The sequence below is a fragment of the Lewinella sp. IMCC34191 genome (assembly GCF_003390935.1).
Taxonomy (GTDB): Bacteria; Bacteroidota; Bacteroidia; order Chitinophagales; family Saprospiraceae; genus Neolewinella.
Window position 1 is genome coordinate 1 of sequence record NZ_QNQZ01000011.1, and the last position, 198,802, is coordinate 198,802.

A 198,802-nucleotide genomic window follows, 5' to 3' on the forward strand; every position below is an offset into this window, starting at 1 on the left:
AGGGCCATAGTCACAAATCCAGTGTCGCAAACCTTCCTCGAAAAGAAGATCCGGTCGCATTCGTTAATTCTACGGCGTTGAACCTCGCCTGCCATTGATGTCAAAGATCGTGGCGCCGGCAGGTCACCTAAGACCCTCGTTTCAGTCGCATCAGCCCCCTATGGGCCCACGCTGAAACACCAGCTTTTTTCTTCATTTGTTCGCCTTGCTTCCAAAGCGGCTGCAAAAGTACAGCAAGTTTTTTAACTGTGCAAGTGATGTAGAAAATTTCTTTTCAAATCATCCGCCCGCCTAGTCCATCTCCCACCGCTCGTTCGCGGGGGCCGCAAAGGTACGATCAATGATCGCGCCCCTGCAAGTCTTTTGAAAGATTTTTTTCAATTCCTTTTGAGGCGAAGCTTCCGTCGCGCTGAGGCCGTTGCCGCATGCGCCTAGAGACGAAAAAGAAACCAAAAAAGGGGAGCACGCCAATTCGACAAGGACTTGCCAGTGTTGGGGCGCAGGATTGTAAACGCCCCACCCTAGTGATGGTTTAACGCTCTCTCATTTTTTTTGAAATTCTACTTCTAGCCTGGAAAACAGTGCGCCCATAAGCCCTTTAGCATCCTAGGGTAATTGTGTGAAATAGGAATTTACCCCCCTTTACTGCATAGGGCTTTTATCCTGCGCTCCGCCGCAAAAATTGTTTAGGGCTATCAGCGAATTAGCTCCCGGGCGAAGGTGGAAGCAAAGGGTGCGATGGGAACCGTAGACATGAGCCGTAGCTCCTGTATCAAGTTGGTCTCCCCATTAAGGAAAGCCAGTACGCGATCTGCGGGATTGTCCCGGAACAAGTTGACGAACACCCGATCTCCGGGAAGCACCTCATTCTGCAGGAGCCGCAGCAAGGTCGCATCATATAGTATGTGGCGCTCCGGCCAGGGGGAGAGATCGGGCAGGCGGGGATAGGCCTCCGCGATCTGCATCATCTTCCGCTGTACATTATAGAAGGTATAGCCGGTGGAGGGACGGGCGTCTCCCCCGCCCAGACCGATATGAATGAGCTTCCCTTCCCGCCTGGGAAAAGAATAGGTGGTCATCGGGATGTTCCCCGCTTCCGTATGCTCGATGCGGTACCGGCCTTCGGTCCAATGGCGAGCGATGTATTCTTTGAGTAGGCGGTCGTACGTTTCCGTCTGTAGATGCTGGTTGCTGAAAATAGCAATCTCTACCACCGCCCGGCGCCTGGAAAAGGGAAGGACATAGAAGAAGCGAGTTTCCCCGTGCTGCGGCGTACGGAAGTCCATCAGGCTGGCCACGACCGGATCGAAGGTGTCCTCCTCGGTTTCCACGTACCAGCCGCGGAAGTGCTGATCTAGGTAGGGCGCTTTCACCTCCCGGTGATCGAGCGGGTGCGGCAGACTGCTGAAGGCCTGCCTGGCGTATACCGTTTCGCCTTCTACGGTAAGCTGCACACCCTCGCTTGTATTTCGAATGTCGGTGGCGCGGGCGTAGCGCCGATCAAGGCCGGGAACTTTCGAAAGTGCCGCCTGGGTCTTAGCATAGAAATCCGCGCTACGGATCAGCTTATAGGTGTAGGCACCCAGGTCGCACGATAAGTCGGTATCCGTATTGTGAAGGGTCACGCGGTTCCACCGCTGGCGTACGATGTCGTCGAAAGGCCCCTGGCCCATTTCCCAGAACGACCAGGTCCGGTCATTGCCTCCCTTGCGCTCCGGATCTACCAGCAATACGCGTTGGTTGGTAAGCTTGCCGGCTTCATGCAGATGATAGAGCAAGCTGAGTCCGGCCAGCCCCCCGCCGATGATGGCCAGGTCGTACTGTTTCATAGGGCCAGGTTAAGGACGATGAAGAAGAATAGCTGAGCGAAGAGGTATACCGGCAGGAGCGGGCTCCGGTACCGTATCCGCAGCCACTGCAGGGGAAGGGAGATGATAAAGGCCACCACGGCCCACATGAGGTAATTCTGTAGCGGAATGATGTTATCCGCCCACTGCCAATAGTCCAGGCTGATGGCGACCGGTTCGATGGCTACGTCGTACAGGGCGATGATGACGCTCGCCAACAGGGCGGTGCGTAGCGGTCCGTCGACTATTCTCGCCGCCAGGTCATTCGTGGCCAGCGTTAGCGCGCACCAGTTGAGCGCGATAACGAAGGGGACACCCAGCCACTGCCACCACATCGTAGCCCCGTAAACGTACTCTCCGAATATGGCGCCCGTGGCGACTCCGATGGCTTCGGTCGCGAAGGTGAATAGGTAGGCCAGTAATAGCCAGATCCATAATCGGCTATCCCGATTGCGCTGGTAAAGGCTGAAGATCAACAAGCCGTTTAGGACGAGCAGCAAGCCGTCCGTCGTATACCGGGTGACGGGCAAGACGGCCGGCAGGGTGTGCGCCAGTGCGCCGGAAGCGAAAGCGAATACGAGGAAGTAGGCCAGGTAACGCTCGGAAGGCGTTAAGCCTCGACGGGCGGGAGTGGCGGTGGAAGATGCTGTTTGCGGCAAGTCGTCCTGTTTTAAGGATACGGTATAGACGTTGTAGTCTATAAATGGTTGGGTAGGCATCAGCCCTGCATGAATATGGAACGAATTACCTTTTTGCCGAATACAGCAATCCATACCTATTATGCAGTTCAACCGCTTTTTATTCACTCTGGCTTTTGGCTGGCTGGCTATTGCCCTCCCCGGGCAAGATAATTCAGTGACGCGTCCGCCGATTATCGACATCCATGTACACGCCCTGCCGGTTAGCCCTGCTTTTACCAGTGCGCTATGTCCCTGGTTCCTGACGGACATGCCCGGCGGCGACCCCAACGATCCGGCGCCGGCCTTCTTTACCGACGACTGTGATGATCCCCTGCCAGCTGCCGCCAATGACGAAGTGATGCAGGAGGAAGTCCTGCGGCGCATCCGGGAAATGAATATGACGATGGTCGCCTTCGGGGCACCGACCATCCTGCATAAGTGGTATGATGACGCTCCGGCGGGGCGCATTATTCCGGGGATCGGCATCGACCCGAATATGCCGGTCGACAATTTTAGGGATTCGCTAAGCAGTGGCTTTTATAAGGTTGTCGCCGAGGTGGCGCCTCAGTACCAGGGTTTGTCTCCGAGCGACTCCATCTTTACCCCCTACTTCGCCGTAGCGGAAGAACTCAACATCCCGGTAGGGATACACATGGGAACGGGCGGTAACGGCGTGGCTAATTTGACTAGTCCTAATTACCGTGCTTCGCTGGGTAATCCGCTCCTGCTCGAGGAGATGCTGGCCCGGCACCCGAAGCTCAAAATATGGGTCATGCACGCCGGCTACCCACTGGTAGACGAACTGATCGCCCTGATGGGGGCACACGCCTACGTCTATCTGGATATTTCCGGCTTTATCTGGAGCTATCCGCTGGCGGAAGTCAATTACGTGATTGAAAAACTGGTGCGTGCCGGATTCGGGAAGCGCATCATGTATGGTACCGATTTTCTGTTCTGGCCCCGCATGTTTGAGACTTCCATCGGGGTGATCGAAGATGCGGACTATCTCTCCGAAGAGCGGAAGCGGGATATTCTCTTTCATAATGCCGCTCGCTTCTTCCGGATGGAGGGCGGGGATTTTGACTGGCCGGAGGAGTAGGAGTGGTTTGGGTGGCGGGGTGCGGGGCTTCGCCGGATGGTCGTGTGGGATATGGCTTTGGAAAGGAAGGGTGCCTGGAGCTGGAGCTACAGGACCCTGTGCGGGGTGGAGGAGCTCCAGATCCGCTGAAAAATATGATGGGACCTAGCCTTGGAAAGGAATACTGCCTGGAGCTGGAGCTCCAGGACCCCGTGTGGGGTGGAGGAGCTCCAGCTCCGCCGAAAAGTATGACGGGACTTGGCCGTGGGAAGGAAATGTGCCTGGAGCTGGAGCTCCAGGACCCTGTGCGGGGTGGAGGAGCTCCAGCTCCGCCGAAAAGTATGACGGGATCTGGCCGTGGAAAGGAATGCTGCCTGGAGCTGGAGCTCCAGGATCCTGTGTGGGGTGGAGGAGCTCCAGCTCCGCCGAAATGCACGACGGGACTTGCCATTGGAAAGGAAATGTGCCTGGAGCTGGAGCTCCAGGACCCTGTGCGGGGTGGAGGAGCTCCAGCTCCGACGAAATGCACGACGGGACTTGGCCGGGGAAAGAAATGCTGCCTGGAGCTGGAGCTCCAGGACCCTGTGCGGGGTGGAGAAGCTCCAGCTCCGCCGAAATGCACGACGGGACTTGCCATTGGAAAGGAAATGTGCCTGGAGCTGGAGCTCCAGGACCCTGTGCGGGGTGGAGGAGCTCCAGCTCTGCCGAAATGCACGACGGGGCTTGGCCGTGGGAAGGAAATGTGCCTGGAGCTAGAGTTCCAAGACCCTGATCGGGGTAGACAAACTCCTGTAGATCCAGCCAGCCCCCCTCAATCTACCCTACCCGTAAACATCGGCAGGTATTCAGGATGGATATATGTGTGTGGCCACTCTTCCCAGTCCTTTACGAGCCCAGCCTTCACGGGGTTGTTAACGACGTACCACATGACCCGCATAAACTTCCCCTGCCTGATGCGACGGTCGAAATAATCCTTTTCCCAGAAAGGCTTTCCGGTAGTACTTAAAATTCGATTGGCCAACCTGGCAGTAAAGCTTTTGTGCGATTGCAGCAGCTTGGAAGACTTGAGCACATCTACGTGTGGCGGTGCCTCGATCACTGCGTGTACATGGTTGCCCATAACGCAGACGCCGTAGACCACGACTTTTCGTTGCTGTGCCAATTCCAGCCAGGACTGCATAACAAGATCCGCGATATCTTCCTTCTGCAAATAAAGTGGACCGCTAACGGCCCCGTCCAGGAGATCGTCCACAGCTAATTCGTAGCGAGCATTTATTTGGCCGGCGTATCTATTAAACTCTCGATTATATACCTCGGGTGGTAAACCGATGAGTTTGGCTCGAATAGTGTCCAAGTTGCGTTGGCGTTGCTTTTGCAGCCTCTCCAATTCGCAAGAGGGTACGCTGCCGTGTAAGCGGTAGTTGATGTGTACCGGACAATGGCGAATATCGTCGTGGGGAATTTTGCCGTTTGCTACGTCAGTTGCCATGGGTTGCATGGCATTAAATTACACTATTTGTTTCTTATTCAAAAATATTAAACAGTTTTTACAATGGTTTCTTCCCCTCCTACTCGTATATACTTTACTTGTGATAGGTGACCTCCACCAGCGTAGACATTGATTTAGTCTGACTGAACAGTCGGTCACTTATTTAACGAACCGGCGGAAGCGTGGAGTTGTGGAACTTAGTCATGGAAGGCCAATACGCCTGGAGCTGGAGCTCCAAGGACCCTGTGCGGGGTGGAGGAGCTCCAGCTCCGCCGAAATGCACGACGGGACTTGCCATTGGAAAGGAAATGTGCCTGGAGCTGGAGCTCCAGGACCCTGATTGGGGTGGATAAGTTCCAGCTCCGCCGAAATGCACGACGGGGCTTGGCCGTGGGAAAGGAATGCTGCCTGGAACTGGAGCTCCAGGACCCTGATCGGGGTGGAAGAATTCCACAACCCCGGAGACTACAGCAGATTAAACCGGTGCTTAACCGCTGAGCTGGCCAGTAAATATACCTTGCGCGTATCCGCTACCCGGATGCGGCGCTCGGTGACGTGGCGAGCGGGGGAGCTGCGGATCTTTTGGAAAAGCTTGGTGTAATAGACGTAAGCCAGATAGACACCAAGGCGGGCACTGGCCGGCAATTGTTTGATGCCGATGTAGGCGTGGTCGAAGTCGGCTTTAATGTCCGCTTCGATGGAGGCTTTGATGTCGTTGTCGAATTTATTGTAGTCGACGCCGGGGAAGTAGACCCGGCCGCGATCGTGGTAATCCGAACGAATGTCGCGTAGGAAGTTGATCTTTTGGAAGGCGGCACCAAGCGAGCAGGCGGAGGCTTTGAGCCGTTCGTACTCTTCCGTGTCCCCATCTACGAAAACTTTGAGGCACATCAGCCCGACGACCTCGGCTGAGCCGTAGATGTACTCCTTGTATAAGGAGGGGTCGTACCGCGTATTATCGAGGTCCATTTCCATGCTATCCAGAAAGGGATCGATCAGGTCACGGCCAATATCGTAGCGGTGGGCTACTTCCTGAAAAGCCTGCAGGATAGGATTGAGGCTAATACCCGCCTCCAACGCGTGATAGGTATCATCCCGAAAGCGCTGAAATAGGGCCTGTTTATCCTTATGGTGAAAGGTATCCACGATCTCATCGGCAAAACGGACGAATCCGTATATACCATAGATCGGCGCACGCAGCGGCTTATCGAAAACCCGGATCCCCATGCTGAAGCTGGTGCTGTAGCGGCGGGTAACGAGGGAAGCACATTCCCGACAAACTTGGTGGTACAGGTTAAGCATGGGCGGGCTGGGCTCTGAGGATATCCCGGGCGGCAACCTGACCGGAGATGATGCTGGGTGGCATGCCGGGACCCGGGGTGGTCAATTGACCGGCATACCAAAGGTTTTTGAGTTTTTTGCTGCGCAGCTTTGGCTTTAGGAAGGCAGTCTGCGTGAGGGTGTTGGCCAGACCGTAGGCATTGCCACGGAAGGCATTGTAGTCTTCTCGGAACTCCCGGTGGGCATAGCCCCGGCGATACACGACGTGCGGGCGGATGTCGAAACCGATACGTTGCTGCAGGCGATCGCACATGAGGTTCCAGTAATGTTCCCGGCGTTGGGGATTATCGCCGAGGTCGGGCGCCAGGGGAAGGAGAAAGAACATATTTTCGAAACCCTCCGGAGCAACCGTAGGATCGGTGACCGAGGGAGAACAGACGTAAAATAGGGGATCTTCCGGCCACGTAGGTTCCTCGTAGATCTCGTGGGCATGCCGGTTGAAGTCGGCATCGAAGAAGAGCGTATGGTGATGCAGCCCCGGCACCTTGCGGTTCAGCCCGACATAGAAGAGTAAGCTGGAAGGGGCCATAGTACGTTTGGACCAGTAGTCTTCTGTGTAGACGCGGTCAGCAGGTTCCAGGATCTGCTGCTCAAAGTGATGGTAATCGGCAGCGCAAACGAGCACGTCGGTAGGATAACGGTTGCCATCCTCCGTAATGACTTCGGTGACTTCACCACCGGTGGTGATGACCTGCGTTACCGCAGCGCCCGATACGATCTCCACGCCCTGCTCCCGCGCCACGGCCGCCATCCCCTCGATGATTTTGTGCATGCCGCCCAGCGGATACCAGGTACCCAACTCCAGATCGGCGTAATTCATCAGGCTATACAGGGCGGGGGTGTTGGCCGGGGTGGCCCCCAGAAACAAAACCGGAAACTCCAGCAACTGAATCAGCTGCGGATGTTTGAACAGCTTCCGGACGTAGGATGCCATGTCGGTCAGCATCTGCAAGCGGAAGGCGGATTTAAGTACACGCAGGTCCGCAAAATCGAGAATGCTGTGACCGGGCTTATGGACGAATTCGCTAATCCCGACCCGGTATTTATATTCCGCTTCCTCCAGAAATTTCCGCAGGTTGGCGGAGCTGCCTGGCTCGAGCCGCTCGAAAAGTTCAAAGAGCTCTGCCGTTGAAGCGGGCACTTCCACCCGATCCTCTACTCCAAATACTACTTCATAGCTCGGATCGAGGCGGACCAGTTCGTAATAGTCGCTGGCCTTGCGCCCGAAGGCATTGAAGAACTGCTCGAAAATTTCCGGCATCCAGTACCAGCTCGGACCCATATCGAAGGTGAAGCCTTCCGCCTCAAACTGGCGGGCCCGGCCGCCAAGGCCGGGATTCTTCTCCAGCAACCGCACCCGGTAGCCCGCCTTAGCCAGATAGGCGGCAGCGGAAAGGCCGGCAAAACCGGCCCCAATAATGGTGGCAGTAGACTTCAAGCAGTGTTGTGGTTAGTGTCCTGTATGGGCGTAACACCGGATTACCGGAACGGTTTATCGGTTGTAAGCGCTCATCGTATTTGCCAAGCCATGGGCGCAAAAGCTCAGACAGGCAGCCGCTGCGTCTTCCACCAGCTTTGGAAGGGCATCGAGCTCTTCCGGCTTCCATTCGCTGAGAACGTAGTCGGCCTGCTGGCCCGGGTGAAAATCCTTGCCGATCCCGACACGGAGACGGGCATAATTATTCCCCCCAGTCATCTGATCGATGTCCTTCAGACCATTGTGACCGGCATCGCTGCCCTTGCCGCGCAGGCGCAGGCGTCCGAAGTCGAGGTGGAGGTCGTCCATGACCACCAGCAGCCTTTCCTTAGGGATCTTTTCGGCCTGCAGCCAGTAGCGGACCGCTTTCCCACTCAGATTCATGAAGGTATTCGGCTTGAGCAGGATCAGTTGCTTGCCACGGTGGCGAATGCGCGCCACGTCACCGAGATTTTCAGTTTTCCAGTCATCCGTCAGGTCTTCCAGCACCCGGAAGCCGACGTTGTGGCGGGTATCTTCGTATTTGGGGCCGGGGTTGCCGAGGCCAGCGATGAGGAACTTCATGGGGGCAAAGGTAAGCGGACATCGTCGGTGCGGCCGTTGCCTTTTCAGTTCAAGATTGGGTGGCTTAGGTTGTTTTTGACTCTCTCACCTAAAAAACCCCACCGTGAAAACTATCCGATACGGCTCGACCGCCCTCTTTCTACTGGCTTGCCTCCCACTGTTCGGTCAGTGGTTGCCGACAAATTTTCCGTCCGAATATCGTGTGACCGAGCTGAACGTATCCGGCCGCCGGATTATAGCCAACCTTGGTGGCGCGGTCTTCGTATCAACGGACGGCGGGCAGACCACCGAATGGATCACGGAGGGTGACGGCCTTCCTTTCGCTCCTTACGCTTTGGTTACGGATTCTGCTCTGTTTGTGACCGCCAGCGATTACAACATCTACCGTACGACCGACTGGGGAGAAAACTGGCAAGCCGCAACCTTTGATCCCGCGCCCGCTTCCCTTACTCACTTCAGTGATTTATTTACCAATCGCGCCGGGGATAAGTTCGCCGTCAATGACCGGGGGCAGCTTTACCGCTCCGCGGATGGCCTCCACTGGAAGGAAGTCATCATCGAAGGTCCGGACCTCAATACCGACCAGTTTTTGCTTTCCGGAATTGCCCTAGGGAATGATACGCTACTGCTCGGCCTGGCGGGAGGGGTCTTTCGCTCCGGCGACGATGGCTTGACCTGGACCTACCGGGAATTTTCCGAACGTGGATTACAGGTTCATCGCCTGGATACCACCCTACAGGGGGCTCTGTACGCCGCTACCACCGGATCCGGAGTGTACCGGTCGCTGGATGGCGGTGTGGACTGGGAGCCGCTAAACAACGGTTTGCCCGACCAGCGAAGAAACATCTTGGACATGGAGATCGTCGACGGTAACGATGTATACATCACCAACAATATTGACAGGGATGACCCTGGAAACCTGTACCGGTACAATACGACAGAAGAACGGTGGGAGAAGCTGTGCGCTAACGAAGAGGCGGAATTTGTCTTCGATCAGTTGGTTAGCGACGAAACACATCTGTACGCTAGCATCTCGGACAATAAGGGTATTTGGAAGCGCCCCCTGGTTGAGCTCACGGGGTCCGAATGCTCTATTACCTCCACTACGTCGATAGCTTCGGTACAGGCCTTACGATTTTATCCTAATCCGGTCCGTGAGCAAGTTATCATCGACCGTGATTTTTCCGGCATGAAAATAGCTTACTCGATCCTCAATGCCTTCGGAAGGGAAGTAAAAAACGGCCACCGGCAGCCCACCGACGAACGGATGCAAATCGATCTGCGGCAACTCCCTGCCGGGCCCTACTTCCTTTCCTTGCTCACGGGAGAGGGTGATCGTTACACTGCTCGACTCCTGAAACAGTAGTGATCGGGGCGAAGCTTCCTACCTTCGCGCCCCATGCAGTTTTCGCTCCTCCATACCGATCAGCCGTCAGCCGCCCGCGCCGGCGAGCTCATCACCGACCACGGTACCATCCAGACCCCAATATTCATGCCGGTGGGCACCTTAGGGACCGTAAAGGGCGTCCACCAAAGCGAGCTGAAGGAACAGGTCAAGGCCCAGATCATCCTCGGCAACACCTACCACCTGTACCTGCGCCCCGGCACCGAGATCCTCGAAGCCGCCGGTGGCCTGCACCGCTTCATGCAGTGGGAGGGACCCATCCTTACCGATAGCGGCGGCTACCAGGTGTTCAGCCTGGCCCATCGCCGCAAGATCACCGAGGAGGGCGCCACCTTCGCCAGCCACATCGACGGGAGCAAGCACCTCTTCAGCCCCGAGAGCAGCCTCGCCATCCAACGCAGCATCGGGGCGGATATCGTCATGGCTTTCGACGAGTGCCCCCCCTACCCTTCTACCCGCCGGTACACCGAGGACAGTATGCACCTCACCCACCGCTGGCTCGAGCGTTGCGTGACCTTCATGCGGGAAAGCCAGCCGAAGTACGGCCATTCCCAGGCCCTCTTCCCCATTGTTCAGGGCGGCAGCTTCGACGATCTGCGCAAACAGTCCTGTGAGTTCATCGCCTCCCAGGACCAGCCCGGCAATGCCATCGGCGGCCTCTCCGTTGGAGAGCCTATTCCGGATATGTACCGCATCACCCAACTGTGCTGCGATATCCTACCCAAAGACAAGCCCCGCTACCTCATGGGCGTCGGAACCCCCGCTAACATCCTGGAGTGCATCGCCCGCGGTGTTGACATGTTCGACTGCGTCCTTCCCAGCCGCAACGCCCGCCACGGCATGCTCTACACCCGCGACGGCATCATCAACATCAAGAACGCGAAGTGGAAGAACGACCACTCCCCCATCGATGCCCGCCCCGACGCCGCCCCGACCTCCCAGGTACACAGCAAGGCCTACCTCTGCCACCTCATCCGCTGTGGCGAATTACTGGCCGGCCAGATCGCCACCCTGCACAACTTGGCCTTTTACCTTTCCCTGGTCCGCGAGGCCCGCGAGCGCATTATCGATGGCAGCTTCCTCGGCTGGAAAGACGAGTTGGTACCCCAGCTCGAGCGGCGTCTCTAGAAGAGCCGTAGGCTCGTCTATTAGCCAGGAGCGCAGCGATCTGTCGTCTACCAGGGCTGAAAGCCCGTCTACCAGCGGGAAGCGTTAGCGACCCCGCGTCTACCAGGGCCAGAGGCCCGTCTACTAGTCAGGAGCGCAGCGATCTGGCGTCTACCAGGGCTGAAAGCCCGTCTACCAGCGGGAAGCGTCAGCAACCCCGCGTCTACCAGGGCCAGAGGCCCGTCTACTAGTCAGGAGCGCAGCGATCTGGCGTCTACTAACAACCGAAGGCCCGTCTACCAGCAAGAAGCGAAGCGACCTTGCGTCTATTACCTACCTTTGCCAAAATCCCGAACCATCATGGCCCTAAAATACCGTCGCATCATGCTCAAACTGTCCGGTGAGACCCTGATGGGCGACCAGCAGTACGGCATCGATCCGAAAATGCTCACCTACTACACCAAGCAGATCAAGGAACTGATCGACATCGGCGTAGAAGTGGCGGTAGTCATCGGTGGCGGCAATATTTTCCGGGGGCTATCCGCCGCGGAATCCGGGGTAGAGCGCACGCAGGGCGACTATATGGGCATGCTCGCCACGGTCATCAACGGCATGGCGCTCCAGAGCATGATGGAAACCCACGGGGTCTTCACCCGCCTGGTTTCCGCCATCGAAATGCAGCAGATCGCCGAGCCGTACATCCGCCGGCGCGCCATTCGCCACCTGGAGAAAGGACGGGTCGTCATCTTTAGTGCCGGTACCGGCAACCCTTACTTCACCACGGACAGCGCCGCCGCCCTACGCGCCAATGAGATCGGTGCCGACGTGATCCTGAAGGGAACCCGGGTAGACGGCATCTATACCGCCGATCCCGAAAAAGACCCCAGCGCCACGCGCTACGACAAGATCTCCTTCCGGGACGTGATGAATAAAAACCTGCGGGTCATGGACCAGGCCGCCTTCGCCCTCTGCGCGGAGAACGATCTGCCCATCATCGTTTTCGACATCAACGAACCCAGCAACCTGCGCAAGATCATGTTCGGCGAGAAGGTGGGCACGCTCGTGACCAATGTCTAGGTAAAAAGAGCGTCCGCTGATATCCCAGGATACCAGCGGACGCTCCTCAAACAACAGGCTTCCCTTACCGGTCTACCCGCAATTTAGCGGTACCGATTCCGGCCGTTCCGCGGGTCAGGACGATGTACGTACCCACCCGCAGATCGGGGGTTACCGTCGTGCGGTAAGTCGGTTCACTGTAGCGCTCCCGCCAGACTTCGCGGCCGTCGATCGACATGATCCGGAGATCGGTAAAGGACCGGGGACTCTCCACCGTGAAAGCGGCACTTGTCGGATTGGGGAACAGCCCGATCGTTTCTGCCCGTGGTTCGCGGGCCAGGCCGGTGGATTCGCACAATGCGGAAGGCTCTCCCATATCCGTCGGTGGCGTTGTGCCGGGGCTCAGATAAAACTTATCCAGCAGGGCGCCATCTTCGCGGAAGACTACGGAAAGGGTGTGCATACCGCTGTCCAGGTAAAAGGTGACCGGGTTAGCCGGATCCCCGTCGTGGACGTCGTCCCAGGCCCAGTCGGGGCCACCGGTGATGCTGTTCCACAAGATCCAGTCGCCGTCATCCATCCGGATCCAGAAGGAATCGTCGTTCGCGGAGGGTGCGGTCACCCGTCCAAACAGGGTATAGCTGGTGGAATCCATTACGCTAAAGGACATGACGATCTGATCGTCCGCCTCCTCGGACGCCGCTTCCAGAATTTCCACGCCCGTTGCCGTAGCCGCGTACTTGCCATTGGAGGCCGTTTCATCTTCCGTGATCACCCAGTTCGCGCCCACCGTACCGCACTCGACGTCCAGCCAGACGCCCGGGTCTACGTAGTCCGCGCTCCGCTGGATCGTCACGGCCAGGGTATCCGTGGTCCGGGCACCGTCATTATCCGTTACCGCCAGTACGAATTCGTACGTCCCCGGTGCCAGTGCGACGGAGTCCATAGCCTCCGCGGAGACCTGCTCGCCGGCGAGCGACCAGTTGTAACCTGCGATCGTTCCGTCACCATCCGTACTGCCATTCGCGTCGAGGTGTACCATGACGGCCAGGGTGTTCAGACTGTCGGTCAACGTCTGGTCGCTACCGGCCTCCGCGACCGGTGGCACGTTATCGACGGCTCCGGAGTTGCCCGTGTAGGTAGTGAATGTCATGATGCTGGCGGCCGGCAGGCTCACGGCGAGGGCGCCGTCCGTCGTCGGATAAGTACCCAGCGGCTCCAGATTGCGGGTAGTGTCCGTAACGTAGCCGGTCAGCTCGCTGTAGGCGGACGTACCCAGATTCAGATCCAGGCTCAAGGCATTCCCGCTGGGATTTACGGCCACGATCACCATGGTCGTATCGGTTTTGTAGGCGGTAATATCCGCTCCGGTGGAGTGGGCAACGTCAACCCGCACGGCACCCGGCCGGATGAATTTGGAGAAGTGGCTCATGACGTAGCCGCGCTTGGAGATATTTCCGTCGTCCTGGATCAGGCCGTAGAAGCGACGTATGTACCACCAGATGTAGGCGTTGAAGTTTGCCTGCATCGTTCCCGATATTTCGGTACCCACGCCCAGCGCATTGGGCCAGGCGTTGGCGTCGGTGTTGCTGTCCGTGTAATGCTCGGTCATCCATACCTCCTTCCCCTTTTCCCGGGCCAGGGGGTAATCCCGGATCGTAGCGCCGTAGAGGTGACCGCCCACGATGTCCAGGTTTTGTTCCGCTACCGGATCGTTGAGGATCGGATCGGTATAGGCGTGATTAAAGCCCAGGGCTTCGGAAGCTACTAGGTTGATTCCCTCAAATTTGTCGCCCTGCTCCTTAACGAAGGTAAGCAACTGTTCGGGCGACCAGTCGCAGGATTCGTAGGTGGCCCCGGACCAGTCCGGTTCGTTCTGCACCGAGATGGCATGCAGGGGAGCTCCGTTCATCTCCATGAAGTCGGCGAAGCCCATCAGGTGTTCGGCGTAATCGTCGTAGTACTCCGGCAGGAGTTCGCCACGGACGATATCGTTGTTGGTCTTCATATTGACCGGTGGAGACCAGGGGCTGGCCAGAATGATCGCTCCGAGATTGTGGGCCTGTCGAGCAACCGGTACCTGTAACTCGTAGATGCCGGAATCCGATGGGGCCTTGATCCGGAGGATAGTCAGCCCCATCTGCCCGGGTTCGTTACCGAAGGCCTTGTCGACCAAGGAAGAGTCGAGGTTGGCGATCCAGTCGGGCATATTGACGCCCCCGAAGCCGGTGATGGTTTGGTGTTCCGTAGTGGGGTCTACAATCACTTGCTGGGCGGAGACCACACTCGGCAGTAGGAGGCACCAGCAGATGGCCCCCAGAAACTGGCGGGAAAAAATAAAAGTCATTTTCACAATTAATCGACTTAAGTAGGTAACGCCGGAACCGCAGCACCAGGAAGCTGTGGCCCGACAAATGGGTAAAAGGCAAATCAGATTAGGGAACCTGGCGGACGCCGTCGATCATTCGGTGGATGGACAGCGGGTTCTTTTCCCGCAGCGCGGGCGGCAATAATTGGTCGGGAAAATTCTGAAAACAAACCGGGCGGGCAAAGCGCAGGATGGCCCGGGTACCCACCGAAGTGGTCCGGCTATCCGTTGTAGCGGGAAACGGCCCGCCGTGTACCATCGAGTGACATACTTCGACGCCCGTAGGGAAATTGTTGATGATCAGGCGGCCGGCTTTCTGCTCCAGGATCGTGATGAGATCACGGTGTTGCTCCAGGTCTTCCGGAGTACCGAAGAGCGTAACGGTGAGGTGGCCACCCAGGCGACGGGCACTTTCCAGCAGTTGCTCCCGCGATCCGCCGCTAAGCAGCACGCTGGAGGGACCGAAAACCTCTTCCTCCAGGTCCGTATCCGCCAGGTAGCGATCGATCGAGGCAGCAAATAAACGGGCCTGTCCGGTATATCCGCCGTTGCCGGTCGCGCCCTCGCCGACCAACTCGACCCGGTCGGCCCCGCGCAGGCGATCGACGCCGCTTTCATAGGCATCGCGGATGCGTTCGTTGAGCATGACGGCTGCATCCACGCCCCTGAACTCCGTGGCAACGGCCTGGGTAAAGGCGTCCGTGTCTCCGTTAGGCGGCAGGAATACCAGCCCGGGGTTCGTGCAGAACTGCCCTACGCCGAGGGTGACGGACTGGGTCAGCCCCTTGGCGATTTCCTGCCCGCGCTCCCGCAGGGCATTCGGCAGAATGAATACCGGATTGGAACTTCCCATTTCGGCGTATACCGGGATAGGTTGCTTCCGTTCGTTGGCCGCCCGGAACAGCGCGGTCCCTCCGCCATAGGAGCCCGTAAAGCCGACCGCCTGAATGGCCGGGTGCTTAACCAGCCACATCCCGCTATCGTGGTCGTCTCCCTGAATCAGGGAGAACACACCGGCGGGTAACTCGGCTTTCTGAACAGCGCTGTTAATGGCCGTAGCGATCAGCTCGCAGGTACCGGGGTGACTGGGATGCCCCTTCGCCACCACCGGGCAGCCGGCGGCCAGGGCGGAGGCGGTATCCCCGCCGGCAACCGAGAAGGCCAGGGGAAAGTTACTGGCGCCGAATACCGCCACCGGTCCTAATGGTCGCAACATCGACCGGACGTCCGGTTTCGGGAGGGGTTCCCGGTCGGGGTTCGCGCGGTCGATGCGGGCGTCCACCCAGGAACCCTCCTCCACCACGTCGGCGAAGAGGCGCAACTGGTTGACGGTCCGCCCCCGCTCGCCCTGGATGCGACCGGCCGGAAGACCCGACTCCGCGCAGCAGCGCTCAACTAGGGTATCGCCCAGCGCCATAATTTCTTCGGCGACGGAGCGCAGGAAATTAGCTCGTTGCGCAGGGGTCGTGTCGCGGAACGCTCCGAAGGCATTGCCAGCGGCACGGGCGGCACAGTCTACCTCGCTTTCCGTAGCGGCGTAAAAGTCGGTAGCCAATTTTTCTCCGTTAGCGGGGTTGATGCCGCGGAAGGTGCGGGATCCGGCGGCAGTGGCTTCGCCGGCGATGTATTGTTTTCCTGTCAGGGTCATTGTACGATATTTATCAGGGTTCCGATGGGTTCGATGGTGATGCGGATCTCGTCTTCGCTCTGGAGCGTGAAATCCGGACCGGGCACGATACCCGTCCCCGTCATCAGCAAGCAGCCGGCGGGGAAAGTGCACTCGCGGAAGAGGTATTCGACCAGTTCCGGCGGCTTACGCTTCATCTGGCCGAGGGTAGTTTCCCCGGAGAAGGCGGCTTGCCCGCCCCGCAGCACCTGCATGGAGATCCTGGTATCGGGCGGCAAGGGGTCTTCCGTTACAAGCACACACGGACCCAAGCCCGCACAGGCGTCATATGTTTTCGCCTGCGGCAGGTAAAGTGGGTTTTCCCCCTCTATACTTCGCGAACTCATGTCGTTGCCGATGGTGTAACCGACGATCTTGCCCGAGGCGGTAATGACCAGCGTGAGTTCGGGTTCGGGCACGTCCCAGGTGCTGTCCCGGCGGATACGCACCTTCCCCCCGCTTCCCACGGTGCGGGCCGACGTCGCCTTGAAAAAGAGTTCCGGCCGGTCAGCCGCGTACACCCGCTCGTAAAAGGTGCCGCCCCCGGCCTTTTCCGATTCCTCCTGGCGGGCGAGCTTGCTGTTGAAGTAGGTTACGCCGCTGGCCCAGACTTCCTGCGCGCCATAGGCTACGCTCAGCGGATCGCTGTTCTTTACCTGCGCTCCGCCGCCCTCTTCACCGTCCGCTATGGCGGTCAACTTGTCGAATAGGTCGTCATCGTTCAAAAAGGTGTCCCACTGGGCATCGATGGGGTAAAATTTTCCCTCCCGTTCCAGGATGATGCCGTCCGCCGTGCGATAGAGTTTCATAGCTTGCATTGTTTAAACCGCAATTAGGTAGACCAGGAATAAGGTGACCGCCGCGGTCAGGCCGAGCACCAGCGACGAAAGTGTCATAAAGCGATAGCCCATCTTCACGTCCATGCCCGACAGTCGGGTGACCACCCAGAAGAAGCTATCGTTTGCGTGAGAGACCACCGCCGAACCCGCGCCGATCGCTACGACCACCAGGGCCCGGCTGAGCCCCTCGGTGAAGCCCAGATCGGGCAGCATGGGAGCCATGATCGAGGCGGTCGTGATGAGCGCTACGGTAGAGGAGCCCTGCGCCGATTTGATCGCCGCGGCCAGGATGAAGGGGAGCCAGATATTCAGCCGCAGGCCCGCCAGGGCGTCGCCCAAAACAACGGCAATGCCCGAATCCCGCAGAATTTGTCCGAAGACCCCGCCCGCCCCCGTGATGAGCAAAATGGAAGCGGCACCGGTCAGGGCCTTTCCGATCCAGCCGTCGGTGGAGAACATCTCCTTGCCCAGCCGGCGGGGCAGCAGCAGGCACAATAGGCAGCCGATCGTCAGCGCGATAAAGGGTTCACCGAGGAAGAAAACGATGCGGGGGGCCAGCGGCAGTGCCCCGTACCCATCCACTTCGTAGCCACCGAAGGCCGCCAGCATGGAGCGGGTCACGATCAGTATGATGGGTACGAAAATGGGGACCGAAGAAAGCAAGGCGCCCGGCGCGTCCTTCAGCCGGTCGTCGATGTCGGCCCGCGAAAGGTCCGGGTCCGGGTCGATGTAGGTCGTCGCCACGAAGCGGTGGATGAACAGTAAGCACACCCCGAGTGAAATCAGGCTAACCGGAATGCCCAGGAGTAGCACCATGCCCAGGTCCGCTTCCAGGTAGTAAGCGGCCGCGATCGGTCCCGGCGTTGGTGGCACCATGGTATGGGCGGCCATCAGGCCCATAGCCAGGGCGATGGCGGTACCGGCCAGCGAGAGCCCCGCCTTCTTGGACAGGCTCCGGTTCAGCGGTGCCAGCAGCATGAATCCGCTATCGGCGAAAACCGGGATCGACACCACCCAGCCGATGAGGCCCATCGAGAGGGTGATGCGCTTCTTACCGGCAAGCCGCAATACGCGATCCGCCAGCGCGTAGGCCGCGCCGGTATTTTCCAGGAATATTCCGATGATGACGCCCAGAATGATGATCAGCCCGATACCGCCCAGCGTATTACCGAAACCCGCGTTCACCGAGGCCACCACCGCGTCGAGGGGCATTCCCGCCAGTATCCCGTAGCCGATCGCCACCAGCATGAGGGCAACGAAGGGATGCACGTCCAGGCGCGCGGTCAGTAAAATGATCGCGGCAACGCTGAGCAGCAGGAGCAGGACGGTCAGCATAGCGGATTAGTGTAAGTCGCGGTCGACGGTGGACCCGGACTTTCCGGTCAGGATGTCCAGGTCGGCCCCCAGTTCCGCCTGCTCGACGTGATCGAGGTAGATGCGGACGTAGCCGCGGGTGGCGCGGAGTTCCGGCGGCGTCCACTCGGCCTTTCTACGGGCCAGTTCCTCGTCGCTAATCTCCAACTGGAGCAGGCGCTTTTCCACGTCCAGCGTGATCAGGTCGCCGTTCTCCACGATTGCCAGCGTACCGCCGACGGAAGACTCCGGAGAGACGTGCAGCACTACCGTACCGTAGGCCGTGCCGCTCATGCGCCCGTCGGAGATGCGGACCATATCCTTGACGCCCTGCTTGAGGATTTTCTCCGGCAGGTCGACGTTGCCCACCTCGGGCATGCCGGGATAGCCTTTGGGGCCGACGCCCTTCAGGACGATGACGCAGTCGGGGTCGATGTCCAGGTCGGGGTCGTCGATGCGGGCGTGGTAGTCTTCCATGCTCTCGAAGACCACCGCCCGCCCCGTGTGCTTCATCAGGTGAGGGGTGGCGGCGCTCGGCTTGATGACGGCCCCGTTCTCGCAGAGGTTCCCCTTCAGCACGGCGATGCCGGCGTTCGTTTGCAGCGGCGCGTCGCGGCCTACGATCACGCCTTCGTTGTAGCACTTCGCGTCCTGGTAATTGGCATCCAGCGATTGGCCGCTGGCCGTGATGACGTCGCGGTGCAGCAGATCGCCCAGCTCCTTCATGACGACGCCGAGGCCGCCAGCGTAATAGAAATCTTCCATCAGGAACTTCCCGGAAGGCATCAGGTTAACCAGCAGCGGGACCCCGCTTCCGAGGTGATCGAAATCGTCGAGCGTGAGTTCCACCCCTATCCGGCGGGCGATCGCGGTGAGGTGGATGATCAGGTTGGTACTGCCCCCCACGGCCGCGTTGGTCACGATGGCGTTCTCGAAGGCCTTGCGGGTGAGGATCTTCGACATGGTCAGGTCTTCCTTCACCATGTCGACGATGCGGCGGCCCGAGAGCTGCTGCATGACCCGTTTGCGCGAGTCGGCGGCGGGGATGGAGGCGATGCCGGGCAGGGTCAGGCCCAGCGCCTCGCTCATGACGGCCATGGTGGAAGCGGTGCCCATCGTGTTACAGTGCCCGATACTGCGGGCGGCGCAGATCTCGGCTTCGCGCATGTCGTCGGCGCCGAAGTTCTCGTTGGTCTGCTTTTCCTTGATCATCCAGTTGAAGGAACCGGAACCGATCGTCTCGCCGCGGAAACGCCCGTTGAGCATGGGGCCGCCGGGCACCACGATGGTGGGTAGGTCCACGCTACACGCGCCCATAATGGTCGAGGGGGTGGTCTTATCGCAGCCGGTCAGGAGCACCACCCCGTCCAGGGGGTTGGCCCGGATGGACTCTTCGGTGTCCATGCTCGCCAGGTTGCGGAAGAGCATGGTCGTGGGGCGCATGATGGTTTCCCCCAGCGACATGACCGGAAACTCCAACGGGAAGCCGCCGGCCTCGATGACGCCGCGTTTCACGCGCTCGGCCACTTCGCGGAGATGGCCGTTGCAGGGGGTCAGGTCCGACCAGGTATTACAGATCCCGATGACCGGCCGGCCACGGAAGTAATCGTCCGGGTAGCCCTGGTTGCGCATCCAGGAGCGGTGGACGAAGCCCATTTTGTCGTTTCCTCCGAACCATTCCTGGCTGCGGAGCCCTTTCTTGTCTTCTTGCATAATCGATTTCAATATAGCTAAGTGGCCGCGGGGCCGAACAGGAAATAAATCAGTCCTCCTCCGTCGGGATGGCCAACAGGGTCTCGACGAGCGGCTTTGGCGTCAGATCGCGGTTGTAGGGCAGCACGTAGTTCGTCCGGTTCGGAATGGGGTAATCGTTCTTCCAGGACATATCGTCGTGTACCCCCCAGAAAGTGACGCGGTCGATCTTGTCCCGCTTGCGGTAGAAGATCTCGAAGAGCTCCCGGTAGCGGTCGGTGAGCTGTTGTTGTACCTCGTCGGGCAGGCCGTCCGCGTAGGGGTCGAGGTATTCCTTGAATTCCTCCAGCTGGAACTGGGGGTGCATCATGCCGGTGCCGATAATTTGTCCCTCGCGGGTCAGCGGCAGCACGTCCACGTCCAGCTCGGTGATCATCACCTTTACCCCCAGGGAGGCAAAGGAGTCAATGGCCGCCTCGATGTATTCGTTCTTCGGGAAGTTCAGCCCCCAGTGTCCCTGGATGCCGATGCCGTCGACACGGATGCCGGCTTCCTGTAGCATCCGGACCATCCGGACGATGCCGTCGCGCTTGGTTGGTCGCCAGGCGTTGAAGTCGTTGTAGTATAGTTCGGTACCCGGGGCGTACTGCTCGGCGTAGCGGAAAGCCAGTTTAACCAGGGTATCGCCGTTGCCGATCCCCTCTACCCAGGTGGTGGGGCGGTAGGAGCCGTCGTTATCGACCACTTCGTTGACCACGTCCCAGGCATCGACCTTTCCGGCGTAGCGTCCGGCGACCGCCTCGATGTGAGAGCGGAGCCGTTCGGCCTGCTCCCCGGGGCTGTTGGGCTCGCCGGCTTCGTTGGTGAAGAACCACTCCGGCGTCTGGTTGTGCCAGATCAGGGTGTGCCCTACGAGGAACATATCGTTCGCCTTCCCGAATTCGATGAACTCGTCGGCCGGGGCCCAGTTGTACTCGCCCGGCTCGGGGTTGATCAGCGCGGCCTTCATGACGTTCTCCACCGTGACGGCGTTGAATTGCTCGCGGATGATGCGCGCCACCGCCGAGTCCCGGCCGGAGGTAATGCCGGGGTTGACGGCCGTCCCCACCTGGAACGCGCCCTCGTAGGCGGAACGCAAACTCGACTTCGGGGATGAGGTCTCTACCTGCGCTCCGGCGCAAAAAGAGAAAAGAATCAGTAGGGGTGTGAGAAAACGCATGTCGACCATACCGCCAAAATAGGAAAAAAGCCGCCCCAGACAATCGAATGCGTAAAAAGTCTACTTCCGCCCCCGTTCGTACGCCCAAACCGCCCGCCCCAGCCGCCCGAAGAAGGGCAGGCCGTCCCGTTCGTATTCGTAAGCGCCGTCGTTGTATATGCGGTTGGCGTTAGTATGAATGGTCCCGGCCAGGATGAATTCCACGTCGCCGTCGGTGATGTAGGCCACGTCGGTTAGATAGCCGTAGGCCCAGCCGACCTTGTTCAGGATACGGACATTGTCGGGGATGCGGACGTCCTCCTGCCGGTCGCCGTAGATCCAGAATTTGACGTAGTTATCGGGCTCGGCGTAGCGCGGCGACGAACTTTCCCGCGGACGTTGGCCCATCGCTTCCCGGAGCAGCGCGTAATCGCTCGAATCCAGCCGGAAGGGGTCGTTCGCAGCCTCGGGCACGACGATGCGCAGCAGGATATCGTGCAGGTTGCGTAGCGACAGGTAGTTTTTGTGCGTAAAGTCGAAGGCTCCGTCGATCAGCGTATCGTTGCGCGTGTAGCCTACGCCTCGCTGCTGGTCTTGCACCCGGGGGAGCGGGTCGTAGTACGGATCGTAGCGTTCACCGGTTTGGTACAGGGTCTCGTAGCCGTCGGCGAAGCGTACCGGATTAAGGCAGGCGTGGCCCTCCGTATCGAAGCCCCCCACCCCGACCCGGTGGAGGATGCGCCCGCCATCGATGCCGGCACGGTGCAGCGCATCGTTGACGTAGGTCGGGCCGAGCCACTCGAAGAGGCGGTTGTAGGCATCGTTGTCGCTCACCAAAAAGATCTTGCGGACGTACTGCTCCACGCTGGGCAGGCCGGTAATACTGCTCGTATCGGCGGAGACGGATGTTTGCGGCGCAGCGCAGGTAGAAACCCCTTTCCCGTGAAACATGGGCGTTCCTTCGTCCAGACCTCTCACCCCCAGTTCGTGGAGCCGTTGGAGGGCCAGGGCGGCTACCGGCATCTTGACGGTGCTGGCGGGGTAGAAATACTGGGAGGAATCCGCGCCCCAGCGGTGGGTAGACAATTCAATGCGACCGTCGTCCTTTCGGTCGATGCGGGTGTAGAGCACCTGGATCTCGAAGCTGTCTACCCCGTCGATCCACCGGCTCAGGCTATCGCGGTTCTCTTCGATGATGCTTTCCAGTACGTTGGCCTGCGCCGTAAGCCGGCTTCCCGGGCGGGCAACCAATGAAAGCAGTAGCAGTAAAGTGGAAAGACAGCAGGCTTGTCGCATCGGGTGAAGCAATTGCAGGTTGATCGCCGAATGGTTATCCGACCGTCCCCAAGCTAGACTGTAATATTAGCTTTTCCAATTCAGGTATTACGGGTGATTTATTCTTCGCCCTTCGGCCGTAGGAAAGGTCCCGTTCTAAAAGAAGCATAACATAAAAAGGGTCACCGCCCCGAAATCCGGAACGGTGACCCTTCGGATGTATCCCATCCGGAAGGATGGGAGAAGCGCACTATTCGTTTACGATCTCCACGTAGTCGAATACGGCACTGTTGGAGGAGCTTTCTCCGCCCGCGGTAGCGTACAGTCCGTACATACAGCCGGTAAAGCCACCGGCGGTTTCGGTACTGAGGTACTTGGCGTCAACGCCATCCGCAAGGGACGCATAGGTTTCGCCGTCCTCGCTGTAGAGGAAGTTGTATACGTCTTCGCGTGCTTCAACCTTCAGGTGGACCCCTTCGGCGGTGTAGGGTACCTCGGCGAGTGTCTCCTGGCCGTCGCGGGTCTGCTTGATCAGTTGTAGCTGATCGGCAGTTTTATTGACGAAGTAGTAGTGGGTTTCGCTCTGCAGGATGACGACCCCGGCCTGCTCGTTGGCTGACTCCGGCTCGAAATCCAGATAGGTAGCGAAAGATCCGGTAAGGTGGGTCTGCCGCCGCAGCATCAGGGATGGGTTGTCCCGGATATCGATGGTTTCGGGGCGCAATTCCATGCTCAGGGTTCCCTCGTCCGTGTCGAGGTCGTACCATTGCTCCCGGACGTTGCGCAGGAACATCCAGCGGGCGTCCAGTGGCGCATCAAAGTCGATGCGGTAGGTGAATTCGCCGTTGAGCGGAACGGGTGACGGGCTGGTGGCACCGGTATTCGGCAGGGGGTACTCGTACTGGACGGCTTCGAAGTCGGGGTTGATGATGGGCCAGCCATCTTCGGTCCACTCCACGGGGGCCAGGAAGGTTTCCCGCCCGGTATTGAAGTAGTTTCCTTCGTACGGACGGCAGGCCAGGAAGACCGCCCACCACTCCCCGGAGGGTAGCTCCACCATATCGGCGTGGCCGACGGTGGTGATCGGGTTGGGGCGTTCCGGGTCCAGCGTACGGGCCGTGATGATCGGGTTGTTTTCGTAGGGGACGAAGTCGTCCGTCAGGTTCTTTGCCCGGAAGACCACCTCGGAGTGGTTGTAGGCGGTGCCACCTTCAGCGCACATCAGGTAGTAGTAGCCTTTGGTCTTATAGATGTGGGGGGCTTCGATCCACACCGGCTCCTGGCTGATGTCCGATCCTCCGTTTACCAGCAAGCGTTCCTCGCCGATCGGCTTAAAGGTGTCGGGGTCCAACTCGCGCATGCGGATCGTGCGGTGGCCATCGTAAAGTGGCTCGTTGTTCGGCGCGCCCAGGTTATAGACGACGTACACTTTACCGTCGTCGTCAAAGAAGAGGCTGGGATCGATGCCCCCGTTCAGCTCCGGTAACCAGATCGGTTCGGACCAGGGGCCGGCGGGGTCCTGGGTGCGGGAAACGAAATTACCGTACCCATCGATCAGGGTGCAGATAACGTAGAACCAACCGTCGTGGTGGGTGATGGCCGGCGCGAAGAAGCCGCGGGTAATGCGCTGCTCGTCGAGGTTCATCTGCTGGTTGGTGTCCAGGACGGCTCCGATCTGTTCCCAGTTGACCAAATCCTTGCTGTGCATGATGGGCAGCCCCGGAAAGTAGCCGAAGGTGGAGGTAGTCAGGTAATAATCATCCCCTACCCTACAGATGCTGGGATCAGGGTTAAATCCGGCGAGTATTGGATTCTGAAAGGTAGCGGCGGCAGGGGTCGTTCCTTCCACCTCCGCATCACCGGTCCGCTGGCAGGAAACCAGGATGGAAGCGAGGAGGCCGATTACGAATAAATAGCGGAGCATCATAGATAGAAGTTAAGGAGTGCGGCGAAGTACCGGCTGAAAAGTAGAATTGGCCTTCGTCAAAATATTGAATCAGCCCTGTCTGACGACAGAGCTGATTCAGAGGTAAGAAGTATGGGGTTACGGCAAGATTAGTCGTATCCCGGGTTCTGGTAAGCATCCTTCATGCCCTCATCGAACTCCATACCGTCGAGCTGTCCCTGCGGAATGGGACGGAGGTACAGGTAGGGTTCGATGTCGCGCTCGAAGGTCTCGGCGGTGTGGTCGCCATAATTACGTCCGGCGATCGAGTACTCTCCGGCCAGTTCTTCCCAGGTCTGGGTCCGTACCAGGTCGTACCAGCGAATGCCTTCGGCGTAGTACTCGCGCGAGCGTTCCATCAGCAGGAATTCAATATCGGGATCCTCGGGGGTAGCCTCGGTGAGCTGCTCGCTGAAGTCGGCAACGTAGACCGAATCCGCGCCGTTGTCGTAGCGCCACATGCCCGCGCGAGCGCGGATGACGTTCAGCAGCTCGCGAGCGCTGTAGCCGGACTGCGTCGTAGCACCCTTGATGGCTGCTTCCGCAGCGACGAAGTATAGCTCCGAGAACTTGGCGATATTGAACGGACGGGTGCTGCCGGCGTTGGGCTGGCCGAGTCCGTCACCGTTGTCGGTGCGGTAGGTACCTAACTTCCAGAGTCCGGGGTAGACTACCCGACTGATGCCGAGGGGGTCGATGACGAAGTCCGAGCGGCCGGGCAGCGTACCGGCACCGATACCGTTGAGGCCCGCGCCTTCGGGGTAGTCGATGTCGGCGTTCGGCTCATCCAAAAAGGTGAGGATGGCGTCACCGGGGCTTACGGGCAGCCCGTTGGCATTGTAAAGTACGTCCTCGGGTACGCCGCCCTTCGGCCAGTTACCGCGGTAGACCGTGGTAAAGGTTCCGTCGTAGCGGCTGTCCTGATCCTTATTTTCGAAGGTCTCGGTCACTACGTCGACGGTGGGTGCCATACGCGTCCAGGGGCGGCCCAGGGGCTGCGCGGCTTCGCGTTGTACGGAAGAAACGGTATTGGTAAAGTCGGGATCCAGTCCGCTACGAATAACCGTGTAGTTCCAGGTCAGCATCCAGACGGCAAAGTTGTCCGGCGCGCCGCCGCTGCCGTAGGTGAGACTGCCGCCGTTGTAGAATTCGCTTTCCTCGGTGTGGTCGGCATACAGCATGATTTCACTATTGCGGTCGTTGGGCGCGTAGTGAACGTCGTAGAAGGTCGGCTGCAGCGAGAAAATCCCGGGGTTCTCGATACCCGAGATGGCCATATTGTAGGCCTCCTGGAAGTACCATTCGGCGTCGTGACCGTCGGGGTCGGTACGGCTGGTTTCGGGGTAGGTCGGGATATTGTTCGGGTTCTGCAGCCACCATCCGTAGGTCAGGTAGGCCTTGGCCAGCATCAGACGAGCGAGGGGTTTAGTGACCGCGCCGGTTACGCGGGGTGCGTCCGGCAGGTCCTCTACCGCCCGTAGCAGGTCGGGGAAAACAGCTAGCGTGTACACTTCGGGCACGGTATTCCGGGTGGAGACGCGCACGGGGTTCGTGTTGAAGGTCAGGGGACCGGAACCCAGGTCGAGCGGAACGCCGCCGTAGGTTTGCACCAGGTTGAAGTAATCGAAGGCGCGGAAAAAGCGTGCTTCCGCGATCAGCGCGTCCGAGATACCCACTTCCTGGGCATTCTCGATGATGCCGCTGGCGGTGTTGATGTTGCCGAAGGCCGTTCCCCACAGAATAGCCGCGGGGTACCAGGTGGAGTTCAGCTCCCCCTGTCCGGTCAGGTCGGCGACCAGGAAGTTCCCGTCCGCGCTCTGCGCGTAGGTGGCTTCGTCGGTACCCGTGATCAGGCCGTTATAGTAATAAGCCTGACCGTACAGGCTACGCAGGTTAGCGTAAAGGGCGGTAAGGCCACCCTGTACGCCCCTTTCGGTCTGGAAAAATCCGGGTTCGTAGAAGTCCCGTGGTTGTTCCTCCAGCACGTCCTGACAGCCGGCCGCGAAGACGACCACCGCCAGGGAGGCGAGGATGTTTTTTAGTGATTGGCGTTTCATGATTCGACAGTTTAGAAAGTTACGTTAAGGCCCAGGAGGAAGACGCGGGTGGCGGGGTTGTTCGCACCGATCGTCAGCAGGCGGCGATTGTAGCTCGCTACCGCCTGGAATTCGTCGCCCCGCGCGTTGGTTTCAGGGTCCATCCCCGTCATATCGTTGTAGGGCGAAAACAGTACGAAGGGATTCTGTACGGAGGTGTAAATGCGGAACTGGCTGAAGGCATCGGAAGTAAAGACACTTCGCTTCAGGTCGTATCCGAGCGTGATGGTCCGGAACTTAAGGTAGCCGCCGTCGAAGTAGCTGAGGGTCGATCCGTACTCGGGATTGTCGCCGCTGCGGACACCATTCGGTGCCGGATAGCGGGCACCCGTGTTCTCCGGGGTGTAGTAATCTACGTCAACGTTCGTTTGCCGTCCGGAGAGCAGGTTGAGGTATCCACCCGAACCGTAGAGCGTGCTGATCACCGTACCACCGCTCGTGAATACCCCTACGGCGGTGAGATCGATACCGCGGAATGTGAAGCGGGTGTTGAAACCGCCCTGAAAATCAGGACTTATGTCCAGGATTTGCCGATCATCGGGTCCGATGGCGCGGACGGGCTCGCCGTTCTCACCGTACTCACCGGTGTACTCCACCTTGATCTGACCGACGTTGCCACCCGGCTCGAGGATGTCCAGGTAGGGGTCACCTTCCTGCCAGAGGCCGATGCGCTTGTAGTCGTAAATCACGTTGATCGGGTAGCCAACGAACCAGGAATTGCCTTCATCCCGCTCCTGGCCGGAGGCCAGTGAGGTCAGCGTATTGACGTTCCGGTAGACGTTGAAGCCGGCTTCCCAGCTCAGTCCCTCCGGATTGTCGATGATCAGGCCGTTCAGGCTGAATTCAAAGCCCTCGTTCTTCGTGGTACCAATGTTAGCGGTATAGCTACCTACCCCGGCGGTGCTGGGCAGGTTGATTCCCAGCAGGATGTCTTCCGTATTCGTGACATAGTATTCCAAGGTACCGGAGAGGCGGTTACTCAACACGCTGAAGTCGGCACCCACGTTCGTGGTCACGGAGTATTCCCAGCCCAGGTCGGCGTTGGGTAGCGTATTGACGTAGTAGCCGGTCGAGAACTCCGATCCGAAGTTATAGGGGCGGGTGTCCAGGCTACCCAGCGTAGAGTACGGGCTGATGGCCTGGTTGGAGGTTTGTCCCCAGCCGACGCGCAGCTTCAGGCGGTTCAGCCAGCCGAGCTCCTGCATGAAGGCTTCCTGCCCGATGTTCCAGCCCGCGGAAAGAGCGGGGTAAGTGTGCCATTTATTTCCTTCGGCGAGGCGACTGGAACCGTCGGTCCGCAGGGTAGCGGAGAAGAGGTAGCGGTTATTGTAGTCGTACATGATACGTCCCATGTAGGAGACCAAGCCGGTAACGTAGTAGTCCTGGTTGTTGGGGTTCACGGTGATCTCACCGGCCGCCTGGCCCAGGTTGAAGTACTGGAAGGCTTCGTTGGGAATGTCGCGGGCACCGAGAGAGGAACTATTGAAGCGGTCCTCCTGAACGGAGAAGAGACCGAGAACGCTCACGTTGTGCACCTCACCGAAGGTCCGGTTGTAGTTCAGCAGGTTTTCCAGCACGTAGCTGGTCAGTAGGGAGTTTCCGATGCCGGCGCCGGAGGGCGTGGTCGGGTTGGTGGCGAATACCCCTTCACCGGTAAAGTTACCGTTGGTGTTATTGCGGACGTTAAGGCCCAGGTTCAGGCGGTAGCTCAGTCCGTCGATACCGGGAATGGTCAGCTCTCCGAACAGCGTGTTGTAGGAACCGATACCCTTGTTTTCGTTGATACGACGCTCACCGAGCCGGTCGATTACGTCGCGCGTGACCACGAAGGGCTCGTCGAGGGCGGTCCGGATGGTGCGGCGCGGGGCGCCGGTGGAATCGTAGGGGCTGGCGAGGGGAGACAGGAACAGGACGTTACCCGGGCTCAGGTCGTTGCCGTAGGAGTGGGTGTAGGTATTGTTGGTCGTGAAACCCACGCGCAGGACCGAACCGATCCGTTGGTCCAGCGAGCCGCGGAGGGAGTACCGGCGGAAGCCCTGTTCGGGAATGATCGCCTGGTCGGTGTTGTAGCCGGCGCTAAAGCTGTAGGAACCGTTTTCGGTACCGCCGGCCAGTCCGAGGCTGTGGTTCATGAACAGACCGTCCCGGTAGAAGAGATCTTGCCAGTCGGTATTGGTGCCGCGGACCTCGTCCTGGCCATCCGCCTGGTAGATACCGGCGTCATCCCGCAGTTGGGCGAAGTCATCGCCGTTCATCAGCGGGATTTTGGAGAAGAGGGTGTTCACCCCGGCAAAGGCGTTGTAGCTCAGGCGGGGACGCTGGCCCTCGAAGCCCGTGCGAGTGGTGATGAGCACCACCCCGTTAGCACCCCGCGAACCGTAGATGGCGGTAGCGGAGGCATCCTTCAGTACGTCGACGCTCTTGATGTCGTTCGGGTTGATGTCCGTCAGCGAGCCGGCAAAGGGGATACCGTCGAGTACGATAAGCGGATCGTTACTCGCCGTAAGCGAACGGGTACCGCGAATGCGGATCTGCGCGGAGGCTCCCGGACGCGAAGAAGTGGAAGAGATATCCACACCGGGCAGGCGACCCTGGAGGGATTGGGTGACGTTAGTGGCCGATACGTTGGTGAGTTCCTCGCCCTGGATGGAGGCAACCGAACCGGTGACCGCCTCCCGGCGCTGCGTACCGTAGCCGACTACGACGACCTCGGAGAGAAGCTCGCCGTCGCTGCCGAGCTCGACGTCAATAACGGAGCGCGTACCTACCGTTTCCGACATGGTGCCGAAGCCCACGTAGGAAAAGAGGAGAACGGCATCGTCGCCGGGGACCTCGATGGAGTAGCTGCCATCAATGTCGGTGGCCGTACCGATGTCGGTACCCTCTACCAGTACGGTTGCTCCGATCAGTTCCATACCACTTTCGTCGGTGACCTGTCCGGTGACGGTTCGCTGAGCCGATAACGTTAGGGAAAACAGAAATAGCGAGGCGGCCACCAACAACCGTTGGTAACCGTGTAAACACCACGTCGCGTGGTTAACTGCTGTATTTTTTCGTTTCATGTTTTTTGCAAAATTGACTTGTTGATTAATAGGTCCTCCGGCTGGTAGGCAGGGGAGATTCTCGGAGATCGCTTTTCTCCAGCAGGGAATGAGTTTAGATGACGAATTGCATCATTCAGAAAATGGTATTGGATCGCTACCGACGGTACCGACTTGGAAGAATCGCTCCGAACAATCGAAGCCCCGTCCGCCGAATGACAGAATACAGAATCGGGAAAATCCAGCGGGAATAAAACTCCCAGGTATTTACCCCCTAAACCGTAGGGCAGATGTGTTTGCAAGGATATCGACTTAAGCTTAATACAGTATCGACCCACATTCGCCGCGAAATGGTCGTAACCAATCGCAATCGATTGTGTCAGGGATCATAGTTACGAACTATTCTGTAAAGTTTGCACAAAAACCGCAATAATTGTCAATATGACTACTATTACGTTCTTATACCGGCCTTTCGTCGAGCTGGTCCGGACTTTTCCAATCGTGAAGGTGGACAACTGACGTTTTGGCCGTCTTCGGAATTTTCCTATTCCCGACTTCCTCGGTTTATTCCTTCCCCTGCATTCTAACCCAAAGATCCTCCAGGGCGGTGGACATATCCGGTCGAGCCGTAGGCTCGTCCATCACCTGTACCGGCCGTCGTGTCGTATCAATGGTCCAGTGAAAGGTGTATGAATCAGGATCGTTTGGATCGCGCCCGAGTAGCCCGTAGCGCAGGTCGCACAGCACGACCCGGCCTTCCCCGCCCGGCAATATGGTGTAGTATCCGTCCGTAAACCAGGTCAGAATTCCGAGTTCCCGGTCTTGGGTATAAGGCAACACCTTCTCCTGATTACCGGCAACGGCCAGTAGTGGGTCGAGCCTCCGTTGCCGGTCCAGCAGGCTGTACTGCCCCAGGTAGAAAGTATCCGCCGCCTGAATGGTCGCCGACCAGAGCAAGTTGTTACCTAACGTAGGGCTATGCACGCTCCGTTGCGGGCGAATACCACGCTGGAGAAGCGAATCATCCACTACCCTACCGACATTGACGGCATTGGCCACGGTCAGTAGTAAATAGATGGTTGAAACTATGAGGCCCGCCCGGTTCAATCGCTTTCTCCCTTGCCCGCCTCGCCCCTTTCTCGTGGCCAAAACAAGTAGCAACAGAAAGGGAAGCGTGTAAAATGGGTCGACCACGGAGATTGTATTCCAGGCGATGCGTACCCGGCTCAAAGGCTCTAGAAATTGTGTTCCGTAAGCGGTGAAGCAATCCAGCAGCGGGTGGGTGACGATGCAGAGAAAGAACAGCATCGTCCAACCGCTATATGCCGCATTCGGACCGGAGGAAAGCGTACCCCGCCACTTATGCAGGCCTGCTACGAGAGCGGTAAGCAGAGCGAACACACCGGTGATTACCGCAGCGATTGTCGGTACGTTGAAAACGGCTACGGGCATCAGGTAACTGCCACCAAGCAGAAGCAGCCATAGCAACACCGCAGCCAGTAGGAAGAATACGGGCCCCGGCAATTTAGGCCCGAAGCGCCCTCCGTAGATCCGATGTACGACCAATCCCAGGATCGGAGCGGCCAGCAGGGCGAAGGGCAGACTGTGCGTGAATGCCCGGTGGTACGCCAGCGCACTCATCGGATCGGTGACCAAGCCGGAGAGCACGTCCAGATCGGGCAGCGTGCCGGCCAGTCCGCCCCAGACCATGGCGCGGTTACCGACCTTGCGTCCGAGCACGGCTTCGCCCACGGCGGAACCGAGGACGACCTGGGTGAGTGAATCCATGAGTAGTTTAGAAACCGGAAGAGAAGCCGCGGAAACCGACGGTCAGTAAGACGCTTACCCGGCTACGGTCGTACTCTACCGTCTGCCCGGGCACCGTGAAGGTCTGGTACGGAAATTCGACCCCGGAATACTGCTCGACCTGAGCGGCCATATCGGCAAAGAATTTACCCCGGCTGTATCCAAGGCCCGCACTATAGCTAAAGATCCCGGAATCCTCGCCATCGATATAATCGGCGTAAGGAACCTGCCGGTAACCGATACCCGCCCGCACCTGAAAGGGTTTGAGGTTCAACTCGCCACCGCCCCGCAGACCAAAGCTACTGCCTAATAGGGCGTCAATGTCCTCGTTGGTAGCTTCGGTGACGGGGTCGCTGCCCGCAAAATCATCGAAGCTGACGGTATTGCCGGCGTAGTCGGAGTAGTCGGCATCCAGGCTGATGAACCCCCGCTCTCCGATCAACGCACCGACGCCGGCCATAAATCGCCAGGGGGTGCGCAGGTTGTAGGTATAGGTCGCCAGGTCACTGGTAGCGGATCCACCGGAAGCCGTGTTCCCCTCTATGAAATTATACGTAAGGCGGGTAGAGAAGGTCTCCTCCACCGTCCAGAAGGTTGGAGTATGAATGGCGAGGGAAACGCGCGTTTTTTCCGTGGGTAGCACGATGACACCGGCTTTCAGGTTGAAGCCGGTTCCCCGGTTACCGAGGTTTCGGTCGAAGGAGAGGTCTTCAAACCGAGTGACCTGATCTTCGTCGTCTATCTCGTCGTAATCAAAGACTTCGTCGTAGGAGAGGAAAGGGATTCCGATCGACAGCCCCCACAATACCTTCTCCTTAAAATTACCACCGAATCCGAGTCCTACCTCGTACATACTGCCCCGCCGGTCGTATAGCCCTTGGCGGCGGATGGTCTTTCCGATGTTCTCGTCAAAATCAAACTCCGAGAATATGCCCTTGTCGTCCTCGAATAGGGGATCGATTTGAAACAAGAGGTCAGACCCAAAGGGGTCACTTATCCGGTCGTTAGCATCCTCCACGTACCGGTCGATAAGGCTTCCCGTGGTGCGTCCGTCGAAAGGGAGCTGCTGATTGAAGTCGGCTATCCTCGTGAGGCTGATACCGAAGTTCAGGGTCGACATATTGACGGATCGCGTATTGCCCGCCAGCAACAGGCCAACGCTAGGCAGGGTAAAGGTGGCGGCGGCATCGTTCACCCGGCCGCCCTCGGTATCGTCGACCAGCAGCGCGTCCGACCCCGTAAAATTGAAGCCGGGGGTGATTTCCGCCAGGTTGTAGCGGTTCCAGCCGATACCGGCCGGGTTGGTATGCAGCGTGGTTATATCCACCCCCATCGGGGTGAGGCTCCCCCCCGTACCGGCGAAGCGAGCGGTACCCTGCGGACTGATGAAGGAATAGCGGAGCGCGTCCTGATAGCCCTGCCCATAAGACAGGTTTGCTGTGAGGAGGAAGAAGAGGACGCCGAGAGGGAATTTCATGTCGGGATGCTTGGGCATACAGATAATTCGGGCGGGCCGCTAAGGTTTGACCGGTACGCCTTAATTAATGGTTCCTTAAGGGCAAACACGAAAAAAGGGATGAGAACATCGGTTCTCATCCCTTTTCGCATTTTGAGTTGACAATTCTTATTTGCCACCTCGCCCGCCACGACTACCGCTGCTGCGGCTGGGACTGGCGGACCGGGAGCTACCGCTACTGCGGCTGGGCGAAGCGCTACGCGAAGACCCGGAACTACGGGAAGGCATGGCACTACGCGTTGGCGTACGGCTGGGCGTATAGCTACGGTTAGGTGCGGTGCTGCGGCTCGGCGTGTAGGTACGGGTGCTGTTGCTGCGGCTAGGCGTGGCACGCTGTGGCGTGGTCGAACGGCTCGGCGTGTAGGTACGACGCTGCGGTACGTTCGAACGGGTAGGAGCGGCACCACGGGTAGTGGTCGTGCTACGGGGCTGGACGGTGGTCCGGCGACGATCGATCGTACGGGCATCGGGAGTGGAGCGGGGCGTCCGGCTAACGGCACGGCTGTCGCGAACGGTGCGCGTCGTAGCAGCACGCTCGGAAGATCCGGCGGAGCGCGACGTGACGTTGCGAGTCTGGCGAGCGCGTTCTACACGGTCGGCGATGGACGTGGTGCTGGCACGCGGCACATTCGATACCGGGCGGCTGTTTACGCTGTTCGGTACGGCGTAGGTGTTTCCACCACCCCATGCGGGAGGACAGTAGTAACCTGCACCACCTGCTCCGAATCCACCGTATCCACCTCCCCAGGCATTGGCGCCGTAGAATCCACGGTTGAAGCCGCGATTAAATCCACCGGCGTAAGCACTACCGTAGTAGGGGTCGTTCCAGCTGCTATAGAAGGGGCTACCGAATCCGCGATTGAATCCGCCGAAGCGGGTATCAACGTAACGCAGACCGTAAGGGGTCGCTACCGGCTGTACCCAGGGGTTACCGAAGCGGTTGAAATCGTTATAGATCAGGACCGTACTCGCACCGGGACGGTAGAAGGGGTCGTAGTACGCCATATCGACGTAGACCGGGTCAAAGTACCCGAAACCACGGTAAGGCCGGTTAAAGCGGCGAATACGGCTGCTGTAATAGTAATCATAGGTATCATTGTCATAATTATTGGATACGCGGCGGCGCTCTGGCTGACCGGTGATGCGGTCACCCTCTACCGGCTGGTCGTAATAACCGCCCGTAGTCTCGGCGCTGCGAAACTCATCCGGATCGTAGTACATGTCGTCATACTGAGCGCTCATGCTAGTGGAAGCTAGCATCATCGCGCAAAGCGAGCCGACAGCGAAGAGTAATTTTTGCTTAAGCATGATGTTGGTGTTTATGTAATCCGTGAGTCTGCCACTTATCACAAGGTCGAAAGTAGTAAGTTTGTGCCCCTCATTTGGTTAAGGTAGGCTTAAACCCGGTTCTTAAACCGTTAAAAGGCGTCCTTTTGACCAAATTACCTAAGAATATAACACATTACCCCCCCTCATAGTTGACTGATGGCCAAAGCAATAACCCCACGCGAAGAGAACTATTCAGAATGGTACCTCGACATCGTAAAGAAGGCTAATCTGGCCTCCAACAGCGCCGTCCGGGGGTGCATGGTCATCAAGCCCTACGGCTTCGGAATATGGGAACGGATGCAGCGGCAGCTCGACGACATGTTCAAGGAAACGGGGCACGTCAACGCCTATTTCCCCCTCTTTATCCCCAAATCCTTCCTCAGCAAGGAGGCCGACCACGTGGAGGGTTTTGCCAAGGAATGCGCCGTCGTGACGCACTACCGACTCAAAAACGCGGAAGACGGAAGCGGGGTGATCGTCGACCCGGAAGCGAAGCTGGAAGAAGAACTGATCGTTCGCCCGACCTCGGAAACCATTATCTGGAGTACCTACCGCGACTGGATCACCAGCTACCGCGATCTGCCGCTGCTCATCAACCAGTGGGCCAACGTCGTACGCTGGGAACTGCGCACACGCCTCTTCCTGCGCACCGCCGAATTCCTGTGGCAGGAAGGCCACACCGCCCACGCCACCGCCGAGGAGGCGCTGGAAGAAGCCATCAAGATGCAGGGGGTCTACGCCGACTTTGCCGAACAGTACATGGCCATGCCGGTACTGCGGGGCGTGAAGACCGCCAACGAACGCTTCGCCGGAGCATTGGACACCTATACCATCGAGGCACTAATGCAGGACGGAAAAGCCCTGCAGGCGGGCACCAGTCACAACCTCGGCCAGAATTTCGCGAAGGCCTTCGACGTGAAGTTCAGCAACGCCGACAACCAGGAAGAGTACGTCTGGGCCAGCAGCTGGGGCGTCTCCACCCGTCTGGTGGGCGGCCTCATCATGACCCACAGCGATGACGAGGGTCTGGTGCTCCCCCCCAAACTCGCCCCCATCCAGGTGGTCATAGTCCCCATCCCGAAGCCCAACGACGAACTGAACGCCAAGGCAAAGGAACTGATGGAAGAATTCAAAGCCCGCGGCATCCGCGTGAGCTACGACGACGATGAAAAGCAGCGCCCCGGCTTCAAATTCGCGGAAAACGAACTGAAGGGCATCCCCGTCCGCCTCGGCCTCGGAAAGCGCGACCTCGACAAGGGGACCATCGAGGTGGCCCGCCGCGACGAGAAAAGCAAGGAAAGCAAGCCGCTAGAGGGCATCGTGGACTACGTAGCCAACCTGCTCGACGAGATCCAGCAAAACCTCTTCGACCGCGCCGTGAAGTTCCGGGAAGCGCATTCGACCCACGTCGACACCTTCGAGGAATTCCAGGAAGTGATCGACCGCGACATCCCCGGCTTCATCTACGCCCACTGGGACGGTACCACCGAGACCGAACTGAAGATCAAGGAACTTACCAAAGCCACCATCCGCTGCATCCCCCAGGACCAGCCGGAAGAGGCCGGCAAATGCGTGCTCACCGGCAAGCCGAGTAAGGGGCGAGTAGTCTTCGCGAAGGCCTACTAAATCAAACCACCAAGACAGGTTCGCAGGGCGACGGAGCGCAGGTAGAAAGCTTTCAGCGCGGAGGCGGACATCTATCTTCATCCCATGCAAAAGCACCTGGTAGAACTCAAGGCCCGAACCGGGGACCACGACCGCATTCGCGCCCTTCTCACCGATGCCGGGGCCGACTTTCGTGGTACCGATCACCAGATCGATCGCTACTTCCGGGTGCCAGACGGGCGCCTAAAGCTGCGCATCGGTAACATCGAACGCAGCCTGATCTTCTATCGGCGGCCTGATCAGGCCGGGCCGAAAGACAGCGCGGTATCCCTCACGAAACTGGAAACGGAGAAAGCAGCCATCAGCCTGGCCACCACGCTGGAACAAGCCCTCGGTGTCTGGGTGACCGTCGACAAGCAGCGGGAAATCTACTTCGTCGACAATGTCAAATTCCACCTGGACACGGTGGCCGGACTGGGAACCTTCGTTGAAATTGAAGCCATAGGGGAATCTAAAGCGGACCGGGAAAGGCTGCTCCGTCAGGTAGATCATTTCCGCACCCTCTTTCGGATCGAGGATAATGATATGGTCTCCGTGAGTTACAGCGACTTGCTAAATGAGCCATCCTGAGCTGACCGGCCTACTACCTGCGCTCCGCCGCACAAAACGGCTAACGCTCGGTAAGGAAGAAGGGAGCCCAGTACACGGGGGATGAACGCTCGGGTGGCGCGGTATCGAGATACTGCCGCATGCTATGGGCCAGAGCGGTGGCCGGGTCCCGCCCCGCAAGCAACTCCGCGTGGAAGGCCAGCATCATTTCCATCCCCGAACGGTCTTCCACCTCCCACAGGGAACCCAGTATCCGGCGGGCACCGGCCGCGAATAGCGAGGCCTGAAAGCCGTACAACTCATCGCCGGGAGCGTAATCCAGCTCGCGCCCACCGGCAGCCCGATCTCCGGCGAAGCAACAGCTCAGCACGACCAGCCCGAACGGCAACTCCCGCACCATCAGGTCGAATCCGTCGATGCTCCCGTCGTGCAAGAACAGCCGCGCATCCAGGGGGGCATCCCGCGGAAGGGCCTCTCCGTGAACGGCCAGGTGCAGGACGGAGGGCGTAGCGTTATTAGCCCATTGGTCAAGACGGGCAAGCATAGTTTCCCGGGTACAGGTCGCTCCCGCATTATAATCTACCCGCTGGTCCGCGGAGATATATGCCGCCTGAATACCCTCGGCTTCCGCCAGGGCTCCGGGCAGGGACGGAAGGGGAACCGAAGCGTAGGGCTGATAGTCGCGGCAGGCGAAGATCGCTATGTCGTTCAGCTGCCAGGGGGAAGCGGACCGGGTAAGGGCAAGCAGATTGTTCACGTAGCGGACCGTGTGCGACTGCACCAGGTACCTCCCCTGCTTCATCAGCGCGTGAAAGGGAAGGCGGTGCAACTGGCGGTGGGGACAAAAGATGAGATGGGTAACCCCTTCGATATAGCGCCACACCGCATCGGGAAGCAGCCAGTCCGATAACTCCTGCCAGTCCGGAACGTCCTCGGTGGGCGAGACGTCGACGCCGGGAATAGCGCGGGGACTACGCCCGCGGGTGCCGGTATAAGCTTGGGGAAATAGCGCGCCCTCCTTGAGTAAGGAGAGAAAGTGTGGCGATCGCTCCTTCTGGAGGTGGACGAACACTTCCTCCGCGGAAAGCACGGTGATTACCAGGTGCTGATGGTCTACGTTCAGGTAGTCGATGGCTACGGTATTCGTAGGCAGTCCCCGCCGGATGTCCTGCGCGAGGCGGTGGGCATCTTCCCGGAAACGAGACTCAGCGGAGGATCGCCCGAGCATGTAGCTGTCGTACAGGCGCTGCCGCCCTTCGAGTTGTTCCTTGCGTGCGGTCGGATCCAACTCGTCCATATTTGTCCGCATCTCCAGGAGAGATTCGGCGAACTCGTTATTCCCGTCCGCGAATTTCACTGTTTGAGGGTCCTCCGCTTTGAGCAGGGTACCGATTTGGAGGACTGTTTCGGGTCGACCCAGTCGGCCCGCCGCCAGGAGGCCCAGGGAATAAAAGTTTTGCCGTGCTACGCTGCGGCCATTCGTCAGGAAGGCCGCCCGTTGGTAGGGCATGGGTAGACGGGCGCGTTGCTCTTCCACGTATTCGATGCCTCGCAGGGCTCCGGACAGAAAGCCGGCGATGTCATCCATGGCCCGGGCGATCATCAGATTCCAAAGTGACCAGAGGGCGGTTTCCCCGTAGTCCATATTCTCGGCCAGGCGGAAGGCCCGCTCGAATTGCTGCTGCGCGGCCGGCCACTCTCCCTGCTCCACCATTTTCTCTCCTTTCTCCGCTATTTCGTCCACCAGCGGTAAGAGTCGGGAGAAGTCCAGTATCGGGGGTGGCGAGGTAGCATAAAGCCCGGCCTCCGCAAAGGGTGCCAGCAACGCGTTATCCGCGCGGACCCGACCGGCATGCACCGCATCCAGGCGCCGTAAAAGTTCATAGTGCGGCTCGAGAGCTTCCGTGCTATCCTCGCCCGCCAGGTTAGCCGCCAGCCATGCGCATTCCAGCCGGAGCATGGCCCGCTCGTAGAGATAACGGAGAAGTTGGGTGGAATTGCCACCGGGACCGGGAAAGGCGGATAGCCACCGCATCACCTGTTCACCCGAAGCGGGCTCCTCGCCTTCCTGGCCCTCCGCTGCGCGCTGCAGGTACTTTTTCGCCTCGAAGTGATCGCCGATCGTCCAGTAGCAGCGGGCCAGCAGGATAGTTAGCTGCAGGAAGGGAACGGACGGCGGTTCGCTCCGGGCGGCCTGCCAGAGCGGAAGGGTCTTCCGGACTACATCATCCATACTGACGCCGGCCGCCAGATAGGCTTCACTGCGTTGCAACTGCACCAGCGCCAATTCACTACTGAAATTATTTTCCAGGCAACACTCGGCGGCCAGCCGGTACCACTCTTCCGCGGCCGCGTAGTCCCCCGAGCGCCGGGACACGCTGGCTTGATGACAGCGTACTTTATAGCGCAGATCAGCCAGTTCCCCCCGTTGATCGATATCCCCGTAGGAGGCAATCGCCTGCGTGATTCGGGTAAGCAGTGTCTCCCCGGCGGCTAGGGGATCTTCCTTGTCGGCCAGCTGGGTGTAGTGAGTGGTTATTTCGTCCAGTACGGGCGTCAGGGCTTCCCGCTCCCGGTAATAGGAGTCGACTTCCAGGGGTAAGTCCGCCACCGCCCGGGACAGCGCTTTTGCGTTCGCCTTATCGTAGACCTGGCGGCCCGCGACCATGCGGCCGATTTCGTTGCCCGCCTCCAGGTGGTGTACACACCAATAGAGTGCTCGTATTTCGGACGGAGCGAGGTCTTCCGCGGCTAATAAAGCGTCGGGCGCAGCACCCCCCTGGATATCCTCAAAAAGCCGGCGGACCAGCCGTACCGCCCGTGCCAGCGGTTCTTGTAGCAGTAGGTCTAGCCGCTTTTCCCAGTCGGCGGTGTAATCATTCATCCCGCTTATCATTCGTGAGGTAGGTGCGGAGCAGGCCGACGCTGCCCGGTTCGACGAAGTAATTCATATGGTGGCAGGCGATCTCGGCGGTCGCCACGGTCGGTGACCGCTTACCCGCAACCGTGTGGATACTTTCCACCGTGACGGCGAGATCATTAGCCACTTCGCCGTATAGTAAGCGGCCGCCGAGTTTAAAGAGCTTCTCCTGCAGGCTGCGGTCGTATTCGGACCGGTCCAGAAAGTCATTCAGGTCACCGGCGAGCACGTGGTAGGGGATCATTGGGTCGGAAGATTCCTGCAGCGAGTCCAGGAAGAGGCTGTCGGGGTCCATCTGCTCCAGGGTGAGGGTGATAAATTTGCTCCGCTCTAGTCCAGCCAGCAGGATTCCCAGCGCTTCGGTGGCCCAGCCGTAGTTCATCGCGAAACCCAGCAGCGCGATCGCGTACTTTCGGTAGCGGATTATTTTGGCGATATCCGAACCGGCATTGGGCGTCCCCGCCATCACCAAGCGGTCTACGTAGAGATTGCCGCTGCGATGCTCGATGTAGTGCCGCGCGACCAGGCCGCCCATGGAGTGGGCCAGGATGACCAGGTACTGATCTTCCCGGATACCGGCGGTCTTCTGTAGGGCCTTCTTCAGGGCCTTGGACGTATCCTCCAGCCGCGTCGCCAGGTTTTCGTAGTCGAAGGTGAGAACGAGGTCGAAGTCGCCCCGCTCTACGGATTCCCGACAGAAGGCCGCCATCCCCCGCGTATCGCCGATGATCCCGTGGACAACCAGCAAGATCCGGTTGGCCGAGGCTACCTTTTCGCGGAGTCCATCTTTTCGCCGCCGTGGCAACAAAGCGGAATAATCTACCCACCGAAGCGAATAGCCGTCCCCCCGCAGAACGAACTTCTGGATAACCATGCGTACCGCTCCGAAGGCGCTGCGCTTGCCACGTCCGGCCGTTTCGGGCAGGCTGGAAATACGCAAGACACTCATACCCTCCTCCCCATCGAAATCAATCTCTCCTACGGGAAGCAGGTGCTCCCCGTCGTGGACGAAAGCCTGCAGGTATGCTTCCTCCGCCCGCTGCGTCGCAAAACGAAGCTCCAGGGGGTGTTGCTCCAACAGTTCGCGACCCTTGATTTCCGACAGTTCGATCACGGTTCCTCCGCTACTCCCCCGCCCCGCCGGCCGGAAGGACAGCAGCTCCGGTTGCGCCGTAGCTAACCACTCCGCCAGCGGATCGGCCGAGGCCGCCCGTAGCGTGGATGGCTCCGGAGTAGTAATGACGATCGCGGCCGAAAAGCTATCCTGACGGGGAGCAACCGTCAATTGACCGCCGAGTAGCGATACGGACGATGGGCCGATTTTTTCACTGGTTTCCAGCACCCGCAAGACGGTGAGCTCCCCCCACCACTCCGGGGCCGGCGCCCGGTACTGCAGTCCGTCCAAACCGGGTATACCGCCACGGGTAGCCGGACGATTCTCCGCGGAGAGGTCCACTACCGCCCCGAACGGATGGCCGTCCCGTTGCAGCCCCACCGCGTCGATCGCCTTCTCGCTCACGAAGCACTTTACCTGATAGTGGGTACAGGCTTGACCCGATGGTACGAAGCGAGTCGGGCTGCGATCGGGCAGGGTATCCCAGGCGATGGCTGTTTCGCCGGGGTCCAGTGCCTCGTGGTAGCCCGGATCGAAAAACCCGTAGCCTTCCGTACCGATGAAGAGCGAGACGTAGAGTCGTCGCCGCGGATCGGAATTCCGCACCCGGATCCGGAAGGGCAGTGGCCGGCTTTGTCCGTCCGCGGAAGGCAAAATGGCGCTCAGGTGACGATCCCGCGGTTGGACGACCTGCCAGCCGTCGTCCGTCTGCAATTCAAGCGTGACGGCTATCCGTGGCGTAGCGTCATCCCTTCGGTCATTTCCCAGGGCCACCAGATATTCCCATTCCATGATCGCGTGCAGCCGCCGTATCGTGGCCCTGGCGATCTCCCGGGGCGGTCCGTTGTGCACCGCGTACGCACGCGCTCCGTCCACTTGGCGGACGATGGCTATTCCGTCGGCGTAGGCCTCCAGGCGGTAAGCAGCCTTACGGGCTTCGGTGGAGAGTGTGTAGAAGGCAGAAGGGGTTTCGGCGGCAAGTTCCGCCACCCGCTGCCATTCCGCATCGAGGGAGCAATAGACAAAGGCGGGCGGGGGCGGAGCACTGATTAGCGTAGCGGTCAAGTCGTCGGTTACCGCCGCCGATAGGCTGGCCGGCAGTTCCGTCCGCTCGAAATCTACGCGGTAGGCGCTAACGGTTTGCCAAGGTTCACCGTCGCGAAAAAGATGGAAACGCACGTCGTGGGGAGCCATGCCGGCCAGCCCGTGTACCGCACCCAGTGGCACCGACACTTCGCCGGAGGGCCGCCGCGTGACCGGCATCCTCGATCTTTCCCCTGAAACCGCGGTACCGAGAAAGCCCCGGTAGGGATCCGCGCCGCCGACCGCTTCCAGCGTAGGGTGTTGCCGGTCGGTCACCCCCAGTACCCGGGCCAGTGCCCGGCGATGGAGGTCGAGGTAGCTCATGCGGTGTCCGCCGGCCTCGAGGACTATCTCTACGGCGCTGGACAGCAGACCGCGGCCGCCGGGCAGTTCGGTAGCCTCCTCGCGCCGGTCACAGGCCGACAGCAGTACATGTGCGGGGTTTGGCGAGCGGTATTCCGTACCGGCAGCTGCCAGTTGTCGCGCGATCCGACCCCCGAGGTAGCTTTCCAGCGGCCGGGGAGTTGAGGCATCCGGGGCACGGCGGATGCGGGTGCCGTCGGCCCGGGCGGCATTGCGGGTACCGGAGCCGGAGTGGCAACAGTCGAGGACGACCGTAATGTCCGCACCGCGGTCGGCAATATCCTGCAGTAACCAGGCTAGTTCCTTGTCCGCCAGCGCCAGTCCGCCCGGCAATCGACTGTCGAAACAAACCAGCGTTTCTTGCAGGGATTCCGGGAAGTAAGTACGAAAGGCCTGCGCCGCCGGCTCGCGGGAGCCGTGACCGCAAAAGACGAAGCAGAGGTGGTCACCGGCGGTAATTAACCGAGTCACGTCGGCGAAGGCATTGACCAGCGCAGCGTAGGTCGCCTCCTCGTCGGTGAATGTGTACAAATTCAGCGTGCGCCCTTCGGCGGAACGTTGCAAAATCTGCTGCCAGTGCCGGATGTCGTTGCGACAACCGCTGAGAGACGCAAGGCCCGCGGCGGGGGGATAGCGGTCAATACCGACCAGGATACCGTAGAGTACTGCCATAAACGAAAGATAGCGTGTGCCGCCGTTTTATGCGGAACCCGCCATACTCGCGATGAAGCACCGATTATGTTAACGGCCTGGACGAGGGTAGCCAGCAGCTTGCGGTTGGAAATTGGCGTTCTACCTGCGCTCCGTCGCCCAAATTGCTTAACCTTGTGACATGATGGTCAATCGGTTATTTGCCTACCCCCTCTTTGGTATAATTTTGATCCTGATGTCCTGCGGGAGCCGGCAGCCGGCAGCGGAAGGGCAGACGGGGGCTCCGACAAAGTCGACTGAATGGGAGCAAGTCAGCACAACCACCCAGCCCACGGCCCGCCACGAGGCCGCCTTCACGCGCGTCGGTGATAGAGCCTACCTGCTCGGCGGGCGGGGCGTCAAACCGGTGGATATTTTGGATCCGGAGGGCACAAACTGGAGCCAGGGCCCCGAGAGCCCGGTCGAGATCCATCACTTCCAGCCGGTGACCGTAGGCGAGGAAGTCTACCTGATGGGAGCCATGACCGGGGGGTGGCCCGGCGAAGACCCGCTGCCCAACATTTACATCTACGATACGCGCACCGATACCTGGCGCACCGGACCGGAGATCCCCGCCGGCCGCCGCCGGGGAGGAGCCGGTGCCGTACTCCACGACGGCAGCATCTACCTCGTCTGCGGCATCCAGGACGGCCACCGCAGCGGTCACGTCGCCTGGCTGGACCGCTACGACCTGGAAACCGGCGAATGGACCCAGCTGAGCGATGCCCCCCGCGCCCGTGACCACTTCCAGGCCGCAGTCCACGACGGTAAGATTTACGCCGCCGCCGGTCGGCGTTCCCAGGTGGAAAACGGCTTTTCGACGACCCTCGGGGAGGTGGACGTCTACGACATCGCTACCGATACCTGGACGACGCTGTCCGACACGATACCCACGCCGCGTGCCGGGAATGCCGCCGCGGTGGTGAACGGAAAGATTCTCATCCTCGGCGGAGAAAGCGGCGCCCAGGAATTGGCCCACAGCGACGTGGAAGCCCTGGACCCGGCTACCGGAAGCTGGACCGCGCTGCCGCCGCTGAGCCGCGGACGGCACGGAACGGGCATGGTGCAGTTCGGCGACCGGCTCTACATGGCCGCCGGCTGTGGCCAGCGCGGCGGGGAGCCGGAGCTGGATGACCTGATCGGCGCCACCGTCGACTGATGCGGGAAGCGTATCCGGCCAAGGTTTTGCTACTGGGGGAGCATACCGTGTTGCGGGGCGGACAGGCACTGGCCGTCCCCTACGATCGCTTACGGCTGCGCTGGGCGGAGGGTACGCCGGATCCCCGCCTGCTGAAGTTCGCGACCTATCTCGACGGTCAAGACGTACCGATAGATACGGACTCCCTCGGGCGCGATCTTCGGGCGGGCCGCACCCTGGCCGGCAACATTCCCGTTGGCTATGGCCTCGGCAGTAGCGGAGCGGTGTGCGCGGCAGTCCTCGATGCTTACGGATCACCGGCGGTTACGGCATACTCCACGGCAGATTTGCGCCAGCTGCTGGCCCGCATGGAGGGCCACTTTCACGGTAGCAGCTCGGGTACCGACCCCCTGCTGGCCTACCTGCAAAGTCCCATTCTTCTAGGAGGTGCCGGAAGCGCGGAGGAACAACCCCTGCCGGAAGGCTGGGCTGAGGGGTGGTTCCTGATCGACACCGGGATCACCCGCGATGCCTCCCCGCTCATCCGAGAATTTTTAGCCGCTTACGACCGCGACCCCTTGTCCATCGACCGGGGTTGGCGCGAACCCGCTGACGCCGCGATCCAAGCACTGATTGCTAACGACCGGGAGGCGCTTTACCGCCACTTCGCGTCTGTTTCCGACTTTCAACTGGCCCGGTTTCCAGACTTCATCCCACCAGCCTACCACGACAGCTGGAACGGTGGAGACCGGTATCGCCTCAAAATTTGCGGTGCGGGCGGCGGCGGCATGCTGCTGGGTATGGCGCGTGATGCGGTAAGGGCGGAAGAAGTGTTTGGTGAAGAACTGCTTTGGCTAACGAGTGGCGGATAATGGCCGAACACTCGCCGGACGCCTACTGCGTACGGCGACACGCCGAGGTTCTGTGCACCTTACGAACGGAGGAGACAGCAGGACCTACCTCCTGCAAGTTTCAAACAGCGTACTTCCTACAGCCCGCTGGTCATCAGCAGATCGATATCCGTATGCCGCATTTCGAAGCGTTGGCCCAGGTACCGATTGGTGAGGCAACCGCGGAAGGTATAGATACCGTGGCGCAGGCCGGCGTGGTGGCAGAGGAAGTGCTCGAAATTCCGGGCCCCCTCGGTGCGCAAAAGAATGGGGGTCAGGATATTGCTCACCGCGATCGACGCCGTACGCCCTACCCGACTGGCGATGTTGGGGACGCAGAAATGAACGACATCGTGCTTGTGAAAAATGGGCTGGTCCAGGCTGGTCAGCTCACTGGTGGCGAAGCAGCCGCCCTGGTCGATGCTGATATCGATGATCACCGAATGCGGCTTCATAGCCCGCACCATTTCTTCGCTGACGACGACCGGCGTGCGGCCGGTTTCGGAATGGATGGCGCCGATGGCCACGTCGGCATCGAGCAGTTCCCGGCGCAAATAGACCGGGTTCATGGCCGAGGTGTAGAGCTGACGACCAACGGACGTCTGTAGCCGCATCAGCTTGTGGATGTTGTCGTCGAAGACCCGCACCTCCGCGCCCATACCGAGTGCGGCCCGGGTGGCATATTCGGCCACTACCCCACCCCCCAGGATGACGACCTTCGCGCTGGGCACGCCCGAGATGCCCCCGAGCAGCGTACCCGGCCCACCGTGGCTGGTACTCAGTAATTCCGCGGCGGTCTGAATGGCGCAGACGCCGGCCATTTCGCTCATGATGCGCACGATGGGGAAGCTTCCCTCGTCGTCCTGCATGTACTCCATGGCCAGGGCGATGATCCGCTTGTGCTTGAGGCGGTAGAGGTATTCCGCGTTGATGATGGGCAGTTGCAGCGGGCTGATCAGTACGCTGCCCTCCTGCATCATGTCGATCTCCTCCAGCGTAGGCGGTGCGACCTTGACGATCACTCGGGCGCGGCGGTAGACCTCCTGGGCGGAGTAGGCAATTTCGGCGCCGCATTCGCTGAAGTCGTGGTCGGAAAAGCTGCTGGGCACGCCCGCCTGCGTTTCCACGAGGACCCGGTGGCCGCGGCTCGTCAGGGTATGCACCCCGCTGGGAACTATAGCGACACGTTTTTCTTGTAAGGTGATCTCCTTCGGTATCCCGATGAAGAGCTCCTCCGATTTGGATTCCACCGCAAGCGTCTCCGTCTGGGTCTGCCCGTAGCTGGACGTCAGCTCCTTGGGCAGATCGATTCTTTCCTTTTCCTTTTCCTTGCTGCTCATATTGAAGCTTACGGCTAACCGGTGGTAATTTCTAGGTGGCGCCGGCCCCCGTCGGTGGAATCGTGGCGTAAGCGCAGAAAAACAACGCCGTCCGGCAACAAGGGTTCTATTACGGCCGGCCATTCTATAAAGACGGCCGCTTCGGCGGTCTCTAACAGCTCCTCCAGCCCCGCATCGATGGCTTCCTCTACGCTATTCAGCCGGTAGCAGTCGAGATGGTGAATGATCCCCGTTCGCCCATCGTACTGATTGACAATGCTGAAGGTAGGGCTCGAGATGGGTTCCGTTACGCCCAGTTGACGGCAGATCTCCGCTACGAGCGTGGTCTTGCCGGCTCCTAATTCTCCTTCCAGGGCGAAGACCCGGTCGCTACCCACCTCATTCAGCAGTCGACTGGCGACTTGGTGTACCTCCGGCAGGGTGTAGGTCATTTCCATGGCCCGAAAATAAAAAGAGGTTGCCCACCTGCGTGGACAACCTCCGAGGGTTTTGATAATGTATCGTTACTTCTTAGCGATCAGGCTGAGGTTCAGGCCTACTTCATCGTTGATGATGTTGTCCTGGGCGATACCGGCAATCGAACCGCTACCGTACTCCATACCCCACTCGGTCCGGTCGATCACAAAGTCGGGCGTGGTAGCCGTGATGCGATCGCCTTCCATACTAATCTTGGCGGGAATGGTGATGCTGCGGGAGGTGCCCTTCAGGGTCAGGTTACCGGTGATCTCATGGTTGTACTCGTCCATATCGTCCACGGGGCTGACGCCGGTGATCTCGAACATGGCGGTCGGGTGGTTTTCCACGTCGAAGAAGTCACCGCTCTTCAGGTGGCCTTCCAGTTTACCCTTGCCTTCACCGTCCAGGTCACGGTTTTCAAGACGGGTGATGTCCAGCGTAAATTGGCCACCGACCAGCTCGTCGCCGTTCGTCTTCAGGGTTCCGCTTTGGATGGGGATCGCGCCTTCGTGACCGCCGCCGATCTTCTTCGTGCCTTCCCACATCACTTCACTGGCGGAAGTATCTACGGTGAAGGTGGCCGTTACGGGAGCGCTTTCGTCAGCTGCTACGGCGTCCGAAGACTCGACCTCCGTACCGGATGGTCCACACGCAACAAGGAAAAGAGCTAGAAAGAATAGGGAGAATGTAGTTTTCATAGAATAGGAGGTTGGTAGACACCCGATGAGTTAGGTGACGTGAAAAGTAACCCGTGTAGCTACACAGAGTTTAATCGAAATACAAATTTAATGTACCTACACGAATAATCCGAATTTATTTTCTAGCCCTCGGCCCCGCTGGGCGGATCCATCACTTTGGGTTCGTTCGGATCGGTGGGTATACCGCTGTCGGTTGTATCCCCCGCTTTATGGATCTTCTTAGCGTCCCAGGTAGTGTGGAAGGTTCCTTTTTCATCCAGTCGCTCATAGGTGTGCGACCCGAAGTAGTCGCGCTGTGCCTGCACCAGGTTCAGGGGCAAGCGCTCCGAACGGAAGGCTTCGAAGTACTGCAGGGCGGACGACAGGCACATGGAGGGGACACCCCGCTCATTGGCCTGGTGCACGACTTCGGCCACGGCCTCGCGGCAGTCGTGTAGGTCCTCCCGGAATTCGATGGTGGCCATCATATTTTTCAGTCCGTCGCGCTTGCCGTAGGCGGACCGGATGGTTTCCAGCAGCTCGGCGCGGATGATGCAGCCGCCCCGCCAAATGCGAGCGATGCCTTCCAGGTCGAGGTTGTAGTCCATTTCCTCACTCGCTTCGGCCAGCAGGTGCATGCCCTGGGCGTAGCAGCAGACGAAGCCGAAGTAGAGTGACTTCTCGACGGACTCCGCCAGCCCTTGGCCCTTCAGCAGGGGCTCGTCGGGGTGGATCGTGGTGTACAGTTTGGAGTTGTCCTGCCGGTACTCCTTGAAGGCCGAAATGGCCCGCATGGTCACGGCGCTATCAATGGTCGGGATGGGCACCCCGATGTCCATGGCCGACTGACTGGTCCACTTGCCCGTTCCCTTTTGTTTGGCCTTGTCGAGGATGACGTCGAGCAGGTGCGTCTCGCTTCCTTCTTCCCGGTACTTCAGAATGTTGGCCGTGATCTCCACCAAGTAGCTGTTGAGCCGGCCATCGTTCCATTTGCTGAAGAGCGCCGACATCTCGTCGTTCCCCATACCGCCCACGCGCTTCAGGATGTCGTAGGCTTCGGCCAGGAGCTGCATAAGGCCGTACTCGATGCCGTTGTGGACCATCTTGACGTAGTGGCCGCTGCTTTTTTCGCCGATGTAGGTGACGCAGGGTTCGCCGTTTACCTTGGCGGCCACGGTTTCCAGTACCTGCTTCACGTCTTCCCAGGCGCTGCGATCGCCGCCGGGCATGATACTGGGGCCGAGGCGGGCGCCCTTAGCTCCCCCAGAAACGCCCGTCCCCAGGAAACGGATGCCTTTCTCTTTGAGGTATACGTAGCGGCGGTCGGTATCGTTGTAGTGGCTATTGCCGCCGTCGATCAGGATATCGCCCTCGTCCAGCAGGGGCAGCAGACCTTCAATGACGCTGTCGACGATCTTTCCGGCCGGCACCAGCATCATGATCTTACGCGGTTTGCTCAGCAGGCTGACGAACTCCTTTTGGGTACTGACGCCCTTTACCCGCATGTCTTTTCCTTCTTCGTTCAGTGCGTCGACGGATTCCTGGTTGATGTCCGTACCCAGGGCGCCGAAGCCATCGTCGGCGACGTTGAGGAGAAAGTTGCGGCCCATGACGCCGAGGCCGATCATGCCGAAATCATACAGTTGCTGGTCCATTGGAGAATATCTTTTGCTTACAGAAGGCGTAAGGTAATAAGCGGCCGGGTGTTCATGGCGGCGGGGCGCAGGTATTGTCATTAGTGGTCCGCCGAACGCAGCGTTAGTGGCGTTCACCCCCTGGGCAGACCAGCTCACGCTGGGCGGACCAGGGGCAACCCTATTTATAAAAGTAGATCCGATAGCCCTCGTTCCACTCCAGGTTTCCATTGTCCAGGTAGCGGTTCTGTACCCGTACGGCGTGCTCGCCGGGGGGAAGATCGTGGGTAGGTACCATATAGAGCAGGCCGGGCTGTTCGCGCACCGAATGGGTATGAAAGCGAGGTTTCACGCCGGCGGCGCTTCCGTTAAGGGATACTTTATGCAGGGCATCGAAGGCCAGCAATAGGGAATCGTTGCTGGCCTTCGCATTGCTTTGAGTCCCAACCGTAAAGGCCCCCTCCAACTTCATGCCGGTATAGCGGGATACCGCCAAACCCGGATCGATCGCCCGCAGGACGTCGTTATCGGTGGTGGGCAAGTATGGTACGAATACCTCGACGTAATCGTGGTCCGGGAACCTGGACTCCAGGGTGGCCTGGTGAAGCCGGATGCTGTTCCATTCCCCTTCGTCCATGTAGCTGCCCGAGTCGATGAAGGCCGATCCGTCCTGTATGAAGGCCGGATAGTAGGCGTACTTGACCATCTTTACGGAGACGATACACAGGATCAGAAAGATAAAAACCGGCAACAGCCGTGCCAGCCGCCGTCCGAAGCGTTGGTCGATCAGGTTGTAGTAGAGCGGTCGGTACAGCCGGGCCAGGGTGATCCAACCCATGAAGCGGTAGAGGTAGTAGTAGGGCCGGGCCGTATACCGGTTTCGCTTAAAGAAACCGAGCGTGGCAAAGTCGATGAAGTACAGCACGCTAAGCAGAAACAGCACGCCGGTCAGCCACCCGCCGCCGCGGAACACACCCGTATTGTTGGACAGCTCGGTGCCGGTGACCCAGCTGATTCCTTCCTGTACCGCGATCATGAATAGCGCCCAGGACCCGAGACTGAGAAAGCAAAAGAGGATCAGGAAAGCGATCGAAAATAATACGCTGCAGTACTGTTCCAGGCGCAGCAGGTAGTCGTCGAAGCTACCGATGCGCCGCTGCAGCCAGTCCTCGTAGCGGTCCCGAAACTGCAGGGCACGGTAGTCGATCTCCCCCGAGACGGACCGCAGGCCGACGGCCGCAATCCATAAGCCGCGCATAACCACGTGCACGATCAGGCAGATAAGCAGGGATAAGTAGGCCGTCCGCCCCGTCATGTACAGGAAGAAGACGGGCATATAGCCCCGGTCGTCGGTGAGCAACAGGCGCAGGTCGGACTCTAAACCGGTCACCACCGGCCACCCACCGATCAGCAGGAAGATGACGAAGCCGCTGATGATGAGCTCGAGTTGCCAGCTTTCCTGTTGGAGATTGTCCAACCAGGATGCGAGTTTGTTTTCCGTATTGCTCCGCGGTGGATTCATTTTTCCTGCGCTCCGGCGCCATACTTCTATTGTTCCAGGTCCGCCACCTTACCCATGCGGCGCTGCTGGCGGGGAAGGTTCTGGTACTCCGCGCCGAGGAAGGCGTCGAGTAATTCCTGGGCCAGGGCGATGCCGATGACGCGGCCGCCCACGCACATCATATTCATATCGTCGTGCTCCACCCCTTGCCGGGCGCTGTAGGTCTCCGTGATGAGGCAGGCGCGCACGTTCTTGATCTTGTTGGCGGCGATGCTGGCTCCTACCCCGCTGCCGCAGACGGCCACGCCGCGATCCACCTCACCGGAGCCGACCGCGCGGGCCAGGGGGACTACGTAGTCGGGAAAGTCGTCGGCCGCGTCGTATTCGAAGGCCCCGAAGTCCTTTACGCTGAAGCCTTTTTCTTCCAGGTATTCCTGGAGTTGCCGTTTGAGTTCGATGCCGCCGTGGTCGGTCGCAATGCCAATGGTCATAAGGGGGAAGATTGTAGAATGGGCCTAAAATTACCTTAGACGGGGCGTAAACCTTATAAAAAGTGGGACCTTTGATAGGGAAACCATTTAAGAAGCTTTCCACACCCACACATGGCCAACCAACTCGACCCCCACATTCTGATCATCTACGGAGCTTCGGGAGACCTCGCCCAGCGCAAACTCATCCCCGCCGTCTTCGATCTCTACCGGGGCGGGTACCTGCCGGAAAAATTCGCGCTCCTGGGCGCCAGCCGCACCGATTATACGGACGAAGCCTTCCGCGAGAAGGTCCTGTTCGAGAATGAATTCATGCAGGACAAAGGTTACGACGAAGAGCAGCTCAAGGCCTTTTCCAAGCTACTCTTCTACCAGGACCTGAAAGCGTACGACGGCCCGGAAGACGCTAAAAAGCTCAAAGCCAAGCTCGAGAAACTTGGTAAGAGGTTCGGAACGGGCTCCAACTACATCTTTTACCTGTCCACCCCGCCCAAACTGTACAGTTCCATCCCCAAGGCCCTGGCGGAAGTCGGCCTGAACAAGCCCGAGAACGGGTGGTCGCGCCTGGTAGTGGAAAAGCCCTTCGGCTACAATGAGGAATCCGCCAAGCAACTCAACGAGGAGCTGCAATCGGTCTTCCGCGAGAATGACATCTACCGGATCGATCACTACCTGGGCAAGGAGACCGTCCAGAACCTGCTGGTGACCCGCTTCGCCAACGGCTTCTTCGAACCGCTGTGGAACCGGAACTACATCCAGTCCGTGCAGATCACCGCCGCCGAAACGGTAGGCGTCGGTAGTCGGGGCGGCTACTACGACGAGAGCGGCGCCCTGCGGGACATGATCCAGAATCACCTCCTGCAGGTGCTGGCGCACGTGGCCATGGAGCCGCCCATCCGCGCGGATGCCTACTCCATCCGGGGCGAGAAGATGAAGCTGTTTCAATCCTTACGGGAGATAAAGGGTGACGAGGTCGCGAATTACGTGGTCCGCGGACAGTACGACGCCGGCACCACCAAGGAAGGCGACGTCGAGGCCTACCGCGACGCGGAGGGTGTACCCGACGACAGCATGACCGAGACCTACGTGGCCATGAAGTTCTTCATCGACAACTGGCGCTGGGCGGGGGTCCCCTTCTTCATCCGCACCGGTAAGTGTCTGCCCCTGAAGGTCACCGAGGTGGTCATCACCTTCAAAAACCCGCCCCAGGCCATATTCGCCGGCTACGACGACTACGCCATGAAGTGCGACAATCAGCTCATCATGCGCATCCAGCCCGACGAGGGCATGGCCATGGAGTTCGGCATGAAGGTCCCCGGCGAAGGCTTCCGCGTCAAGAACGTCGACATGGACTTCTTCTACCGCGACCTCACCACGAAGGACGTTCCCGAATCCTACAGCCGCCTCCTCCTCGACTGCATGAAGGGCGACCCCACCCTCTACGCCCGCGGCGACAGTGTCGAACAGGCCTGGGCCTTCGTCGACCCCATCCTCAAGGCTTGGGAGAACAACGAAGCCCCCCTGGCCCGCTACACCGCCGGCACCTGGGGCCCCGAGGAAGCCGACCGCCTCTGGGACGGCATCACCGGCGCGAGCTGGCGGAATCCGGCGGAGTCGCTTACGGAGGATAAGCATTACACGAAGTTGTAAGGGGATAGGGGGTAAAGGGGATAAGGGGTAAAGACGGCGGCAATGTGTTACATCGGAAGGCCCTTCCTTTACCCTATTACCCCTTAGCCCCTTTACCCCTTCCATACCCTTTCAACCTTAACCCCTTTACCCCTTGCTCAAAACAGACGTACTAATCATAGGCTCCGGCATCGCCGGCCTCAGCACCGGGATCAAACTGGCCATGCTGCGCCCCGACCTGAAGATCGACGTGCTGACCAAGGTCAATGAGCACGAGAGCAATACGAGCTACGCCCAGGGCGGCGTCGCGGCGGTGTGGGACCACGGGACGGACACCTACGAGAAGCACATCGCCGATACGCTGGACGCGGGGGCCGGCCTGTGCGACGAGCACATCGTGCGCATCGTGGTGGAGGAAGGCCCCGAGCGGGTGGAGGAGATTATCGATTGGGGTACGCGCTTCGACCTGGACCAGTTTCAGAAGTACGACCTGGGGCGCGAAGGCGGGCACTCCGAAAACCGGATCCTGCACTATAAAGATCTGACGGGCTGGGAGATCCAGCGGGCGCTGAGCGCGAAGGCGGCCACGCTCGACAACCTGATCGTCCACGAACACTACTTCGCGCTCGACCTGCTGACGCAGCACCACCTCGGGCACATCGTGACCCGGCTGACGGAGAACATCGAATGCTACGGGGCCTACGTCCTCAATAAGGAGAACTGGGAGATCAGTACCATCGTGGCCCGGAACACCGTACTCGCCGCCGGCGGCAACGGACAGATCTACCGCAGTACCACCAATCCCGTGATCGCTACGGGCGACGGCATCGCCATGGCCTACCGCGCCAAAGTGCACCTGGAGAATATGGAGTTCGTGCAGTTTCACCCCACGGCCCTGTATAATCCGGGATTGGAGAAGCAGGCCTTCCTGGTCAGTGAGGCGGTGCGCGGTTTCGGGGCCATCCTGAAGCGGCCGGACGGTACGGAATTCATGCAGGAGTACGACGAGCGCGGCAGTCTGGCCCCCCGCGATATCGTGGCCCGGGCCATCGACAACGAGATGAAGCTGACCGGTGCGGAGTTCATGTGCCTGGACTGCACCCACCTGGACAAGGAAAAATTCATCGCCCACTTCCCCACCATCTACGAGAAGTGCAAGGAGAAGGGCATTGACCCGATGAAGGACCTGATTCCGGTCACCCCGGCCTGCCACTATATGTGCGGCGGGGTGCAGGTGGACGAGTTCGGGCGCAGCTCCGTCAACCAACTCTATGCCTGCGGGGAGTGCACGAGCACCGGTCTGCACGGCGCCAATCGCCTGGCGAGTAACAGCCTGCTGGAAGCACTCGTTTTCGGGCACCGCATCGCCCACTCCATCGCCTCCAACATCGACAATAGCGACCTGGAGAATCAAATCCCCCAATGGGAGCGCACCGGCACCACCGAGCCGAAGGAGCAGGTCCTCATCACCCAGAGCATTAAGGAACTCAAGGAGGTCATGTCTAGCTACGTCGGCATCGTGCGCAGCGACAAACGTCTGAAGCGCGCCAAGGACCGCCTGGCCCTCCTCCACGACGAAACCGAGGAGCTCTACCGGAACAGCCTGGTGAGCCCGCAGCTCTGTGAATTGCGGAACCTGATCACCGTCGGCTACTTGGTATCTAAGGCCGCTTCGCTGCGGAAGGAAAGCCGCGGCCTGCACTTTACGACCGACTACCCGGAGCGGGCGGATTTCGTGCAGTATTCGGTGCTGTAGGGCCTACCCGCCGTACTGCTCCAGCAGCGCCTCCAGGTCATCCTTTGTATTCGCCTCCTCCACCGGCTTATCGTGCCGCCAACGCAGCATGCGCGGAAAGCGTAGCGCAACCCCTGATTTATGCCGGGTTGACTTCCGGATGCCCTCGAAGCCGATCTCAAAGACCTGTTTCGGCTTTACGCTGCGCACCGGTCCAAAGCGCTCCACCGTATTGCGGCGCACCCAGGCGGTGATCTTGTTGAACTCCTGGTCGGTGAGCCCGGAGTAGGCCTTCGTGAAGGGTACAAGGTCTTCTCCGTCCCAAACCCCGAAGGTGAAGTCGGTGTAGAGGTTAGCGCGCCGACCGTGTCCGCGCTGGGCGTACATCATGACCGCGTCGATGGTGAGGGGATCGACCTTCCATTTCCACCAGTCGCCCTTCTTACGCCCCTGTTTGTAGGCGCTGTCGCGACGCTTGAGCATGATGCCCTCGCTGAATTTTTCCCGCGCCGTTTCGCGTTCGGCGGCGAGGTCGTTCCAGTCGTCAAACTCGAAAACGGGGGAAAGTTGCAACACCCCCTCGGTCGGGTTTTCCTCCACCACCCGCTCGAGTAATTTCCGGCGGTCGCTCATGGGCAGCTTGCGGATGTCGCGGCCCTCGTACTCTAGCAGGTCATAGCACATTAGTACCACGGGTGCATCTTTAAGTAGTTTTTTGCTTACCGTCTTGCGGCCGATCCGCGTCTGCAGCACGTTGAAGCCCAGCGGCTGCCCGTCCCGATAGGGCAGGATTTCGCCGTCAATGACCGTACCGTTCGGGATAGCGGAAGCTAGTAGGTGGTACTCCGGGTATTTATCGGTCACGAGCTCCTCCCCCCGCGACCAGACGAATACCTCATCGTCGCGCACGATCACCTGCCCGCGGATGCCGTCCCATTTATGTTCGGCCTGCCACTCGGCGGGGCTGCCCAATTCCTCCGCCGCCTGCTCCAGTTGGTAGGCCAGGTAAAAGGGATAGGGCCGGGAAATATCGTCGGTGGCCGATTCGCTGTGGATCAGGTCCTCGAAGGTCGTATCGTTCGGGGTCCAGTTGCCCATCAGGCGGTGGGCCAGGTTGGTCTCCTCAATACCGGTGGCCCGGGAGAGGGCGCGCGTCATGAGCTTTTGACTTACCCCCACGCGAAAGTTGCCGGTAATCAGCTTGTTGAAGAGATAGCGTTCGGTCGTGTTGAGTCCGCGCCAGGCTTCCTGCACCGCTTCCTTCTTGCCCTCCTCGTCGTAGCCGGCGAAGTCCTGGATGTACTCGATCCAGTGGGTCAGGGTATGATCGTAATCCTGCTCCGGCGGCGGCAGGATGAGGGCGATCGTCTCTGCCAGGTCACCCACCACGTGGTAGCTCTCCTCCAGGATCCAGGTATCGATGCCGCTTAGTTCCGACGCCCAGGCCCGCAGCAGTTTGGAATTGACGGTGCGTCGCGGTCGGCGGTGGCTGAGCAGGGCTACCGTCCAAAGCTTGTCCTCGTCGTCCACCTGCAGGAAGTAATCGGCCAGCGCGTCCACCTTGGCGTTGGTTTTGGTGGTGCGGTCTAGGCGGCGGAACATTTCGGCGAAGTTCTTCATGGCCTTATAAATTGGAAACACAGATTGAATCGGATTAAGGCACGGATTCTCACAGATTGCTTTGCAAAAAAATCCGTGGCAATCCGTGCCCTAATCTGTACCAATCCGTGTTGAACTTCACTCCGCATCAGCCGCCAGATTTTCCTTCTCCGTCTCCGAGTTCCCCTTAGTCTCGATTTCCGCCAGCTCCCCCTCGTATTCGGTGTGCAGCTCCACGGCGTTGAGGCCCTGCTCGCGGAGGTATTTGCTGAAGATGGCCGTGTAGCCGTGGGTGACGTAGACGTTGTCGGCTCCGGTGAGGTCGATGGCTTCGAGCAGACTGGGCCAGTCGCAGTGATCGCTAAGGACGAAGCCGCGATCGGCACCCCGGCGACGGCGGGCACCGCGGAGGGTCATCCAGCCGGAAGCCGCCCCGATGGAGGCGTTGCCGAACTTCTTCACCCAGGGCTGGCCGATGGCACCGGGGGTGGCCACGACGATGTTGCCGGGGTAGTCTTTCTTGTTGATCTCCCGGGTGACGCGGGTGGTTTCGGGCAGTTTCACCCCTTGCTTGCGGAGGACTTCATTTGTGTTTTCGATGGCGCCGTGGGTGTAGATCCTGCCGATCGAGGTATCGAGCCCGTCGAGGAGCCGCTGGGCCTTGCCGAGGGCGTAGCCGGTCAGGATAGCGGTGCGGCCTTCGCTGGCGGTCTGTCGCCACCAGTCGTTGATGTCGGCCATGACTTCTTCCTGGGGCGTCCAGCGGTAAACGGGCAGCCCGAAGGTGGATTCGGTGATGAAGTGCTGGCATTTTACCGGCTCGTAGGCTTCGGAAAGGCCGTCGTCTTCCAGTTTGTAATCGCCGCTGGCTACCCAGATTTCGCCCTTGTACTCCACCCTTATCTGCGCCGAGCCGATAATGTGCCCCGCCGGGTGGAAGCTGAATTTCACCCCGTTGATGGTCTTTACCTCGCCGAATTCGACGGTTTCCAGCTTAATGTCACCCAGTCGGTAGCGGATGACGGGCGCCGCGGCACGGGTGCAGAGGTAGTACTTGTTTCCCCAGCGGGAGTGGTCGGCGTGGCCGTGGGTGATGAGGGCGCGGTCGACCGGTTTCCACGGGTCGATGTAGACGTCGGCGCGCTCGCAAAAGATCCCGCAGTCGTTGAAGGTGAGGAGGGGCATGGAATGGTGCAACGGAGGCCGGGGGTAGGAGGTTTAAGTTGAGGTGCTGTCACCAACCGATCATCTCGCCCTACAACGGCTCGACTTCAAGACCCTACCATTCCCCCATCCAATCCCCCAGTCCCCGCTGAAAGATCACGTCCTCCGTACCGCAGGTGATCAGGTCGAAGCCACGCCCGATAAGGCCCGGCATGTCCGACGGCCGAATGGTAAAGACACCGGTGAATAAGCCATGTTGCTTTCCCACGGCCACGACGCGGTCCAGCACCGCGGATAAATTGGGATCGGCAAAATTCGCGCGTTCCTTTAGCCCCAGGCTCACGCTCAGGTCCCAGGGGCCGATAAAGAGCCCGTCCAGTCCCGGCGTGGCGGCGATAGCCTCTAATTCCTCGACCGCACCGGCGGTTTCGATCATGACGAAGCACAGCGTGCCGTCATTGGCATCGGCAAAGTAGTCTCCCTTATGGTGGAGATCCGCCCGGAAGGGACCGAAGGAACGATTTCCCAGCGGCGGATACTTGGCGGCCCGAACGAAGGCGGCGGCTTCCTCGGCGGAGTCGACCATCGGACAGATGATTCCTTCCACGCCGTAGTCCAGCGCCTTCATGATCAGCTCCGGGCGATTCCAGGCCAGGCGGGCCAGCGGTATGGCCCCACCCGACCGGATGGCCTGTAGCATGCCGAGCAGATGGGCGTCCTCGACGGAGCCGTGCTGCATATCCAGGGTAATGCTCTCCACCCCCATCACCCCTATGCGCTCGGCCAGGGCGGGGACCGGCAAAGTCATGAATACGTTGCGGAGGGGTTCGGCTTGCTGAAGACGTGCTCTAAGCTGCATGGGATAAAATTACCGACTGGCCGTCTTCTTCACCACCGGGATATGCACCACGCTGGGGTATTCCGCCGAATGGTGAATGACGTTGTGCGCCACTACGCTCTCCGTCTCGTCGTAGTTATTGCCACCGGTATTCAGGTTGCGGTCGAAACGGGGGAAATTGGAGCTACTGACCTCGATGCGGAGGCGCTGGCCGGCCTTGAAGAGGTTGCTGGTGCTGAGGGGTGTCAGGTCTACTTTATACACTTCACCTTCTTCCATAAACACCTCGTTGTCGTAGCCTTCCCGGTAGCGGACGCGCTGGATGGTTTCGTCGAGGTTATAGGCCGCGCCGTCCTCCTCGACCACGATCAGCTTGAGGGTCAGGTCGGTGTCCTTCACGTCGCTGCTGAGGTAGAGGGTGGATTCCACGGAGCCGGTCACTTCGGTATCCTCGGTGAAGGGTTCGGAGGTGTACACCAGGATGTCGTTGCGGGCCTCCATGCGGCGCTGGTCCATGGCACCTCCCTCGATGGCGTCGCCCGTACAGCAGACGTTGCCGCCGTAGCTATACACCGGGTTCATGGGGTCGTAAATGATGGTGTCCGGCTGGCTGCCGGTTGTGGGTTGGCTTTCTACCAGCGCTCCGCCGCCATACATCGTATTGGCATCGCCCTGGCTGGTCAGGTAGTGGGGGACCATTTCGACGCTGGGCGGAGGCCAGGCGGAGGTGGTCTGCCACTCGTTGCTGCCCATGGTGTAGTAGGTCACGCGGGCGAGGGTATCGATTATATCCGAGGGGTCCTCCTCCTTCAGCCATTTGTCGAAGAAGCCGTAAATCAGGCCGTCGTAGTCGTACCGGGCATCACCTACGCTGCGTTCACCGACGATGGTATTCTCCTCGGCGCGGGTATAGGCACAGTGCAGCGTGGGGGCGATCCAGAGGAACTGGTTGTCGCGGGCTTCTTCCGACTCGGCGTTCTCGCGGACGTGGTTGAAGAGCGCAAGGTTCGGGCTGATGGAGACGTCGTACCAGCTGGTGAACCAGAAGGTGGGGACGTCGAAGGGCATATCGTCGTGGTACAGCCCGCCCTCGTACCAGGCCGGGTCGTTGGGCGTACGGGTGATCATTTCCTCGTAGATGCCTTCGGGGCCGTTGTTGGCCGAGATGATCTCGCTGACCGGCAGGGTGGAGAGCATTTCGGTGGATGAAATATCCGGGTACTCGGGTGCCATATCGTAAAAGCGCTGGATGCGCAGGAGATCCTGCTGTTCAAGCCCCTCGGGGATGCGCGGTGCGGCGGGGTCGTGCTGCACGTGGTAGAGCCAGCTGGTGAAGAGCATCTGACCGGCGCCGCCGCGGTACCAGTTGCCCTGCTCGTAGAAATCGCCGATGCGTCCTACCCCGGCGCCGTAGCCCATGGGTACCATCGCCTTCAATGCCGGGTGACCCAAACTGGCGACGGCCATCTGCCACTCGGCGGTGGAGCTGCAGCCGTACAGCCCGACGTTCCCGTTGCTCCAAGCTTGGGTGCTCATCCATTCGATGGCGTCGTAGCCGTCGGTAGTGGGTACGCCCAGAATGTCCCACTCGCCCTCGCTGTAGTAGCGGCCGCGCTCGTTCTGCACCACGTAGGCGTAGCCGCGGCTGACGGCCTCGTAGGCATTCTGGTACAGGCGCTCCTGTTCCTCGCCGTCGACCCAGCCGTTGAACTGGTAGGGGGTGCGAACGAAGATGATGGGTGCCTTAGCTACGTCCTTTGGCCGGTAGACGTCGGTGGCGAGGCGCTTACCGTCGCGCATGGGAACCATGATCTTTTGCTCGACTTCCGCTATGGCGGCCAGGCGCTGGTAGGCCTCGGATTTTTGCGCCGCAGCGCAGGAGGAAAGCAGGATGACGAGGAGGAAGGTCAGCTGGTGTCGCATGCTTGTGTTGTTCGGTTCGGGGCGGGGAAGATACGGTTGGTTGTTGGTCTTCCAATTCGCGGGTTATGCCCTTGGTGCAGTTTACGGCTCAGCTCGCCTACGGCTCGTTATCGGAAACACGGATTTCACAGAGTTGGGGCACGGATTGGCTTCGCCGCCACTTCGTGGGTTTCCGCCCAACCAACTATTGGGTAGACTCAGGAATGCCTTGTGGGCTTTCGAATCGGCGGATTGTTATCGGGTTCGCGGTACTCGGTTCGTGGGCGGTGCACGCTAGGGGGGAGCTTTACGGCTCAGCTCGCCTACGGCTCGTTATCGGAAACACAGATTTCACAGATTTGGGGCACGGATTGAGCACCGATTGGCTTTGCCGCCATTTCGTAGTTTTCCGAACGGTCAACTATTGCGAAGATTCAAGAATGCCCTGTGGGCATTCGATTCGGCGGTAACCGGGTCGTGGGCTGTGCCTGCGGCTCCTTTCTTCACGGGCCATTATCCCGAGGCGGACCAAGGGACAGCCTGGGAACCAACCGGGCCCGCGGCACTTCCCCTCGTCCGCCCACCCCCATATTTTCACTACCTTTCACAGGCACGCAGCTCACCGATGCATGGAACACCCCCAGGACGAACTCCCGGAACCGGAAAAAGCGCCCCCCGCCTCACCCACCGGCCAGCGGCAATTCGACACCTCCCTCGTCGTCGCGCTCGTAGCTGTAGTGATCAGCCTGGTCGGTACCGTGACCTCCATTTACGAGGCCCGCATCCTGCGCAACCAGCAGCAGACGTACCAGGAAGAAAAAGCGGCGTCCGTCTGGCCCTACATTAAGACGGAGATGTACACCAACTATAATAACTCCGACAGCTCCATTACCCTGGAGTATTCGATCACGAACAAAGGTATCGGCCCGGCTATCCTCGGCGACGTGCGTTACGTCTACCGCGGGGCGGACGTAGAGACCTATTCCATCGACGAAGCCATCCAAAAACAATACCCCGACATACCGGCCTGGAATTCCCGGAACCGACAGATCGACCGTACCGTGGTCTCCCCCGGCGAAAAAATTACACTCTTCGTGGTTCGCCTGCAGGTGAGTAGGCCGGTACGGGATTTTAGCTCCGTATCCAATGCCATCGAAGCCGATTTCTATACGGAGTTTTGCTACTGCTCCGTATACGGCGCGTGTTGGCGCGTCACGCAGTCGGATGTACCGGAGGAAGGGGACGATTGTGAGGTAGAGCTCTAGCCCACCCATGCCCCGCACCCTTTGGTCGGTATATTATACATCACGCTGTCCATCATGTAAGACTTCGGGTAATTGCCCAGGCATAGCCCGGTCGATTACGACGTGACGGCCGAACTGACGGCCACCCATCGGGTAGGCTTTCTCCGGTACACCTTCCCGGCCAGCGACCGCGCCCATATCCTGCTCGACGCCGGCAACGTACAGGGCGAAAGCGGCGCCGTGACCGACGTCGGCGTACGCATGATGGACGCCATCCACGTGGAAGGCTTCGTGAGCACCTATCCCAAGTACGTGCAGACCTACGACCCCGGCGGCGCGGTTAATATGTACTTCTTCGCGGAGCTGAGTAAAGCACCGGCCAGCGTGGACGCCTTCACCGCCACGGGCATACAGGCCAAAATAGACTCCGCAACCGGTAAGGGCGTGGGCCTGGCCGACGCCGACTCGCTCTCCTTCGACGGGGCGCGCGGCCGCGCAGGCTAACTGGGAGCGCGAGTTGGGCAGTCCGCTGTTCCGCAAAGCCACCATCCAATTAGGCAGCGGGAAAACCCTGGTGATCGAGGCCGAAGGCACCCCATAGGTCTTTGGAAGGCATGCTGCGACGCGTCGTCGTTGGATTCCAGGGTAGATTTTTATTCCTGGTACAGGTAGGCAATTCGCATAGATGTATGCTGTATCAATCCGCGAGCGGATCGTTTGTACTGGCTATTCAGTCGGATGTTTGGTGTAAATAAAATCCGTTCATTCTTCTTTATGAGTAAAAAACGATATCTTTAAATTGATTTTACACCTAAAACAAACACTATGCATCATAACCAGCCATCCGATCCACCATCAACAGCCCAGCATGTACTGCGCTGCACCTTTTTCAGGATCCTACATTTTTGATCAGCGTGCATTTACCGAGCTTATACCTAACGTCAACCAAAGCTGATTAGGGGATTCAATAGAAGTATCGGCTACAATAAGTTGATTTGTCCTTACAATAATTCACGGCAGCAAAAGCCCTGAGAACTGCAAAGCTTTGCGTGGATTCAAGTAATTGACTAACAATTGACTCTTTTCTTTACTCTAGGGTAATGAATGCAGTTTTGGCTCCTCCGCCCCCATAGGCATCGCGTTACTGCAATTCGCTTTCGCTGCTGTATACGAGTGGGGAATACCGCATTTTAGCTCCTTTACGGCTTCGTGGTCCGCTCAGGAGGCCAAAAGCCGAACAAGCTATAATTTATAGCAAATTAATAACAACTATATGGCACCATACCGTCAACGTCTTTATGTGTATTCAACCATACACACATAAGTACGAATGGTCATTCTGCTACCGGAGGTCGTCGAAAATCGGAATCTTAATAGAGTTGACAGGAGGATACTTCCTCTACGATTTTCAGCTATGAGTATGATTTTGTTTATTTTTTCGCTTTGGGCACCGGTCAATACAGACCTGCCCACCAACCCAAATACCCTTACCGATGATAAGGTGCAGACCACAACTTGCACCAATGATGGTACGGGTAAGAAAATTATCGACGGTAGCGATTGCGAAATGACGCAGGATGCCGACGGAACCTGGGAGGATAGAGGTTGTTAACAGACTTAGGCCTCGCTCTTGAGCGAGGCCTATTTATTTATAATTCTTAGCCTTTACCTATGAGATTATACATATTGATTTTGGTTTTTCTGACAACGAATATCCTTGCGGCTCAGACGGCATACAGGATCACCTACGAATTAAGGAGTGTAAACAATACCTATACGAAACTCTCCGAACAGTTTACAGGTGAGGATCGCTCACGGATGGCTTCCGGTGACCACGAAACCAGAACCTTTGAATTATTACACGTAAACGGTATTTCGTTGTATAGTTACGTCTCTTCTCGATATGACGATACGTATACCGGCCAGCAATACTATTCCGGCACCAGTACAGTACATTATAAAGATATGCGGTCACCGGACGATGTGGAAATGTTGGAAGTAAGCAACACGAGAGGGTGCGCACGAAAAACGACCTATAGATCAGAGCTATATGACCTAACCGATTCTACAAAATTGATCGGCAACCTATTGGTACAAAAAGCGGTCAATCGGGAATTTCCGGACAGCTATGTATGGTTTGCCCCACGTATACCCATATCCGACGGTCCCGGGCAGGAGGCTGGATTCCCGGGTTTAGTCGTCCAAAGAACCAATAGCTCCCACAACATAGTGATGGTTGCCATTGAGGAGATCGATAGCGATTCCGTACCTGATATCGCAAGACCCGACTGTGCCCTGGGGCGGGACAACAAGTAATCAGAAGTAGCGATTGCGGAACGGCTCACGATACAGTATACGCAGGTCGGCAATATCCGTCTGCTGCCAGCAATATGCTTTGCGAAAGCTCAAATAATGAATATGAGTTTGAAGCATTCGTAGTTAGTAGCGGGAGAGGACGTGAGCGGTCACCCAAATTGCGGTCGAACGCTGCATTATGATCAATGACGCGGCAGACATGAAAAAAACGAATACTGATCCGTTACCGGCAATCACCAGACCTGAACGCCCCGGGCAGACGGCGCAACGGAAAAAAACAACTGGAACAAGATCACCTGCCTTCCTGAACCCGCAGATCAGCCTTTTGCTCCACGTGCCAAACCATTGATCTTGCCTTATCACCAAATACGCTTTCGGCTGGGCATTGTGCTACTGCTTTTTCTACTTGGTAAATCCATATCTGCACAGCGCAACTTGCGTGTTTTGCTAACGGACCAGTTTGACGAACCAGCCGCAGCCGTCCAGGTCAATTTATTGGTCGCCAAACAGAAGTTACTGTACGCGGAAGCCCAAAGCGATCCCGCGGGAGTCGTTCGTTTTCCTGCCCTATACTACGGTGATACGGTCTTTCTACAAGTTGACGACTATCGCTTCGTACCGGCTGTAATCACGATTACCCCGGACGTAGATTCCACCACCTACGTGCTTGACCGGATAGCCTTAGAGCTGACACAAATCACCGTAAATGCCGAAAAGAGTCCCGTGGAAATTCACGGAGACACGATGTTTTTCGACGTGGAAGCGTACCGACTGGGCAACGAGACGACGCTCGGCGACCTGATTAACCGCATCCCCGATTTGTCCCTGAACGCCAACGGCGACATCGAATTTCAGGGGAAGACAATCGATCATTTATTCGTAGAGGGGAGAGATATTTTCGGCGGCCTTCAGCGGAGTGCGACCAAAGGAATATCCGCCGAGGACGTAGCTGGCATTCGGCTATTCAAATACTACCAGGGATTCGGGGATGTGATCGGCGGATTTTCCAAAGAAGTCGCGGTCGACGTACAACTGAAGGGGTCTGCGAAGGCACGGTGGCTCGGCACCGCTGAGGCACTGGCCGGAACGCGCAACGCCCATGACCTGGCAGTCAACGTCAGCCGCCTCAGCGAAGGAAATGGATTCAACGGCATCGCCAGGGCGAGTACCGCGCCTGGCTCCCAGCTATCGACCCGTGATTTTCTGAACGCGAAGTCAAACAGCGGCGGCAGCAAGATATTCGGACAGCAGGAACAAACCAGCTTCACACTTGACGATCTTGTCCCCCCTCCCCTTCGGTTAGCGCAGGGGCTACAACAGTCACGCGCGCTCTTCGGCAGGGTGGGTTACGACCGCCGCATCGACGCGCGAAGAGCCCTCCGGATCAGCGGACTGGTCAACGAAGAAAAACACGATTTCGCTCGCTTTCAAACACTAAGTTCCCTCAATGCGGCCGGCACGGACAGGAAAATATCCCGGGTGTCGGACGAAGAGGAATTTCGCCGGCGCGTCGCAATTGGCAGTGTCGAGCTAAATGTTGGAAACCTTGCGGATACGACCCGGGGCCGGGGCGGACTGAACGTCGACTTCAGCTACGTGCGCGGTAAATCCGGGGTAAGAAGAACGGTCATCGGACAAGAGACCGACGCTCCGTTGCATCACCGTAGCAGCAATGGATCGGGCAGTTTGCACGCTTTTCGGATATATCCCACGCCCGGCAATTTTAGTCACAAATCGGAGATTAGCTGGCGCTACGACTTGGACGTCAGTAGCCTGGAAGCGGCCGGCGCAGATTTGTTGCCCGAATTTCTCCGCGCCACCGACAAGGTCGAATATACCGCCCGGCAAAACAGGGTCGGGTTTCTACACACCATCACGTACGACCGCGACCGCGTTGCGGGTCACTTGAAAGTGGCCGGCAATGTCCACCATCTCACCACCCGTATTCAGCAAGACTCCCTAGCGAGGCTCGAGGGAGAATACGGACCGCTGTGGGACGCCATAGTGCCGATTACCGTAGCAAATGATTATCGTTTGGGTCAGTACCTAATAAGGGCGGTCCTTACCGCGAAAGCCCTACGCCGATCGGCGAGCGATCGAACGAATTTCCGATTTCCGTATCAGACGCTCTTTGTATTCAAACGGGGCGCCAATCCCGCGCGGTTCGCGCAGGTACGCGCACTAGCCGCTACAAGGATGTCAGCCAGTCTGGAGCAGTCCAGTGGTCTCCCGTCCAGCCCCCGCCCCTTCGTGATCAACAGCAATAACGCGGATCCATTTTTACAGTCACGCGTCTATACCATCGGGGCCGATTATTTTAACCGCGACATCCGTGGGACCAAAGCGCTGATTCTATTTACCGCGAACCGCAGTTGGGTAAGCAATGGACAACAGCAAGTGTTGATGACCCGCGAACGGGGTTGGATAGAAACCTCTTTTTTGCCCTTACGTCATTCCATTAATACTTCAGTTGTATTGCGAGGGCAGATTCCCATCTCGAAGCGACTATCTGTTTCCGCGGGGACTTCCCTAACGCACACACGCCAGCCGGAGAGTCCGGTTACCCAGGAATTTTATCGGTTGAGCCGCCAAAGTTTCAGTGCCTCCGCCCGAATGAAGCGCCTGGGTAATTTCGAGCTCTCGCTTTCGTACGCAGCAGATCGGCTTCAGCAAACAATAGATCTCGCACCCGGATCCAGCACCGATATTCGTTTTAATACGGATGAGTGGAAGGCCACCGTGAGGTATAAATTGGAGAACCGCCTAGAGCTTACCACGGAGGTTGGCTACCGTCGTTCCGGTACTAGGGGTCTCAACGGCGGAACCACTTTAAGCAACTATCCCGCTTCGATGGAACTGATCTACGAATTGAAAAAGGCTAATCTTCCTAATCTGATTTTTCGGGGAAACAACCTCATAAACTATGACCCCCGGCGGCGTCAGGAGGCGGACCTGGATAACCTCGGTGTCACCAACACAAGTTTTACCGACATACCGGGATACCTTCAGATTGGACTGCAGCAGCGGTGGTAATGACATCTACATCAACGAGATCCTCCCAACTGAGATGGGCTACCGGTTCACCCGGCTGAGGTCGAAATACTGCTCGCCACCGTTGTGACGAACAGGCTTTCGGAAACGTAAGTGGAATGGATATCCCGCCGGTTCGGCTGCAGCCAATTCAAACTGGGCTAACGCCGACGTACACCGGAGATAAGTTTTAAGTAACCGTCAGTCAGCATGTCCGCCAAAGCTCCGATGCGTGCGACCGATCTGTTTTAGCGGAGGAAACCGAAGCTCAAAATGCCGAGACCGGATTCTCCGACTCGCTCAAAAACTTCTCCGTCTTCGCCCGCTCGACCTTATTGTACAAGCGGTCGGACTCGTGGCGGTCCCGCACCACCTTCGCCAGGGTGAAGCAGGCACTGACCGTAAAGACGAATCCCATGGCCAGAAAACCTTTGGTCGCCGGCGCGGCCGAGAGCAGCACGATACCCGCCAGGGTACCGCCGCAGGCCAGGACGAAAGCGATCCAGGCCATGGTAAAGAAAGATTTGCTGTTCGAATGGTCGATGATGGAATGCGACATGGTCGATTTCGTTTAGTTGCCATGTTAGGTACATGGTGACGGGGAAATTGCGGTCATCCCGACCCGTGGTTTGGCTTTAATCGATAGACGGCCGCCAATTCCGGACGAATAGTCAGGAGATCCGCTTCGGCAGACGAACTCCGCTAAGCTGCGTTCGGCGGACGAAGCGGAGTGACCCCGCCAAAAACCTCCCGCCCGCCCGTACCGTTTCCAAGTATCTTCGCCCTAATCAACCGAAACATATGCGCCTGCTTCTGCCCCTCCTGTTTTTATTTGCGGCCTCCCTGCCCGCCCAGCAAGCCCGCCCCATCACCCTGGAAGATATCTGGGCTTCCTACACCTTCAGCCCCAACGGCGTCAGCGGCTTCAACTTCCGGCAGGATGGAACCTCGTACACCGAGCGCACCGACAATGCCGTGGTCACCTACGACATTACCACGGGGGAAGCAACCGACACGCTCGTCAACGGCGGGGCCCTGCCCACCGACTCCGGTTTCAGCGGACGCATCGACAGCTACACCTTCAGCGATGACGAGCGTAAGTTGCTGATCAGCAGCGAGACCGAGCAACTCTTCCGCCGCAGCTCGCAATCCTATTTCTTCGTGTACGATACGGAGGACGACTCCTTTACGGCGGTCTACCCCGAAGGAAAGATCCGACTGGCCACCCTGGACCCGACCGGCGAGAACGTGGCTTTCGTCGTCGACAATAACCTCTTCATTCGCCACCTCGCAGACGGCGAACTCACCCAGGTCACCAAAGACGGCGAAGTAAACGCCATCATTAACGGAGCCACCGACTGGGTCTACGAAGAGGAATTCGGATTCAGTAAGGCGCTCTACTGGAGCCCCGACGGCGAGCGACTGGCCTTCCTTAAATTCGACGAGAGCGCCGTGCCGGAATTTACCTACACCGACTTTCACAACGGCATGTACCCCGAGTACAACACCTTCAAATATCCTAAAGTCGGCGAGGAGAACAGCACCGTTAGCCTGCACGTCTACGAGCTGGACGGCGAAGAGACTACTGACCTGCTCACGGTCAATAGTGACGACAGCGGCGAGTGGCACTACATCCCCCGCGTGCAGTGGACGCTGGACGACGAGGAACTCACGGCCCAGCGCATGAACCGCCACCAGAATAAACTGGAACTACTCCTCTTCGACGTTGACGACAACGAGCAACGCACCCTGCTGACCGAGGAGAATAAGTATTACGTGGACGTCACCGACAATCTTACTTTCCTCGAAGATGGCTTCATCTGGACCAGCGAAGAGAGCGGCTTCAACCAGCTATATCACTACGATATGGATGGCGGCAAGCCCGTCCCCCTCACCTCCGCCGCGTACGACGTGACCGAGTTCTACGGCGTACACGACGGCCGGATCTACTTCCAGGCCGCCGGCCGCGACCCCATGCAACGCGAGGTGTACACCAAAAGCCTGCGGGGCAGGGACTTGCCATCGCCTATTGCGGCGGAGCGCGGGTATAATGACGCCCAATTCAGCGGGAATTACGGTTACTTCGTCCTGACCAATTCCAACATCAACCGGCCCGCCCGGGTAACCGTCATGGACGACACCGGCACGGAAATCCGTACCATCGTCACCAACGACGCCCTCACGGAGCGCATCGGGGACTACGGTTTCCAGCCCGTCGAATTCTTCTCCTTCACTACGGAAGAAGGTACCGAACTGAATGGCTACCTGATCAAGCCGGCTGGCATGGATTCCACGAAGGCCCACCCGCTGCTCATGCACGTTTACGGCGGCCCCGGCAGCCAGCAGGTGCTGGACAACTGGCGCGGATCGAATATGGTCTGGTTCCAGATGCTCGTACAGAAAGGCTTCGTGGTGGCCGTGGTTGACAACCGCGGCACCGGCGCCCGGGGCGAAGAGATGAAAAAGCAGACCTACCTCACCCTGGGCAAGCAGGAGACGGAAGACCAGATCAGCGCGGCTAAGTACCTCGGCAGCCTGGACTACGTCGATGCCGACCGCATCGGCATTTTCGGTTGGAGCTACGGCGGATTCATGGCGCTACACGCGATTCTGCAGGGGAACGAAACTTTTGCCGCCGCCATCGCGGTTGCCCCGGTGACGAACTGGAAATGGTACGACAGTATTTACACCGAACGCTACATGCGCACCTACGCGGAAAATCAGGCCGGCTACGACGAGAACAGCCCCATAAACTACGCCGACCGGCTGAAGGGTGACCTGCTACTGGTACACGGTATGGGAGACGACAACGTACACTTCCAGCATACGGCCGAAATGGCGAACGCGCTGATCATGAATAATAAGCAGTTCGAGACGTACTTTTACCCCAACCGGAACCACGGCATCTACGGAGGCCCGACCCGGCTGCATCTCTATACGAAGATGACCAACTTTCTCATGAATAGCCTGATGCCGGAAGGCACCAGTAAATGAAACCCAGCGAACTCCGAAGCTAGAACGGCCGTTTGGTCAGAACAGTAAAAGTTTAAACCTATAATGAAAGGCCAACGTCATGACCCGGCGTGGCCTTTCCTTTTTTATATTACCCGGTGATGGCCAAAAAGAATAAGAATAATTCCTTCGTTAACCGCAAAGCGAAATTCGAATACGAGTTCCTCGAGTCCGTAGAAGCCGGCATCAAATTGCAGGGCACCGAGATCAAGGCGATCCGGGAAGGGCACGTCAACCTCCGCGATGGATACTGCGCCATTGAAAGGGGGGAGATGTTCATACGCTCCCTCTACATCGGAGAATACAAGCAGGGGAACCAATTCAACCACGAGGAACGGCGTACCCGCAAACTGCTGATGAAGCGGCAGGAGATTCGCAAGTGGGAGAAGAAAGTCAAGGAAAAAGGCCTGACCATCATCCCATACCGCCTCTACCTCAACGAGCGGGGGCTCGCCAAGGTAGAGGTTGTCTTGGTTCAGGGTAAGAAGGTCTATGACAAGCGTGATACCATTCGCCAACGCGAATCGAAGCGCGCCATGGACCGGATCAAGAAGCAGTATCTATAACTGCCGCTTACGAGATCATTATGCCAGCGCGAGCGCTTGGTAGCTGTCGTAGAAATTCATGAGCAGGCCGTCGCGTAGCGACTGGAATGCCCAGCTCGGACGCTTAAAGAGGAGCCGTTCGGCGGAAACACCCAACAGGATCATCTGTGGATCGTAGCCCATCATAGCGGCGGTAGCGTGGGCGGCGGGTAGATCTTCGGTCCGCGGCAGCTCTACGAGATTAGGCCGGCCCCAAAGGAAGTGTTGAACTTCCTGCTTCTTCTGGCTGGGAATGCGCAGGCGGTAACCGGATACGTTGCTTGGAACGTACCCCCGTACGAAGTTGGGGTTAAGGCGGCGCAGCGTAGCAATGCGCACGTCACACTCCCGGGCAACCTTCGCGAGGTTCATGTACCGGTGGACCATCACATAGTCCGTGCCTTCCAGTTCGTAAGGAATGAGCCCATGGTCGCCATAGTAATTGACGGCGTAGGCGGCGGCCACGTAGGAGGCGACGTACCGCTGGGTCTCCCCGGGCAAAAAGGCCTGTACTTTGCTGTACTGCTTGGTGCCGGCGAGACGAATAGCCTTGCGGACGCGGCCGTTGCCGCAGTTGTAAGCGGCCAGGGCGAGGTGCCAGTCGCCGAATTCGCCGTGGAGGCGCTTAAGCATGAGCACGGCTGCCTCGGTACTGCGGTAGAGATCCAGGCGTTCGTCGACGATGCTGTCCACGCGTAGTCCCATCTCGCGGGCCGTTTCGGGCATCAACTGCCAGAGACCGGCAGCAGAAACCGGGGATACGGCACCGGGAACGAGCATCGACTCGGCCACCGCGAGGTACTTCAGCGAAGCTGGCATATGGTGCTTGCGCAGGTAGTACTCGAATACGGGGAAGTATTGGTTGGCGCGACCCAGCATGCGCTCGGTACTGCGGTGACCCAATTCCAGATATTCGTTGATTTTACGGTCGGTAAAATCGTCGGTCGTAGCGACCTTCAGCGGTAGATCGAGTTGCTGAACGCGGTTGACGATCTTGGCGCGGGAGCGCTCTACTTGTGAATTTGATGGTGAGTTAGGAGAAGCTTGGAGTGTGTAGGTGACCGTTACCAGCAGCAAGATTAACAACTGGCGAAGCACCGGACGGAGCTTACTCATAGTGTCTATTTCGTGAAAAAATCGCGCCGCCAAAAAACCAGGGACGACGCATGTACGGGACCAATTCTGCCCTTTTAAAACAGGCAAGGTGAGCCAATACTCATTCCCTTGCGAATACAAAGCTAGGTGGGTTTACCCTTGCCAATCAAGGGCTAAAGCCCGAAGCTTTCTCTTTTAACGTACGGTTAAGAGTTCATGTTCGGATTGGGATTTGGCCCCGACGGATCGCTTCCGACACATCGTCGGCCCGCATGTACGCTCACCTTACATATGCCGACGTCGATGGGAAAGACCGAATTTTATTGCCCTCCCGGAAAAGGTTAAAAGGGGCGCATTTTTTCTCATTTTAAAGTGTTAAAATTTACTTAAGCACACGATTTTAACGTTTGCCGGCCCCGAATCGGGCTTTGTGGCGGGTAGCGTAGCTTTGCAAACCAATATCGTATTATGCTATCCATCGGTCTTATTGGCGTCGGCCACCTGGGCAAGATCCACCTAAAGTGTATTCAGCTCGCCCAGGCGCACTACCGGCTGGCCGGCATTTTTGATACGGACCGCGAACTGGCCGAGCAAATCGCCGCCGAACACGGTACCAAAGCTTACCCCACGGTCGAGGCGCTGATTGAGGCCGTAGAGGTGGTTGATGTGGTCACCCCCACTTCCACCCACTTTCCCGTGGTGAAAAAGGCCTTGCTGGCCGGCTGCCACGTCTTCGTGGAAAAACCCCTGACGGAAACCCTGGAGGAAGCCAGGGAGCTCATTGCCCTGAGTCAATCCACCGGTAAGCTCGTGCAGGTAGGGCACGTCGAGCGCTTCAACCCGGCCCTGCTGGCGCTCGGTGACGTCACCATTAAACCCTACTTCATCGAGGCACACCGCCTGGCGATGTTTAATCCGCGGGGTACGGACGTCAGCGTGGTGCTGGATCTCATGATCCACGATCTCGACATCGTTCTCAAATTGGCCGGCGAAGAAGTAGCCGACGTCCGGGCCAGTGGCGTAGCGGTTCTGAGCACTACCCCGGACATCGTGAATGCCCGCATCGAATTTCGCAACGGTGCGGTGGCAAACCTCACCGCCTCCCGGGTCAGCCTGAAGAATATGCGCAAGGTGAGGCTCTTCCAGCGGGATGCTTACCTGAGCCTGGACCTGCTCGAGAAGGAGAGCCAGGTCGTTCGGCTCTACGATACGGATGCGACCACCATTCCCACCGACGGACAGCAGTTTCCGCTCGACACTCCCCGCGGGAAGCGGATCATCCACGTCGACCATCCGAAGAGCGGCCCGGTGAACGCCATTCAGATGGAACTGGAAAGCCTGGCCGACAGCATCGAGCAAGGAATTCCGGTAGCGGTCAGTATTGGAGACGGCTACCGCGCCCTCGAACTCGCCCAACGTATATCCGATGCCGTGGCCGAGACCCAGGCCCGCATGCCCGATACCTTCTGATGATGCGCCGCCCGCTCCTAACTCTGCTGCTTCCGCTATTGCTGATGGCCTGTCCGGAAGACCTGGAAAACGAACCCGCCTACCTCCTGGTCGACGGTTTTGAACTCGTCACTGCCGGCGGCGAGGGAGCCGGTACGGAGGACATCCGGGAAGTATGGGCCTTCGCCGACGGTGAGTTCATGGGGGTGTTTCCCCTGCCGGGTCGGATCCCCATCTTTCAGTTGGGTGAGGTAACCATCCGTTTGGAAGCCGGCGTCCACCAGGATGGCCGGAGCGTAACGCCCGAAATCTACCCGTTTTATACCGCCGTAGAGCGTACGGTGACCCTGATGGGTGGTGAGCAGATTGAGATCGGCCGCCCCCAGATCCGCTACCGTGACCGTACGGTCTTTGGCTTTGTGGAGGACTTCGAATCCGGCGAACCCCAAATATTTACCGACGTAGCCGGAGGCCGTGGCAACTGGCGGGTCCAGTCGGATGTCGTCCGGAGCGGGAATGCCGCCGGAGCAATTATGCTTACGGATAGCAACCGGTTGTTCGAAGCCGCTACGAATACAACCTTCCGCGACCTCAATGCGCCCCCCATCAACGTATGGCTGGAAGTCGACTTCCTCTCCGAGGCCCCTACCCTGTTCGGGGTACTCGGCACGGGTGGGAATGCCGGGGTTCGCGTCTTTGACCCCGGCTTCGTTCCCCGGACGAGCTGGACCAAGATTTACTTCAACCTCGGCCCGGTCATTGGATCGGCCGGTCTCGGGGAGTTGCGCATAGCCCTGTCTAGTCTGTTACCGGACGATCTTGCCGGCGGAACCGTATACCTTGACAACCTAAAGCTTCTTTACTTCACGCCGTGACCACGCCCCCCATCGTGCCCGCACAAATCCTCCAACCCGACACCGCCGCCCGGCGTCGGCGGGATCGGTACGTGTACATCGCGGCCGACGGCCTCACCGCCTGGCTGGCCTGGCTGGTTTTTCGGGGCCTGACGGATACCCCCGGCCCGCTACCCTTTACGCAGGGCTTACTCGTGGCCATCGGCTGGCTGGGCATATACCTACTCTTCGATCAGTACCGGGATATCTACCGCCTGAGCCGGCTGACCACCCTCGCGCAAACCTTCGGACTAAGCATTGCCGGCACGCTGGTGTTGATCGTCTCCGGCCAGATTGGAACGAACGCAGGCCTTTCCGGAGCCGGTTATTCCGATCCCCTGTTCTACTTCACTGCTCACTTTATGCTCACGGCCTTCAGCAGAATGTTCCTGCTCACCGGAGCGAGCCGCCGGCTTAAGGCGGGGGCCGTTGCCTTCAATACCCTGATCGTCGGAGGGGGTGAACAGGCGGTCAGCTTGTATGAGGACATCACCTCGCGGCCGAAGGGGCTCGGATACCGCTTCATCGGCTTCGTCGACGGGCAGCACAAACAAGCTCCCCCGCTGGAACGCCGGATCCCTCGCCTGGGCAGTCTGGGCGATTTGGATGGCCTGATCCAGGAGCAAAACATCGAGGAGGTCATCATTGCCATCGATACGAGTCAGCATAGTCGACTGCGGGAATTGCTGAATGTCCTGAGCACTTACGAGCGGAACGTACTGGTAAAGATCATCCCGGACATGTACGACATCATGCTGGGCACGGTAAAGATGAATCACGTCTTCGGCGCCGTTCTGATCGAGATCCGGCAGAACCTGATGCCGCGGTGGCAGCGCATCACGAAGCGCATATTGGATATTTTCTGGTCGCTCACGATGCTGATCCTGCTGTCCCCCCTGTATGCCTACGTTGCCTTGCGGGTCCGGCTCTCTTCTCCCGGGCCGATCTTTTATACCCAGGAACGCATCGGCCTGAACGGTCAGCCCTTCCGGATCATCAAGTTTCGGTCGATGTATACGGATGCGGAGCACCAAGGGCCTCAATTAAGCCGCGATCAGGACGAGCGCTGCACACCCTGGGGATCCACGATGCGGAAGTGGCGACTGGACGAGCTTCCGCAGTTCTGGAACGTGCTGGTAGGGGATATGTCCCTGGTCGGCCCCCGCCCCGAGCGGCAGTTTTATATCAACCTCATCCGGGAGCGTGCCCCGCACTATCGTCACCTGCTGCGCGTCCGGCCGGGCATCACCAGCTGGGGGCAGGTAAAGTACGGCTACGCGAGCACGGTGGACGAGATGATCCAGCGACTAAAGTTCGATATTCTGTACATCGAGAACCGGTCCCTGGCCCTGGATTTCAAGATCCTTTTCTATACCCTGCTGGTCCTCATCCAGGGAAAGGGGAAGTAGGGAACAGTATACTGCGCGACAATATGGATGGGGCGACCAAACATGTACGGACGCAGCCCACATTGAAGGACTAAATCCGCTAAACCAACTAATTATGCATTTTCTTTACTCCTCCGGGAGGGCGCTATCCCTATACCTGTTAGCTTGCTTCCTTCTGCTGGTTATACCCGCCACGGGGCAGCAGAACGGCAAGAAAGCGCTCTTGCAAGCCGGCCCCCGCGTTGCAGCCGGCAATCCGATGCAGATCAAGCCATCGGGCGAAGCGCCCGATTGGGCCCCCGATATAGACCCGCAGATGCTGGCCGTAATCGAGCAGTTGAAGTCGTACGAAGCTCCTCCCTTCACCGACTTGTCCGCCTTTCAGGTTCGCAATGCCAAGCTTCCCGCGGAGGCTGTCGCCGATCTGCTGAAGAAGGCCGGTATGCCGGCCACGGAACCTAAAGTCGACATTTCTCATCGCCTGCTGCCCGTCGGCTCCGATCAGGGAACCCTCGTACGAATCTACACACCCCTGGATGCAGGGTCGGCGCCGCTTCCAGTCATCGTCTACTACCACGGAGGTGGATGGGTCATTGCTGATCTGGAAACCTACGAGGCCGGGGCGGCAGCCCTCGCCGAGCAGGTTGGTGCGGTAGTCGTATCGGTCGCCTACCGGCAGGCTCCGGAAGAGGTCTTCCCCACCGCGCACGAAGACGCCTTTGCGGCGTACCAATGGGTAGTGGAAAATACCGACAGCATCGGCGGCGACCCCGAGCGTATCGCCACGGCTGGCGAAAGCGCGGGCGGCAACCTGGCGGTCGCCGTTGCCTTGATGGCGAAGGAGCGCGACGTACCGCTTCCCGTCCATATTCTAAGCGTTTACCCTATCGCGGACGGTGATGTGGAATCGCCCAGCTACGAGAAATACGCCAACGCACTTCCCCTCAGCAAGGGCTTCATGGCCTGGTTCTTCGACTATTACTACCCCGACTGGCAGGATAGCGACAATCCCTGGATCAACCTCACCTCCGCTGATCTCAGTGGGCTCCCGGGTACCACCATCATCAATGCGCAGATCGATCCGCTGGAAGCGGAAGGTGGTGAACTGGAACAGCAACTTAAGAAAGCGGGTATCGACGTAGAACGCAGGCTGTACGAAGGCGTCACCCACGAATTCTTCGGAATGGCCGCGATTCTTGAGCAGGCAAAGGACGCACAGGCCTTTGCTGCAGAACGCCTGAAGGCGGCGCTGATCTCGAAGTAAATCAATCTCTCCTTCCCGACACCCGTAGAAAGCCCGCAGCAATTTGCTGCGGGCTTTCTTTTTTTTGCCGGTCATGGGGCAGTGTAAAGAACCGAAGTAAGGAGTTCGTCTCGCAAAACCGCAAGTAGATCGATGGAATTTGCCGCCGCCGGGAATGGGCCATAACTATATAGCCATAGCAGCTTAGTAAGACATGGCCCTATTCAATTCCACCATCGGACTCATTCACCTTATCGCCGCCCTGGTAGCGCTTGCCGCGGGTACCGTGGTGATGTATCTGCCCAAAGGTGAAACGACGCACCGCCGATTGGGCTACGTCTACGTGGTAGCGATGACGGTCATGCTCCTCACCGCTTTCCAGATTTACGCGCTCTTCGGTGTGTTTGGTGTCTTTCACTGGTTGGCGGTGGTCAGCAGCCTTACGCTTGCCGGGGGAATGTTGTCCTTACTTTTCCGGCTACCGAAGAGAAGCTACCTGCTGTATCACCTGAGCTTCATGTTCTGGTCGGTAGTCGGATTATACATGGCCTTCTTCGGGGAAATGATTGCTCACCTTCCCGCGCTCCTTGACGCCGGCGATGACCGCATCGCTACGGTGCGGGTCGTCATCGGTATCCTTGGCCTGGTATTCGTGATTGGCGTACAAATCTTCTGGCGCAGCAAAAAGAAGGAATGGACGGGTCGCTACGGTACCGCCGTAGCGGATTAGACATGGGCGCCGGCACCCAGCCAGCTCATCAGGATGCCGGCGGCCACGGCTGCGTTGAGGCTTTCGGTGGCCCGCCCCGGTGCCCGGGGAATAGTGAGCCGTCGATCGATGAGCGCAGCCGTCTCCGGGCTAATGCCCGGGCCTTCCGCCCCGATAACCAGGATCCCGCCGGGGGGTGGGCTTACCGCGTAGATATTTTCGCCGATCAGATCGGCACCGAATACAGGGGCGTCGGGGCGCAGGTATACAAGCTCTTGCAGGGTGGCGGGCGCGTACTGTATCCGAAGAAACGACCCCATACTGGCCTGGATGCTCTTTGAATTGTACAAATCCGCCGTGCCGGGACCTCCGTACACTTCCGAGAAGCCGCACCAGTCGGCGATGCGCAGCAAGGCCCCCAGATTGCTGGGTGACTGTATCCCGTCCAGGTAAAGCGCCCAGCCCGGCTTAGGGGAAGGGGAAACGGGATCGGGCATATCGACGACGGCCAAAACCTGGTTTGGGGTGGTTAGCTGACTTATTCGACCCAACTCCTTCGGCGTCACCGTCGTTATGGGCATATCGCTTTTCGGCGCGACCCAGCTTTCCAGGGCGTAGAGCTGATCGACCCGGTAGCGGTCTTGCTGCAAGAGTTCCTCAACGGCACGGACTCCCTCCACCGTGAATTTGTGGTAGTTTTGCCTGACCTTTTTCTGACGTAGGCTGCTTATGAACTTTATCGTACCGGAGCTTAGGGGCATACTGGCGGGGGGTCTGCGCTACGTCGGTCCGATCCTGTTGGCTGCGGTGTTTCTGACGTCGTGCAATGTTACGAAATACCTGTCGGAGGACCAGGAACTGCTGGCCGATCAGCGCGTAGAGCTGCGCAAGGGCGTGAAGGTGGCCAAGCGCAGCGAAGTGGTCTACGAACTCGGCGTACTGGCCAAGCAGGAGCCGAACGGAAATTTCCTCTTCCTTTTTCCGCGGGAGTTCTTTTACCTCGCCAACAACCGGCCGCAGGATACATCCCGGATCGACCGCTTCCTGCGGCAGCGCATCGGGCAACAGCCCGTGTACTACAGCGACAGCCTGAGCCGGCGCTCCGCCGCGTCGATGGAAGACTTCCTTCGCTACCGGGGCTACTTCGACGCCACGGCTTACCACGAAGCCGACCGGCGTAAGCGGAAGAAGGTGAACCTGATCTATCACGTCGACCCCGGGATGCGCTACTCCATCGACTCGGTCGTATACAGCAGCCCGGAACCGGAGATCGACAGCATTCTGCAGATTCTAAAATCAGAAAGCGCGCTCCAGGCCGGCCAACCCCTTGACCTCAATGCATTCGACCGGGAGAAAGCCCGCATCGGTCAGTACCTCCGCGACCAGGGCTACGCCTACTTCTCCGACAATTACTTCGACAAACTGGAGATTGATACCACCGGGGGTGACGGTCAGGCCGACATCTACCTCACCATCCTGCCCCCCGACCAGGACAACAGCTACCAGAAGTACCGGATCGGGCAGATCACCGTTCTGACGGATTACAATCCCGCCCGGGAAGCCAGCGGCGAGGCCTACCCGGGCGATACGATCGTGAACGGCATCCGCTTCCTGTCGCCGACGGCAACTTTCCGCATGCGACCGGATATTCTGGCGCAGAATATTTTCCTGCAAACGGACAGCCTCTATAGCCGGGAAGCCTTCGAAAAGACGAACCTTTCTCTCGGCGGTCTCGGCATTTACCGCTTCGTCCGCATCAACCAAATCGCCAACCCGACCGATCCGAACGTGCTGGACTACCGCATTCAGCTGAGCCCAGACAAGCGGATGTCGTTCGGAGTGGATTTCGACATCAACTACACCAACCGGAGCCAACTGTTGGCGAATTCCGCACTGAGTAACAACCTGATCGGAGTAAGCGTAAGCCCCACCTTCCGCAACAAGAACGTATTCGGAGGAGCCGAACTCTTGACCCTCGGATTCCGCACCGGCGTGGAGGTTAATCCGGTCCCGGACAGCGCGGCCCAGTTTTTCAACACCATCGACCTGGCCGCCGAAGCCAGCCTGAACCTCCCCCGCTTCAAGGATTTCGGCTTCTATCGGGTCAGCAGAGGCCTCGGTCTCATTTCCGACGAATTTTACGAGAGCCTGCAGGAACGCGCCAACACCCGCTACAGCATCGCCTACGAGTATCTGTTGCTGCGTACCTTCTATACGTACACGATCGCAAATGCCCGGCTGGGCTATGATTTCCGGCTGTCGCCGACGACCTCCTTCCGCATCAATCACGCTGCGCTGGACATCCTGAACTTTACGATCGAGCCGCAGTTCGATTCCATTCTGGTCAATAACCAGGCCCTGCGGCGCAGCATCAGCGATCAGTATTTTCTGAGCGTCCTGTTCCGTAGCCTGGAGTATACCCGCATCGGCCGTCCGGATCGGCAGGGTCGGTCCATTACCCTCAACGGGCAGTTCGAACTCACGGGGGGCGAGGTGTGGCTGGCCCGGCAGTTTGCCTCGGAACTAGATCCCAACAACCGATTCGCCCAGTATGCCCTTGGGGTGGCCGATTTCCGTTACTACAAACAGTTCAGCCCGCTGCGAAGCTTTGCCACGCGGCTGCTGGTGGGCGTAGCCCGCCCGATCGTGGGCAGCCAGGAGGTCCCCTACGTCAAGCAGTTCTATTCCGGCGGCCCGAACTCCATGCGGGCCTGGCTCCCCCGGGGACTCGGCCCCGGCTCCTACGTCGATCCGCTGAGTATTGCCGCCGACGGCCTACTGAGCAATAACCTGCTGTACCAGACCGGCGACCTGCAGCTGGAACTCAACTTCGAGTACCGATTCAACCTGTTCTCCTTCTTCCGGGGGGCCGTATTTACCGACATCGGCAACGTCTGGACCTTTAATCGCGATCCCGACCGCCCCGGCTCCCAGTTCCTGCTGACCGGACGCCAGGTCCAGGAGGAAGGCGCGCGGCCCTTCTACCACGAACCCTTCTACCGACAGCTGGCGGTGGCCGGCGGACTGGGCCTGCGCATCGACCTGAGTTACTTCGTTTTCCGGCTTGACCTGGCCATCCCACTACGCTATAACTATCCTCAGACCGGGCAGGGCGATCCGGTGCTAGAATTACAGCCCGACCCCTACCCCGAAAGTGCTTACTGGCGCGACTTCGGACGCTTCAATTTTGGCGACATCCGTCCGCAAATCGGCTTGGGCTATCCTTTTTAAAGTGGTCCTTCTATGGTGATCAGCGGATCACCGAAAGCCTAAGGGCGGTACGCGACTGCGCCTCCGTGAGCAGCAGGGTGTACGTCCCGGTGGGAAGGTGGGACACGTCAAGCGGAATCTCCTGCAACCGCCCGGTCAGGGCAGCGGGCTTAGCCAGCACCATTTTACCCGTAGCCGTGGCAATTTCAATCCGCCCCGGTCCGACCGTACCAGCGACAAACCGAAGGGTTACCTGACCGGTAGCCGGATTGGGGAGGAGCATGACCGTCGGATTGACCGTCGGTTGCGGAAATACACCGACCAATTTGTCGTCCAGGAAGTTGACCACGACTCCGGGAGCCGTTACCCGGCTGCTGTCGCGATCGCCTCTGGAGGTCGTTAGGCGGGCCATCCCGTCGTAGGTGATCAACTCCGGTACCACTTCCACGTGATCGAGCCACCACCCGGCAGCCCCCACCGCCGCGTCGGATGCGAACCGCCAGCGAAAATGGACCGACCGGCCGCGGTAGGCACTGAGGTCGACAATCACTTCCCGATAGCCTTCGCTATCCCCCCAGAAGCTTTGCTGGCCCCGAAGGGGCGTCGCGCCCCGGGCGGAGAGTCGTCCGCGGTAAGCATGGCGAATAAATTTGTCCGCCAGACCTTGCCAGCTCACGCCTCCGTCCGTAGAGATTTCCACTACGCCCCCGTCGTAGGCGGGTTCCGTTTCGTAGCGGGTGAAGAAGCGCAGGGCGGGAGCGGCGCCGGCCACCACAACAGCTTGGGCGGTCTGCAGGCTGTGTTCCTGCTCAACGTCCGTATTGCGGACGTACCAGGCCGTGTCGCCGGAAAATGCGGCCGTAGCGGTGCGTGTCCAGCCGTTGCTGCCGGACCGAGAGACGGTCGTCCATTGCTCGTCACCATCTTCGGCACCGTCGCCGAATAGCTGGGTGGGTGCTAGATGCGGATCCGTAAGGACTCTATAGCTCAGCGTGTACCGTTCCCCGGCGGCTAGGTCGGGAAGTTCGAGAACAAGGCCGTTCCCATCGAGCGTGAAGTCCGTGGCCCCGCTAATGCTACTTTGGTCGACGGTCATCCCCCGCGGTACTTCGTCCGTAAGGGTCAGGCCGGTAACCGCTTCGGGTTTGTCATTGCGTACGGTGAGGGTGTAGGTTACCGAGTCGCCGGCTTTTATGTATTCCCGGCTGGCCGCTTTGTACAGTTTGACGGTGGGTACACAGGCGGGATTGCCGTCGAAGGCTTCCCGGTTGTCATTGTGGAGCGAACTCTCTCCCTGCCGGGCCGAGAAGCCGAGACCGCGACGACTAAAGATGTCCCAGAGCAAACAGGCATCTTCGCCCCCGTGCTGGAACGTATCGGCCATAAGCAGCGCGTCGCGGCCATCAATGAGGCCGGGACTGCAGGGGGTATACTTCATGGCCTCGATGACCAGTCGGACCGCCCGGTTATTGCCGCCCGTCCCCCGTACGAGATCCTCATCGAAGCCGTAGCGATCCACTAATGCCCAGTAGATATCCCACAGGGTAGCGGCCCAGACTTCCCCTACTCCGTGCGGTACGGCGGCGGTGATGACGTCGTCGTAGGTGAGGGTGTTCACCTTCGGGTCGGTGGAATAGAACTGACTGCGGAAGCCGAGCGATCCGATCGGAGCTGCCGTGGAATACACACCGATAGAGCGCCGCTCGCTGCCGGAAGGGGTTGGAGTCGCCGATCGCGGGGTGGAGGCAAGCAGGAAGAAGTCGGACCACCCCTCCCCCATTTGCTCGTTGTTGAGCAGGCAGGTATTACGAGCGGGCCCGCCCACCAGTCGGTTGCTGATACCGTGCCCGTACTCATGGGCGACTACCCCGTTGTCGAAACTCCCGTCGATGGGTGCCCGGCTATAGTCGGCCAGCCCGATCCGTACGGTTTCGGCACGCAGCAGGGCCTCACGCAGGGGTTCGGCGTCCACCTGCCGGAGCATAACGACGGGGATCGTGACCGGGTAATCCTCCCCGGCTTCCATCGCACCCATCGGGAAAAGATCGTTCTCCGGGTTGCTGATGATCACCGCCCGCGCACCGGCCTGTTCCGCGCGGTAGGCTTTTAGTTGGAAGGCGCATTCGCCGCGCTGAAGTAAGACTACCTTGCCCTTCAGGTGATTCCCATTGACGAGAGGCCCACAGCCAAGGGTGGGTTGATCGCTCCCGTCCAGTCCGATGGCGAGTTCGCCGGCAACCGGATCGTCGCCCAGTTGGGGTCCGAAGTCGGCGTTGGCACTTGGGTAGCGGCCGGCCAGCGCGGCCGGATACCGTACTTCGAACAGTTCGGTCCGCCCCCGCCAGAGGAACATCTGCATGCGGCCGGGTTTTCCGTCGCGGGGGGTGTAGAAGGTGGCGTTGTTGTTACCCGATGCGTCCTGTGCCTCCGCAAGCACGGGGTCACCGGCCCGGCCGCCACCGCCGTAGTTGAACTGCTGAAAGTTGCCGGCACGCTCATCGAAGCCGTGGGCGAAGGCCCAGTCGTGCAGCGCGTTGGCGTTGTAGAAGAGTTGCGTCAGGGAGGCCTGCACCATGGCTTCCGGCCGGCGGTGGGGATCGAGGGGAAAGTCAAAATCAAGCGCCGCTTCTCCATTGGCGACGTAGCCCGTATCCGGCTCGTTGCGTTGGCCGTCGGCGTCACGGTAGGCATAGGCGTTGTTGCCCCGGGTGATGGTGTATTCCGGGCCGGCGATTCCATCGGTATCGTGCCAGCCGAAGGGGGAAGCTTGGCGGTCGGCCGGCTCGAACATCAGTTGGCGGTCTCCGTCGAGCGGGGACTCCAGGCCAAAGGGGTAGACGTAGTACATGGCCCCGTCCTGGAGCGGGAGTAAGGGAGTCCCTTCCGGTTGAACGACGGCTTTTTTACCTGCGCTCCGCCGCCCTACTTCCGGAAAGGAGCAGCTGACCGACAGGTCCGCGCGGTAGTGTTCCAGTGCCGTTACCGCGTCGACCATGCTCAAAGAGTGGATGCCCGCCGCCCGGTCGTCGATCGTTAGCTGCCAGCAGAGGCGAAGGGTACCCGTTTCGGGCAGGGGGTAGTACACGAGTTCGCCCTCCTCCAGGATAGCGCCCGGCGGCGGGGATGCGGATATAAAAGCCTGCTGAAGCGTCAGGGCGGGAACGGTGTTTTCGATCCGACCGGCGATCCCGGCGGCCAAACGGGAAGTGTGGTGGAGAACCTCCGTGCCCCGGAAGTGGACCGTGGCCCCGGCGTTATAAATAGGCGTGCCGTTGTACGATTGCCCCAGGTAAACGTGCTCGATGCCGCCGGGCGAAGGGTAGCGATCCAGCACCGGCAGCTCGGCCAGATCGGAGGCCGCTACCCCTAGATCGTTGGCGTGGGCGCGCAAAAAATCCTGAGCGGGCAGTTGCCCTTCCTGGGCGGAAGCCGCGAACGAGAACAGCAAAGACGCGAAAACCGCGGGCCAAAACCTCATGCCACCAAATTTACCTCGCCGGGCGCAGTAAACCAGCCGCCGGGCTTATAGGCTAACGGCTACGGGGGCACCCGTCGTTTGCCGGACGAATGTGGCTCCGAATTTAACGTTCCACGAAGGAAACCTGCTCCTCCTCGAATAAGGGCTTGCGGGCATACCGCATGAACAGCTGGGCGGTCGCCAGGACGTCCTTTTCGCAGTACACGGCGATGCGCTCCAGGTCATCCTCCTCCCAAAAGACGCGGCCTACCTCGCTCCCGTCGATGTCATCCTTCGGACTGGGGAAGCCGAGAATCCCGGCGAGCAACTTGAGGGAAACGTACGATTTACGGTCGCCGAACTTCCAGAGCTCCATCGTATCGAGCAGGTGCTTCGTTTCCCAGGGTTTCTTGCCGGAAATATCGAGCAGCTTCGGCATGGGCTGCTGGTTGATGACGATGCGGCGGCACATGTAGGGCACGTCGAATTCCTTGATGTTGTGCCCGCAGATGTAGAACTTGTTGGGATCTCCGTAGTACTGGTCGATCATCTCGCTGAAGGCCGTCAGCAGCTTGGCTTCGTCGCGATCGGCGAAGGACTTCAGCCGGATCTTCAGCTTGCGGTCGGAGTCGCGGTAGACCGCCCCGACGCTGATGCAGACGATTTTGCCGAATTCGGCGAAGATGCCTGCCTTATCGTTGTAGGATTCGGCCAGTTCTTCCCCCTCCACGGTTTCGCCGTAGCGGCGCAGCGCCCCGGGTGCCTTGAGCGACCACAGGTACTGCATATTGTCGTCCAGATCGTCGTAGGCGGGCGATCCGCTTACGGTTTCGATGTCGAGGAAGAGGACTTTGGTGATGTCGATCTGGTCAACCATGGTGATTAGCGTTTTAAGCCCGCGGCCTGGACGGTAAGCCGGTCGAGCGCCCGCAGCAAATTAGCAACGTTGCTGGTGAATACGAATTCCATCCGGCGGTTTTGGTAGCGGCCCTCTTCGGAGGCGTTACTCTGCACGGGCCCGTATTCGCCCTGGGAGGCGCCGGTTAAGCGATTGGGGCTGACGTAATGTTCGCTGGCGAGCTTATCGGCCAGGGTAGCGGCACGCAAGGCGGCGTACTCCCAGTTGTCGGTATTCTTGAGCGGGTTGGCCTGGTTGTCGGTGTGCCCTACGATGCGCAGCTTCAGTAGGGGGTTGTTCTGAAGGGTGCCGGCCAGTACCCGCAGCACGGGCCCCGCCCCCTCCACCAGGTATCCTACCGAGCGGGGACGGAAAAGCGAGCTTTCCTGAACGCTCAGGATAACCTCCCCGGGGCGGGCGGTGATGAGGTACTGTCCGCTATCCAGTTTCGTTTCGAGGGAATCGCTCAGGCGATTGGCGACCGAGGTGAGGCTGTTGGAATATTCTCGGATGATGCGCCCCTGCAGGGCGAGTACCGAATCCAGGTTCGCCTCCCGCCCTTCGAGGGTTTCGCGTAGGTTTTCCAGTTGCTCGTTGAGATCGGTATTGGTACTGGACAGGTTGCTCTGCAGGGCTTCGATGCGGTCGTCCTGCTCGATGAGGCGGTCCTGCAGGCGGCTCTGCGTTTCGAGTAGCATATCGTTGCCGCCCCGGCTGCGCTCCAGGGCCAGGGTCAGGCGGTAAATGGAATCGGCCTGCACGGCGGCGAGGCTATCGAGGCTGTCGATCCGCGGCTGGTAGCGTTCGGCTGCCTTCTTCGGAGAGATACAACTGGCCAGGACCACGGCGAGCAGACCGGTAATAAATAAGCGCATGGGGCTAAATTAGTCTATGGGTACCGGATCGAAACGCAGCCCGGCGCCGTTTTCGCGTAGCCACTTGTCATACACTTTGTATTCCGGCAGCGCGCGGGCGACGTGCGCCCAAAACTTCGGGCCGTGATTGGCCTCCAGCAGGTGGGCCAGTTCGTGAATGATGACGGCATCCAGCACGGCGGGCGGGGCCAGTAGCAAGCGGGTGGCGAGATTAATATTACCACGGTGGGAGCACGAGCCCCAGCGGGTGTAGGTGTCGCTCAGTTTGACTTCGTGGATCCTGCGCTGAAAGTGCCGGTCGTTGAGCTCGTGGACGCGGCGCGTGATTTCCGGCAGACAGCCCCCGGCGAAATATTTCGCCAGTAGCTTAGGAATGGCTTTCGTCTGTTGTTGCGGCGGAGCGCAGGTACTGAGCTTCACGGTAACCGCATGTCCTCTACCCGGGACGATCCGGTGCGTCTTGCCCGGGTGTGTCCGTACCGCGATCCGGTACTCCTCCCCCCGAAAGTCGAAGGTGTAGGCCGCAGCTACGGGCGGAGCTACCAGATGCGCGAAGGCCTCGGGCCGGTCGGCGGCGGTCTTCCGGGCCCAGTCGATCATCTCCTCAATGCGTCGCTGCCGTTCCTTCTCCCCCAGCGCGTGGGGCAGTCGGATGTAGAGCGCCCGCTGCCGCACCGAAGCGATGGTAGACCGCCGCCCCCGCTCGGTAATGATGCGCACGGGCACCCGCATCCCGTGTAGGTCGAGGGTGGTGCGCTGCTCGGCGGTCTTGCGGGGCATGGGGAAGGACGATGTGTGAAGTACGAAGGACAAAGTAAGAAGGTTCCGGGAGCTGCCCCCTCCACCCCGCCCCCCCAGCGGCCCTGGCAGGGACGCCGCTGACCAGCGAGGTCTGCCGCAAGCGCCAGCGAGCAGAGGGCCTCGCGCCTCCCAACCAGCGAGCGGAGGGCCTCGCGAAAATGCCCCCCAATCGCCTACCCCATTAAACCGCCGCGATCCCCAGGGCAGCCAAGTCCTTCCAAAAATCCGGATAGCTCTTCTCCACCACCTCGGGATCTTCGAATCGCACCGAATGCAGCAACGCCAGCGGGGCCAGCGCCATCGCCATCCGGTGATCGTGGTAGGTGGAAAAGGTGGGCGTGCCGGCGGCAAAGTCCGCTTTTCCTTCCTGGGCGAAGTACTGAATACCGGTTTTACCCGCCATACGGGGTGGAATTTTATAGAGCGACACCCCGACTTTCCCAAGCTCGGCCTTCATGGCCTTTACCCGATCGGTTTCCTTGATAAAGAGCGTTTGCAATCCGGAGTAGAGCCCCTGCACCCCCAGGCCGGCACAGGTGGCCATAACGGTTTGGGCAATGTCCGGGCACTCCACGAAATCGTGCTCGAAGAGGGGCGGTGGCGGGGTACCGGCCGGCTTGGTAAGGTGGATGCCCTCCCGGGTAAAGGTTGTCGTCACCCCAAATTCTTCGTAGAGCTTGTTAACGACGGCGTCGCCCTGCAGGCTATTCTCGAAAAGCCCGTCGACGCGGAGGTCGGCCTCTTCGGCCAGCGCGGCCAGGCTGTAGTAGTAGCTGGCCGCCGACCAGTCCGCCTCCACCGTGAAGGCTTTGGCCTGGTAAACCTGGGGGTTTACGACGATGGTCTGCCCCTCCCAGTGGTGACGCACGCCGAAGTGTTCCATCAGCGCCAGGGTCATACGGATGTACGGCATACTGACGATCTCCCCCTCGAGGGTAAGTTTCAGGCCCGTGGGCAGCGTAGGGGCCAGCATCAGCAGGCTGGAGATGTACTGGCTGCTGGTATCGGCGGCGATGCTGACGCGGTCGCTTTTATCCAGGGCGCTGTAGCCGATGCGGAGGGGCGGATAGCCGTCCTTTTCCGCGTATTCGATGTCGGCGCCGAGGGTCCGCAGCGCGTCCACGAGAATGCCGATCGGGCGCTCCTTCATGCGCTGACTGCCGGTCAGCAACTGACTACCCTGTCGGCGGCAGAGATAGCCCGTGAGGAAGCGGTAGGTGGTGCCGGCGGGTCCGCAGTCCAGTACCTCTTCGTCTGATTCCAGGAGCTGCTGCATCCGGACGGTATCGTCGGCGGCGGCCAGCCGGTCGATCTCAAAACCGCCGGGTGTAAGGGCGCGGATAAGGAGGGCGCGGTTGGCGATGGATTTGGAACCGGTGAGGCGGAGGTGGCCGCGGAGGGGTCCGCCGGGGTAAGCGATTTCTAGGGAATTCATGTGGGCCAAAGGTAAGTAGAGGACTCGCTAACCTAGCTTGCATACGCGATACGGCCGGCCGCCTACGACCACCACGTAGCAACCGGTGGGCAAGCTTCGGAAATCCAACCGAAAGCGCGTCGGTGTCTCCCTTCGTACCGTCAGTCTGTCACCGACGCGCTGACCGCCGTCGCTCCGAACGACTATCTCCGCAGCTACGTAGGGGAAAGCCGTCGTGACGGTTACGAAGTCGGTCGTTGGATTCGGGTATATGGCCACCCCATCGGGGTGCGGCATCATCACCGAACGTACCGGGGAGTAGGAAGAAGTCCCATCGTAATCGAATTGCTCCAGTCGGTAGTAATTGATTCCCGGCCGGGGGGCATCGTCCTGGCTTCGGTACTCCTGCCGCTCCGGGGTTGACCCGCTCCCCGCCATACTGTCGATTGCACGCCAGCTCGACCCGTCGGTACTTCTTTGCACCAGAAAGTAATCATTATTGACCTCGGCACCCGTAGTCCACGCCAGGGCAACGGCGGTCTCCCCCCGGGGTTGGGCGGTGAAGGTTTCCCAAAGCACCGGCAGCGCCGACGCTAGCTCCACGATCGTGAAGTTATCCAGCACGGCATTTTGAGTTCCACTCCCGTCCATGTCGACCCCGATGGTCAGGTCACCGTCTCCGACCCAGTACAGGTTCCGGCCGGGCGTGGCCGCGGACGTCCACACGGTGACACCGTCTTTATAAAGCGTACCGATCCCCGATACGGGTTCGTACCGGAAGCGGTACGTACGGTATACGTCATCGTTTTCAATCTCGAAGGTCGGCGACGTTATCGTTTGGCTTCCGCCGGCTCCGTCGCTGACTCGGTACTGGACGTTCAGACCGCCGTTCCCTAAATAGAAATTGTTCCGGCGCAACACGGTGTACACCGTTTCGTCCCGTTGGTAGTCGAAGGAAATGTCTATGCCACCTACGTTATACAGGGGGGCGTCCGCGAGGACCAGGTCAAGATTCTGCTTCGTGGACGTCTGACTCACGGCCAGTCCCCGGGTATTGCCGTCCAGCCGGAGCTTTGTCGCCGCCAGGTTCCCGATGGAGGCGGCGTCCGGTCCGATTTCGGAAATCTTGGGATCGGTAGCCTCCCAGTTGAAGTACAGAATCGTGTTTTGTCCGATCAGGGGGCAAAGAGGCAGGAAAAGCGGGATCAAAAGCAGCAGTAAGCGCACGAATTTTAGCAGTTGCACCCGGCGGAGTCCAAATATATAGTCGGGCAGTGTCTCAGGTTTTTGGGTCTAGCCTACCGGTCGCGATAGCTTGTCCACCAACGGATCGGGGTCGGTAGGTTCAGGTTTCGGATCACAAATATAAGATCATATTAATATCTCCTGAATAAGACCCAAGACTGCCACGAACGGCAAAGGGCCTTGATTCGGGTATGCGGAATACCCTGATCGCAATCATCGCCTGCGGTGATGTACGTCAGGGAATAGGGTTCGCGCGCCCTGGATATTTGTACCATCACCAATCGAAAACAGCCATGCGCTTCTACGCCATCACCTTCGACAAAGTCGTCATCCGTTTTTACCTCATGATGGGGGTCGTCCTGCTGGGCATGTTCAGCGGCTACTACGCGATCGCCCTGCTGGCGCTGCCCATCTTTCTCAGCGCTATTCTGGGCGTTAGCTTCCGGGCAGAAACAACCGCAGCCACTGAATCCAAGGTATTGCCGATGGCTGCCGCCAGGGAAAGCAGCCTGGAAAAAGCCGCGTAAACTTTTCAGTAGCCTCACTTGACACGGGGCGGCTACCTGGCGGAGACGCCACCTACGCCGCCCCGCTTTCTTACCTTCACCCACGGTCAACATCGGAAATGACACCGCCCATGGATCAGGAAGACGGACGCAGGCTACGAGCTCTATTCGAGATGGCTACCGACGGCATCATCACGATGAACGGTCGTGGCATCATCGAAAACGCCAACCCCGCCGCGGCCGAGCTCTTCGGCTACGCCGTCACCGAGATGCTGGGGCAGAAGGTCAATACGCTCATGGGCGACCACGACCGCCAGCACCACGACGGCTACCTGCAGCGCTACCAGCGCACCCGCGATCCCCACATCATCGGTATCGGACGGGAAGTTATCGGGCGCCGGAAAAACGGCGAACACTTCCCCCTGCGGCTGGCGGTGAGTGAAATAAAGCTCGATAATGGCGTGCTCTATACCGGTATCCTGCACGACCTCACCGATTTTCGGCGGGCGCAGGAAGAAGTGATCGAACTGAACCGCGAGCTGGAAAACAAGGTGAGCGAACGTACCGCCACCCTGCGCGCCCGCGAAAAGGAACTGAAGCGGGCCCTGGGGCGGGAGCGGGAGCTCAATGAATTAAAGAGCCGCTTTCTCAGCATGGCCAGTCACGAGTTCAAGACCCCCCTGAGCACCGTGCTCAGCTCGGCGGAAATCATCGAACTGTACCAGAGTGCCGACCAGCAGCCCAAGCGACTGCGCCACCTCGACCGCATAAAAGCGGCCGTCAGCCAGCTCACCGAAGTGCTGGACGACTTCCTTTCCCTCTCCCAGCTGGAGCAGGGAAAAGTAGCCGTCATTATGCAACCCGTTGACGTCCGTGCCCTACTGGCCACCAGCATCGAGAGCAGCGAGGGCCAACTGCAGGCCGGCCAGCGGATCCTTATGGAAGTGGACGAATCCGTCACTTCCCTGCACAGCGATCCCAAACTCCTGCGCCACGTACTGATGAATCTCATCTCCAATGCCGGGAAGTATTCCCCCGAGAATGCGTCCATCACCGTCCGGGCGCAAAATAAGGGGGCGCGGATCCTGCTATCTGTGGAAGACCACGGTATCGGTATCCCCGAGGCGGACCGGGAACACCTATTCGATCGCTTCTTCCGCGCGGGTAACGTCGAAAATATAAAGGGTACCGGTCTCGGCCTCAACATCGTGCACCACTACGTGGACCTCCTCGCAGGCAACGTCGCGTTCAGTAGCGACCTCGGCCGGGGAACCACCTTCACGGTCTCGCTCCCCAATCCACCCGCCCATGAATAAAGCCTCCATCCTGATCATCGAAGACAACGGGGAAGTACGCGAAAATCTCGCCGAGATCTTGGAACTTTACGGCTACGAGGTGGCCACCGCCAACCACGGACTGGAGGGGGTAAAGGCGGCCCTGAATCAGCCACCCGACCTCATCCTCTGTGACGTCATGATGCCCGAACTCGATGGCTACGGCGTGCTCAATTTACTCTCCGAGAACCCGCTGACCGCCGCCATCCCCTTCGTCTTCATCACCGCGCGCACGGAAAAGGAAGACATTCGGCGCGGGATGAACCTCGGCGCCGATGACTATATCACCAAACCCTTCTACAAGGACGAATTACTCCAGGTGATCCGTACGCGACTCAAGAAGGCCGCGAACAGCGCGAAAGGTTCCCCCGAAGTGGCTACCCCCCACCTCCGCGATGCCGGCAGGGGCCGGGAACGCCTCCTGGAGGCCTTCGCCGCCGCGGGTAACTCCGCTACCTACGAAGCGGGGGAAACGATCGCGCGGGACGGTGACCGTGTCCACTTCCTCTACCTGATCGAAGAAGGCCGCGTCCACCTCTCCCGCACCCATGAATACGGTCGGGATTACATCATCGCCGATCGTGGACCCGGCGACATCTTCGGCACCGCCTCCCTCCTCGAACGTATCCCGCTGTACTATACCGCCCGCGCCGCCAGCCACTCGGTACGCTGTGCCCGGCTACCGGCCACCCAGCTCCTCGACCTGGTCAACCGCGACCGGAACGTAGCGGAAGCCCTCATGCACGTACTGGCCGGTGAGGCGGTGGAACGCTCCGACCGATTGGTACAGCAAGCTTACGACAGCGTCCGGCGGCGCACCGCCCTGATTCTGTGCGACCTCCACGAGCGGTACCGGGAAGCCCCGATCGAATTGTCCCGCGACGAGCTGGCCCAGATGGTCGGCACCACCAAGGAGAGCGTGATCCGGGCGCTATCCGATTTTCGCCGCGACGACCTGATCGAAACGGACGGCAAGGAGATCCGGCTGCTGCATCCGGAGAAGCTCAAAGGCTTATCGGTGTAGAAAGAGCTTTATCCTCTTCGGGTGGAAGCTCGTCTTTCCCCGCCCCTTCCGTCCCGAAGTGGCCAATCACCCCCCACACCGCTTCGGTCGTACGCTCCATCAACTGCCGATCGGGCATCTCGCCGCGGTCAAGGTGGTCGGACAGTTCGCCCAGGTGCCCGTCCAGGACGGCGTGCGAGGCGAGAAAAGCCTGGGGGTGACGGGATAATTCGGGATAGAGAAAGGCATCGGGGCGCAGGTGGCTCACCTGTTTCCATTCCCTCAGTGCCCCTATGAGCAAGGCGACCCGCTCCGTTTCCAGGGCATCCGGTTGGTGGACCAACTCCAGCCACGCCATCAGGAAGTCGTAGACCTGAATTACGTACAGCTCGTCGGTGACGGGAGGGTCGGCCGCCCGGAGCTCGTAGACCGCCCGGTCCAGTTGCACGGATGCCTGGTCCAGATCACCGGCGCCAACGAAGGCGAAGGCTTCCAGAAAGGTGCATTCGGCCCGATTAAGGCGGAACGAGCGTTCCTCGGCGGCCACGTCACCCAGGGGCCGGTAGGCCAGAGCGCGGAGATTTCGTAGGCGCTCGTTCAGTCGCGCAGCGGCCGACCTCGCGGCTACCGTATCCGACCGTTCGAGATTGGAAAGCAGGTCGACGTAGGCCGCTTCGGCTTCCACGCCCGTTAGGAGCTGGTCTTCGGTGCAGGCCGTGCACAACAGGGCGGCCGCCAGCAGCGGAAGGAGTAGGTTACGCAACATGCTTAGGGGTGGTGTTTTGGTTTTTTCTTTCGCCGGTTGCCGGCACTTCGAATGTTTCGTGCAGTACCAGCACGGGGCGGGTGGACCGTTGGGCGAGATCCTGGGTGAGCGTGGCCCGTAGGAGGGCTTGCCAGTGGCGGCGGGTCCGGTTGAAGATCACGATCAGGTCCGCGTCTATCCGATCGGCGTAGGTCAGCAGCCCCTGGCTGATATCGTCCTGGTTCACGATCGCTACCCGGTAGGTGATTGCCGGATCGTCGGGATGGGCCGCCGCCCGATCCCCGAAGAAGGGCGATAAGGTCAGGATTTCCGCATCCGTCCGATGCACGTGTACCATGTGTAACCGGCTGCCGGACACCTCCGCTACCCGCGATAGTTCCGCGAACGGAAAGCTACCGGCGGTGCCCCGGTTATCCGCTACCACGATCTCCCCTACCGGACGGTAGGAATAGCCCGGAGGCACAATGAGAACGGGGCGGTTGCAGGTTTCGGATACCGTACTCGTCGTACTGCCGAGCCATTTACCAAGGAGGGAGGCGGAGCTACGCGCGGGCATCACGACGAGGTCGACGTCCGCTTCCCCGGCTCGTTTGCTTATGGCAACGGCCGGGCGGAGACTTACCCCGGTTTCGTAGGTGACCTCCACCCCCGTCGGTGGCTCTACGGCGGGCAGATCGCCACACCCCCGGTAGGCGAATTCCCGCAGCCGGGCCTCGAAGCTGCCCTGGATGCTACCGTCGCCACCGATGTAGAGATTGGCGCGGGGGTCGATCGATCCGCTGTAATAGTGTACCAGGATGACGTCCAGGCCCCGCGCCTTAGCGACGTGGAGGCCGTAGCGATAGGCATCGTGGGATGCCTGACTGAAATCGACGGGGATGAGAAGGTGCGACATGAGCCTGCGGTTTGATTTACCTAAAGTTCGGTCGCCGTTGGGGTCGCGCTACTGTTCGTCGTCACCGCTCCGAATGATCCGTATCATCGGCCTCATCGGTGGTGAAGGGAATGACCAGCAGGGGTAGCGTGCTTTTCCGTACTACCGGTGAGAGGTGATCGGTGTGGAAGAGGCGATTGAAAAAGGGCCGCCGTTTGCGCCCCACGACCAGGAGGTCGATTTGCCGTTCCCCTGTGTAGGACACCAGGCTGTCCACCACGTTCCCGGGGGGCAGCTCGTCGAACGCGTAGGTATAACTGGGAAAGTCCGGCCCGAAAGAGACCAGTACGAAATCCTCCGCTCGCTTTCGTTCGAGCGCCGCATCCCGGTCCCGGACGTGCACGTAGCGTACCGATGGATGGAGGCCCCGAATGAGGCGACGGAGAAGGGGCTTGAAAGTCCGCAGGTCCGCCGGCTCCTCGAAGGCAACCGCCAGCCGGTCCACCACGGGGTCGCCGTAGCCGCTGGGTATGAGGATCACCGGACAACCGCCGCGGGTGGCCAGGTTCCGGGCGACGCTACCAAAGATGCCCGGTGGTCGCAAGCCCTGCCCCGACCCTACCCCACCCATGACCACCAGGGCCGTATCGCTCCGTTCACTCAGCCCGAGTAAGGTAGCGGCCGGCACCCCCTCTACCGCACGGCAGCGTACCTCCGGCAGGGTTTCCAACCGGCCCTGGTACACCGCCATCACCGGGTCCGTATGCTTGTGGGCAAACGAACGAAGCTCGGCTTCCAGGCGGTGCTGCTCCCGTTCCCTGACGGGAACGCTCAGGGTCTGGGTGGCACTGACCAGGGCGTCGAAGACGTGAATCACCTCCAGGTCGAAATCCATTCCCTCCGCCAGGTAGGCGGCGAAACGCAGCGCGGCGGCGCTGGTAGCGGAAAAATCAACGGGGACTAGAATATGGGTCATGCTATGCTGTTTTACAGGTTTATGTCAGGCTTCGGGTAGTCGATCAATACGGCGACGTACTCCAGGAAGCGTAGCCGAACGGCCTCCGAGCTGGCGGTTGTCAGGGTGTGGTCTCCACGGGTGAGCAGCTCCCGGAAATGCTCCAGCTCCTCGTCTACCGCAAGAGCGGTACGTTCCGCGGCGGGGGCGGCCCGTCCGATACCGGGAAAAAGCACACCGCCCCGCCGCGAGGCCTGAGACCGGAATCCCTCCCAGGAGGTAAGCGCGAAGCGGAACGCATCTTCAAACTCCGACCATTCCACCAGGCACATCATCTGGTCGTGGCTGATCTCCTCCACCCAGTTCCACCTGTCGTCAAACTCGTACAGTAAGTCGGCCGGGTGGCGGTCGGCGTAGGGTTCCCGCAACTCGCGCAGCGTGGTGTGCAACTGGGCCAGTTGGAGATCGATCTGGCGGAAATTGCCCTGTCGTACGGCGGCATCCAGGCCATTCATCCATACTTCCGTTAGGCGCAGCGCCACTTTTTCCTCCTGGCTCAGCGTCATGCCGGCGTACTTGCGGTAGTTGCGCTGCCAGATCAACTGAGCCCCCCCGTTGAAAGCCGCCAGCGAGGAGGAATCCTGGCGTTCCGTGGCCACCCACACACCGATCAGCTCCCGTTCGAGGGGTTCCAGATCGACGAAAAAATCTTCCGTGCAGCGGAGGCATAATCCACCGAAGAGCAGGCTGAATAGTATAGTGGTAAAGGTGGTGCGAAGCATGCTATCGGGGCTTTTTCTCCTGCAGGATGAGGATGGGGACGGGGGAGGTGAAGACCGCCTTCCGGGTGGAGGAGGCGACTACCAGGCGGTTGAGCCAGCCCGAGCGCCGGTGGATCAGGGTGACCAGGTCGGCCCCCGTCTTGGCTACGAAGTCGCGAATGGCGCGGTCGGCGGTCGCTCCGTCGTCGAGCTGCACGTAGAAGTCGGTCGGGATGTCGGCCAGCAATTCCTTGAATTTCGGGTCGGGGAGTTCCCGCTCATCGTACTCCTGGTAGTGAAAGACCTGGAGCTCGTGCCCGCTGCGTTCGGCCAGGTGCAGCATGGGTTCCAGCACGTCGGTCCCGGAGGGCACCGTACTATCGGTCGCCCACACGATTTTTTCGGGTTTCCGGGGCTCGTATTCGAGGGGGACGGCCAGTATCGGCACGCTTACTTCCTCCATCAGCGAGGTGGTGGTGCTTCCGAAGAGGTTGACGGGCACGTAATGACGCCCCTGGCAGCCCATCACGATAAAGTCGATGCCCCGCTTCAGTACGATGCTCTTCAGTCGCGATACGGCATCCCCCAGCTGAACCTCGGTGTCGACCGTGAGGCCCTCGGCCCGCAGTTGGTCGGCCTGCTTTTCCAGCATTGCTTCCCCGTCCTCGTAGAGCTCGGCGCTGACCTCGCCCATCCGCATCGGGTCCATCGGCATAGAGTGTATATAGGCCAGGGTAACGGTTGCCCCGAACTCGCGGGCCAGCAGACGGCCGTAGGCAAGGGCGCGGTCGGCGGCGGCGCTGAAATCGGTAGGGATGAGGATATGTCGCATGATTAGTAGCGTTTTACCGGCGGCGGACGCCCGCTGCCTGCTTACGGTAAATATCACGGCGTGGACCGGTGCTCTCGCTGACCTGGATCATGGGTGGCGATGATCTTTACCGGTTAGTGAAAGGCATCTTACCTGCGCACCGCCGCCCCTTTGCCTTGTCCCGTTCGATTGTAGGGGCAGACTTCGCGCCTTCAGATTTTTGCGGCGGAGCGCAGGAATAAAGCTTATATCCAGGACCAGTCAGCCACCTCCGGCATGTCGACCCCGTGGCGGCGGATGTAAGCTTGGTGCGCCTGCAGCCTGGCCTCCATCTTCTCTTGCAACCTTAGCTCGGACGTACGCGGATCGGGAAGCCGCCGCAGTACGGCCAGCACCAGGTGGAAGCGATCCAGCTCGTTCACCACGGTCATATCGAAGGTCGTGGTGATGGTACCCTCCTCCCGGTAGCCGTGCACGTGCAGGTTGTTGTGATTGTACCGGCGGTAAACGAGGCGGTGAATGAGGAAGGGATAGCCATGGAAAGCGAAAACGATCGGCCGGTCACGGGTGAAAAGCGCATCGAAGTCCGCCTCCTCGAGCCCATGGGGGTGCAGGGTCGGTGACTGCAGCTTCATCAGATCGACGACGTTGACCACCCGCACTTTCAGTTCCGGAAGCTCCTCCCGGAGGATGCGGACGGCCGCCAGCGTCTCCAGGGTGGGCACGTCGCCACAGCACGCCATCACCACGTCGGGCTCGGTATCCAGATCGCAGCCGGCCCATTCCCAGCAGCCGATGCCGGTGGCGCAGTGGGCGCGGGCCGCCTCGATATCGAGCCACTGGTGGGAAGCGTACTTGCCGGCAATGACGACGTTGATGTAGTGGCGGCTGCGCTGGCAGTGGTCCCAGACCGACAGCAGGCAGTTGGCGTCGGGGGGTAAGTACACCCGCACAACCTCCGCCTTTTTATTGACCAGGTGATCGATAAAACCGGGATCCTGGTGGGTGAAGCCGTTGTGGGCCTGCTGCCAGACGTGGGAGGCCAGCAGGTAGTTGAGCGAAGCGATGGGCTTGCGCCAGGGGATATCATTGGTCAGCTTCAGCCACTTGGCGTGCTGGTTGACCATGGAATCCACGATGTGGATGAAGGCTTCGTAGCTGTTGAACAGGCCGTGGCGGCCCGTGAGCAGGTACCCTTCCAGCCAGCCCTGACACTGGTGCTCGCTGAGTACTTCCATCACGCGACCGTCGGCGGCCAGGAACTCATCGTTGGGGGTTACGGGCAACGCCCATTGCCGCTGCGTCACCTCGAAAACGGGCGCGAGGCGGTTGGAGAGCGTTTCGTCGGGACCGAAGATCCGGAAGTTGCGGCTACCGGCGTTGCGGCGGATGACTTCCCGCAGATAACCGGCCAGTACCTCGGTGTCGGCGGCCCGGACGCTTCCCGGGCGGGGGACGTCGACGGCCAGATCGGCGTAATCGGGCAGATCCAGTTCTTGGAGAAGGGCACCACCGTTCGTGTGGGGGTTGGACCCCATGCGGCGTTCGCCTTCGGGGGCGAGTGCCGCTAATTCGGGACGCAACGCCCCGCGGTCGTCGAAGAGTTCTTCCGGGCGGTAGGACTTCATCCACCGCTCCAGCTGGCGCAGGGCCTGGTCGTCACCGGTCTTCACGGTGATGGGCACCTGGTGGGCGCGAAAGCTCCCCTCGACCGGGTGGCCGTCCACTTCCTTGGGCCCGGTCCACCCCTTTGGGGTGCGCAGTACGATCATCGGCCAGCGGGGGCGGGCGGTGGCTCCCTCGTTACGGGCGCAGCGGCGGATGGTGAGGATCTCCGTGACGATGTCTTCAAGCACGTCGGCCAGGACCCGATGGACCGTCATGGGGTCGTCTCCTTCCACGTAGTAGGGCGTCCAGCCGTAACCCCGCAGCAGGTCGTCGAGCTCTTCGGTACTGATCCGGGCCAGGATGGTGGGGTTCGCGATCTTGTAACCGTTGAGGTGGAGGATCGGCAGCACGGTACCGTCGGTGGCCGGGTTCAGGAACTTATTGCCGTGCCAGGCCGTGGCTAGGGGGCCGGTTTCGGCTTCCCCGTCGCCGATCACGCAGGCGGCGATCAGGTCGGGGTTATCGAAGACCGCCCCGAAGGCATGGCTCAGCGAGTACCCCAGCTCCCCGCCCTCGTGAATGCTGCCCGGGCATTCCGGAGAGACGTGGCTGCCGATGCCGCCCGGGAAGGAAAACTGCCGGAAAAGCTTCCGCAGTCCGGCTTCATCCGGACTGATGTCCGGATATACTTCCGAATACGTACCCTCCAGGTAGGTACAGCCGACCATGGCCTGACCGGCGTGGCCGGGGCCGGAGATATAGAACATACTGAGGTCGTGCTCCCGGATGATGCGGTTGAGGTGCACGTACACCAGGTTTTGCCCCGGCGCGGACCCCCAGTGGCCCAGGACGGTAGGTTTCAGGTCCTCGTGGCGCAGCGGCCGGCGGAGCAAGGGGTTATCCCACAGATACATCTGCCCGACGGACAGGTAATTCGCCGCACGCCAGCAGGCATCCAGTAATTGCAGGTCTTCCCTGGAAATCTTCATAAGCGTGCTTTATTCGTGAAACTGAACGTCGGGCTGTCGGTTACGGGCCGTCGTGGTGCCGTGGCGGAGGTTCGTTACGGTGATGCGGAGCCAGGTCCACTTTTCTCCGTCGAGCATCCAGCTGGCCCGCAGTCGCGAAGGCACCCGTACGCCTTCGAAGGTTGTCCACCGATCAGCTTCGGCTATCCAGGGTTCCCGCTTTGCTTCCGGCCCGTGTTCCCGGTAGCGTTGCGCCTCGAAGCGGAGAAAATCTCCCTGCGGGGTAAAGGTGAATATGCCCGATGCCGATTGCTCTCCGCCGTAGACGGTAGCGCGTGCCCGTTCACTGTCCATTTCTTCCCATTCGATCCGGGAACTACGGGCGGCCGCCGGGAACCAGGCCAGTTCCGCAAGATAGCGTTGCAGGGCCGCCTCGTTTGCTTTTTCGTTCTGGCTGACCGCACTTACGGTCAGCAGACCGAAGAGGGACATGCGCAGGCTTGCTCCACCGGAATCAAGGGTATCGGTACCGAAAACCTCAACCAGCGGATTCAGCCGTACCCGCACCGACCAGTGAAAAGCGGGGCGGGAGGAGAGTATGAGTTGATCGGCCTCGGCGGCGTACCACTCGGTCTGTTCCGGTTTGAGTTTTATGGCCAGCTGCTGTTCGAGGCAGAGGTAAGCCGCCCGGTGGTGCTCCGCCCCACTGCGGCTTAACCAGCGATTGACCAGGGGCGGAAGATCGCGCTCGGCTTCGAGGTCGGAGGCATCGTCGACGAGCAACATCCTATTTCGCGCCCGCCGCGCTTGTCGGTCGAAGGTCCACGCCGCCTGACTGAGCAGGAGGCCCACCGCGAGTATCAGGTTGGCGATCGCACCGAAGGCCGCGTCCGTCCAGAAGCGGAAGATGAGGACCTGCGAGAGCACAATCCCCACGGTGGCTACCGTACGCCAGTGGCGGCGGCGCAGAACCAGCAGGAGGGCGGCGAGCAGAAGAATAGCCGCGACCGCGAGCCACCCCAGTCCCCAGGATCGGGGAATAAAGGTGGTGAAATCACCGGGGGAATAGCCGACAGCTGCCCCGAACCCCAATAAGTGGAGCAAGCCGTGACCGGTCAGGAAGAGGAGTAGCAGGGTTCGCATAGGCGTGAATTCTGCTACGAAGGTCGACCGCAATGGCCTCCCCCGGAGTGACATAAATCATCCCAGCGGCCAAAATGCATCACCGAAGCGGCGGCAGTCAGGGGCCCACCTTTGGAAAAAATTCGGCCCTCCGTGAGTCTTATCGAAAAGTACGACCGTCCGGTCCCCCGCTATACGAGCTATCCTACCGTGCCCTACTGGCAACCCACGGCGCCCGGAGCGGGAGCCTGGCTGGAGTCCATAAACCGTCGCCTTTCCGAAACGCGCGACATCAGCCTCTACCTGCACTTGCCCTTCTGCGAGCAGTTGTGTACCTACTGCGGCTGTCACAAACGGATCACGAAAAACCACGCCGTCGAGGAACCCTACGTCGATGCTTTACTTGCGGAGCTAAACCTCTACCTCCAGGAGCTTACGGAGTTGCCGCGGCTTCGGGAACTGCACCTGGGGGGCGGTACGCCTACCTTCTTTGGTCCGGACGCCCTGGCACGCCTGGTCGACGGCATCCTGGAACGGCTCCCGGTGGCCGACGATCACAGCTTCGGCTTCGAAGCCCACCCGTCGACCACTACGGCGGACCACCTCACCACCCTGGCCGCCCGGGGCTTCCGCCGTGTCAGCCTGGGCGTCCAGGACTTCAACCCCGAGATCCTACGGCTCATTAACCGGCGACAAACCGAGGAGGGTATTGCCCGCACCGTGTGCAATGCGCAGCTGGCCGGCTACGATTCCATCAACTTCGACCTGATCTACGGCCTGCCGCGGCAGCAAGTCCATGACATTCGCTATTCGGTGGAAAAAGTCCGCGAATTCCAACCGGACCGGATCGCCTTCTACGGTTACGCGCACGTACCCTGGCACAGTCCCGGACAGCGGGCCTACTCCGAGGCCGATCTGCCCCGGGGTACGCAGCGTTGGCAGCTCTGCCAGACGGGGCGGCGGCTCCTGCAGGAGTCCGGGTACACGGACATCGGCCTGGATCATTTCTCCCTCCCCGACGACGACCTGGCTATAGCCCACCGAGACGGTCGGCTCCACCGGAATTTCATGGGCTACACCACGGCCAATACGCCGGTTACCCTGGCCCTCGGTTGCTCGGCCATCGGCGACAGCTGGGATATGTACGTACAGAATGAAAAGAAAGTGGAAGCCTACCAGAAGGCGGTCTTGCTCGAACGGCGCCTGCCCATTATCAAGGGTCACGCCCTGGCCGCCGCGGATACGGTGGTTCGCCGCCACATTCTCAACCTCATGTGCCAGGGCTTCACGGACTGGAACGAGGAAAGCCTCCGCTGCCCGGCCATCGACCGCGCGGTGCTGCACTGGAACGACATGGCCCTGGACGGGCTGGTCCGCCGGTCGCCCTACCGCGTGGAGGTTACCAAAACGGGTATGGGCTACCTGCGCAATATTTGCCTGCCCCTCGACGACTACTACTGGGCGCGGAACCCGACCACCGCCACCTTCAGCCGGGCCATATGAGTTTATCTATCCTTTAGTCGCCGGTCCGGGCCAGCTATACCTCCCGCGCAGAGGAGAGCGTACGGCCGCCGTGCTCCGGCGTTACCGGGGAATCACTACCGCCCTTCCCGGCCGGTCGGTCCAGTTGAGGAACCAGCGTTTCCGGCCGTGCGTCATTGGGTACCGCTTAGAACACCCGACGCACCAGCGTCACCACCTGTGCAATGATGGCCCCGATCACCACCCCGCCCAGCGCGCTGATGGTCACCTTGACCAGCCAGCCGAGTACGGGTATGTGCGACAGCGACTCCACCAGATCGTCGAGCGCGTGGCCGACCGGGGGAATGCCGTGGGCGATGATCTCCGCCCCGACCCACAACATGGCCGCCGTACCGACGTAGCCGAGGATCTTCAGAAAGAGCGGCATGAACTTCACTATACCCTGCCCGAACGACCGAAAGCTGGCGTTTTTGCTGGTTTTGGCTATGTGTACGCCGATGTCGTCGGCCTTCACGATCAGGCCCACGAAACCGTAGACGGCCACCGTGATGAATACCGCGACGGCGAGCATGATGATGATCTGGTTGAGCAGGTCCTGCTCGGCCACCGTGGAATAAGTGATGGCCACGATCTCGGAGGAGAGGATCATATCCGTGCGCACCGCCCCCTTCACGCGTGCCGCTTCCAACTCCTCGGCGGTGACCACCCGCTCGGCCGCCGCCGCCTCCGCGCCCTCCGGTCCGTGGTGGGGAAAGAACAGGGAGTGCACCTTCTCGTAGCCCTCGAAGCACAGGTACGCCCCGCCGAGCATCAGGATCGGCGTGATCGCCCAGGGGGCAAAGAACCCCAGCAGGAGAGCCGCCGGGCTCAGGATAAAGACCTTGTTGATCAGTGACTTCTTCGCGATCTGGTAAATGATCGATAGTTCCCGCGACGGATCCAGCCCGACCACGTATTTGGGGGTCACCGCCGTATCGTCAATGACTATGCCGGACACCTTACCCGTGGTCTTCGCTACCTGGGCGGGCACGTCGTCCAGGCTCGCCGCGCTGGCCTTAACCAATGCGGAAACGTCGTCCAGTAATGCGAGAAGTCCGGTCGCCATATGCGTGCAAGATTAAAAGGTGGGTAGCTCACAGCGGAATATGCCGCCGACGCGACCCGGCGGTAAAGGTAGCCGGGCCCTGCAAATAATGGCAACCGGCTACGCCCCGGGAGGTTCTTAGCCACCCGAATATTCCGGTAGTCCCGGCACGGCGATGATCATTCCACCGTCAGTTGGGCGGCGGAGCGCAGGAAAATAGCCTTTATGAAATCGTCGGGCGAATTACTCCCCACATCCCTAATACGCCGACAGCGCCTCCAGCGGAATACGCCCCTCATAAATCGCTTTGCCCACGATCACCCCGTAGCAGTCGATCGCGGACAGCGCATCGAGGTCCTCGGTGGTGGTCACGCCGCCACTGGCGATGAGGTGTACTTCGGGCTGCTCGCGCCGGATGCGGGCGTAGAGTTCCCGGGCGGTCCCCTGTAGCAGGCCGTCCTTACTTACGTCCGTGCAGATAGTGTAGCGCACACCTTTCTCTACGTAGTCAGCTAGGAATTCGAAGAGCTCCCGGTCGCTGGCCTCCTCCCAGCCGCTAACGGCGATCTTGTCGCCCCGTACGTCGGTCCCGAGGATGATGCGTTCCGGTCCGTAGCGCTCCAGCCACCCCAGGAACACCTCCGGTTTCTTGACGGCAATGGTCCCACCAGTCACTTGGTGGGCACCGGCTTCGAAGGCGATGCGCAGGTCTTCATCGCTCTTCATACCGCCGCCCCAGTCGATCTTCAGCTTGGTTCCCCCCGCGATCCGCTCCAGTACCTTATGATTGACGATGCCGCCGCCCCGGGCGCCGTCCAGGTCAACCACGTGCAGGCGTTCCAGGCCGGCCGCTTCGAATTCCTTGGCAACGGCCAGGGGATCTTCGTTGTAGACGGTTTTTTGCGCGTAGTCGCCCTGCGTTAGGCGGACGCACTTTCCGTCGATGAGGTCTATGGCGGGTATGATGTGCATGGGGGGTACTGGTTGGCTGGGTGCTGGGTGCTGGGTGCTGGGTGCTGGGTGCTCGACGCCGGCAAACTTAGGACGAATTTTGGGTAATCGGTTTATGAGTCGTTACCCGGGCGGCCGGTCATCGGCCGACTCCTATACCCATCAACCGGAAGCAAACACCAACGGTTAGGAATGTACACCCGCACGCCATGCCCGACCGCCAGCCCACTACCCTTGACGACTTCTACCGGGAGATCGCTACCAACCTAGGACAAAGGTCGCCTTCGTCCCCAACCGAATCCCCCGGCGACATCGGCCATTTCGGAGTGTTTGACCTTGGGGCGCTTCACCGTGACGGTCCGCCGAAGCAGATGCCCTATAACCGACGCACCTACTACAAGGTCAGCCTGATCGGCGGCCGTAACCGGGCGGAGTACGCCGACAGGGTAATCGAGGTCGGGAGGAACGCCCTACTGTTCGCGACGCCGAATATTCCTTACCATTGGCTTCCCCTGGATTCCCAACCGCGTGGGTATTTCTGCGTCTTTACCCGCGACTTCCTGGCCGCCAACGCCCTCGGCACCCGTCTGGACGCGCTGCCTATCTTTCGCCCCGGCCAGACCCCGCTCTTTGAAGTAGCCGAACGGGAAGCCGAGGTAGCGCGCGCCATCTTCCGGAAGATGATCGCGGAGGCCGGTTCCGATTATGCCTATCGCTCGGACCTGTTGCGGACCTACCTCCTGGAGCTGATCCATCTCGGTCAGAAACTGCAGCCGGCCCCCACGGTCGCCGATCTGCCAACCGCCGCGACGCGGATCACCGCCCTGTTCCGCGAATTGCTCGAACGGGAATTCACCCCTCTCTCCCCGACTAACCCGCTGCGCCTGCGTACTCCCGGCGAGGTCGCCGAGCGCCTCTCGCTGCACGTCAACTACCTGAACCAAACGCTCAAAGCCGAAACCGGGAAGACCACCTCCCAGCTGATCGGCGAACGCATCGTACAGGAGGCGAAGGTGCTGTTGCGCCATAGCCGGTGGTCCATTTCGGAGATCGCCTATGCGCTGGGCTTCGAGGAGCCGGCCCACTTCTCGAATTACTTCAAGCGCTACACGGATCACTCGCCGGGATCCTTCCGGAGCTAAGTCCTTTGATCGCTGCAAGCATGCCTTTGATTTCCGCAAGCCTGCTCCACCCCGCGGGACTGACCTTTGTGGTCATTATTTACTTCTAAACTGAACTACTATGTCTGCGCAAAACAAAACCGCCCTCGTCACCGGTGGCAGTCGCGGCCTCGGTCGCGATATGGCCCTTCGCCTCGCCGATAAGGGGCTCGACGTCCTCCTGACCTACCACAGCAACGCCGAGCAAGCGGCGGAGGTCGTGGGGCTGATCGAAGGGAAGGGACGCAAGGCCGCCGCCCTGCAGCTCAATACCTCACGGGTCGAAACCTTCGATGCCTTCTTTTCCGAATTTTCGCGTCAGCTGCAGGAAACCACGGGAAGCGACAAATTCGATTTCCTGGTCAACAACGCCGGTACCGGTCTGTACGCCCCCGTGCAACAAACCACCGAGGAAGACTTTGACCGCATCGTCAATATCCACTTTAAGGGAGTCTACTTTCTCACCCAGAAAGCCCTGCCGCTCCTCAACGACGGCGGCGGCATCGTGAACGTTTCCTCCGGATTGGCCCGCTTTTCCTATCCCGGATCGTCGGCCTATGCGGCGGCGAAGGGAGCCACCGAAGTCTTCACCCGCTATCTGGCCCGGGAACTGGGCGAACGCAAGATCCGGGCCAACATCGTAGCGCCGGGCGCCATCGCCACCGATTTTGGCGGCGGCCGGGTTCGGGACGACGAACAGCTCAATCAGACGATCAGCCAGCAAACCGCCCTCGGCCGCGTCGGGGAAGCCGAAGACATCGGCGGCGTCGTGGCCTTCCTCTGTACCGACGACGCCCGCTGGGTCAACGGCCAGCGCATCGAAGTTTCGGGCGGAATCCACCTATAGCCTGTTTTTGAAAGCTATTGTATAGGCCGCGCTTCCCCGGAAGCGTGGCCTATGTCGTTTTATCCCCCGGGAGCGGACCGGCCATCCATTCAGCAACTGTACTTTGCACCGTATGGCCACCTACCTCACCGACGAACGCTTCCGCAACCAGGACTTTACCCCGACGGCCACCGAGTACGACGGCTGCTCCTTCGTCACCTGCCGCCTGGCCGGGGCGGACCTCACCGGTATCCGCTTCCTCGACTGCACCTTCCAGGACTGCGACCTGAGCAACGCCACCCTCACCGGAGCTTCCTTCCAGAACGTACACTTCGCAAGCTGCAAACTACTGGGTCTGAGCTTCGATGCGGGCGACCCGCTGGCCTTCGCCGTCACTTTCGCCGACTGCCGCCTGCAACATGCCTCCTTCCACAAGATGAAGCTGACCCGCTGCGCCTTCACCGGCTGTGACCTCACCGAAGCCGACTTCACCGCTGCCGACCTGACGGGCAGCACCCTCGTCGACTGCGACCTGGCCCGGGCCACCTTCGAGAACACCGATCTCCGTAAAGCCGATCTCCGCGAGGCCCGCCACTACCGCATCGATCCTACGCGAAACCGCGTCCGTGGCACCCGCTTCTCCCTGCCCGCGGCGGTGGGCCTGCTGGAAACCTTCGGCGTCAGGATCGACTAACGCACTAACAGCTGACGAAGTCAGCTACTAACCGGAGGCAAAGCCGACGACTAACCGATGGCGAAGCCAGCGACTAAACCACCACCACGCTCCATTTCCGCACCCACCACTTCGTCACCAGCCCCTTCATCACGTAGGGATCTTTCCGCGCGAAGTTCTCCGCCACGTCTTCGGAATTCCCCTTGAATACCAGCGCCGCACCATCGGCGGGATCGTAGGCACCGGCCATCACCAACTCGCCTCGTTCGCGGAACTCGTTCGCCAGCCGCAAGTGCTGATCGCGGTAGGGTTGACGCTTTTCGACGTAGTTGTCGACGGTGTCGTAGAAGAGTAGGTAGTAGTTCATGGGGGATGGAGTGGAGGGGTTATGGGGTGAAGGGGCGCCACCATAAATCGCGCCGAAAAGCCGAAAGTTCAGCCGCCAAACAGCCGTGCTTTGACCAGCTCGCGGTAGCTGCCGCCGATGGGGATCAGGGCTTTGCCGATACGCAGTTGGTTCCCCTCCAGGGATTCCACCCGGTCGGTAGCGACGATGAAGGATTTGTGTACCCGGAGAAAGCGGTCAGGTAGTTCGTCTTCGAGTTGTTTGAGGGATCCGAGGCTTAGCGTACGGCCCTTATCCGTGTGGTAGGCGACGTACTCGCGCATGCTCTCGATGTAGTGGATCTCGCTGTGGGGGATGCGGTAGGTCTTCCGGTCGGCCCTTACCAACTGGTAGGCCGTTTCTTTTGGCGCCGGAGCGCGGGAATCGGGCGAATCCGGGAACCGATATTCCCGCGCCTTATTCACCGCCACTACGAAACGCGGTGCTGCCGTACCGCTATGGGATGACCCACTCGCTTTCTTAGGTCGCCTGCCCGGAGTAGTCCACCAACAGGAAGTGGTGGGTGAAATCGCTCAACTGGGGGGGGGGGAGAAATTCAGAAGGGGGCGGGGACGCAGGTGAAGACCAGGCTGGCAAAGGGCAGGAGGCCGTCACCTTCCGTAACGACAGGATTCGGCTTTGCTTAGCGCCCGGGACCGTATATGACCGCTTAACCCTACCTTTAGTGGTACGTAATAGTGCGAATGCGAATTCGCGTATGGCGAGTATCTTCCGATTTCTTATAATAAGAATTTCCGGATGGTAGTTTGTCCATCACGTTGTCATCCGAAGCTCACCCCGCAATGATTATCAGCTATAGCACCATCCGGGTCACATTATCTATCGTATTGCTCATCCATCTTCCGACTTTTTTGCAAGCGCAAAGCTTTAGTGAGTTTAGGACAATAGAATTTCCGAACAGCGACGAGCCGGCATACAGTACCTTCTACCTGCAAGATATTAACGGAGATGGAAAGGAGGACTTAATTACGGATGGCATCGCCGTACGCCTGCAGCAGGATGAGTACTTTGGCCGCGCAACTTATTTTGGGAAGGCACCACACGCTACTTTTCTGGGAGAGTTAATGGAAGGGACGGCTCCGGGGATGGTCTTTGTTACCTCCGACCGGTGGGCGCAACCGGGCCCCGCCGATTCCGTCTTTTACCTTCCCAATCACATCCTGACGGAGGCGGGGACCCCTACGTTGATCGAGGCCCTACCAACTGATCTGAGTACGAAAGTGAGTGTTAAGGATATCGACCGAGATGGCGTACAGGAATTGGTTTATCTGCAAAACCCCCTGGACGACAGACTCGCTACACCGGTGGTACGCATACTGCGGGTCGACTGGAGTACCGGGGAGGTACTCGACAGCAGCCAAACCGCCCTGTCGGCAATACGGGAAGGGATGACTAGTATGCATGCGCTACAGGACTACGATGGGGACGGAGATCTCGACTACCTGATTCAGTCCAATCGCAGCGTGTACCTGGCGGAATACGACCGGGAGGCCGCAAGCTTTCTACCGGCACGCAAAATCCTACAGTCGGATACCGGGTATGGCAATATGAAACCCTTGAGGCTTAAGGACGGAACGTTTGAGTTCTGGGTGATGCAAGATTACGGCCAATACAATATACTACGCCTAGGTACGCATCCTACCGATACGGCCAGCTACCAAATCAATGGCAAATTTAAAAGTTCGTATCTACCCTATAAGCCGGATGCTCTACAGCGAGCCTATACGTTCGAGGATCTCGACGCTGATGGAGACCTTGATATCCTTACGGCTGCTTACCAAGGGTACAATACAGATGTAGTATCCGTAAGACTACAGCACGAATCGGGTCAATTTATCCCGGCTGAAAGGTTTGAACTGCCGGACCAGAGTGGGATTTCCAAATTAGTCCGCTACAGTGGTAGCTATTACATCGCTCACTTAGGGGAAGAAAAACTAACGCTATGCACCAGCGAGAGCACGCAATCTGCTGATGAGAGAAAAGCGAAAGTTCCCGTCTACGGTGACGACACTGGTTTTAGCTATGCTATTGCCAACCTGGATAATCAGGGAACGGACGAACTGTTGATGTACCGGGATCGAATGCTGTCCGTGTGGCGGCGCGACGCTCAATCCAAACTTTGGCGTACGGAGCCCATTCTGCTGGATTCTATCGGGGGGCAGGCGCCAAGTATCGCCTTCTACCAGCTGATCGATTATGATCGGGATGGGTACCAGGACCTGCTCTTGCAGGATCGGGTGCCTCCCTCTACCTTCGAAGGTGGAGTAGCCCGATTCTACTATTTGAAAAATGAGGGAGGTCGATTTAGCACCACCCTCCGGAACCTCGAAATACCGGCTCATCTTATCGGGGCTCGCATCGTGGAGGTTGCGGATTTTGATGGAAACGGGAAATGGGATTATCGAACCGAGGGCCGGAATTCCTCCGGTACGATTTCGCAGATACATTACCAGTTGAGCGACGGAACCTTTGCAACCATCGCGGAGAATGATATTGGCGCAGACATTGAAAACAGGCGGTTTGTAGACGTCACGGGGGACGGAATGGTCGATCTGATTGCCCATCCGAAGGTCAACAACTCGACGCTGAGGCGGGTGTACGTCTACGTTGCGACGGCCCCGGGGACCTTCCGGGAAGAGCCGGTTATCCTGGGTAGCGACAGCGAATACTTCCTGGGGGACCAGGATGCCAACGGAATAATGGAAATATACTACTGGCAGCGGCCGGAGATATATACCAAGAAATTTTATCACCGGGCTGAATTCGATCCATCCACCGAAGAGTTCTCCATTACTGCCAATGTATTCGAATGGTCGGGTTCCGTTATAGCGGTCAGAGACTACGATGGCGACGGAGTGCGGGACTACATTAGTACCAACGGTCGCTACTATCTACAGTACCTTCCGGGAGATACACGGGATGAATGGAAGAAGATTGACATTTCTTCGGGTGGGACCTCACTGACCGCATCCACCCGTGTTGGCAACTTTAATGACGACGATCAACTCGATTTCGTTGTCCGCCACGGTGCCGCCCGGTTTGGCTATGACTACCTCGGGTACCACGACCTATTCTACCTTAGTAAACCGGCTAATGGTTACGAAGCCGGCTTAAATATCTATAGCGGAGATAATACGTTTGCATACGCCTTCGCCGACTTCAACGGAGACGGTATCGCAGATTGCCTGATGTACACCCCCTTCGGTCTGGATGTGCAGATAAACGAAGGGCGGTTTGATCCCGGAGCACCTGCCTACCGATTACTCGCTAATTTTACTGGCAAAACGTACAACAGTGAGTTGTCCGTAGATATTCGGGACTTAAACAACAACGGCAGGCCCGATGTATTGGCCCATTTTGGGGATGGCGAAATAGGAACAATAGCCGAGTTCAGACCGGATGGGCAGTCCATCCATTCCACCTTCTACCATACTTCAAATCTGCCGAGAGATTACGTGGATTACAATGGGGATCACAAGCCAGACATTGTAGGAGGATTTAGAAACGCCATAGCATCAAAGAGAAATATATCTACCGTAGATTCATTTGGATTTGAGTCGGACGGTCACGTGCTATACGAACTACCCGATGACCTATATGGCCGCGTGACGGATATAGCAGCCGACTTCCGAAAACAGGACGAAGTGTGGAATATCGTTCTCGTCGCAAGTCAAAAACTCTATCTCCTGAGTAAACTCGGAAGCGGACCCGTGCAAGTCACTCCAATGTTCTCAACGGAAACGATCAACAAGAATGGATTGCGCAAGGCGGACTTCGACGGTGACGGGCGGATGGAGTTCTTGGTAGAAGTACAGAGGGGATACGATTACTGGTCCTATATATTCGAACCAAATAACCAAGCTCCCGAAGCGTTGCGCCTGCTGTCAGCCGGTACGGTCCGCGACTACACCTTTAAAGATGCAGATGCAGACGGGGACCTGGACGCGATCCAGCACGATGGAGTGTTGCTTAATAACAACGATGGCGCCACCTTTAAAGTCCAGAAATTGCCTACTGTATTCAACCGTAGTTACTACAACCTGGACGGAAATGAAGTGATCGATGCCGTAGGACCGGATTACGTCCATTTCGACTTACCACCGGGCAGTGAAGAGTACATAGGAAAGGAATTACCGTATCGAAATGAACTATCGTCACATAGCTACAACGTCCGAACGGCGGATATGGACGCGGATGGAGTCCGGGATCTAATCTTCTATCCCCCCGGGGACGGAACTAAAATGCCGGTATGGACCCTAAAGGGTGGACTAAAGGGAGAATTCGGAGTATCATACGATGAGGCGATTCAGCTGCCCCACCTTCCCGCCGGGAGCACGATCAATGCGGTGGCTGATTTCGACGGAGACGGGTTTTCTGACCTGCATGCGGTGCTGGGCGACCAGGAATACGCCAATGCTCTATCCCGTTCAGACGCGCTGATTCTCGGTAACCCCAATCTGGAATTGCCGGATCGGTTCCACGCTTTGAAGCTGTCGGGCAGCAGGACGATCGATTGGGAGGGGGACGGAGACCCCGATCTGGTGTGGCAAGGGGGGGCCATGATCAATGAATTCAATTCAGAAAAAACCTTTAGCTACCGACCGATCGAAGGTCTCGAGATTGAGGATAGATACGAATATGGGGATGTAAACCAGGATGGGCGGCCGGATGTCGTTCGTATTAGTGAAAAGGACGGGGCGGGCAATACCCATCCGGACTCATTATACGTCTGGTGGCAACAACAATCCACTACGGGACATCTATTGCCGGCCAGAATACTGTTTTCCACGGATCAGTGCATTTCGTGTAGCCGTTTGGTCATTAAGGACTTCGATGGAGACGACGATAACGACATCGTACTGATCTCGACGGTTAGCGGACCAGTAAATACTATGTATTACGTCGAAGCCCTGGCGAATCAGCGGTGGGGAGCACCCAGAAAGTTCCTGAGCGAGCAGCACGGTAGATACGCCTTCGGTAATTTGGATCAGAATGAGTTTACCGACCTGGCAATCCTAGACGTGTTGTCTTCCGGATGGGACAATCCGGATACACTGCATAGTTATTTAGACATTGCGAGACCCCATAGTAACCGTATTTCAAGGGTTACCGGGCCGTCAACTACGCAGGAAATCAGACTGGTGGATCTGAACGCGGACGGTGCGGACGATATACTGGCTATAGAATTCGGTGCAAATGGTGTTCGGTATGCGCTAAATCAAATCAATGCCCCGACCCTAAAGGCCCGCGTTTACATCGCCACGGAATATGACCAACCATTCACCGAGGCATCCATTCCGCTTCGGAATATCCCCATTCGGATTAAAGAGAGCGGGAACCTCTACCTAACCCAAGCCGACGGAACCGTGGCGATTCCGGCCCGACAGGGGAATTACACCGTTGAGTGGGTTGACCACCCTCTCTGGGAGCTACACCAAAGTGTGTCGGAATACGATATAGCGGCTGAGTCCTCTTCAGCCGGTGAAGCTACGTTCGCAGCGCGCGCTATAAAAGAAATAGTGGATTACCAACCCAGCATCACGAGTGATCCTACCCGGTGCGGTTTTTCCCCCAATATCTACTACACGTTCACGAATACGGGGACGGTGCCGGGAGAGAAAGTAAACTATTCGATCCAGATTCCCGAGGCGGTTCAGAAGGTAGTGGAAATGACGCCGCTGCCCGCAACGGTCGACGGAAACACGTATACATTCAGCGCCGACAGCTGGCAACCGACGGAGAGCAAGCAAGTTGTAGCTCGCCTTCAGATGCCGGGTGTATCCTATATAGGAAGAAGAATACCATTTGCCGCATCGGTCACACCGCAAGAGGGTCAAACATTTGCCGACACCATGTGGTCCAAAATTAGCTGTGCCTACGATCCCAACGACAAGTTAGCGCACCCCGATCGGGGAGGAGAGCATAGCTATATCCTCTTTGAAGAATGGATCAATTATACTATCCGATTCCAGAATACGGGTAACGATACCGCATTTACCGTCAGAATAACGGATCAAATAGATACCTCCGTGCTTGACTTATCGACGTTTGAATTTCTTCAGAGTTCTCACGACTGTAAAGTTACCGTAGACGCTGAGGGTATGCTATCCTTCCAATTTGACGATATACTATTGCCGGACAGCACGACGAACGAACCCCTTAGCCACGGACTTGTCCAGTTTCGGATTCGAACCCACCAGAACCTGGCGGAGAATACAAAGCTGGAAAACAAAGCAAATATATATTTCGACTTCAACCCACCGATCATCACGGATGCGGTGGTGAATACGCTGGTCACCGAATTGCCTAAAACCACGTCCATATTCCACGATACCGAAGATCATCCGGTAAAGGTTTACCCTAATCCGGCGTACAGCGCATTCACGATCGAAGTTCCGGCCGATAACGCCAGCGGCACAGCACCGCTTTCCTTCGTGCTTTATAATGGACTTGGACAACAGGTGATTCCGGCGCAACCTATCCGTAATCCGATCCGTACCGATCACCTGCCGGCGGGCCCGTACTTACTGCAATTACGCTACGCCTCGGGGCAAACCAAAACGGCTAAGCTAACCATCGTACGCTAGCAGTGACCCGCCTTACCGGCAATTGCCGTTGACTTGCCGGCCGACGGGGCAGTAAGGTGAGAAGGCACCGTATCGGAGGACGGGCGCGTACGGAAGTGCCACATTCTGGACTGGGGCATCGCCATCAGTATGGAGGGCAAGGGCAGAGCGCTGGCAAGCATCTACGTCGAGCGCTTCTGTCGTAGGGTAAAGTATCAACACATCTTCCTACGGCCGTCTTCTCACTTCGCAAGGCGGACCTGCGCAACTCCCGTAGCTACCGCATCGACTCTAATGAAAACGGGGTAACGGGCACCCGCTTTTTACTACCGGAGGTCGTGGGCTTGCTAGCGGAGTGGGGGCAAGAAAGTTCAGCCGCCAAACAGCCGGGCTTTGACCAGCTCGCGGTAGCTGCCGCCGATCGGGATCAGGGCCTCCCCGATGCGAAGCTGGTTGCCCTCCAATGCCTCCACCCGGTCGGTAGCGACGATGAAGGATTTGTGTACCCGGAGAAAGCGGTCAGGTAGTTCGTCTTCGAGTTGTTTGAGGGATCCGAGGCTTAGCGTACGGCCCTTATCCGTGTGGTAGGCGACGTACTCGCGCATGCTCTCGATGTAGTGGATCTCGCTGTGGGGGATGCGGTAGGTCTTCCGGTCGGCTCGCACTAGCTGGTATGTCGCTTCTTTTTGCGGCGGGGCGCTGGTAAGGTGCTTTTCCGGAAACCGGTAGTCCCTGGCTTTATTGACGCCCATGACAAAACGTTCGAAGGCAAACGGTTTAACGAGGTAATCCACCACGTCCAGCTCGAACCCTTCCAGGGCGTATTCGGAGTAGGCTGTTGTCAGGATCACGGCCGGCGGTTGACGCAGCGTGCGCAGGAAATCCAGGCCCGTCATGTTGGGCATCTGAATATCGAGGAACAACAAGTCGACGGAAACCTTCCGCAAGCGCTCCATGGCTGCCAGCGGGTGGGCCGCCTCCCCCACGACCCGCAGGTCGGGTAAACGATCGCAGTAGCTGCACACGAGCCGGCGGGCCAGCTCCTCGTCGTCGACGATGAGGCAGTTCAGCTCGCTCATCCGACCCGCAGTTGGAGGTGAACGGAAAAGCGTTCCGGACCGGCGTCAACCTGTAGCTCGTGCCGGTTCGGGTACAGCAGCACCAATCGCTTGCGGACGTTTTCCAGTCCGATACCCCCTACCCCGTCCACCGGCGAGGGGATCGGCGGGACGCTGTTGTTGACCATCAGGTCGATCGTCTCGTCGCCAGTAGTCAGCGTGATGTCGATGTAGCCGCCCTCCCGGTCCTCCACGCGGCTGTGTTTGTAGGCATTCTCCACGAAGGGGATCAGCAGGAGGGGGGCGATGGGTAAGCGGGGGCGGCTGTCGTCCAGGCTGACCCGCACGTTCAGGCCCCGGCTATCCTTCAGCGCCCGCAGTGCCACGTAATTCCGGATGTAATCGATCTCCCGCTGCAACGGCACGGCCTCGATCTCCGAGTCGTACAGCATGTAGCGCAGCATGGCCGATAGCTTCAGGAGGCTCTCCGGGGCCTTTTCGTCCTTTAGCAGCGTAAGGGTATAAATGTTATTCAGGCTGTTGAAAAGAAAGTGGGGGTTGACCTGCGACTTCAGGAATTTCAGCTCCGTAACTACCTGCTCCCGCTGCGCCTGGATCACCTGCTTCTCCTGAAAGCCGGCGTACCGCATCACGTCGATGAGCGTGGCCCCGATGACGGAGGTAGCCAGGGGCAGCAGATAGCGAAGGGTGCCCGACCCCAAATTACGCGTGCGGGAAAGCCGCTCGTACAGCACGGGAAACCGCCGCCCGGAAAACTCGATGTTCTGCAGCACCAGCGTGACGATCACCAGAAGTAAGATGGCCGCCAGGGCAAACATCCCGCGGCGGCCCCGGAAGTACAGCCCCGGCAGCAGCACGGTCCCGTTGACGAAGACCACCACCCCGATCGCCACCAGCAGGGGAAACAGCCGCCGGAAATAGCGGAAGGGCGCGTCAAAGCCGCCGCCGACGATCAGGAAGACCACCGCCCACAGCCCTACCCAGGCAAGGGCCTGCAGGGTAATTCGGGATAGGTCCGGTCGTTGCATCGCGACAAAGGTCGGCTACCGATGGGAAGGATAAAAGCGCGCGGCAGCCCGTTCATTGATGAAAGCGGACCGTTCGTTGATTAAAGTTGAGTAGTGGCCACCGAGGGCCCACATTTGTAGCACGGTCATGAAAAGAGACTGTGTTATTCATCATCCAAAACCAAATCCTTATGAAAACCATTAAAGCAATCTTCCTCGCTCTGCTGTTCGTCGTCGCCACCGGTGCCGTCAGCGCCCAGCGCGGCGAAAACCGCGACCCCGCCGAACGCGTGGAAAAGCAAACCGAGCGCCTGGCCACCGTGCTAGAACTTACCCCCGAGCAAACCGAGCGGGTCAAGGCCATCAACGAATCCTTCGCCAAAGAGGTGAAGTCCGCCCGCGAGGAAATGCAAAAAGAGCGGGAAGCCATGCGGGAAACCCTCCAGGCCGCGAACGATAAGCGCCAGTCCGAAATGGAGGCCGTGCTTACCGAAGAGCAGCTGACCAAACTCGAAGCCCTCCAGGCCAAGCGCAAGGAGCGTATGGACGAGCGCCGCGGCGAGCGCGGACCCCGTGGCGAAGGTCGTCGGGGACGCGGCCGCAACTGATCGGGCATCCATAGAGGTCCGTAGATAACGGCCCGGAGGTAGCACTCCGGGCCGTATTGCGTTATGTTACTGGGTAATGGCAAACGATCCGCTTTGACATTTTCATAACTCCTGCGCTCCGTCGCCATAAAAACTTTTACGCGCCTTCCTTGTCCTAATTGGCTAAATCTAGCCGTTGATGCAAAATTTGAGTTTGACCGGTCTGTTGGCCGCCCTGTTGCTCGTCCTGAGCTGTAATACCCCCCGCCAGACCACGACCAGTACCACCCCGCCCGCGCCTACCACGGACAACCCCGCCGTGGCAGAGGACACCGCCATCGTGGAAACGGAGATGCGGAATCTGGACACCATGACCGTCCGCCCCTCCACCAACGGTGTAATCAGCGACGAGGAGATCGACGGTACGGCACAGGAGGAAATCCCCAATACCCTGCCCCCCCGGGCGATCGCCTACCAGCGGGTCCACGACCTGCTACACACCAAACTGGAAGTCAGCTTCGACTGGGACCAGGAAATGGTGATCGGCAAGGCGACCCTGCGCCTGAAGCCCATCTTCCGGCCGAGCGACGAACTCACCCTGGACGCCAAAAACCTCAATTTCAACTCCATTAGCCTGGAGGATGGCACCGAGCTGGACTATGCATACGACGACGACCGCCAGCGCGTCACCATTATGCTGGATAAAGCCTACACCCGCGGTGAGGAATACACCATCGTCCTCGATTATACCGCCATTCCGGCCGCGAGCGGTACCGCCGGCGGAGCGATCACCTCCGACAAAGGGCTTTTCTTCATCAACCCCCGTGGCGAGGACGGCGATAAGCCCCGGCAGATCTGGACCCAGGGCGAGACCGAAAACAACAGCCGCTGGTTCCCCACCATCGACAAACCCAACGAGCGCACCACCCAGGAACTGTACGTGACCGTCGACGACGAGTACGAAACGCTGTCCAACGGCGTCCTGGTCAGTTCGGAGCCCGCCGGCGACGGCCAGCGCACCGACTACTGGAAGATGGACCTGCCCCACGCCCCCTACCTCTTCGCCCTCGTGGTGGGCGACTTCGAGATCGTGGAGGACGAGGAGTGGAACGGCATCCCCGTGAACTACTACATGGAAGAAGAATACGCCGACTACGCCAAGGCCATTTTCCCCTATACGCCGGAGATGCTGAGCTTCTTCAGCGAAATCACCGGAACGGAATACCCCTGGCCGAAGTACAGCCAGGTAGCCGTGCGCGACTACGTCAGCGGAGCGATGGAAAATACCACCGCCGTGATCTTCGGCGAGTTCATGAACGGTACGGACCGCGACCTGATCGACGTCGACATGAATGAGAAGATCGTCGCCCACGAGATGTTCCACCACTGGTTCGGCGACCTAGTAACCTGTGAAAGCTGGTCGAACCTGACCCTCAACGAGGGATTCGCCAACTATAGTGAGTACCTGTGGATGGAAAGAAAGCACGGGAAGGACGCCGCCGACTATCACCTTCTCGAAGAGTGGCAGGGCTACTTCGGCTCCGTGCAGAACAGTGCCCCCCACGAACTGATCTGGTACGACTACGACGACAAGGAGCAGATGTTTGACGCCCACAGCTACAACAAAGGTGGAGCGGTGCTGCACATGCTGCGCAACTACGTGGGCGATGAGGCTTTCTTCGCCAGCCTGGAGCACTACCTCAGCCGCAACGAATTCACCGCCGTTGAGGTGGACGAGCTCCGGATCGCCTTCGAAGACACGACCGGCGAGGACCTGAGCTGGTTCTTCGAGCAGTGGTTCCTGAAGGCGGGCCACCCCCGTATGCGGATTACCACCGATTACGCCGACGGCAGCCTCTCCCTGCACGTGGAGCAGGTGCAGGACATCGACAACAACGTGCCCGCCGTATTCCGCATTCCCGTTGACGTGGACGTCTATACCAATGGTACCGCCGAGCGCCACCGCATCCTGATCGACATGCGCGACCAGACCTTCGAATTGCCCACGCCCACCGAACCGGATGTCGTGGTCTTCGACCCGCAGCACCAGTTGCTGGCGGAGATGGACTTCCAGAAAACCCCCGAAGAACTCGCCGCCCAGTACCGTAGCGCGCCCGCCTTTCTGGATCGCTACGTTGCCGTAGGACAGCTTGCCGGCATGAACGGCCAGGACGAATTGCGGGAAGAAGTGCTTACCGCCGCCCTGCAGGACTCCTTCTACGCCATCCGCGGCGTGGCGTTGCAGAGCCTGGAAGAGCCTACCGAAGAACAGTTGACCGTCATTCGCGAGATTGCCCGCGGTGACGACCGCAGCCAGGTACGGGCCGTAGCCCTAAGCTTGCTTACCCAGCTGGATGATGCCGAACTGGCTCCGATCGCCCGGGAGGCTTTGGACGCAGACGCTTACTCGGTGGTTGCCGCCGGTCTGCAAGCCCTCGTAACCGCCGACCCCGAAGGCGTAGCGGAGACGGCCGCCAGCCTGGAAGAGATTGACAATCTGGACATCAGCGCGGCCCTTGCCGGGCTATACAGTGAGTCGGGAGACCTGAGCAAGCTGCCCTACATCGAGGGTCGCCTGGAAAGCGCCGACAATTACCAGGCCATCGATCTCTACACCGCTTACCAGACCCTGTTGGCGAAGGGACAGGACGCCGAGCAGATCGCCGGCGTAGCCCGCCTGAAGGATATCGCGATGGATCAGTCGCAGAGCCCCTGGCGCCGCCTGGCCGCTACCAAAGCCATCAGCGACCTGCGCAACTCCCTTTCCGAGCGCATCGAGGAAGCCGAGAGAGCGGAACAATTAAATAAGCTGATCATGGAGATGGGCACCAGCCTGGAGTCCATCAAAGCCGCCGAGACGAACGCCGATCTCAAGAACATCTATCAGCAGTTCTGAGCAAGCCGGCCGCTTGGTCTATCTTAGCGGCTTCGTATGCTCACGCCGGCCGTAGTCACATTGTTAGTAGCCCTCGGGGCGATCATCCTGTTCGTTACCGAGTGGCTAACCGTTGACCTCATTGCCATGCTCATCGTGGTGGCCCTCGTAATGGGTGGGGTGATCACGCCACAGGAAGGGCTGGCGGGCTTCAGCAACGATGCCACCCTGACGGTAGCCTTCATGTTCGTGCTCTCCGCCGCGCTGCTGAAGACCGGGGCGCTGCAGCAGGTGGCCGGCGCCATGTCGGCCCGCTTTCGCAGCCGCCCCAAGAAGGCGATGTTCATGATGATCATGACGGTGGCTTTCAGTTCCGCCTTCATCAATAACACGCCGGTGGTGGCGGTCTTCATCCCCGTGGTGACGCGCATCGCTTCCACCGCCAAGATCAAGGCCTCCAAGCTGCTGATCCCCCTCTCCTTCGCCAGTATCTTCGGGGGCATCTGTACCCTGATCGGTACGTCCACCAATATTCTGGTGAGTGGGGTCGCCATCACGCACGGCCTGGAAGGCTTCAGCATGTTCACCATCACGCCGATCGGGCTGGTGCTGCTGGGTATCGGCGCGATCTACCTGACCTACCTCGGTCCGCGGCTGCTGCCCAACCGCACGGGCGACGATAGCCTGGAGGAAAAATTCGCCCTCCACGAATACCTGGCCGAGATCGTCATCCTCGACCACCCCGATCTGGCCGGCAAGCGGATCATGGATTCCCCGCTCGTCCGGGAACTGGAGATGGACATCATGGAAGTGCGCCGCGACGAGCAGAGCTTCCTCCTCCCCCCCGGCGATTTCCAGCTGGTGAAGGGAGACACCCTCAAGGTGCGCTGCGACCGGAAGAAGATCCTGAATCTGAAAGACTGGGTTCGGCTGGTCGATAATACCGGCAGCGTCCAGGTGATGGGCACGGGCCTGGAACGGGACAATAGTAGCCTGGTCGAGATGGTCGTTACGCCCAACTCCGAGTTCGTAGGTAAGAACCTCCGGGAAGTCGACTTCCGGCGCAGTTTCCGGGCCGTCCCCCTGGCCATCCGCCAGCGGGAAGAAACCCTGCACGAACATCTGTACCGCTTGCCCCTTACGCCGGGCGACGTCATTCTCGCCGAAGTGAAGAGCCACTACCTGAGCGAGCTGCAGCACATCGAGCAGCAACAGGACAGCCCCTTCATCCTGCTGTCGAGCGACGCCATCACCGATTTTAACCGCGGGCGCTTCTACTTTGTCTCCGCCCTCATCCTGGCCGTAATCGCCCTGGCCACCACCGGCCTGTTGCCCATCAGCATCGCGGCCCTTCTCGGGGTTTGCGTGCTCGTCCTGGGCGGCGCGGTCAATATGAACGAGGCCTACGAATCCATCGACTGGAAGATCGTCTTCCTCCTCGCCGGTGCCCTGAGCCTGGGTCGGGCCATGAGCAATAGCGGGCTGGACGACACCATCGCTTCCCTGCTTACGGGGCAGATATATCAGTGGGGGCCGTTCGCGCTGGTCGCGGCCCTCTACCTGGCCACCAACGTACTCACCGAAGTGATGAGCAACAACGCCACGGCCGCCCTGCTGGCCCCGGTAGCCATCGCCGCCGCCGAGCAGGTGGGCATCGATCCCCTTCCCCTTTTGGTGACGGTGGCCGTCGGTGCTTCCGCCAGCTTCATGACGCCCGTCGGCTACCAGACTAACGCCATGGTGTACAGTGCCGGTCGCTATCGATTCATTGATTTTACCAAGATCGGGGCGCCGCTTAGTCTGATCTTTTGGTTGGTCACTACGCTTTCGGTGCCCTTCCTTTTTGGTTTGGTTTAGGGCGGCGGGGCGCAGGTAGACAGCTTATAATGAAGGGGGGGGAATTCCCGAGCTTTGCACCGGGTAACTCGGGCTGGACCGCGCTGCGGTCCATACGACAAGAGCCGGAACGCTACGCGTTCCGGCTCTGTAGTCTTTGGTCGGGATGACTGGATTCGAACCAGCGGCCTCGTCGTCCCGAACGACGCGCGCTACCGGGCTGCGCTACATCCCGCGCTCCTGTGAGGGGCGCAAAGATAGGGAATGAGCGATTAATTTGCCGGAGAAGATGTGGTCATTTCCCAGCGCCGTATGTCGGTTTTCAGGTCGGCTACGAGGTTTTGGAGGTAGTCGTACTCGAGGAGGAAGGTGGCGCTCGATTCGTTGCTGCCCCCTTGCCGGAAGTAGGCTTGCGCGGCGGCGGTATCGGGGGGCGACTCGGCGTGGTTTTGCTGGTCACCGGCTGCTTGCGGGTTGCAGCCGGCTATGTTGTCGGCCAGCTCGTGGGTCAGGGCGTCGACGTGGGTGGGGTCGAGTTTGCCGGCGGAGTACCGAAGGAGCGTACCAATGTGGGCTACTACGGAGAGAATACGGTGGGCGTCCGTGACCACGGCGGAGAGTCGATCCGTCTGGGCCGCCGCGCCGCCGGGTTCCCGGAGTACGCGGGAGTAGGTGGCTTCCAGCTCGCCCAGGCCGACAAAGGCCTGGCGGCGGGCCAGGCGGTACTCCAGTCCGTCCGTCTGGCCGCTGCGGAAGAGCGCCGCTTCTTCCACGAGATATGCACGCATACCTTCCAGGGCGGTGGTGAGCAATTTCTTAATGCCCTTCCGCTCCCAGGACGGCCAGAGTAAGCGGCTCGCCAGCCAGGCCAGGGCGGCTCCGATGACGGTATCGATCACCCGGTACGCAATGACGGTATAGGCATTCGGATGCAGCATGGCGTATACAAAGACCAGGTTCAGGGTAACGAAGAGCGCCGCGATCCGGTAGTCCTTGTTCAGGTAGACGAACATGAACGGGAGGGATAGAGCGGCGACCGCACCGTACACCAGGTAACTGTCCGTCAGAAAGACGACCGATGCGGCCACCACCGCTCCGATCAGCGTGCCCACCGTACGTTCCAGGGACCGGTCCTTGCTCTGTACGTAGCTCGGTCGCAGGATCACGACGACGGTCAGCATGATCCAGTAGGCATTTTGTACGCCTAGCGCTTGTCCGATGAGGTAGCCTAGCGTAACCACGGCGGCGAGGCGCAGGGAGTGCCGGAAGACGGCATCTTCGGTGGTGAAACTCTCGCGTAGTCCTTCCCAGTTGATGCGCGGACGGAGGCGGCGGTAGGCTTCTTCTTCGTAGGGCACGCCTTCGTAAGCGGGCTCGCGTTCGCCGAGGCTTTCGATGTGCTGAAGCTTTTCCAGTTGCCGCTCGACGTTGTTGACCAAGATCGTCAGGTAGTGTTGGAGCGTATTGCGGTTGCCGCCTTCCGTGTCCTCCGGCGGGGCGAGGGCGTGGACGCGTTTCCGGAGCTCCTCCGGCTGGGTGGTCCGGAAGCCGTGGGATTTATCGGCCACGCCGGTGAGGGCCGTGGCTATCTGGGTTACGACATCCGCTACGGACTTGACGGCCTCCGAGCGGCGACCAACTTCGCCGCGGAGTGGCAGGGCCGCCGCCAACTCGATCAATTCGACGAGTTCCAGGAATAGGGCGGCTTCGTGGTTTTGTCCGCTCCGGGTTACGGTTTCCGGATCGGTCGCGAAGAAGTACTCGGTGAGTTCCTTCCGGTTTTCACTGATGCTGTTGTGCAGGCTGATCAGCGGCTGCCAGTGAGCGTCCGGGTCGTCGGAACGGAGTTGCTCCGCCTTCAGTGCCAGGTACTTCGCGGTGAGCCGGAGTAGATCGTTGAGCAGGCCGATGCGGTACTGCCGGTAGCGTACCGGGTGCACCAGTAAGTTGAGCAGAATGAACCACAATCCACCGCAGGTGATGGCCAGGGCCGACTCCAGTACCTGCCAGCCAGTCTGGGGGAAGGCGTAGGCCAGCACCAGCGCCAGCAGTCCACTAAAGCTGACCAGGCTGGCCCGCTTGCCAAGCACCGATATGTAGGCGGAAACGAAGACCAGGCAGGGCAGTACCACCAGACTCAGGTAGGTACTGGAAAGCGCGTACTGGATGAGCACGATGTTAGTCACAGCCAGCAGGAGGCCAATGAGCTGATTCGCGACGTGGGCCACCTTATTTCCCGGCAGGTCACAGATGGAAACCAGGAAGATACCCAGGGCCGTACTCACCGCGGTGGGTAAATCGAAAAGCGCCGAAACCACCGCTATCGCTACCACGATGGCCACCACGATCAGGATACCCCGACCGAAGCCGTGGTCCTTCAGGGTGGACACCACCCGCCGTCGAATGGAATCGGGGAACCGGGATTTCGCTTGCATCGTCTACTTCTTTACCCCGATGAAAGCGAATTAGCACGCTTTACCACCAAGGGGTACTGGGTAGAACAAAGGTAAGCGGGTAGGTATCGCCGAAGCCGGTTATTAAAAGGGGATTAGTGGGGCCACCTCCCCCGTACATCCTTCACCGCCGGCTGGAAACGGCATCAGGATATTCCTCTTTCCGTATTTCGTACCAGCAACACCGCGCTATGTCGGGGTAATCTTCGAGGCGGGGATGATCGAATTCCCCACGCTTCTCCCTGCCTATCTTTTGCATCACCCTTTCCGATCCGGCATTTCGCAAGACGCAGACCGCGACAACCCGCTCGAGTTGCCATTGGGAGAAGGCCAGCGCCAGGCACTTTTGTGCTCCCTCCGAGCCCAGCCCCTTTCCCCAGACGCTCTTCTTCACTCGCCAGCCGATGTCGGTCGACGGATTGAAGACGGCGGGGTAATCCTGCCTGGCCATTCCGATGAAACCGATGAACTCCCCCGGTTCGATCAATTCCACGGCGAAGTAGGTGTAGCCGTACAAATCGTAGTGCTGCCGGAGCCGGTGGAGTAAGCCGGCCGATTCCTGGTCGGATAAGGGTTTCGGAAAATACTCCATCACTTCGGGGTCCAGATTCATTTGCTTGAGTGCCGGTAAATCCGAGCCGCCATGCTTTTTACCTGCGCTCCGTCGCCCAAATGGATCTTTGCGGTGTGGTCGATTCTGTGGAGGGGTGTAACTTTTCCGGAGCCAGCGTTACTACGGTATAAACCCGCTCCAATGCAAGCTCAAGATAACGCGACCGCCTTTTTGCTCTGGTACGAGCCGCTTCACGAACGCTTCGCCCGCTACTGCGCCAGCCGCGCGACCGGACTGGATAGTGCCGAGGACATCGCCCAGGACGCCATCCTGAGCGCGCTGGAGCAGTGGGATAGGTTGGAAGATAAGAGTCGCCTGCTGCCCTATATGATCGGCATTGTCAACAACCGGGTGCGGAACGCGCTGCGCTCGGCGCGGGTACACCGTTGCTTTCTGGAGGAACGAGGCCGCATACTGAGCGAGCGCCTGCCCGCCCGACAGGAACTGGCGCTGGACCTCCAGTATCTGCTGCGCGCCATCGACCGGCTACCGGAAGCGAGCCGGGAAGCGCTCCTGCTGAGCACCGTGAGCGGATTCAGCCTCCGGGAAGTCGCGGAGATTCAGAACGCTACGGAGGGGGCGGTGAAAGTCCGCATCAGCCGTGCCCGGAAGCAGCTACGCGAAACCTTCAACGAGGACGGCAAACCGCTCAGCATCGGTGAGCGCCTGCAGATCTACGCATCCATCCTGCTATGAAAGATACCGATCGACTGCTAAGCGAACTGCCGCCGGTGCTGCCCCCGACGATCCCGCTAGTCCGGGTTTCGGCGTGGGTGAAGCAGGGACGGGCGCGGAAGCGCTTCTATCCCGTGGTTTGGCTAAGCCGCGTCTGGCGCTGGCATAGCAACTGACCTACCCCTGAATAAGTAACAGTTTTTCACCTGCCTCTGGGCGGCCTACCACCCCCATGCCCCAAACCAATGTTTTATGCAAGAATTCCTTCGCTACGCCGCACTAGACCACGGTCTGGACCCCCAATCCACGGCCGGTATCCTGCGGGCGTCTATCAACCCCACCATCATCGAGGAGCGACAACTGAACGTGGCCCAGCTGGATGTCTTCAGCCGCCTGATGATGGACCGGATCATCTTTCTCGGGACGGAGGTCAACGACTACGTGGCCAACGTCATTCAGGCACAGCTGCTCTTCCTCTCCAGCGCGGATCCGCGCCGCGACATTACGCTCTACATCAATTCGCCCGGCGGCTCGGTGACGGCCGGTCTGGGGATTTACGATACCATGCAGCACGTGTCCTGCGCGGTGAACACCACCTGCACGAGCATGGCGGCGAGCATGGCGGCGGTGCTGCTCAGCGCCGGTGAAGCCGGAAAGCGGACGGCCCTCCCCCACTCCCGCGTCATGATCCACCAGCCCAGTGGGGGGATGCAGGGCAAGGTATCGGATATGGAGATCAACTACCGGCTGGTGCTGGAACTCCAGCAGGAACTCTACGCCATCATGGCCCAACATACCCGTCGCAGCGAGGAAGAAATTCGCCGGGATGCCGACCGCGACTACTGGATGACGGCCGAGGTGGCGCTGGAATATGGGTTTATTGATGAGGTTATGGTGGGGTCGAAAGCCGCCGCTTAGTGGCCTTATCAGATTTCTAAGAGGCCGGTAGCTGGAGGAGGGAGCTGCCGGTCTCATTGCTTTATTTGGATTAGAATGTACAGTATGTGTAAGTTTCCGCAGGCATCATTTTTTAATGACGACCACGAAACAAAGAATAGCTTGACACAAATACGGGGTGTAGGCTTCCCCAAAAACCGGACAATTCATAAATCACTAAATTCGAGTTGTCATGAAGAAATCAGCCTATCCGTCCGCAACAAAACAATGGAATGCCTCAGTCCCAAAACCTACGAACTTGAAACCCGAATCCTCTACTCCTTCCCAATCGCGGATTTAGGGAAGCCTACAGGAAATGAAGCATTTTATTAGGTTCGTAGACAAGACTAAGCTTCATGGCCGTGAACACGGCGATCACCGCCGTGCGCCAATGCACGCGTGTTCCTTACAGGCACCTACAAAATTACGCGGTAATGACTATTGTCACTCTTTGTAATCAATCACTAAACACCTTGCCGCTTCGAGCATAAACCCCGTTCAAATGTATAAGTATATACTAGTTTTATTGATCTTATCATACAAGATATCTGCTCAATCCACCATTGACCGGGTGACGATAAACGGACGTGACGCATGGAGTTCGCTAAGGTCCGTTGAGAAAGTAGGGGAGCATTTTTATGTGGGGGGATACTCAGGAGATCAATCCGTGGAGGACAATGTAATTGTCAGCAAGCTCAACGCTTCCGGGCAAATCCTGTGGATGTACGAAGAACAGACCCAGGGTCAAGTGGCGACCTACGACGTCACATCTTTTCCCAATAACAAAATCGTTGTTGCTTCAACCAGAGTTCCTGATTACCGGAACCTTGAGCTAACGTTTGACCAACTGGATGAGAACGGAAATTTAATGAACTCTACATCCATTTTTACGAATGATAGCACCGACTACGAAGGACTACGGGCTGAGTACTCGGCCGATTTTGGCTACGTTGCTACCGCAAGGACGGTAAGAAATATTTCGCTGAACGATTGCACGGTACCCATGATCGTAAAATTCGCGGATAATTTTACCAGCAGCAGTTTTGTGGAACTGAATACCTTATTGGATTATGGCTGTTTCGAAATTTACGACGTCAGGTATTTTTCGGACGAAGAAATCCTGGTCACGGCTTCCGTACACCAGGACAGTACTGATTTGAAATTGTTCTCGTTTACCTTGGATCAGGAGCTGAACTGGGAAACCACCATAAATTATGGAGCGTTCAGTCGGATCAGATTTATAGAAAAAGACGCATCCGGAGATCTTATACTGGCGGGCTTTTCCGAGAATGAGCGTGAGGAGTATTTAACGTTCTTCGAGAAGCGTAATGGCGATGGCACGCTGATTACTAATTCGCTCATTCAACACGGCGATACCTTGAGCATACTCAGCGATGGGTACCTGAGGGAGGATGGCAAAGTAGCCCTACTGTACAATGTCTACAATGACAACCTCGACTTCAGGATGCGGTACAGTATTTTCAATGAAAATATGGAGCTGTTTAAAACGGAGAACTTACCCTTGACAGCGCCAGGAGTTTACGAAGAGGGGAACGACATACTATACACGATGGATAATCAGGTCGCCATAGTTGGCCAGTACAGTATGGAGCCGGACTACAATCCGAACGGATTGTTCCTATTGGCTAAAGCTGATGTTGTAAGCAGCCTGATAGACGGTCATGATTCCGGCTCACCGAAAATCACGATATACCCCAACCCCTTACGGGATAAGGTATCTATCGATTGCAAGTGTGCAGGTACATACTCCGTTGAAGTGTTCAACAGTATTGGCAGTAAGCTATATACCAGTGCATCCAACTTTGGGCTGGCAACCATTGAGGACTGGAACTTTACCGCCGGAACCTATTACATCCGAATTTCGAATGACGACTTTACTTACACCAAGAAGGTCGTTGCTCAATAAAATAGGTCATACACTACCGCCGCTTTGCCGCCTTCGCTGAGAGTTTTTATTAAGTGTGTTACGACCTTTTCCAGCGGAAATAGTTTTTCGCTAAATCCCCGTAGAAGACCACCCCTCGGCTAAGTATCCATTGCGCTCCGCCTGCCATTAGCTGTGCGGGAATCTCTACTCGCCCGCGCTTGGTCCCGATAGATATTGCCGGCTATGGGTCTTGAATGGAAGCGAGACGTTTACAGCACTGACCCCAGCGGTAAGGCAAGACATCCTGGGCGTTTAAGGCAGCTTCAACAAGCCGCACTACACCTACAGGAGCGGAACCGAACAACCATTCTTGCTTAAGCTAGGAAACATCCGATCGTGTCGCTCCTCCGTTTACTCCCCCTGCTGCTCTACCTGGCTGTTTTCAATAGCTGCTCCGCCCAACCGGATGAAGCGCCGACCGAGGATAACTCCCTCTACACCTTTGAAACACCCTCCCGAGACGGGACCGGCAAGTACTACCTGGGCCGGGAGATCAGCCACGTGATGGGGCACCTCGCCGCCGATTGGTTGGAACGGCCTGAGCGGGAACTAGAAGAAAACGTCAGTCAGGCCATTGAGAATATGGATATCCAACCCGACGAGCACATTGCGGACATCGGGGCCGGCTCTGGCTACTATACCTTTAGAATGGCCCAAAAAGCTCCCCGGGGGAAGGTCTTCGCCGTCGACATCCAGCCGGAAATGCTCGACATCATGCGGGAAAAGATCGAGCGGGAAAACATCGATAACGTCGAGCTGGTAAGGGGCAGTGAAACCAGCCCGAATCTGGAAGCCAACACCCTCGACCTGGTCACGATGGTCGATGTCTACCACGAGATTTCCTATCCCCGGGAGATGATGCAGGACATTGTCACCGCCCTAAAGCCGGGTGGGCGCTTTGTCCTGCTGGAATACCGGATGGAAGATTCCTCGGTCCCCATCAAACGCCTGCATAAGATGTCGGAGGGACAAGCCGTACGGGAGATGGAATCCGTCGGCTTACGGCTGCGGGAGAATATGGACAACCTGCCATGGCAGCACTTTATGGTTTTTGTAAAGGAGTAGGTAGCTGACTCAGGTACTTTGCTCCGTCACTGATCTTAGGCTTGATCACCTAAGACCTGACCCTTACTCATACCCATACAACACCCCCACCGGCAGCACTTTTGAAGGAGAAGAGCTTCCCACGAAGAAAATCAGGTCGTATGCCTCGGTCAGGTTCTCGTCGCGAAATTCCGACCAGGGCTTAAGGGTACCCACCTTGCGAAACTGCAGTTCGTGCCGGAACCATTCGGCGTAGGGCGTAGTATCATGCGTCATCTCCCGTAGATCCAGGTAGAACATGGGCTCATCGAGGCGATCGAACCAGTATGCATACGTAGCCGGATACGGAACTTCCGCTTCCACCGTCTCCTTCATGCCGGCGCGGGAGTGGGTATACTGCCCGTCGGAGAAGGAGAAGCCGACCGCGACGTAGTCGGAACCAAGCGACTCGGACAGGTAACGGCCCAGCCGGTCACTCCCTTTGGTGACGTGCTCGTTATGGGCCCAGATTACCGCCTTGCGATAATGTTCCGCAGTCAGAATCCACCGGACGTTCTCCGCCATGTAATAATCACGAAATTTCTGGTCTTCGTCTACGAACTGCTCGATCAGGCGGACCATTTGGCGCAGCCACTCCGTATCCCGCTGTGAAAGCTTTGCTTCCGCGATGGAAGAGTAAAGCCGGGGAATTACCCGGTCGATCACCGCCAGGTACCGATCCGGAATGACGTACGCGGAGGCCTCGCGCCGATTGAAGCGGATCAGGTCCAGTTTGCTCCGAAGCTCCACCATGTCTGCCAGCAAATGCGGATCATCGCCAAACCTGCCTTCCAGGATCCGGAAGGCCTGTGTATAATTTTGCATGTCCATCCCCGTAAAGCGGGGGCGCCGGTCACCTGGTATCTGGCGCATTCCCTCGATCAGCTCGACTACCTCTTCGGTTTGCCAGGGCCAGAAGCCGATCTCCCGTAGCAACTCCGGCACCGAACCATCTCCGCTCTCCAGGTAATCGTTTACGGCAAATGATGGAACCAGGGGTCCTTCCAGGACAAAGGTTCCGAAGTCGTGATTTTGGTGGAGGTAGCGAAACAGCCGGTCCTTTAGCGTGAAAATCTCGTGCGAGCCGTGGGTAGACTCCCCCAGCCCAACCACGGCGCCGTCACCCACCCCCGCCCCGAAGGCCGCGAGATCCTCCGTGGAGGGGAAGGTTGCTTCCGTCGACCGTAATGGATGCACGTACTGTCGTAGCCACTCCAGACGCGGATCGTCGGGCAGCGTCGGTGACCGGACGAGCTCCTTATCGATCTCGTGGTGATCCCGGTAAGGCTCACCGTTGATGAAGAGTTGAAGTGCATCAAAGCTCAGTTCGCCCCGCCCGTTGAATACGCCGCCCAGCATAACGGATTTCGCCTCCTCATGTACGCTAAGCTCTAGTGACACACTAGCCCATTTACCGGCTTCGCCTGGTAACTGTTCGTAGGTATGGACAAAGGTGATGGGCTCTCCGCTTTCGTTGCCCACCCGCACGAAGTATCCGGCGGTCTCGTATTCGGAGTCCGGTGCCAACCGGAGCATCCCCTCCAATCGGATATTGTTGCCCGCAACTAAAGCCGTAGGTAGCTGGGTCGAAATAACGGCGAAGGAGGAATCTGTCTCACCGATTGACTTGAGGGTAAGATGCCGTTCACCCGAAGCCGGATCCCGGGTGGAGAGTTCGGCGGTGTAGTTCGAGCCGACGAAGTACCATCCCCCGGGGAGCTTACCGTCGAGGCCTGGCCGTTCGAAGTCCAGGTTGAGGTCACGCTGAGTCCAGCCCGTTTGTACCGTCACCAGCGTAAGAAATAGCAGTAGGAGGCACATGAGTAGGTGTTTTTCGGTGCGGCGCGTTCGCATTAAGTCGTGGGTGTCTTGGACTAAAGACAGCGTTAGCACGGGAGTGCCTTTCAAGATGGGGAGGATTACAAATGCCATCTCATGGATGCAGATCGATTGTGGTCAGGTGTATGTCAGAGCCCGCGCCCGACAATTTCCCTCGCGGTCCCGATTCGCGGTCTAAACCACTCAAATGAAATAGCTGAAGGATTGGCTATTCCGCTCGGGTCACGCTACTACCGGATGAGTCATCCCCAATAGAAAAGCCCGGTTGCTCTTTCGGAGCAACCGGGCTTTTTCATATTCGGTGGAAGTAACTAAGCTTACTCGAGCTGGAACTTAACCGGCAGGTTAAACTGTACGCGAACGGCACGTCCACCCTGCTGACCGGGCACCCACTTGATGCCTTTCTCGTTCATCAGGTTGACCACGCGGAGGGCTTCTTCTCCGGTTTTGGCACCGGGGTTACGCACAACCGTAGCGTCGGTTACCGTTCCGTCCTGCTCGACTACGAAGGAGACGACGGCCATACCTTCCACACCGTTCTCCCGCGCGATGGCGGGGTACTTGATGTTTCCGTAGATGAACTCGAGCATCTTCTTGTCGGCACAGGCCTTCTGTTCGGCGTAGCTACCCAGGTCTTCACAACCGGGGAACATGGGCATGTTCTCAACCACCTTAAAGATCTCCTCGACCTTGGGCTTCGGGGGTGGTGGTGGCGGCGGTGGCGGTGGTGGCGGAGCCTTATCCTCCTTCACTTCGGGCGGTGGCTCGTTCATCACGGTTTCTTCGTCGATGGAAGTATCCTCAAATTCGGGTGGATCCTCCTCGATCAGTTCCTCTTCGGGAACCTCCTCGATGACGGGGGGTGGCGGTGGTGGTGGCGGAGGAGGGGGTTCGGCCGTCCGGGGTGGTTCCATCTCGATCTCTTCCTCGAGCTCAAGGGCTCCTTCGGGAATGATGATCTCGGCTTCGTACTGCGTCCAGGCGAAGGCCAGGAGCGACATACCGACGGCGAGCGCCAAACCGAAGTTAAAGAAAGTGGAACTCAGCCCGAAGACATCTACCCGCTCGTACTTCGCCCGGTTCTCGATGTAAGAACCGTCGTTGGCGGCGTCTTCGGTATACTCTCCGGCAATCCCCTTCTCCGTCCGTGACTTGTAGACGTTCCGCATCAGATAGATCAGACCGACCATCAACAGCAGAATGACTCCGAAGGTAATCGCCAGGGTAGCACCCGAAATAGATAAATCTCCCATGGCTATTGTTTAAAAAAGTTATGGCTATGACCCCACCGGAGTGAGGTACTTATATACAATTTGGCGGTAAAGCAGGTAAAACGCTCCACCCAGTATCGCACCGATCAGGTTGGCTACCATATCTACGAGATCGAATTCTCGACCGAGCCCGGAGACACCCTGAAGCACCTCCATAAGGGCTCCGAAGAGGGCGGCAGCAAGAACGGCCGTTGCCGTTCGCTTCCCGGGGGAAGCTTTGCCGATTGCGAAGGACAATAATACTGCAAAAAAGGCGTAAGCACCAAAATGTGCAATCTTATCCGGGGAAAATAGCTCCGACCAGTCAAAAATTCCCGGAATTTGCTGCCCCGGGGCTAAACTGACGTAGGTCAGTACCAGGGCATAAACCAGGGTGATCAGTCGGATTACCTTCCGCGTTCGTAGACCAGATGCGGATGATGCAAATCGTGGTGGGTGCTCCGCCAATTTTTTAGGAAATTAATTCGCCGTAGGCCGCGGCATCCAGCAGACCTTCCCGATCGTCGGGGTCGGTAAGTTCGATTTTCACGATCCATCCCTTGCCGTAGGGGTCTTCGTTGACCAGCGTGGGGTTGTCCCCGTCGCTTTCGTCCAGGGCACTGTTGAATTCGGTCACCTTACCGGCAACCGGCATGAAGAGGTCACTGGTCGTCTTGACGGCCTCTACGGTGCCGAAGACTTCGTTGCGCTCCAGGGTCTCCCCCACCGTATCTACTTCCACGTATACCAACTCGTCGAGCTGGTCCTGGGCAAAATCGGTAATCCCCACCGTGGCCGTGTTGCCTTCTATGAGCACCCATTCGTGCTCCTCGGTATAGAATAGGTTATCGGGTACGTTCATCGGGCTAATGTTGCGGTTGCGCTTATTTGGTAGTTTGCAGGACTTGTTTTCTGACCCATTCGCTGGTCACCGATTTCGGGCGTTCCAGCGGCATGCCGAGTGCCCGGCTCCAGATACCGGCGGCCAGTACGCCAAGGGCGCGGCTGACGCCGAAAAGTACGGTGTAGTAGCTAAATTCGCTGAAACCATAGTGTACCAGCAGCGCACCCGAGTGGGCGTCGACGTTGGGCCAGGGATTCTTGACTTTGCCGAGGGACTGCAGGATCGGCGGCACCACGTCAAAGATCTTCCATACGGTAGATATAAGGTCGCTGTCCTGGATGTACTGTTCGGCGAAGCGGCGCTGTGCCACGAAGCGGGGGTCGGGCTCGCGGAGCACCGCGTGGCCATAGCCGGGGATCACCTTGCCCTCGTCCAGCGTCTGCTGCACGTACTGCTTGATCTGCTCCTCGCTCGGGGTCTTGGTACCGAGATTATCGATCATCTCGAAGATCCACTTGATGACCTCCTGATTGGCCAACCCGTGCAGGGGTCCGGCCAGTGCGTTCATACCGGCGGAGAAAGCCAGATAGGGATCACTGAGCGTGGAACCGACGAGATTAACGGTATGTGCCGAAGCGTTCCCGCCCTCGTGGTCGGCGTGGATGGTCAGGTAAAGCCGCATGAGGCTGCGGAAGTCCTCGTCGTCGCTGCCCAGCATGTGCGCGAAATTGGCGCTGTAATCCAGGCTGGTGTCGGGCTCGATGTGCTGGGCATCCTTGAAGGTGCGCCGGTAGATGTAGGCTGCTACCCGGGGTAGCCGGGCGATGAGGTTCATGCTGTCTTCGTAGACGGCATCCCAGTATTCGTTCTTTGGAAGGCCCTCCGCGTAGCGCCGGGAGAAGATGCTGTCGGACTGCATGGCCATGACCCCGATGGTCAGCTGGGTCATCGGGTGGGTATCGGCGGGAAGGCTGTCGAGGGTGGTATACACCTGAGCGGGCAGATCGGCCCGTTTGTGCCACTCCTTGGTTAACCCGTCAACCTCCTCCTCGGTGGGGATTTCCCCGGTTAGCATCAGCCAGAACAGTCCCTCCGGCTTGGGTTCGCCCTGTGGTCCGCTGGGTAGGGATTCTTTGATCTCCGGAATGGAAAAGCCCCTGAACCGAATTCCCTTTTGGGGATCAAGCTGGCTGGTTTCCCAGAGCATCATCTTGATTCCCCGCGCTCCGCCCAGTACCTGACTGAGTTTGACCTCGTCGGCCTTTAGATCGCCGTTGGTTTTCGCAATGCTACGGAGTTCCTGGTAGAGCGGGAGGGCTTTATCGGCAAATTTCTTTTTAAGGGCTTCCATTGAACGGGTGGGGAATTAAAGTTTAGTGGTCTGTTCCGGTTGCATTGCTAACGTAACGGCGGGGCGAGGGTTTCATGCTCCTCCCCGCTCCGATCGGCAAATAACGAAAATTCGCGACAATGCACCCCGCTTACGACTCGCCTTTCGGTTCCTCCATTCGCTCCCGGTCGCGTTTCGTCATTTCCTCGGGTTCGTCGCCGTCGGGATTGGCGTACAAGCTGCTGACCATCTTGCCGGGGTGGGCGATCAGGATGATGTCCCGCGCGGCCTGGTACAACAGCAAAATAATCGTGATCAGCATACCGCCTATGACGGCCGTGTATACCAGGAGCACGTAATAAACCACGTTGTAAAATCCCCCGAGCGACTCCTCCGCGTTGTTGATCGGCACGTTGAGGGTCATCAGGAGGATCAGCGCGGCTATGAAAACGATCGCCGCGAAGCGGGCAATCCACCAGATTCGATTGTAGTGGTAGGCCTTCAGCTTGCGTTCCGCCTGCTGACTAAAGGATAGCAAGGTCAGCATCAGCGCCAGTATGGTGGAAGTGGCGGTTATAGACCCGCTGGCCGTGAACCGAAGCGTCGGTCGGATCTCCTGCAGGTTGTCGATCGCTTCGGCGTCGGAGATTCCGCCCAGCATGTAGGTACCCAAAAAGATGATTACCGCAGACAACGCTCCACCCACCGAAGCGGACTTGATGAGGGGTAAGGTGGAGGTAGACATACGGATTTTCTGCATAGTGAGCATTATAGTCTCCCTATGCTAACCCGTATCCCCGCGGATGTTCGAGGTTAGAAATTGAAATCGTGCGGATCGCTACCGAAGCGCTTGCCGCGTTCCAGTTGATCGATGGCCTGGATATCCTCTTCCGACAGCTCAAAGTCGAACAGCTCGCCATTCTCCCGGATCCGCCCCCGGTTCGTGCTCTTCGGAATCACGATCACGTCGTTCTGCAAGCACCAGCGCAGCACCGTTTGGGCGGCCGTCTTGCCGTAGCGCTCGCCAATCTCTCCGAACAGCGGCTCCTTCAGGAAATTACCCTGCATCAGGGGGCTCCAGGCCGTAATGGCAATATCGTTCGCATCGCTCGCCGTGATCGCGTCCTCCTGGGCGAGATACGGATGATATTCGATCTGATTGACGACGGGAACCACGCTACCGCCCTCCAGAATCAGATGGATGTCCTTCTCCATGAAGTTGCTTAGTCCGATACTGCGCGCCTTGCCGGATTCCAGCGCCCGCTCCAGTTCGTTATAAGCCTTCACGCTTCCCTCCACCGGCCAGTGTAACAGCACCAAGTCGACGTAATCGACCTGTAGGCGCTTCAGGCTTTCGTCCAGGGCGTCGGCCGTCCGGGCCTGGCGGATGTCGTCGTTCCAGATCTTGGTGGTCAGCCAGACCTTATCGCGGTCGGTACCCGCCGTTTTCAGGGCCTTACCTACGGCCTCTTCGTTGTTGTAAATGCGGGCGGTATCGACGTGGCGGTATCCGGCCTCCAGGGCCCAGTGGATCGCGTCGATGGTTTCCTTCCCGTTCTCGCTTTGCCACACGCCCAATCCCAGGCTGGGCATTTCTAATCCGTTGTTCAGTTTGGTAGTCGTCATGGTGGTTCTAACGCGTTCGCCACCGTCCGGTGTTTACCGCTTCAGGAATCCATACGCGAAAGATAGCGACCGAATCGCTTCATCACCCAGCTGTGGGCGGGTGCCTGGGTAAAGATGTACATGTACCAGGGCAGCGCCGGCACGAACTCGTGAATGGCCGAGATGATGTAGCGGCCGTTGAGCACGCTTCGGAACTCGAGCCACCCCTTGTTAACCCGCTTGGCTAGTAAGCCCCCCACGATGTAGAACAACTGGCGGTGATCGTCACTGCGGCTGGGAATGAACCGAAGTTTGAGCAGCGGGATCCCGACCACCTGAAAGGTCGAGTCGTCTCCCTGACTTCGCACCCCGATCAGGGCCCGGAAGAAGATCGGTAACCACCGTTGGTAGAGCCGGGCCACGTAGGTGGCCGTGTGGTGGTGGGGGTTGGGTAAACGCTGTACGCTGCGCACCGTATTCTTCTCTTCGTCGGGCGGGGGAAGGCGATTGGGAAGCGATGGCAGACGCCCCTCTTCTAATATGGCCAGCTCGGCGGCCTCGCGAAAGTTCATCCGCTCCGGGAAGGCTCGCAATACCTCGTTATCGGTGGCGACCATCCGGTGCTGCAGACTTTCAACGAGCGGTTCGACCAGGTCACGGGGCGATTCCGTAAACACGCTGACCCAGTAAATCGAAAGGCCCGGACTGAAGAAGCGCACCGGGCGGATGATCTTACGCATGCCCCGCAAATCGGCTACGGTGGCCAGCATGTCCATATAGGTGGTCTTTTCGGAACCCCCGATATCGATCGTCCGGTCGTACAGCTCCGCCCTGCCAAGAACGTGGTCGATGATCCGGAGGGTATCGGCCAGGGCGATGGGATGGGTAGCGGACTGGCACCAGGCCGGGCAAATCAGCACGGGCAAGCGGGAAACCAACCTATCGATCATCCGGAAGGAAGAGCCCCCCGCCCCCACGATGATGCCCGCCCGCAAGCTGGTCACGGGCACGCCGGTGGACGCCAGGGTAAGTTCGACCTCCCGGCGGCTGGCCAGGTGCCGGCTGTAATTTTCTGGGGGTTCGTCATCGGGAAGGAGTCCGCCCACAAAAACGATCTGCTGTAGCCCCTGATTTCTGGCGGCTATGGCGAAATTATCCGCCAGCAGGAGGTCGGTGTCCTCGAAACTGCCCTGGGAAAGGCGGGCGGACGGGGCCATGGAATGGACTAGGTAAAGGGCGTAGTCCGCCCCGCGAAGCCCACTCTCGGTGGAGGTGATGGAATAGAGCTCTACCTGTCGCCACTCGGCTTTACCATACGACGGATCGAATTGCATGGCGCTGCGGCTGAGCGCGATGATGTGATAGTCGTGATGATACCGCTCGATAAACCAACGGCCCAAGAAACCGGTGGCACCGGCAATGACCAAAGTAGGCTTTTCCATGACCTACCAACGGCACAGCGGCATTCTTGTTAGCTTTCTACCTGCGCTCCGCCGCAATAAATCAAAGGGGCTCCCTAGAACCGCAGATCCTCCACGTGGTAACCGGGGAATTCCGCCCGGTTGAAGGTGAAGTTGTTCTCGGCCAGCTGCGCGTTGCCGCGGGTACCGTCGAGCAGGAAGGTGTAGCTGCTGCCGTCGCGGCTGAAGGCCTTGACCGAAACGATCTCCTTGCGCTGCGTGTCCACCAGCAGACGGAGCTTGGTGAATTCGCTTTCGTCACGATCGACAGGCTTCATCTCGATGACGTCAAGCGAACGTCCATTGTAAGTCTCTTCGCCCTGCATGGCCAGTACGTAGTCATCGCCCTCGTAGAAGTTGAATAAATTCTGTGGGGTGAGCACGCCGGTGGTTTCGCCGGGCTCGGGCAGGTCGTTGATCTGCACTTCCTTGCTGCCGTGCAGGATGATGTAGGCGGCATCGTTATTGATGATGCCCTCCTGACTGCCCAGGCGGAAACGGACCAGGTCTCCCTTCCGGGTGATGCTTCCCTTCTGCACCTCTACGGGTTGGCCGGGAAAGTCAAGCTCCAATCGAAAATCCGCGGCCATCGTACTGTAGCCATCGTATTTCTGCCGAATGGTCTCGAGAATTTGTTTTGCCTCCGGGTCACTCTCCGCAGCTTTGGTGTACTGCTTATTAGTCTGCCCGAGAAGCATACCCGTGAGGATCAATAGGAAGGAAAGAAAAGAGAACCGCTTCATAAAGGATGATTAACTACCTCCCTTAACGCAGTAAATCGGCTTTCGGACGTTGGGCAACTATTAATATGCCGTTAAAGGGCGGCGGGGCGCAGGTATAAAGCTTTTCTCAGGAGCTGACCGCATGTTCAGACATGTATCAACTATTCCCGCTCGATTTGCTGAAATATGAGAATCACTGTATGTTTGCTTACCTTGCGCGCATTGTTGCACCGCCGGACTGACTTAGCCACCCTAACCTAAGACCCGGCTAGTAAGCTTTTAGTAAAACCAATCAGATGCTTGTGTCGGACGACCAGTTCAGAGAACTACGTTTTAATTTGTTGCACACCTGTAGTTGGATCAATGATAGCCTGCGGAAATTCCTACAGCCGCACAACATAACACCTAAACAGTACAACATCCTTCGTATTCTGAACGAGCGCCACCCGGAGTCGCTCTCCATACAGGAGGTACGGGAGATGCTGGCCGACAAGATGTCCGACGCCAGTCGGCTCATTGACCGCCTGGAAAAGAAAAAGCTCATCGACAAGTTTCCCTCCGACCAGGACCGACGGAGTAACCGGGCGCGCATTGCCGATGACGGCCGCAAGCTACTGGCGGTTATCAGTCGCGATCGTCAGCAGCTGGACGCTATGATCAGTGATCGCCTTTCGGAGTCGGACGTGGAAAATCTAAACGATCTACTCGAGCGCTTGAAGCAGGCATAACTTCCTCTTCCAGCGCCTAACTTTGCGGAATGAACCTATCCGCACGGATGGCCTGGCGTTATCTTTTTGCGCCCAAGTCGACCAATGCTATCAACATCATCACCTTCGTGGCTGCCTTCGGCGTGGCCATCGGGGCTGCATCGTTGATCATCGCGTTGAGTGTATTCAACGGCTTCGAAGACATCTTCGTGGGGATGTTCAACAACCTCAACCCCGATGTACGGATTACCGCCGCCCGCGGTAAGACCTTTGACGCTACCGACGAGTTTTTGGCGGATGTGCGGTCGGTCGAGGGCGTGGCGGTTATTTCGCACACCCTGGAAGGGACCGCCCGCTTTCAGTACCTGGGTCACCAGGCTTTCGGTCCGCTAAAGGGCGTGGATAGTGACTATGCCCGGATCAATGGCATCGATACCATGATCAAGGATGGCGAGTACGACTTGTTGGTCCCCCAGGTGGAACCCCTGGGATCCATTGTCGGCCAAAACCTGGCCCGGGAGCTTCTGATCGATCCCGAAAACAGGATCAACCCCCTCTCGATCTATGTCCTCCGGCCCCGGACCCGCGGCGGAAGCTCGATTCTTTCCAGTGGCCGCTTGCCCTACCGCGTGCGGGAGGTGATTCCCACGGGGATCGTCCGCAGTCAGGAGGCGTTCGAAAATCAGGCCGTACTGGTCGACCTCTCGCTCGCCCGGGAAATGCTGGGGGTCGAGGAGCCGACGGTGTCCGCACTGGAGATCAAATTGGCGCCGGGCTTCGACACCCCGCGGACTTTCCGGGCCATTCAGAAGAAGCTCGGGGATGATTACGTGGTTCGTAACCGTTTCGAGCAGGAAAACAGCATCCTCAAACTGATGCGGGTGGAGAAGTATGTTGCCTACGCCATCGTGACCCTGATGGTGATCCTGATCAGCTTCAACCTCGTCGGAGCGCTATGGATGATCGTGCTGGAGAAGCGGCAGGACATCGTGATCCTCCAGAGTCTCGGTATGGTGGGCGCGGACATCCGCAACGTTTTCCTCCGGGTAGGGCTGCTCATCAGCACGATCGGGTTGGGGACGGGATTTGCCCTGGCCACCCTGATTTACCTCATACAAACGCATTACGGCGTGGTCGGCCTGCCAGGCACGCTGGCGGAGGCTTATCCGATGTCCTTACGTGCGGTGGATTTTCTCGTCGTCACGCTAACGGTATTGGTCATCGGCCTGCTGGCCTCGCTTCTGCCGGCACGTCGCGCGGAGCGGGTTTCCACCCAATCCGCTACGGCCGAGTAATTCCGCTTTCCCCTCAAATGCGAAGCGGGGGATAGCCATGCTATCCCCCGCTTCGTGCGCGTACAAAAGACGGCTACCCTTTCAGGACGTAGCCGAGTGAAACCTGGCCGGAAATTAAGCGGCCATTTTACCCTGCTCGCCCCGGTGAAACTCCCGGAAGGAGATCATCCGCTGCTTTTCCTCATCCCACAGCTTATTGAACATAAGGGGCAGGCTCTGTAGGAAAGTAATTTTGGTTACGTGGCGCTGGAGAACGGGGTTTTCCTTGGCGCAGCGACGCAGGTTGTAGTTCGGAATCCGGCTACTCAGGTGGTGGATGTGGTGGTAGCCGATGTTACCGGTCAGGAAGTGCATGATGCGGGGCAGCTTGTAGAAAGTCGCGCCCTTGATAGCGGCGGTCAGGTAATCCCAGTTCTTGGACCACTGCATGTAGGTCTGGTCGTGCTGGTGCTGGACGTAGAAGAACCAGAAAGCAATGATGCCGAAGAAGAAGATGATGCTGCCCTGCACGATCAGGAATGCTTTCCAACCCACCAGGAAGCCGAGACCGATGTAAGCGGCCAGGATGAGCACGTTATTGATGTGCTGCTTGCGGTGGATGGGAGACCAGCCCGGGAACTTGACCCGGGGGATACGAAGTACGACACCCAGGTAGATCATCGGAAGCAGGATGAAAAGAACGATCGGGTTGCGGAAAAGACGGTACTTGAATCGTCCCCAGCCGTTCAGTTCCCGGTACTCGCCGACGGTAAGAAAATCGATGTCACCGATGTCCCGGTGTTCCAGCTGGCCGGTGTGGCCATGGTGGAAACTGTGTACCCGGGCCCAGTAGGTGTAAGGGATCGAGCTAAAGAAAGAGCAGACGAAGCCGATGACGTCATTGACCTTTCGCTTGCGAAAAAAGGAGTAGTGCCCGCAGTCGTGCTGGATGATGAAAATACGGACGAGGAAAAAGGCATTGACCATACCCAGCAACAGGGTCAACCAGATGGAATAGCTGACGCTGAAGTACATCGCGACCCAGAGCGCGAGAAACGGGCCAAAACTGCTGAAGAGCTGACCGATCGCGCGCCAGGTGTTAGCCTTCTGATACTGAGAAATGATAGTCTTCCAGTTCTTGAGCGATGCGTGGATATCCTCTACGGTGTTCTGAAATTGTACTTGCACTTGGTAAATTTTGTTGAAGTGCCCGTGAGCACTTATAAATATTAATCTTGGATGAGCTACACGAATGGCATCCGGCGACACAGAAACCAGAGTATGGCTTCAAAAAACGCCGAAATATACACCTTTGACCCTACTTATTATTAGGACTTTACAAGTATAACCGGGCAGAGGTGGTAAGAGTTACGGTCCGGTCGTTATAGTTTAGTGAAAACTACCCTGATTTTACAATCCGTGAAGCGGCTACCGTTTGCCGGCCGCTTTGAGGCCATACAGTTGGACCATCTTGTCAAAAATCGCGGTGTTCTCGTAAATGCCGGAAAAACGCTCGGCTCCAGGGCCGTAGGCGAAGACGGGAATGAGGTCGGCGGTATGGTAATCGGAGGTAAAAGCCCCCTCGATGTTACCTAAAGAGGATCCATTCTGGATGGCGTAGCCACCGGTCTCGTGGTCGGCCGTTACGATGACCAACGTCTCCCCATCCCGCTGGGCGAAGTTGAGAACGGCGCCTATAGCTTCATCGAATTCGATCATTTCCGAAATGATGTAATCGCTGTCGTTCGAATGGCCACCCCAGTCGATCTGCGACCCCTCGATCATTAGGAAAAAGCCCTTGTCTTCGGTATCCCGATCGTTGAGGTACTCCACGGCCAACTCACTGGCATTCACGAGGTAGTTGCGGCCCTGGCTGCGCGGCAGCGGCTCTCCGTCCGCGGTATAGTAGGCCAGCGTTTTTGAGCGATCGACGTTCAGATCCTTAATATCGGTATCGACGAAGGACTGAACATCACGGCCAAGCTCGCGGAGCTCATCACTCAGGTTCCGGCTATCCATTTCCCGCCGTTCGAAAAATTTGACGCCCCCCCCGATGAATAGGTCGATATCGGTGTTGAGCAGGTCGGCGGCAATCTCCTCGTAATTCTTACGGTAGCGGGCGTGGGCGTAGAAAGACGCTGGTGTAGCGTGTACGATGGAGGAAGTGGCAACCAGGCCGGTGGGCATCCCGGCCGCTTCGGCCATCTCGAGAATGGTGGGTACCGGCAGCGTATCGATATCGACACCGATGGCGCCATTGTATGTTTTTACCCCGGAAGCAAATGCCGTGGCGCCCGCGGCGGAGTCGGTGATCAGGTTATCGCCGCTGTAACTTTTGTGTAAGCCGACAACGCCGAATCGCTCCAGATTCAGGCGGTTGTTATTGCTGTAGAGCCCGGCGCTGATCTGGGTGACCCCCATACCATCACCGATCATCAAAACAATGTTCTTGGGGCCCTGGTCCGATCGGATATAATCGGACAGCGCGTCCATCTCGATGAGCCGGGGGGCCGGTGCCGGGCTGGGCGCAGGCGTGGCGGTAGGTGGTGGGGAGGTCGGTGCGGTAGTAACCGTAGCCTGTGGCGCGGGGCCGCAGGCGGCCAGCAGGGCAACGACACAGAAGAGAGATAAAATACGACGATCTATCATGCCACAAATATATATCTACCTAACGATCGAAGGCTTGGTTAGGGTTGTGCGGGCGGAGATGGAACAGTAGCACTCAAACGATAGCGCTGTCCGGGAAGCGCGGAAATATGCCCCTGCATTTCTAATCCAAGCAAGCAGCCGGCCAGTTTAGCGGGAGGCCAATTCAGCCGGGCGTTGATCAGGTCGACTTTTACCCCTTCGCCCCGGCCCTGAAGCAAATCGACTACTTGACGCTCCTCGGGTGGTAGGGAATGGAAAAGCTGCAGTTGCTGTTGGCGCCGTGCCGCCGGCTCCCAGTCGAGCAGTCGGATGACATCTTCCGGGCTATCGATCAGAAAAGCCTTGCCCTCTTTGATCAGGGCGTTGCATCCGGCGGTATGGCGATCGCCGCCCCGCCCCGGGCAGGCACCTACTTTTCGTTGGTAGCCGTGCGCCATATTTGCCGTGATCATGGAACCGCCGGTGAGGTCGGATTCAACGACCAGTGTCATCCTGCCCAGCATCGCAACTATTCGGTTTCGGGCGGGAAAGTGTTCCCTCTCGGGTTTAATCCAGGGCGGGTATTCGGTGAGTAGTCCCCCACCCTGCCGGCACATGTCGTTGGCCAGTTTTCGATTGGCGTAGGGGTAAACGTGGCGGAATCCACTACCCAGAACGGCGAGGGTGGGCAGTCCCAAAGTAAGGGCGCGGCGATGGGCGGCCGTGTCTATGCCGTAGGCCAGTCCACTTACAATCAGCGGCTCGTAAGCGACCAACGGATCGAGCAGTCGTTCGATCTGCAACATAGCCTCCCGGCTGATTTTGCGGGTGCCAACCACGGCCAGCGTGCGCCGGCATCCGAGGTCCGTGTTTCCCCGGTGGTAAAGCACGGCTGGTGCCCGCTCGAACCCCGCTAATTCGGTCGGATAACCGGCGTGGCCGACTCGCAGTATGTCGATGTCGTTCCTTTCCGCGTATTCGATGATGGCTTCCGCTTCCTTCTGAACGGACGCCGCTTTCAGCCGGCCGGCCAGTTCCGTGGTGACACCGGACAGGCGGGCCAGATCACGGGGAGCCGCCCTTAGGGTCGCGGCCGCCGAGCCAAAGTGGTTAATCAATTGCCGGTACAGCACCGGCCCGATACCGGATGCACGGCTGAGTGCAACGGCGGCATAATCCTCGGTATCCATGAGGAAGTCTACTGAAACGATTGACGGAATGCCACGAAGGGTAAAAAAAGAGGGGAAACTGAGTAAGGGTCGAAAAGCGTGGCCAATCAAAGATAATAAATTAAACAAATTGTTAGCTAAAATGACCTAGCTATTTCTCTCATTATTACTATTTTTGTGCCCCCTCCGGAGGATTGGCGGAGTGGTTGAACGTGCCTGATTCGAAATCAGGTGTACCTTCACGGGTACCGGGGGTTCGAATCCCTCATCCTCCGCAAAAGCCTGTGGCCCGATCACCGCAGGTGATCGCAAAGAAAAAGCCCCACACCCGTCCAAAGCCTTGATTTGGTAAGGGTGTGGGGCTTTTTCTTTGCTGCCCGAAGGGCGGGCCACAGGCTTTTGCAGCCCCCCCTAAAAGGGATCACGCAGTAATCCCCCTTCCCTGTTTCTGGTAGCATCCGTCCAAAACAAGGGCTACGGCAAGCTTGCTGGGCTTTCACTTTGCTGCCCGAAGGGCGGGCCACAGGCTTTTGCAGCCCCCCCTAAAAGGGATCACGCAGTATTCCCCCTTTCCTGTTTCTGGTAGCATCCGTCCAAAACAAGGGCTACGGCAAGCTTGCTGGGCTTTCACTTTGCTGCCCGAAGGGCGGGCAACAGGGTTTTGCAGCACCCTCAAAAAAAGGGCCGGCACCCGAAAGTGCCGACCCTGCTTTATCAAGTATCTATACCGCTATAGCTTCAGGAAGCGCTCTACCGTCTGGCACTTACCCCGCAGCTGCAGGTAGTAGATACCGGGCGACAGGTCACCCACGGAAAGTTCGCCACGCATGTGTTGGTCTACCTTAGTGTAGCGACTACTGCGAATGCGGCGACCCAGTCCGTCTAACAAGGTCATACTGACTTCACCCGTGTACCCGTCATTCATTTCCACGGTGAGGAGGTCGGTTACGGGATTCGGGAAAACCGAGAGACTAGCCTCGGTGAAAAGCGCCTCATCGTAGGGCAGCACGGCTTGTTTGGCAAAGTCCTCCAGCGGTTGCTTCACTGATGGATTACAATTGTCGGCGGGAGCGCCGCCACCCACCGGCGTTTCTTCCATCGGAGACAGGATCAGCTTGTCCAGCTTCGTACCGGGTTCGCGTGCGGCCACCGTGATGGTATGCGCTCCCGAGGATAGGTCAAAGGCTACCGGTCGGGAATCAACATTGACTTGCCGCCACTCGAAGCCATTCGTCAGTAGGGCACCACCCTTGACTTCGCGCCACATCTTGATCCACTCTCCGTCGTCTATCCGAATCCAGAAGGAATTACGGGCCACATCGGGGGCATCCAGCAGTAAGTACAGGTAAAAAGTTTCCGCTTCGGAAGTGACAAATTCGTAGTTGAGGTACCGATCCGGGGTCTGTTCGGAAGGGTGTCCATCACAGCGGCAGCCGGTGTAACTGACAAATCGGTTACCGCTTGCCTCAGCATCCTCGCTGAGTCGCCAGTCGGCGTGGCGGATCGTGCATTCCGCTTCGAAGGAGAACGGACTAGCGCTCGGTGGATTATCGGGCGCCGCGACGCGTACGGTAACGCTTGTGGTGCTGCTTGCACCTGCATCATCGGTTACCGTCAATTCTATGTCGTAAGTACCGGCATCGAGTACAACGGTGGGCCTTGCTCCGCTGGCGCTGCCACCAGGCCAGGCCCAGTCGAAGGCGATAATTTCTCCATCGGCGTCGTAGCTAACGCTCCCGTCTAGTTGCACCGTCAGTGGGGCGACTCCCTGGGTGACCGAGGCAGAGGCAAGGGCGGTAGGCGGCTGATTATCGAGTTTCGAACAGTTGGTTGCCGGCTCACCGAAGGCGGAGGGTGGCGTGGCTTCGGGGGAGACGTAAATCTTGTCTAAAATGGTGCTGCCTTCACGGAAGGCTACGTCGATCGTGTTCTTACCGGCGGCTAATTCGAATGTCCCGGGAAAAACATCCCAGGTGAATTTTTGGCTGCAGTCGATATTATTCCACCGAATCCAGCTTCCGTCGTTGGCCCGCACCCAGAAGGAATCCGATCCGCGGTCGGGCGTATAGGCACGGACCTGCAGGAAGAAAGTGCCCGCGACCGCCCGTTCAAGGGTAAAACGGATGCGATTCTCGGGTACGTCGGCGGGTGGATTCTTAGTGGAATTTTTGCCCGGAGCGGAGACGTAGGACTGATTGGAGGCATTGCCGTCGGGCACGATTTCCCAACTACTACCGACCGTTGCACACTCCGCTTCAAGCCAGAATTCGCTTACCGAATCATCGGTCGGCGTTTCGCAGGCATCCCCCACTCCGTTACCGTCGTTGTCCGCCTGATCCGGGTTGAATACACTCGGGCAGTTGTCCTCGTCGTCGTTGATGCCGTCGTTGTCCATATCGCCAACGATGCGGAATTCATCCGCTCCGATGCTGGGGGGATCGCTCCTTTCTTCTCCGTCGATATCCGTGGTGACATCCGCTACCGCTACGCCCGCCTGTGCTAGCGCCGGATTCGTAGCGTGTAGATCTGTGCGGGAGACGAACTCCGGATCCACCGTAATGGAATAGAGGCCTTGCTTGACCGCGCTGTACCACGTTTCCAGGTCAGGTACGTCCACACCCTCCCAGTTTACCAGATAGGTACCGGTGGTGAACAGATCATTGTACTGCATGTCTACGGCAAAAGCGTTGCTCACGCTTACCGCGGCACCCGCACCTCCCCGGAAGATGTTGTTGCGGGCCGTTACATTTTCCATACTCACTAGCGCAAAGGGGCTCTCGGAGTTGGTCTGCAACAAACTGTTGTAGTAGAAATTCAGGTTTTCGCTGTTGACCATATACACCGCGTGCATACCGTCGTCGGGTAGGGAAACGAAGTTGTTGGCAACGAGGATTGGGTCAGACGGCGTACCGTCCCAATTATTGGCGTACAATCCGTACCGGCTTTCCCCCACCTGTTTTCCGAATATCCGGTTGCCGGTCACTTCACCGCCGGTTTGGTACTGTAGCCGTACTCCGAAATTGGAGAAATCCTGGATGATATTATTGGTGACCTCCGTTCCCGTGGCCCTGGCCGTCAGCTTTCCCACGAAATAGATCCCGCTGCTACCGCCGACGATCGTATTATTCCGAATGCGGATATCACTGGCCGCATCCGGATCCAGGTATAGGGCCACCTGATCGGTAGTCAGTAGGTTCGTAACGGGGGCCTCTATCCGGGTACCGTTTATCGCAAGATCGCTCACCTCGCCCACTACGGCCAGGGCCCTGGCGTAAGTGGCACCGGTTGCCAGCACGGTCAGCGACTCTATTCGAATGTGTTTTGCCCCGTTGAACTGAAGGACATAATTATTCAGAATACTGCGGCCCGTGTATCGGATGGTGACGTCTTCGGCCTTACCGCTTTCGGACCGGAAGGTGACTGTATTGGTCGCCGAAGCCCCCCTGACCGCGGTGAGTCGCACCCGTTCGAAATAGTTGCCGTCGCGGATCTGAAAGGTCACCGGTCCGGATACGCCCTGGGCGTTAAGATCGGCGACCGCGGCATTGATGGATGTGTAGTCGGGAGAGTTCCCACCGATGGTGTAAGATCCCTGCAGCTGCGCGTGCAGTGCACTGAATCCCATTATAGCAAGGAAAGTTAAGCAGCATTTTAAGGTGAGGAAAGTGTTTTGTTCTGGGTATAGGTTAGCCATAAGCTATAAGGGTGTAGGTAGTTAGGTAATTAGGTGTCAAGGTCAATACGTACGGCTTCGATACCAGCCATAAGGTCTTCCGAAGAAAGGCTGGGCGATTGCCGGACACTATCTGAATATGAGTTACAACGTCGCTACCATGACCAACTAATGCGTGACGGTACCAAAATCGAACCCCGAAATAGGAAATCAACCTGCGGCGGTGCGAAGGGCCTGCAAAACCTCTGCCGGGATTTATTCATCCCCGGCCAACAATCTTGGCTTCACCGATGAGAGCATGATCAATCGTTTACGGGTGGTCTATCGTTATACCTGGCCTGTTCTACCCTCACTTTTTACCGCAGGTCGCCCACTTTGTCGCCGGGTACATATGACATAATTAAAAAGGGCCGGCATCGATTGATGCCGGCCCTCGCCTTTCAAACTATGGTATCACCTACCGCTTCACGAAGCGCTCCACCGTTTGGCATTTACCCTGCAGTTGCAGGTAATAAATACCCGGGGGCAAATCAGCTACGGAGAGTTCGGTGCGTAAGCTTTGACCCTCCTTATCGTACTGCAGGTGGCGGACCCGGCGGCCTAAACCATCCACTACGGTCATGTCTACTCTTCCGGTATAACCATCGTTTAGCTCGACTATAAGATGGTCGGCAACCGGATTGGGAAACACGGACAGGTCAGCCTCCGCGAACAGTTCTTCTTCGTAGGGTAACACCAGCTCCTTCATCAAGCCTTTTACTATGGCACGCTGATAGAGTGAACAGTTCTGTGCATCCGGACCAGTGCCCAGCGGCAGTTCCGGTTCCGCTGACAAGACCAGTTTGTCAAGCTTCGTGCCCGGCTCTCGCGCCGCTACCGTGATGGTGTGCTCGCCAGGGGCAAGGTCGAAGGATACCGGAACTGCATCGTCGTTCACGCGCCGCCATTCGAAACCGTTGGTCAACAACACACTACCGTCCGCTTCGCGCCACATCTTAATCCAATCACCGTCATCCATACGGATCCAGAAAGAGTTGCGGCCCACGTCGGGCGCATCCAGGCGAAGGAACAAATAGAAGGTCTCCGCTTTGGAGGTGACGAAGTCGTAGTTCAGGTACTGTCCGGCCATCTGCATCGACGGCGTGCCCTCACAACGGCAGCCCGTGAAGCTGACGAAGCGGTTGCCGCTTGCTTCAACGTCTTCGCTCAGTCGCCAGTCGCGGTCACGGATCGTACACTCCGCCTCGAAGGAGAAGGGGGTGGTGCTTGGTACACCGCCCGGTGTAGCTACCCGTACGGTTACGGTTGCCGAGTTGGAGTCACCGGCATCATCGGTCACCGTTAACTTTATGTCGTAGGTGCCGGCGACCAATGTAACAGAAGGCGTGGCACCGGTGGCACTGCCGCCCGTCCAACTCCAATCGTAGTCGACGATTGTGCCATCGTAATCGTAGCTCGCGCTGCCGTCCAGTTGCACCGTTAGCGGCGCTACACCCTGCGTGACGGAGGCGGTGGCCATAGCCGTCGGCGGCTGGTTCGCTAACTCCGAACAGTTGGTGGCCGGTTCGCCAAAGCCGGCGGGGAGGGTATCATCCAGGGATATGTATACTTTATCCAACATGGTACCACGCTCCCGGTAAGCAATGTCAATGGTATTCGTACCGGCCGTGAGGACCAGCATATCGGGAAGGGTGGCCCAGGTGAATCGGCGGTTGCAGTCGATATTATTCCATTCCATCCAACTACCGTCGTTAAGGCGCACCCAGAAGGAATCCGATCCCCGGTCGGGCGTAAACGCCCGTACGTGTAGGTAGAAGCTGCCGGCAGCGGCCCGCTCCAGGGTAAAACGGAGACGATTTTCGGCAACATCCGCCGGGGGGCTTGCCAAAGAATTTAGCCCACGAATGGTAACGTATTTCTGATTAGAGGCTTCGCGATCGGTAGCAACTGTCCATTTGGTACCCACCATGGCGCATTCCCCTTCGAGCCAGAATTCGGTTTCCGTATTCTCTCCCGCCGAATCGCAGGCATCACCTGTACCGTTGCCGTCGCTATCCGTCTGCTCCGGATTGTAGGTAGCCGGGCAGTTGTCAATTTCCACAGACGTCAATTCGGAAGCGGCGAATCCGTCCGTGGGACGCTCGCATCCGGTGAGAGAGGACTCCGGATAACCATCACCGTCCGCATCGATGTACCAGGTCTGCCCTGGGTAGGCCAGCGGATCGCTGTCGTCGCAGTCATCGGCCTGGCTTACGTATCCGTCCGGCGCAGTGCAGGCGGTAATCATGGTGGATGCATCACCGTACCCATCCCTGTCGGCATCAGCGTAGTACGGTATCGCTTCACCGATACTCGCGTCCGTATCGTCGCAGTCTAGCGCATTCACGACGTATCCGGCTGGTGAGGAACAGTCTTCGGTAGAGACGTTTGGATCTCCTAAGCCATCACCATCCGCGTCCGCGTAGAATGTAGTGTTCGTGACGTCTTCGTCGGTCATTCCATCGCAATCGTTGTCAAGACCATCGCATAGTTCGGGTGCTCCCGGGTAAACGCTGGCATCCGAATCGTCGCAGTCTCCGGATTGGGGAACGTAACCGGCCGGAGGGGTGCAGGCGGTGATGGTAGTGGATACATCGCCGTAACCATCGCCGTCGGTATCGGCGTAGAAAGTAGTACCGGTGGCACCTTCGTCAATGCTGCCGTTGCAATCATTGTCGACTCCGTCACAGAGCTCGGGGGCACCGGGATAGACGGTTGCATCCGAGTCATCACAGTCGCCGGACTGCGCTACGTAGCCGGTAGGAGCGGAGCAGGCGGTGGTGGAGGATGACGCGTCTCCGTAGCCGTCGTTATCGGTGTCGGCGTAGAAGGTCGTCTCGGCTCCAATTGTGGCGTCCGCATCGTCGCAGTCCAGTGCATTATTGACGTAGCCGGCTGGTTGTGCACAGTCTTCGATAGATACGGTGGGGTCACCCAGTCCGTCTCCGTCGGCATCTGCGTAGAAGGTGGTATTGGTCACGTCTTCGTCCGTTAGTCCGTCGCAGTCATTGTCGATCCCGTCACAGAGTTCCGGGGCGCCGGGGTAGACGGTAGCGTCCGAATCGTCACAGTCGCCAGCTTGGGCAACATAACCGGAAGGGGCCGAGCAGGCGACGGTAGGGGAAGACGCATCTCCGTAACCGTCATTATCGGCGTCAGCGTAAAAGGTGGTCTCCTCGCCGATGGCGGCGTCCGTGTCGTCGCAGTCCAGATCATTATCAACGTAACCGTCGGGCTGCACACAGGCTTCGGTCGAAGCATTGGGATCTCCCAGGCCATCGTCATCGGCGTCCGCGTAGTAGGTGGTGCTGCTTACTCCTTCATCCGTCGTGCCGTCACAATCATTATCCTTTCCGTCACAGAGTTCCGGGGCGCCGGGGTAGACGGTATCGTCCGTATCATCGCAGTCGCCGGATGGCACCACGTATCCATCGGGAACCGTGCAGGCAGTGGTGGTAACGGACGCATCACCGTAACCGTCATTATCACTATCGGCGTAAAAAGTGATTTCTCCTCCAATAGCGGCATCGGTGTCATCACAATCCAGCGCGTTATTGACGTATCCGTTCGGCTGGGCACAGTCTTCGGTGAAAACGGTAGGATCACCTAACCCATCGCCGTCGGCGTCCGCATAGAAAGTGGTATTAGTCACCCCATCATCAATGCTTCCGTTACAGTCGTTATCAACCCCGTCGCAGAGTTCAGGGGCACCGGGATACACCGTTGCGTCCGAATCGTCACAGTCGCCAGCCTGAGCCGAATAGCCGGCCGGGGCGGAGCAGGCGACGGTGGTGCTTGAGACATCACCATACCCGTCATTATCGCTATCGGCGTAGAAAGTTATTTCTTCCCCGATGGCGGCATTGGTGTCGTCGCAATCTAAAGCGTTGTTTACGTAGCCCAATGGTTGCGTACAGGCGTTCGTTGAGTCGTTCGGGTCGCCTAGACCGTCCCCGTCATCGTCCGCGTAGTAGGTGGTGGCGCCCACTCCTTCGTCGGTTATCCCATCGCAGTCATTGTCGATGCCATCACACAGTTCCGGCGCTCCGGGATATACGGTGTCGTCCGAGTCGTTGCAGTCGCCGGACTGTGCCACGTAGCCATCCGGGGCGACACAGCCCGTGGTGGTGATGGAAGCATCACCGTAACCGTCGTCGTCGGTATCGGCGTAGAACGTTACGGTCTGCCCAATGCTAGCGTTCGTATCATCACAATCCAATGCGTTGCTGACGTAGCCGGCCGGTGCAGCGCAGGCCTCGACGGAATCATTCGGGTCGCCTAATCCATCAGCATCGTCATCCGCATAAAAGGTTGTCAGAGTGGCACCTTCATCCGTAGAACCGTCGCAGTCATTGTCTAGTCCATCACACAGTTCGGGAGCTCCGGGGTATACGGTACCGTTCAGATCGTCACAGTCACCGGATTGAGTAACGTAGCCGGTCGGGGCGAAACAGGCCTCGGTAGCGGTAGAAGCGTCGCCGTAGCCATCCCGATCTCGGTCGGCGTAGAAGGTGGTCGGTACCGAAACGGAGGCATCCAGCGGATCGCAATCCGCTTCGTCGTTTACGCCATCGTTATCGTCGTCAGCGTCGCACACATCGCCGATGCCGTCGCCGTCGAAATCTTCCTGATTGGGATTAAAGGCGCTGGGGCAATTGTCTTCGTCGTCGTCAATGCCATCGCCGTCGGTTCCGAACTCATCCGCGCCTATGCTGGGTGGATCACCTCTGTCTTCGCCGTCGATATCCGTAGTGATTTCGGAGAGGGCCACGCCGGCTTCCGATAAAGCTAAATTTTGAGCGTGCAAGTCTGTCTCCGATACAAACTGGGGGTCTACGCTTAGAGAGTTGGCATCTTGGCCGGAGGCAGTCTGCCAGGCCGCCAGGTCGGTAACGTGGGTATTGTTATAGTAGGCCAAGTAAGTGCCTTCGGCGTACAGATCGTTGTAGTCCATGTCCAGCCCGGTCAGGCTGTTCAGGTATACCGCGTAACCCGTTCCGGCCCGGAAGATGTTGTTCTTGACCCTAGCGTTCGGACTGCTGGACAGGTAAAAGCCGTAGCTACCGCTACCGGCCAGATTGACGCTGTTGTGGTAGAAGTTGAGGTAGTCGCTACCCGAGATAAGTACCGCGTACGATCCGCCGCCGGGAAGGCTAATGAAGTTATTCGCCACCAGCAGGGGTGATGAGGCCGTACCGTCACTGCTATTCAGAGACATGCCATAGGACACAAAACTCGACCGACCGATTATACGGTTATCGGTTATCTCGCCCCCCAGCAGCCTTTGCGTCTGCAACCCGTAACCCCGGAAATCTTCGATCCGGTTGCCGCGGATGACCGTTCCCGTCGGTTGCTCCTGTGAGCTAGTACCCTGAAACGAAATACCGTAATAGCCCCCACTGACGTCGTTGTCCAATATCTGGATGTTACTGCCCAGTGTAGCATTTACATCCAGCACCGGGTAGCTGGCATTGCTGGTTGATACTTGCAGCTTGTTACCCTCCAGTATAATGTTGTCGGCCCGGTTGGCGATTTCCAACACCCGATTGTAGGACGTACCCGTGGCCTCCAGTGTCAGGTGCCGCAGGCGAACGTCCGAGGCATTGGTGAGCCGCAGTACGTAGTTGGAATCACTCTGCGTAGCCGCGTAGGTGAGCACTACATCTTCGGCATTGCCCGATGCGGACTCAAAGGTGATCGTATTGCTGGCCGAGCCACCCGAAATGTCCGGAAGGACGACCTGCTCCTCGTACGTGCCCGAGGCTACCTCAAAGGTCACGGCCCCGGCGAGGCCGTTGGTGCGCATGGCAGCCACCGCCGCCCCGAAACTGACGAAGTTGCGGGAACCGGAGGCCCCGATGGTGTAGGTGCCCGACAGCGGTACGAAGCCGGCCGCTGAGTATTCGTCCGCACCGATGCTGGGCGAATTGTCGCGCGACTCTCCATCGATGTCCGTGCTTATCGTCGCAATTGCGACCCCGGCGTCGGCCAGGGCGGGGGCACTGGCGTGCAGGTCCGTGTCCGAAACGAACTGGGGGTCGAAACTCACCGAATGGGCACCCTGACCGGAGGTAGACCGCCAGGCCGCCAGGTCGGTAACCTGCGTATTGTTATAATAGGCCAGGTAGCTGCCTTCGGAGTACAGATCGTTGTAGTCCATGTCCAGCCCGGTCAGGCTATTCAGGTAAACCGCGTAACCCGTTCCCGCCCGGAAGATGTTGTTCTTGACCGAAGCATTCGGACTGCTGGACAGGTAAAAGCCGTAGCTGCCGCTACTGGCCAGATTGACGCTGTTGTGGTAGAAGTTGAGGTAGTCGCTGCCCGAGATGAGCACCGTGTACGATCCCCCGCCCGGGAGACTAATAAAGTTGTTCGCCACCAGTAAAGGCTCCGAGGCCGTCCCGTCCCAGTTATTGACGAACAGCCCGTAGGATGCGGAGGCCATCCGACCAATGATGCGGTTACCGGTCACCTCGCCGCCCGTCAGCGTTTGTGCCTGCAAGCCGTACCCGCGAAAATCTTCGATGACGTTACCCCGAATGATTGTTCCCGTAGTTGGGTTCTGGCTGCTGGTACCCTGCAAGGAGATGCCGGTGTACCCCCCGCTCATGTAATTGTCCAGGAGGTGGATATCACTGCCAAGAGAAACGTTCGCTGCCAGCGCTTCGTAGCCCGAATTGACAGCCGATATCAGCAGTTGATTGTTCTCCACTACAATATTGTCCGCGCGGTTGGCGATTTCCACCACCCGGTTGTAGGACGTTCCCGTTGCTTCCAGCGTCAAGTGCCGCAGGCGAACGTCCGAGGCATTGGTGAGCCGCATTACGTAGTTGGAGTCACTCTGTGTAGCCGCGTAGGTGAGCACTACATCTTCGGCGTTGCCCGATGCGGACTCAAAGGTGATTGTGTTACTGCCCGAGCCGCCCGAGATGTCCGGCAGGACTACCTGCTCCTCGTACGTGCCCGAGGCTACCTCAAAGGTCACGGCCCCGGCGAGGCCGTTGGTGCGCATGGCAGCCACCGCCGCCCCGAAGCTGACGAAGTTGCGGGAACCGGAGGCCCCGATGGTGTAGGTGCCCGACAGCGGTACAAAGCCGGCCGCTGAGTATTCGTCCGCACCGATGCTGGGCGAATTGTCGCGCGACTCTCCATCGATGTCCTTGCTTATCGTCGCAATTGCGACCCCGGCGTCGGCCAGGGCGGGGGCACTGGCGTGCAGGTCCGTGTCCGAAACGAACTGGGGGTCGAAACTCACCGAATGGGCACCCTGACCGGAGGTAGACCGCCAGGCCGCCAGGTCGGTAACCTGCGTATTGTTATAATAGGCCAGGTAGCTGCCTTCGGAGTACAGATCGTTGTAGTCCATGTCCAGCCCGGTCAGGCTATTCAGGTAAACCGCGTAACCCGTTCCCGCCCGGAAGATGTTGTTCTTGACCGAAGCATTCGGACTGCTGGACAGGTAAAAGCCGTAGCTGCCGCTACTGGCCAGATTGACGCTGTTGTGGTAGAAGTTGAGGTAGTCGCTGCCCGAGATGAGGACCGCGTACGATCCCCCGCCCGGGAGACTAATAAAGTTGTTCGCCACCAGTAAAGGCTCCGAGGCCGTCCCGTCCCAGTTATTGACGAACAGCCCGTAGGATGCGGAGGCCATCCGACCAATGATGCGGTTACCGGTCACCTCGCCGCCCGTCAGCGTTTGTGCCTGCAAGCCGTACCCGCGAAAATCTTCGATGACGTTACCCCGAATGATTGTTCCCGTAGTTGGGTTCTGGCTGCTGATACCCTGTAAGGAAATGCCGGTGTACCCCCCGCTCATGTAATTGTCCAGGAGGTGGATATCACTGCCAAGAGAAACGTTCGCTGCCAGCGCTTCGTAGCCCGAATTGACAGCTGATATCAGCAGTTGATTGTTCTCCACTACAATATTGTCCGCGCGGTTGGCGATTTCCACCACCCGGTTGTAGGACGTTCCCGTTGCTTCCAGCGTCAAGTGCCGCAGGCGAACGTCCGAGGCATTGGTGAGCCGCATTACGTAGTTGGAGTCACTCTGTGTAGCCGCGTAGGTGAGCACTACATCTTCGGCGTTGCCCGAGGCGGACTCAAAGGTGATCGTGTTACTACCCGAGCCGCCCGAGATGTCCGGCAGGACTACCTGCTCCTCGTACGTGCCCGAGGCTACCTCAAAGGTCACGGCCCCGGCGAGGCCGTTGGTGCGCATGGCAGCCACCGCCGCCCCGAAGCTGACGAAGTTGCGGGAACCGGAGGCCCCGATGGTGTAGGTACCCGACAGCGGTACGAAGCCGGCCGCTGAGTATTCGTCCGCCCCGATGCTGGGCGAATTGTCGCGCGACTCTCCGTCGATGTCCGTACTTACCGCCGCGATACCTACCCCGGCGTCGGCCAGGGCGCGGGCACTGGCGTGCAGGTCGGTGTCCGAAACGAATTGGGGGTCGAAACTCACCGAATTGGCTCCCTGACCGGAGGTAGACTGCCAGTCGGCCAGGTCGGTAACCTGCGTGTTGTTATAGTAGGCCAGGTAGCTGCCTTCTGTGTACAGATCGTTGTAGTCCATATCCAGTCCGGTCAGGCTACTCAGGTAAACCGCGTAACCCGTTCCCGCCCGGAAGATGTTGTTTTTGACCGAAGCGTTCGGACTGCTGGACAGGTAAAAGCCGTAACTACCGCTTTCAGCCAGGTTGACACTGTTGTGGTAGAAGTTGAGGTAGTCACTACCCGAGATGAGCACCGCATACGATCCCCCGCCCGGGAGACTGACGAAGTTGTTCGCCACCAGTAAAGGCTCCGAGGCCGTCCCGTCCCAGTTATTGACGTACAGCCCGTAGGATGCGGAGGCCATCCGACCAATGATGCGGTTACCGGTCACCTCGCCCCCCGCCAGCGTCTGTGCCTGCAAGCCGTACCCGCGAAAATCTTCGATGACGTTATTCCGAATGATTGTTCCCGTTGTCAGGTTCTGGCTGCTGATACCCTGTAAGGAAATGCCGGTGTACCCCCCGCTGATGTAGTTGTCCAGGATGCGGATGTCACTTCCTAGGAAGGTTGAAATTTCCAGGACGGGATAGCCCGAGTTGCTTGCTAAGACCAGCAACCGATTACCCTGAAAAAGCAGATCTGATGATTCACCGGTAACGGAAATGAGTCGGTTATAGCTACTTCCCATGGAACTGACCGATACATTTTGCAATCTGTAATGCGTTGCGCCATTAAACTGCAGGACATAATTATCAGCGGAACTCGTTGCTTCGTAGCTGAGAATTACATCCTCCGGATCCCCATTTTGCGAGCGGAAAGTGATCGTATTGGTAGCGGAAGCACCGCTGACCGCGGAAAGCTCCAGTTGCTCCGAATATGTTCCCGGGCGAATGTCAAACACCACCGGCCCGGAAACACCTTCGGCATCTAGATCGGTCACGGCGGCGGTGATGGTGCCGTAGTCCGGTGAATTTCCCCCTATGGTATACGTTCCCTGTAGTTGAGCCTTTAAGGAATTACAACCGAGGAGTAGGAACAGTACCCCAGCAATAAGGTGGCCGTAGCGAGAGAAGATAGTAGCGTAAAGGTGAGTCATCTTGTGTGGGTGTTGTAGATATGCTAATTCATTGACTGCTGCTGTCCGGCGCTAGATGCTTGGCTGCAGTTCAGTAAGAAGGAGCAGATCTATAGCCTTATGCGGGAAGAGAAGCTTTCGTTACCCTCCGGGACGGAAAATTGAAAAATTAAAGTAGCCTACTTTTGCGACTCCGCTCTCACTATATCTGGTGATAAATAATCTAAGATTCCTAATTTATGCACGCTATTTTTGTCAAATTCAATATATAAGTTTGAAAAACGAGCGTGGAACCGTTCCTATCAGTTTGCTCCTCGTCCTGCGCTCTGCCGCAATAGCCTCAGCCGCTAATCTTGCTCCAAAACTTAGTGCGGCGGACCCGCTTGCTCTCGTTACGGGTAACGCCTTTTTTCCGGTAGCCAACGGGATAGGATCGCATCATCGGTACCGGCACGTTGTAATGCAGCCTGTTAGGCTTTTGGTCATTTGACTGAAGCCGATTCCCAAACGGAGTGATTACGAATCGTTACTGTTTTATGAACTGCTTGACGGTCTCCCGATCTCCGGCGCTAACGTGCAAGTAGTAAACCCCGGCGGGCAAATCCGCCACCGGAAGCTCCGCCCGCAGGGAATGCTCCTCCATTTGGTAGCGAGCATCGTACAGCCTGCGCCCGAGTGCATCCGTCACCGTGAGGTACGTCTCGCCTAAATAGGTGTCGTCAAGCGTCACGTTCAACTGATCCGAAACCGGGTTAGGGAAAACCGACACGGTACCGGGCGTCTTTGCCGACAGGGCATATTTCGGGTAAAAGGGGATATATCGGCTCTTCTTAAATTCATCGGCACCGATGCAGGGCGGTTTCGGACGGAGGTCACCGTCGATATCAACTTTTACGCCGGGCACCAATACGCCGGCCCCGAGCAGGACGGTGGCCGTTGCGTGCAAATCCTTATAGGATACGAAGCCTGGGTCGGCACTTATGGACCGCTGATCCTGACTGGAAAAAAGACGCCATTCGAGCAGGTTGCTGGCGACCTTGCTACCGTATGTTCCTAAGGGGCCGCCGGAGGTAAACAGATCGTTGTAGTTCATAGCAAGATCGGTGCATCCAGAGACGTCTACCGCGTATCCGCCTACGGACTTAAAAATATTATTCTTGACAGCAACGAATTGGGATTCGCTCAGTATGAATCCCCAGCCACTTCCTACTAGTTCCACACTGTTGTGGTAAATATTAATATGGCTACTGCTACCCACTATTAGCGCATCACGGCTACTGCGTGGCATGGCGACAAAATTATTCGCTACGAGCACCGGCGTGGTTGCGGTCCCATTCCAATCAATAAAGTTTACGCCTTTACTGGGGGCAGTGCCCCGCGCGCTGCCGATGATCTGATTGCCCGTAAACTTCCCCCCCTGAAGGCCGCTCAGAAAGACCGCTTGGTACCCAAAAGTACTTATACGATTGTCCGTGATTTCCGTTCCGGTAGACTGGGATGTCGTACCGCCGAAGATGTGGATGGCGCCGGTACCGCCCCGGATGAGATTATCGCGGATGTGAACGTCTTTAGCATAATCTGCACGGAGCGTGATAACGGAAAGTTGGTAATCGTTGAGGTTGTACGCAGATGCCAGCAGTCGGCAACCCTGTATGAGCACGCTGTTGATACCCTGACCGTAAGCTTGAATCACCCTTGTCCTTACGGGGTTGGTTGATTCCAGGGTTATGTCTAGAATCCGGTAATATCTACCGCCAACGAAACGGAGGACATACCCCCCGTTGGAATAAGTAGGATAGTACCTAACCACCACGTCAGCTGCATTCCCGCTTTCGGACTTGAAGGTTATGGTATGGTACTTGGACGCTCCGTTCACCGAGGAAAGCGTAACCTGCTCCTGGTAAATACCCGACCGGATAAGGAAGAGAACCGGACCCGAAATGCCCGCTGAATTGAGCTCGGCTACGGCCGCACCGATGGTGGGATAATCCGGCTTGAAGCCACCGATCGTGTAGGTTCCGGATAGCTGCGCCGGGAGTTGCGTCAAGCCGATCAGCAGCAGCGTGGCGGTCAGGAGGAGACGCTGGGCGGCAGAAGTTTTAGCTTGGTATGAGAGTGGCATGGTGGAAGGTTTTGGGAGAGTCTTTCCTTTCATGCTTCCCACTCTACCCCCGTTACGTGATGGCCAATATATTTCTCGATCAGGCGGGTACGCCTTCCCGGGGGTCAAAAACTAAAGTGGCCCACTCCTTACCGGAATGGGCCACTGCTTTTCGTAGGCGGTACGATGATTAGTTGGCCATCTCACTCAAAAACTTGATCCGCACCAGTTTGATCTCGTCCAGCGTCACGTCATCTTCCTTCAGTTCCTGAAAAGCGATGTCCGGATCATCGGTTTCGGCCTGCATGAAGTACTCATAGGCATCTTCCAGGCTGTACTCGTCCACCTCTTCCTCGACGTAGTAGTCGATGTTGAGTTTCGTGCCGCTCGAGACGATGACGACCATCTCGTCGAGCAGCTCCTCCATAGACAGCTGGTTACCGGAAGCGATATCCTCCAGCGGTAGCTTGCGGTCGACGCCCTGGATGATATTGACCTTAGTCTTCGACTTATTGGCCACCTGCTTGACGACAAAGTCGCTGGGCCGGTCGATACCGTTCTCCTCGCAATAGCGTTCGATGAGCGTCAGGAAGGGAGTCGCATACCGCCGCGCCTTACCGATGCTGACCCCGTGGATATTTTTCATTTCCTCGAAATCGACCGGATAGCGCGTTGCCATGTCGATCAGGGAGGGATCCTGGAAAATGACGAAGGGAGGGATACCGAGGCGCTTCGCCTCTTTTTTCCGCAGGTCCTTTAGCGCAAGCAACAGCGTTTCGTCCAGCGTAACGGCTTTCGCGTCGTCGGCTTCGCCGCGCATATCGTCAGCCAACTCCTTTTCGAAGTCGTGATCGATGGGGATCTCGAATTTGTACGGCTTCTTCAAGAAGGCCTCCCCTTCCTCGGTAATCTTAATGGTTCCGTAGGATTCGATGTCCTTACGTACCAGGTTATTCAGCAGCGCCTGCCGGAAGACGGAGCTCCAGAAAACTTCTTCCTTATCCTTCCCAAGGCCAAAGCCGGACAGCTCGGTGAAACCGTAGTCCTTCATCTGCTTAGTCTCCTTACCCAGGACGAATTCGATGAGCGTCTTCAGGGGGTAGTTTTCGTCCAGCGTTTTGACGGATTCGAGTGCTTCCACTACGGATTGCGTCACCTCTACGCGCTCCCGGGGGTGGCGGCAGTTGTCGCACATTTTATTGCAGTTCGCTTCGTCGTATTCCTCGCCGAAGTAATGCAGCAGGAAGCGGCGGCGGCAGGCGGTGGTCTCCGAATACGCCATCACCTCCTGCATGAGCTGCGCGCCCATTTCCCGTTCCATCAGCGGCTTGTCGCGGAGGAACTTTTCCAGCTTCAGAATATCCTTGTAAGCGTAGAAGGCTATACAGCGACCACCCAGACCATCACGACCGGCCCGGCCGGTTTCCTGATAGTAGTTCTCAATGGATTTGGGGATGTCGTAGTGCATCACGAAGCGAACGTCGGGCTTGTCGATGCCCATCCCGAAAGCGATGGTGGCGCAGATAACGTCCACGTCCTCCATCAGGAATTCGTCCTGCGTACGGGAGCGGGTTTTCGGGTCCAGACCGGCGTGATACGGCGCGGCTTTGACGCCGTTGACGACCAGGGCCTGGGCGATCTCTTCAGCTGACTTACGGCTTTGCACGTAGATGATGCCCGACTGATTGGGCATCTCCTTGACAATCTTGATGATCTGGCGGAAGGTGTATTCCTTCTTCCCTTTCGGACGGACCTCGTAGTATAGATTATCCCGGTTGAAGGAGGAAACGAAGGTGTTGTGATCGTCTCCCATGCGCAGGTTTTTGACGATGTCCGACTGCACCTTCGGAGTCGCCGTGGCCGTTAACGCAATAATGGGAATATCGTGGCCGATAAGGTCGAGCATCTCCCGGATGCGGCGGTATTCCGGGCGAAAATCGTGGCCCCACTCCGAAATACAGTGCGCCTCGTCGATCGCCACGAAGGAGATCTGGGCTTCCCGGAAGAACTCGATGTTTTCCTCCTTCGTCAGCGTTTCGGGGGCCACGAAGAGCAGTTTGGTCTTTCCGGAGGTGATATCCTCCTTGACCTGCCGCATTTGCGTTTTAGAAAGCGATGAATTCAGGAAGTGTGCCACCTCGTCGGAGTCACCGTACGAGCGAATAGAGTCTACCTGGTTTTTCATCAGGGCGATAAGCGGTGAGATCACCAGCGCGCAGCCATCCATCATCATGCCGGGCAGCTGGTAGCACAAACTCTTGCCGCCGCCGGTGGGCATGATTACAAAAGTATCCTTACCGTCGAAGAGGGACTGGATGATAGCTTCCTGATTCCCTTTGAATTTATCGAATCCAAAATTTTCAGCTAATGCTTCTTCTAAAAAATTTACTGACGCTTTGGCTGTCATTCTACTTGCTTTGTGTTGGCCGGTCCGGGATTGGTTCAGTACAGGTTTAAAATAACAACTTGTACCATTATGCAAACCCTGGTGGCTGGAAACGGCATTCTACCGCCCTTTTAATGTTTGGTTACGTTTGTAGTAATATCAGGTAGTGGGTGCTCGAAATATCCTGAGGTCCCGTATTGTGACGTAGGTTGGTTGTAAAAGTCAACCCCTACTTTACCGACCGTTGTTACTTCGACTAAATCTTCTACTCTATTGGATAACGCCCACTTAGCCGCTGAAACCGCTCGAAAAACGCTTAAGATCGAGGCCCGAGCGCTAGAGAAACTGGCTGAAAGCATCGGCGAGAGTTTTACCCGTTGCGTAGAAACCATCCATCGCGGTGATGGAAGAGTCATTGTAACAGGAATCGGTAAAACAGCAATAGTCGCCCAAAAGATTGTTGCTACCTTAAATTCTACCGGTTCACCGGCTTTCTTTTTACACGCCGGCGACGCAATCCACGGCGACATCGGTATGATCCAGCCAAACGACTTCGTTTTGATGATCAGCCGCAGCGGGGAGACCGCCGAAATCAAAGTGCTTTCTCTGCTGGTTCGACAGATGGGCAATCCAATCATTGCTATGACCAGCCGGTTGGATTCTACCCTGGCCCGGCAGGCCGATTTTTTGCTGCATACCCCCTTCGACCGGGAGGCCGACCCCAACGAACTGGCCCCCACCACCAGTACAACCTTGCAGATGGCCATGGGCGACGCCCTGGCGACTTCCCTGCTGGCGCTCCGCGGATTCACCCCCGCCGACTTCGCCCGTTTTCACCCCGGCGGGGCCCTGGGCAAGCAGCTCTATCTGCGGGTAAGGGATGTCTACCCCCAAAATCAGAAGCCGGTTGTCTATCCGGATACACCGCTCCCCGAGACGCTGCTGGAAATGACCAACAAATGCCTGGGAGCAACGGCGGTGGTTGATCGAACAACTAGCCAGCTCAGGGGCATCGTTACCGACGGTGACCTGCGACGCTTACTGAACCGAAAGCAGGATATGTCCGGCATCACAGCCGCCGATCTAATGTCCGGCTCTCCCAAAACGATCCGGGATTCGGAACTGGCCGTAGCGGCCGTCAGCGTTCTCGAAACCTTCAGTATCAGTCAACTCGTCGTGGTGGACGATGAAGACCGCTACCTGGGGTTTGTCCATATTCACGACTTCGTCCGGGAGGGCCTGGTTTGAGCGGGCCCGGTTAGAAGCAGGACGGGGATGCCGACCGTAGCCGCGCATCCCCGCTCCCGTTTGGAATAGTTGTCGTCCGGGTAGTCTATCCCTGAACGATCTCCATATCCATCTCCTGAACCACGTCGGGGTGCAGGCGCATGGTAAACTGGTAAGTTCCCAGTTCCTTCGCCTCCTCGGGCAGGACGATCTTACGACGCTCTACGTCGACGCCGAATTGCTCCTCGAGCAGGTTCTTGATCTGTAGCTGGGTGATCGAACCGAAGATGCGGCCGCTCGTACCCGACTTGGCGCCCACCTTCAGGGTCTTACCCTCCAGTTTTTTGGCGATCTCGCGGTATACGTCCAGTTTCTTCTGCTCCTGCGCGTTCTCCCGGCGGACCATCTCGTTGAGACGACCCATGTTGGACTTATTGCCGATGATGGCCAGTCCGCGGGGCAGGAGGTAGTTACGACCGAAGCCGTCTTTCACTTCGATGACTTCGTGCTTATCGCCGACTTTCTCGACGTCTTGCAGCATAATTACTTTCATGGGTAGAAATTTACGATTTACGATTTCTGATTTACGAAGTACGATTTGCGCGCAGACCAGCCGAGCTAAATCGTAAATGGTACATCGTAGATCGTAAATCTATTATGTTGTCCCGGCCTTATGGGGCTTTGCCCGCTGCATGCGCCGGTTAGATGAAAAAGTACGGTAGGCTTTAGTACGGTAGGCTGGAGAGCCCTACCGTACTACCGACTACCGTACTACATTACTTTAAAAGGTCCGTGACGTACGGCAGCATAGCCAGGTGGCGGGCCCGCTTGATGGCGGAAGCGACCTTGCGCTGGTACTTCAGGCTGTTACCGGTGATGCGGCGGGGAAGGATCTTGCCTTGCTCGTTCACGAAGGTGAGGAGGAAGTCGGGGTCCTTATAATCGATGTACTTGATGCCGTAACGGCGGAACCGGCAGTACTTCCGGCGGCGTCCTCCGATCTTGGGATTCGAGAGGAACTTGATATCATCGCGACTGGCCATGATGAATTGTTTTTGTGGTTACTACGGTGGTTATTCCTCTTCCTTGAAGGATTCGGCGTCGCCCGAGGGCACACCGCTGAGGTGAGGAGAGTCGGCCTTCTTGCGGCTGATGCCGTGGGCGGCGGGCTCCGTCTTGGCGGGCTTCTCCTGCTTGTGCCGCTTGGCCTTGCCGATCTTACCGGCACGCTTATCGGCGTTATACTGGACGCCATACTTGTCGAGGGCGACGGTCAGGAAGCGCAGGATACGTTCGTCCCGGCGCATGCCGAGCTCGAAGTTTTTCAGAAAGGCGCCGTTTGGAGCGGTGTACTCCACACAGTAGTAGACACCGTTGTTGCGGTTGTTGATATCGTAAGCCAGCGTACGCAGGCCCATTTCATCTACAAACACAATCTCACAGCCCTCGTTTTGGAGGTTGTCTACGTACGCCTGAGCTGTCGCTTTGATCTCATCCCCCGACAGCGTTGGGTCTACGATGAATGTAGTCTCGTAATTTCTCATCGGATCAGGTGTACTGATTGGTTAAAAACAATGGTTTCGCAGGCTTTGGGTCCGTGGGTAGGTCCAAAGCGGGTGCAAAGATACACTTTTTCCGTTACCAGCCAAGCCCTTTTCTTTGCGGCGGAGCGCAGGTAGAAACTATTTCGGTAATTGGGCGAGAATTTTCCGGCTCCGGCTCCTGAACCCGGGGCTCGCGCGCGGCAGGTGAAACTCCAGGCAGTCCCGAAGTTCGCCGGCCAGATCCGGATATAATTCGCAGAGATTTGCCACGATCTGCATGGCAAATACCCGGCTTGCTACCGGTTCTTCCGCCGTGTCCGTGATTTTTAGGGCGCGATCGGCGGCTTTGCCGTGCAACCGTCCGGGGATGACCTCTGGTGGAAGTTCGCTGAGGTACCGTAGTAGGTTTCTTCTTACGGCGGGATGCCGGGGGCCGGTCAGTACTTCGAGCATGTCGTCGAGGTATGGCAACAACCAGCCAGGTTTGATGCGACCGAGATGGCCGACCACCATCGACGCCCTTGTTACCTGCGCTCCGCCGCCCTCCTGTAACACGAGTTTCATCAGGTCGTCCAGGTTCTCGGGAGCATCCAGGATGTGTTGCAGTACCCGATCCGCGTCAGAGCGGTACTTCCCCTCCGCCAACCATTCTTTCACCTTCATGTAATGAAAATAGGGTAACTCCGGTGGAGCTACCCTATTCTTTGTCGTTTTGGTTTGGAGGGACTACTGGTCGAAGGACATATTCATCTGGCGGGAAGCCTCGACCAACTCGCGGTATTCCTCGGTGCTGAGCCCGTCGTAGCAGAACTGGATCGGATCGACCTTGACGCCGTCCTTCTCGATCTCGTAGTGAAGGTGGTCGCCGGTGCTGCGGCCGGTACTTCCTACGAGGCCAATGAGGTGTCCGCGATCCACTTCCTGTCCCTTCTTGACCTTGATCGCACTCATGTGCGCGTAGCGCGACTTGAAGCCGTAGCCGTGGTTGATAACGACGACGTTGCCGTAGGAGCTACTGCGGCCGGCGAATTCGATGACTCCCTTACCGGACGCCTGAATTTCGGTCCCTTTCCGGCAGTTGAAGTCGATGCCGTAGTGCATCTTCTTAACGCCGAGGATAGGATGGATGCGGTAACCGTAGCCCGACAGGTTCTCCATCTTCCGGCTGAACTGGTCGCCCCGGATCGGTTTGATACTAGGGATGGAGGCAAGCATATCTTCCTTCCGCATGGCCATGTCGGCTACTTCGTCCAGCGAGCGGCTGTGGAGATCTACCTGATAGCGCAGCCGGTCGACCCGCTCCCGCAGTCCGGCCATTTGATCCCCAACATTGGGTAGACTCTTTAGATTTTCGTAGGCATCGTGGCCACCACGACCACCCTGGAAGACATCATCGTCGATGGGTTCCATACGGAGAGCCAGACGAACGGTGTTGTTGCTTCGCTCGTGGAGGTGCCCTACGATTCCGGCCAGATCCTCGTATTGGGTACCGAGGTTCTTGTTTTCGGTCTTGGCTATTTCCAGTTCCTGCATGAGCATACGCTCACTAGGGCTGGGAAAATAGCGGTGTACCATCGCGGTAAAGAGCAGACCGGCCAATAGGGCGGCACAGAAGAAGCTGAAGAAGCGTAAGACGGTAAGACTTAGGGGCTCTACTACTCTGTCGTACTGGAGAGTACGCTGATTGAATACAAATTTTTCACGCCTCATTGACGAATGCTTAAAACTGAGATCACCCTTCCAAAACGTACCGGTAGTTGGTTTAGTACGCATTAATCGTTGGAACGGGCAAGGAGTTCCTATCCTGCTGGCCTCTCTCCTTATTCCGAAAGTAAGGTAAAACGTTACACAGCTACAAGTTCAGTTATAAAAAGTTGTGCGCTCACGACGGCATGAAAAAAGGGGAAGGCTCCCTTTCGGAACCTTCCCCTCCTGCTTGTTTTCTCCTCTAACAGAGAATATCGTTGTGTCTATAGTGCCGATGGCCGTTCGCCGATGAGGGCTTTAAGTTTCTTGCGAGCGAGGAAAATGCGGCTCTTCACGGTGCCGATCGGGATGTTAAGGTAGCTGGCGATCTCTTTGTATTCGTAGCCACGGTAGAACATCAGGAAGGGTACGCTATAGATCTCACTGATCTGGCGGAGCTTGTCTTCCAGTTCCTCCATGCGCATATTCATTTCGCCTCCGTTGGCGATCGCGCTCTTATTCTCAACCGCAAACAGGAAGCTTTCAACGGGCTCGTTGACGTGCTTGCGGCTCTTCATCTTCCGGTAGCGGTTGATATAGGTATTCCGCATGATGGTGGATGACCAGCTTTTGAAGTTGGTTCCCATGGCAAATTTATCCCGGTGCTTGTAGGCGCGAAAGATAGTTTCCTGCATCAGATCTTGTGCGTCCTCGTAGTTGCGGGTGAGACGGAGTGCAAACGAGAAAAGGATGTTCTCGAGACGGTCCATTTCGGACATAAATTGCTGGTTGGTCATGCTAAAGCTTAAAAAAAGTATGTAAAAATCTAAAATGCACTCAGTACACCTACATCAAATGCCATGCCAGGAATATATTCTACTGTTGTTCAGTCATTTGCATGGCTAAACTTCATATTAAATTTAGCTTAATTTAGCGAATTGATGATATACAATACCTCCGACTCTGCTTAACGGGAACCTGACGTATGTCATTTTCGGCCATATCTATAACAATGCTTCTTGTGTGCGAACATGCACACATACTCCTCGTTAACCCGACCAAAGCACGCCTGTCTAACTGTTATCCATACACTTACATAGAATCGACTGCTACCTAAGCTAAGCCGCTCAGGCCAATTTTGTATCTAATCCATGCAAGGGCAAAACCTTACACAAATCAATGATGACAAGGTCAATGAAGTATTGACCCACTCCGGCTTATCGGTCCTCCTGATCACTTCCACCTGGGACGGTCATGGCATTATCATGCGAACCCTTCTGGAAGGATTATCCAATCGGTACACGAAGGTGTTCTTTGCTGTTGCCGACGTCGAGGCGTCGCCGCGAATTTGTAAAATTTTCAACGTCACTAACCCTCCGGGCCTCCTGCTCGTTAAGGATGGTGAACTTATTGAGCGAACTACCGGCGCCGTCGGCGGTAGCAGTATCATGGAAATGATCGAACGCAACTCCTAAGATAAATACCCTAATCAGTGAGCGAGGATATTTTTAAGGTCTTTATACTGGAAGACATGCCGGTCGACCTGGAACTGGTAAAGCGGCAGGTGCGAAAGTTTAATCCCAACGTGCTCTTCGCCGTGGCCAAACACCGCGTGGAGTTCCAGGAAAAGGTGGTGATGTTTCAGCCGGATATCGTGCTGTCCGACTACAACCTACCCGACATGAACGGACTGGAAGCCTTGCTCTATGTCCGGGAACATCTCGATAGCACCCCATTCGTGTTCATCACGGGTATCCTTAACGACGAGGAAAAGGTTGCCGAAGCGGTCCTGACCGGTGCATCCGGATACCTGCTCAAGGAGAACTTACGCAACCTGCCGGAACTGCTTACCACCGTAGTGAAACAGAACGAGCAGGCGATGGCCCAACGGGAAATAGAATGGGAACGCAGGCGTAGCAATCAGATCAAACTGCGCAAGAGTATTGCCCAGCTCCGGCAGGCCAACTTCGCGGGCAGTGATGAGCTTGCGCTCAGCCTTCAGGAAGTAGCGGACAATTTGGGCTAAGCCAGGTCGGGTAGACTACCCTCCGGCACGGGACGCCAACGTCACGCGACCAGCATCATCGCAAACCAGCGTATCCCTTCGAAGACGATCTTAGGAAACGGTGATTACTTCCTCTATGGACTGATTCGCCTTTTCTTCCGGTTCCGCAGGAGGGGGAGATACCGCCCGGCGCTCATTCGTCTTTACGATGTTCTCGATGAGGCGATTGTACTCCAGCATATGGTTGATGAAGGTGAGGAAATTATCGATATCCCCGACGGGCGTATCGGTATCCGCCTCATTCATTTTTTTCTTGAACTCGTAGAAGACCTTGAAGCCATCGAGCATCCGGTGGATTTTGCCGGAAAGCTGGGCGATCTCGTCCACCGAGGTGGAAGGCAGGCCGTGGTCGTTGCGATGCCCCCCCGTAGCTCCATCGAGATGGAGTTGCTTGAGATCGCTGATAACCAGATCCTCTAACGGCACGGAGAAGTACATGGCCATCTCGTTGATGAGGGCCAGGCGGGGCTCTACATTCTTGGTTTCGTAGGCCGCGATATTACTGCGTTTGACCCCTAGGTCATCAGCCAGTTGTTGCTGGGAAAGTTTGCGCTGCTTGCGCAAAAACTTTATGTTGCTGGATAAAAAGTTCAACTTCCGGGGTTAAGAGTAAATGAAGGAGTGGCTTAAAGATAACGTTTAAACGTTGAATTTTTAGTTCACATTACCCTGTTATTGACAAAAATAAACACTAAACGCGATTTACGGCCTTCTCCTAGCCCGTTTACCCAGCTAATCCCCCTGAATATTAAGGTTCTACTGGTAAATAACGAACATCCAAGCCCTGAGTACGATATAATTGTGTGCGTCATTATCGATGCTCGTTAACTTAAAATTTCCTCACAATGAACGATAATAACAGCTCCGGAAAAGGATGGGCCCTTGGATTTGGACTTCTCGCCGGTATCGCGGTAGGATATTATTTAAACTCCAATGAAGGCCGCTCCATGCAGCGCAAGGCACGTGCTCAGTTTGACGAGTACGGCAACCAGATCAACCAATACAGCCAGGAAGTATCTACCAAGGCCAACAAGCTGGTAGAAGACGCGAAGGTGAAAGGTCAGGATTACCTGAACCAGGCTAAAACGAAGACCGACGAACTCACCTCCCAGGCCAAAACCAAGCTGGAGGAAGGAAAACAGTGGGCTTCAACCCAGGCTGACTCCGCCCGTAGCGCGATCGACAAGCAGACCGCCGCCGCCAACCAGAACGCACACGCTGCCGTCAACACCGCTGAGAGTAGTTTCAACCGCGGCGTCAATAAGGCAGAACGCAAGATGGACGAGAACCGCGAGAAGATCGACCGTACCACTACGGAAAGCTAATAGAAAGGTTAGCTTCCAAAGCCAACCCCTCTACATTACGGCCATGCAATGTCACCACAACTGCATGGCCGTTTCTATATAAACTAACCCCCATGCAGGCTAAAGAAGAGTTACTCGAACAGTTAGGCGAAAGCTACGGCTACGTGAACCGACTGGTTGAGAAGAAAATCGAGTATTTCAAGTTGAACCTGGCCGAAACCTCGGCCAATACGATCTCCGGAATTGTATCGGGTGTTGTCTTGGCGGTGGTCGGACTGATTACGCTGATGTTTTTGCTCATCACGCTGGGTTTCGCGCTTACGCTTGCTTTCGAGAGTTTTGTCTACGGATTTGGTGCGGTGGCCCTCCTCTTACTGATCATATTCTTCCTGATTCTCCTTCTCAAGGATACCCTGATCACGAACCCGGTCGTCACCAAAGTGATTTCCAAATTTTTTGAACACGACGGAAAAGAAGTATAAGATGATACGCAAATCCAAAATCAAGACACTCGACGAACTGCATCGCCGGAAGAAGCAGGTCAGAATGGAAACGGAGCTCGCTAAGCGGGAATTCGCCCACTCCATCGGAACTACCCGTGGTAATGCCGGAAATTTCCTACTGAAGAAGGTTGCTGCACCCGCAGGTGGCGCGATCGTCGGTCTGATGTTTTTGAACAGCATACTCGGCTCCGGCAAGAAACAACCCGTCATTAGGGAAACGAAGGTGATCCATGAGTACCCCGACGGAACGCCCTACACGCCTGGACGCCGCCGCCATTCCAAACGCAGCCGTGTCAAAACCTTCACCGGAATCATCGGATCGCTTCGGGTTCTCATCCCCATCATTCAGGCCGTAGTCGGTGCATTTCAGACGCACAAAGCCAAGGAGGCCGCTCAACAAGCAAAGAGCGCCTCGGCCCGTAGGTAGACATCCTGGATCCAAATTACTGGATGAATACTTTAATCGTTTCTCTTTCCGCCACGTTGGGCTCTGAGGTTTTTGCCGGCAGGGGAAATCCGGTTGCGATCCTATTTGATGTAATCTGCAATAAGGACACCGGAAAGATCACCTACTTCATCGTCTGTCCCCATGGCCAGGAGAAGGAGGCCGTACCAAATGAGTATTACGGCATTCATCATAGCTACTTCTACTTCGACGACGACGATGAGATCCTGACCTTTAACGCAAAGCTCGGCAATGACGAGCACAGCTTTTACATGGATCTACCATCCCACTACGACGAGATGGACGTGAAGGACCTTACCTCCTTTAATCGCTTTCTGAATACAAACGATACGACCGCCGGCCACCGGAGTGACAACGAATAACTCAGTGGCTAGGCCCGCGCATTTTCCATGTCCGCCTTGAATGCTCTCACTGCGGGACGCAGCAGGTACGCAAGTGGGAACAAAACCATAATCGCAGCGGCAGGGAACAACACAGTTGGCGAGGAAAACCACTCACCGAAGCTCAGTACGCTGAGTATGACGACTGTTGAAAAGGGCAGCGAAAACGCCAGCACGTTGAGGCCCAGATCCAGATCGAAAACCTGAGGCGTATCCTCCTGTCGCAGCACTTCCACCGCGGACATATGCGCAAAGGGCCAAAAGCTGACCGCGCACTGGGCAAATACAACCGTCAGCAGAGCCAACGGGCCAGATAAGCCCATGGTTAATATTAGCAGGCCACTAAGCACCAGAGCCAAGCCGGAACGGTAGCAGAGCACCCTGAGAATAAGGGCCATTTCATTCTTTTGGAAATTGACCGCCATGCCGATAAACAACAGGACAATGGGGGTCATCAAGCTCGCCAGACGATCTACGGTATCGCCGACGAACAGGGGGAGACTACTAAGATCGAAGCCGAATGAAATCATGGCGACGGCAAGTAGTATCACCATATTTACCGGCTCGGCGAGCAAAGCCATGCCGAGTTCTTTCATTTTACCCCGACGATTCGGAACCTCAGCCTGTTCGCCCCGCTGCCGGTAGTACCAGTTCATCGCCACCAGGTAGAGAATGACCAGGACGAATACCTTGTTTCCGACATCGGCCAGGGCGGCCAGAGCCAGTTCGCCATCGCCAAGATACTCCAGAATGAAGGGAAAAGCGCTTAGGCCCGGTGCCAAGGAGGGCACCAGCAAAAGCATCGTCCGCAGTTGGGGAGAATCTTTAGCGAAACCCAGTTTGGGGAGTACATATACGGAAGCGAAATAGAGGGCCGCATTCAGCACCAGGGCGAGGATCGGCAGGAGCAGCATGCTTCTGGATACCTCCACCCTCAGCAGAGCGACGAAAATGGTTGCCGGAAGGATGATGCTTAGGATAAGCACTTTCACCCCTTTCAGCTCGTCCTTCTTATTTAGTTTACGCTGTAGTAGATACCCGGCAAGGATAAGAAGTAAGAAAGCCAGGGTCTTCTGTAAAGCTGGATTCATTATAGACTTTTAGTAGCGCCGGCGCACTCTACGGCGCGCCGGCGACAATCAATTCACACTAATACTTCCTGAAGCGCGGAGAGGAACATATCTACCTCTTCCGGCTTGCCTACGCTGACTCGGCAATAGTTCTTTCCATGTATGTCGAAGGATCGCACCCCGATGCCCCGGTCGAACATGCCTTCCAGGAAGTTCTCCCCTGCCATATCGATGGGAAAGAGAACGAAACTGGTGTGGGAGGGCACGTACTCAAGCCCCATTCCCTCCAGGCCGGCGTAGACCTGTTCGCGGAACGCGGCCGTCTGCGTCCGGCTGGCTTCCTGAAAGTCGGTGTCCTTCATGCTGGCCATAGCCCCTTCGAGCGAGGTTTTGCAGAGGCCCATATTGCCGCGGCTTATCTGTGCGACCTTCTCGATCGTTTCCGGTAAGGCGACCGCATATCCAACACGCAGGCCGGCCATGCCGTGGATCTTGGAGAAGGTGCGGGCGACAATGACGTTATTCCCTTCCAGGATGAGCGGGACCATCGTCTTCGACTTATAGTCGGGCAGGAATTCGAGGTAAGCCTCATCCACGAAGACGGGAACATCCGATGACACTTCGCGGCAGAATGACTTCAGCTCGTCGTTATCGGTAAGGGTTCCGGTCGGGTTATTGGGGTTACAGATGTAAACCATCTTGGTTTCCTCGTTGATGGCTTTCTGCATGGCGGGGAGGTCGTGCGCCCAATCGTCGGTCACCTTGACCTTATTCCAGGTTCCGCCCATACCCATGACCACCTTGATCAGGGACATGTAAGCGGGGTCGGCGGCGACGACGTTTCCGCCTTCCAGGAAATGCACGATGGCCATCTTTTCCAGGACATCGCTGGAGCCGGGCGTTACCATGATGTGATCGGTCGGCACGCCCTCGAAGTCGGCAATCATTTTTTGCAGTTCCGCGGCGGCCTCGTGCTGGTAGCGGTTACCGGCAGGGGCACTTTGAGCGACGGCTTCGATACACTTGGGCGACGGGCCGTAGGGGTTTTCGTTGGCCAGCATGCGCGCCTTGAGCGGTGGGCGCTTAGCCAGGGAGCGTTCCCACTCCAACTGGGGCAGATACTCCCGGAAGGAAGACTTGTTAACTGTCCGGGGAGTAGCGGTCAGTTTGAGGGAAGGGATGGCCGCCAGGCCGGCGCCGGTCAGGGCGGCACGGCGAAGCCACTGGCGCCGACTGGTGGAAGTTGAGGAATTCATCATTGCTTATTAGAAAAGTTTGGAATAGTGTGAATTAGTGGCGGTCCGGAACTATAGGTTTTTGAGTATCCGAAAAGCCTGGCCATTGTAGGTTCCCGCCCATTCGAGTCTGGTAACACCGGTAAGGGAAGCCGCCGGTACGGAAAAGGTAGCCCTGCCATCGGTATCGGTGACGATACTTTCCAGCAGGTTCTGTTCCTGGTCCGTTACGGAGATTTCGAGGTTGCTGACCGGGGAGGCGACGATGCCGACATTGTGGTCAAGAATGCCGGCCTTATCCAGTTCGGTGAATGTTCCCTGGTAGACGACGGTCTCGTCTGCGGGGTCGGAAACCATCAGGATATCTGCCTTTACAGGCGAAGCCTCTACGGTAAACGCGTTCTCATCCTCGAGGCAGGAGGTGGTTAGGAAACTGAGGGGAAGAAGAAAAAGGAATAGATATTTCATTGTACTAGTGGTTGTCGGTCATCAAATTGGATCGTGGCTATTCGGCCCACCAGAGTTCGGTAAGCTTATTATCCGGTCCACCGTTCATGTCCACCGCGGCGGTCACGTTCCCGGCATTCAGGCTGTACTCCGATTCGGGGTAGCGCAGGCGGGTGGGGACTTTACCTTCGTTTTCCATGACGGCACGGGGGTCCGGAGCAGGCAGTTCGGGATAGCCGGTACGGCGGTACTCCGTCCACGCTTCTATGCCCTGCGGGAATAGTGCCTTCCATTTTTCCGTTATGATGGTTTCCTTGTCTACGGACACTTCCTCCTCATAGCCTGCTGGAGCCGAGAGTCCGTACTGTCCGAAACTGGCGGCAATACCCTCTTTAAGATATTCCTCGGCCGTCGCTCCGCTGGTGTAATCGCCATCCAGGGCCGCTTCGGCAAGAATGAAGTTGATCTCGGCGTAGGTGATCAGGGGTACTTTAGTCGTTTCGCCCATGAAGTACGCTCCGGGCCGGCTGGCGGTCGTGTAGTACGCTACGGCATCCCCTTCGGGAAGGCCATTGGGTGCGCCGGCGTACTTCCCGGCATAATCACCGGCCAGGGCGGGTTCCGCGTAAACCTCCAGGCGAGGGTCTGTGGCCTCCCCCTCCGAACTGGCCATGGCATTGACCAGCGTGGTACTGATGGACCAGTCTTCCCGGCCACCGTATACCATCGTTTCGTTCCAGCTGTTGTTGTTTTCTCCACTCTGACGGACCGTCGGCTGGAAGAAGATGGCATCTTCGTTGGAAGTAACGATGGGATAGGTAGCGGGGTCGCCCATGATTTCGGCGAATACCGCCGCACTGGCGGCCGGTTCGCGGGCCGCCTGCCGGTTGGCAAGCCGTAGCCGCAGGCTGTTGGCGAATTTCTTCCACATCATAATGTCGCTGCCGAAAAGAATGTCCTTGTCGAAGGGGCGACCGTTGACGTCCAGCTGCTCGCTGGCGGCTTTCAGGTTAGCCAACATGCCCGCGTATACCTCCGACTGGCTATCGTAGACAGGGGCCAGATTGCCCGCGGTGGCACCTTCCAGGGCCTGGGTATAGGGGATGGCTCCCCAGGTATCCGTTACGACCGAGAATACGTACTCCCGCATGATCGTAGCGGCGGCCGCGAAGTTCGGATTGTAGTGCTCGCTTTCCACGTCACCGGTCAGGTTGATCACCGTCTGCAGGTTGACGAGGCTTTCCGTGTAGAAACCGTCCCAGGTTTCGCTACGGAGCGTAGCGGCGGGGTTATAGGTATCGCCCTCGTTGACGTACTGGTTGCGGGCGAAGTATTGCATCCAGAGCATGCCGCCGTCCAGATTCAGGCGCTCGTTGCGCGTACTGTGTCCGTGGATCCGCTGCGCGGCTTCCCGGATGGCCAGCGGAAAGAGCGTAGAAGGCGGAACGAGTTCCGGTTCGTTCGGATTCGCGTTCAGGTCTTCAAAGCCATCATCGCAGCTATTCAGCAGGAGCAGCAGCATGAGACAGGGTAGAGAAAAGTATATGACTTTCATGTAGTTCTTATTGGGGATGGGAGGGGTGCGGCGGAGCGCAGGTATGGAGCCTTGACTTAAAAGGTGACGTTCAGATTGACCCCGAAACTGCGGGTACTCGGAATCGTGGTATAAGACAGGGCGCCCTGCAGGTTGCCGCCGGAAACGTTGAATTCCGGATCGATCTGGCTGTGGTTGCTGTACAGCATGGCCAGGTTCCGACCAATCACGCTGATGCTGGCCGCGCGGATAAAGGATACATTGCTCAGCAGCGCTTGTGGCAGGGAGTACGTGATGCCCGCTTCCCGGAGCTTCACGAAACTGGCGTCGAAGATGGCTCCTTCGTTGGCGTAGCGGGGGCTCAGCGCGCCGACTACGTCGCGGGTAGGAGCGACCACGTCGTTGCGAACGTAGATGGGCGCTTCATCGTCCCCGATATTCCGCGCGCCGTTACCGATCACCCCCTCTTCCCGGCCGATGGCCGTCATGGGGTAGACGCCCGTCTGCATACCCAGCGAACTGCTCTGCTCGGCAATTTCACCCCCAATGCGGGCGTCGATGAGAAAGTTGGCACTGAATGCCCCCACCCGGAAGGTATTGCGTACCCCACCGATCCAGTCGGGATTGACGTTGCCCAGTACTTTCAGGTCGGGATCCTTCACCGGGATGCCGTTTTCGTAAATGATCTCCCCGGCTAATTCGCCGTCGGGTACCCGTGCAAACCCGGAACCGAACAGGGTTCCGAAGGGCTGCCCGACCCGGGCTTCCAGGCTCAGGCCCCGCAGGCTGGTCAGCACGATGGTTTCCAGTTCGTTACCGCTATCGTCGGTGTAGAGCTCGAGTACGGAGTTGCTGTTCTTGGCGTAGTTGAGGGATACGTTCCAGCCGACTTTGGGTAGATCGACTACGGCACCCGACAGGATTACCTCTACCCCGCGGTTGCGCACTTTTCCGGCATTGATCAGTTTGCTGCCGTAGCCGGTTGCCCGACTGACCGCGATGTTGATGATCTGATCTTCCGTGGTCTGCTCGTAAGCCGTCACGTCGAGCGCGATCCGGCCGCCGAGGAAGCGCAGATCGAGACCGGCTTCCTTACCGGTGGTCCGCTCCGGGCGCAAGTCCGAATTGGCAATGGTCGTTTGCTCGGCAAAGACCGGCGTAGTCGCGTTCCAGGGGGTTGCCGGCGCGAAGACCTGCCGTAGGCGGTAGGGATCGGTATCGGATCCGACCTGTGCCCAGCCGGCCCGCACCTTGGCGTAGCTGATGACGGAACTGCGGATATCAAAAGCATCCGTAATTACCCCGCTCAGGCTTACCGATGGGTAGAAATAGCTGTTGTTCTCGACGGGAAGCGTGCTCGACCAGTCGTTCCGGGCTGTAACGTCTACGTAAAGGAAGTTTTTGTAGCCGAAGCTGGCGGCACCGAAGAAGCTGTTTACTTCCTTTTCTTCAATACGGCTGACGTTGGTGTTCTGGCTGGCATTGTTGGAAACGTTGTACAGCCCGTTGATGGTGGCGTCGTTAACGCCGATGTAGTTCCGTTTGAAATAGTTGCTGCGATGATTACCGCCGAACTGCGCGTTGACGCTGAAGTTTTCGCCGAAGTAATTGTTATAGGTCAGGATGAAATCCACGTTGGTTTCCTGACGACGCAGGACGTCCTCGCTAAACGACTCGTTCAGTTCGCTGCCACTCTTGATGCGGGCGTAGCGGTTAACGGAGCGGCGCGTATCGGTCCACATGTCCGTACCGGCCCGAACCATCAGGCTGAGGGACGGGACGAACTCGTAGGTAAAAGCCACATTTCCGAGTAAACGGTCTTTTTCATTCGCGTTGGTCAGATTCTCCTGCTCGTAGAAGCGATTGGAAGCAAAGGAATGCTGCCAGTTGGCGTAGGGATACCAATCGCCTTCGCGAACGATATGAACGTCCATGTAATCGGCGTAGTCACGCAGGAGGCCCCAGTCGTCGTGGCGGTGATGCCAGGTGCCCAATTCCCACAGCCCCGGCTGCTGGCGGTTATCGGAGCCTGACTTGATGTACTCCGAGCTGACGCTCACCTTGAGTTTGGGGGCCAGTTCCTGGTCGATATTCAGCCGGAAGTTATTGCGCTCATAGTCGTTGTTATAGAGGATGCCCTTCGTATCCATCCGACCGAAGCTGAAGCGAAAGTTGCCGGAGCCGTAGTTGTTGGAAATACTGAGGGTATTGTTGGCGGTATTTCCGGTTTCCCAGAAATTGCTCCAGCTGTCCGGTGCCGGAACCAGCGGAGCCACCTCCGTACCGGTCCACCACTGGCGGACCAGCCGTCCGTCCATGGGTGCCCCCCAGCTCTCGTCCACGCCCGCCGTACCCACGAGCGGGGCATCGGGATAGACGGCACGGAATTGTTCAACGGCCAACGGATCGCTGATGCCGCCGTTACGGCCGTCGGAGTACCAGGTAACTCCACCCGTTCCACCTCCGTAAATATTCTGGAATTCCGGAACGACGAATGGATTTTCGATCGAGTAGCTACCGGCGTAGCTAATGGTGAGTCCTTCGGCGTTTGAGCCGCTTTTCGTAGTCACCAGGATTACACCGTTGGCGGCACGGCTTCCGTAGAGGGCCGCCGCATTCGCCCCCTTCAAAACGGTAATGGACTCGATGTTATCGGGGCTGATCTCGGAGATGCCCCCACCGTAGATATTGTTATTCTCCGCACCGTCAATGGGGGCCGCGAAGTCGCCCTCCATCGGCACGCCGTCAATAACGTACAACGGTTGGTTGTTTCCGAGAACGGAACTGTTGCCGCGGATGGTGACCTGGGAACCACCGCCCGGTACGTTCCCCGCGGAGACCTGCAGACCGGCTACTTTGCCGGAAAGGCCGTTGACGACGTTGGTACTCCGGGTCTGTTCGATCGCGTCGGCTTCCAGATCCTGTACCGCGTAGCCGAGTGATTTTTTCTCCCGCTTTACGCCGAGGGCCGTTACCACTACTTCGCTGAGATCTAGTGCCGATTCATTGAGCTGAACATCGTATTCCGACGCCGCGGTGATGGGGATGGTCAGGCCTTCATAGCCTGTATAGGTGACCAGGAGGCTTTCAACTCCCTCCGGTACGGATAGGGCGAAGAGACCGTCGAGGTCGGTGACGGTACCGACGGTGGTGCCTTCCGCCATAACGGTCGCCCCGATAAGCGGTCCGCTATCGTCGGTAACGGTGCCGGACAGGCTTCGCTGTGCAGACAGACTACCGGTTACCAGCACAAGTATGCTTAGTGCAGTTAGAATTGGTTTCATAGACTAGTGGATGTTACCCCGCAGGGCAAGTATGAAATAGGTAGAAAGCAGTAATCCGATCGGTAACTCTGTTGACCAAAGTTCACAAATGGGGGACGAGCGTATCAAATCATAAAGACTTGTATTTTGTGGCGGCTTAACTTTTCATTTGATCGCATCTGAGCGCTTATGAAGATGCTCGATCCGCGTATGCCTTTCCTGTACGTAGCCACAATCCGGCTTTGATAGGGATCGGCCGGGCAAAACTTAGTTGACACACATCCACCATTCTGTTATGGCAATAGCGAAAAAGGAGCAACTATTAGAGTTAATTTCGACCCTGGACAGCTCGGAAAAGCGATTCTTCACGCGCTATACAAATCAGACGGGTTCGGGGGAGGAGGATAAATTCTATCGCCTCTTCCGACATCTGAGTACCGGAGGCAGCCTGGATGACCCCGCCCTCGTGGATTTACTGGAGCTTACCGGGCCTACCCAACTGGTTAACCTACAGCGTCACCTCTACGGCCGCATTCTGGATGCCCTTCGGTTACAGCACCGTCGGCGCGATGCGGGCATTCAGGTTCGGGAGCAAATTGATTACGCGAATTTGCTGTATGACCGCGGACTTTATCTACACGCGCTGAAGTTGCTGGCACGGGCTAAAGAGCAGGCCTTCACCTACCATCTGGATTTACACCATTTGCTCATCATCGACTTCGAAAAGCGGATCGAGAGTCGCCACATTACACGCTCCTCTCCGGATCGGATGGCCGAGCTGACTACGGAAAGCCGTAAGCGACAGGAGGTGATGGACAGCACCGTACGGCAATCCAACCTGCAACTTGTCCTGCAGCGGCACTTCATCCAGCACGGTCACGTGGCCAACCCAGCCGCCGCACGGCAGTTTTACCAGCTCTTCCATCATTATTTCCGGGATCCCATCCATACCACCGCCACCTATCAGGAGCGGGTATTAGCACACCAGTGCCGGTTTTGGTATCACTACAACCAGCTGCAACTAGAGCGGGCGGGCCACCACGCACAGTTGTGGACGGAACAAATCAGCCACCGGAAGGAGCTTCGGGAACGGGACGTCAATTTCTACATTAAGGGGATGGACCGGAGGCTGCTTATTTCCTTCTTCCGTGACGACCTGGTCGATCATACCCGCGTCCTGGAGGAGTTAAAGGAGTTTCTGAAAACCATGCCCTACACCCAGCAGCAGCGGAACAGCCAGTTCATGGCCGACATACTGATCCTCCGGGCCGAAATGAACGAACTGTTACTGACCAGGCCCCATACCTGCGCTCCGTCGCAAATCGAAGCATTAGCCCAGCGGACCGCCCGCGTAAGCGGCGTTGATCGGCATAAGCAGCTTATTCTCTACTACAAGTTGGCTATGCTTTGCACGCTCACGGGTCAGTACGGACGAGCGCTCGGATTTCTGGACCCTATCCTGGACGAGCGCAAGCCGCTCCGCTATGACCTGATCGTCTATGCCCGTCTGCTTCAGCTGGTCTGTCATTTCCGCCTCGGACATGCGGAGTTCGTGGCCTACGGTATCAACAACCTCGCCCGCTTTCTAGGGCGCATCGGCTACCCGAGCCCCTACCCCACCCTGGTGCTGCAGCGGCTGCGGGGGCTACAACGCGGAGAATCCCAGAGCGCGCGGGAACTTTTTGAGCGGCGACTCAAGCCGCTGGAGGAAAATATCTTCCACGTAAGGGAATTTCGTTACTTCGGGGCCGATGCGCTACTGCCCGCGTAGATAAGGCCTATATTGGCCGACCTTTCCGCCGCGGGCTTCCGCAAAAGTCAATCATTAACATACACTATGGGACTAGGTCAACTAGGGACAATAGACACGCTCATCTTCGGCACGTACATTGTAGGGGTAATCCTCTTCGGCGTGTGGATCGCTAACCGGGAAAAAACCACGACCGCCAGCGATTACTTCCTCGCCAGTCGCAGTTTGCCGTGGTGGGCAGTGGGTGGGTCGCTCATCGCATCGAATATTTCCGCCGAACAGATCATCGGCATGAACGGCTCCGGTTTCGAGCTTGGCCTGGCCATCGCCGCCTACGAGCTCATGGCCGCCATCACGCTTATCCTGGTGGCTAAATTTTTCCTGCCGGTCTTTCTCAAGCAGGAAATCTATACCATGCCCCAATTTCTGGAAGAACGCTACGACGGCACCGTGCGGACGATCATGTCCGTATTCTGGATCGCCCTGTTCGTCTTCGTGAATATCGCCACGGTGCTGTACCTCGGCGCGCTGGCGATTGAGACCCTATTGGGCGTCGACCTGATATACGGCATCATCGGACTGGTGCTCTACTCCGCTTCCTTTTCCATTTTCGGCGGTCTGAAGGCCGTTGTTTGGACGGACGTGGTTCAGGTCGTCGTACTGATGCTCGGCGGCACGGTTGCCGCCTACGGTATTCTGAGCGTGGTGGGTGACGGGAATGTATTCACCGGCATCGCCAATCTTTTCCAGGCCCTGCCCGATCACTTCGAGATGCTTTTCGAACCCGGTGATACCTACCTCGACGTCGCGAATGCGCACGAGCTTTCCACCGGCCTGACGCCGGACGGTGAGCCGACCACATTAGAGGCGGGTGACGAGGTCAAGTCCAGTTTCCAGTTGCTGCCGGGCATGGCGCTTCTGTTCGGGGGCATGTGGATTACCAACGGCTATTACTGGGGAAACAACCAGTACATCATCCAGCGGGCCCTTGCCTCGAAGGACCTTCCCGAAGCGCAGCGGGGCGTGGCTTTCGCCGCCTTCATGAAGCTCTTCATTCCCTTCTTCGCGGTACTCCCCGGCATCGCGGCCTGGTACCTGCTCCAGGATCAGGACCCCGCTAACCTGCCTATCACGAAGGCCGACCAGGCGTTCCCGTGGGTACTGGCTAACTACGTTGGCATCGGCTTTACCGGCCTGACCTTCGCCGCCCTGGTGGCGGCCATCGGTTCGTCGGTCAGCTCGATGGTAAACTCGACATCGACCATCTTCACGATGGACATCTATAACAAATTCATCAATCCAACCGCTACGGAAGGTCGTCAGGTGCGCGTCGGGCAGATTGCCGCCGCCGTATCCCTGGTCATCGGTGCGATAGTAGCGCCCGCCCTGGGTAATGCCGGTCAGGTTTTCCAGGTAATTCAGGAATACACCGGATTCATCAGCCCCGGGGTGCTCGTCGTCTTCGTCTTTGGCTTCTTCTACCGCCGGGGAACCGCTAAGGCGGCCCTCCTGGTCGTCCTCTCCTCGGTCCCGCTGAGCTGGGCCTTCCAGACACTTATGCCGGACCTGCCCTTCCTGGACCGCATGGCCTTCATCTTCGTCATCTCCGCCCTGCTGATGATTGTCGTCAGCCAATTTACCGGCCGTAAGAAACTGGCTCCGGGCGAGGAATCCGTTAACCACGACACGGGCGACCAGATCACCAACCGTGACAGCCACGAAAAGCTCATCAAGGACATCAAACTGCGCAACGGTCTTTGCCTCGCGGTGATTGGAATAGGCGGTGCGACCGGACTGCGTCTGCTGCTACAGCCTGTTCCCGGAGTTCCGCTGACGATGTCCATCATCTTCATGGTGCTTTCACTGGTGGTGATCGCCCTGATCTACACCGACAAGACCGCAGATGATTATAAAGCGATCGACCTGCACCCGAGCCTGTTCCGTACCCGTATGGGCTTCAACATCGCCGCGGTGGTGATCATCCTGATCCTCGCTTTCCTCTACACCTGGCTGGGCTAACGGTCAGCGTTGCCCGTTCCACCAAACGAAAGCGCCCCGCACTGATCACAGTGCGGGGCGCTTTTATTTTCGGTAGTTGGGTAAAGACCTAAAGGCCGGTACCCAAATTAGCTCCGTCGCCAACGGATCCAACGGCGAGGGCGGTAAGGATACACAGGGTAAAGAGTGCGATAGCCAGTCCCCAGGTCACCTTTTCGATAACGTCGGTAGAGCGCGAGGCACCGAGCATCTGGTTGGCCTGACCGCCGCCGAAGGTCGAGTCAATACCACCACCCTTCGGATTCTGGATGAGCACGACCAGCATGAGTAGCAAACAGACTACACCGGTCAGAATGGTGAGCAAATTAACCATGGGACTACAGTTTTTCCTTCAATTCCTTAATGAGGCCGGCAAATATCGACTTTTTCTCCGGATAAAGCAAGGTCAGGCGCCGGTACATTTGTATAGCGGCCTGATACTGCTGTTGCCGGACCAGCAGAGCGGCCAGCGTTTCACTTACAACGGCTACCTCATCCAAACCATTGCCCTGAACGCTCTCGGGTCGGTTAGCTGACAGGCGGCGGAGATTGCGTAGTCGTTCGGCCAGCGTGGGCTGCGCCTGGTGGCGACGTTGCACGAGGGCAAACCGTGCGGGATCTTCGGGGCGGGGAGATTTAAACATGATAGGCAACAGCGCGGTGTAGGCTTCCGCGGAACGTACCCAACGCGCGGTGCGGGTAACCGCCGGCGAAACGTCCGGGAAGCGGGGTTCGTCGTCGAAGGGTTCCAGGGAAACCGGTTTGATCTCCGTAACGGGTAAGCGGTTGCTTTCCGTCTTCGGCTCCGGTAATTCATTGAGCCGGGAAGGTAATTCCTCGTTGAAATTTTGCTCAAGGGGGGTCAGTTCGAGTTCCTCTAATTCGATCAGCTCGAGTATTTCGCCGCTGCTTTCCGTTTGCTGCTCGAGGGTAGACAGCAAGTTGTAAATATGCGTACGATCAAAGGCCGCCGATGCCAGTGCATTTAGGAAAGTGTCGAAGTCCGGATGCTGGATTTGTTTAGCTTTCAGCAATACCAGTAACCGAAGATTCGTTGAATAGGGGTACCGCTCCAGCTGCTCGAGGAGCTCGTCTAGTGATACTTCCGCCAGTGCGGCGGGTTGTTCGATGTAGTGGAGTAGGGTGTGCCTCATTTCCGTTTATGAACGGGCATGAAGGTCGGTGGAAACCTTCGGAATCTCTAATGGAGGCCCGGGTTTCAGAAATTTTTGAAAAAAATTGCAGTTTTTTGCAGACAAAATGGAATTTTAACTCCGAAAGTTCTATCTTTGTTATCGCCGAGAATATAAACCACCAGGTTTATCCTTAAGATCTTGTGTTGTTCATAGTGTTTGTTATGTAGCCTTTAACCGAGCGTTAAAGGCTTTTTTTATGATATGTGATAAGTCTTGCGGTGACCTTTGCTTGACTTACCGGTGCAATATCCTTATATTGGATTCGGTCATTCAATAGTAAAATGTCAGAACCCACCACAAACTCAGCACGGGCCGATAGCCCAGGAGACAACCCTATTATTAATGTCGAGGCTCTAGACAAAGCCACGTTAATACTAAGAGCGCTTAACCACGAGCTCAGACAGCAGATCATTCAATTGCTGTGTGATGAAGGAAGCCTAAATGTCACGGATATCTTCGTCAATCTCCGCGTAGAGCAATCCGTTGCTTCCCAGCACCTAGCCATCTTGCGAAAAGCGGACATCGTCGTCCGGGAACGCAAAGGCAAATTCATCCACTACGATATCGATCGGACAAACCTGCACCGGATTAACGATTTGGTCTCCCGGCTAGCCGCGTAGTAACAGTCCCTTTGCCTCTCCTGAACCTGTTTTTAGCCGGCCGAACCGTAGCTAAACGTACTTAGCCGGATAGGGATGGTCATCGCCGGAAGCTCCGTTCAAACTCCGAACTGTTGCCGCGACCATCGGTCACGCGTACCCAGAACTGGTGAGTCTCGCCGGTAGCAATCGGACTATCCGACAGATCATGGGAAAGGATTCCTGATTTTGCATCGTGCTCCATCAGTATCCATTTTCCGTCCACGGTAGCCTCGTAAGTCAGGGTGCCGCCTACTGCATCGTCGATCAGCAAGCTGAAAGCCCTTCGGCCACGCAAATCGGTACGGAAATCCCGGATGCGGATGCGCGGAGGTACCGTATCAACCAAAATGGCATAATCGCCAAAGGTTCCGATCTGGGCGACCATGCGATTATCGTCCGCCCAGCTTCCCCCTACGCTGCTGTAACTGCCGTCCGCGTTGCACCGTCCGATATAGGCTGCTTTCCGTAGCCGCTCGCTCGGTTGTTGATGGGCCGGAATATAAAGGGTCGCTCTGCCGTGAAGCGGTGTTTTCTGATCCTGAAGCTGGTAAACGTCGCTCAGGTAGCCCGAGGAAGATTCAGGTAAATGGACGTACCGAAAATTCAGGTTGGTATAAAGTGCATTCGCTGGTAGTTCGAGCCGCATGCCCGCAGTATCCACGATGCTTTCCTCGCCGCGCGGCAGGAAGTACTGGTGCCCCTCCTTTTCCTGGGGGGCCGCGGTGGCTACATATTTCAGCACGGTGCGAAATACCGATTGGTTACCGGCGTAGTCCGCCGCGACGATTTCTACGTCCGCGGTTCCTTTCCGGGTCAGGTCGATCACCCCGGAAGAAGTCGAGCTATCTGGTGATACCCAAAAGTTTGCATCGGGGAGGGTCGCATAGAGCAGATAGAACCACTCTCTGTCCTGCTGATACGCCGCGTAGTCCGTCAACGCATTCACGTATCGCGATTTGACATAGGGGATGCGATCGTACGCAAAACTGAAAACGTCAGCGGAATCGGCGAGCAAATTCGCCCGGTAGATGCCGTTGCGATTGGGCATGGAGTTCTGCCGGTCGATGGCTTTGATGCCGACCCCTATCCTTGCCCCACCTACTTCAATCGTATCCGGAAGTGGTCCTCCGGATACGGAATAGGTATCGTAATCGCCTATACTGCCATCCGGGTTAAGGCGATAGATGCGAACGGCACTAACGCTAGGTTTGCGGGTATCCGCCACCTTAAAGCCCAGGGAAAGCGGATTGAGTTGCGTCTCGGTAGCTGCATCCCATATTTCAAAGTGCAGGTGCGGGCCGAAGCTATGGCCCCGGTTCCCTACCCCACCGATTACTTCACCCCTTTCGACGGGGAAGGCGGTCGAGTCGGGTCGGAAGTCGATAGCAAAAGATTCGGTCTCGTACTGCAGCGACCGGATCGTGTCCTTGATCTCCGGCGTCAGCACCTCCAGGTGGCCGTATACGGATCTTTTCCCGTCGCGGTGGCTGACGTAAACCGCCTGGCCGAATCCACCCGGAGAAACCGTGACCCGACTAATGTAGCCGTCCGCTACCGAACGTACCGGCGTGCCGACCGCCCCCCGAAAGTCGAGTCCGCCGTGGAAATGATTGCTGCGCAGCTCACCGAACGTACCGGTAATCAGCAGCGGGTCTTCCAGTGGGGGTACGTACTGCGCGGACAGTTGATTCAGGCATAACACGAAAACGAAGAGCAGGCGCAATTCGGGCTTCAAGGGATAGTATTTTGGGAGGGCTCAACGGGGAGCTAACAACGAGACCCAATACTTACGAAACCGATACAATAAGAAGTATACGGACCTGCGGATTTCGACAAGCCGGGTTAGGATGCGGGCGATTAAATCGCGGCAAAGGCTACCTGCTTAGCCGAAGGCGTTGATCCCGGTGATATCGTTTCCGGTAATCAGCAGGTGTACGTCGTGGGTCCCCTCGTACGTCAGTACGGTTTCGAGGTTCATGAGGTGGCGCATGATCGGGTACTCACTCGTAATTCCCATCCCTCCGTGAATCTGACGAGCTTCGCGGGCCGCTTCGAGGGCCATGTGCACGTTGTTCCGCTTGGCCATGCTGATCTGGGCGGGGGTTGCCTCACCGCGATTCGCCAGCGTACCCAGACGCCAGGCAAGCAACTGGGCCTTGGTGATCTCCGTAATCATCTCGGCAAGCTTTTTCTGCTGCAGCTGGAAACCGGCGATAGGCTTGCCAAACTGCTCCCGCTCGAGTCCGTACCGCAGGGCACTGTCGTAGCAATCGAGCGCCGCGCCGATTGCTCCCCAGGCGATTCCGTAACGGGCTTTGCTGAGGCAGCTGAGCGGGCCACGTAAGCCCCGGATGTCCGGGAAGACATTTTCCTTAGGGACGCGTACGTTCTCGAAAACCAGTTCGCCGGTAATGCTGGCCCGCAAGCTCCATTTGCCGTGGATCTCGGGTGCCGAGAAGCCGGGGGTATCCGCTTCTACAACCATACCCCGCACCTTGCCTTCTTCGTCTTTTGCCCAGACTACCGCCAGATCGGCGATGGGGCTGTTCGTGATCCACATTTTGGCTCCGTTCAAGAGATAGGCGTCGCCATCATCCTTGATGGTGGTCCGCATGCCGTCGGGATTAGAACCGGCGTCGGGTTCGGTAAGTCCGAAACAACCGATGTATTCCCCACTGCCCAGTTTTGGCAGGTACTTCTTACGTTGCTCCTCCGTGCCGTACTTAAATATGGGATACATCACCAGGCTACCCTGCACGGAGGCCATCGACCGCAGTCCGCTGTCGCAGCGCTCCAACTCCTGCATGATGACGCCGTAGGCGATTTCGTCCATTCCTCCGCCCCCGTATTCAACCGGCAGGCTGGGACCAAATGCGCCGACCTCGGCCAGCCCCTTAAAGAGGTGGGTGGGGCACTTCCCCCGCATAGCCGCATCTTCAATAATGGGGCTCACCTCCGCCTTGACCCAGTCGCGGACGGCCTGCCGGGCCATACGGTGATGATCCTCCAGCAGATCGTCGACCAAATAGTAGTCATGGAACTGGTAGCGGTCGGCACGGGCCTGCTGGTGAAAGTCTTCCTTGGTGGTGAATTCAGGCTTTTTGCGGGTGGTGATTTCGGGCATGGCAACGGCTTTATGTGGCTGGTAAATGTAAACAATTAAAGCCCCCGATAGATGGGTACCGGATACTTCCGTCGGGACCTTGGCGCGAAAATCTTTTTACCTGCGCTCCGGCGCCCTATACTTACGCCTATGGACGTACTGATTACGGGAGCATCCCGGGGAATAGGCCGGGCCTGCGCCGCCCGCTTCGCGCAAGAAGGCCACCGGGTGGTCGGCGTAGCGCGGTCGGAAGCCCAACTGCAGGCGCTGGCTGCGGAGTGCCCCACGGTCGAACCCCTGGTAGCCGATCTCCGCCACGAAACCGTTTCCGGCACCTACGACGTCGTGGTACTGAATGCCGGCCTCTTCGCCCCCGGCCGCTTACTGGACGCGGATACGGACGTCTTCGCCGATACCTGGCAGCTGAACGTTCTAGCTAACCACCGCCTCGCTAGAGCGCTCGTGCCGCCCATGTTGGCACGAAATTCCGGGCACCTGGTCGTCATCGGATCCGTGGCTACCGACTACACCCTGCCCCATATGACGGCCTACACGGCTTCGAAAAAAGCGCTGCGGGGCCTGTGGGAAGGCTGGGCGACGGACCTGGAAGGGACGGGCGTACTGACCACCCTGGTCGCCCCGGGGGCCACCCTGACGAGTAGCTGGGAAAATGAAGACCCTCCGCCCCACATCCTGCCGGCCGGCGAGGTTGCCGAGCTGGTTTTCCGGGTGGTGGCGGAGGGTCTGAGCGGGCGTCACGTCATTCAGGCAAGCGAGTCCTGATCGAACTCCCCCCTGAAAGACTAACGCACTACCTAAGCATAATGGCTCTCCATCCCTAACTCCTTGACCAGGAGGTAATAGAAGACGGCGCGGTGCTTACTGCGTTCGGTGTATTTTTTGCAGACGGACTGCACGGCATCCATAGCCTTTTCCTTGTCGGTCATCCCCAGTTTCTTCATGCAGAAGTTGTCGACCACCCGCTGCAGTTCCGTCTTGTCGCTGCACGCTACGCGGTTGGAGTCATTGTTGTAGATGGATGGCCCCAGTCCTTTGGTGACTTTGCGGAGGAGCTCCTTGTCTCCGTTTTGGTCTACCTTGCCCAGGGCGGTTTCGTAGGTAGCGACCTTTTCTTCGAATTTACTCACGTGCATGAATTGTTGTGCCAGAGGGACATCCGGCGGATTAAAAAAGGGAAAATAGTAAAAAGCAGGCATTGTCCATTCGTTCCGCTTTAGGAAACACTGTTCGGCGCGCCGGCAACGGGATAAACGTTGCCGTATATTTGACTCTACCGATGGCCCGCATTTTAACCCTCTTTTTCTTCACGTTTTGCGCCTTCCCGGCCGTGGCGATCGCCCAGGATAGCGAGATCTTCCCCGCCGATCGGCTGGAAGCGCTGCGCGAGGAGATCGTTTTCGAGGCACCCGTGGCCCGCGAAGAAACCGCCGGGGCGCCCGTCGGCTCATCGGCTCCGGACTTGTCCGACCTGCCGATGCCGGTGCTGGTGGGGATCGGAGGAATGCTGCTTGGCGCCCTGGGGCTACTCGTCTACGCACTGCTGAAAGGATGGCGGCGGAGCGCAGGAAATAAGTCCGTAAATCAACCCGAGCTATTTCACGACGAGATAGACGAGGAAACCCTGGTCAAGCACGGGGTGGACCCCAACCTGCTCGCACAGGCGGAGAAAACCGGTCAGTTCGATCTCGCGATTCGCCTGCACTACCTTCATACCCTGCAGATCCTCAACGAAGGCGGGCAGATCCGCTACCGCAAGGACTTCAGCAACCGGGACTACCTCCAACAGCTCCGCGAGCACCCCATTCGCGATGATTTCGATCAGGTAACCCGGGATTACGAACGGTACTGGTACGGTCAGTACCCCCTGGATACCCTCTCCTACCGCCTGGTGCGCAGTCGCTTCGATCGTATCACCGAACAGGTAGCCGGTCCGGCTAAAATGACCCGCGCATGAGGAGCGTAGCTTACTTGTACGCGGCCGTGATTTGCCTTTGCGGTTGTACGTCGACGGATTGGTCGGAAAACTACGACCCCGAGGGAAGCAACCCCTTTGACCTGCTCGCCCTGCGTGAATTGCTCTCCGCGCGCGCCGAAGGACTGCAAACCCTGCGCGACACGGCCGATCTGCACCGTCTTGATTCCGTAGGTGCGCGCAATTACCTGTTTGTTGGCCAGTATCCTTACTATTCCGACGAAGCCATTACGGACCTGCTGGACTACGTCAGCAAGGGCAACAATGCTTTCATCGTGGCCAAGCAGTTGCCGGAGGACCTGTTATTGCAACTCTTCACGGAGGATTGCTACGATCCCGAACAAGGAGGACTGCTGGAACCGGCCTTCCCGGAAGTTTACCTGGATTCCCTCACGGCCTTCCGGTATCCGAGGGGCGACAGCTTCAAACTCGTCAATACGCGGTTTTGGGTGCCTGTGGCATTGCCATTGCAGGTTATCCCCGAAGTTCTCCTCTGCAATCCCGACCGAAACATCCAGGCGCTGGGTACCATTGATTCGGCCGGGATCAACTTTATCCGGGTTGACCGGGGAGCGGGAGCGATCTACCTGCACACTAACCCCATTTTCTTCACGAATTGGTTCCTGGTTGACTCTACCCAATACCGCTACGCCCAAGATGTGCTGGGCGTAATCCGTTCCGGGCCGACGGTCTGGGACGAAGCGAGCCGTCGTTACCGACGCTCGGCGTCGCAGACGGGCCAGCAAGCTTCCCGGGACTATACGGGTGGCCGCAATCTGCTGAGCGGGAACGATACCCTCCGGTACATTCAGGAGCACCGGGCACTTGCCTTTTCCTGGTACACCCTTCTGGTTGGGGCACTGCTGTACGTTCTTTTCAGGGGCAAACGTCGCCAACGGGTCATTCCCCTGCTTCCCGCGCGGGTGAATTCCAGTAAGCGGTTCATTGATACGATCAGTCGCCTCGTCCACGAGAAAGGCAACCACGCCGCCCTCGCACAGCGAGAACTGGCCAGTCTACGCTTTCATCTGAATGCCCGCTTTGGTGTGCGCTGGGGAGAGGGACGGCTCCCCCCCGACGATTTGTCCGAGCGGATCGGGCTGCCGGCTGACGTTACCGAGCGGGCACTGGCCCAGATTCGCTTAGTAGCGGCGGGCCGGCCGTTGGAAGAGGGGGATTTGCTCCGGTTCTACCGGGCCATAGAGCCGCTTTACCGGCTATAAGATCTTGATGTCGTAGCTCATTTCGTATACCTCGTTGGGCGCCAGGCTGATAATTCCTTCCTTGTCGGCGAATTTGCCAGTGCCGTTGGCGGCATCAGCCAGACCGATCCAGGGTTCGATACACACGAAATCGCCGTGTGGTTTAGCCCAGACCCCCAGATGTGTCCAGCCGGCGTAATCCAGTTTGAGCACGGGACCGTGGTTTCGGCTCTCCAGGTTGACGCTGCGCGAATTAAGGTCCTTGAAAACGAGCGCGTCCTTGTCAAACAGTTGGTGGGTCAGGGGCAGGATCGTACCGTTCTCGGTCCACGGGACCGACCGCGTGTCGTCGCTTACCGTTCCCTGATCCGTTACCTTATAGCTTTGGCTATCCTCCGGGTGTTCGAAGCGCAAGAAATAGTCTTCGTACCGATCCCCGTCGTAGAAAGGTACGCGGAAGGCGGGGTGCCCGCCCAGGTGAAAGAGAATGGGCTTATCGTCGGTATTCATGACCTCATGATAGATAATGAGGTGCTCGTTCCGCAGGCGGAAAGTGATCCTGAAGTCAAACTGAAAGGGATAGCGGGCCATCGTCTCCTCGTCGCTACAGAGCCGGAAAACGATCCGGTCCTCAAGCTTGGAGAAGAACTCCAGCTTGTCGCTGTGTCGGATGATACCGTGCTTCGGAATCTGGTATTGCTGTCCGTCAATCTCGGTTTCGCCATCCTTGAGCGAACCGATGATGGGGAAAAGGACAGGCGCGTAACTTGGCCACACCTCCGGATCACCGGACCACATGTATTCGCGGCCGGTAGCCAGGTTGACCAGACTTTTCAGCTCGGCACCGGTGGATTGTATCGTAATACGGAGCTGGTCGTTTTGCAGGCTGAAGTCCATTGGAAAGTTTGATACATTAATGCGAATTCCGGGTCCGTACCGGGCCCACAAAGTAACCAATTCTCTGACGGCTTGCTTCAACTTAGGATAATCCTGTGCCTTAGCGCCGCTCTGCTGTCACTCCGGGCTATTGCCCAGGGAAGGCTGTCGCTGTCGCCCGCTCCTGGTTTCCACGCCGATCCGGTATTGATATCGGTCGATGCCGACCGGGAAGAAGTTATTCGGTACACGACTGACGGCTCCCAGCCTTCGGAGCGTTCACCCCGCTTCCCCGCCGCGGGTCTGCGCCTCGACCGTTCGGCCGTACTCCGACTTGCCGTCTTTGAGGTGGATAAGGCTGTGCGAAGCTTGGGCGGAAGCTACCTGATCGGAGAACCGGAGAGTAAATTGCTAACCGTTTCGCTGGGTATAGAACCCTGGCGATTGTTTAACGCCCGCAGCGGGTGGTTCATGGAAGGCAACGATCCAGACCGCCCGAACTGGGATACCCACCGCGAGCACCCCGCATTCGTGGAAATCTATGAGCCCGATGGCCAGTCCGTTCACGCGGGTACGATGGGTTTTCGCCTCTTCGGTGGGGCCAGCCGGGCCCATCCGCAGAAATCATTCTCCCTCTCGGGACGGGAAGGCTACGGCAATAAACGGGTCGACCACCCCCTATTCGGACCGGAAGGCCTCAAGGATTTCCGCTTTCTGGTCCTGCGGAACGGGGGGTCCGATTGGGGACGCAGCTTTCTGCGTGATGCTTTGCTCACCGGCCTGCTCAGCGACCGCAGCTGGACCCTTGATGTCCAGGATGCCCGTCCAGCCCAAGTGTACATCAACGGTAAGTACTGGGGTATTTACCACCTGCGGGAAAAGATAAACCCCCGCTTTCTGGAAGACCACCACGAGGGCGTAGACAAAGACTCCCTTAGCCTGCTGGAACACGAGCGTTCCGTCAAGCACGGTCGCGGTACCGAATACGAGGATCTACTGGCCTTCATTAACCAGGCGGACTTCAGTCAGGTCGCAGCTTATGAACGGGTTTCCAGCTTGATGGACGTCGATAACTACCTGCAGTTACAAATTGCCCAGACCTACTTTGACAACCAGGACGCCGGGGGTAATATCCGGTACTGGCGCCCGCACGGACCGGGGGAACGGTTCCGCTGGATTCTGTACGATGTGGACCAGGGGTTCGGCCTGCACCGTACGGATGGTTGGACGAACAACACCCTGCAACTATTCACCGCGGACGACGGCCCGGCGTGGCCTAACCCGCCCTGGAGTACGTTGATTCAACGCAAGCTGCTTTCGAACCCGGTCTACCGCCGAAACTTCGTCAACCGGACCCTCGACTACTTGCACACCGACTTCAGCGCGGAGGCCGTCACCGAGCGAATCGACCAAGCCGTATCTACGCTTGAGCCCGAGATGCCCCGTCAACTGGTCCGCTGGGGCCTGCGACCCGACACATGGGCGTACCAGATTGATCAGCTCCGGCGGTTTGCCCTGTATCGCCCCGAGCATCTCCGGGAGCACTACCGGGCCTTCTTTAGCGGGGGGGACGATCGCCGGGTCAGTCTGTCCGCCTCCCTGGGTGGTTACATCGTGCTGAACGACAACCTGTACGTCGGTACTGACGGCCTGGAGGGAGCCTATTTCGCCAATTTTCCCATCACCCTTAAGGCCGTACCAGAACCTGGCTATCACTTCAACGGCTGGACGGGCGTGAAGGAATCGGCAGACAGCCTGGTACTCGACCTGCACGACGAACGACTTTACGACATCGAGGCGCGGTTTGTTGCGGTGCTTGACTCCGCCGCCGAGCTGATCGTGCTTAACGAAATTTGCCCCAGAAGTGCGGTCACCGACGATTGGATCGAATTGTATAATCGTGGCGACCGCACGGTGGATCTTACGGGTTGGTTTCTGGTCGATGACAGTGGGGAACGCTTCGTGCTACCCCGGGTGACCATCATTCCGAACGGGTACTTGGTGGTGTGTAAAAAGCGTGACAAGTTCCTCGCCCAATACCCGGGCATACGGGACCTGGTAGATAACATGCCCTTCGGCTTGAATAAGCACGACGATCGGATCGGACTATACGCCGCGGACGGTGCTTACGTCGATGCGATCTCCTATACCCTGGAAGAGACGTCGGATTCATCCTTTACGTACGCGCTGGCGCTGCCTGGGCTGGACAATGGACGCCATCAGAATTGGGTGAGGGAAGCGGGTGAAGGGACTCCCGGCAGTGCCAATCCGGACCACCTAAAGAGCGTAATTATGTCGCGCCAACGGTTTTGGGTAAGAGTTGGGATCGGCCTGGCCGTTCTGCTGGTCGTAGGCGTGGTCCGTACCTTCCAAGGTGGGGAGTGATGGACGGTACCGTCGCTATCTTGCGGCATGAAGCAGAGCGACGTTATCTATGGCCGTCATCCGGTGCTGGAGGCACTGGCTGCCGGTCAACCGGTCGATAAAGTATTCCTACAGCAGGGCACGCGTGGCGAGTTCGAAAAGGAGCTCAGGCAGGCCTGCAAGCTGCACGCCGTGCCCATGACCATCGTTCCGCAATCCAAACTGCAACGCATGGTCCGCGGCAATCACCAGGGCGTGGTAGCTCAGCTTGCGGCCGCCGCCTATCAGCGGGTAGAAGACCTCCTACCGATGATCTACGAGCGCGGAGAGACGCCGCTGCTGCTGCTCCTTGACGGAGTGACGGATGTACGCAATCTCGGTGCGATCGCGCGTAGTGCGGAGGTTTGCGGGGCACATACGATCATCATCCCCCAGAAGAATAGCGCCGGCCTGACCGCCGATGCGGTAAAGAGCAGTGCGGGAGCACTTAGCCGCCTGCCCGTCTGCCGGGAAAAGAGCCTGGTCAATACGGTAGAATTTCTTCGCATGAGCGGCGTCAAGGTGATCGCCAGCGACCTATCCGCTGAAGTTTACCTGAAGGACGTATCGCTTACCGGACCGCTATGCATCGTGATGGGGGCGGAGGACGAGGGGATCAGCGAGGGTGTAAACCGGGCGGCGGACCAAACTTTTCGTATCCCCCAGGTCGGGACGCTCAACAGCTTCAATGTCTCGGTAGCCGCCGGTATTCTGCTCTTCGAGGCGATGCGCGTACGCATGAACGGATAGGCTTGGCAGTTGCCGGGGAGCAGCTTATATTTACACCAAATTGTTTTAAAAACAGATGGTTCCTTCGGCTCCCAAGGCTGGACTACTAGATCGCGGCATCGCCAGCCTGCCGGGTATCGGGCCGGCCAAGGCGGAATTGCTCGGTAAAGAGCTGATGATCTTTTCGCTCGGCGACTTGCTGTACAGCTATCCGTTCCGGTATGTAGATCGGACGAAATTCCACCGCATTATCGACATTCTCCCCGACCAGGGAAATGTCCAAGTGAAGGGTAAGCTGGTTAACTTGATCGTCAAGGGCGAGCACCGGAAAAAACGGTTGGTCGGTCGTCTGCGGGATGATAGCGGAGCGGCACTGGAATTGGTATGGTTTCGCGGGGTAAACTACCTCGATCGCACGTTCAAGATCGGCGAAGAGTACGTTTGCTACGGTACCGTTCAGGAATTCAACGGTCGGCTGAGTATCGCGCACCCGGAAATGGAGCTGGCAAGTGCCGGCCAATCCGAGAGTGTGGCCACCTTCGAACCCGTATACGCCAGCACCGAAAAACTGAACAAGCGCGGCCTGGACACCCGCGGGCGGCGCAAGCTGATCCGCGGCATCCTCGATCGGTTATCCGAATCCGATCTGCCGGACATGCTTCCTGACAACTTGCGTAAGGAACTTCACCTGATCAGCCACTACCGGGCGGTCAGGGCGATTCACCTACCCGCCAATCAGGCGGAATTGGATGCGGCCCGCCGCCGACTGAAGTTCGAGGAGCTGTTCCTGCTGCAACTTCGATTGATCCAGTTGAAAGTCAACCGGGAAGCTAACGTGGCCGGCTACGTTTTCGGGGAGATTGGCGATACGTTTAACCGCTTCTACCGAGACCATCTCCCCTTTGAGCTGACCGGGGCGCAAAAACGGGTCCTGCGGGAAATCCGCCAGGACCTGGGTCGCGGCATTCAGATGAATCGGCTGCTGCAGGGAGACGTCGGGTCCGGCAAGACGATGGTCGGACTGATGAGTATGCTGATGGCCCTCGACAACGGCTTCCAGGCCTGCCTCATGGCACCGACCGAAATCCTGGCCTACCAGCATTACGAATCCATTCAGGAATACCTGGGTGAGATGGGGATTACCGTGGCTTTTCTTTCCGGCAACGTGAAAGGTAAAAGCCGCAAGGCGTTACTCGAGCGGCTGGCCCAGGGAGAAATTGACATTCTTATTGGCACGCATGCCCTGATCGAGCCACCGGTGGTCTTCAAGAACCTCGGCTTAGCGATCATTGACGAACAGCACCGCTTCGGCGTGAAGCAACGGGCAAAGCTGTGGAAGAAGAACCGCCCCTACCCTCCTCACGTACTGGTCATGACGGCTACGCCCATACCCCGCACGCTGGCCATGACGGCTTACGGAGACCTGGACGTTAGCGTCATCGATGAATTGCCACCGGGACGTACGCCCATTCAGACCGTTCACTTTACGGAGCACCGCCGGGAGCGGGTCTTCGGACGGATCCGGGAAGAGATTGCCAAAGGAAGGCAGGCTTATATCGTTTATCCCCTGATCGAAGAGAACGAGAAGCTCGATCTGCTCGCCCTGGAGGCGGCGTACGACGAGATGCTGCACAAGTTCCCCCGCCCCGAGTATCAAATCAGCGTCGTTCACGGCAAGATGAAGCCAGAAGACAAGGACTATGAGATGGCCCGCTTCAAAAACGGGGAAACTCAGCTCATGATGGCGACCACCGTCATTGAGGTCGGAGTCAACGTTCCGAACGCGACCATTATGGTCATCGTGCACACCGAGCGCTTCGGTCTCAGCCAGCTGCACCAGTTACGGGGAAGGGTGGGCCGCGGCGCAGCGGAGAGCTACTGCATTCTGTTATCCAGCGTAAAACTCAGCAAAGAAAGTCGGCAGCGCATCAACACGATGGTCGATACCACCGATGGCTTCAAAATCGCGGAGGCAGACCTCAAACTTCGGGGCCCGGGAATGATCGACGGCACCCAACAGAGCGGTGTTTTGCAGATGCGGATCGCCGACCTGGCGCAGGATGGGCGAATTCTTACCGTCGCTCGGGACCGCGCGAAGGATATTCTACAGCGGGATCCAGCGCTTCAGTTCCCCGAACATGCCGTACTGGGCAAGTATCTGGACATACACTTCAGAACGGTCAAGGGATGGAGCCTGATCTCCTAAAATAAAAAGGCCCGGAAATTACTTTCCGGGCCTTTCTATTCATTGCAGGTAATACGATTACCTCAATTTGATGAACTTCCGTAACAACTGGTGATCGCCGGTGACGATCCGCAGGTGATAGGTTCCCATCGGGAGCTGCGCGACATCTAGCTCAGTAGACAACACCGTGTCTTCCTTGTCGAATTGTACTTCGCGTACCAAGCGTCCGTGGACGTCCAGGATCATTACCGAGACACGTCCGGTCCGGTCGTTCTCCAAACGAACGTTCAACTGGTTTTCTACCGGGTTGGGGAAGATTGCCAGGCGCTCTTCCACCGGCTCACCGAGTCCCAGTTGGCTATCACTGGTGAGCTCACTTTCCGGTTGGGTACCCGTGAAGTTACTGCTACAGTTTACACCCTCACCTCCCATATCTGCGGGAAGCGATTTAGAGGGAGAAAGCAGCATCTTGTCGAGCATCGTGTAGGAACTCCGATTAGCAATCCGGATGGTATGCTCTCCGGCCGCCAGGGCGAAGCTCAGATCGGAACCGTTGTTATTCACCTTGATCCATTGGAAGTCCGAAGTGGAGATCGGGCTGCCGCCAACGAATTTGGAGAAGTTGATCCAGGGCGATTGGTCAACCTGTACCCAGAAGCTGTTATCACTCGATCTCCAAGTGTGCATCCGGAAGAACAGGTGGTACGTTCCGTCCTTCTCGACGTCTACGGTGGTAGAAATCTGCGAACCGGGATCCGTCGCCGTGGGGGGAGTCAGGTGACTGAGACCTTGGTAACCAACGTATTTGCCGTTAGAGACCAGGCTACTTTCTCCGATGCTCCATCCGTTGCTGAGGGTAGCACATTCGGCTTCCAACCAATAATTACCGTCAAACGGATCTTCATCGCAGGCATCTCCGATACCGTTGCCATCCGAATCGACCTGATCGGGATTGAAGGTATCCGGGCAATTGTCGGCTCCGTTGTTCACGTATCCGTCGGGCTGGGTACAAGCGAAGACGTAATCCGACCGATCACCGTAGCCATCGTTATCCGCATCACGGTAGAATGCCTGTTGGTAGATGACCGTAGGGTCCAGGGGATCGCAGTCGAATGCATCCACGCGTCCGTCGTCATCATCGTCCGGGTCACAAACGTCTCCTATGCCGTCACCGTCGGTATCCGTCAGGTCAGTGCTATAGGTCGAAGGACAGTTGTCATCGTTGTTGCTGACATATCCTGCGGGCTGAACGCATGCCTGAATCGAATCGGTGGGGTCACCGTAGCCATCGCCATCGGCGTCAGCGTAGTAGTACGACATGACCTGATCCGGGTTGGCGACATCGGGGCAATTATCCACCTCGTCGGGTACGCCGTCTCCGTCGCTGTCCAGCATCACGGAGTTACCGACCGCAATTCTGACCATAGTTGTTCCCGTAGCGCCATCATCGTCCGTAACGGTGAGACTGACTTCGTGAACGCCCTCGGGCAGAACGATGCTACCGGACACTCCAGCAACCGTACCACCAGACCATGCCCAATCGTAGGCGACGATCGTACCGTCGCTGTCGCGCGAGCCACTACCATCCATTTCAACGGTAAGGGGAGCAACTCCGGAATTGGGGGTAGCGGTGGCCATAGCTATGGGAGCCTGGTTGGCCAGATTACCACCACAGGTGTAATCCGGATCACCCATGCCCGTAGGCAAGGTCGCCTCCTTGTTGACGTGAATCTTATCTAATCGCGTACCGGCTTCCCGGTAAGCAAAGTCGATCGTATTCACGCCTTCCTCGAGAGCGATCGGGTTCTTGGAAACCCGATTCCATACGTAGGTACCGTAAGCGGTAAAGGCATTCCATTTGAACCACGCTCCGCTGTTTACCCGAACCCAGTAAGAATCCTTCCCGGCATCGCGTCCGAATACGCGGGCTGAAAGGTTGAATTGACCTCCTTCCGCGTCGGGAATGACGAAGCGAGTGTAATTACCGGGGTTATCGGCCGGCGGGGTACGGGTAGAACTCGTTCCGCGGAAGACAGCAAACAATCCATTGGAAGCATTTGCGTCCTTCTCCGTCTTCCAGTTTGCACCAATCTGGGCACATTCGGCTTCCAACGTAAAGGCGGTTTTGCTCGGCACGACATTTTCACAGGCGTCACCGAGGCCATTCCCATTGGAATCAAGTTGATCCGGGTTACTGATGGTGGGACAGTTGTCGGTTCCGTCAAGCACGTATCCTTCGGGCTGCTCACAGGCAACGACCGAATCGTTTGGATCGCCAAAGCCGTCACCATCCGAGTCCGCGTAGTATGTCACGGTGGCCGCACCGATTGAAGCATCCGTAGGTGCACAGTCGTCGTCGTTGAGAACGCCGTCACCGTCGATGTCGTCGTCGCAGGCATCGCCAATTCCGTCGTTATCGGTATCGGTTTGATCGCTGTTGCTCGTATCCGGACAGTTGTCGTCGGCGTCATTGACTCCGTCATTATCCGTATCCGTACCGGCAGAGAAAACCTCAATCGTTACGACATGCGTATCGGTAGCACCCTTATCATCGGTGACAGTAAGGGTCACGGCATAGCTTCCTTCGGTGAAGGTTGCTTGCGGTGTAGCAGTCGCTGCCGACCCACCATTCCACGTCCACAGGTAGCGGGCTATTGTACCGTCACTGTCGGTAGAGGCAGTTCCATCGAACTGAACAGTTAGAGGATCGAGACCAGAAGTGGGCGTAGCCGAGGCTACTGCAACCGGTGGCACATTTTCCGCCGTTCCGGTACAGTTCAAGTCTGGTTCTCCTAAACCGGACGGAAGGGTTCCGTCCATATCCAGGTGGATCTTGTCAAGTCGGGCCTTGTTTTCCCGGTAAGCGAAGTCGATCGTGTTATTACCGGCAGTCAGCGTAATCGGATTGCCGGGTACAGCCTCCCAAGTGTATTGCTTGTAAGCTGTGAAGGCGTTCCACTGTACCCACGCTCCGGAGTTAACCCGTACCCAGTACGAATCGCTTCCGGTTCCAGGGGCAAACACTCTTGCGAACAGGCGGTACTCGCCGGCTTGAGCATTAGCAACTTGGAAGCGTACATAGTTGGCGGCTACATCAGCGGGAGGCGTAGCGTTAGAGCGGGAATTGTAGTACACGACATAGGTGCCGTTGGAAGCATTTGCGTCGGATTCAACTACCCAGTTCGATCCGACCACAGCACACTCTGCCTCTAGAGTAAAGGCCGTCTCTCCGGTTCCACCGGTTTGACAAGCGTCTCCGGTACCATCACCATCACTGTCGGTTTGATCCGGGTTGGCGGTGGCGGGGCAGTTATCGGTATTGTCCGTCACGTAACCCTCCGGCTGCTCACAGGCAACCAGCGAGTCGTTCGGGTCACCGAAGCCGTCACCGTCCGCGTCAGCGTAGTAGGTCGTGCTGGCCGCACCGACCGAAGCGTCCGTAGGATCGCAGTCGTCGGCGTTGGCTACGCCGTCACCGTCGATGTCGTCGTCACAAAGGTCACCGATCGAGTCACCGTCCAGGTCAGCCTGGTCCGGGTTGGCGGTCGTGGGACAGTTATCGACCTCGTCGGCAATGCCGTCGTTGTCGCTGTCGACGATCGTGGTACAAGCATCTCCGGTACCGTCGCCATCACTGTCGATTTGATCCGGGTTCGCGGTGGCCGGGCAATTGTCGGTATTGTCCGTTACGTAACCTTCGGGCTGCACACAGGCAACCAGCGAATCATTCGGATCACCGAAGCCGTCACCGTCCGCGTCAGCGTAGTAGGTCGTGCTGGCCGCGCCGACCGAGGCGTCCGTAGGATCACAGTCGTCGGCATTGGCTACACCGTCACCGTCGATGTCGTCGTCACAAAGGTCACCGATCGAGTCACCGTCCAGGTCAGCCTGGTCCGGGTTGGCGGTCGTGGGACAGTTATCGACCTCGTCGGCGATGCCATCATTGTCGCTGTCGACGATCGTGGTACAAGCGTCTCCGGTACCATCACCATCGCTGTCGGTTTGATCCGGGTT

145 protein-coding genes, 2 tRNA genes and 1 pseudogene are annotated in these 198,802 nt (G+C 58.1%); 57 read left to right on the forward strand and 91 right to left on the reverse strand.

Annotated elements, in window-relative coordinates:
* Positions 1–695: 695 nt before the first annotated feature.
* Both DRW39_RS18520 and DRW39_RS18525 read right to left on the reverse strand, forming a co-directional pair.
* Positions 696–1,829, reverse strand: coding sequence for a lycopene cyclase family protein (locus DRW39_RS18520; protein ID WP_116108577.1), 1,134 nt, complete (start codon positions 1,827–1,829; stop codon positions 696–698).
* Complete coding sequence (locus DRW39_RS18525) at positions 1,826–2,566, reverse strand: carotenoid biosynthesis protein (protein WP_116108578.1); 741 nt, start codon at positions 2,564–2,566, stop codon at positions 1,826–1,828. The genes DRW39_RS18520 and DRW39_RS18525 overlap by 4 nt, the downstream gene beginning before the upstream one ends.
* Before the next feature lie 61 nt (positions 2,567–2,627).
* On the opposite strand from DRW39_RS18525, the gene DRW39_RS18530 reads away from it, so the two are divergent.
* Entirely contained in the window at positions 2,628–3,626 is a 999-nt protein-coding gene (locus DRW39_RS18530) for an amidohydrolase family protein (protein ID WP_116108579.1), read from the forward strand.
* 790 nt (positions 3,627–4,416) lie between these two features.
* Here DRW39_RS18530 and DRW39_RS18535 read toward each other — a convergent pair.
* From DRW39_RS18535 to pth, 4 genes are all read right to left on the reverse strand, one after another.
* A complete protein-coding gene (locus tag DRW39_RS18535; protein ID WP_116108580.1) occupies positions 4,417–5,103 on the reverse strand; it encodes a transposase in 687 nt (228 codons plus the stop codon).
* A 456-nt stretch (positions 5,104–5,559) separates the two neighbouring features.
* Entirely contained in the window at positions 5,560–6,396 is an 837-nt protein-coding gene (locus DRW39_RS18540; protein WP_116108581.1) for a phytoene/squalene synthase family protein, read from the reverse strand.
* Positions 6,389–7,873 carry a phytoene desaturase family protein gene (locus DRW39_RS18545; protein WP_116108582.1) on the reverse strand — a complete coding sequence of 495 codons (1,485 nt, stop codon included), beginning with the start codon at positions 7,871–7,873 and terminating at the stop codon, positions 6,389–6,391. The genes DRW39_RS18540 and DRW39_RS18545 overlap by 8 nt, the downstream gene beginning before the upstream one ends.
* 54 nt (positions 7,874–7,927) lie before the next feature.
* Entirely contained in the window at positions 7,928–8,476 is a 549-nt protein-coding gene (gene pth / locus DRW39_RS18550; protein WP_116108583.1) for an aminoacyl-tRNA hydrolase, read from the reverse strand.
* A gap of 103 nt (positions 8,477–8,579) precedes the next feature.
* Here pth and DRW39_RS18555 point away from each other — a divergent pair, with 103 nt between their 5' ends.
* The 3 genes from DRW39_RS18555 (at position 8,580) to pyrH (ending at position 12,065) form a co-directional block, all read left to right on the forward strand.
* The gene (locus tag DRW39_RS18555) at positions 8,580–9,842 is read left to right on the forward strand and encodes a T9SS type A sorting domain-containing protein (protein ID WP_116108584.1); all 1,263 of its coding nucleotides are present in this window, start codon (positions 8,580–8,582) and stop codon (positions 9,840–9,842) included.
* Positions 9,843–9,875: 33 nt separating this feature from the next.
* Positions 9,876–11,009 carry a tRNA guanosine(34) transglycosylase Tgt gene (gene tgt, locus DRW39_RS18560; RefSeq protein ID WP_116108585.1) on the forward strand — a complete coding sequence of 378 codons (1,134 nt, stop codon included), beginning with the start codon at positions 9,876–9,878 and terminating at the stop codon, positions 11,007–11,009.
* 339 nt (positions 11,010–11,348) lie between these two features.
* Positions 11,349–12,065, forward strand: a complete 717-nt coding sequence (pyrH, locus tag DRW39_RS18565) for a UMP kinase (RefSeq protein ID WP_116108586.1) — start codon at positions 11,349–11,351, stop codon at positions 12,063–12,065.
* Between the two features lie 64 nt (positions 12,066–12,129).
* Here pyrH and DRW39_RS18570 read toward each other — a convergent pair whose 3' ends face one another.
* The 13 genes from DRW39_RS18570 to DRW39_RS18630 all read right to left on the reverse strand — a co-directional run bounded on the left by DRW39_RS18570 (position 12,130) and on the right by DRW39_RS18630 (position 34,081).
* Positions 12,130–14,391 carry a PKD domain-containing protein gene (locus tag DRW39_RS18570; RefSeq protein ID WP_116108587.1) on the reverse strand — a complete coding sequence of 754 codons (2,262 nt, stop codon included), beginning with the start codon at positions 14,389–14,391 and terminating at the stop codon, positions 12,130–12,132.
* A gap of 88 nt (positions 14,392–14,479) precedes the next feature.
* The gene (locus tag DRW39_RS18575; protein ID WP_116108588.1) at positions 14,480–16,060 is read right to left on the reverse strand and encodes an aldehyde dehydrogenase (NADP(+)); all 1,581 of its coding nucleotides are present in this window, start codon (positions 16,058–16,060) and stop codon (positions 14,480–14,482) included.
* Entirely contained in the window at positions 16,057–16,887 is an 831-nt protein-coding gene (locus tag DRW39_RS18580) for a fumarylacetoacetate hydrolase family protein (protein ID WP_116108589.1), read from the reverse strand. The genes DRW39_RS18575 and DRW39_RS18580 overlap by 4 nt, the downstream gene beginning before the upstream one ends.
* A gap of 12 nt (positions 16,888–16,899) precedes the next feature.
* Positions 16,900–18,252, reverse strand: a complete 1,353-nt coding sequence (locus tag DRW39_RS18585; protein ID WP_116108590.1) for a GntP family permease — start codon at positions 18,250–18,252, stop codon at positions 16,900–16,902.
* A 6-nt stretch (positions 18,253–18,258) separates the two neighbouring features.
* On the reverse strand, positions 18,259–19,983 hold the full coding sequence (locus DRW39_RS18590; protein WP_116108591.1) for an IlvD/Edd family dehydratase: 1,725 nt from the start codon (positions 19,981–19,983) through the stop codon (positions 18,259–18,261).
* Between the two features lie 49 nt (positions 19,984–20,032).
* Entirely contained in the window at positions 20,033–21,190 is a 1,158-nt protein-coding gene (locus DRW39_RS18595) for an endo-1,4-beta-xylanase (RefSeq protein WP_198664941.1), read from the reverse strand.
* 51 nt (positions 21,191–21,241) lie between these two features.
* A complete protein-coding gene (locus DRW39_RS18600; protein WP_116108592.1) occupies positions 21,242–22,456 on the reverse strand; it encodes a serine hydrolase in 1,215 nt (404 codons plus the stop codon).
* Positions 22,457–22,685: 229 nt separating this feature from the next.
* Positions 22,686–24,362 carry a glycoside hydrolase family 43 protein gene (locus DRW39_RS18605; protein ID WP_198664942.1) on the reverse strand — a complete coding sequence of 559 codons (1,677 nt, stop codon included), beginning with the start codon at positions 24,360–24,362 and terminating at the stop codon, positions 22,686–22,688.
* 128 nt (positions 24,363–24,490) lie between these two features.
* Entirely contained in the window at positions 24,491–26,437 is a 1,947-nt protein-coding gene (locus DRW39_RS18610) for a RagB/SusD family nutrient uptake outer membrane protein (RefSeq protein WP_116108593.1), read from the reverse strand.
* A gap of 11 nt (positions 26,438–26,448) precedes the next feature.
* Positions 26,449–29,538 carry a SusC/RagA family TonB-linked outer membrane protein gene (locus tag DRW39_RS18615; RefSeq protein WP_116108594.1) on the reverse strand — a complete coding sequence of 1,030 codons (3,090 nt, stop codon included), beginning with the start codon at positions 29,536–29,538 and terminating at the stop codon, positions 26,449–26,451.
* A 543-nt stretch (positions 29,539–30,081) separates the two neighbouring features.
* Entirely contained in the window at positions 30,082–31,305 is a 1,224-nt protein-coding gene (locus DRW39_RS18620) for a metal-dependent hydrolase (protein ID WP_116108595.1), read from the reverse strand.
* 7 nt (positions 31,306–31,312) lie between these two features.
* Positions 31,313–32,800 (reverse strand): hypothetical protein, encoded by a 1,488-nt coding sequence (locus DRW39_RS18625; protein ID WP_157976215.1) that lies wholly within the window; start codon positions 32,798–32,800, stop codon positions 31,313–31,315.
* 147 nt (positions 32,801–32,947) lie between these two features.
* On the reverse strand, positions 32,948–34,081 hold the full coding sequence (locus tag DRW39_RS18630) for a hypothetical protein (protein ID WP_116108597.1): 1,134 nt from the start codon (positions 34,079–34,081) through the stop codon (positions 32,948–32,950).
* Between the two features lie 243 nt (positions 34,082–34,324).
* Here DRW39_RS18630 and proS point away from each other — a divergent pair, with 243 nt between their 5' ends.
* Both proS and DRW39_RS18640 read left to right on the forward strand, forming a co-directional pair.
* A complete protein-coding gene (proS, locus tag DRW39_RS18635) occupies positions 34,325–35,794 on the forward strand; it encodes a proline--tRNA ligase (RefSeq protein WP_116108598.1) in 1,470 nt (489 codons plus the stop codon).
* A gap of 84 nt (positions 35,795–35,878) precedes the next feature.
* On the forward strand, positions 35,879–36,403 hold the full coding sequence (locus DRW39_RS18640; protein WP_116108599.1) for a class IV adenylate cyclase: 525 nt from the start codon (positions 35,879–35,881) through the stop codon (positions 36,401–36,403).
* Between the two features lie 40 nt (positions 36,404–36,443).
* Here DRW39_RS18640 and DRW39_RS18645 read toward each other — a convergent pair whose 3' ends face one another.
* Both DRW39_RS18645 and DRW39_RS18650 read right to left on the reverse strand, forming a co-directional pair.
* Positions 36,444–39,266, reverse strand: coding sequence for a CHAT domain-containing protein (locus DRW39_RS18645; protein ID WP_157976216.1), 2,823 nt, complete (start codon positions 39,264–39,266; stop codon positions 36,444–36,446).
* The gene (locus tag DRW39_RS18650) at positions 39,259–42,534 is read right to left on the reverse strand and encodes a caspase family protein (RefSeq protein ID WP_116108601.1); all 3,276 of its coding nucleotides are present in this window, start codon (positions 42,532–42,534) and stop codon (positions 39,259–39,261) included. The genes DRW39_RS18645 and DRW39_RS18650 overlap by 8 nt, the downstream gene beginning before the upstream one ends.
* Positions 42,535–42,694: 160 nt before the next feature.
* Between DRW39_RS18650 and DRW39_RS18655 the strand changes: the two genes are divergently transcribed.
* A complete protein-coding gene (locus tag DRW39_RS18655) occupies positions 42,695–43,711 on the forward strand; it encodes a Kelch repeat-containing protein (RefSeq protein WP_232830192.1) in 1,017 nt (338 codons plus the stop codon).
* Positions 43,711–44,562, forward strand: a complete 852-nt coding sequence (locus DRW39_RS18660) for a mevalonate kinase (protein WP_116108602.1) — start codon at positions 43,711–43,713, stop codon at positions 44,560–44,562. The genes DRW39_RS18655 and DRW39_RS18660 overlap by 1 nt, the downstream gene beginning before the upstream one ends.
* A 116-nt stretch (positions 44,563–44,678) precedes the next feature.
* Here the strand turns inward: DRW39_RS18660 and DRW39_RS18665 are convergent, their stop codons facing one another.
* From DRW39_RS18665 to DRW39_RS18690, 6 genes are all read right to left on the reverse strand, one after another.
* Entirely contained in the window at positions 44,679–45,920 is a 1,242-nt protein-coding gene (locus DRW39_RS18665; RefSeq protein WP_116108603.1) for an alanine dehydrogenase, read from the reverse strand.
* A 14-nt stretch (positions 45,921–45,934) separates the two neighbouring features.
* Positions 45,935–46,357 carry a tRNA (adenosine(37)-N6)-threonylcarbamoyltransferase complex ATPase subunit type 1 TsaE gene (gene tsaE / locus DRW39_RS18670; RefSeq protein WP_116108604.1) on the reverse strand — a complete coding sequence of 141 codons (423 nt, stop codon included), beginning with the start codon at positions 46,355–46,357 and terminating at the stop codon, positions 45,935–45,937.
* A gap of 66 nt (positions 46,358–46,423) precedes the next feature.
* The gene (locus DRW39_RS18675; protein ID WP_116108605.1) at positions 46,424–47,074 is read right to left on the reverse strand and encodes a YceI family protein; all 651 of its coding nucleotides are present in this window, start codon (positions 47,072–47,074) and stop codon (positions 46,424–46,426) included.
* 122 nt (positions 47,075–47,196) lie between these two features.
* Complete coding sequence (gene gndA / locus DRW39_RS18680) at positions 47,197–48,708, reverse strand: NADP-dependent phosphogluconate dehydrogenase (RefSeq protein WP_116108606.1); 1,512 nt, start codon at positions 48,706–48,708, stop codon at positions 47,197–47,199.
* 160 nt (positions 48,709–48,868) lie between these two features.
* The gene (locus DRW39_RS18685) at positions 48,869–50,164 is read right to left on the reverse strand and encodes a hypothetical protein (protein WP_157976217.1); all 1,296 of its coding nucleotides are present in this window, start codon (positions 50,162–50,164) and stop codon (positions 48,869–48,871) included.
* A gap of 71 nt (positions 50,165–50,235) precedes the next feature.
* Positions 50,236–50,679 (reverse strand): RpiB/LacA/LacB family sugar-phosphate isomerase, encoded by a 444-nt coding sequence (locus tag DRW39_RS18690; RefSeq protein ID WP_116108608.1) that lies wholly within the window; start codon positions 50,677–50,679, stop codon positions 50,236–50,238.
* A gap of 111 nt (positions 50,680–50,790) precedes the next feature.
* Between DRW39_RS18690 and zwf the strand changes: the two genes are divergently transcribed.
* Together zwf and nadB are read left to right on the forward strand one after the other, a co-directional pair.
* Positions 50,791–52,326, forward strand: a complete 1,536-nt coding sequence (zwf, locus tag DRW39_RS18695; RefSeq protein ID WP_116108609.1) for a glucose-6-phosphate dehydrogenase — start codon at positions 50,791–50,793, stop codon at positions 52,324–52,326.
* A gap of 133 nt (positions 52,327–52,459) precedes the next feature.
* Positions 52,460–54,061 (forward strand): L-aspartate oxidase, encoded by a 1,602-nt coding sequence (nadB, locus tag DRW39_RS18700; protein ID WP_116108610.1) that lies wholly within the window; start codon positions 52,460–52,462, stop codon positions 54,059–54,061.
* 3 nt (positions 54,062–54,064) lie between these two features.
* Here the strand turns inward: nadB and DRW39_RS18705 are convergent, their stop codons facing one another.
* The 4 genes from DRW39_RS18705 to DRW39_RS18720 all read right to left on the reverse strand — a co-directional run bounded on the left by DRW39_RS18705 (position 54,065) and on the right by DRW39_RS18720 (position 59,564).
* Entirely contained in the window at positions 54,065–55,660 is a 1,596-nt protein-coding gene (locus DRW39_RS18705) for an ATP-dependent DNA ligase (protein ID WP_116108611.1), read from the reverse strand.
* A 117-nt stretch (positions 55,661–55,777) separates the two neighbouring features.
* Positions 55,778–56,824: a ligase-associated DNA damage response exonuclease gene (locus tag DRW39_RS18710; RefSeq protein ID WP_116108612.1), complete on the reverse strand. Its 1,047-nt coding sequence runs from the start codon at positions 56,822–56,824 to the stop codon at positions 55,778–55,780.
* Between the two features lie 94 nt (positions 56,825–56,918).
* The gene (locus DRW39_RS18715; RefSeq protein WP_116108613.1) at positions 56,919–57,662 is read right to left on the reverse strand and encodes an HpcH/HpaI aldolase family protein; all 744 of its coding nucleotides are present in this window, start codon (positions 57,660–57,662) and stop codon (positions 56,919–56,921) included.
* Positions 57,663–57,671: 9 nt separating this feature from the next.
* Complete coding sequence (locus DRW39_RS18720) at positions 57,672–59,564, reverse strand: CocE/NonD family hydrolase (RefSeq protein ID WP_116108614.1); 1,893 nt, start codon at positions 59,562–59,564, stop codon at positions 57,672–57,674.
* Positions 59,565–60,172: 608 nt separating this feature from the next.
* On the opposite strand from DRW39_RS18720, the gene DRW39_RS18725 reads away from it, so the two are divergent.
* From DRW39_RS18725 to DRW39_RS18745, 4 genes are all read left to right on the forward strand, one after another.
* The gene (locus tag DRW39_RS18725; RefSeq protein WP_116108615.1) at positions 60,173–60,808 is read left to right on the forward strand and encodes a hypothetical protein; all 636 of its coding nucleotides are present in this window, start codon (positions 60,173–60,175) and stop codon (positions 60,806–60,808) included.
* Positions 60,809–60,880: 72 nt separating this feature from the next.
* Positions 60,881–61,291 carry a hypothetical protein gene (locus DRW39_RS18730; RefSeq protein ID WP_116108616.1) on the forward strand — a complete coding sequence of 137 codons (411 nt, stop codon included), beginning with the start codon at positions 60,881–60,883 and terminating at the stop codon, positions 61,289–61,291.
* A gap of 1,167 nt (positions 61,292–62,458) precedes the next feature.
* A complete protein-coding gene (locus tag DRW39_RS18740; protein WP_116108618.1) occupies positions 62,459–63,103 on the forward strand; it encodes a GLPGLI family protein in 645 nt (214 codons plus the stop codon).
* A 444-nt stretch (positions 63,104–63,547) separates the two neighbouring features.
* Complete coding sequence (locus DRW39_RS18745) at positions 63,548–66,136, forward strand: hypothetical protein (RefSeq protein WP_116108619.1); 2,589 nt, start codon at positions 63,548–63,550, stop codon at positions 66,134–66,136.
* 265 nt (positions 66,137–66,401) lie between these two features.
* Here DRW39_RS18745 and DRW39_RS18750 read toward each other — a convergent pair whose 3' ends face one another.
* Positions 66,402–66,692, reverse strand: coding sequence for a YiaA/YiaB family inner membrane protein (locus DRW39_RS18750; RefSeq protein WP_116108620.1), 291 nt, complete (start codon positions 66,690–66,692; stop codon positions 66,402–66,404).
* A gap of 242 nt (positions 66,693–66,934) precedes the next feature.
* On the opposite strand from DRW39_RS18750, the gene DRW39_RS18755 reads away from it, so the two are divergent.
* On the forward strand, positions 66,935–69,127 hold the full coding sequence (locus DRW39_RS18755) for a S9 family peptidase (RefSeq protein ID WP_116108621.1): 2,193 nt from the start codon (positions 66,935–66,937) through the stop codon (positions 69,125–69,127).
* 119 nt (positions 69,128–69,246) lie between these two features.
* On the forward strand, positions 69,247–69,711 hold the full coding sequence (gene smpB / locus DRW39_RS18760; RefSeq protein ID WP_116108622.1) for an SsrA-binding protein SmpB: 465 nt from the start codon (positions 69,247–69,249) through the stop codon (positions 69,709–69,711).
* Between the two features lie 18 nt (positions 69,712–69,729).
* On the opposite strand, the gene DRW39_RS18765 is transcribed toward smpB, so the two are convergent.
* A complete protein-coding gene (locus DRW39_RS18765) occupies positions 69,730–70,845 on the reverse strand; it encodes a lytic transglycosylase domain-containing protein (protein ID WP_116108623.1) in 1,116 nt (371 codons plus the stop codon).
* Between the two features lie 447 nt (positions 70,846–71,292).
* On the opposite strand from DRW39_RS18765, the gene DRW39_RS18770 reads away from it, so the two are divergent.
* The 5 genes from DRW39_RS18770 (at position 71,293) to DRW39_RS18790 (ending at position 76,527) form a co-directional block, all read left to right on the forward strand.
* Entirely contained in the window at positions 71,293–72,294 is a 1,002-nt protein-coding gene (locus DRW39_RS18770) for a Gfo/Idh/MocA family protein (RefSeq protein WP_116108624.1), read from the forward strand.
* 2 nt (positions 72,295–72,296) lie between these two features.
* On the forward strand, positions 72,297–73,148 hold the full coding sequence (locus DRW39_RS18775) for a hypothetical protein (protein WP_116108625.1): 852 nt from the start codon (positions 72,297–72,299) through the stop codon (positions 73,146–73,148).
* Complete coding sequence (locus tag DRW39_RS18780; protein WP_232830193.1) at positions 73,145–74,575, forward strand: sugar transferase; 1,431 nt, start codon at positions 73,145–73,147, stop codon at positions 74,573–74,575. The genes DRW39_RS18775 and DRW39_RS18780 overlap by 4 nt, the downstream gene beginning before the upstream one ends.
* A 94-nt stretch (positions 74,576–74,669) precedes the next feature.
* Positions 74,670–75,818 (forward strand): alpha/beta hydrolase, encoded by a 1,149-nt coding sequence (locus tag DRW39_RS18785; RefSeq protein WP_116108626.1) that lies wholly within the window; start codon positions 74,670–74,672, stop codon positions 75,816–75,818.
* Between the two features lie 193 nt (positions 75,819–76,011).
* On the forward strand, positions 76,012–76,527 hold the full coding sequence (locus DRW39_RS18790; protein WP_116108627.1) for a DUF2306 domain-containing protein: 516 nt from the start codon (positions 76,012–76,014) through the stop codon (positions 76,525–76,527).
* Here the strand turns inward: DRW39_RS18790 and DRW39_RS18795 are convergent.
* Positions 76,524–77,267, reverse strand: a complete 744-nt coding sequence (locus DRW39_RS18795) for a TrmH family RNA methyltransferase (protein ID WP_116108628.1) — start codon at positions 77,265–77,267, stop codon at positions 76,524–76,526. The two genes, DRW39_RS18790 and DRW39_RS18795, sit on opposite strands and share 4 nt — an antisense overlap.
* Here DRW39_RS18795 and DRW39_RS18800 point away from each other — a divergent pair.
* A complete protein-coding gene (locus DRW39_RS18800; RefSeq protein WP_116108629.1) occupies positions 77,236–79,737 on the forward strand; it encodes a BamA/TamA family outer membrane protein in 2,502 nt (833 codons plus the stop codon). The genes DRW39_RS18795 and DRW39_RS18800 overlap by 32 nt on opposite strands.
* A 19-nt stretch (positions 79,738–79,756) precedes the next feature.
* Here DRW39_RS18800 and DRW39_RS18805 read toward each other — a convergent pair whose 3' ends face one another.
* The 6 genes from DRW39_RS18805 to DRW39_RS18830 form a co-directional block, all read right to left on the reverse strand.
* The gene (locus tag DRW39_RS18805; RefSeq protein ID WP_116108630.1) at positions 79,757–83,194 is read right to left on the reverse strand and encodes a M36 family metallopeptidase; all 3,438 of its coding nucleotides are present in this window, start codon (positions 83,192–83,194) and stop codon (positions 79,757–79,759) included.
* 103 nt (positions 83,195–83,297) lie between these two features.
* A complete protein-coding gene (locus DRW39_RS18810; RefSeq protein ID WP_116108631.1) occupies positions 83,298–84,050 on the reverse strand; it encodes a ribonuclease H-like domain-containing protein in 753 nt (250 codons plus the stop codon).
* Positions 84,051–84,055: 5 nt separating this feature from the next.
* Positions 84,056–84,946, reverse strand: a complete 891-nt coding sequence (locus tag DRW39_RS18815; protein WP_116108632.1) for a flagellar motor protein MotB — start codon at positions 84,944–84,946, stop codon at positions 84,056–84,058.
* Positions 84,947–84,955: 9 nt separating this feature from the next.
* A complete protein-coding gene (locus tag DRW39_RS18820) occupies positions 84,956–85,759 on the reverse strand; it encodes a M48 family metallopeptidase (RefSeq protein WP_157976218.1) in 804 nt (267 codons plus the stop codon).
* A gap of 169 nt (positions 85,760–85,928) precedes the next feature.
* The gene (locus tag DRW39_RS18825; protein ID WP_116108634.1) at positions 85,929–87,182 is read right to left on the reverse strand and encodes a 3-phosphoshikimate 1-carboxyvinyltransferase; all 1,254 of its coding nucleotides are present in this window, start codon (positions 87,180–87,182) and stop codon (positions 85,929–85,931) included.
* Between the two features lie 27 nt (positions 87,183–87,209).
* Positions 87,210–88,388: a T9SS type A sorting domain-containing protein gene (locus DRW39_RS18830; protein ID WP_157976219.1), complete on the reverse strand. Its 1,179-nt coding sequence runs from the start codon at positions 88,386–88,388 to the stop codon at positions 87,210–87,212.
* Between the two features lie 311 nt (positions 88,389–88,699).
* Between DRW39_RS18830 and DRW39_RS18835 the strand changes: the two genes are divergently transcribed.
* The 3 genes from DRW39_RS18835 (at position 88,700) to DRW39_RS18845 (ending at position 91,270) form a co-directional block, all read left to right on the forward strand.
* Positions 88,700–88,933, forward strand: a complete 234-nt coding sequence (locus DRW39_RS18835) for a hypothetical protein (protein ID WP_116108636.1) — start codon at positions 88,700–88,702, stop codon at positions 88,931–88,933.
* Positions 88,934–89,043: 110 nt separating this feature from the next.
* The gene (locus DRW39_RS18840; protein WP_232830194.1) at positions 89,044–90,228 is read left to right on the forward strand and encodes a PAS domain-containing sensor histidine kinase; all 1,185 of its coding nucleotides are present in this window, start codon (positions 89,044–89,046) and stop codon (positions 90,226–90,228) included.
* A complete protein-coding gene (locus DRW39_RS18845) occupies positions 90,221–91,270 on the forward strand; it encodes a response regulator (RefSeq protein WP_116108638.1) in 1,050 nt (349 codons plus the stop codon). The genes DRW39_RS18840 and DRW39_RS18845 overlap by 8 nt, the downstream gene beginning before the upstream one ends.
* On the opposite strand, the gene DRW39_RS18850 is transcribed toward DRW39_RS18845, so the two are convergent.
* The 7 genes from DRW39_RS18850 to DRW39_RS18880 form a co-directional block, all read right to left on the reverse strand.
* Positions 91,251–92,015, reverse strand: a complete 765-nt coding sequence (locus DRW39_RS18850) for a hypothetical protein (RefSeq protein ID WP_116108639.1) — start codon at positions 92,013–92,015, stop codon at positions 91,251–91,253. The genes DRW39_RS18845 and DRW39_RS18850 overlap by 20 nt on opposite strands.
* On the reverse strand, positions 92,005–92,910 hold the full coding sequence (locus DRW39_RS18855; protein ID WP_116108640.1) for a universal stress protein: 906 nt from the start codon (positions 92,908–92,910) through the stop codon (positions 92,005–92,007). Before DRW39_RS18855 ends, DRW39_RS18850 begins: the two co-directional genes overlap by 11 nt.
* Before the next feature lie 61 nt (positions 92,911–92,971).
* Entirely contained in the window at positions 92,972–93,865 is an 894-nt protein-coding gene (locus DRW39_RS18860; RefSeq protein WP_116108641.1) for a universal stress protein, read from the reverse strand.
* Positions 93,866–93,876: 11 nt separating this feature from the next.
* Entirely contained in the window at positions 93,877–94,626 is a 750-nt protein-coding gene (locus DRW39_RS18865; RefSeq protein WP_116108642.1) for a hypothetical protein, read from the reverse strand.
* A gap of 1 nt (position 94,627) precedes the next feature.
* Positions 94,628–95,437 (reverse strand): universal stress protein, encoded by an 810-nt coding sequence (locus tag DRW39_RS18870; protein WP_116108643.1) that lies wholly within the window; start codon positions 95,435–95,437, stop codon positions 94,628–94,630.
* A 224-nt stretch (positions 95,438–95,661) separates the two neighbouring features.
* A complete protein-coding gene (locus tag DRW39_RS18875) occupies positions 95,662–98,013 on the reverse strand; it encodes a phosphoketolase (RefSeq protein ID WP_116108644.1) in 2,352 nt (783 codons plus the stop codon).
* Between the two features lie 9 nt (positions 98,014–98,022).
* The gene (locus DRW39_RS18880; RefSeq protein ID WP_116108645.1) at positions 98,023–99,135 is read right to left on the reverse strand and encodes a DUF6920 family protein; all 1,113 of its coding nucleotides are present in this window, start codon (positions 99,133–99,135) and stop codon (positions 98,023–98,025) included.
* A gap of 132 nt (positions 99,136–99,267) precedes the next feature.
* On the opposite strand from DRW39_RS18880, the gene hemN reads away from it, so the two are divergent.
* Positions 99,268–100,617, forward strand: coding sequence for an oxygen-independent coproporphyrinogen III oxidase (gene hemN, locus DRW39_RS18885; protein ID WP_116108646.1), 1,350 nt, complete (start codon positions 99,268–99,270; stop codon positions 100,615–100,617).
* 166 nt (positions 100,618–100,783) lie between these two features.
* Here hemN and DRW39_RS18890 read toward each other — a convergent pair whose 3' ends face one another.
* Together DRW39_RS18890 and hisA are read right to left on the reverse strand one after the other, a co-directional pair.
* On the reverse strand, positions 100,784–101,701 hold the full coding sequence (locus DRW39_RS18890) for a DUF808 domain-containing protein (RefSeq protein WP_116108647.1): 918 nt from the start codon (positions 101,699–101,701) through the stop codon (positions 100,784–100,786).
* A gap of 237 nt (positions 101,702–101,938) precedes the next feature.
* The gene (hisA, locus tag DRW39_RS18895) at positions 101,939–102,652 is read right to left on the reverse strand and encodes a 1-(5-phosphoribosyl)-5-[(5-phosphoribosylamino)methylideneamino]imidazole-4-carboxamide isomerase (RefSeq protein WP_116108648.1); all 714 of its coding nucleotides are present in this window, start codon (positions 102,650–102,652) and stop codon (positions 101,939–101,941) included.
* A gap of 188 nt (positions 102,653–102,840) precedes the next feature.
* Between hisA and DRW39_RS18900 the strand changes: the two genes are divergently transcribed.
* The 3 genes from DRW39_RS18900 to DRW39_RS18910 all read left to right on the forward strand — a co-directional run bounded on the left by DRW39_RS18900 (position 102,841) and on the right by DRW39_RS18910 (position 105,311).
* Positions 102,841–103,773, forward strand: a complete 933-nt coding sequence (locus DRW39_RS18900) for a helix-turn-helix domain-containing protein (RefSeq protein WP_116108649.1) — start codon at positions 102,841–102,843, stop codon at positions 103,771–103,773.
* A gap of 100 nt (positions 103,774–103,873) precedes the next feature.
* A complete protein-coding gene (locus DRW39_RS18905; RefSeq protein WP_116108650.1) occupies positions 103,874–104,638 on the forward strand; it encodes an SDR family NAD(P)-dependent oxidoreductase in 765 nt (254 codons plus the stop codon).
* A gap of 112 nt (positions 104,639–104,750) precedes the next feature.
* The gene (locus DRW39_RS18910) at positions 104,751–105,311 is read left to right on the forward strand and encodes a pentapeptide repeat-containing protein (RefSeq protein WP_116108651.1); all 561 of its coding nucleotides are present in this window, start codon (positions 104,751–104,753) and stop codon (positions 105,309–105,311) included.
* Between the two features lie 73 nt (positions 105,312–105,384).
* Here DRW39_RS18910 and DRW39_RS18915 read toward each other — a convergent pair whose 3' ends face one another.
* Both DRW39_RS18915 and DRW39_RS18920 read right to left on the reverse strand, forming a co-directional pair.
* The gene (locus DRW39_RS18915) at positions 105,385–105,657 is read right to left on the reverse strand and encodes a YciI-like protein (protein WP_116108652.1); all 273 of its coding nucleotides are present in this window, start codon (positions 105,655–105,657) and stop codon (positions 105,385–105,387) included.
* 68 nt (positions 105,658–105,725) lie between these two features.
* Entirely contained in the window at positions 105,726–106,106 is a 381-nt protein-coding gene (locus tag DRW39_RS18920) for a LytR/AlgR family response regulator transcription factor (RefSeq protein ID WP_157976220.1), read from the reverse strand.
* A gap of 372 nt (positions 106,107–106,478) precedes the next feature.
* Here DRW39_RS18920 and DRW39_RS18925 point away from each other — a divergent pair, with 372 nt between their 5' ends.
* Positions 106,479–112,283 (forward strand): T9SS type A sorting domain-containing protein, encoded by a 5,805-nt coding sequence (locus DRW39_RS18925; protein ID WP_116108654.1) that lies wholly within the window; start codon positions 106,479–106,481, stop codon positions 112,281–112,283.
* Between the two features lie 350 nt (positions 112,284–112,633).
* Here DRW39_RS18925 and DRW39_RS18930 read toward each other — a convergent pair whose 3' ends face one another.
* A complete protein-coding gene (locus DRW39_RS18930; protein ID WP_116108655.1) occupies positions 112,634–113,341 on the reverse strand; it encodes a LytR/AlgR family response regulator transcription factor in 708 nt (235 codons plus the stop codon).
* Positions 113,338–114,369 carry a sensor histidine kinase gene (locus DRW39_RS18935; protein WP_116108656.1) on the reverse strand — a complete coding sequence of 344 codons (1,032 nt, stop codon included), beginning with the start codon at positions 114,367–114,369 and terminating at the stop codon, positions 113,338–113,340. The genes DRW39_RS18930 and DRW39_RS18935 overlap by 4 nt, the downstream gene beginning before the upstream one ends.
* Positions 114,370–114,539: 170 nt before the next feature.
* Here DRW39_RS18935 and DRW39_RS18940 point away from each other — a divergent pair, with 170 nt between their 5' ends.
* The 3 genes from DRW39_RS18940 to DRW39_RS18950 all read left to right on the forward strand — a co-directional run bounded on the left by DRW39_RS18940 (position 114,540) and on the right by DRW39_RS18950 (position 119,667).
* On the forward strand, positions 114,540–114,956 hold the full coding sequence (locus DRW39_RS18940; RefSeq protein ID WP_116108657.1) for a Spy/CpxP family protein refolding chaperone: 417 nt from the start codon (positions 114,540–114,542) through the stop codon (positions 114,954–114,956).
* 178 nt (positions 114,957–115,134) lie between these two features.
* Entirely contained in the window at positions 115,135–117,831 is a 2,697-nt protein-coding gene (locus tag DRW39_RS18945) for a M1 family metallopeptidase (protein ID WP_116108658.1), read from the forward strand.
* Between the two features lie 36 nt (positions 117,832–117,867).
* The gene (locus tag DRW39_RS18950; RefSeq protein WP_116108659.1) at positions 117,868–119,667 is read left to right on the forward strand and encodes an SLC13 family permease; all 1,800 of its coding nucleotides are present in this window, start codon (positions 117,868–117,870) and stop codon (positions 119,665–119,667) included.
* A gap of 137 nt (positions 119,668–119,804) precedes the next feature.
* Here the strand turns inward: DRW39_RS18950 and DRW39_RS18955 are convergent.
* From DRW39_RS18955 to DRW39_RS18965, 3 genes and pseudogenes are all read right to left on the reverse strand, one after another.
* Positions 119,805–119,881, reverse strand: a tRNA-Pro gene (locus DRW39_RS18955).
* Positions 119,882–119,918: 37 nt separating this feature from the next.
* On the reverse strand, positions 119,919–122,081 hold the full coding sequence (locus DRW39_RS18960; RefSeq protein ID WP_116108660.1) for an FUSC family protein: 2,163 nt from the start codon (positions 122,079–122,081) through the stop codon (positions 119,919–119,921).
* Between the two features lie 142 nt (positions 122,082–122,223).
* A pseudogene (locus DRW39_RS18965) lies at positions 122,224–122,724 on the reverse strand (GNAT family N-acetyltransferase); the annotation flags it as partial.
* A gap of 129 nt (positions 122,725–122,853) precedes the next feature.
* On the opposite strand from DRW39_RS18965, the gene DRW39_RS18970 reads away from it, so the two are divergent.
* The 5 genes from DRW39_RS18970 (at position 122,854) to DRW39_RS18985 (ending at position 127,336) form a co-directional block, all read left to right on the forward strand.
* Entirely contained in the window at positions 122,854–123,408 is a 555-nt protein-coding gene (locus DRW39_RS18970; RefSeq protein ID WP_116108662.1) for an RNA polymerase sigma factor, read from the forward strand.
* Complete coding sequence (locus DRW39_RS22345; RefSeq protein WP_157976221.1) at positions 123,405–123,563, forward strand: hypothetical protein; 159 nt, start codon at positions 123,405–123,407, stop codon at positions 123,561–123,563. The genes DRW39_RS18970 and DRW39_RS22345 overlap by 4 nt, the downstream gene beginning before the upstream one ends.
* 76 nt (positions 123,564–123,639) lie before the next feature.
* Positions 123,640–124,305 carry an ATP-dependent Clp protease proteolytic subunit gene (locus tag DRW39_RS18975; protein ID WP_116108663.1) on the forward strand — a complete coding sequence of 222 codons (666 nt, stop codon included), beginning with the start codon at positions 123,640–123,642 and terminating at the stop codon, positions 124,303–124,305.
* Between the two features lie 520 nt (positions 124,306–124,825).
* The gene (locus DRW39_RS18980) at positions 124,826–126,250 is read left to right on the forward strand and encodes a T9SS type A sorting domain-containing protein (RefSeq protein ID WP_116108664.1); all 1,425 of its coding nucleotides are present in this window, start codon (positions 124,826–124,828) and stop codon (positions 126,248–126,250) included.
* Between the two features lie 357 nt (positions 126,251–126,607).
* Positions 126,608–127,336: a class I SAM-dependent methyltransferase gene (locus DRW39_RS18985; RefSeq protein ID WP_198664943.1), complete on the forward strand. Its 729-nt coding sequence runs from the start codon at positions 126,608–126,610 to the stop codon at positions 127,334–127,336.
* A 63-nt stretch (positions 127,337–127,399) separates the two neighbouring features.
* On the opposite strand, the gene DRW39_RS18990 is transcribed toward DRW39_RS18985, so the two are convergent.
* The 9 genes from DRW39_RS18990 to DRW39_RS19030 form a co-directional block, all read right to left on the reverse strand.
* A complete protein-coding gene (locus DRW39_RS18990) occupies positions 127,400–129,175 on the reverse strand; it encodes an erythromycin esterase family protein (RefSeq protein ID WP_157976222.1) in 1,776 nt (591 codons plus the stop codon).
* Between the two features lie 335 nt (positions 129,176–129,510).
* Positions 129,511–130,446, reverse strand: coding sequence for an energy transducer TonB (locus DRW39_RS18995; protein ID WP_116108667.1), 936 nt, complete (start codon positions 130,444–130,446; stop codon positions 129,511–129,513).
* Positions 130,447–130,470: 24 nt separating this feature from the next.
* Positions 130,471–130,911 (reverse strand): VanZ family protein, encoded by a 441-nt coding sequence (locus DRW39_RS22935; protein ID WP_116108668.1) that lies wholly within the window; start codon positions 130,909–130,911, stop codon positions 130,471–130,473.
* Between the two features lie 4 nt (positions 130,912–130,915).
* On the reverse strand, positions 130,916–131,305 hold the full coding sequence (gene gcvH, locus DRW39_RS19005) for a glycine cleavage system protein GcvH (protein ID WP_116108669.1): 390 nt from the start codon (positions 131,303–131,305) through the stop codon (positions 130,916–130,918).
* A gap of 22 nt (positions 131,306–131,327) precedes the next feature.
* The gene (locus tag DRW39_RS19010) at positions 131,328–132,638 is read right to left on the reverse strand and encodes a citrate (Si)-synthase (RefSeq protein WP_116108670.1); all 1,311 of its coding nucleotides are present in this window, start codon (positions 132,636–132,638) and stop codon (positions 131,328–131,330) included.
* A gap of 130 nt (positions 132,639–132,768) precedes the next feature.
* On the reverse strand, positions 132,769–133,377 hold the full coding sequence (locus tag DRW39_RS19015; RefSeq protein WP_116108671.1) for a hypothetical protein: 609 nt from the start codon (positions 133,375–133,377) through the stop codon (positions 132,769–132,771).
* A gap of 53 nt (positions 133,378–133,430) precedes the next feature.
* On the reverse strand, positions 133,431–134,243 hold the full coding sequence (locus DRW39_RS19020) for an aldo/keto reductase (RefSeq protein ID WP_116108672.1): 813 nt from the start codon (positions 134,241–134,243) through the stop codon (positions 133,431–133,433).
* Positions 134,244–134,284: 41 nt separating this feature from the next.
* The gene (locus tag DRW39_RS19025; protein WP_116108673.1) at positions 134,285–135,664 is read right to left on the reverse strand and encodes an NAD(P)H-binding protein; all 1,380 of its coding nucleotides are present in this window, start codon (positions 135,662–135,664) and stop codon (positions 134,285–134,287) included.
* Positions 135,665–135,738: 74 nt separating this feature from the next.
* Positions 135,739–136,425 carry a LolA family protein gene (locus DRW39_RS19030; RefSeq protein ID WP_116108674.1) on the reverse strand — a complete coding sequence of 229 codons (687 nt, stop codon included), beginning with the start codon at positions 136,423–136,425 and terminating at the stop codon, positions 135,739–135,741.
* 317 nt (positions 136,426–136,742) lie between these two features.
* Between DRW39_RS19030 and DRW39_RS19035 the strand changes: the two genes are divergently transcribed.
* Complete coding sequence (locus tag DRW39_RS19035) at positions 136,743–137,132, forward strand: MarR family winged helix-turn-helix transcriptional regulator (RefSeq protein WP_198664944.1); 390 nt, start codon at positions 136,743–136,745, stop codon at positions 137,130–137,132.
* Positions 137,133–137,161: 29 nt separating this feature from the next.
* Positions 137,162–138,406, forward strand: a complete 1,245-nt coding sequence (locus DRW39_RS19040; protein WP_116108676.1) for an ABC transporter permease — start codon at positions 137,162–137,164, stop codon at positions 138,404–138,406.
* A 114-nt stretch (positions 138,407–138,520) separates the two neighbouring features.
* Here the strand turns inward: DRW39_RS19040 and DRW39_RS19045 are convergent, their stop codons facing one another.
* The 3 genes from DRW39_RS19045 to dprA form a co-directional block, all read right to left on the reverse strand.
* Positions 138,521–139,573: a fatty acid desaturase gene (locus DRW39_RS19045; RefSeq protein ID WP_116108677.1), complete on the reverse strand. Its 1,053-nt coding sequence runs from the start codon at positions 139,571–139,573 to the stop codon at positions 138,521–138,523.
* Between the two features lie 240 nt (positions 139,574–139,813).
* Positions 139,814–141,034, reverse strand: coding sequence for an alkaline phosphatase (locus tag DRW39_RS19050; RefSeq protein WP_232830196.1), 1,221 nt, complete (start codon positions 141,032–141,034; stop codon positions 139,814–139,816).
* 38 nt (positions 141,035–141,072) lie between these two features.
* Positions 141,073–142,203 carry a DNA-processing protein DprA gene (gene dprA / locus DRW39_RS19060; protein WP_116108680.1) on the reverse strand — a complete coding sequence of 377 codons (1,131 nt, stop codon included), beginning with the start codon at positions 142,201–142,203 and terminating at the stop codon, positions 141,073–141,075.
* Positions 142,204–142,370: 167 nt separating this feature from the next.
* On the opposite strand from dprA, the gene DRW39_RS19065 reads away from it, so the two are divergent.
* Positions 142,371–142,457: transfer RNA gene (locus DRW39_RS19065), tRNA-Ser, on the forward strand.
* A gap of 455 nt (positions 142,458–142,912) precedes the next feature.
* Here the strand turns inward: DRW39_RS19065 and DRW39_RS19070 are convergent.
* The 4 genes from DRW39_RS19070 to DRW39_RS19085 all read right to left on the reverse strand — a co-directional run bounded on the left by DRW39_RS19070 (position 142,913) and on the right by DRW39_RS19085 (position 159,970).
* Entirely contained in the window at positions 142,913–145,807 is a 2,895-nt protein-coding gene (locus DRW39_RS19070) for a PKD domain-containing protein (protein ID WP_198664945.1), read from the reverse strand.
* Between the two features lie 505 nt (positions 145,808–146,312).
* Complete coding sequence (locus DRW39_RS19075; RefSeq protein WP_116108682.1) at positions 146,313–155,483, reverse strand: MopE-related protein; 9,171 nt, start codon at positions 155,481–155,483, stop codon at positions 146,313–146,315.
* A 505-nt stretch (positions 155,484–155,988) separates the two neighbouring features.
* On the reverse strand, positions 155,989–157,584 hold the full coding sequence (locus tag DRW39_RS19080) for a T9SS type A sorting domain-containing protein (RefSeq protein WP_157976224.1): 1,596 nt from the start codon (positions 157,582–157,584) through the stop codon (positions 155,989–155,991).
* A gap of 169 nt (positions 157,585–157,753) precedes the next feature.
* A complete protein-coding gene (locus DRW39_RS19085; RefSeq protein WP_116108684.1) occupies positions 157,754–159,970 on the reverse strand; it encodes a RecQ family ATP-dependent DNA helicase in 2,217 nt (738 codons plus the stop codon).
* A 252-nt stretch (positions 159,971–160,222) separates the two neighbouring features.
* Between DRW39_RS19085 and DRW39_RS19090 the strand changes: the two genes are divergently transcribed.
* Positions 160,223–161,197, forward strand: a complete 975-nt coding sequence (locus DRW39_RS19090) for an SIS domain-containing protein (RefSeq protein WP_116108685.1) — start codon at positions 160,223–160,225, stop codon at positions 161,195–161,197.
* An 85-nt stretch (positions 161,198–161,282) separates the two neighbouring features.
* On the opposite strand, the gene rplI is transcribed toward DRW39_RS19090, so the two are convergent.
* The 6 genes from rplI to DRW39_RS19120 form a co-directional block, all read right to left on the reverse strand.
* On the reverse strand, positions 161,283–161,729 hold the full coding sequence (rplI, locus tag DRW39_RS19095; protein WP_116108686.1) for a 50S ribosomal protein L9: 447 nt from the start codon (positions 161,727–161,729) through the stop codon (positions 161,283–161,285).
* 223 nt (positions 161,730–161,952) lie between these two features.
* Positions 161,953–162,219, reverse strand: a complete 267-nt coding sequence (gene rpsR / locus DRW39_RS19100) for a 30S ribosomal protein S18 (RefSeq protein ID WP_104418165.1) — start codon at positions 162,217–162,219, stop codon at positions 161,953–161,955.
* Positions 162,220–162,249: 30 nt separating this feature from the next.
* A complete protein-coding gene (gene rpsF, locus DRW39_RS19105; protein ID WP_116108687.1) occupies positions 162,250–162,720 on the reverse strand; it encodes a 30S ribosomal protein S6 in 471 nt (156 codons plus the stop codon).
* Between the two features lie 138 nt (positions 162,721–162,858).
* Positions 162,859–163,383, reverse strand: coding sequence for a hypothetical protein (locus DRW39_RS19110; RefSeq protein WP_116108688.1), 525 nt, complete (start codon positions 163,381–163,383; stop codon positions 162,859–162,861).
* A gap of 63 nt (positions 163,384–163,446) precedes the next feature.
* Positions 163,447–164,430, reverse strand: coding sequence for a M23 family metallopeptidase (locus DRW39_RS22835; protein ID WP_157976225.1), 984 nt, complete (start codon positions 164,428–164,430; stop codon positions 163,447–163,449).
* A 260-nt stretch (positions 164,431–164,690) separates the two neighbouring features.
* Entirely contained in the window at positions 164,691–165,203 is a 513-nt protein-coding gene (locus DRW39_RS19120; RefSeq protein ID WP_116108690.1) for an RNA polymerase sigma factor, read from the reverse strand.
* A 354-nt stretch (positions 165,204–165,557) separates the two neighbouring features.
* Between DRW39_RS19120 and DRW39_RS19125 the strand changes: the two genes are divergently transcribed.
* Both DRW39_RS19125 and DRW39_RS19130 read left to right on the forward strand, forming a co-directional pair.
* Positions 165,558–165,881, forward strand: a complete 324-nt coding sequence (locus DRW39_RS19125) for a thioredoxin family protein (protein ID WP_116108691.1) — start codon at positions 165,558–165,560, stop codon at positions 165,879–165,881.
* A 17-nt stretch (positions 165,882–165,898) separates the two neighbouring features.
* The gene (locus DRW39_RS19130) at positions 165,899–166,432 is read left to right on the forward strand and encodes a response regulator transcription factor (RefSeq protein ID WP_116108692.1); all 534 of its coding nucleotides are present in this window, start codon (positions 165,899–165,901) and stop codon (positions 166,430–166,432) included.
* A gap of 90 nt (positions 166,433–166,522) precedes the next feature.
* Here the strand turns inward: DRW39_RS19130 and DRW39_RS19135 are convergent, their stop codons facing one another.
* The gene (locus tag DRW39_RS19135) at positions 166,523–167,035 is read right to left on the reverse strand and encodes a helix-turn-helix transcriptional regulator (protein WP_157976226.1); all 513 of its coding nucleotides are present in this window, start codon (positions 167,033–167,035) and stop codon (positions 166,523–166,525) included.
* 281 nt (positions 167,036–167,316) lie between these two features.
* Between DRW39_RS19135 and DRW39_RS19140 the strand changes: the two genes are divergently transcribed.
* The 4 genes from DRW39_RS19140 to DRW39_RS19155 all read left to right on the forward strand — a co-directional run bounded on the left by DRW39_RS19140 (position 167,317) and on the right by DRW39_RS19155 (position 169,106).
* Positions 167,317–167,796 carry a YtxH domain-containing protein gene (locus DRW39_RS19140; RefSeq protein ID WP_116108694.1) on the forward strand — a complete coding sequence of 160 codons (480 nt, stop codon included), beginning with the start codon at positions 167,317–167,319 and terminating at the stop codon, positions 167,794–167,796.
* 92 nt (positions 167,797–167,888) lie between these two features.
* A complete protein-coding gene (locus tag DRW39_RS19145; RefSeq protein ID WP_116108695.1) occupies positions 167,889–168,257 on the forward strand; it encodes a phage holin family protein in 369 nt (122 codons plus the stop codon).
* Between the two features lies 1 nt (position 168,258).
* Positions 168,259–168,705, forward strand: coding sequence for a hypothetical protein (locus DRW39_RS19150; protein ID WP_116108696.1), 447 nt, complete (start codon positions 168,259–168,261; stop codon positions 168,703–168,705).
* A gap of 23 nt (positions 168,706–168,728) precedes the next feature.
* Entirely contained in the window at positions 168,729–169,106 is a 378-nt protein-coding gene (locus DRW39_RS19155; RefSeq protein ID WP_157976227.1) for a hypothetical protein, read from the forward strand.
* 8 nt (positions 169,107–169,114) lie between these two features.
* Here the strand turns inward: DRW39_RS19155 and DRW39_RS19160 are convergent, their stop codons facing one another.
* Genes DRW39_RS19160 through DRW39_RS19180 form a run of 5 tightly spaced genes read right to left on the reverse strand, consistent with a single transcriptional unit; the run spans position 169,115 to position 176,694 of the window.
* Entirely contained in the window at positions 169,115–170,215 is a 1,101-nt protein-coding gene (locus DRW39_RS19160; RefSeq protein ID WP_116108698.1) for a permease, read from the reverse strand.
* A 53-nt stretch (positions 170,216–170,268) separates the two neighbouring features.
* Positions 170,269–171,453 (reverse strand): pyridoxal phosphate-dependent aminotransferase, encoded by a 1,185-nt coding sequence (locus DRW39_RS19165; protein ID WP_232830197.1) that lies wholly within the window; start codon positions 171,451–171,453, stop codon positions 170,269–170,271.
* 48 nt (positions 171,454–171,501) lie between these two features.
* Complete coding sequence (locus DRW39_RS19170) at positions 171,502–171,897, reverse strand: hypothetical protein (protein ID WP_116108699.1); 396 nt, start codon at positions 171,895–171,897, stop codon at positions 171,502–171,504.
* A gap of 37 nt (positions 171,898–171,934) precedes the next feature.
* Complete coding sequence (locus DRW39_RS19175; RefSeq protein ID WP_198664946.1) at positions 171,935–173,431, reverse strand: SusD/RagB family nutrient-binding outer membrane lipoprotein; 1,497 nt, start codon at positions 173,429–173,431, stop codon at positions 171,935–171,937.
* Positions 173,432–173,487: 56 nt separating this feature from the next.
* A complete protein-coding gene (locus tag DRW39_RS19180; protein ID WP_116108701.1) occupies positions 173,488–176,694 on the reverse strand; it encodes a SusC/RagA family TonB-linked outer membrane protein in 3,207 nt (1,068 codons plus the stop codon).
* Positions 176,695–176,968: 274 nt separating this feature from the next.
* Between DRW39_RS19180 and DRW39_RS19185 the strand changes: the two genes are divergently transcribed.
* Both DRW39_RS19185 and DRW39_RS19190 read left to right on the forward strand, forming a co-directional pair.
* Positions 176,969–178,444 carry a hypothetical protein gene (locus DRW39_RS19185; protein WP_116108702.1) on the forward strand — a complete coding sequence of 492 codons (1,476 nt, stop codon included), beginning with the start codon at positions 176,969–176,971 and terminating at the stop codon, positions 178,442–178,444.
* 66 nt (positions 178,445–178,510) lie between these two features.
* Complete coding sequence (locus DRW39_RS19190; RefSeq protein ID WP_116108703.1) at positions 178,511–180,442, forward strand: sodium:solute symporter family transporter; 1,932 nt, start codon at positions 178,511–178,513, stop codon at positions 180,440–180,442.
* Positions 180,443–180,530: 88 nt separating this feature from the next.
* Here DRW39_RS19190 and secG read toward each other — a convergent pair whose 3' ends face one another.
* On the reverse strand, positions 180,531–180,794 hold the full coding sequence (gene secG, locus DRW39_RS19195) for a preprotein translocase subunit SecG (protein WP_116108704.1): 264 nt from the start codon (positions 180,792–180,794) through the stop codon (positions 180,531–180,533).
* A 4-nt stretch (positions 180,795–180,798) separates the two neighbouring features.
* Complete coding sequence (locus DRW39_RS19200) at positions 180,799–181,614, reverse strand: hypothetical protein (protein ID WP_116108705.1); 816 nt, start codon at positions 181,612–181,614, stop codon at positions 180,799–180,801.
* A gap of 323 nt (positions 181,615–181,937) precedes the next feature.
* On the opposite strand from DRW39_RS19200, the gene DRW39_RS22785 reads away from it, so the two are divergent.
* Positions 181,938–182,276: an ArsR/SmtB family transcription factor gene (locus DRW39_RS22785; protein WP_116108706.1), complete on the forward strand. Its 339-nt coding sequence runs from the start codon at positions 181,938–181,940 to the stop codon at positions 182,274–182,276.
* 79 nt (positions 182,277–182,355) lie between these two features.
* Here the strand turns inward: DRW39_RS22785 and DRW39_RS19210 are convergent, their stop codons facing one another.
* Together DRW39_RS19210 and DRW39_RS19215 are read right to left on the reverse strand one after the other, a co-directional pair.
* Positions 182,356–184,032, reverse strand: a complete 1,677-nt coding sequence (locus DRW39_RS19210; RefSeq protein WP_116108707.1) for a M23 family metallopeptidase — start codon at positions 184,030–184,032, stop codon at positions 182,356–182,358.
* A gap of 147 nt (positions 184,033–184,179) precedes the next feature.
* Positions 184,180–185,421 carry an acyl-CoA dehydrogenase family protein gene (locus DRW39_RS19215; RefSeq protein ID WP_116108708.1) on the reverse strand — a complete coding sequence of 414 codons (1,242 nt, stop codon included), beginning with the start codon at positions 185,419–185,421 and terminating at the stop codon, positions 184,180–184,182.
* 129 nt (positions 185,422–185,550) lie between these two features.
* On the opposite strand from DRW39_RS19215, the gene DRW39_RS19220 reads away from it, so the two are divergent.
* On the forward strand, positions 185,551–186,183 hold the full coding sequence (locus tag DRW39_RS19220; protein WP_157976228.1) for an SDR family NAD(P)-dependent oxidoreductase: 633 nt from the start codon (positions 185,551–185,553) through the stop codon (positions 186,181–186,183).
* Between the two features lie 32 nt (positions 186,184–186,215).
* On the opposite strand, the gene DRW39_RS19225 is transcribed toward DRW39_RS19220, so the two are convergent.
* Positions 186,216–186,548 (reverse strand): DUF2853 family protein, encoded by a 333-nt coding sequence (locus DRW39_RS19225; RefSeq protein ID WP_116108722.1) that lies wholly within the window; start codon positions 186,546–186,548, stop codon positions 186,216–186,218.
* 149 nt (positions 186,549–186,697) lie between these two features.
* Here DRW39_RS19225 and DRW39_RS19230 point away from each other — a divergent pair, with 149 nt between their 5' ends.
* Both DRW39_RS19230 and DRW39_RS19235 read left to right on the forward strand, forming a co-directional pair.
* Complete coding sequence (locus DRW39_RS19230; RefSeq protein WP_116108710.1) at positions 186,698–187,375, forward strand: DUF4129 domain-containing protein; 678 nt, start codon at positions 186,698–186,700, stop codon at positions 187,373–187,375.
* A gap of 26 nt (positions 187,376–187,401) precedes the next feature.
* Positions 187,402–188,616: a DUF4350 domain-containing protein gene (locus tag DRW39_RS19235; RefSeq protein WP_157976229.1), complete on the forward strand. Its 1,215-nt coding sequence runs from the start codon at positions 187,402–187,404 to the stop codon at positions 188,614–188,616.
* On the opposite strand, the gene DRW39_RS19240 is transcribed toward DRW39_RS19235, so the two are convergent.
* Entirely contained in the window at positions 188,611–189,492 is an 882-nt protein-coding gene (locus DRW39_RS19240) for an aldose 1-epimerase family protein (protein WP_116108712.1), read from the reverse strand. The genes DRW39_RS19235 and DRW39_RS19240 overlap by 6 nt on opposite strands.
* 72 nt (positions 189,493–189,564) lie before the next feature.
* On the opposite strand from DRW39_RS19240, the gene DRW39_RS19245 reads away from it, so the two are divergent.
* The 3 genes from DRW39_RS19245 to recG are packed head-to-tail and all read left to right on the forward strand — an operon-like array spanning position 189,565 to position 194,809.
* The gene (locus DRW39_RS19245; RefSeq protein WP_157976230.1) at positions 189,565–191,856 is read left to right on the forward strand and encodes a CotH kinase family protein; all 2,292 of its coding nucleotides are present in this window, start codon (positions 189,565–189,567) and stop codon (positions 191,854–191,856) included.
* A gap of 27 nt (positions 191,857–191,883) precedes the next feature.
* Positions 191,884–192,624, forward strand: a complete 741-nt coding sequence (rlmB, locus tag DRW39_RS19250; RefSeq protein ID WP_116108714.1) for a 23S rRNA (guanosine(2251)-2'-O)-methyltransferase RlmB — start codon at positions 191,884–191,886, stop codon at positions 192,622–192,624.
* A 55-nt stretch (positions 192,625–192,679) separates the two neighbouring features.
* Positions 192,680–194,809, forward strand: coding sequence for an ATP-dependent DNA helicase RecG (gene recG / locus DRW39_RS19255; protein ID WP_116108715.1), 2,130 nt, complete (start codon positions 192,680–192,682; stop codon positions 194,807–194,809).
* A 57-nt stretch (positions 194,810–194,866) separates the two neighbouring features.
* Here the strand turns inward: recG and DRW39_RS19260 are convergent.
* Positions 194,867–198,802, reverse strand: a 3,936-nt coding sequence (locus tag DRW39_RS19260; protein WP_116108716.1) for a thrombospondin type 3 repeat-containing protein, incomplete at its 5' end; no start/stop codon positions are given.

What these genes read in the sequence shown, in the direction of transcription:
- DRW39_RS18520 (WP_116108577.1), bottom strand. Translation starts at nt 1,829, where the DNA reads ATGAAACAGTACGACCTGGCCATCATCGGCGGGGGGCTGGCCGGACTC.
- DRW39_RS18525 (WP_116108578.1), bottom strand. Translation starts at nt 2,566, where the DNA reads ATGCCTACCCAACCATTTATAGACTACAACGTCTATACCGTATCCTTA.
- DRW39_RS18530 (WP_116108579.1), top strand. Translation starts at nt 2,628, where the DNA reads ATGCAGTTCAACCGCTTTTTATTCACTCTGGCTTTTGGCTGGCTGGCT.
- DRW39_RS18535 (WP_116108580.1), bottom strand. Translation starts at nt 5,103, where the DNA reads ATGCAACCCATGGCAACTGACGTAGCAAACGGCAAAATTCCCCACGAC.
- DRW39_RS18540 (WP_116108581.1), bottom strand. Translation starts at nt 6,396, where the DNA reads ATGCTTAACCTGTACCACCAAGTTTGTCGGGAATGTGCTTCCCTCGTT.
- pth (WP_116108583.1), bottom strand. Translation starts at nt 8,476, where the DNA reads ATGAAGTTCCTCATCGCTGGCCTCGGCAACCCCGGCCCCAAATACGAA.
- tgt (WP_116108585.1), top strand. Translation starts at nt 9,876, where the DNA reads ATGCAGTTTTCGCTCCTCCATACCGATCAGCCGTCAGCCGCCCGCGCC.
- pyrH (WP_116108586.1), top strand. Translation starts at nt 11,349, where the DNA reads ATGGCCCTAAAATACCGTCGCATCATGCTCAAACTGTCCGGTGAGACC.
- DRW39_RS18570 (WP_116108587.1), bottom strand. Translation starts at nt 14,391, where the DNA reads ATGACTTTTATTTTTTCCCGCCAGTTTCTGGGGGCCATCTGCTGGTGC.
- DRW39_RS18575 (WP_116108588.1), bottom strand. Translation starts at nt 16,060, where the DNA reads ATGACCCTGACAGGAAAACAATACATCGCCGGCGAAGCCACTGCCGCC.
- DRW39_RS18580 (WP_116108589.1), bottom strand. Translation starts at nt 16,887, where the DNA reads ATGAAACTCTATCGCACGGCGGACGGCATCATCCTGGAACGGGAGGGA.
- DRW39_RS18585 (WP_116108590.1), bottom strand. Translation starts at nt 18,252, where the DNA reads ATGCTGACCGTCCTGCTCCTGCTGCTCAGCGTTGCCGCGATCATTTTA.
- DRW39_RS18590 (WP_116108591.1), bottom strand. Translation starts at nt 19,983, where the DNA reads ATGCAAGAAGACAAGAAAGGGCTCCGCAGCCAGGAATGGTTCGGAGGA.
- DRW39_RS18595 (WP_198664941.1), bottom strand. Translation starts at nt 21,190, where the DNA reads ATGGTCGACATGCGTTTTCTCACACCCCTACTGATTCTTTTCTCTTTT.
- DRW39_RS18600 (WP_116108592.1), bottom strand. Translation starts at nt 22,456, where the DNA reads ATGCGACAAGCCTGCTGTCTTTCCACTTTACTGCTACTGCTTTCATTG.
- DRW39_RS18605 (WP_198664942.1), bottom strand. Translation starts at nt 24,362, where the DNA reads ATGATGCTCCGCTATTTATTCGTAATCGGCCTCCTCGCTTCCATCCTG.
- DRW39_RS18610 (WP_116108593.1), bottom strand. Translation starts at nt 26,437, where the DNA reads ATGAAACGCCAATCACTAAAAAACATCCTCGCCTCCCTGGCGGTGGTC.
- DRW39_RS18615 (WP_116108594.1), bottom strand. Translation starts at nt 29,538, where the DNA reads ATGAAACGAAAAAATACAGCAGTTAACCACGCGACGTGGTGTTTACAC.
- DRW39_RS18620 (WP_116108595.1), bottom strand. Translation starts at nt 31,305, where the DNA reads ATGGATTCACTCACCCAGGTCGTCCTCGGTTCCGCCGTGGGCGAAGCC.
- DRW39_RS18625 (WP_157976215.1), bottom strand. Translation starts at nt 32,800, where the DNA reads ATGAAATTCCCTCTCGGCGTCCTCTTCTTCCTCCTCACAGCAAACCTG.
- DRW39_RS18630 (WP_116108597.1), bottom strand. Translation starts at nt 34,081, where the DNA reads ATGAGCGCTCAGTATGACGACATGTACTACGATCCGGATGAGTTTCGC.
- proS (WP_116108598.1), top strand. Translation starts at nt 34,325, where the DNA reads ATGGCCAAAGCAATAACCCCACGCGAAGAGAACTATTCAGAATGGTAC.
- DRW39_RS18640 (WP_116108599.1), top strand. Translation starts at nt 35,879, where the DNA reads ATGCAAAAGCACCTGGTAGAACTCAAGGCCCGAACCGGGGACCACGAC.
- DRW39_RS18645 (WP_157976216.1), bottom strand. Translation starts at nt 39,266, where the DNA reads ATGAATGATTACACCGCCGACTGGGAAAAGCGGCTAGACCTACTGCTA.
- DRW39_RS18650 (WP_116108601.1), bottom strand. Translation starts at nt 42,534, where the DNA reads ATGGCAGTACTCTACGGTATCCTGGTCGGTATTGACCGCTATCCCCCC.
- DRW39_RS18655 (WP_232830192.1), top strand. Translation starts at nt 42,695, where the DNA reads ATGATGGTCAATCGGTTATTTGCCTACCCCCTCTTTGGTATAATTTTG.
- DRW39_RS18660 (WP_116108602.1), top strand. Translation starts at nt 43,711, where the DNA reads ATGCGGGAAGCGTATCCGGCCAAGGTTTTGCTACTGGGGGAGCATACC.
- DRW39_RS18665 (WP_116108603.1), bottom strand. Translation starts at nt 45,920, where the DNA reads ATGAGCAGCAAGGAAAAGGAAAAGGAAAGAATCGATCTGCCCAAGGAG.
- tsaE (WP_116108604.1), bottom strand. Translation starts at nt 46,357, where the DNA reads ATGGAAATGACCTACACCCTGCCGGAGGTACACCAAGTCGCCAGTCGA.
- DRW39_RS18675 (WP_116108605.1), bottom strand. Translation starts at nt 47,074, where the DNA reads ATGAAAACTACATTCTCCCTATTCTTTCTAGCTCTTTTCCTTGTTGCG.
- gndA (WP_116108606.1), bottom strand. Translation starts at nt 48,708, where the DNA reads ATGGACCAGCAACTGTATGATTTCGGCATGATCGGCCTCGGCGTCATG.
- DRW39_RS18690 (WP_116108608.1), bottom strand. Translation starts at nt 50,679, where the DNA reads ATGACCATTGGCATTGCGACCGACCACGGCGGCATCGAACTCAAACGG.
- zwf (WP_116108609.1), top strand. Translation starts at nt 50,791, where the DNA reads ATGGCCAACCAACTCGACCCCCACATTCTGATCATCTACGGAGCTTCG.
- DRW39_RS18705 (WP_116108611.1), bottom strand. Translation starts at nt 55,660, where the DNA reads ATGAAGAACTTCGCCGAAATGTTCCGCCGCCTAGACCGCACCACCAAA.
- DRW39_RS18710 (WP_116108612.1), bottom strand. Translation starts at nt 56,824, where the DNA reads ATGCCCCTCCTCACCTTCAACGACTGCGGGATCTTTTGCGAGCGCGCC.
- DRW39_RS18715 (WP_116108613.1), bottom strand. Translation starts at nt 57,662, where the DNA reads ATGCAGCTTAGAGCACGTCTTCAGCAAGCCGAACCCCTCCGCAACGTA.
- DRW39_RS18720 (WP_116108614.1), bottom strand. Translation starts at nt 59,564, where the DNA reads ATGCGACACCAGCTGACCTTCCTCCTCGTCATCCTGCTTTCCTCCTGC.
- DRW39_RS18725 (WP_116108615.1), top strand. Translation starts at nt 60,173, where the DNA reads ATGGAACACCCCCAGGACGAACTCCCGGAACCGGAAAAAGCGCCCCCC.
- DRW39_RS18740 (WP_116108618.1), top strand. Translation starts at nt 62,459, where the DNA reads ATGAGATTATACATATTGATTTTGGTTTTTCTGACAACGAATATCCTT.
- DRW39_RS18750 (WP_116108620.1), bottom strand. Translation starts at nt 66,692, where the DNA reads ATGTCGCATTCCATCATCGACCATTCGAACAGCAAATCTTTCTTTACC.
- DRW39_RS18755 (WP_116108621.1), top strand. Translation starts at nt 66,935, where the DNA reads ATGCGCCTGCTTCTGCCCCTCCTGTTTTTATTTGCGGCCTCCCTGCCC.
- smpB (WP_116108622.1), top strand. Translation starts at nt 69,247, where the DNA reads ATGGCCAAAAAGAATAAGAATAATTCCTTCGTTAACCGCAAAGCGAAA.
- DRW39_RS18765 (WP_116108623.1), bottom strand. Translation starts at nt 70,845, where the DNA reads ATGAGTAAGCTCCGTCCGGTGCTTCGCCAGTTGTTAATCTTGCTGCTG.
- DRW39_RS18770 (WP_116108624.1), top strand. Translation starts at nt 71,293, where the DNA reads ATGCTATCCATCGGTCTTATTGGCGTCGGCCACCTGGGCAAGATCCAC.
- DRW39_RS18775 (WP_116108625.1), top strand. Translation starts at nt 72,297, where the DNA reads ATGCGCCGCCCGCTCCTAACTCTGCTGCTTCCGCTATTGCTGATGGCC.
- DRW39_RS18785 (WP_116108626.1), top strand. Translation starts at nt 74,670, where the DNA reads ATGCATTTTCTTTACTCCTCCGGGAGGGCGCTATCCCTATACCTGTTA.
- DRW39_RS18790 (WP_116108627.1), top strand. Translation starts at nt 76,012, where the DNA reads ATGGCCCTATTCAATTCCACCATCGGACTCATTCACCTTATCGCCGCC.
- DRW39_RS18800 (WP_116108629.1), top strand. Translation starts at nt 77,236, where the DNA reads ATGAACTTTATCGTACCGGAGCTTAGGGGCATACTGGCGGGGGGTCTG.
- DRW39_RS18795 (WP_116108628.1), bottom strand. Translation starts at nt 77,267, where the DNA reads ATGCCCCTAAGCTCCGGTACGATAAAGTTCATAAGCAGCCTACGTCAG.
- DRW39_RS18805 (WP_116108630.1), bottom strand. Translation starts at nt 83,194, where the DNA reads ATGAGGTTTTGGCCCGCGGTTTTCGCGTCTTTGCTGTTCTCGTTCGCG.
- DRW39_RS18810 (WP_116108631.1), bottom strand. Translation starts at nt 84,050, where the DNA reads ATGGTTGACCAGATCGACATCACCAAAGTCCTCTTCCTCGACATCGAA.
- DRW39_RS18815 (WP_116108632.1), bottom strand. Translation starts at nt 84,946, where the DNA reads ATGCGCTTATTTATTACCGGTCTGCTCGCCGTGGTCCTGGCCAGTTGT.
- DRW39_RS18825 (WP_116108634.1), bottom strand. Translation starts at nt 87,182, where the DNA reads ATGAATTCCCTAGAAATCGCTTACCCCGGCGGACCCCTCCGCGGCCAC.
- DRW39_RS18835 (WP_116108636.1), top strand. Translation starts at nt 88,700, where the DNA reads ATGCGCTTCTACGCCATCACCTTCGACAAAGTCGTCATCCGTTTTTAC.
- DRW39_RS18840 (WP_232830194.1), top strand. Translation starts at nt 89,044, where the DNA reads ATGGATCAGGAAGACGGACGCAGGCTACGAGCTCTATTCGAGATGGCT.
- DRW39_RS18845 (WP_116108638.1), top strand. Translation starts at nt 90,221, where the DNA reads ATGAATAAAGCCTCCATCCTGATCATCGAAGACAACGGGGAAGTACGC.
- DRW39_RS18850 (WP_116108639.1), bottom strand. Translation starts at nt 92,015, where the DNA reads ATGTTGCGTAACCTACTCCTTCCGCTGCTGGCGGCCGCCCTGTTGTGC.
- DRW39_RS18855 (WP_116108640.1), bottom strand. Translation starts at nt 92,910, where the DNA reads ATGTCGCACCTTCTCATCCCCGTCGATTTCAGTCAGGCATCCCACGAT.
- DRW39_RS18860 (WP_116108641.1), bottom strand. Translation starts at nt 93,865, where the DNA reads ATGACCCATATTCTAGTCCCCGTTGATTTTTCCGCTACCAGCGCCGCC.
- DRW39_RS18865 (WP_116108642.1), bottom strand. Translation starts at nt 94,626, where the DNA reads ATGCTTCGCACCACCTTTACCACTATACTATTCAGCCTGCTCTTCGGT.
- DRW39_RS18870 (WP_116108643.1), bottom strand. Translation starts at nt 95,437, where the DNA reads ATGCGACATATCCTCATCCCTACCGATTTCAGCGCCGCCGCCGACCGC.
- DRW39_RS18875 (WP_116108644.1), bottom strand. Translation starts at nt 98,013, where the DNA reads ATGAAGATTTCCAGGGAAGACCTGCAATTACTGGATGCCTGCTGGCGT.
- DRW39_RS18880 (WP_116108645.1), bottom strand. Translation starts at nt 99,135, where the DNA reads ATGCGAACCCTGCTACTCCTCTTCCTGACCGGTCACGGCTTGCTCCAC.
- DRW39_RS18890 (WP_116108647.1), bottom strand. Translation starts at nt 101,701, where the DNA reads ATGGCGACCGGACTTCTCGCATTACTGGACGACGTTTCCGCATTGGTT.
- hisA (WP_116108648.1), bottom strand. Translation starts at nt 102,652, where the DNA reads ATGCACATCATACCCGCCATAGACCTCATCGACGGAAAGTGCGTCCGC.
- DRW39_RS18900 (WP_116108649.1), top strand. Translation starts at nt 102,841, where the DNA reads ATGCCCGACCGCCAGCCCACTACCCTTGACGACTTCTACCGGGAGATC.
- DRW39_RS18905 (WP_116108650.1), top strand. Translation starts at nt 103,874, where the DNA reads ATGTCTGCGCAAAACAAAACCGCCCTCGTCACCGGTGGCAGTCGCGGC.
- DRW39_RS18910 (WP_116108651.1), top strand. Translation starts at nt 104,751, where the DNA reads ATGGCCACCTACCTCACCGACGAACGCTTCCGCAACCAGGACTTTACC.
- DRW39_RS18915 (WP_116108652.1), bottom strand. Translation starts at nt 105,657, where the DNA reads ATGAACTACTACCTACTCTTCTACGACACCGTCGACAACTACGTCGAA.
- DRW39_RS18925 (WP_116108654.1), top strand. Translation starts at nt 106,479, where the DNA reads ATGATTATCAGCTATAGCACCATCCGGGTCACATTATCTATCGTATTG.
- DRW39_RS18930 (WP_116108655.1), bottom strand. Translation starts at nt 113,341, where the DNA reads ATGAGCGAGCTGAACTGCCTCATCGTCGACGACGAGGAGCTGGCCCGC.
- DRW39_RS18935 (WP_116108656.1), bottom strand. Translation starts at nt 114,369, where the DNA reads ATGCAACGACCGGACCTATCCCGAATTACCCTGCAGGCCCTTGCCTGG.
- DRW39_RS18940 (WP_116108657.1), top strand. Translation starts at nt 114,540, where the DNA reads ATGAAAACCATTAAAGCAATCTTCCTCGCTCTGCTGTTCGTCGTCGCC.
- DRW39_RS18945 (WP_116108658.1), top strand. Translation starts at nt 115,135, where the DNA reads ATGCAAAATTTGAGTTTGACCGGTCTGTTGGCCGCCCTGTTGCTCGTC.
- DRW39_RS18950 (WP_116108659.1), top strand. Translation starts at nt 117,868, where the DNA reads ATGCTCACGCCGGCCGTAGTCACATTGTTAGTAGCCCTCGGGGCGATC.
- DRW39_RS18960 (WP_116108660.1), bottom strand. Translation starts at nt 122,081, where the DNA reads ATGCAAGCGAAATCCCGGTTCCCCGATTCCATTCGACGGCGGGTGGTG.
- DRW39_RS18970 (WP_116108662.1), top strand. Translation starts at nt 122,854, where the DNA reads ATGCAAGCTCAAGATAACGCGACCGCCTTTTTGCTCTGGTACGAGCCG.
- DRW39_RS22345 (WP_157976221.1), top strand. Translation starts at nt 123,405, where the DNA reads ATGAAAGATACCGATCGACTGCTAAGCGAACTGCCGCCGGTGCTGCCC.
- DRW39_RS18975 (WP_116108663.1), top strand. Translation starts at nt 123,640, where the DNA reads ATGCAAGAATTCCTTCGCTACGCCGCACTAGACCACGGTCTGGACCCC.
- DRW39_RS18980 (WP_116108664.1), top strand. Translation starts at nt 124,826, where the DNA reads ATGTATAAGTATATACTAGTTTTATTGATCTTATCATACAAGATATCT.
- DRW39_RS18990 (WP_157976222.1), bottom strand. Translation starts at nt 129,175, where the DNA reads ATGTGCCTCCTACTGCTATTTCTTACGCTGGTGACGGTACAAACGGGC.
- DRW39_RS18995 (WP_116108667.1), bottom strand. Translation starts at nt 130,446, where the DNA reads ATGGGAGATTTATCTATTTCGGGTGCTACCCTGGCGATTACCTTCGGA.
- gcvH (WP_116108669.1), bottom strand. Translation starts at nt 131,305, where the DNA reads ATGAACGTACCCGATAACCTATTCTATACCGAGGAGCACGAATGGGTG.
- DRW39_RS19010 (WP_116108670.1), bottom strand. Translation starts at nt 132,638, where the DNA reads ATGGAAGCCCTTAAAAAGAAATTTGCCGATAAAGCCCTCCCGCTCTAC.
- DRW39_RS19015 (WP_116108671.1), bottom strand. Translation starts at nt 133,377, where the DNA reads ATGCAGAAAATCCGTATGTCTACCTCCACCTTACCCCTCATCAAGTCC.
- DRW39_RS19020 (WP_116108672.1), bottom strand. Translation starts at nt 134,243, where the DNA reads ATGACGACTACCAAACTGAACAACGGATTAGAAATGCCCAGCCTGGGA.
- DRW39_RS19025 (WP_116108673.1), bottom strand. Translation starts at nt 135,664, where the DNA reads ATGGAAAAGCCTACTTTGGTCATTGCCGGTGCCACCGGTTTCTTGGGC.
- DRW39_RS19030 (WP_116108674.1), bottom strand. Translation starts at nt 136,425, where the DNA reads ATGAAGCGGTTCTCTTTTCTTTCCTTCCTATTGATCCTCACGGGTATG.
- DRW39_RS19040 (WP_116108676.1), top strand. Translation starts at nt 137,162, where the DNA reads ATGAACCTATCCGCACGGATGGCCTGGCGTTATCTTTTTGCGCCCAAG.
- DRW39_RS19050 (WP_232830196.1), bottom strand. Translation starts at nt 141,034, where the DNA reads ATGATAGATCGTCGTATTTTATCTCTCTTCTGTGTCGTTGCCCTGCTG.
- dprA (WP_116108680.1), bottom strand. Translation starts at nt 142,203, where the DNA reads ATGGATACCGAGGATTATGCCGCCGTTGCACTCAGCCGTGCATCCGGT.
- DRW39_RS19070 (WP_198664945.1), bottom strand. Translation starts at nt 145,807, where the DNA reads ATGGGATTCAGTGCACTGCACGCGCAGCTGCAGGGATCTTACACCATC.
- DRW39_RS19075 (WP_116108682.1), bottom strand. Translation starts at nt 155,483, where the DNA reads ATGACTCACCTTTACGCTACTATCTTCTCTCGCTACGGCCACCTTATT.
- DRW39_RS19080 (WP_157976224.1), bottom strand. Translation starts at nt 157,584, where the DNA reads ATGCCACTCTCATACCAAGCTAAAACTTCTGCCGCCCAGCGTCTCCTC.
- DRW39_RS19085 (WP_116108684.1), bottom strand. Translation starts at nt 159,970, where the DNA reads ATGACAGCCAAAGCGTCAGTAAATTTTTTAGAAGAAGCATTAGCTGAA.
- rplI (WP_116108686.1), bottom strand. Translation starts at nt 161,729, where the DNA reads ATGAAAGTAATTATGCTGCAAGACGTCGAGAAAGTCGGCGATAAGCAC.
- rpsR (WP_104418165.1), bottom strand. Translation starts at nt 162,219, where the DNA reads ATGGCCAGTCGCGATGATATCAAGTTCCTCTCGAATCCCAAGATCGGA.
- rpsF (WP_116108687.1), bottom strand. Translation starts at nt 162,720, where the DNA reads ATGAGAAATTACGAGACTACATTCATCGTAGACCCAACGCTGTCGGGG.
- DRW39_RS19110 (WP_116108688.1), bottom strand. Translation starts at nt 163,383, where the DNA reads ATGAAGGTGAAAGAATGGTTGGCGGAGGGGAAGTACCGCTCTGACGCG.
- DRW39_RS22835 (WP_157976225.1), bottom strand. Translation starts at nt 164,430, where the DNA reads ATGAGGCGTGAAAAATTTGTATTCAATCAGCGTACTCTCCAGTACGAC.
- DRW39_RS19120 (WP_116108690.1), bottom strand. Translation starts at nt 165,203, where the DNA reads ATGACCAACCAGCAATTTATGTCCGAAATGGACCGTCTCGAGAACATC.
- DRW39_RS19125 (WP_116108691.1), top strand. Translation starts at nt 165,558, where the DNA reads ATGCAAGGGCAAAACCTTACACAAATCAATGATGACAAGGTCAATGAA.
- DRW39_RS19140 (WP_116108694.1), top strand. Translation starts at nt 167,317, where the DNA reads ATGAACGATAATAACAGCTCCGGAAAAGGATGGGCCCTTGGATTTGGA.
- DRW39_RS19145 (WP_116108695.1), top strand. Translation starts at nt 167,889, where the DNA reads ATGCAGGCTAAAGAAGAGTTACTCGAACAGTTAGGCGAAAGCTACGGC.
- DRW39_RS19150 (WP_116108696.1), top strand. Translation starts at nt 168,259, where the DNA reads ATGATACGCAAATCCAAAATCAAGACACTCGACGAACTGCATCGCCGG.
- DRW39_RS19155 (WP_157976227.1), top strand. Translation starts at nt 168,729, where the DNA reads ATGAATACTTTAATCGTTTCTCTTTCCGCCACGTTGGGCTCTGAGGTT.
- DRW39_RS19160 (WP_116108698.1), bottom strand. Translation starts at nt 170,215, where the DNA reads ATGAATCCAGCTTTACAGAAGACCCTGGCTTTCTTACTTCTTATCCTT.
- DRW39_RS19165 (WP_232830197.1), bottom strand. Translation starts at nt 171,453, where the DNA reads ATGATGAATTCCTCAACTTCCACCAGTCGGCGCCAGTGGCTTCGCCGT.
- DRW39_RS19170 (WP_116108699.1), bottom strand. Translation starts at nt 171,897, where the DNA reads ATGAAATATCTATTCCTTTTTCTTCTTCCCCTCAGTTTCCTAACCACC.
- DRW39_RS19175 (WP_198664946.1), bottom strand. Translation starts at nt 173,431, where the DNA reads ATGAAAGTCATATACTTTTCTCTACCCTGTCTCATGCTGCTGCTCCTG.
- DRW39_RS19180 (WP_116108701.1), bottom strand. Translation starts at nt 176,694, where the DNA reads ATGAAACCAATTCTAACTGCACTAAGCATACTTGTGCTGGTAACCGGT.
- DRW39_RS19185 (WP_116108702.1), top strand. Translation starts at nt 176,969, where the DNA reads ATGGCAATAGCGAAAAAGGAGCAACTATTAGAGTTAATTTCGACCCTG.
- DRW39_RS19190 (WP_116108703.1), top strand. Translation starts at nt 178,511, where the DNA reads ATGGGACTAGGTCAACTAGGGACAATAGACACGCTCATCTTCGGCACG.
- secG (WP_116108704.1), bottom strand. Translation starts at nt 180,794, where the DNA reads ATGGTTAATTTGCTCACCATTCTGACCGGTGTAGTCTGTTTGCTACTC.
- DRW39_RS19200 (WP_116108705.1), bottom strand. Translation starts at nt 181,614, where the DNA reads ATGAGGCACACCCTACTCCACTACATCGAACAACCCGCCGCACTGGCG.
- DRW39_RS22785 (WP_116108706.1), top strand. Translation starts at nt 181,938, where the DNA reads ATGTCAGAACCCACCACAAACTCAGCACGGGCCGATAGCCCAGGAGAC.
- DRW39_RS19215 (WP_116108708.1), bottom strand. Translation starts at nt 185,421, where the DNA reads ATGCCCGAAATCACCACCCGCAAAAAGCCTGAATTCACCACCAAGGAA.
- DRW39_RS19220 (WP_157976228.1), top strand. Translation starts at nt 185,551, where the DNA reads ATGGACGTACTGATTACGGGAGCATCCCGGGGAATAGGCCGGGCCTGC.
- DRW39_RS19230 (WP_116108710.1), top strand. Translation starts at nt 186,698, where the DNA reads ATGGCCCGCATTTTAACCCTCTTTTTCTTCACGTTTTGCGCCTTCCCG.
- DRW39_RS19240 (WP_116108712.1), bottom strand. Translation starts at nt 189,492, where the DNA reads ATGGACTTCAGCCTGCAAAACGACCAGCTCCGTATTACGATACAATCC.
- rlmB (WP_116108714.1), top strand. Translation starts at nt 191,884, where the DNA reads ATGAAGCAGAGCGACGTTATCTATGGCCGTCATCCGGTGCTGGAGGCA.
- recG (WP_116108715.1), top strand. Translation starts at nt 192,680, where the DNA reads ATGGTTCCTTCGGCTCCCAAGGCTGGACTACTAGATCGCGGCATCGCC.